Origin of the sequence: Paraburkholderia sp. GAS82 (assembly GCF_050436285.1) — a bacterium.
GTDB lineage: Bacteria > Pseudomonadota > Gammaproteobacteria > Burkholderiales > Burkholderiaceae > Paraburkholderia > Paraburkholderia phenazinium_B.
On the sequence record NZ_JBNDLX010000012.1, the window covers coordinates 1 to 230,686 of the forward strand.

Below are 230,686 nucleotides of genomic sequence, written 5' to 3' on the forward strand. Positions count from 1 at the left end.
GAGCCGGCTCTGGGCCGCTGGATTTCGAAAGACCTGGCCGGCGTTGCGCTGCCCGTGAACGCAGACATTCCGCCGGCCATCGATGTCGGGTTCGTTGACGAATACGACGCCAACTCCGGACCGCTCGGCGCCAAAGGTATCGGAGAACTCTGCGCCACAGGGGTTGCCGCCGCCGTCGCCAACGCGGTCTACGACGCCATCGGCGTGCGGGTGCGCGAATTACCGATCACACCCAATAAGTTGATGGGCGGTTTGTAGAAGCTGCCGGTTCCCCGATATGGACATGGGGAGCACGGAGGCCGTTGCGACCCGCCCGCCGTTAGCGACTCATTCCATCCATCTTGAGCGCATTCTTGAGGACCTTCTCGCGTCGCCGAAGACCTGACGGCACGCCGTTACTTGCGACTGTAAGGGGTGTGTCCCGCCTCGGTGGAGGGCAGAGTTATGCGAGCTCATGTGGGCGCCTGTAGAACCGGAGCTTCGGCGCTCACGCGCCAAGACATAGTTTGCGGCGTTTCTGCCGTTCGACTTGACGCAAAGCGGACCTTCAACCCACCGTTCAGGACGTTGCACGCAGAGCTTAGGGCCGCGCCGAGGCCGCACCCTATTGACGCCTGTCATCGAGCCTTTTATGCAGATAGTGCCGCTCATGTTTGCCGCTGAACTCCTCAAGTCGGCCAAACTCGCTATAGCCCAGCTTTTCATAAAAACCGCGCGCCTGAAAACTGAACGTATCGAGAAAGGCGTGCTTGCAGCCTCGCTGACGGGCTTCGTTCTCTGCGGCATTCAGTAGTTGCGATGCGTGTCCCGCATTGCGATGCGCCTCGCTGACCCATACGACGTGGACTTCGAGATATTGCCAGTAGGTATCGGCCAGCAAGCCGCCGACGACACTGCCGTCCGCGTCGCGTGCAAACACGCGCAGCAACTTGAAGTCTTTTACGGTAAACGCGGCATTGTACGCGCGCAGTTGCGATACGACGAACGCATCATCGTGTTCATTCTGTGCGTCGGTGACTTCGATTTTCATGATTGATTGGCGCGATACCCGGAGAGCGAAGAGTAGCAAAGTGCCCTTGCTCCGCGCAAACCAGTAGCTGGATTGTCGACGAGGCACGCAAGATCGTTGAAGGGCTCCTCCTGGTTGGCTAGTGACAAATCCGTCTGGGCATGAACCAATGCGGGATGGCCTACCGCTCGTAACCGGCTCGCGACGGTGCCCCTCAAATGGACGGGGCGAACTGCCGGCGGTATTTCACAAATCCGCGCTTGAGGTCGGCACGGAACCCGACATGCTCGAAGAATCTGTGGGCATTCGGGCGGTGGGCTGAACTAAGCAGCATCATCTTCGAACAATTCCGCGACAGGCAATATTGCTCAACCTCACGTAGCAGAGCCTGCCCAATTCCATTTCCGCGGCATCGATGATCGACGACAAGATTCTCGATCACGGCGAAAGGTTGGTCCGCGTACATCACGTCTGCGCAGAGAGAGACCAGTACCGTAGCGCGGACGTCGCCATCAATCTCGCAGACGAACAGCCGAGTGCGAGCGTCTTCCGCGATCATTTGAATCTGCGACTCTGTGACATTCACGTTCACATCGTCCACCAACTGGCAATACAGCGACTGGAGGGCCGCAGCGTCTGTGCGGTCCGCCAGGCGGACGATCGGGAGGTAGCTCATGATGTATCGTGAACGTGTCGGAAACAGCACCAAGTTTAAATCACTCGAACTGCCGACTGGCGACCTTGTCCCTGTCTGCTGCTTGTCGACGGTCTAGCAAGCGCCCTCGACCGATGGCTCGTGGCCAAGCAGTTCCTCACGCGATGGACATATGCGGCACATGCTGCGAGATACAGCGTGGGGCTTCCCACGACTTGCGCGTGGCATATCGCAATAATTTCGGTGCTCGATGCTTCCTGGAAGGGACCGCCGCTCCAGTCTCCGAACCGTTCAATATCGCGGAATCCGGCTAACTTGATGCTGCTCGCCAGTTCGTCGCGAGACGTGAAGCGCAACCGGCTTTTGCTGATCTGCTGCGTGTTGTCGCGACCGAAAACATAATGAGTCTCAAACTCCACGAATGGTTCAGAAACTGCAATGCAATCGTGAAAGACGTCAGATACGCGACCCTGAGCGGTCTTCCCGCTTTCTCAATCGCGGACCTTCAGGAGTCGAAGACCCACAGCTTCATTTGAAGGACCACCAACTATCCTCCCGGCCTTGTATTTTTGGTATCAGTCAGTGACTTCACGCGCTACGATCTCGACCAATTCAAAATGAAGAGTCATCAGTTCGAAATGGTCATGCAGGTCTTCGTGCGGCATGCACCGAATATGGACTTCCCGGAATTCTTCGGCACTGGAGAATGTCTCGCCACGCCAGACCTCTTCCGGAATATCGCCAAATTTGATCGAATAGACTTTGGTCGCTTTGATGATGCAGCGAAGCCTCTGCTTCAAATCGTAGACCTCAATGAAGTCACCCGGGGCATAACCGCCGTCGCCGTATTCGCCGTACGGTTTGTAATACTCCGCGACCGTATCGGCGGTAACGGTCTTGCGACCCTCCATGACGGCGCGCGGCAAACTGTCGTCGTCTTCGTTAGCGCCCCAAAAAGTCAATCTCTTTCTTCTGTTCATCCGCATCCTTGCTTGTGGTTGCTTCCTCAAGCCGCTATTGATTCTGGACGGTTCGAGCGGGTGCATCGAAGGGCCGCATAAGCTGAACCCAAGGGTCTATCAGTCGGCAAGGTGGCTCGACGATGTTCCTAGAATGCGCGAAACAAATCGTCTTTCGGATACGGTAGTGCCAGTTCCGGCATATCGTGCCTTCCGAAATACTGGGTGGACTTGGTTTCGGAATCGGTGGGCACTCCGGAGCCGCCGATGATTTTGCATTGAAACAGCGTCACTACGTATTCGACATGATCGCCACTTGGATATGTGTATCGGAACGACCGCCCGCCGAACACGCCTAGAATGCTGTGAATGCAAACAGCATATCCTGTTTCCTCCATTACCTCTCGGACGATTGCTTCTTGCGGGCTTTCTCCCAATTCAATTCCGCCGGCTGGCAAACTCCATGCCTCACCTGATGACTTTTCCTGAAGGAGCAGTTTGCCTTCGTGATCGTGAATCACGGCTGCAACGGAGGGACTCAATATCAAACCACTGCCAACCTTTTTCCTCAGCCGACTGATGTAGCTTTCGTTATCATCGTGCAGCGACACCTTCGCCCCCAAATGAGTTTGTAGCTGTCCGATTGTCGGCGATTTGTGAGAGGCCGTCGACCGTCTCTTCATGGCCGGGTTGCTCTTGCGGTTGGGACGGTCCATTTGGTCAGCGCCAACGACCAGTAATCAGTGTCCGCGCTAAACATTGTGGATTTTGCTCATGGCGGACGCGGAGCGGCAGTTGACATGTTTAATTCGCGTCCCGGAGATCGCTGCCCAGTAAGCTTTCGCGGCAGTCCGTGCGGAACTGGTCCGCGAGTTGACGATTTGAATGTCGCAAAGTTGACAGGATTATTGCGTACTACGCCAGACGGGTGGCCTTCAATCATCCACGGTCAAAGTGGCGAAAGAACAGATATAGGGAGATTGCGGCAACTAGCCAAAACACAGCCTTGACAATCGATGGAGTCGTGCCCGTTCCGAAGTGCCGGCTATACCAGAGGCTTAAGCTCTCAAGCGCCATGCCCGAAACCAGCGCCACGGCGATGTACACCACTACTCCAGCGACTGTCACTCTTCCTGTTTCATGGTACCCAATGACGATCCCTATCAATGTCGTGGGGATCAAAAGAGATATGGTTCGCTTGAATGTTTCCGCCAGCATGGCTTCCTCTAGGGCTCTTGAGTTCTCGCAAGATTTTACCGTCGGCTACATCATTGGAAGACAGTATTTCGCTCGCTTGCATATTTCGTCTTCGCGCGCTGATGGAATCGCAGCCCAGAACGCAAGCACGGGCCATCACGTTCGCACCGGAAATCAAGGTTGCAGGTTCCTCGCCACATCTTGGTCCGGGGATGGGGAAAATAGTCCGGACGTTGATCAGGCTGTCTGTCTTGTTCTCAATGACATGGCCGCCCCGGTCTTCGGGAGCGTAAGCAGGACGATAAGCGCAAGTATCCCTATCGCAGGTATCGCCAGCAGACTGCCTTCCGGGCCCGTTGCCCCGCCGCTAAACCAGCTGGGTCCGATTGCCTGGCTGGTCAGAAAATGACCGGAGACCATTCTCCCGCTATCCGCTGCGCCGAATAAAAAGGACTCGCTCCAGTCCCACGCGGCATGCATGCCCGCGGCCCACCAGAGCGACCCTGTGCGCCAGATCGCGAAGCAGGCAACCAGACCGAACAGCACTACCTGAACGAGACCGAGAATGCTTTCATTGGGATTGAATGCGTGGACGAAGCCAAACGCCAAGGAAGTCCGGACGGCTGCGGCAACGGCGCCGACGTCCCGAGCGAGCTTGAAGAACACGTAGCCTCGGAAAATCAGCTCTTCGGACCACCCGACCAGTATAAACACGAGCGCCCAAAGCATTCCCGACGCGATCGGCGAGCCGCCGAGGCTTTCCGAGCGCGTGACGTTCGCGCCTCCGGTCAGAACCAAAGCGGTCATCGTCCCAGACAGTGCCAGTGTGCCTACCAACAGTCCGAATCCGAAGTGAACGGTGCGGTGTCTTGCGTCCAGGCCGTAAGCGAGCCAAGGCTCCTTCTCGAACCCGCTGGTGACTTTGGTCGCAACCAGCGCCGCGCCGCAGAAAGTCACTCGCATCAGTAATTCGTGACCAGGTGTCATTGTTGCACCGTGAACGCGCAACGAGTAATGAAAAAGGTATGCGACACCGGCTACGGCCGACGTTACCAGCAGAAAGACCGCATAGAACAAGCGGATGCAGCGCCGGGTACGTAAGCGCCCATGAACTGCGAGGCTGGACGAAATGCGATTCCGAAAAGAATGGAGGGCGTTCCGAATGGGATTGTTCTTCATGTGCGTCTTGTTTTTTGTCGAAAAATTCAACCATCAAGTTTTGCGTTTTACTGATCGCCGGTCTTCCATCAGAGCGCCGTAGTTATCTAATGATTTGCTTGTGCCTTCAGGCAGGCGGTGTTTTCATGGTTGCGGAGAGGTCAGTCTATGGCATATCACCTAGGGCGAGCGGATACTTGCTGCACAAAAAAATGGCTATACCTGCCAAAGCTTCCATGTTGCTGCTAGGAGGCGGAATTGCCCCGCTCTTTAGCTCACATCGGAACGACATGACGCGGTATATACGACAGTGACAAAATTGCGTGCCACCACCCCGCCAAATTCCAAGTCCGCAATGCGCTCTAGCCTTTTCATCAAGATTTCCCTCTCTGTCTGAGGCAATTGAGCCACAGGGGAGAAGGTGCTCGTCAGTGCCAGTACCTGACTCGTCGTCTGGGTCGTTGTCCAGTGAATAAGTTCATGGGATACAGATGCAAATCCTGCCCCCCGCAATTGGGCCTTACGCGTCTCAGCATCCAGAGCAAACGGGACTTGCGACTCACTACCGTGCGAAGGGCTGCGCCAAAGATTCGCGAACAGGGAACGAGTCCTGCGCTGGAACTCATCTTCACGCGAGGAATCCCCAAAAATTGTCCACCACATGGCCCATTGACCGCCCGGCTTGAGGAGTCGTTTGGCCTTAGCAAGAGCACTTTCCTGCTCCAGCCAGTGAAACGAAGTCGCGGCAATACCAAGGTCAAACTTCTCGTCCGAGAAATCCACGTCTTCGAACGCTGCTATATGAAGAGAGAGGCGGCCTGGTGTCTTTGATTTGCACTTCGCGAGCAGCACCTCGGCGAGACGGTTATCTGGCTCAATGGCCGTTACCGCACAGCCAAGGTCGAGTAGTCTTTTGGTTGCTTGTCCCGTGCCTGGACCAATTTCGAACACCCGGGTCGACGGGGTCGCCCTGCAAGTCGTCCGCAGGATGTCATAGACGCGAGCAGGGTAATCGGGACGACCTTCAGCATAACCGTTGGCATCGTTACCGAAAACCGTGCGTCCCGCAGACTGTTCTATCCGTTTTGACGAGGCGAGCATTGCCGACCCTTCCTTAATAGCGCTGGTTTGTGGACGATTGTCAGCGATTCAGGTGACCAGTGTCGACTGGCCATTAGTGGCCGATCCCTGTCTCATGCATGCTGCATGGATTGCCAGCAGCTCAGACGGCTGCGTTCGGCAGCACGCGACCCGCAACGGCCCGCGGGATTTCTCCTGAGCGGACATTCACGCGCTACGGGTCAGGGGCAACGACGCGATGTCGCGTGCCACATCACCGTTCCGCGGAGACATCTTCGTGCTCGGGGGCGTACCTGGCGACAACGCATGAAACGAGTCTTACGGATTTGCTCCGGGCGCTTGCGCCAATGGCCGGATGTACTCGACAAGGTTGACCAATACTTCGCCCGGGGCCTCATCGAATATTGTATGTGCAGCGTGTCTGATCAGAAAGAAGCGCTTGCCAGGCGCATGGATGCGCGAGAAGTACTCGGATGCGACGCTCGTGGGCGTGGTCCGGTCGTGCGCTCCGGCAATGATGAAGATGGGGCATTGATAGTCAGTGAAATTGTCGAAATTCACATCGAGCGCGCCGGGCACAAGCGCGCGTTGTGAAAGCCTTTCTCCCACCAATACAGCGGCAGCATCGGCGTCCGTATACTCGGGACTCAAGGCATCCAGCACGTTCCGGTCGTCGCGAGACTGCCCGTAAATCAAACCGCCAAGCATGAGATTCCATTTTCGTTCGGTGCCGACCTTATGGAGCAAGGAATTGAGATCTGGGCCGGGATAAGGGGCCAAGGCTTCCAGCTCGCTGACCGCGGTCGTGTTCTGTTGCTCCTTTGCCTCCGCCAGCGTCTCGGCGTATCCGACCTCCTCGTTGCGTCTGCCATTTACGACCTGGCTAACGCCGATATAGGCATAGAGCCATCCCGGATGCCGTTGCGCAACCTTAAGCCCGAGGATGCTTCCCCATGAATGGCCCAGCACGAAGATCTTGTCTTTTCCGTAGGTGTGCCTGAGATACTGGATCAGTTCCTCGGTGTCTGCCTGCATCCGTTCAACCGACATGTCGGGATCGGGCTTGAGTCCAGCGCTGACGAGCGTCTTGCCGGTTCCTCTTTGATCCCATTGAACGACCGTAAAGTAGTCCTCCCAGGCTCGCTGAAATGCCCAGCTCTCCGGCATCATGGTCGAACCCGGTCCACCGTGAATGAACAGCAGGATCGGATTCGCGGGCGACGTGCCTCGCACGCTGATCCATTGCTTGATGCCGCCTATGTCGATGGCTTTCAACTCGTTGATACTGCCAGGCGGAAGTGCCTCAGCTCTCGCCACGACAGTGCGAGGATCAACCGGTGCGGAATCGTCCGCGAACGCCATCGATCCCGGTCCGAAAGTCTGAAATGCCAGGGCGAGCATCGCTATGCCCGCGAGTATTGCGCGACGAAATCCCATGATGCCTTCCTGACTGAGCTTGCTTTTAGATCGAGACAACGCAATACCTTCAACGCAGGTGCAACACCGCGCCGTGGTATTTAACCCGTAGCTTAGGTTTCGCGGAACAACATTGTCTTGTCAAAAATTGACGCGCCGGAATTGTCCTGGCGTCATTCCCATGAAGCGAACGAATGCCTTGGTGAAATGTGCCTGATCGGCGAAACCGGCCTCCAGCGCTACTTCTATGATCGGCTGGCCGGCACGCAACAGCTTGCGCGCGTAGCCGATTCGCTGTTGCATTTGCCAGGCTAGAGGCGGCAACCCGGTCTGCTGGTGAAACGAGCGCACCAGATGAGCGGGCGAAATGCCCTCGGAAGCAGCGAGATGCCCAAGATCCGGCACGACGCCGAGATCGTCGAGCATGCGGTCCTGTAACCGCCTTGTGCGGGACGATGAGCCCGATCGGCCGTCCAGCCGGGTTGTGCCCGACATGGCCTCGGACAAGCTATGCAGTAGCGACACACACCTTTCTTCGATCTCCGGCCCCGCCGGATCGGATGCGATCGATATCAGCTTGCGAGTGAGGTCGGGACGGGCGACATAGGGCTTTGCAAACTCGAACGACGAGTGAAAATACTCTTCGAACGCCGCGGGTCTTATATAAAGGGATGCGCAACGCCACACGTCTGTGCCAAGAAGGTGGCTCGACTGGATCTCGCCGGGGTTATACGTCGTCAGAGTGTGGGTATCGGCCTCGAAGGTTTTGCCGTCGATCCAGACGCGCTCGTGCCCATTCAGATTGGCGCTGACGACAAACTCGTCGTGGGTATGCTTCGGAATACTTCCTGTCGAAACGCAAACGCAACCGAGTTCGAGCAATGAGTTTCGAAAGCTAATCATGGGAGAACCGTTAGCGATAGGCGAGAAATCTATAACCTTGCGGCAGTTCCGACTCTAGATCGATAACCCCACGAATTGTATCTGGGGAACTTCATGAGATGCTGCGCACGTGACTTTTGCAGCCATCCCCGGGGACCGCCACAACGGTCGGATCGCTGTGGGGAGATTGTCGACGATTGGCGCATTGGTGTCGAGTGACCGGAACTGGCCGAACTCGGGCCGACGGCGAACGGCCCTGATCGCACTTCAACGGTCCTTCGCGTTGCTCGAAAGCAGCCATTCACTGGCCAAAAACCTCCAGCATCGTGATGCGTTCCAGCGTCACGCCGGCGGCGAGCAACGCGTCTCTCTGCAGCACTACGCTTTGCGACCGGTCCGATTTCGACACCCCGATATAACCGGCCAGATCATCGGACAACCCCGCCTGAAAACTTGCGGCAGCATGATCCGCATATGTGTCATCACGACCCGGCAGAGCGAGTCAAATCCGTAAGCCTCACCTGGGGAAGGACAACTGTCTGGATGAAGCGACCGGCTGCCCTATAGCTAGTAAGGGTAAGCGGCCTGATACCGGCGCCGTCCGCCGTGGGGAGTTGCACTACGAACTGGCCAGGGTCGGTCAGAGCCGCCGTATTGAGGCCCCACTGTGTAGATGTCGCCCAACATCTCGTTTGCGGCGCGCCGATCGAAGCGCCGGCGGGATCGAGCGCCGATGCCGCGATGCACTTTGAGCTATTCGTGGCCGGAAAACAATATAGGTCGACGACCTGGTCATTGGCGGGACTGAGCCGTGTTTCGCATACGCCGAAACCGGCAACCTTTTGTGGGGCGCCGAAGGGAAGCGCGGCTTTAACGGTTGCGACCGGGGCATAGGAGTTTAGTAGATAGGTCAGAGTCAACCGCCCCAGCGTGTTCTTGAATTTTGCGAATACGTCACTCGGCAGATTGACCGCTTGATAGTTCGACTTGTGGCCATTGCTCGTGCCGTCGAAGGTATTGCCCAGGAGGTTGCTGACCTGATGGGGCGGATAGGCAGACGCGACCGATATGATGCCGCTATATAACGGCTTGCCGTCGTTACTGGCGATACTAAGGATGACTCTATTGATCGTGACTATACGGTTCGGGTCGACCACCACCTTAAGCGGAACGTAGATGACAGGGTCGCCGAGCTGCTGGGCCTTGCCGATCACCTCGGCCTTGGACTGGTCGTCGAACGACAGGCGGATCGGGCCGCCCGTCGTCACTTTGCCGTAATCAGTGAAGCGTAGGATCAGACGGCCTGCTAATGTCGGCGTGAACATCACCGTAATCGCGCAAATTGTTGCCACGGCGAGGACGCCACGCGAAGTCGTCGTGTTCCGGCGGCTGTATTGCAGGCCAAGGATGAGTGCGCTCGCAATAACAAGGATAGCCATGAGCGCTAGTTGAACAGGCCAGTTGTCAAGGTCAACCATCCCGCCATCGGTCACTATGAAGCCGGCAATCCATATCAGAAAGATCGCGAAAACGATGCCTGCGGCCTGGGACCAGCTAGCGGTGATCGTGCCGACGGCTAATGCGGGCAAACCGACACCGATGAATATGACGAGCGCCGTATAGGCCGACGCACTGATTGCCGGCTGCGTATCTAGCCCATGTATAAGGCCGACGCCAAGGTCGAAAACAAAGGTCGGCAAGAAGGTCACGAGGGCGGCGAAAGCAATTTTATCTAGCGCGAGGTCGCTTCGACGGATCGGCCGGATCAGCCAGTCGTCATTGTTCGACACAATGGGGTCGCTCTGTACGACCACAATGATCGCGAAGCCTGCCACCACAGCGAACGCCAGATCGCTGAACGTGTGTAGTAACACCAATTCCAGTGGCTCAGCGAAGATCCCCATGTGCAGGATGATCCAGGCCGCCGCGATTTTCAGAGCCAACACCGCTGCTACGTACGGCCAATGCAGTCTCAAATCTTTTTTCAAAATATGCAGCCACATATCATCTCCCCGTCATTTGTTCGGCCCGCGCGAACGCGGTGAATATCGACCTTAGGTCCATCGGCTCGGCCTGAACGAATTTGACGTCGCCGAATACGGTGGCCATTTCAGATGCCAGCTGATCTTCGGCGAACGCCGTATGCACAAAGCTCGCAACATTGCCCGAGGTACCGGGATCGATCCACGCCCTGGGCCAGGTATCGGGAGGACGGGCCGGCGATTGCAACGTGACGCGAATCAAGCGTACGCGCGCGTTCAGGACCTCGATCGATTCTTCGAACAGCAGGCGACCCTGGTTAAGAAAACCGACGTCGCTAACGAAACCCTCGATGTCGTTCAGTTCGTGCGATGAGATGAAGATAGTGAGGTCTTCAGCATGGCTCAGCACGCTTTCGACCAGGTCGTCGCGTACCAGCGGGTCTAAGCCGCTAAACGGCTCATCCAGCACCAGCAGCTTTGGTTTGAAGGCCAGGGCGGCAACAAGCGCGAGCTTGATACGCATACCATGTGAAAGGGCGCGGATTTTCCGCTCCATCGGCAGATTGAACCGTCTCAGCATGGCTTTTTCAAGCGCTTCGTCCCAATTCGAATAAAACGGTCTCACGTAATCGAGATAGGTACCCACGGCCATTTGCCCAGGAAGCACCTGGTTCTCCGAGACATAGCCGATCTGGTTAAGGTGGCGGCTCGTGAGTTCACGTGATGGCGTGCCCATCACGGTGAGATCACCCCGTGTCGGCGCCAGGATGTTCATCATCATCTTGATCGTGGTCGTCTTGCCGGCGCCATTGGCGCCAATCAGCGCATAGACGCTTCCCTCATCGACCGAAAAACTCAGGCCGCTGAGCGCCTCAGACGGGCCGAAGCGCTTCTCGATATTGCGGGCCTCGATGATCATTTTTGTGTTCCCCTCGCTATGTCGATCTGGTTCCAACGCTCAACGATGGCGTCGAGCAATTCCGCCTGCGTAAGGCCGACGCGACGTGCGCCGACCACCAGTGCCTCGACTTCGTGCCCTAGCAGTTGCGCCTTTTCGCCAGGGCGAGCCTGGGGCGGCTCGCAGACGACTGTCCCAATTCCCGGCCGCGCCTCGAGCCAACCTTCGTGAATCAGATGCTGGATGATCTTGTGAGCCGTGTTCGGGTGAATCTTCAGGTCCGCCGCCAACGCCCTGACCGACGGAAACTCCTGCCCCGGCAGGTAATCGCCGCTGATGAAGGCGCGCTTGGCGGCAAAGACCACGGCGTCAAATATCGACTGACCAGATTGCGGCTTGTAATCGAATGGTGTCATATTTATAATGTGACACATGGTACACCAGAGTGTCAACGAGCATTCGTCGTTGTCATGTATGTCGTTTTGGTCTGCTGGCGTCCGCGATTTAATGCTTCGGAACGATCCGGAGGATGCTTGATCTTCCTGCGCATAAGCATCGAAGATCGCACTCATCAGATAGGCGAGGTTTTCTAAAGTAGGAACCGGCCTGTTTGAAGCTGCAGTTCTGTCACCGGGCTGAGGTCCGGTATGGACCATATCAGCACACGGCGGGGATAGATCAAATTGTTCACGATCTTCATTGCGGCTCCGAGGGTCCCTTCATGGCCGATCCCTGTCTCATGCATGCTGCATGAATTGCCGCCAGCTCAGACGGCTGCGTTCGGCAGCACGCGAGCCCGAGCTGTCCTTCAACTCTCTCGATAGGAGACGTTCGCAGTGGTCTGGCCATCGGGCTCAACGGTTCAGGCGAGTGTCTTGGTCATCAGGCTACGTCTGCTATCTCGTGTTTCGCAGCAGTAACCGAGTTTCGCGTAGAGCGGGCCGGCAGCGTGGTTTGCATCGTGGACTACCAACGAAACTTTGGCGAAGCCTTCGGCCGCTGCTTGCCGTTCGAAGTAAATGACCGCCTTCGTCCCGAGACCTTGCCGACGGAATGCCGGCACGATCTGAAGATCGGCAAGGTGTAGCGCATCGGGATCACGCTCCCAACGTAAGTAGCCAGCGCGCGTTCCTTCGAATGTGATGATCGTCTTTGTGCCGCGCTCCCACGACTGAAGAAAATCGTTCCGCGACCAGTCTGGTACGGGTATGCCAACGACATCAGGAAGGCTGGTCTTGACCAAATCGTAGATGAAGTCTTGATCTTCATGTACTGCGGGTCTGAAGATCAGGAGCAGGCTTGTTTGCATAAGGACGATGCTCTAGAGCCTTGGACTTCAAATCGTCAGAGACTTTTTCCCAGGCGATAGTCCGCGCTCGATAAGCTTGGTCGGATGAATCGGCGCATGGCTTAGGTCGCGTCCTTGCGCCGAATCCGCTCGATGTAGTACTTGGCGACCCAACCGTATAGCGCAATGAACGCCACTCCACCCGCTCGACTGAAAAACGACCCGTGCTCCGCATTGAGACCAAGCGCAGTCCAAGCGCCCCAAGTGACGAAAGCCGCACATATCGTGAACGCAAAAACCGCAAGAAGAATAGATTTTTTCACTTGCACCTCTCGTCAATCGCTAACGCGGATTATATCGATTGAAAGGCCGTGCTCGATATTGACTTTAGTTCTTGTGCAGGGGTAATTCACTGGACGCACGGTGGTTGGCCGACAGCTTTCGGCCACCGATTGCTTTTCTCCGCGACATGGGCGCCCTATTGCGCGCGAAATGTACGTCGATTGTCGACGGTGTATGCCACATCGTCGAACGCCCCTTCCTGGCCGGACCCCATATCATGCAATCAGCATATATGGCAGATGCTTCGCAATGCGACGACCGGCGGCGTGCGACCCATAGCCTCCCTAGCGACCAAAATGGGGCAATCAATACTAGAAAGGTCCCGAACGCGGGCATGAAGTCAAGCCTATGCCCAAATACCGCTCAGCCACCGCCGGAATCTGCATCTGAAAAATAAAACGGACCATTGTCGAATATGGCGGTCGCCGTTCGTCAACCTGATGAGATGCTAAACATGCTCATAGAAAGGAGGGAAACCGTATGAAATTTCTTCTGACGTCCGGCGGCATCACCAACGCCAGCATCCACGCCGCACTTGTTGATCTGTTGGGCAAGCCGATCGCCGAGTGCAGCGCGCTCTTCATTCCTACTGCCATGTATGCCTATCCGCGACATGCTGCCATGGCGTGGCAGGCGTTCGCTGGAAAAGCGCGAAGCCCGTTGTGCGAACTGGGCTGGAAGTCGCTGGGTGTACTGGAACTCACCGCACTGCCGAGCCTCTCTAAAAAAGATTGGATCCCCCTGGTGGAAGAGGCGGATGTCCTGTTGGTGTGGGGCGGTGACCCTATCTATCTGGCTGACTGGATGCGTCGTTCCGGCCTCGTCGAGCTATTGCCTTCACTGCGCGATGAACTGGTTTACGTGGGCGTTAGCGCCGGTAGCATGGCGGTGTCCTCGACATTTTCAGAAAACTACAGTCGGCCGCCCAGTGGTAATCGCGACGCGCTGACCTCTGAGAGCTTCTCGTTCGCAACTGCAGAGGGTGAGGTCTCAAGCCTCCTGGTCACGGCCCACGGAGCAGGCTGGGTTGACTTTGCATTGATCCCGCATTTGGACAATCCGGATCATCCGGATGCCTCCTTGCAGAATGCTGAAAAATGGGCTGCCAGGATACCGGCGCCGGTCTATGCCATTGATGATCAGACCGCCATCGCAGTCACTCATAGTGCCGTCCAGGTTGTTTCAGAAGGTCAGTGGAAATTGTTTTTGCCGACTGCGTAGAGGGGCGCATGCGTGGCGGCGAAGAAAAGAAAGGGCGCTTTCTTTCAAAGAAAAATCCCTTGGACAACTGGAGACGGTGAGCCGGCCGGCATCGAGCAGCCACGATATCGCGCGGAGCTTTGCTTTCGACCCCAAGCGGTCCTTCAGTTCGCTTCTTGGGATGTCCCAACGGCGACCAAGAGCGGTCGATCCATCCATGCGCCTAAGGAAGTGCGATCCGTTTGACGCGGCCAAACGATCGTCTATCGCGCTTCACGCCTCTTGTAGCCGGCGCTCGCCTCGCTTTGCGCCGCAGGCACTCGCCGACCGGACGCGGGAATGATCTGCGGCAGCATCGAAGCGCTGGCAAATACGAGCCCAACGCCGCACACGCCCGGCCAATGCCATACGCTCCACGCATAGTTGCCAAGCGCCGCACCGATCGCCCCGCCCGCGAAGCGGCAGGTCATGTAAAGCGTGTTGGCACGGCTCATCGCAGTGCTCTCAACCGCCAGGCTGCGCGCCATGTTCGAGACATGAGAGCTTTGCATGCCGAGGTCGAGCAGGATCACCCCGACGATTAGCCCGCCGATACTCGAGCCTTTCCACGCAAGCACCACGTACGAAGCAATGAGGACAATGCTGGCGGCGAAGATGATATGACGCGGATCGCGCGTATCGGTCAGCTTTCCTGCAGCATAGGACGCGCTCGCGCCGGCGACGCCGACGAGTCCGAACAACCCGGCCGTCTCGCTGCCGTAACGGGGGTCGAGGGCGTGCAGGTGAAACGCGAGCGTCGTCCAGAAGGCGCTGAATACAGCGAATTGCAGCGCCGCGATCGACGCGGTCTGCCGTACGACGGGTTCCTCGCGCAGCAACGCAAACAGCGAACGCATCAACGCACCATAGCTGCCCGAGAAGGTCGGCTCGATACGCGGGAGCACGCGCGCAAGCATGACGGCAACGCCCACCATCGCGAATGCCGCGAAGGCGTAGACAGAGCGCCATCCGAAATGCGCAGCGATCGTGCCCGATACCGTGCGAGAGACGAGGATGCCGCAAAGCAGCCCGAACATCACGATTCCGACGGCCTTGCCGCGGTTTCGGGGGCCCGCAATCTTCGCCGCATAAGGCGTGAGCAGTTGCGGCGTGACACTCGCCATGCCCGCGGCAAAGCTTGCCACTACGGCCCAGGGCAGCGTGGGCGCCGCCGCCATCGCGACAAGCGCGACAACGGCCGCCGCCAATGTGAGCGCGAAGAGCTTGCGAAGCTCGACCTTGTCCCCGAGCGGAATGAACAGGAGCAGGCCCAGCGCATAACCGGCCTGCGCGGCGATGGAAACTGCACCGGCCTGACCTTCGGTAGCGCTGAACGTATGCGCGAAATCGACGAGCAGCGGCTGGTTGTAATAGTTGTTGGCGACGACGAGGCCGGCTGCGAGTGCCATGACCCAATAGATCGACTGTTTCATCTGCGTCCATCCTTTGCCGGAAATGTTCGAAGCGCTCACGCGCTCGATCCGAGACGTGGCGTGCGGGCTTCTGCGGTTTGCTCAAAGGGAAATGTAGACTATTCCTGATCCCGGGAGTACGGTCGTACAGCGGTAATGATTCTTGCGATTTAGGGAAAGGTGACCAATGGACCGATTCGACGCGATGAATGTGTTTGTCCGCGTGGTGGAAGCCGGCAGTCTGTCTGCCGCGGCCCGTGCGATTCCGATGTCGCTGACTTCGGTGAGTCGCCATTTGTCGGCGCTGGAGACGCAATTCGGCATGCAGCTGCTACGCCGCACGACGCGGCACATCGCGCTGACGAACGAAGGGCGCCTATTTTTCGAGCGCGCGAAGTCGATCCTCGCGGAGCTCGACGAAGTGGGCACTTTGCTCAGCGTAGGCCGCAACGAGCCGGCGGGCCGTTTGCGCATCGCCGCCCCCACGCTGCTCGGCCGAACCGTAATCGCGCCTCTCTTGCCCTGTTTTCTTGCGCGCCATGCCGCTGTTGCGGTTGAGCTTCTGCTTATCGACCGCGCCGTGAATCTCGTCGAGGAAGACATCCACCTCGCGATTCGTGTGGGCCGCCTGCCCGATTCGGCGCTCGTGGCACGCAAGCTCGGCGACGTACGCATGATCGTTTGCGCCGCGCCGTCTTATATCGAGCGCCGCGGCACGCCTTGCTCGCCTGACGAGCTGCGTCAGCACGACTGCCTCGTTTTCTCCGACCAGCCCGGCCCCGTTGATTGGCGCTTCAAGTCCGCTGGCACTCGTCATTCCGCGCGCATTACGGGCCGCCTCTGGGCCAACGCGCTCGACGTGCTCACGGCCGCGGCGATCGACGGCGCGGGCATCGTGCGCACCCCGTCGTGGCAAGTGGCGGAAGACATCCAGAGCGGCCGGCTGCGGCGCATCCTTCAGGATTACGAGACGACGCCTGCGCCGGTGAATGTGCTCTTCGAACGCGCACGACGCACGTCGCCTTCTGTGCGGGCCTTCCTTGACTACCTGGTCGAAGCGACGGAAACGAGCAGCCTCGTGGGCATGTCCCGCTTTGGCGAAGCGCCTGGCGCGGCAAACGGGTGATACGGCATGGCGCCGGGCGCCTATGTAACATGTTCGTCTTTAAGTCTAAGCTCCCACCCTTTCGCACCCTGAGCGCGTGCCAGCGTTAACGCTTGTTGCAGAATCAACGACCGTGGCGCTTGCTGGGATGACCTCTTTTCCGATAGCGTTCGAGACTTGATCCTCATAAGTTCAGGGGCGTTCCAAAGTTGTCCAGCGGCATCGCCTGCCAGCCGCGCATTAATGAGACTAGCGGCTTCTCGCGTACGCCCCTGTTCCAGCATGGCGTTGGCAAAGTCGGCTAAGAATACGGAATAAGCGGGATCAAATCCGTGGACTTGCAGCGTCTCCAGCGTCGATCGAAGCTCCAGGAAAGAGACAGCGTTGGAGTCCTGGAATACTTTCGCCCAAAGTGAAAAAGCCGAACCATACAGTCCCCAAAAGTGCAGGCCGTGATTTCCGGCCACCTGGTTGAGCTGCTGCGACACACGCTGGACTCCTTCTACGTCTCCTGAAAGCGCTGCCACGGTACAGCCTCCCTCCGCAAGGGCACAGCACAAGGTGCAGGCGTGATCCAGTGCCATAGCCTCGTCAATAGCGATCTGGGCAGCCCGTCGGGCTTTGGTCGTATTCCCCATTAACCACAGAATGCGAGCAAGAAAGGCCCAACCTGCTACGCGCTGGTCCATTCCGAATCTGAAGTGGGAACCATGACGTTCATCGCGCGTATAGCTGTCGAGCATGGACTCGATTTCAATCAAAGCTTCAGCGTGATTACCTAAAAAATGATGAGATGTTCCGATCAGGCGACGTGCTGTCAGAAGTGCTGCCTGATCGCGATGCCTCACGGCTAACTCCGCCATGCTTTTCCCATGCCGCAGTGCCTGTGCGTAGCAACCGCTACGGAGATGATAAAGCCATAGACCGTATTCAGCCTGTAGTTGCGTTTCCTTGTCGTCCAGCCGGAGCGCGAGATCGCTGGCCCTGGTCCAGGCTCGCCCGTTAGCCGGAACTGGTCCGCGCGACCAGGTCAGCGAAGTGGCCAATGCGGCCTGAATCATCATCTCCTGGTGCTCTTCAACGGGAGGAACTTTCGTTTCTTCCAGCACCTTCGTAATCCTCTGGCGACACTCGTCGTGGAGTGATAGCTGTATCCAGAATGGGGCGGAGTTCGCGAGGATGAGCAGTCCCAGGGCACGGCGCTTACTATCCAGCAATGACCAGTCAAGAGCGGCTCTGATATCGTCAATGTGGTGTTCGTATTGTCGCTTCCATTGTGTCGTGGGTACCGACATCCACTCCCGCTGTGCCTGCGAAACCAATTCTTCAACAAAGCGGGCATGCTTTTCAGTGACGGCCGCTGTGCGGTTCGCAAGCTGCTCCAACGCGTACGCCCGCAGCATGGTCAGATAGCGATAGCGTATCGGCTGAGTTCCGGCCTGCAACGTGATGAGCGACTTTTCAACGAGGCTGCAAAGAACATCAACCAGTCTGGTGGGCCTTTCCAGCCTGGTGGATACGATACGTTCTGCGGCAGTGACGGTGAAGTCGCCAGGGAAGATGGCCAGTTCCTGGAACACCGCTTGTTCTACGGAGTCGAGTAACTGGTAACTCCACTGCAAGGCGTCACCAAGAGTCCGATGGCGACACGGGGTCTGGCGTTTCTGAGCGGCAAGCAATCTGGATGAAAGGGCTAAATCCTCGGTGACCACTGCGAGACCCAGCGATGGCACGCGAGCTGCGGCGATTTCCAATGCCAGTGGAACTCCATCGAGCGCTCTGCATAACGTCGTAACCTGCTCTACGTTCTTTTCCGTAAGCTCGAAATGATAGTCCGCGGAAGTGACACGGCGGACAAACAGTTCAACCGCGCTATAGCTTCTTGCGTTTGCTGCGTTGACGGTGCGCGGAGGTAACGCGAGAGGACTGAGCCGGAAGACCTGCTCGCCGTCCATCCCCAATGGCGTCTGGCTGGTGAGCAGCACGCTCAGTCGAGGATCGGATTCCAGAAGCCGCTCAAGGGCCGCTGCACAAGCCGACGCAACGTGTTCGCAGTTATCGATGACCAGTAGCGCCTTTCCCGGGGGAGACGGTAGCTGTGCGCCTGTTCCAGCAAGCCCCGCCAACGCGCTCGAAATAGCCGACGATACTGAGGCTGCACTCAGTTGCGACAAGTCGGCGAAGTAAACGCCATCGGGAAAATAGCGACTGGATTCTGACGCGGCCTCTATCGCCAGGCGAGTCTTGCCTATGCCGGCAGGGCCTGTGAGCGTGCATAGCGCTTGGGTAGCCAACACCCGATCTAATTCCAGTAGCTCCTCAACCCGGCCGATCAAAGGAGACCGTGGGTTCGGGAGTCCGACTCGTACTTGAGGTGCGCCTATGGACGACGTGACAGCCCGATGCGCCTGCACTGAACCCGTAAAGCGATAGCCCCGGCCAAATTCCGTCGCGATCAGGTCCCTGTCGTCCCCCAGGATTTTTCGCAACGACGAGATCTGCGCCTGCAAGCTGTTTTCCTCGACGACTTCCTTCGCCCATATCCGGGAAAGAAGCAAATCCTTGGATACGACCTGGCCTGCCGTGCTGACAAGCTGGACCAGCACGTCCAGCGCACGCTCACCTACGTCCAGTCGTACGCCGTCTCTTAACAGTAGCCGCAAACGTGGGAACAACTGGTAGCGGCCGAATGCAACCATATCGTCGTCGCGGGAGTCTGGGCCCTTCGACGGCCTTTCATGGCGAGTCTTTGTACCTGTAGGCATTTTTTAACGACACATCGCAAGATTGCGGGGATCAACGGGGATTTCAGACGTCTGAAATTGTAGGCCAAAGACTTCTTGTGTGCGCTGCATCACGATGAAGGTCCCTGTACTACGTCGTGAGTCTGGACATGTCACCCAATACAGCTGGTAGCGAATCTCCGGCGCAGTCCGCCGCCCCTGGCGAGCCCGGGTTAACACATCACCTGGACAGTTCATTGCTGATGGTGATGGCGATTGCCTGCGGTGTCTTCGTCGCTAATATTTACTACAACCAGCCGATCCTGGAACTGTTGCAGCAGGCTTTCCCACGATCGCCTGGCCTCGTCAACCTGGTTCCGACGGCGACACAACTGGGTTTCGCCTGCGGTCTGTTTTTTCTGGTACCTCTGGGAGACCGGATTGATCGGAGAAAATTGATTCTCGGGCAAGCAGCAGTGTTGTTCGTGGCATTGGTATGCCTTGCTGCAGCCCCGAATGTCTGGTTGCTGGTAATCGCTTCAGCGGCAGTAGGTATTTCAGGATCCGTTGCCCAACAAGTCGTACCGTTCGCTGCAGAACTCGCCGGATCCAATCGCCGTGGCCAGGTCGTCGGCACTGTGATGAGCGGCCTGCTTTGCGGCATTTTGCTGGGAAGGGCCGTTGGCGGATTTACTGCCGATCATTGGGGCTGGCGTGCCACGTTCTGGCTAGGGGCGGCGATGACCGCCATTATCTGGGTCATGTTGCTAGTCAAACTCCCACACAGTGAACCCAAGACGAATCACAGCTACTTTGGTCTCATGAAGTCACTCATCGAGTTGTGGCGAGAAGAACGGTCACTGCGCCGTGCAACGTGTATTCAAGCCGCGATGTTCGGTTCCTTTATTGGGCTTTGGACAATTCTGGCATTGCGTCTGCATGAGGCCTTCGGCTTGGGGGCTGACGTGGCGGGCCTCATGGGGATCGTTGGCGCGGCGGGTATTCTGATTGCCCCACTTGCCGGCCGTGTCGCCGATCGTCGTGGACCCCATGTCGTTATCGGACTTGGCTGCCTGATCATGTTGCTGTCATACGCGGTTCTGGGCCTTTGGGGCAGCCTCGCTGGCCTGGTCGTCGGCATCATCCTGCTGGACTTCGGCGAGCAGTCGGCTCTCATCTCCAACCAACATGTGGTTTACGCTCTTCGACCGGAGGCAAGAAGTCGGCTCAACACGCTATTCATGAGCGGAATGTTCGTAGGCGGCGCCGCGGGTTCCTGGGGAGCAGGCATCAGTTGGCGACTAGGTGGATGGCATGCAGCATGCGTATTGGGTGGCGCGTTGGCGTTGCTCGGGTTCGTTCTTCATTTCTCCGGGAGACTGGCTGCTTACGCCACCACCCGAAGTTGAAACGTCGGCAGTGGCCGAGAGCAACAGGAAATAGAACGGATGTCTCCCCCGTAAGAGCCGACGAACGTAGCAGTTCGAAGGAATCAGGAAACTTTCATTCATGAACTCCCCACACTTTTCTGGCGCTCATGGCACGTTGTCGTTACTGACGGAAATTGATCCGCAGACGGAGACGATTAACCGTACGATGCGCCTCGAAGCTTCAGCGGATGGTCGCAGCGTGCTCCTGGTCGCACTAGATATTCGCAAGCCTGGCAGCCAACGGGAATGGCGTGTCGAAATTATGCCGGAAGAGCTTATCGCACTGGTTCACGCGCACGGTACAGAAGTATCGGGATATCTTGTCGATTTCGAGATTCAGGTGCGATAGGCAGGCACGATCCATCAAGTCAATGGGCTTGAACCATTGTCGAGAGCGAATCGCCACGTACTACCGGATTTTTCTCGATGAACTGCTGCGAGAGAGGTGCGCGACAGATCGAGTTGGCTGCGACGACGTTCCGAACGACCGCTTGCGGCTTTCAATAGGTCGTTGGGAGCAGATTGGTCAGCGGCAGCTCCTGGCCGAACCCGGAAGCTCATCATCGGCCCACGGCTGATCTCTCCGACTCAACCTCGAACTTCCCTTGGACCCGTTGCCGACCGTGGACCGATCACGGTGAACGACGGCTTCACAGCCGATCGCGGCCATTCAATTTGAGAGTACTGAATTTATTGTTGACGAACCAACGCACTATCCATTGCGGCTGTATCGCTTCGATCGCGACCTAAACTGGGCTAGCTCTTTCTCAGTGAGCAGGTATTCGCTGCAATCAAGCAGGCGAGCAAAGGCGAGGTCCAGGAACGCTCGTACTCGCTTGGGCTGAGCAGCCCGGCTTCCGTAGTACACGTGCAAACCGATATGCGCGCTCATATGCTGCAGGAGAACTGGCTCCAGTCGGCCAGCCCGGATGTGGGTCACCGCCGAAAAGCTCGCGAGCTGACCGATGACTTGCCCCGCGAGCACGGCTTGCAATTCCAGCTCCGAATCGTTCGTCGCGAACGCAGGAGACATCTGCCGATGTTCCAGCTTGCCATCCACAGTCAAGTACCACGGCGCCACCTTGCCTGTGCCCGGATGCCGGAACACGCTGCAGCGATGCGCCGCCAGATCCTCGGGCGTCGATGGCGCGCCGTACGCTTTCAGATAGCTTGGAGCGGCGCACACGATCATCTGTATCGCGAAGAGTTGCCGACCGATCACACCCTCGCTGGGCGACGCTCCGATCCTGAAGCCGACATCGACGCGATCCAGCACCCAGTTGCCGATACCGTCATCGAGCTGGACGTCCGGCTGGATATCGGGGTGCTTCCGACAGAACTCGTCGAGCAGCGGCATGAGGATGGCGGCGAACGACGATTTCGGCCCAACGATCCGCAGCGGCCCCGCGATCTCATCCTTGGACTCCCGCGCCAGGACCAGAGCCCTGTCCAGCGCAGCCAGGGCGGGCTGTGTGTTCTCCAGGAACCGTTGGCCCTCCTCGGTTAGGGCGAGGCTGCGCGTCGTCCGATGCAACAGGCGGACTCCAAGATGCTGTTCCAACTGCGCAATGGCCTGACTGGCAGCCTGGGGCGTGACACCCTGGGCCAGCGCGGCCTTCCGGATGCTACCGAGTTCGACGGCTCTAGCGAACGTCGCGATGGCCTTGAAATCATTCGTGGGCATGATCGATTCTTCTGCTGAAGTGCGTCGGGGCGCGTCGCACGGTCCATCCAGTATCAATCTGAGCTTGATACTGGTGCAAGGAGTAATCCACTAGTCGCTTGAAACTGCGACTCCTAAAGTAACGGACATGGTCCGGCCACGGGTCGAACCAGGGCCGTGGATGATGTCTTCGCACGAGCGTATGGCTTTCCGATATGGGGAAAGACCGCGCCACCAGTGGTCCGTTTCGTGATGGAGGCGGATCAGGAGCGCAAAACGATGAATCTCGCCAACGAGTGGCTCGACGAGACCGGCTTGACCAGGGAGCCCGGCGCGTCCTGAGCAGACCTCATGCCGCCGTCACTTTCAACAGCAAGGAACGAACATGCAAGACGTAACACTCAACAACGGAATCAAGATGCCGATCCTCGGCTACGGTGTCTTCCAGATCGCCGACGAGACAGAATGCGAACGCTGCGTCGTGGACGCGGTGCAGGCAGGCTATCGTCTGATCGACACTGCTGCGTCCTACAAGAACGAGGAGGCGACCGGGCGTGGCCTCAAGCGTTGCGGCGTCCCCCGCGACCAGCTTTTCGTCACCAGCAAGCTATGGGTAGAGGACGCTGGCTATGAACGTGCTCGAGTGGCCATCGACAAGTCGCTGAAGCGACTTGATCTGGATTACCTGGACCTGTTCCTGATCCATCAGCCGTTCTCCGACGTTCACGGCGCGTGGCGAGCGATGGAGGAGGCACATCGCGCCGGCAAGCTGCGTGCGATCGGACTGAGCAACTTTCAGCCGGACCGCCTCATGGACATCACGGCTTTCAACGAGGTCACACCAGCCGTCAATCAAATCGAGGTCAACCCCTTTCACCAGCAGGCCGAGAGCGTGGAGTTCATGCGCGAGCATGGCGTGCAGCCGGAGGCGTGGGCGCCCTTCGCCGAAGGACGGAACAACCTGTTCCAGAACGATCGGCTGATAGCGATCGCCGGGCGCCACGGCAAGACCGTGGGGCAAGTCGTGCTGCGATGGCTGGTTCAGCGCGGCGTCGTTGCTCTCGCAAAATCCGTGCGGAAAGAGCGGATGCTTGAAAACCTGGCCGTCTTCGACTTCGAGTTGTCCGAAGAGGACATGACGGCCGTTGCGACGTTGGAGACAGGCACGAGCAGCTTCTTTTCGCATCGCGACCCGGCGATTGTAAAGTGGATGAGCGAACGAAAACTTGGCCTCTGACGCGCAATCGGAGTGGCCGTCGGACACGAAATAGTTTGTGTAAGGGCTAAATTCCGCGCGATTTCTTCCGATGACCATGTATATCGCGGTCATCAGCGCCGCGATTACCAGTGCCAAAAGCACTTCAACCGGGTGGGGGAAATCATGGATATAAGTCAGATGGCTGCACAGTGGAGTGACCTGCAGCTGCAAGCGACGGACGCAGAGCTATTTCAGCGCGATGCGGAAAAAGCCGGAATGCTTCGCGCCGAAGCAATTGGCATTGAAAAGCAACTCAAGGCTGCCGGTTACGATTTGCGCTCGCTTGTGGTGCTATGAGTATTGCGTAAGCGCGTGCAAGCGTCTTTTGGCTCGCCAGAACCGCCGTTCGCGGGGAGCCCGACCAACACGGTCCACCTGACCCGACGCTACGATCCTGCACGCGTAGTCTGCACCAGAGGCGCGTTCTCCAGGATCGCCGCCGCCGCGTCCTTGGCCAGCAAAAACGCCGATGTTTCGCCCGAGGCGTGCGAGAGCGCCAACGCGCCCTGAAGAAGCAGGTTGAGTTGCTTGGCGAGACGCTGAGGTTTGGCAAAGCCCGCCCGCTTGCACAGTTCGAGGAACTTCACTTCACCGCGTGAACTTGCCGCTATGCCAAGTTCGACGATGCCCTCGTGCTTCCTGGCATATTCCTGTGCCGCCTTCGTCCCCAGACAGCCGCGCGTGAGCATCCGGCCGGTAATCTTGCGTACGTCGAAGAACTGGATGATCTGCTCGCGCGGGTCGCTGATGTGCGCGACCGGATCGAAGAGTTCTTGCACGACGCCCTCGCCATAGAGCCGCAATACGGCCGCGATTAGATCCTCTTTCGACGGGAAATACTTGTAAAGCGTGCGCTTGGATATGCCGCTGCCGGCCAAGGCCGCTTCCATTCCCGTTGCATGGAAGCCGGCATCGTAGAAGCGGTCGAACGCATATTTCACGATCTCGAGCTTCTTGCCTTCGATTTCCGTTTCCTGCTCCATCTCCCCACCCTCGTAAATTCCATCAGCTATTTATAGCAAATTCCGTTGACAAAGTAAACGACGTCGTTTACAAATATCGGAAGGTAAACGACATCGTTTACATCTGCGACGCAGGCGTTCGTCCCGACGCGCGCCCGGCGAGACGTCGTCAATCTTCGGCTCGCGCCGAATGATTTTCCGTATCCCGGCAATGGGTAATCAAACACTCAGGAGAAGATCATGACTCTTTCGAACAAGGTCGTGCTAGTAAGCGGCGCCAATCGCGGCATTGGCGCGGCCATCGTAAGGGAATTGCTGAAGGTCGATGTGGCGAAAATCTATGCCACGGCGCGTGATCCGAAAGCGCTACCGTCGTTCGGGGACTCGCGGGTCGTTCCGCTGCAGTTGGATATCACGAGCGACGCATCCGTCAACGAGGCTGCCGCCGCAATGCAGGATGTGGACGTGCTCGTCAACAACGCGGGCACGTTGGCCTTCGGCAATTATCTCGGCGACAACTGGGAAGCCTTCGAAGACGACATGCGGACGAATTACTTCGGCACCCTTCGCGTGCTCCGGGCATTCACCCTGCAGTTCGTGGCCCGCAAGTCCGGCACCATCGCGAATATATGCAGCGTTGTGGGACTGTCGGCCGTTCCCTTGATGGCCGGTTACTCGGCTTCCAAGGCAGCGCTCCATTCTCTTACCCAGTCTCTGCGCGGCACGCTGGAAAAAGACAACGTCACGGTTATCGGCATCTATCCCGGACCGATCGAGACGGTCCTGGCGAAGGATGTGCCTTATCCGGACAAGGCGACGCCGGAATATGCCGCCGTCAATATCGTGAAAGGCATCGCCGAAGGGCACCCCTACATCTTCCCCGATCCGCTGGCGCAGCAAGTCGAGCAACTGTGGTCGAGCGACAACCGGAAGTTGGAATACGTCTCGCTGCACCTCGGCGCCTGAATGCCCCGGTGATCGGTTGGCCGGATCGATAACAGCATTCGCCGGCTGGATCGGCGGATGTTGATGCGCCCCAGACGTGGTCACGGGGATTTTTTGCCGCGACAACGGATGGTTCTGTTTTAACCCTCGCAGGACAAGCCCTTTATGATTACGCGCCGTTCCTTTGCAACAAGTCTTCTCGCTGGTGCTGCAGCCATGGTCGTAACCACCGCTACGTCGGCCAAAGCCCAGCCCGCCAACCCGGATGGAAAATTGTCGCTTGCTGGCAAGCCGGTTTTGGCGACCCACTACCGCACGGTGGATATCGACGGAGTTTCGATCTTTTACCGTGAAGCAGGTGTGCCCGGTGCACCGGTCGTGCTACTGCTACCGGGCTGGCCGTCGTCATCCGCGATGTTTCGCGATCTCATCCGCGAGTTGTCGGCGAACTTCCATGTTTTTGCTCCGGACTATCCCGGCTTCGGCAACAGCGATATTCCCGATCGCTCGCACGCGCCCTATACCTTCGACGCGCTCGGCGAGGCGATCGGCAAGTTCGTCGACAAGGTCGGCATCGATCAATACGTGTTGTACGCGACGGATTTCGGGGGGCTCGTCGGATATCGCGTGATGTTGAAAACGCCTCACCGGATGAGAGCGCTGGTCGCGCAAAACAATCCGCTGTTCCTGGGAGCGAGCCCATGGTTCGGGCCGCTTGTGCCGTATTGGAAGGACGGTACGGACGAGAGCCGCGAGAAGGTCAGGCAGCACTATCTAACCCTCGACGTGATCCGCGATCTGTATCTTACGGGTGTTCAGGATACGTCCCTGATCGATCCGGAGCAGTGGCAAATCGACTATTCCTCGCTGCAGCGCCCCGGCGCTGCGGATATTTCGCTCGATCTGCTCTACGACATCCGCACCAATGGTCCCGCACTCAAGAGTGCCCAGGACTACCTGCGCGCGCAAAAACCGCCGACGCTGGTCGTTAGCGGGAAAAACGACATCCTGTTTCCGGCCGAGAGTCAGTTGCGGTATCGCGAAGTCGTGCCCGCCGCCGAGATCCATTTGACAGACAGCGGTCATTGCGCGCTGGCCGACAAGAGTGAGGAGATCGCCAGGCGGATGCACGACTTCCTCGGTCGAGTGCTCTAGCCAGATCAGGCACGTCACGCCTCCCATAGCATCGCAACACAAGCCTCAAGCGGTTTCTAAAAACAGCATCGAAAGCCCGAGATATTTGTAACACACGGTGGGCGCGGTAAGGTACCAGCGCCGCAAAGGCCGGGCACCGGAAGTTCGGTGCCCGCGCGCTATTGGCGCTGAACGTACTTTCACTCACCGAAATACACTTTTCATGGACTTTTTATGCTTATCAAAAATGTAGCTGTCAGCCTGCCATCCAGAGTCGTGACGAATGATGAAGTTGTCGATATGATTCGTTTCCATTCAACGGAATACGAAGGCGATATCGATAGGGCTACACGTACCATCAAGACTTTGCTCGATAGAAGTGGATTGGTTCATCGGCGCTGGTGCGCAAGCCACGAAAGCCCGATAGATCATGTTGCAATGGCCACGCGCAAGGTACTATCGGAAACGTATTTGAATCCGGAGCATATCGAGCTGTTTATTTTTGTCGGCATCGGGCGAGGATTTCTGGAACCTGGCAACAGTCACATGATGGCCAGTACGCTCGGGTTCGTAAATGCCGAATGTTTCGACGTGGTTGACGCCTGTATGAGCTGGACAAGAGCAATGGCAATTATCGACAGCCTCTTCAAGTCCGGTCAGTACAGAAATGCCATGATTGTGAATGCCGAGTTCAACATGCTGGCAGGTGGTCCACTCTATCCGGGGAATTTTGCGTTGAAAAATAAGGACCAGATCGAATATACGTTGCCGTCGTTTACGATCGGTGAGGCTGCGACTGCCACATTGCTCGTCGCGAAGGAGCCGGATAATTTCAGCTTTGCCTTTCGCGCGAAACCGGGAATTTCGGACCTTTGCACGATCCCAATCCCGGGCTACGAAGAGTTTTGTCATCCGACAGAACGCATCGGCAAAAATGGCGAAATGCGTTTTACATCGTTCGGTCATGAGTTGCACAAGAACTCCGATGAACTGACGACGGTTTTGGCTAAACTACCCACTCCGAAGAAAGACATCGATATCGTGTTCACGCACGCATCGTCCAAGGCAGCGTGGCATGCTTACGGGGAAAAAGCCGGAATCGACGACAAGATGTACCACATCTATCCTGATACCGGGAACCTCGTGTCGGCCTCGATCCCGGCAGCCATTTCTCTCGCCAAGGAGAGCGGTCAACTGAAGCGGGGCGACCGGGTGTTATGCTGGGTCGGCAGCGCAGGGATGTCATTCAACGCTAGTAGCTTTAGATTCTGAGACTGGGCCGGTCAAACACAAAGAACGACATGAAAGCCATTTCAGGAAGCATTCGCTATCTCAAACGGAGGATTTGTGACTCCGCGAGCGTGTCTGATTACAATATCCTTGCGGTTGGCGTAATTGGCACGATCGGGCATCCTGCCTATTGGCTATGGTGGACCTTCGTCGATCCTCAACCATTTGAAAGTCTGCCGATGCGGATTTTCGGCATGGTCGCCTGTGCTTTATTGCTTTTACGGCGCCTCTGGCCCGTTTCAGTGGCACGCTTCCTGTCATGGTACTACTTCGTAACGGTGGCTTACACGCTGCCGTTTTTTTTCACGTATTACCTGATCGCCAATCATTATTCGACGCTTTGGTCAATGGCCGAGCTGGGGATGATATTTTTCCTGATCGTCCTGTTTCCTTCATTCGCGGCATTGTCACTAAACCTTATTGTGGGAATTGGCCTGGCGGTGCTATGCGCGCGGGTTTTGATTCCGCAATCGCTTTATCTGGACACGCATCTTTTTATATACACGTATTTCCCGATTTTTACGTTTGGCATTGGTGCAGGCCTGACGTTCAGCTACAGCAACATGAAGGGGATCGCTGCGCAGGCGAAAGCCGGAGCACTTCAGGCGCTTGCGGGTACGATTGCCCACGAAATGCGCAATCCGCTCAGCCAACTGAGGCACGTCCTGGATCGTGTTGAAGACGCACTGCCTGCCACCGCCGAATCCACAACGTCATCGGCTTTGTCTCCCGAGAGTGTGGCCTCGCTTTATCGCCATCTCGCTCACGGTCAACTAACCATCGAACGTGGCATGCGCATCATCGCGATGACATTGGACGAAGTCAGTGCAAAGCCTATAAGCTCGGACAGCCTTGTCTATCTTCGCGCGGGAGTCATCACCCGAAAAGCGCTCGATGAATACGGCTTCGACGATGACACCGAGCGCAGCAAGGTAAAACTCGTGGTGTCGGAGGATTTCACCTTCAAGATCGACGAAACCGTCTATCTCTTCACGCTGTTCAATCTGATCAAGAATGCCCTCCACCACATAGCCGCACGTCCAGCCGCGACCCTTACGGTCACGGTAGACAAGCATGCGGTGGTTGTACATGACACGGGTTCCGGCATCTCTCGAGACATCCTTCCGCATCTTTTTGAACCCTTCCGGACGGCCGGGAATTCCGCAGGCACGGGCCTGGGGCTCGCCTACTGCCAGCGGGCGATGCGAGCATTCGGCGGCACAATCAGCTGCCGTTCGGAAGTGGGTAGTTTTACAGAATTCACGCTGCAATTCCCTGTGGTTTCCGACCGTGACGTTAGCGAACACGAGCGCGGAATTTTTGAGCGTGCCAAGCCCATTCTGGAAGGCAAGCGTGTCCTCGTCGTAGACGACGATCCGACTCAACGGGCAAGGGTCCGGCGCGCGTTGTCAAAGGTCAGTGCACAGATGACCGAAGCGGAAAACGGGCAACTGGCCCTAGCCATTTTTCGGGAGGGAGCATGGCCCTTTGACCTCATATTGATGGATATCAATATGCCGGTTCTGGATGGCTACACAACCACGGAGAAAATTCGCGCTGACGGCGAACACCCGAATGGGGCCAGTGTTTTGATCGTCGGCTATACGGCGGAGCCTGGCAATGTTGCTCGCGTCCTCGCCCGCAGAGCCGGCATGGACGACATCATCAGCAAATCCAGCAGCATGACGGAACTGATCGGCGCGCTCCAGTCGCTTATGGAAAACGGTAACCGGCACCGTCCGACCCACGCATTCGACGAGTTCTCCGGCAAAACGATTCTGGTGGCAGACGACGATACCTATAGCAGGCTCGTGGCTAAAGGCTACCTGGAGCGTTGCGGCGCCAATGTCGTCGAAGCGGAACATGGACACGCGGTGCTGTCCCGGTTGCAGGAGCACAGCGCCATTGATGCCATCGTGATCGACATGCACATGCCGGGAATGGGTGGCCTGGAGGCCACGAAATCGATTCGCACTCGCACCGACTCGTACGCGAACGTTCCTATCATTGCATTGACTAGCCAATCCGACATCAAAGCCGCGCAGGCATGCCTGATTGCGGGCATGAACGAGGTCATGGTCAAGCCGGTCCAGGTCGGTGCGCTATACGCTGCTCTTTCGCGGCAGTTTGCCCGGCAACGTGCTCTGCGCGCGTCACTGGCGGCAGATGCGGTCCCGGAGCCAAAAGCACCGGTCTACAGTTTTGCACCGATCGAGGAAATCCCGTTGCTCGACGAAAAGCATCTTGAAGAATTGGTGACGCTTGATCTGCTGAACAAGACGTTGCGCAGCGGCATTGACCAGATGCGCTCGACGGTGACGCGACTTGCTGCCAGCGTTGCCGATGGCGACGTTGGGTCCGCGCATGATGCCCTGCATCTGCTTCTCGGTGTTAGTGGCAACATCGGCGCAACGGCGTTGCATCAGTTCACGCGACCGATCTATGAACGACTGTTGGACGCCGAGGTATTCGCCGAGGGCGATTGGCTTGCGCGAATCTGCTCGTTGAGTGACCGCTCAGCTGAGGCGCTTGAGACGTATTTTGACGCGGTAAAAGCGCGTCGGAGCTATCCGAGGTTGCCGCGTAGCAGATAGCTCGCCACTCAGGTCGCGAGGTGCGGCACCTTCCGGTGGTTTGTGCCATTTTCATACGCATAGGCATATCCAAGCAACGCCGCCTCATCCCACTGGCGGCCGACGAAGATCAGTCCAAATGGCGATCCCGACTCGTAATAGCCCGCCGGCACTGCGATGCCGGGCAGCCCCGCGATATTGATCTCGCCCACCGTCGTTTCCTGGATCGTGCTCTTGCCGTGAAGCGGAGGAAGCTCGCATCGCATTTGCGGAAAGACCAGTGCATCGAGACGATGCTCCGCCATGACCGTTTCGAAGATGCGCAGATAGCGCGCCTTCAGCGCGACGAACTCAGGCATCTCGGGCGGCAACGAGGGATCGGCCAGCGCCGCCTTGAAATCTGCGAGGTTATGCAAATAGTGCAGCACGCCATCCGGTCCAAAAGCGTCTTCGTCTTTGGTTGCTTCGGCGAATGCCGCGAAGGTCTTCAACGGTGCATGCTTGCCGAGCCGCTCCAGATATTTCTCGATATCGTAAGGGATCGACTCGAGACCCCGTGCATCGAAGTTCGAAAGCGGCGGGGTCGGCTGCCGCAATTCGGCGAACCCCGAACCTTTGAACGGATCGTCGATCAGGGTCGCGCCGAGCGCGGCCAGTTCGCCCTTGACTCGCTCGTACAGCGCCGCGGCTTCATCGGAAAGCGGTTGGGCGCGCCATCCCGGACCGTATAAACCGATGCGCTTGCCCGCCAGCGCATTCCGGTCCAGTCCCGCGGCATAGCCGCCTTCGGGCTGCCGTCCGACGCTGGCGAGCGTCTTCGGGTCCTCGCTCGAATATCCCGCGAGAATGTCGAGGCACAGCGCGGCGTCTCTCACGTTTCGGGCGATGGGCCCCACCACATCCCGATTTGCCGAAAGTGGCACCACACCGGCGCTCGGCACCAGCCCGATGGTCGGCTTGATGCCGACGAGGTCCTGCGCCGACGCGGGGTTCTGGATCGACCCACCGGTTTCTTCGGCGAGCCCCAGAACCGCCATGGCGGACGCCACCGCCGAGGCCGTCCCCGCGCTGCTGCCTCCAGGTGCCCGTTCGGGCATCACCACGTTGATTGTCGGTCCTGCCCAACTGTCGTTCGCATGCGTGCCGGTATGGCTCAACACGGGAACATTCGTCTTGCCAAGCAGAATGGCGCCTGCACGCCGCATGCGTGCGACAACCGGCGAATCGCGCTCGGGCAACAGATCGATACCGCCTTTCTTGCTGTACAGCTTTGCCCATCCCGCCGTGGTCGGGAATCCGACCATGTCCATCGGGTCCTTGATGACGACCGGCACGCCGGCGAGCGGGCCCAGCCGCTCGCCGGCGGCACGTCGCTCGTCGATTCTTCGGGCATCTTCTATGGCGGCCGGATTCAGGAAGATCAGCGCGTTGTATTTCGCGTTGTAGCGCTCGATCCTGTCGAAGCAGGCCCGGGCCAGTTGCTCGGCGCTGAAACTTCCGGCTGCAAACGCAGCCTGCACGGCCTCGACCGTCAGATTTTCCAGATCGATGTTCATCGCTTTACCCTGTTCCATTCAATGCTCCTGTTGAGTCGACGCGCTACTCAGAGCTGTACGCCACGCGTAAGCGCACCATCGACGACGATGTTCGAGCCGCTGACGAAACTCGCCGCCGGACTCGCGATGAATGCCACTGCATTGGCTATTTCCTGCGGCCTGCCCATGCGTCCGGTTGGATTCAATGCAAGAGCGGTTTCGAACAGCGTCGGATTGTTATGCTCGATCCAGTCCCACACCCCACCTTCGAAATACACATTGCCGGGCGATACGGTATTTGCGCGAATGCCCTTTGATGCCAGCTGATTCGCGAGCCCCTGCATGTAGTGAACAAGCGCAGCCTTGAACACGCCGTACGGCCCCGCGGCGAAATCGATCTCGCGTCCGGAAACGCTCGATATGGCGACAATCGACGCGGCCTTGCTCACCTCAAGAAACGGCATGGCGGCGTCCACGAGGTTGACGGTGCCGAGCAGATCCGTCTCGAACTCCTTGCGCCAGGATTCGATGTCATTGCCGATTGCGAGTGCGCTTACATTGGCCACGACGATGTCGAGTCCGCCCCACTCGGAACCTACGCGCCCGACCCACGCCTTCAGCGCTGCGCCATCCGATACATCGACTGCCGTACCCGACGCGCGTGCGCCGCTCAGTTCCTGCAATGCGCTAGCGGTCGACTTGACGCTGGCCTCGTCGCGCGCACAGATGGCGACTTCCGCGCCTTCTGCGGCCAATGTGCGCGCGATCGCGAGGCCAATGCCCTTGGTGCCGCCGGTCACAATCGCCTTCAGGCCCTTCAGTTGCAGGTCCATGCTGGTCGCTCCTTTGCCTATCGATGAATAACGTTTTGACGGCGCATTCAATCCTTCTCGCGCCCCGGCTCCGATGCCACGCCACGAGCGATCTGCAGCACCTCGCCCGCCTGAATGACGGAGTGACAGATATCGTCGACGGTCACGCGCTTCTCCATCGCCTGCGCGCGTAGCATGTCGTACGCCTCGCGTTCGCTCACGTGGTGCATGGACATCAGAATTTCTTTCGCTTCCTGCAGATGCCGGCTGTCGAGCAGCTTCTGTTCGAGCCGGGCGATGCGCTGGGCGTGCTGACGCACGCGCTTCGCGTGATACAGCGCCATCACCACAGTGGAGAGCAGCCCCGATGCGCGAATTGGCGTCGTCACGATTCCGTCCGAACCCATCTTGATGGCCTGATCGATGAAGGTCGGATTCTCATAGCTCACCACACAGATGACAGGCGGTGCATCGGGCCCCGACCACTCGTTCTTCGGCGCGCGCTCTTCCGGCAGCAACGCGCGAAACACGAGGTCGGTCTGCTCGGGTAGCGTGTCCGTCGGCGGCCAGCTTCGCTCCACCTGAAAGCCCATGCGCCGCAGATGGTTCATGAGCGTCTGGCCGTCGCCGTCATCCGGATGGAAAACGACCACGCGCGCAATGCGCTCGAGGATCGAACTCGTGAGGCTGCGCTGCCCTCTGTCGGCTCGCGTGTTCACGTCAATAGTCCCGCGTGCTTAACTTCGTGACCCAGTCTCCGAGCGTCTGACGCGTCATATACGGATCGGGACCGACCGCGAACTTCGATTCGCGCAGAATGGTGAACTGGCCGTCCGCATTGGCGCGGCCAATGCGCGGATAAAGCGCCATGTGATGATTGACCGGATCGATGCGTACCCGGCCTTGCGGTGCAGTAAATTCCGAGCCGAGCAGATGCGGCATGATAGTGCCGATCTCATCGGAGCCTGCGCGCACGCATGCCTCCGCAAACATATGCATCTGATAGTACGCGGCCTCCCAGTTCATGTCGGTGGGCGTGTCCGCGCCGAAGCGCGACTGATGGCGCCGCACCGCGCGATGATTCTCCGCTGTGTCGATGCTCTGGAAATAGGGCGCCGCCGTGTAATGCCCCGCCGCGATGCCACGCTCCATCGCATGAATTTCGGTCTCGGAGGTATTGAGGCTGCCGATAGGCATACGGGACGGATCGAGATCCGCGTATGCGTAAGCGTCGTAGAGATAGGGCACGGTCGCACCGATGACCGTGCTGAAGATCCAGTCTGGCGACTTGCGCCTGATGTCCGCTACGACCTGCGCGAACTGATCGCGCGTGGCGTCGAGCGGAAGGTAACGCTCACCGAGAATCGCACCTTCAGGATGCTGAAGCAGGAGCTCCTGCATCGTGCGATTGCATTCATAGGGGTAGACGTAGCGCGAGCCGATGAAGTAGACGCGCGCACCATAGGCTTCCGTCATGAAATCGGCAAGCTGCACGCCGTTCTGATTCGGCGAAGCGCCGCTATAAATGATGTTGTCCGAGTATTCGAAGCCTTCGTACTGCTGAGAATAGATCAGCAGCCGGTTATGTTTCTCCACAACGGGCAGCATGGCCTTGCGGCTCGTCGAGGTGTATCCGCCAAAGATGACGTTGACACCGTCCTGCAGGATCAGCCGCTCGGCAAGTTCACGAAATGCAGCCGGGTCAGAGGCGGGGTCGTAGTGCAGGGCGACGAGTTCGCGGCCGCCGACGCCGCCGTTCGCATTGATCTCCTCGATGGCGAGGGACGCACCGCGCCACTGTGACTGCTCGAGCAACGCGGTCGAGCCGCTCGTCGAGCAAAGAAGGCCCACTCGGATGACATCGGACAAAGCCATTTCGTGATGCACTCTCGAAAGCGCGCAGGGCGGGTGCCCCGCGCTTTGATCTGCCTTGATTCTTGCTGCTTGACGCTTTATTTCAGGTAGTGCTTCGCGACCATCGCGCCAACGGTGTATTTTGGATCGACAAAATTACCAAGGCGAACCTTGCCGACCTGACTGAGCATCATGTACGCGTCCCATTTGTCGAAGCCATATTCCGCGGCCATCCACAGCACCAGCTCGCGATAGGCGATGCGCGTCGCGTCCTCCAGCGGCCGCGCGCTGCCGATGCTCATCAGCGCATCCTCGTTCTCGAGGCGTGGCCAGGCGATCTGCCAGTTCTTGATGAGATCGACGCGTACCGTCGTCGTGCTCTGATACTCGACGGCTGTGCCGCAGACTTCGCCGTCACCCTGGCAGGCGTGCGCATCGCCGATGAAGAGCCGCCCGCCAGGCGAGCGCACCGGCAGATACGTGATGCTGCCCGGCCCCATATCGGGCACGTCCATGTTGCCGCCGTGATTGTCGGGCGTGAGCGAATTGATGGAATCGATCTCGGGCGAAAGACTCAACGTGCCGATATGCGGCTTGTACGGAAGCGTATTGCGTTTGCTCCAGTACACATTCTCTTCGTCGATCTTGATCTTGCGCACGATTTCCGGCAACGGCTCGTTGAGCAGGGCAGTGTAGTCGGTGCCGGTCAGTCCGCCGAAGTTCGGGATCATGCAGCAGAAGCCGTGCGGATCGTCACCGCGCGGCGCCATCTTTTCGATGTACACAGCGACTACGTCACCTTTCTCCGCTCCTTCGATCATGATCGGGCCGTTCTGCGGATTAAGAAATGGCACCTGTAAAACTTGCGATGGCTTGTCGGTCTCCTCCTTGATCTTGCCTTCGAATGCGTCGCGGGTTTCGACCACGATGCGGTCGCCCGGCTTGACGTGCAGCACCGGCTGCGAATACGGCCCGATGGTGTAGTGATACGTCTTCTGCAGCTCCTCAGTAAGATGATGCTCCACCGGTTCACGATCAGCGCCCACTCCGCGCTTCATCATGATCGATTCTTCAAGCCATTTCATGTGCTGTTCTCCGTTACAGTGCCAGATACTGGCGAATCAGGTGTTCGTCCCCGAGTTGCGCGGGGGTTAATGTCTCGACGATACGGCCCTTGTCCATCACGCAGCAGCGCGTCGCGATGCGTTCGACCATGCCCATGTCCTGCTCGACCAGCACAACACCGATGCCCGTTTCGCGCGCGATCTGCTGTAGCGTCTCGCCGATCAGATCGACGATGGAAGGCTGAATGCCTTCCGATGGCTCGTCGAGTAGCAGCACCTTCGGCGAGCCGATGAGCGCGCGCGCGATTGCCAGTTGCTGCTGTTCGCCGCCGCTCATGGTTCCCGCTTTCTGCTCGTAGCGCTGCTTCAGAACCGGAAAGTAGCCGACGACTTTCTCTCTCATTCGCGCCGCCTGTGCGCGATTCGCCTGCGTGCCGACCTGAAGGTTTTCGGCGACGGTCAACGCGCCGAAAATCTCGCGTCCCTGCGGCACGTAGCCCATGCCTTGCTGCGCGCGAAGGTAGGGTTTCCGGTGGCCGATCGCATCGCCGTCAAGCATGATTTCACCCGCATCGAGCGTGATGAGGCCAATCAACGCGCGCATCAACGTGGTCTTGCCAACGCCGTTGCGCCCGATCAAGGCGAGCACTTCACCTCTGCCGACGCTGAGCGACACACTGTTGAGCACGCGTCCGCCGCCGTAACCCGCCTCGACGCCTGATACCTCGAGCAACGCGCTCATTTCCGCTTCCCCAGATAGACTTCGGCGACATCGTCGCGCGCGAGGATCTCGTCGAGCGGGCCGTCCGCGAGCACACGCCCGCCATGCAGCACCGTGACGCGCGAGGCGATCTGCTTGACGAAGGTCATGTCGTGTTCGACGACCATCATCGTGAGACCGGCTGCCGACAGACGCTTGATGAGTTCACCGGTCGCGTGCGTCTCCTCGACCGACATGCCTGCTACCGGTTCATCGAGAAACAGCAACTTCGGGCGCAGCGACACGGCCATGGCAATTTCGAGCCACTGCTTCTTGCCATGCGACAGATTGCGCGCGAGGACATGTTCCTCGCTCTCCAGCATGAAGCGGTGCAAGAGCTCGTCGAGGTTCTCGGGCCGGTCGTCCTTCGCGCGATGCAGCGACAATTGCAGATGCTGGCGCACGCTCAGGTCCGGGAACACGCCCGGAATCTGGAACTTGATGCTCATGCCCATGCGGATGCGCTCGTGCGGCAGCACATGACTCATGTCCTCGCCGAGAAACATCACGCTGCCCTCCGACGGCCGATGCTCCCCGGTGATGAGCTTGAAGAAGGTACTCTTGCCCGCGCCGTTCGGCCCGATCACGCAGCGAATCTCGCCTGCATCGATCCTGAAGTCGATTCCGTTGATGACGTGTGCGCCGCCGAAGTGCTTTCTGAGTCCGCGCGTTTCCAGTAGCGTGGTCATGACTTGCCTTCCTCCTGCTTGAGGCGTGCGCTCCGATGGCGCGCACCGTCATGCGCGCGGCCGGAGACACGCCGCAGATGCCGCGTGACGAACGGCAGCAGTCCTTCGGGCGCGCCCAGCACGACGATCAGCAGAATCGCGCCGAGCAGAATCAACGCGTACTGGCTGCCGTATACAGCGAGGTTTTGCGAAAGCCAGACGAGCAGCGCCGTGCCGAGAATGGCCGCGCCTATGCTCTTTCTGCCCGACGTTGCAACCCAGATGACGGGCATCGCGGCGGCAGTCAGGCCCATCGTCGACGGTGTGATGTAGGAGCCCCAGATCGTGTAGAGCGCGCCCGACAATCCACCCAGCGTGCAGCCGAGCACGAACACCAGCCATTGATGACGGCGGATATCGACGCCCAGCATCTCCGCACGCTGCGGATTCTCGCGAATGGCGATGAGCGTGAGGCCGAACGTGCCGTTGAGCAGCTTGCGCATCGCGGCATAAACCACGATCAGCAGGATCACCACGAGGTAATAGAAGCTCGCGTTTTCCAGCGTGAGCGGGCCGCCCGGCCACGGAATCGTCAGTTGCGGCATGCCGCCCATGCCGTTGTAGCCGTTCAGCCGCGCTTCGCCGATCGCCCATTGCGGGCCCGCAGTCTGCGACATGAAGGTTTCGAGAACGAGCGTTACCGACAGCGTGACGATACCGATGAAAACACCCTTGATACGGCCGTAGAAAATCATGTAGCCGATCAGCGCCGCGACGACGACGCTCACCACCAGCCCTGCGCCCAGACCCAGCCATGATTCGAGCCACGTATCGCCGTAGTTCAATGTGAAGATGCCGTAGCTATAGCCCGACAGTCCGAAGAAGGCGGTTTGCCCGAATGACAGGATGCCCCCATAGCCCCACATCGCGGCGAGCCCGACCGCGCTGAATGCCCAAAGCAGGCAGTAGGCGAGATTGCCGCTTGTGTTCGCATCGACCACGAGTGGCAGGCCGAGCGCCACGAGCCACGGCACGTAAGGCAGCGCGCGCGTCGTGACGCTCGTCGAAGGCTGCTTCGTTTGCTTCACTTCTGCCTCCTAGCGCAAGCGGGTGAAGAGATTGCCGAGACCTTGCGGCATCAGCCGGATCACGACGATGACCGTAACCAGCAGCCCGATCTGCCCGAACAGCTGACCGTAGGAGGCAGTGAGCGCAGTCTGGATGACGGCGAGCACAGCGGCGGCCGGCGTCGTTCCTGCGATCACGTTGGCGCCACCGACGACCACCGATACGAAGGCCTGCACGATGAAGTTGCTGCCCATTGTCGGTACCGCTGTCATGGTCGGGGCATAGAGCGCACCGGTGAGGCCCGCGAGGCCCGCGCCGAGCGCGAAGGTCAATGTATAAAGCCGGTCGGTGCGCAGGCCGAGACATTGCGCCATCTTGGCGTTCAGGATCGTCGCGCGTGCACAGACGCCGTAATTGGTCTTGAAGAACAGCAGATAGAGGCCGAACAGGATCGCCAGCGCGATGCCGGGCAGCACGGCGCGATACGTCGAAAAGGAGTACTCGCCAAGCGAGAACGATCCGAACGGCGTGCTGATGCCTTCGAGCGAAGGACCGGCGACCAGCAGCATGGTCTGCTGAACGATAAGGCTGATGGCCCACGTCGCGACAACGGAATCGAACAGACGGTCATACAGATGACGGATGACGAGCCGTTCGATCACCACGCCAGCCAGTGCCGCCGCGATCGCGCCAAGCAGCATCGCGAGAGGCAAGGGCACGCCGCGCTTGGCCGCAATGATCGTGACGTACGCGCCGCACATGATGAACTCGCCATGCGCGAGATTGATGACGCCCATCATGCCGAAGATCACCGCGAGGCCGAGCGCCGCGAGCACCAGATAGGCGAAGCTGTCGCCGAACTGATAGATGAGCGAATAGAGAACCGATAAGGTGGCCATGCATGCTCCACGTTCAGGAGCGGGCGCGCGGCGGCAATGCGTCTGCCGCGGCGTGCCAGCTTAAATCAGGACTTCTTGGGGAGATCCGACGGCGTGTACTGACGATGATCCGGTTTGTTCGGCAGATCGCAGCCGACCTTGCCGAGCCAGTACGGCTGCACATCGGGCCACACCTTTGGAATCTCGACGGAGTGATCCTCCTTCACGTGGACCAGAAAGATGGTGTGACTCGCGTGATGGCTCTTCGGGTCGATGCAGACCTTGCCTTGCTCACCGTCAGTGCAGATGGTTCCGCTTTCGAGCGCCTTGCGCACGGCGTCCTGGTTTGTCGAACCGGCTTTTTCGACGGCGGCCTTGTACAGATAGATGGCATCGTAGGCGTTCGCTGCTTCCTGATTGATGTACGGCTCATTCGGGAACTTCGCATGGAAGCGCTTCTTGAAGTCGTTGCTCGCGGGCGTATCGACTTCCTCGACGTAGTTCGCCGTCACGTACATGTCCTTGAGTGCAGGCGGTTTGAAGCGCTTGTGCTCATACGCCTGACCGACGTTCACCGAACTCGCCATTGGCAGATTCAGATGCGCCGAAGCCTGCTGCTCGTAATACGACGACTGGTTCGCGCCAACCAGCAGCGTGACCACGAAATCGGGCTTCGCCTTCTGGATGTTCTGGATCGTCTGGCCGAACTGCGATACGGACAACGGAATGAATTCCTCGCCGACCATCGTCCCGCCGTTTTCCTTGACGATGTTGCGCACCCACTCGGCGGAGATCTGCCCGAAGTTGTAGTCGGCGGCGATTGTGTACACCTTCTTGCCGTACTTCTGCATCATCCAGGGAATGAGCGTCGAGAATTGCTGTTCGGGCACCGCACCGGTCACAAAGGTGTTGGTGTCGCACACGCCGCCCTCGTACTGGTTGTCGTACCAGTAAAGCTGATGCGCGCGGTCCATGATCGGGCGGATCGCTTCGCGCGAGGCGCTGGAAAATGCGCCGAAGATGACGTCCGGCTTGTCGGTCTGGACGAGACGTCGCGCAAGTTCCTGAAACTTGGTGTTGTCCGACTGGGTGTCGTAGGCGATCAGTTGCACGGGGCGGCCGAGAATGCCGCCCTTTGCGTTGATCTCTTCGACCGCAAGCTGCGTGGCGTGGATCTTCGGAATGGTCGCCAGTGCGAAATTACCCGAGGCGTCTTCCAGCAAACCGATTTTCACCGGATCGGCGGCGCTCGATGCGAGCGAAGTCAGTGCAAGTCCTGCGATAAGGGCGAGACGCATCCAGCCCGACGGCTTCAGCAACATGCGGATTCTCCAGAGGTGAACGCTAGACAGGGAAAAAAGCGGACAAAAAAAAAGCCCTCTGACGAACTGATGTTCGTCAGAGGGCTTCTGTGCCGGGTCCCCGGGCGGACGTCATTGTCAGGCCACGGGGTGAGAGGAAAGTCTAAAGCGCCGTATTTTCAGTTGTCAACATGGCCAAAAATCGATGCGGACGCTACGCGGTGAATTATGGGTTCCATGGAGCGACGAGCATCCCCTCGTGGCCGATGCCGGTCCAACGAGGCCAACTGCGGTCAGCCCGCCTCGGCCGCCGATTGTTGCCACGCCATCGCCACAATGTTATAAAGCGATGTCGGAAAAGGCAGACTTGGTTTGGTAAGCCCAAGTCCTTTCGGTAACGAAAGCTCTGGTCTTTGGCCTCGCGCAAGAGATCCCCACGACGAACATTCGACGCTGCACAGGCGTCCAAACGTTCGTCCGTGTGGTTCTCAATCGAGGAACGCTCCGGTCGGACATCGACACAGGAGTAGTTCATGCGCAGACATCACTCAGATATCTATGACGTTGTAATTGCCGGCGCTGGCCCCGTCGGCCTGTTTCTCGCTTGCGAGTTGCGCCTGTTTGACCTCTCGGTCCTGGTGCTGGAGCAAGCCGAGGACCCACACTCCCCATTGAAGCAGCTTCCATTCGGAATGCGCGGCCTTTCGGCGCCTACGCTTGAAGCGCTGTATCGTCGTGGGTTGCTGGACGAGGTAGTCGCGGCGCAGCGTGAGAGTGAGGCCGCGGGCGAGAGTGCAAAGGCAGCACACTGGATGGGACAGCCGCGTCGGCCAGCCGGCCACTTCGCGGGCATCCAGTTCTATCACGACGACATCGACACATCGAAGTGGCCATATCGCCTGCCAAGCCCGGCCGGCACCAGTATGGCGGTCGAACTGGAGACACTCGAAACTGTCCTGGCACGCCGAGCCAGTGCGATGGGGGCTGAGATCCGGCGTGGCTTTAGCGCCGACGCGATAACGGCGTCTGATGACGAGGTAAGTGTTCACGCGGGCGGCGAAACTTTCGCTGGACGCTGGCTTGTCGGTTGCGATGGCGGCCGCAGTGCTATGCGCAAGGCGGGCGCCTTTGAGTTCGTTGGCACCGATCCCGAGTTCACTGGCTATTCCGTTGAAGTCGAGATGGCCGACGAGCAAGCGCTCCGCCCTCGCCGGCACTATACGTCGAATGGTATGTACACCTATGCACGACCTGGCACGATCGCGATGGTGGAATTCGACGGCGGCGCTTTTCACCGGATCCAACCGATCACGCTGGAGCATGTGCAGGCGGTGTTGCGCCGCGTGTCCGGCACGGATATCACCCTGACGAAGCTTCAGATCGCTACCACCTGGACGGATCGCGCTTTCCAGGCGACAACGTATCGCAAGGGACGCGTACTGCTTGCAGGTGATGCCGCACACATCCACTCCCCCCTGGGCGGTCAAGGGCTCAATCTCGGTCTGGGCGACGCGATGAACCTGGGCTGGAAGCTGGCAGCCACGATCCGTGGCGACGCGCCGGCCGATCTACTCGACAGCTATCAGCGGGAACGGCATCCCGTGGGAGCGGACGTTCTTGACTGGTCGCGCGCACAGGTTGCGCTTATGCGCCCCACCCAAAGCACGCGTGCGCTTTCAGCCGTCATCCGTGGCCTCATCGAGACCCGCGATGGCGCGACATACTTTGCTGAGCGTGTGTGGGGCGTTTCGCTTCGCTACGATCTTGGCGACGGTCATCCGCTGGTAGGCCGCAGTGCTCCTGATTTCGAGCTCGTCGACGGGACTAAGGTCGGTAGTCTTCTGCGCGAAGGAAAAGGGTTGTTCCTGGAGTTCGACCCAGGCGCATCGCTTCAGGCGCTCGCGAGCCGTTGGCGAGAGCGGGTCACCTACGTCGCGAGCGACGTCAAGGAACGGCTGGGATTGCGCGCGGTATTGCTGCGCCCTGACGGGTTTGTTGCGTGGGCAAGTGAGGCCGCGGTTCGCGATGAGGAACCTGCCGAAGCTTTGGCGCGATGGTTCGGCAAACCTGAGGGTGTGCCTGGCCCCGCCTAGGGCCACTTATATCAGACGGAGGCCAATGCCGCGACTGCGAAAACGAAAGCGTTGAAGCAAAAACACAAACGGCAAATCTTTTGGCAGCCTCAATTGGGCAACCCAATTATGCGCAATGGATACGCAATTAACTCAAACCGAATAAATTTTAGAATACCTCGCGCGGTCGAGGGTCAACGCCGCGTCTGTCACACCGTGCAATAGGAGGGGTGTTCGGCGAGTGCCCCGTCTTTGAGGCCTCGACCCGGATGAAAGAAAGCCGGGCGCAGGTCTAAAGTTTTCTTTTTTTAATCCGATATTATTTCTGGGCTGGTAATGCATCAGTCACCGGCGGACTACGGTCGAACACGATCCGGACGTTCGCTCGACCAGCACCTCGCGGAACGGGCCAAGAAAATAGATTTTCAAACACTGTAATAATAAAAACTGGGAATTTCATGAATACGAAAATTATCGTCGCTATCGGTCTTGCAACGGCACTGTGTGGCTGCTCGGCGCTGCAACAGTCTTCGTCACAACCGCAAGCTTCATCACAACCGCAAGCTTCAGCGTCTACAGCAGCAAACAACCAGCAGTTATCTTCAACTGCCGATGGCCGCCCCATCCAGAAGGTCCGTGTCGGCCAAATCAATGGCGAAATTATCGGTACGCCTTCGAAGAACAGCAAGTTTGCGAAACTTCGGATTGGTATGGGGCAGAAGGAAGTCCAGGACTTGATCGGCATGCCTAATGATTCTCACACTTACACTACAGGCAAGGCATTTATCCCGTTCTATTTTGGAAAGGATGCCTATCGTTTTGAAACCTTTTACAAGAAAGAGGGCTCCCTTACTTTCCAGGGCGGTGGTGTGACTGGGAGCAGCGGGGTACTTATCCGCGTGAGTGTCGATACGACATCGGATGGCTATGCGCATGACAACAATTGATCGTTGCGATTAGTTTTCCGAAAGACGCCCAGTTCGTGTAATTCCAGAGAAATCGCGCACGTTGCTGGGCGTGCTGACATGCATTGCTAGCCTCGGCAGCGCAACCCCACCTGCCCACCCGGACTCGTGCACAGGTAGCCCGACTTGTCGAACGAAGCCGGCTGGCTGGGCGACGTGATCGTTTCGGAGCGTTCAGTCAAGCCACGCATTTCCCAAAGCGAACCCTTGACGTCCGGCTACAGCGCAGGAAGACGCTCAAACTGCATAGGTGGCCTTGGCCTCTTCCAGGTAGTCGGCAAGCCGCTTCGGAGAGCGGCCGATGAGCGATTCGAGATGGTTCGTGACGATAGAAAGATTGCCAGCCCGAACCTCTGCCTCGATTGACACCAATACAGAAATAAACACGCCCGGAACACCAGCCGCGTTCAGTTCCGTGACGAGTTGCTCGTCCGACACATGGACGACGGCAAGCGGCTTGCCTGTAGCCAGGCGAGCGAGGTCGGCGATCTGTTCGGTGGACAGCGCTTCAGACCCAGTCAGTGTGTAGGTCCGGCTATCTGAGGTTGTCGTGACCAGCGCTGCGGCGATCGCTTCAGCGATGTCCTCCCTTCCGACGTACGACGTTCTCCCACCTTTGGCCGCTGTATGCCATTGCCCGCTTTTCAGCGCGTTGGGGAGCGACCTGAGCAGGTTCTCGTGATACCAGCTGTTTCGGAAAATCACGTACGGCATACCGGTGGCCTTGATGGTCCGCTCGGTTTCCAGATGGTCCGGTGCGAAGGTCAGCAAAGAACTCCCTGGATTGGGCATCGACGTATAGGCGAGACGCTTGACCCCCGCCTCGACGGCTGACGAGACCGCATTGCGATGCTGCTTCAATCGTGTGCCTACCCCATCCAGCGCATCTGTGGAAATGATCAGGACGGTGCCGACGCCTTTGAACGCTGCGGTCAGGCCTTGCGGGTCTTCGAAGTCCGCCTTGCGAACCTCAATGCCCGCTGCCGCGAGGTTGGCAAGCTTTTCCGGGCTGCGGGTGCCGGCGATGATGCGGTCGCGCGTTACGCCGCGCGCAAGCAGATGCTTGATAACAAGCTGGCCGAGTTGACCGGATGCACCGGTGACGAAAATGGTGTCGCTCATGGACTAGCCTCATTCTGAGTGTTACTCTCGTTTTGAGAGCGCCTCGATAATCAGGCGTCTGCGCTCTTCCGTAAAGAAGGCAGTTTTTCAGGAGATAGTTACCAAATGGGAACCACCAAGCCGTCGATTGGCGATCTCAAGACAAGGCTGGAGGAGGCCCGGACCCAATTCGGTCCTTTGGCGAATTGCCCGGTGCGCGACGTCATCGATATCATCAGCGGGCGCTGGAGTTCGCTGCTGATGTTGGCGCTGGCCGAGCACCCACATCGATTCGGTGAACTTCGCCGGTTGGTGCCGGACATCTCGCAGCGAATGCTTACACAGACGCTTCATGAGCTACAACGCGACGGCTACGTGAATCGCGAGGTCTTTCCCACGAAGCCACCGGGCGTCGAATACAGCCTGACTGAACTCGGTCATTCGATGTTCGAGGCGTTGAACGTTTTGATTCAATGGGCCGACGAGAATCACGCTGCAGTCACAGCGGCTCGCCGGCAATTTGATAGCCAGAGGGAATCTGCGTAAGTCGCATTGCGCCCGCCCTTATGTCGAGAACAACCACCAATGCGATAAGCCGCCGGCAACTGCTAACGCTGATCGGCAAGAACCTCGGCGCGGCCGCCATGATGCAGGGCATGAGCTCGTTGGGGTTCGCCGCCACCTCGACCTACGCCGGACCGATCAGACTTGATGGCGCGCCCAAAGGAACACGAATTCTCGTGCTCGGCGCGGGCATGGCTGGCCTCGTCGCAGCGTTTGAATTGAGGAACGCAGGTTACCAGGTGCAGGTGCTTGAGTACAACAACCGTGCGGGTGGTCGGGCCTGGACCGTTAGGGGTGGGGATCGTTATACAGAACTCGGCGGCGCCTCCCAGTACTGCGATTTCGCAGACGGGCTTTACCTGAACCCAGGGCCTTGGCGTATTCCGTATCACCACCAGGGCGTGCTCGACTATGCCAAACGCCTGAAGGTACCGCTCGAGCCATTCATCCAGGTGAATTACAACGCATACCTGCATTCGACGGAGGCTTTCGGCGGCAAACCGCAACGATTCCGGGAGGTGCAGACCGACTATCAAGGCTATATCGCCGAGTTGCTTTCCAAAGCAATCCACAAGGAAGCACTCGATGATGCGTTGTCAGCCGACGATGCGCATCTACTACTCGAATCCTTGCGCCAATGGGGTGCGCTCGATCGGCATGGTGTCTATCAACCGAACCAGCGAAGCAGTGAACGCCGCGGATTCGCGACCGCACATGGCGGTGGGTTGATGCCCAAGGCCGTGCCGTCGAATCTGCTCCCGCGCGATCCCTTGCTTGCATCCCGTCTGTGGCAATGGCTCTCGTCCGGGAACGAGCAGGACTTTCAGAGCACCATTTTCCAGCCCGTTGGCGGCATGGACAGGATTGCCCATGCGCTTTATTCGCAGGTTGCGAGCGCTGTAGTGCTTAACGCCCGAGTCACGGCCATCTCTCAGGACGAGCAAGGCGTCAGCGTGCGCTACACGGACACGGTCACTCGAGCCGAACGGAACGCGCGCGCGGATTGGCTGGTGTGCACCATCCCGCTCTCGATTCTGAGTCAGATCGACATGGCGGTCGGCCCGACCATGCGTGCCGCGATCGATGCGGTGCCCTACGAGACATCGGTGAAAATCGGGCTGCAATTCCGCCGGCGATTCTGGGAAGAAGACGAGCAGATCTACGGCGGCATCACTTACACCGACCTGCCGATCTCGACGATCGGCTATCCGGCAACAGGTTACGGATCGACCGGTCCTGCGGTACTGCTTGGCGCCTACATGTGGGGACCCGCCAGCTATGAGATGGGTGCGCTGCCCCCGGCGGAACGGATCGCCATGGCATTGAGCCAGGGTAGCCAGATTCATCCGCAATATGCGAGCGAGTACCAGAACGGCTTTGCAATGAGCTGGAGCCGATCGCCGTTCACGAATGGCTGCTTCGCCGCCTGGACAGATGCGTTGAGAAAGGCGCACTACGAGAATCTCTGCCAGATCGACGGACGGATCGTCCTTGCCGGAGAGCACGCTTCCCATATCCCGGCATGGCAGGAAGGCGCGGTGTTGTCGTCGCTGGATGCGATCACCCGGTTGCATCGGAGAATCGTCAATGGATAGGCCGTGGTCGATCTCCGGCGTAATGTTGATGGCCTTGCTGATGGTAGCCGCGAAGGTATCGGCTCAGGCGGTGGTGCAGGACGCGCCACGCACCTTCACGCTTTCGCCTGGCTACCGCTTCACCGAAACGAGCGGCGAAGCGCTTTACAACGCTACCTGCGCGGGATGCCATATGCCGGATGGAAAAGGCGCACAGGGCGCGGGTCACTATCCGGCGCTCGCTGACAATCCGGCGGTCGAAGCGGCACCCTACGTCATCGTCAACGTACTGCACGGCCGAAAGGGGATGCCATCTTTTGGCGACGCGATGAGTGACGATCAGGTTGCTGCTGTCGTCAACTACACGAGAACCCATTTCGGCAACCGGTTTGACGGGGATGTCACGGCAAGCCAGGTTAGAAGTCTGCGCTGATGTCGCGTGGCATGGCTCTCGATAAGCTCGCACAATTCCGCTACATCCGCCGCGTCCACGTGATCAGCCGGGGGCCGACAAAGCCCAGAGCGCTAGCAAGCCGACGCTTTCGCAACCTTGCCCGTGCCGCGCTCACGGTTCGACAAACCCGGAAGAGCATCAAGCGGCATCGGCTTATCGAAGAAATACCCCTGCGCCTGGGCAGCGCCCATTTCCCGCAGTATCGCGAGTGTCCCCGCATCCTCGACGCCCTCTGCGACGACCGGCAGACCGAGCGATTCCGCCATTCGCACGATCGCTGTGACAATTGCACGGCTGCGGGCGCTCGCGGTGAGTTCGAGGATAAACGACTTGTCGATCTTCAGACCGCTGAAGCGATACTGGTGAACATAACTCAACGACGAGAATCCGGCGCCGAAGTCATCGAGTACAACAGACATGCCGTTATCTGCGAGACGCTGCATCGTGCTGCGCGCGAGATCGGGTTCGGCAACGAGCGCGCCTTCCGTCAATTCAAGGCACACGCGCGAGGGCGAGACACCGTGCCGGTGCAACAGCGCGAGCACGTCGTCCGCAAACTCAGGCCGCGTGATACTAAAGCTCGAGCAGTTTACGTGGACGGGCGGCCAGTTCGCGCGCTCCGGCGCCGACAAAATGATGGCGACGCGGGTAAGCATGTAAAGGTCGAGTCGCCCGATTAGCCGCAAGCCTTCGAACCGCGGCAAGAACTCGCCGGGACTGACAATCCGTCCATCCGGCTGCCGCCAGCGAATCAGCGCTTCAAGCGCGACAACGTCGCCCGTCGCGACGTCGACGATGGGCTGGAAATACGGCAGCAGTTCATCGTCGCGTTTAAGCGCATTACGCAGCGCACCTTCGCGCTCCACCTGATCCAGCACCTCCCTTCGCAGCTCGTGATTGAACACGACATAGCTGTCGCGGCCTGCGCTTTTCACGCGATACATCGCGATATCGGCGTCACGCAGGAGGTCGGCTGGCTTGTTGTGGTACTGGCAGTCGGCGTTCACAATGCCGATGCTGCACGAAGAGAAAACCGCATGCTCGTCAATATCGAACGGCAGATCGAATGCGGCGAGTATGCGCTCCGCAATGAAAACGGCATCGCTCAACGGAGCATCTGGCGAGAGAATTGCAAATTCGTCGCCGCCGAGACGCGCCAGCAGATCGGTCGAACGCAGGCAGCCGCGCAAGCGATCCGCCGCCTGAACGAGCAACATGTCTCCGCAGTGGTGGCCGAGGCTGTCGTTCACGATCTTGAAGCGATCAAGATCAAGGAACATCACCGTCAGTTGGCTGCCCGTTTCGCAATAGGCACTCCATGCGGTCTGCAGCCTTTGGAGCAGGTGGCTCCGGTTCGGCAGCCCGGTTAGCGAGTCGTGCAAATTTTCATGCACGAGGCGCGCGTTGGCGTTGTCGAGCTCCCGCGTGCGAATCTGAACGCGGGATTCGAGTTCTGCGTTCGCCGCATGCAGGGCATCGGCGGCTCGCCGGCGGGACAGCGCGGTGTCGATATGGTGCGACACGAACGTCAGCAGTTCCTGATCGCGCTGCGAGTAACGAACGAGTGGCGCGTAGCTTTGTACGGCGAGCACTCCGCGTACGTCATCACCATCGAACAGCGGTACCCCAAGCCACGAGCGAAGCCGCACTTCTGAAGTGTTCGTTTCGATCTCGCCTTCGGCTATCAGGCGTAATGCGCCGTCCTCGTCAAGAAGGCAAGGGCGACGCTCGCGGATCACGTATTCGGTAAGGCCGCGTCGCCCAAAGCGCGGTGGCGGTGGCTCGTGGATATGTTCGTCGACGTAGTACGGAAAGGAAACGGTCTGGGTTTCCGCATCAAAGAGTGCGATGTAGAAATTGTGCGCGTAGAGCAGCTCGCCGACGATCTGGTGCAGGCTGCCAAAGAATCCCACCATGTCTCCGGGGCGGCTCGAAAGCTCTGCGATCTGAAAGAGCGTTGCCTGCAGGTGTTCCGCACGCTCGCGCTGGGCGATGCCTTCGCGCAGCGCTGCATTGACCTGCGAGAGTTCAGAGGTGCGACGCGCGACCTGTTCCTCCAGATCGGCGCGGTGCAGGATCCGGTCTAATGCCATGGCTACGTGCCGCGCTACCACCAGGAAGAGCTCGCGGTCCTCGGCGCTGTAGATCCGCGAGACGTCGTACACCTGCATCGCAAGCATGCCGAAGACTTCATCCGAAGCATTCTTCAGCGGCGCGCCCATCCAGAACTCGGGGCAGTCGCCGATCGGGTAGAAAATACCGGCGTCCTTTCCGGCGCGGATCGTCGCAGCATCGACGAAAAGCGGCTGACCGGTCGTCAGCACCTGGGCAGTCATCGACGGACGCGCAGGATCGAGAATGTCGAAGTTTTCCGCTTCGATGACATCGGCGTCGATCACGTCAACATAGTACGGGTAAGTGATCTTGCCGCTTTTGCGGTCGTACAGCGCCAGGTAGAAATTCTCGGCGTCGATCAGCGTACCGAGGCGCTCGTGCACGCGCCTCAGGAACTCTGCGCGATCAGGCACCGAACTCGCGAGATAGGCGATTTCATACAGCACGCGCTGCGTGTTCTGGGCACGCGCGAGGGCGTCGGTCTGAGCGCGTTCGCCCAGACTCCGGGCGAATTCCTGCAGGGATTCGTCGTCAGCAAATGCGGCTGGCGCAATGAGCCAGCCGAGCACCCGTTCGCCGCGGCCCGTGGCAAAGCGTAGCCACCCCCGGCCAGCGCAGAGTTTTACGAGACCCTGTTCGGCGATGGTTTGCGGCCAGTCGAGCGATGCATCGCCGTGGCCGGCAAGGTGCAACTGCTCGCCCGCGCGATACCAGGCCCACGTTTCGGCCCATGGCTGGCTGCCGTTCCTCACCGCCCGCAATTGGGCATCGATTGCCGGAGCAGCCAGCGCGGTGCTCTCCGCCGGATTTTCGCGTGCGGATGCGTCAGCCATCGGAAGACGCTCGTTCGTCGTGCAACGCCAAACCTCAACCTCACTCAAATGTTTGTCGGTGGTGTGTATTCCGCGAGGGCGCGCAGCCTTTTTTTTTGGATACGCTCCTTGTGCTAACGGCACGGGAAGCTGAGGCTTGAAGGGTTTTTGATAGCCGAATGCGTCGAGCCTGCGCCGCAGCAGGGAAGAATAAGGCGTGGCGCAGAAATATCAAAATTGCCAATAAATACGCGCGACTGACATCATTCCTTCAGAATGTTCTTCGCCTGCCGTTAATTCACGTAGCGGTCGCTAACTTTCATGGGCTTCTTTTCAGGTGCCGCATCGCAACGGTGAACGAGATTTCTGAGGCATTATGTCCTGGCGAGAATTACCGGATCTGTTCTCGGTCGGATTACTGATCTACGCATTTGTAGCGGTCGCACGGCCTGCCGGCTCGACCATGACCCGGCTTTGGTTGCGCGGCTGGATCTGCATCGAAATACACTTCGCCGCGTATTCGTTTCTTGCGTTGCCCGGAGCCTGGGGCGCAGCGGCAGATGCAATCGGCACGGCCGCGCTCATCTGGTGTGCGCAGCTCTTCTGCTGGTCAATGGACGCGGAGCCTCGGCATTGGAGTAGCCGGCTCATGTTCTGGAGCCGTGCGCTCGTCTACACGTTGTACATCTGCCTTGCGGATTGGCCCGGCGTGCCTGCGCCGCCGAGAATGGTTGTTGCGACCTTGCTCGCGCTGGTCCCGCTGACCATCTTCTACGTCCTTCCGTCTGCGCAGCGAACCACCACGCGCCTTACAACGGTAGTGCTCGACATTGCTCTAGCCGTCGCCCTGTTATTTTGTGAAATGCTCCCCGCAACCCTGGGCGTGCAGACAGCGACGATGCTCTGCGCCGCCTACCTGTACTGCTGCATTCAGTGCTGGTTCATGCTGAAGGCGCGCACCGGTGGCTTTATTGTCACGTTCGTCGGGCTGTTGACCTGGGCGGCGGTTTTTCCTATGGGGCTGCTCACAGACCTCTGGCTGCCCAAAGTTGAGTTCGACGTCGAAATGTGGAATCTGCCCAAGTTCCTGGTTGCGGTCGGCATGATCATGTTGCTGCTTGAAAATCAGCTCAAGCAGAATCAACATCTGGCGGACCACGATGAGCTGACCGGCTTGCCAAATCGAAGGCTATTCGAAAGCCGACTGGGTGCGGCGCTCTCGCGGGCACAGCAGAAAGGCGTCAGGGTCGCTGTGCTGGCGATCGATCTGGATGGATTCAAGTCGATCAATGACAGATTCGGCCATCGTGCCGGCGACCTGGCGTTGCAGGATGTCGCCCGTCGCTTCGCTGGCTGCGTCCAAAGCGGCGACACGCTGGCGAGGACCGGTGGCGACGAATTTAGCCTTCTACTTGAGTGCCCGATGAATCGGGACGCCGCTGTCAGTATCGCCAAATGCCTGCAGGATAGCTTGATGGCGCCTGCGAAGGTGTCGGGCGAGCAGGTCCAACTGGGCGCAAGCATTGGCATCGCGCTTTTTCCAGAAGACGCCGGAACGCTGGATCAACTGTGTTCGCTGGCGGATCAGCGGATGTATGCGGCCAAGCGGGATGCGCAGCTTTTGGCGCAAACGGCTTGATCAGATTCCCGATTGCAGCTTCTCTCCGAGAAACACACCGATAGCCTCGAGAGCCTCTCCCGAAGCCTTCAACGTTCCGATCCTGCCGTGGAATCCGTGTGGCATCCCCATCCAGACATCGACCCGTGCATCGATACCTGCGGCGAAGGCGCCCTGGACATATTCACGTGAGTCATCCAGTAGCACTTCATCGTCTCCCACGTGAACGCGAACGGGAGGTAAACCGCTCAACGGTGCATGGAGCGGCGAAGCGTGGGGATGTTTGGGATCGGCGCCACGCAAATAGGAATGCACAAGTTCGGACACTTGAGCGCGCGTGAAAAGCGGATCGGCGTCTGCGCGTGTCTCGTAGGTGGCGCCCGAGAGCGTCAGATCGGTAACGGGTGACAGGGCAACCACGCCAACAAGCGTCGCCTTCGCAGGGACGTCGTTGCCGGCGATGCGCGAGGCGAGGATCAGGGCGAGATTACCGCCGGCCGAGTCTCCAGTGATAGCAATCCGCTCGATGTTTCTTTCGCCAAGTCCGAGATAGCAGGCCAGCACATCGTCGACGGCTGCGGGGAACGGATGCTCGGGAGCCAGCCGATAGTCCGGAACGAAGGCCCTTACTCCGCTTCTCGCCGCGATATGCGCGACAAGATGGCGGAATGCGTTGGCGGAGCCGAAGTTAAACCATCCTCCATGCAAATGGAGGATCGCCTCGCCCGGCCGACAGTGCTCAGGAATCACCCAGATGCCTGGGACGCCGCCCACTGCGTCGTGTTCGAACGTCACGTTTTCGTGCGGCAAAACGCTTTCCATCATGGCATCGAAGGCCCCGCGCGCTTCGATCCCCAGCCTCACCCCTTTGGTGGAACTGGCGCCGGCTCGCATCATCGCGATGATCTTGCCGTCTTCAGGATCGAGTGGATGCATCACGACAAAAGAGTTAGATACGCCGTTGGCGGGTGAATTTTCCATCGCTAACTCCTTTATCGTGTAAGAGACATCGTCCGGCGATCGGACCTATGCACGGATAGTAGAGTGGCAGCGAGGGCGCGCATATCTCCTGAATTACAAAGCAACTTTGCGCGTGGTAGAACGCCGGACATTCGTTGCCGGCAGGATAGGACCCTGCCGCCGCAGGCAACGCGCTACGCGGCAAGGTGTCGTTTTGCGAGCCGTTCAACTGAGCGGCGGCTGAGGCCGCCCTTTAAAACGTCACCGCTGTACGCAAGCTGGCGACGGCAGCGGCATTCAGGCGAATCTGATATTGGTGCGAGTAATTGAGTGTATAGCCGGTGGACGTACCGGGTGCCGCGACCAGGTACACGCTGCCGCCCAATACGGTTCCCGCCTTAACGAAGTTACCCTCATAGACATTGCCGTTGAGCTGGTAAAAGGTCCTGTAGGTAGGTGTCGTCAGGTTAGGGCGCACCGCCGAAGACACATACGTCGTCACGCCGTTGATCGACGACACGCTGCCATTGGTCAGCGTGTAGGTCGTGCCGTCATCGTTTGAGACAATGCCTCCTGCAGCCATCAAAGCCGCGATGGTCGTACCGCCTGCCACTGGATCGGGCGTATTGCCCGTTGTAGAACCGGCGTAATCGACAACCGTATAGGTATCAGCAACTTCGGTCGCCGTGTATTGAAGATATGCGGAACCAGTGCCCCAGACGGCCGATGCACTGAGTAGCGATGCGTTGTAGTAAAGCGCATTGAACCATTGCGCCAGAGCGGTCGGAGCGGCCGCGACGGCTCCGCTCAAGGGGACCACCGAAAGATTGCTGCGCAGCTGGCTTGCTACCACCGTCACGCCATCGGTCGCAAGAGCGTCGACCACGATGCCGGTGCCCTGGAAACTCGCAGTGTTAAGCGATCCGGAGCCCACGACTATTGCACCGTTGATCAGGTAGCGGCCATTGTCGAAGGTGGTCGGAACACTTAACGTGGCGGCAAGCGACGTCGACGGAGTGCCGTTCAGCGGTTGTGTGCCGGTGGACGGAGACGCGGCCGTCGACGCATGCGATTCAATCAGATAGTTAGTGCCGTTTACCGGCGTGCCTGAGGCTGGCAATGACCATTGAACGTTGTATGAGGCATTCGGCGCCAGCGCAAACTGTTCGAATGCTTTCTGATCCGCACTCAGGCCCGCAGTCGAAGATGAACTGCTACCTCCACCTCCCCCACCACACCCTATCAGTAGAACTGACAAAGTAACCGCGATCGCTATCCCTGGTCGATTGATGTTTTTCATTTTTCTTGGTTGTAAGCCTGCTGTTATATTTTTGAATTGCTTTAGTTGGACGCGTGCGCCAAATCAAAGCAATGTCGTGGTATCTCTCTATACCGTTTTATTCTGCGTTAATAATTTATCACCCTCCTGATTCGAAGGGTGATATTTGGTAACGGATTTTTCCAGGGCTCACGTTACCAAATATTCAACTTCTATTCATGGTTCATGGCTTCAAGATCGGCGATCAGTCCCGGCCCCTTCGGCTGCCACGAAAGTCGTTCCTGCGTAAGCGCGCCGGATGCGGGCATGTCGCGGCTGACGAATGGACTGAGCCAATCGAAGTGTGCGGGTGCCTCCTCAGCGGCAATGCTCTTTACCGGTACGTTTAGACCTCGACCGATGGTTTCGGCAATCGTCCGCAGCGATATACCTTCTTCGTCGACCGCGTGGTATCGGCTGCCCGCTACGTTTTTCTGCATCGCCAGCACATAGACACGGACCGCATCGCTGAGGTGCACTGCAGCCCAACGGTTAAGCCCGTCGCCGACGTAGGCAGAAACGCCTTTCTCTCGAGCCAGTTGAATCAGATTGGTAATGAGCCCTTGCTTGACGGGAGTGTGGACTTGCGGAAGCCGCACCACCGATACGTGGACGCCACGCTGTGCCAGAGCAATCGCAGTTAATTCCGACGCATTACGCGGGCTCGGGTGGTCGGGATTCGTGTAGTCCTCCGTTGCTGGCTTGCCTGGCGCAGAGGTACCCAACATGCAAACGGAGGTAATGACGAGAGGGCGTTGCGAGCCGAGCAGCGCGGTGCCCATTGCTTCGACAGCTTGCTGGTCTGCTTCACAGTTCGCAGCGAACCTTGTGAAGTCGTGATTAAAGGCAGTGTGGATGACACCGTCGGCCATACCCGCGCCGCGGCGCAGGCTGTCGAGATCCTCGACATCGCCACGGTGCACTTCGGCCCCGATCGCGGCGAGCGAACGCGCACCGTCCTCCGATCGCGTCAGTCCGAGTACCTGATGGCCGCCATTGATGAGTTCCTGGGCAATGGCGGAACCCAGAAAGCCGGTCGCACCGGTAACAAAAATACGCATGATGAATTGGCCTTTACGTAGGTTAAGGGCTGCAGTCGCAGTCCAACGATGCCTAATGTAGGCGTCGCCCGTGATACGATCAATGTCATATAGTCCGCATTTTTGGATCGATCGTCCGGGAATCTCATGGATCCGCTCTCAGACCTGTTGTCCCTGCTGAAACCTCGGAGCGTTGTATCGGGGGGCGTCGCAGTGAAGCCCAACACGGCGATTCAATGGCCGCGACATGAAGGCATCAAGTGCTATGCGGTAGCCTCCGGTCAATGCTGGTTATCCGTGGATGGCGTTGCCGACCCGGTGCTTCTCACTGCTGGCGACTGCTATTTGCTGCCGCCGGGTCCGCCTTTCTGTCTCGCCACTGACCCTTCGGCGAAGCCTGTCGACTTCGCACAACTGCGGGTAACAGGCGGCCTGGATAGCAATCCCGCTAGCAGCGAAGGCGGAGGGTGTTATCTGGTCGGCGGCCACTTTGTCCTCACTGGTGGCCACACCGAGTTGCTGCTGGGCTCGTTGCCGACCATCGTGCATATCCGCAAGGAATCGGACAGGGCGGCGATGCGTTGGTCGCTCGAGCGCATGACCGAAGAGATGCGCGATCGGCAACCTGGAGGATCGTTGATCGCCCAGCAACTCGCCTACATGTTGCTGGTTCAGGCACTGCGCCTGCATCTGGGCGATAAGGCGAATGCAGGCGTGGGCTGGCTCTTCGCATTGGCGGATAAACAGCTAAGCGCAGCACTCACCTGCATGCACGATGATCCGGGGCATCCGTGGACGTTGCAGTCGCTGGCTGTTCGCGTAGGCATGTCACGTTCGAGTTTCGCGCTGCGTTTCAAGGAGACCGTGGGGACGTCCCCAATGGAGTACCTGACCCGCTGGCGGATGCTGTTGGCGTGCGACCGGCTGAAGAATCCGGACGACTCCATTCCCCGCATCGCCGCATCGCTCGGCTACGAGTCCGAAAGCGCGTTCGGCAAGGCTTTCAAACGCGTCGTAGGCTGCTCGCCGAGGCAGCACAGCCGGCAGAGCACGACGTCACGCAGTTACGATATTCTCTCCTTCCGCACAATCGACGGGACACCGCTATGATTCGCTTCACATCCCTGCTGGCCACGGCAGGAATGTTCGTACTGACCGGCCTCGTGCCGGCCCACGCTGCGACAACTGAACCTGCTTCCGAACAGGCAGCCGATTTCACCGAACACGACTTCCACTTCGCCGACGGCGCTACGTTGCCGGATATTCATATCCACTATGCCACCTTGGGCACGCCACGGCGCGATGCGCACGGCGAGATCGACAACGCGGTGCTGCTGATGCACGGCACCACCGGCACCGGCAAAGCTTTCCTCACGCCGACCATGCGCCAGGAACTCTTCGCTCCCGGCGAACCGCTCGACACGAGCCGGTACTTCATCGTGATGCCCGATGGCCTGGGCCGAGGCGGTTCAAGCAAGCCGAGCGATGGCATGCACGCGAGATTTCCGCACTACGGCTATGGCGATGTCGTCGAGGCTAACCATCGTTTGCTCGTCGAGGGTTTGCATATTCATCATCTGCGCCTGGTGCTCGGCACGTCGATGGGTGGCATGCAAACGTGGATGTGGGGCGAGCGCTACCCGGAGATGGCGGATGCGTTGATGCCGATTGCCAGCCAACCCATCCCGATGGCCGGCCGCAACTGGCTCTGGCGGCAGATGATCGTCGGCGCGATTCGCAACGACCCGGGCTGGCAGGGCGGCGACTACACCGTGCCGCCCACCCAATGGACTCGCGTGATGCCGGTCTTCACGATTTTCACCAACAACCCGGCTCGCATGCAAAGCGAAGCTCCGGATCGCGACGCGGCCACGCATCTGTACGATACGCTGGTCGACAACGCCCAGAAGAGCGACGCCAACGACGTGCTGTACTGGTTCGAATCGTCGTGGGACTACAACCCGGCGCCTGATCTGTCGAAGATTCGCGCGCGATTGTTTGCCGTCAACTTTGCCGACGATCTGATCAACGCCGCGGACTTAGGCGTCATGCAACGGGAGATGAAAGCGGTGCCGAACGGTGGGTACGTCGAAATACCCGAGACTGCGCATTCTTACGGCCACCAGACCCTCGCTCATCCTGAAGTGTGGAAGCCATACCTGGTGCAGTTGCTGAGCGACACGGCCCAGGCGCACTGACCGATGCAATGACCGAAGGACGCCAGCACGGTCATCCCGTATCGTGCCGGCGCAAGCGTTTCTGATGGCCCGTTGCAGGACCCATCACGCGTCCTGCAACGGGCCGTAACATGGTGACGACGCTGTTACTACGCTTTTGCTACGCCGTTCTCAGCCCGTTGAACACCTGAAGTTCGAATCTCGCCTTCATTTTCCCGTTCTATTGCCGTAAACCCCAATGACCGCGCGCGCCTTTCCGGTGCGACGTTTTCCTGTTCCGCTGGCTGTGCCTTGAGGCGTCTATGTTTTCCAACATCACGATCCGCGCCCGTCTCGCCCTTGCGATGGGCTTCCTCGGCTTGCTCATGACGATTGGCGCTGTGCTGGGCGTGGTTGGCATTGCCCTGAGCAACGCAGATCAGAAGGAGCTCTATTCCAACGAACTCGCGTCGGCGATTGCGATCGGCAAGTTCAATTTCTTCTATGCGCGCGGCCGGCTGGTGCTGGACCGGATTGCTGCTCAGCCAGATCGTCCGGATGTCGCAAGCCTCGAAACTCGCGCACGCGAGCAGTTTGCGATCGGCGACCAGGCCTGGCAGACCTACCGTGCGCTACCCTCGGTGCCGCAAGAGCAGCAGCTGGCCGAAGCGGTCGAAGCCAAGCGGACGCTTGCCATGAACGGGCCGGTTGCCCAGGTGTTTGCCGCGATCGACCGGCGAGACACCGCGCAACTGGCCGATCTGATCTCGAACAAGATGACGGCGCCGTTCAACGAAATCACGGACCGTTCCGCGGAGCTCGAGAGAATGCAGGCGGATCAGGCACGCAGCCGGTACGACACCGCGCAGGATCGTTTCCACACGATTCTCGCGCTCGCCGCGGTCGGTCTTCTGATCGGGCTGTCGATGGCTGCATTCGCATGGCATGCGCTGCGCAAATCGATTGCAGGCCCGCTCGATGAGGCCATGCACCACTTCCGCGCGATTGCCGATGGCGACCTCAGCCGGCACATCGAGGTACGTTCGCGCGACGAAATGGGTCAGATGCTGCAAGACCTGCGCATGATGCAGTCCCGCCTCAGGGAGGCGATGGTCTCTGTGCGCGACGGAGCGCAATCCATCTCCACGGCGACCGCGCAGATCTCTGCGGGCAACACCGATTTGTCGCAGCGAACCGAAGAGCAGGCGGCTTCGCTCGAAGAGACCGCCTCGAGCATGTCGGAGCTGACTTCGACCGTGCGCCAGAATGCCGACAATGCACGTCAGGCGAGCGATCTCGCGCGGGTCGCGGTCGGTGTTGCGCACGAAGGCAGCGACGTCGTTTCAAAGGTCGTGACGACGATGGACGAGATCAACGCGAGCTCGAAGCAGATTGCCGACATCATTGGCGTGATCGAGGGCATTGCTTTCCAGACCAATATCCTCGCGTTGAACGCGGCAGTCGAAGCGGCGCGAGCAGGTGAGCAGGGACGGGGCTTTGCGGTCGTGGCGGGCGAAGTGCGTACGTTGGCGCAACGCAGCGCATCGGCGGCCAAGGAAATCAAAACGCTCATCAGCGAGTCGGTCAACCGGGTGGGGAACGGCACCGAGCTGGTCGGTCGCGCTGGCAAGACGATGACGGAGATCAACGACGCGGTGCGCCGCGTGACCGACATCATGGCCGAGATTGCGGCTGCGTCCGAAGAACAGAGCGACGGCATAGAGCAGGTCAACAAAGCCGTCTCGCAGATGGATGAAGTTACGCAGCGCAACGCAGCGCTGGTCGAGCAGGCGGCGGCCGCAGCCGTTTCGCTCGAGGAGCAGGCCACGCGCATGAGCGATGTGGTGGCGGTGTTCCAGTTGCCGGTTTGATCCACAGTCAGCAACCGATGGATGGCGGTCGCTTTGGCCTGAAAGGTCCTGTCGAATCGTTACAATGCTTCGATGAACCATGTCCCGCATCCGCATCGAGAGCAAGACATGCTGACCTCCTATTTCTGGAGCGGCGACGCTATCCGCAGCCGGCGCGTTAGCGACATCGTGCTATTCGACACGATCGACGTGCCCGTGCCGCCCGTGCGTCTGCTTGCGGATTGGGACAGGGAGATATCGTCGCGCATGGTTCTGGAGCCCGGCGACGTCGAAGTCATGCCTTTAGCGCGGGCACGTGCCCGCTGGCCCGATTACTCGCGCTGCGTGCAGGCGATGTTCGACTGGACGTCCTCGCTTGGATTGCCCGAAGTGCTGGCGTCTAGTGACATAGCCCTCATGGCCAGCCGCGGTGCGCGCTATCACTATGACGGTGAGCAATATGGCAGCGCGGCCTTTTGCAATCTCTTCCTGAGTGAGGACAAAGGGCTGGACCTGCATTTTCCCTCTTTGGACCTTCGTATTCCTCTAACCCGCGGAACGGCGGTCATATTCGACACATGCCAGCCGCATGGCGTAATTCCGCGCGGCAGTAATGGTTTTAATGTGCCTGATTTCACGCCTGATCAGGATTGGGAGCAGATATTCCTGACCTGGGAGCTACCCATCGAAGATATCCACGTAGCGCACGCGCTTAAGGTCGACTTCGATATCGACCCTTCGACCGCGTTGCAACTGGACACAGAGCAGGTTTGCCTGAACGGCGAACGTGTCGCGGTGTGCCCGGAGTCTGGTCGCTGGCGCTTGGCCGACTAGTTTTCTGGGCGGCGTCGGGGCCTGTATCATGACAGGCTTGCGCCCGTTAGAAAGCCCGCGCATCGGGGCCGCCCAACGTCAACGCATCCATTCACGATTACCCAGAGGAACGCCATGTCGGCCGCAACGCAATTCGATCAAGTTTCCGTTATCAAACGAGCCAACGTCTACTTCGACGGCAAATGTGTCTCGCATACCGTTCTCTTCGCCGACGGCACCCGCAAGACCCTTGGCGTGATCTTGCCCGGCACGCTCAACTTCGGGACCGACGCGCCGGAACTCATGGAAGTGCAGGCCGGCCAATGCCGCATTCGCCTCGAAGGCAGTGACGAGTGGAAGACATACGGTGCGGGCGAGACATTCTCGGTGCCCGGCAAGAGCCGCTTCGATATCGACGTGACCGAAACGCTGGACTACGTCTGCACGTATCTGTAAGCGCAGGGCAGTGGGCGTGCGGCGCCCCATACTCATGCAATCAAGGCACACTACGGTTGCTCTATTCCGAACGACCGTCCTTCTGCGCGTCGCCGTAAATCTTCGGTCGTTTCCCCCTTGTTATCGGGCTGCCACCCAGGTGGCCGGATTACATAGCCCACCGCTTCCTGTATCGAGCGCGCCGCAACCAGGTCGTGCCACAGCGCACGCCAGTGATTGAATTCGACGGTCAGCAGGTTATAGCTCGTCATTGGCCGTGTTGAGCGAGATCTGAATCGTGCTGGGTTAAAGCCCCAGACAAATCGCCCCGGCTGCGACGATCATGCATGCGAGCCAGCGCTTTGCGCTTACCGTTTCCCGCAAGAATACTCGCCCTATCAGCACTGCAAATACCACACTGGTTTCGCGCAACGCGGACACCGCACCCATCGCGCCCGACTGCAGTGCCCAGATTACGATGCCATACGCTGCGATCGATACCACACCGCCAATTAGCGACGAACCGACGGACAGCGGCGCCTCTCGCACCGGCTCCCACAGCGCCGTGAGCCCACGCACCGCGACGAACAGCACCGGCATCAGCCAATAGAACATGAACATCCAGGCGGTGTAGGCGAGCGCCTGGCCGCCGGATAAGCGCACGCCGATGCCGTCGATCACCGTATAGACCGCGATTGTCACGCCTGTTGTCAGCGCAGCCAGCACACCTGCGCGTGACACGTGTTGGCCCTGCAGCGCGATTGCGATGATGCCACCGGAGATCATCGCAATCCCGATAGCGTGCAAGGGGCCGATCGCTTCGTGCGCGAAGAGTGCTGCGCCGAGCGTGACAAGCAGCGGAGACGAGCCGCGCGCGACCGGATACGCTTGCGCCAGATCGTTGCGGCGATATGACCGCACGAGCGTCACGTTATAGACGATATGAACGAGTCCCGATGCGCCGATGTACGGCCACGCCGCGCGGGCTGGCCGCGGTACGAACAGGACGACGAGCGTGGAGATTGCCGCGATGGCGATGCTCATCCACGTCATGGAGAGGAACCGGTCGCGATTGCCATGCAGCATCGCGTTCCAGCTCGCGTGAAGCAGGGCGGCAAGCAGAACGAAACCGCCAGCATAACTAAGCATTTAGATTTGTAGCCAAGGGTATGGCAAACAGGATATCTATCCCGGCATCAGCTGACAAACCATATAAGTTGAGATCTCACGTTAGATAAACTCTCGTGAGTGAGAAGGCATGGCTCTTTTGCCGCGGCGGGCAGGCGCCGCGGTAAAAGGCTTACCCTTAGGCGTCTCAGCGGATGGGCGCTTCGAGGAGACAACCAAACTCCTGGGCAAATTCGACAGACACCCGTGCGTGGACGGCACCCTGTTTGTCGAAGAAACGTTGCGTGCCGCCAAGCGTGAACACGCCTTCATGCCAGATGTTTGGATGAATGTAGAGGCCCTGTTGCCCGTCGAAGCGAAAGCACACGAATTTCTCTGGTGCAATGTCATCCCCGGGCAACGCTAAGGGAATGTAGAAGGGGCGGTGGTCCAGCGGGAAAAACAGTTGCCCGCCGTCAGGATGATAGTTCGCATGCCAAAGCAACATGCGCTCCGGCGCATTCGGATTGTCTTCGCGGGCCGCTTCTGGTTCTGTTGCGTATGCCAGGACATAGTGACCGCCTACAGCCTCGTTTCGACCGTAGAGAATGTCGCCACGCCACTCGCTCACGAAAACGCCCTCGGTCGTGCCTGCCTGATCACCGGTGTCCGCGTCGATGGGTCTTGAACCCACCCTCGGCCATTGCACGATTTCGATTGAGCACTCACGCGGGTCTTCGACAAGCTTGCCAAAGCCTTCAAGTGTCGACGGAGTCGCGTCAACCACGGGCATCGACACGCGGCGGAGCCCAGAAGGAAGAGCGGGATTGAGGTAATCGATAGGTTCGGACATGGAGACAGTTTACACGACTCGGCCGTACCTGTTCGCTTCCGCGGGCACCTTGGAAGACGCGCCGCCTGTCCGGCTGGATCACGCAAGCTGCGCCACGGCACGCGCCAGAATGCGAGGTAGGAGCAGGGAAGGCGTGTGATTACCTGATGGCCTCATAACCGGTGAACATGGCAACCAGGCCCTCGGGTGCGTTGGGGCCAAGACACATGTTCAGGATTCTTTCCGACTCGACAGCTTCGGCCGCGCTGCGAGGAAAGATATCTTTCTCATACGCAATAAGAGCGGCCTCGATGTCACCTGGATTGGCGGCGATGGCCTTTCCGAGTTCAGCGCCATCGAACATGGCGAGGTTGGCCCCTTCGCCAGACGGCGACATCAAGTGCGCCGCATCGCCGAGCAACGTCACGCCGGGCACACGCGCCCACCTGTGCTCGACCGGGAGCGCATGAATCGCGCGCGGCACCGGGGCGGTCTCACCATCGGTGATTAGCGCTCTCAGTGCCGGCGCCCAACCGTCGAACTCTTCGGCGACGCGGGCCAAGGCAGTCGCCGGGTCGGAGAAGTCGATGCTGTCGATCCACTCCTTGGGCTTGTTCAACTCCACGTACGTGTGTAGCACCCCATTGGGTTCGCGGTGCGCGGCGATGCCTTTGCCGGGTGTCAGCGCGAACAGCGCGCCACCGCCGACCGCTTCCGCGCTCGCCTTGTGACGTGTGTCGCTGTCAAACAGGTACGTCTCGATGAATGACGTGCCGACATATGCCGGCCTGGCGTCGGAAAGAAGCGGGCGCACTCTTGACCAGGCGCCGTCGGCGCCCACGAGGAGGTCGGTAGACACCGTTGCGCCATCGGCAAAGGTCAACTCGTGCCGTCCATCGCCGAGTGCGGACACCGCTGTGAGTTTGTGTCCCCAGCGGACCGTGCCAGCAGGAAGGGAGTCGAGCAGAATCCTGCGCAGCTCGCCTCGCGGAACCTCAGGCCGACCGCCTGTGCCGTCGTCGGGCTCTTCAAAGAGGACATTGCCGTCCTTGTCGAGCACGCGTGTTGCCTGACCGCCGGCGTGGATGATTGCGCGGAATTGATCGAAGAGGCCCGCATCCTTGAGCGCGAGTTGCCCGTTGTTTTCGTGGATATCGAGCATGCCGCCCTGCGCCCGCGCGTTTGCCGAGGCTTCCGCTTCGTAGATCGTCGCAGTGATGCCATGGACGTGGAGAACGCGGGCAAGAGTCAGCCCGCCGAGCCCCGCGCCGACGATCGCAACTGAAGTATTCATCCTGATTCCTCGATAGCCGGAGGTGGCCGCAAGCTGCGGGCACTCACTGGAACGTCATTCCAGAGTAATATTGGAACGACATTCCATAGGTGTCAAGATGAGGCAGGGTAAAAAGGCACGTGGCACTCAACGGCGCGAAGACTCGCTGTCTCCGGATCGAATCGTCGAGGCGTCGATCGCGCTTCTCGACAGCAGCGGAGAGAAGGGCTTGACGTTTCGCGCACTGTCCGAGCGGCTTGCCACGGGTCCCGGTGCCATTTACTGGCACATCGCCAGCAAGAACGATCTGCTGACCGCTGCGTGCGACGCCATCGTCGCTCGCACGATGAGCGCGCCTGTGGATGACGCGACGCCGAAAGCAACCATTCGCGCGCTCGCGCTTGCCATGTTCGACGCGATCGACGCGCACCCCTGGGTTGGCTCAGCACTGACACGTGCCCCCGGGCAGTTGCCGATGGTGCGCGTTCTCGAACGCATCGGCCAGCCGTTGCGCGCTCTTGGCGTGCCAGACGAAGAGCGGTGGGCGACGGTGTCCGCGCTGCTGAGCTACATCCTTGGTGTCGGTGGGCAGAACGCGGCGAATACGCATTTCGCTCGCGAGCAAGGCCTCGATAGAACCAACTTTCTGGAGGAGGTGTCGACTGTGTGGTCTCAGCTCGATCCGGATGAATACCCGTTCACCCGCAGCGTTGCGAGACAGATGAGCGCTCACGACGACCGTGTCGATTTTCTCGTTGGAATCGATCTTATGCTTGGCGGGATTGGGGTAGCGCGTGGTCGCTGATATCGGGCAGCGTTACACCGGCCGTGCCACACACATGCCCCTTCATCGATAGACCAGCAAAATGAACTTTGATCTGTCCGACCTGCGTGCGTTCGTCGCCTCCGCCGATTTCGGCAGCTTTCGCGCCGCCGCCGACTCGCTGAACATCTCGCCGTCCGCGCTATCGCGCCGCGTGGAAAAGCTCGAATCGGCGTTGGGCGTGCGGCTCTTCGAACGTACGACGCGCAAGATGGAACTGACAGTCGCGGGCCGCTCGTTCGTCGAAAAGGCGCGCAACGTGCTCGCCGAACTGGAAAGCTCGCTGTTCGGCATGGAGGATCTAGGACGCCGGCTGACGGGACTCGTCACCATCGCCTGCGTGCCGTCGGCGGTAAGCTTCTTTCTTCCCAATGCCCTCAAGGCCTATCACCAGACCTATCCCGGCATCCGCGTGCGGCTGATCGATGAAACGTCGTCTGTCGTATTCCTCGCGGTGGCGCGGGGCGAAGCCGATTTCGGTCTCACCTATATTGGCACGCAGGAACCCGACATCGAGTTCACACCGATCCTGCAGGATCCGTTCGTGCTTGCCTGCCAGCGCGATCATCCGCTGGCGGGCAAGCGCTCGGTGAGCTGGGCGGAGATCGCACAGTACCCGGACTACATGCTGCTTGCGCAAGGCAGCGGCAACCGGACGCTGATCGACAGCGCGCTCGCCAATGCAGTGCGGCAGCCGAGCTGGTTCTGCGAAGTGCAGCACGTTCCTGCGCTTGTAAGCATGATCGAAGCGGGACTTGGCATCGGCATCGTGCCCAAGCTCGCGCTGCCGCGCGACCGTCATCGCTCGCTCGTCAGCATTCCGGTGACGGGCCCGAGCGTGGTGCGCACGCTCGGTGTGATCCGCCGCAAGAACCGGCCGCTGCCGGTGGCTGCGCAGCATTTCTTCGATCTGCTCGTGCGGGCGCGCGGCGGCACCCGTCAGCGCGCCAAGTCACGAGCGACCGCCTGAAAACGCGTGTTTCCATGCCTTTCCGGCAGACGCGGGATTCGTGCGTGCAGCGCGTTAATCAAGCGAAAAAATGCGTTTGTCATGGGAATCGGTTTGGTCCGATCATGTGTGAAACCCAGCGGCACCACACGGCAGCCGCATGAACCGCACGGTTTGCAGATCGAAGGAGACGACCCGTTCCATGACCCAGTCCACGTCCACAAATGGCATCGTCAGCAAGGCACGGCTGACCGAACTGTCGGTCGAAGCGCTCTGTGCGCTCGGCCTGAATCGTACCGACGCCACCGACGCCGCCACCATTCTCGTGCTGGCGGATCTGTTCGGCTTGCGTACGCACGGCACGAGCCGAATCGAATCGTACGGCTCACGCCTGCGCATCGGCGGCATCAATCCCACGCCGTCGATTACGTTGGAGCAGGTTGGCCCCGCGCTTTACCGGCTCGACGGCGATAACGGCGTCGGCCCTCTCGTGGGCTTCCGTGCTCTCGAACTGGCGATGAAGGCCGCACGCGAACAGGGCATCGCGTGTGTGTTCGTGCGTGGGAGCAATCACTTCGGTCCCGTTTCGCCGTATTCCTACCTGGCCGCGGCGGAGGGCTTTGCCAGCATCATCGGCAGCAATGCGACGACGACGATCGCGCCATGGGGTGGCACCGACGCGCGGCTTGGCAACAGTCCTGTGGGCTTCGGTGTACCGAATCCCGGTGGCCGTCCGTTCATTCTCGACATGGCGATCAGCGTCGTCGCGCGCGCCAAGATTCGCAACGCGCTAAAGCGTGGCGAAGCGATTCCGGGCGACTGGGCCACCGACGCGCAAGGCAAGCCGACCACGGACCCGAAGGCCGCGCTCGATGGCTTCCTGCTGCCAATCGGCGGCCATAAGGGCTATGGCCTCGCGCTGGTCGTCGATCTGCTCGCGGGGCTGCTTTCCGGCGCGGCTTATCTGACGCACGTGAAGTCGTGGGAAAACGAGCCGGACCAGCCGCAAAACCTTGGCCACTTCTACATCCTGATCGATGTCGCGATGCTCGGCAGCGGCGCGTGGCTCGCCGCGCGCATGGCCGACTATGCCGCGATCCTGCACGGCTCCGCGCCGGCTGATCCGAACGCGCCCGTGATCGTGCCTGGCGAGATCGAGCTGGACCGGCTGGACCATCAGATGGCCGACGGCATCGATATCGGCGCAGCGCAGCTCGCGATGCTGGAAGCGGCCGCGCGCCCGCAGAGCTGAAGCGCCGGTTCGCGCATGATCCGCGCATCAGGCGGAGACGCGCCGGCGAGGAGACACGCGGCGGACTCAGGCGGCCCATCACGGCGCTTGGCCCGCAAGCGCATAACGACATTGGAGGAGCTACAGGTGACGAAAATCCGCTGGCGCATCGTCCTGCTGCTGTTCATCGCGGGTTTCATCAACTACCTCGACCGGTCGGCGCTGTCTGTCGCGGCGCCGGCGGTCATGCAGGAGCTGCACTTGTCGCCGGCCAACCTGGGGCTGGTGTTCTCGACGTTCTTTATCGGCTATGCGGTGTTCAACACGATCGGCGGCTGGGCGGCCGATCGTTGGGGCGGCAAGCGCGTCTTTTCCGGCGCGATCCTGATGTGGTCCGTGTTGTGCGGAACAACCGGCCTCGCCACCGGCTTCGGCTCGCTGCTGGTCATCCGTACGTTTTTCGGCATGGCCGAAGGACCGCTCGCGACGACCATCAACAAGATCGTGAACAACTGGTTTCCCCACAAGGAATCGGCCACCGCCTTCGGCTTCGCCAATTGCGGCCTGCCATTGGGCGGCGCGGTTGCGGGTCCAGTCGTCGGACTGCTGACCGCGGCCTACGGCTGGCGCATCGCATTCGCCGGCGTCGCGTGTCTCGGGTTGATCTGGCTGGTGTTCTGGCAATTCATGACCACCGATCGGCCGCATCAGCATGCGCACGTATCGGAAGAGGAGCGCAGGCTGATCGGTTCCGACCGTGCCGTCTCGGAGGATCCCGCTGATCTGAAGCCACTCGGCGCTTACCTCAGACAGCCCGCCATTCTCGCAGCGATGATTTCGTACTTCGGATACAGCTACATCCTGTTCTTTTTCCTCACGTGGTTCCCGAGCTTCCTGATGATGGACCGTCACCTGAGCCTGAAAAGCATGAGTCTCGCGACGGTGCTGCCGTGGCTGCTGGGCTTCGTCGGTTATGGCTTGAGCGGCCTGCTGTCCGATCTGATTTTCCGCCGCACGGGCAATGCGCTGCGCGCGCGCAAATGGGTGCTGATCGTGTGTCTTGGCGCGGCGGGCATCTGCGTCGCGCTCGCAGGCACCGTGACGACCACGCTCAGCGCATTGCTGCTGATGGCCGTCGCCGTGTTCGCGTTGTATCTGAGCGGCAGCACGTACTGGGCGCTGATCCAGGACACGATTCCCGGCGCGAAGCTTGGAAGCGTTGGCGGATGCGTGCATTCGATCGCCAACTGCGCGGGTATCATCGGCCCTGCAGTGACGGGTTTTCTCGTGCAGCGGAGCCATACCTTCTTCAGCGCTTTCGTGCTGGCGGGGGGCATTGCGCTCGCGAGCGTGCTCGCTGTCGCGATTCTTTTGCGGCCGGGCTTGCCCGGCCGGCTCAAGGCGAGCGAGGCGCGCATAGCCGGTTGAAATCACTGCCCACTGCATCTGGGAACTCGCCGTGAAGCATCGACAGCGGCCCACACGAACCGAATCTCGAACCTACTCATAGCCATGAAAGCCGATCCGTCTGTCATTCAAGCCTTTACGCCCGCAGGCAAGCTGCGCGCATCCATCAACCTCGGCAATCCGATTCTCGCGGGTAAGGATGCGTCGGGCACGGTCGTCGGGGTCTCGGTCGATCTTGCGCGCGCTTTCGCTGCAAAGCTCGGTGTGGAACTGGAACTCGTTGTGTTCGATGCGGCTGGCAAGTCCGTTCAAGCGGTTAGCGAAGAGCGCGCCGATTTCGGCTTTTTTGCCGTCGATCCGTTGCGAGGTGAGACCATCGCATTCACCGAACCGTATGTGCTAATCGAAGGCTATTACCTGGTGCGCGATGCCTCGCCGATTCGCGACAACGCGGACGTCGACCAGCCTCAGCATCGCGTGGCTGTCGGCAAGGGCAGCGCCTATGATCTGTTTCTTACGCGCGAACTCAAGCATGCGCAGATTGTGCGCGCGCCCACCTCGCCGACGGTCGTTCAAACGTTCCTCGACGAGAATCTCGAAGTCGCGGCGGGGGTCAAGCAGCAGCTCGAAGCCGATGCGCGCAACGCGTCTGGCCTGCGTCTGATCGACGAGCGCTTCATGGTCATCCGCCAGGCGATGGGTGTGCCCAAGAGCCGTGGTGCCGCGGCGGCACATGCGTTGCACGCGTTCGTTGAAGAGATGAAGGCGTCCGGCTTTGTCGCCGAGGCTCTCGAGCGGCATGGCATCGTCGGCGCAACTGTCGCGCCGGCTGCTTGACGCGAGGGGTGCGGACCGGTAGCGACTAGCTGGCGTGTGGGCGTTCAGGGCCCCACTTGTACGAGAAGGCCATCGATGATGCCGTTGTCAGCGAGATGAATGCGCCAGGTAGAAGACCCCGAATCGTGCGTAACCTGATAGATGTCCCAACCCTGGTTGCCCACACCCACAAACCGGACATTTTCAACAGGACCTATTCGATCCAGGTCTTCTTTGATTCTGGGCAGTTGCTCTCGCGTGGCCTCTTGCAAGCCGGTCGACATTTCGGCGTAAAGCGGATTTCCTGACTGCAAGCCGTCAATGTTCCGGCGAAGTGCAGATTCGCTTCCCGGAGTTGCAGTCTGGCTCTTGACCTTCGCAGCGAGCGTTGCCTCCATCTTTTCCGCTTCGGCAGAATCGATTCGCGGCATTGTGATATCGCGGCCATTCTGGTGATGGATCAAGGCAGTAACGTGGCCTTGATCATCAACCACAAACGTCTGCGTCGCCTTGACGACCTTTGCAAAAAACTCTGTGTTGCTCATGGGATACTCTTCAACCCATCCTTGCCCTGTAAGCTGGAGGGCCAGATGGTCGCCTTCGCGTCGGACTTTCATCACCGCTGTACCGGTAAACTTGTACGTGCCAACATATCGATCCAGAATTTCAGCAGCTACGGGCACTTGAGTATGTTCGCTTGAAGCTTCGTTCATGATAGGTGGGCTCACTTGTGCGGCCAGAGTGACCAGGGTGATTGACATACATCCTAGAAGTACTGCGATTAGCAATTTCCGCTTGGCTGGCTTCCTTAGCATCAGCTTTAGACGTCGCTCTAAAAATGATCTGGACTCCGACATGCCAGCTACTGAGCCGATGTATCGCGATTGCCGTTCTCCGACTGCGATTAGCGTTTCGCCGTAAACAGAAAACCTGTGTCCGGCCTCCAGGACTCTGGCGTCGCAATCGACCTCGATGGCGTACCTGAGTCGTCTCAATTGCCACCAGAGTGGCAAATTCCACGGCATCAGCGCGATCAGGCAGAGTGCGATCGTGAGCAGTCTCGGGTCATGAGCGTCGATGTGTGAACTCTCGTGCGCCATGACAGCTGCCTGTTGCTCCAGAGGCGAATCAAGGAGCCAGGCTGGCAAAACAATCTGAGGGCGGAGAAGGCCAACAACAGCGGGGCCAGCGTCACTCGATAGATACACTGAAACGCCGCAGACGGATGCAACAGTCCATTGCCGTTTGCGCCACTGCAAATGTGTTGCGCTGATCAGCAAAGCCAGAATCATCAATATCGACGCTCCAAGCCATACGTCTTTGGCATGGAGTTCAGCGTATTGAAACGTTGAAGAGCCACTGTCGTGATTTTCGACCCAGACTGCAGGAGATAGACGCGTCGACGTGATCTTATGCAGAGCGATTACGTTCGGGGGCACCGACGGTTTCAGGTCCTCGGGGATTTCGATTGAAACCGACGTCATGAGCGCTGGAATGGCCAGCGATGCGACGATCGCGAGAAGCCAGAACCCTCTGCTGGGCGATCGCCGGTCCCGTGCGGAGTGTTCGGCAATGAGCGCAGCCACGGATAGAACCGCCGACACCGACACCGCGTAAATCATCCACGTCAGCATGCGGGCTACTCCTCGTCTGGTTTTTCTTTCAGTAGCTCACGCATACGACGAGCTTGCTTGGGCGTGAGATTCTTATCTGCCACCAGGTGCGCAAATAACAATTCCGTTGATCCACCGAATAGCTTGCTCGTGAGGTGCCGCAAAGCGCTTTTGCGCGCGGCTTGCTGCTTAACGGCTGCAGTGTAGCGGTGTCCCCGACCCTCTTCCACGTGGGTTACATAACCCTTGCTTTCCAGCGTGCGAAGGATCGTCAAGACAGTGGTGTAGGCGAGGTCATCTGCGAGTCCAGCACGAACCTCGCTGACAACCGAGGGGCCGCGTTCCCATAGTATGTGCATGACGTCAGCTTCGCGGTCGGTTAGCGAGATGTCCAAAATGCCTCCTACTAAAGATGTAGTAGATCGTAGGATGAACGTCGTGTCCTGTCAACTAGTTTTATAGTAGATGCGAGTGCGACCGCCGGGATTTTCACCGAGATCTCAAGGCGTTCAGGCAACCTTGCGTCGCAGCTGGCCAACGGATAGCAAGAGCGCAGACACGAGAAAATAGACGGCGCCCACCGCGGCATAGCCAGCCACTTTGGCAATAGCGGGAGGCATTGGCGCATGGGCCTGCACGATGAAAATGTACCTGCCAATGCCGACTGTCCGCCGCTCAGGATCATCGCCCACTGCGCACCGAAGCGCTTCCAGCGGCGGACGGCAGTGCCGAGCTGAAGCAACCCGGCAAGTATGGCCCAGACGCCAAATACGCCGAGAACACCGTTCATGTTCACCGTCCACGCCACGATCACTGCAACCGCTGTCAGGACGCTGATGAGGACGTTGGTGGCCTGGGTGCGATTTTCAGCCATCCCTCCGCTACGCGACATGTCGACGTAGTTGGCCAGAGCATCCCATGCGGGGTAGACGACGAGCAAGACAGCCGCGCCGACCGGGGAATGCTGTCCGATGGAGAAAGCAAGTGCGACCCAGATAGCAGAAAACGCGGTCCGAATAAAGTAATAGTGTTTGAGCCAGCGTTCTTCCCGAACGCGAGTGGTATCTTCGTGATGAGCAACCATTGCGACTCCTTAAAGTTTTGACAAAGGCGGCCCGACTGCGCGTGATCTATCGCACGGCTAAGGCTCGCGTCGATAGAAAGGATCGCACCTGACTTGTCTCTGCGGTATCGGTCAAATGACCGACTCTGGCTAATACCGGTTCGAATGCAGCGACCGGCCAGAATGCAGCGACGGTTCGATTGCGAAAGCGGTGGTGGGCGCTCTTGTACCGGCGGTGGTGGTTGTGGTCGCCGCGTGTAGACTGGCAGGATCGGATGCGTCTGGTCTTTCGCGGGCTCATGAACTGGCCGGCTCACGCGATTGTCCAGTCTGTCTCTACTCCTCAGATACTTGATCGGAAAAGGAGAAGTCATGGCAAAGGATGAGATTGTCTGGGGGATCCTGGGCGCCGCGAAGATCAACAACAAGGTTGTCGTGCCCATGCGCAGCGCGCCAAAGTGTCGGGTGAAGGGCATCGCGTCGCGGTCTCACGAGAAGGCTCGGGAAGCCGCCGCCAAATATGGTCTGGCCGTGGCATACGACAGCTACGAGGCGCTTCTGGCGGACCCGGAAATCGACGCGGTTTATATTCCGCTACCCAATCACATCCACGTGGAATGGACGATCAAGGCCGTCGAGGCAGGCAAGCACGTCCTGTGTGAGAAGCCGATCGGGCTGGACGCCCAACAGGTCGAACAGCTCATCGCTGCGCGCGACAGAACCGGCCGTTACATACAGGAAGCGTTCATGGTTCGCACGCATCCGCAATGGTTGAAGGTGCGGACCTTGATCGACGAAGGTGTGATTGGCGAATTGCGGGCAGTGACCGGCGGCTTCACCTATAGCAACACGAACCCGAACGATATCCGCAACCAGAGCGAACTGGGCGGAGGTGGTCTGCTCGATATTGGTTGTTATCCCATCACAACGTCACGCTTCGTTACCAGGTGTGAGCCGGGGCGGGTGGTTGCCCTGATGGAGCGGGACGCAATATTCGAAGTGGACCGGCTCGGCTCCGTGCTGATGGATTTTGAAGGTGTGCAGGCGAGTTTCTTCTACTCGACTCAGACCTATAGCTATCAGCGGATGCAATTTCACGGCACGAAGGGGCGGATCGAAGTCGAGATTCCATTCAATGCACCAGCGGATCGACCGACGCGTCTGTTAGTGAGCGAAAACACCAGCGCCGGTGTCGCGACTGATCGCTGGGTGGAACTTCCTGTGTGCGATCAATATGGCATCGCAGCGGCCACGTTCGCCGAGGCGATATTGAGCGGACGCCCGCAGGCCATACCGCTAGAAGACGCACGCGCAAATATGCGAGTGATCGATGCTGTGTTTCGCTCGGCCCGATCCGGCGCGTGGGAGAGAGTCCCGGAAAGTTGAGGTGCTTCGCGGGGGGGCATCGCGTTACGTTACACACGCTGGCTCGTTGAGGTGTTCCTCGACACATCCGCTTTGGAATGCGGCTTTCCGAGTCGGCGCTCTATAATTAACCCATTGATTTGAATGATATTTTTTGCGATCAATTCCTTCGTCTTACAAACCGGCATAGGTCTTGCAGTTAGCTCCCCGCAGCAGATAACCACATTTGCGGGGGAGCTTAACCATGAACAGATTCAAACTGTCGGCGATCGCGATGTGCGTGTCGTCGATGATCGTCCTGACGGGCTGTGGAAGTACGCCGACGAAGCCGGGCGGAGTTGGAGCAGGTGCTGGAGCAGGAACAGGTGGTGGTACGCCTACACCGACGCCTACACCGACGCCAACGCCGACGCCAACGCCAACGCCAACGCCGACGCCGACGCCGACGCCGACACCAACGCCAACGCCAACGCCAACGCCAACGCCAACGCCAACGCCAACGCCAACGCCAACGCCAACGCCAACGCCAACGCCAACGCCAACGCCCACGAGCGCCAACCCGCTCGGCGTAGTGGTCCAGAACGCAGGCAACGTCGTGACCAGTACCGGCCAGACGGTATCGTCGGTGGGCAACCAGATTAGCCTCACGCCGATTCCCGGCGCGAATCCTGCCACCACAACAGCGCTCGGCAACGTTGTGTCGAATCTCGGCGCCGGCGTTACCGCATTGGGCGCTGGCGCGACGAACGGCCTCGGACAGTTGGGCAATTCCGCCAATCCGCTAGGCCCGACGGTGTCGAGCACGGGCAACCTCGTCTATGACGCGGGCCAGGCGGTCAACAGCGCCGGCCAACTCGTAAGCAGCCTGGGCAGTGGTCCCACGGCGCCGCTTAGCCCGCTGACCACGCCGCTCGGCAACACAGTCTCCACGGTCGGCAATGCTGTCAGTGCGCTCGGGACGCAACTCACCACCACGCTGTCCACAGGATTCATTCAGCAGGTGACGCAAACAGTGAGCGCGCCCATCACGCCAATCACAACCGTTCTCACGCAGACGACTCAAACCATCGGCGACACGACCGGTCTCGGCTCGCCGCTGAACGGCTTGCTGTCGACGATCGGTCACGGACTGGATGGCGCTGGAACCAAGCTCAGTGGTGCGACCGGCAATCCGATTGGACAGAATCTCGGCAATGTCGTGACGGCAGTCGGCAACACCGTCACCTCGGCCGGCGGCTTGCTCACGGCAGGCGGCACACCAGGCAACCCGCTCGCACCGCTGACCGGCATTCTCACCTCGTTACCCGGCACCTTGAGCGGCGTGGCAGGCGGCGTGAAGAGCGGCGGCACCAGTCCGCTTGCGCCGGTGACGTCGTTGGTGACCACGCTAACCGGCTCACTCGGTACGGTCGCGGGCTCGGGTACGGGCGGCACGGGCGCCGCCGGAAATCTGCTTGCGCCGGTCACGGGGCTGGTCAGTACCTTAACGGGTGCATTGAGCGGGGCGACGACGGCCACAGGCACATCTGGCGGCGGATTGCTTGGCGGCCTCGACGGTTTGGCCAGCAAGAAGTGACAGGATAGGAAAGCGATGCAAACGTCCGCCCAAGACGTCAAATGTCTTGGGCGGCGACACAACTAAAAACTTCGGTATGCAGATTATCGACCGCGTCACTTTCAGAAGAGATCATTGCCCACGAGAATGACCTTCGGCAGCACTGCAACGCGTTCATCGTCGACACGTGCAAGGGGCTCGATAATCTCGTTTGCATCGACATCAACGCCGTTGCCCATGTCGGGAAACAGGAACGGCTACGATTAAGCTGCGCGGGGCGCCTCGACCGCTTCCAGAACTCGCCCAAAGAACTCGTTCGCGTGCGCAGGATTCAACCACCGGACGATTACGGTCATGCGTCGCTCGGGCTCGATCCATGTGAAAGAGCTGCCGGCTCCGACGCCGAAATAGCTTGACGCCGGCACGCTCGGGAAAATCTTGCGATCGGTATTGAGCCACACAAGGTAACCGTAGAACGGCGCAATCGCACATGGCGTACGCATACGCGCGATCCACTCGCGAGACAGAATCTGCCGGCCGTCAACCATGCCTTCGTTCAATAGCAGTTGCGCCACTTTGAGCTGATCGTTCGCGCTGACGGACATCCCGCCGCCCCAGTGCGTCCCGCCCGGCACGGATTGCATGCGCCGGCCGTCGATCTCCACCCACGCATTGTCGTAGCCAACCCATTGCCAGTTTTCGCTCGCGCCCGCCGGGCGCATGATCGCCTCGCGGAACACCTCGGGCAATGGTTTCCGGAACAGATGAAGCAGCGCCAGCGAAAGCTGGTTGATACGCACGTCGTTGTATTCCCAATACGTCCCGGGGCGCTGCAAAGGACGCAGATCACCTTTTTTGCCGTCCGGTGGTGCCGCGAAGTTGACGGCGCGATAGTGGTCCGCCTGATCGGACAGGCCAAAGTACGTGCCCTGCCATTCGCTTGTTTGCTGCAGCAGATGAGCCCAGGTCACGGCGGCATTGTGCTCATCGTCAAAGCCGATGCCGGGCACTCGCACGTGCACCGGTTCGTCTACGTCCGGCAGCAGGCCGCGGTCGTAGGCAATGCCTGCGAGTAGCGCCAGGTACATCTTCGCGACGCTGAAAGTCAGATCGGCCCGGTCGGGCTCGCCCCATGAGGTCAATACGCGTCCATCGAGTGCGATCGTGCCGGACACGGGACCGCGGTCATGCACCGGCCCGAGCAACCGGTTCCACGGTGGCGGGTCGTTCACATGCACGCCCCACATGCCATCCACATGGCGGTCCCAAAGCGACTCATGATCAACTGCAAACTGCACCGCTTGTTCAAAATCGTATTGCATTCGTAGGATCCCGATTGGTTCGAAGGGCCCGGCTGACCTAGTGGGCATTCAAACGTGCCCGCGCCCACACCACCGTGAACAGACTGATGATGGCCGCGAACATCAGATAGAGGCCGGGCGCCAGATTATTGCCTGTGGCCTCGATCAATGCCGCCACCGCGAGCGGCGTGAAGCCGCCGAAAACGGTCGTGCCGATGTTATAGCCGAGCGCCATGCCGGTGGTGCGGGTGCGGGTCGGGAACAGCTCGGACATCAACGCAGGAATCGGCGCGAAGTAGGTGGCCTTCAGCAGGGCGACCCACACCACCGCGGCAAGCAACGTCGCAAGCGACGGATGGGCGTTCATGAACATGAACGCAGGATAGACCGTGAAGAAGAACAACGTGCCTGCGACCAGCATGATGCGCGTGCGGCCCACCTTGTCGGACCAGTGTCCGACCACCGGTGTCAGCACCATCATGATGAACCCGGCGGCCAGCGTCGCAATGAAGCCTGACGATGGCGCGAGGCCGAGTTGCCGCGCTGCATACGTCGGCATGTACAGCAGCATATAGTTGGCCGTGGTGGTGAGCACCAGCGAGCCGATCGACACCAGCACGCGTTCCTTCTGGGTAGCCAGTAGTTCACGCACCGGCGAACTCGACTTCTCCGCCCGTTCGAACTCCGGCGTTTCATCCATGCGGCGCCGGATATAAAGCCCGATTGGACCGATCAGCATGCCGAACAAAAAGGGAATGCGCCAGCCCCAGCCTTCGAGCTGAGGCTGCGTCAACGTGCCGGTGAGCACTGCGCCGAACGCCGAAGCGAGCAGCGTGCTTGCCCCCTGGCTCGAGAACTGCCAGCTCGCCATGAAGCCTTTCCGTGCCGGCGCATGCTCGATCAGAAACGCCGTGGAGCTGCCGAATTCGCCGCCAGCGGAAAAGCCTTGCAACAGACGCGAAACGAAAATGCCGATCGGCGCGACCAGGCCGATCGTGGCATAGGACGGCATCAGCGCGACCATCCCGGTGCCGAGCGTCATCATCGAAATCGACAGCGTCAATGAAGCCTTGCGGCCCTTGCGATCGCTATACGAGCCGAGCGCCAGCGCACCAAGCGGCCGCGCCAGATATGACAGCGCGAACGTGCCGAGCGTGAGCAGCAGCGACACCGTCTTGTCATGCGTTGGAAAAAACAGCCGCGACAGCGTGGTGGCAAAGTACCCGTAGACAATCAGGTCGTAAAACTCGAGCGCATTTCCAATGGACGTTGCCAGGATCAGGCGTGATACCCCGGCATGCGAGACGGGCTTGGCGAGGGATTCGCTTACAACGGCTGCTGAATCAGGGCTCATGGAGGCGTCCTTGGTCGACATCGTTCTCCGTCGTGACGCGCCGTGGGCGCGCGCCTGGCTCGTACGAAGCAGTGTAACGATCTTGGCGTGGACGATATTTGTGGACAATTACAATATTTGGCAGATATCGTTGCCGAAACGGCAAAGCGGGGAAGCCTGACCGAAATGGACAATACTGCACTGCGTTACTTTCTCGAAGTCGCCCGCAGCGGCTCGCTCAGCAAGGCGTCGGAGCGACTATACGTGGCGGTGTCGGCGCTAAGCAGGCAGATTGCGAAGCTCGAAGAGGAAGTCGGTGCAGCGCTTTTCGAACGGCGGCCGCGCGGGATGGTGCTGAGCGATGCGGGACGTGTGCTTGCCGAACACGCGCGGCGCAGCCTGCTGGAAACCGAGCGCGTCACCGACGAAATTCGCGGACTGAGCAATGGCAGCCGCGCGACGATTCGCGTGGCAAGTTCGGAAGGGGTCGCGCCGTATTTTCTGCCGCAGGTATTTGCACGCTTCCTGAAGACGCATCCGGCGACGCAGTTTCAACTGGATGTGTCTGCGCCATCGGTCGCGACACAACGCGTGCGTGAAGGCACCGCGGATATCGCCGTGTGTTTCAGCGTCGCGCCGGAGAAGGACATCCATGTGGTGTATTCGCAGCTGGCGCCGATCTTCGCACTGGTCAGGCGCGATCATCCGCTTGTCGCACGCGAGTCCGTCTCGCTCGCGGATCTGATGGCCTGGCCGCTCGCCATCGACAACCAGGGTGTGACGATCCGCCAGATGTTCGATATTGCGTGCAGTCTGGAAGGTCTGGTTTTCGAGCCCGTGTTCGTTAGCAACTACCACGCTGCGCTGCAGAGCTTCGTGCTGCTTACCGATGCTGTCACGCTAACCGGCTTCCTGACCGTGCGCAGCCGCCTCGTAATGGAGGGACTCGCAGCCGTGCCGATCAGCAATCCCGAACTACACCAACGCAGGCTTCAGGTTCAGACGATGGCCGGCCGCACGTTACCGCATGCATTGCAGGCGTTTGCCGAACTGCTGACAGGCGCGATCCACGATCCCGCTCTTCTCGACTGACTCATTGAGAGAGCCACTACCGCAACCCGATCAAAGGAGTTCCAAGGTGAAACGGCACATTTCCCTTTTGCTCGCTGCACTTTTCATTGGCAATACGCTGGCTTGCGCGGCGACGTCCAATGCGAATGCCACAGAGCCGTCGTCTCAGGAAGCGCAGTCTGCGGCTGCGCAGCTTGGTCATCTTTACGACACTAACTACGCGGCTAAAAATGCCGATGCCATGGCGCAACTGTATGCCGAAGACGGCATGCTGGTTTCCCCGGCCGGGAAAATCATCAAAGGACGCGCAGCACTCAAGGAGTACTACGAAAAGCGCTTTGGTTCGGGCGCGAAAGAGCATCACATTCACGTGATCGATGCGAGCGCGCAAGGCGACGGAGGATTCAGCGTCGCAGAGTTTTCCGTTCAGGTGCCAAAAGGCGACGGGACATTCCGCCAGGAGAGCGGCCATATCATGGCCGTGTACGTCAAGGAGGGCGACGGTTGGCACTTTCGGGCAGTGGAGCCGAGCGTGCCCGCCAAGGATTAGTCACGCCCATCCTGCAAGATATTGATGAACCGCCTGAATGGCGGCGGCTCCCTCTCCCACGGCGGCTGCCACTCTTTTGACGGAGCCGCTGCGCACGTCGCCCGCCGCAAAGATACCGGGCCGGCTGGTCTCGAGATCGTGCGGCGGCCGCTCTGCTGTCCATTTGGCGCCGGTATCGGCGCCGGTCAGCACAAACCCATCCTTATCCAGGGTGACGCAATCGCCAAGCCATCCGGTACTGGGCTGAGCGCCAAGAAACAGGAAAACGTGCCGGATGGGTTTATGTTCAATCTCTCCTTGCCGGTTCCACTTTATGGCCTCGAGTCGCGATTCGCCGCATAACTCGACGATCTGTGTCTTCGTGTGAAGCGTGATGTTGGACGCCGCGTTGATCCGTCTGATCAAATACGTCGACATGCTCGCTCTGAGTCCCTCTCCGCGAATCACCACGTGGACATGGCGCGCGAACCTCGCAAGGAATACCGCAGCCTGTCCCGCCGAATTGCCGCCGCCCACCACGATCAGCTCTTCGTTGTTGCAGAATGCGCCCTCCATGAAGGTCGCGCTGTAATAGATGCCGCGACCCTCGAAGTGTTCGAGACGCAAGAGATCCGGTTTCCGGTAGCGCGCGCCGCTGGCAATGACGACAGCGCGAGCGTAGACGCACTCGTCCTGATTCAGGCCGATGTGAAACGATTTGGCATCCGTGCAGTCGATGGTCAGCGCTTCGATAGGCACCCCAACTTCGGCGCCGAACTTGCGGCACTGCGACAGGCCGCGACCGGCTAGCGCCTGCCCCGATATGCCGGTTGGAAAGCCAAAGTAATTTTCGATCTTCGAACTGGTGCCGGCCTGGCCTCCCGGCGCCTTGGCGTCCAGAACGGCTACCTTCAGTCCCTCGGATGCGGCGTACACCGCAGCCGCGAGTCCTGCGGGTCCCGCGCCGACCACAACGAGATCGAAGTGCTCGCCGTCGAGTCTGTCCGGACTGAGGCCGATTGCATCGGCGACGGCGCGGTGGCTGGGCTGTTTCAGCACGACGCCTTGCAACGTGATTACAACCGGGATGTCGGCTTCGGTTGCGTCATAGTGCGTCAGCAGTTCTTTGGCCTCGGAGTGCTCAACGATATCGAAGTAAGCCGAGGGCTGACCGTTGCGGCTCAGGAAGTGGCGCAGACGTAGCGTAGGGGCCGAGGACGTGCTGCCGATCACCACCACGCCCACGTGTTCGCCGCGGATGAAAGCGACGCGCCGCAAAATATACGCGCGCATGATCGTTTCGCTCAACTCCGCTTCGGCGATCACGAGCGAGCGCAACGATTCCTCGTCGATGACGATCACCTCGCAATCGGAGATGGCGCGCGACGTTGCGACTGCAGCCCGGCCCGCGAGCGTGGCTACCTCGCCGGTGAAACTGCCCGGGCCATGTGTGCCCAGCAGTACGGGGCCTTCAACGGACCGTCTGGATGCCTCGATCGTCCCGGAGAGAATAGCGAACATCCCGGTGTGCCGGTCGCCTTCGGAATAGAGGATGTCGTGGGTCTTGAGCTTGCGGCGCTCGCCGTAGCGTTCCAGTATCGCCAGTTGCCTCTCGTCCAGCCGTGGGTATACCTGATGGTAGCGGCTGCCACCCGAGGCCAGCTCGTCGAAATTGCCTGAAGAGTCGTTGCTCATGTCGGGCTCGGTCAAGTCTAAATGCGGTCTTTGCAGCGCAAGCGCTGCATCCAGTTTGCGTATGGTAACTCCGCTTGCGATTCACTAACGCATTGCTGGCCTCGTGCTGCACTTTCCGTTGCGGGTCGGAACGCACTATGAGGCGGACTGCATGTTTTCCGTCAATTTGTTAATCTCGCTTCCAATCACCCATCCCACAATGCAAGGACGCGAGGAGCTTTAAGCATGAGCACTGTCGATTACGAACCGCCTAAGGTCTGGACCTGGAACAAGGATAACGGCGGCCGCTTTGCGAATATCAACCGCCCGATTTCGGGGCCGACGCACGACAAGGAGTTGCCGGTCGGCGTGCACCCGCTGCAGCTCTATTCGCTGGCGACACCGAATGGCGTCAAGGTCACGGTGATGCTCGAGGAGCTGCTGGCGCTCGGTCACAGCGGTGCGGAATATGACGCATGGCTCATCAGGATTGGCGATGGCGAGCAGTTTGGCAGCGGCTTTGTCGGCGTGAATCCGAACTCCAAGATTCCCGCGCTGCTCGATCGCAGCGGACCGAAACCCATCCGCGTGTTCGAGTCCGGTGCGATCCTGGTACACCTCGCCGAAAAATTCGGTGCTTTCCTGCCGACTGAGCCGAGCGCGCGCGCCGAGTGCCTGTCGTGGCTATTCTGGCAGATGGGCAGTGCTCCCTACCTCGGTGGCGGTTTCGGCCATTTTTACGCGTACGCCCCGAGCAAAATGGAATATCCGATCGACCGCTTCGCGATGGAGGTGAAGCGTCAACTCGACGTCCTCGAAAAGCAGCTCGCCGAGAACGAATACATCGCGGGAGATGCGTACACGATCGCCGATATGGCGATCTGGCCGTGGTACGGCGGCCTCGTAAAGGGCTGGCTTTACGGGGCGGCCGAATTCCTCTCGGTGCAGGACTACAAGCATGTCCAGCGTTGGGCCGATGCGATCGGCGAGCGCCCGGCCGTCAAGCGCGGCCGCAAGGTCAATCGCGTCTTCGGCGAGCTTTCGGATCAGCTGCACGAGCGCCATGCCGCCACCGACTTCGATACCAGCACGCAGGACAAGCTTACCGCCGAGAAATAATCTGGAAGTATGCTGAAGCGTTCTGCTCAACCTGAGCCGCACTCATCTGAATTGCCACTGCCGACGCCGAGCTTCGCGTCGTTGAGCGTGGCATCGTTGATTGCGGTGCTGGCATGGGTGGGCTTCGCGGCGCAGAGCGACATCACGATTGGCAGGATGCTGTTCCGCGGCCTGGGCGTGATCGACGGTATCGAGCGTATCAGTGCGTACCTGACGAACCTCACGACGCTCGTCGTCGCGATCAGCTTTTCGTTTGTGGCCGTACGGGCACGCTCCGCACCCGGGCGGTTCTTCCGCAAGCCACCGGTGCTCACCGCCGTGGTCGTCTACATCGTGTTCGTCGGCATTGCTTACAACACCTTGCTGCGCCATTTATGGACGCCATACGGCTACCGCGCACTGCTCAACGAATTGCTGCATACGGTCATACCGCTGCTATGCACGCTGTACTGGCTGCTCTTCGTTCCCCGCTTCCATCTGCTGCTGCGCGATTGCCTTTTCTGGCTGATCTATCCGCTCGGCTATCTGTTGATAACGCTCTGGCGCGGCAGCGAAACCGACTTCTATCCCTATCCTTTCATTAACGTAAGCGAGCTCGGCTACGAGCGTGTGCTCATCAATGCCGTATTGCTGTTGCTCGGTTTCTTCATTCTGATGGGCGTATTCATAGCGATCAATCATCGCCGCCCACGGACGGCGCCTGCGAGATCTGTGACCGACTCATAGTATTCATCGGACAAATACCCCTAGGTAAATACACCTACGCATGTGGGTCTGATTGAAGTTGCGCAAACATTTGCCGATAACTTGTGTGACAGATGTCGTTCAAGGTAAATCGTGCCGAATATCGAAACTCTCATGCGCCGCCGTGTGCGGATCGCAACTGCGCTAGGCGCGGCGATTCTCGCCTGCGTCGGGCTCGGCGCGACCATGCAGCAATCGCAAACGGACTGGATCCAGCACTCCTACGAGGTGATGCGGCTCGAGTCGGAGATGCGCATTACGATGGTTGTCCGCGATTCGTCCATGCTGCGTTATGTGTTCGATGTCCCGACGATGGATTCGCGGGCTGGGGATCGCACGGCGGTTTTGCAAGAAATCGAAGACGCCTACGTCAGCTCCGAGATACTGCGCGCCCAGCTGCTCACGCTGACGGCCGACAATACGGAACAGGTATCGCGCCTGCAGACCATCGGTGGAGCGATGGCCCGGATCCGTGCCCGCCTCGACGAACTCCGCGATGACATGAAGGAAGGGCGCAACGGCGCTGCGCAAGCGTTGCTTGCCGATCCAGGCTATGAAGCGGATCGCAGGGTGATTCGCTCAACGCTGCAGGCCTTCGCGGATCAGGAAGCGCAACTGCTGAACGGGCGCGAACGTGCCCATACGCGCTGGGCGCTGGTTTTGTGGGGCGCGCTGGCAGCGCTCGTCATGCTCGTTGTGGTGACGCTGCATGCGCTGCGCTCGCGCGTCGTCAGCGAGGTCGCGCAGACCGAGCGTCAGCGTGGCGCTCTTGAAACGCAGCTCGACACTGACGCCGCCACAGGTCTGCATAGCCGGCACTGGCTCGCCCAGCAGTTCACCATGGATCGCGCACATCAGCTGGGCAACACGGGCGCCCTGTCGATCATCCTGCTCTGTATCGACTCGCTCAAGCCGGTCCGCGATGCGTGGGGCTTTGAGGCTCGCGACGTGCTGTTGCGCGCCGTCCTCGAACGCATCAACCGTGTGCTGGGACCGTCCGACGTACTCGTGCGTGCCGCCGATGATCAGATCGCCATTCTGGTGCCGGACCGGATTCCGGTCCCCGGCGGTTCACGCGCGGCGACGATGGTCGTCTCGCTGGCTGGTCAACTCGACACGCTGATCGACATCATCGACGGCTTGCCGGTGTCGCCCGCTGTACGTGTCGGCACCGCAGCGTGGCCCGCTGATGGTGGCTCGCTCGACGCGCTGCTGACCACGGCCGGCGATCGCATGCGGCCACTGAGCGCGTTTCGCGCCTCGGGCGACCTGACCATCTCGACTTCCGACAGCGCCGCCGCATGAACTGGTCTATCCCGCGGCGCCCGGGTGGCCGCGCCATCACATATTTGCTGGCCCGTGCTTTTATCGGCCGGAAGCTGCGTGCGTGTTCAGACGCGCTGGTGAGTTGCCGGGGAGCCGCGTGGTTGCTGTTCGCCGGTGCAGTCTACGAACTTTCGTTGGCACTGCTGCACGTAGCGGGAATGACCCAAACGTGCAGCGATGTGCTGCCGTTCAACGCGTTCTGTTTCCTGGTCGCCTCCATCGGGATGCTGCGCGAGACAGGCGGCAGCGTGCGGTCGACGCGCCTCTCTCTGATTGCTCCTTTCACGCTGATGTGTGGCGGCGCCGTGGTGCTGGTCGAATGGTTGCAACGGCTTGGCTTCTCGCTTGACGCCCGTTACCTGGATAGGCTTCTCGCCGATCCGGCGTCCCAGTCATATCCCGTGGCGGCGTTGACTGCCATCGGCTTTGTGTTCTGCGGCGGGGCGCTTCTGCATTTGCGAGGACTAGCCGCACCGCGCAACGCAGTCGGCCCGCGTGTCTTCATCTACGGCACGATTCTCACGGGCATTATTGGGCTGTTGTGTCAGAGCATGGCAATTGGTGGCCTGTGGAGATGGGGCGAGCTTTTCGTTGTCGCGCCACTGAACGGCACCGGTTTCGTGCTCGCCGGTGCAACCTTATGGTGTGTCTGGGCAAAACGCCAGCCTGGCGTGAGCATTCTGGGTGAAAGCGCCAACGCGCGCGTACCCGTGATCGCCGCGCTGGTGGTTGTCAGTTCCGCGCTCGCCGTCGGCGTCATGCTCGCTTCGCTGATGGTGCGTAGCGATGAAGCAACAGAGCGCAGCGAGTTGCTGAGCGACACCGTCGAGCAAGCCGCCACATTGTCAGTCATCCTGCAGAATACGCAGGAGCATGCCAATGCGTTCGCCACGAGGCAGCAGAGCCGTTTGCAACACACGCCCTGCGCCGGCAGCCCTGAATCGTGTGCCGCCGCGCTCGACATGAGCGCCTATGTGGGACCTGATGCATTCGCTAGCATCCGTCTGGTCGGCAGCGACGGTCGGGTGCTCTCCAGCGCTGGCAGGCGCCTCGCCACGCCGGACCAGATCGTGCCGGTGCGCCCCTCTGCCGGTCAACCCGGCGTCAAGGCACAATTGCTTTGGCACGCAGGGTTCGTCTATCGTCAGCGCTCCGAAATTTTGTTGCAAGACGCCGCTGGACTTCCTGTCCAGTTCGCGCTTGAAACCGAGCAGACGTTGCCGATACTGGATTCGATGGCGGCGACGCGCTCGCGTGAAGGGCGGCGCTCCGTGCTGTGTGGTCTCGACGGCCGGCTGCTACGTTGCTTCGCGGCGACCGCTTCCGAATTGCCGCACAACCTGGTGATCGATCCAGCGCTGGGGAATCGGCCACTGATCACGCCGGCATTTCATGGTGAAGCTGGCACGCAGCGGCACAGGGATTCGCGCAGCGACGACGTCGTGGTGGCCTACGCGCCGGTCGGCAAAACCGGACTCGCCACAGCCTCCAAGATCAGGACCGAGGTCTTTCTCGCTCCTGTACAGCACGCGCTGCTGGTGGCCGTCGGCGTGATGGCGCTATGTGCGCTGGCAGGCACACTGTTTCTTCGAGCCCGCATCGTGCCGATCGTCAAGGCCCAGCATAGCGCTGCCGGCACCGCAGCACGCAGCGAGGCGCAACTCAGGGCTATTACCGACGCTTTGCCGTCCCTGGTCGGCTACGTGGATACATCGGAAACCTACCGGTATGCGAACGCGGCGTTTGCAACCATGCTTGGTACTCCTCCAGAAGAAGTGATTGGCAGGACGATGCGAGAGCATCTTGGCGACGCGCAGTACCAGATTTCCGAGCGATACGTCCAGCGCGCATTGGCGGGAGAACCTCAGCAGTTCGAGCGTAGCGTGATGTCGCCACACGGGTCGATCTATGTCGATGTGCGATACATCCCGCACCGCAATGCGGAGGAACGCGTCGACGGTTTTCACGTCGTAGTGACGGATATCACCGCCCGCGTCGAACAGGTCACCGCGCTCGAGCGTGCTGCCAAGATCGATCCGCTGACGGGCTCCGCTAACCGCCGTGCTTTCATGCATGCTGTCGGCGACGCCGTGAATGACCGCCGGCGTCACGGTACGCGCGTAGGACTCTGCTACATCGACGTCGACCACTTCAAGATCATCAACGACACCTATGGTCATGCAGCCGGCGACGAGGTGCTGCGTGTCGTGGCACAACGACTGCGTACTGCAACGCGCGACGATGACCTTGTCGGCCGGCTCGGCGGAGACGAGTTTGTCGTGCTGCTTGGCCGTTTGCGTGACGACGATGCAGCGCGCGTAGTTGCGCGGAAACTGGTTGACGCATTTTCAACGCCCGTCACTTTCCGCGGACAGGCGATCCCGGTCTCGATCAGCGTCGGCGTTGCGCTGGACGAAGAAGGCACCCGATATACGCCAGACGAACTGCTTCAGGCCGCTGATTGCGCACTCTACGAAGTCAAACGCAACGGCCGTGCATCATGGCGGCTCGCCACGGCGGCTGCTCATGGACCGGTTGATCGTGCCGAGGACTGACTGACCGCAAGTCTGCAAGACCCCTCCAGTAGTCTTCCCCAGCCTCGCAAAACGAGAACCGCTTGAGCCGAATGCCGCGGAACGCTGCCCCTCACAACGAGGGGCAGGCGGCCTGGCTCGCACGCGCGTTGTTGCGGACAACGAATTGAAATCCCACCTGTCGCCCGCCGTCGGTCGATTATGACTGATCGTATTAGCAATAATATTTACCCAATGCCGTGCCGTATGTATGGTAGATCTGGGCGCTGAGGCGCAGCCACTGGACTTCTTTCTCCGTGTAAGGGATTGTACTTAGACGTCAAATCGATATTATTGACTAATATTATTACTCGACGCGGCTGCCTGACAGCCACGCTGCATTGGATGCTGCCCCGCTGGGGCGGACAACCGCTGCAATGACAACGGAGACAAGCATGGTGAGTCACGGAGTGTTTCAACGGACGCTGGTGATGCTGCCTGCTGGCGTTTTGCGCTAGCCGCCGGCCCAGTGAGACACGATGAAGCCAATGCTGCCCCAACCCACCGCGGTGCCCGGATCTCACAGCACCCGCAAACCCACGCTGATCAAATTACAAACTGGATTGCTTCCAGCCAACGTGCGCGAACTCGTGCCCGACGGCTGAGCTGGATTGCCGGATAGAGCGTGGCCGGGACGGCGCGGTGCGCCGGTTGGCAGCGCATTGTCTAACCCTTTCGAAAGACTGACGGTTCCGCATGGCAGTTGCTTGATCAGTGACGTTTCTGAGTACATCAATCCGTACAACTAAATTGTTGAGTTAAATCCAAAGCTTGGTCTTCCAGGAGGAGGTCATGATGTCCAGAGGAGTTGGGTTACTTTCCGTTCTGTTAGCGATGACAGTCGCGCTTGCCGCATGCGACGGCGGCAGTAGCGGCACATCTGCATCTCAGGCTGTAGCAGCCGCAAGTTCGTCGCCAACGCAAGCTGCCGCCCAGGCCGCGGCACAGACGAGCGCCAATACGTCATCGGAAGAAGCGTCAACGGCGAACCCCCTGCCGTGTGATGCCGCAGCCGAGGCCAACACACCGTGCTCCGCGGCTCATAGCGTGACACGGCTGCTGACAAAGCACTACTCGGGGCCGCTGTTCCAGATTCAGCGGGCGTCCGACAATACAACGCTGAACGTTTATCCCTATACGTCGGGCAACTTGCCCAATGGCTCCGACCGCTCGTTGGTGGGCTCGGCGAATGTGAAAAGCGCAGACTCGTTCTGCAACAGGACAACCTGCTCCGTCACGTACATCTACGATCAGATCGACCTGGTTTCACCTCTGAAGGGAGGCGCGTTCGGAAACGTGACGGGGACGCTGACACTCAACTCGGACGGAACAGAGTCACTGACCATTCCGAGCACCAGCGCAGCGGCGAGTACCAGTACCGCTGCGAAGAAGTCGACGACTGTTCCGGTGCTGAACGGCTTTGCGACGATCACGCTTCCGGGAACCGGTGGCACGCTGACTGTGCAACTGTTGCAGCCGCCTACTGCGTTGACCACTGCGGCGCCGACCGAACAGGTATCGATTGGTAACGATCTGCCGGCGCTACCCGGCACGCCCGCACAACTCGGCTTCGTGCCGCTGCAAGGCGCCGAGGTTCCAGCGCTGGGTACGTTGGCGGGACAGGCATATCGCAACCGGTTCGGCACGGTGAACCAGTCGATTGGCGACTCGGAGATTGCCGAATACATGGTCGCGGGGGCGCACTATAGCCAGTCCTCGACCTGCTGCGGCACTTACGGGAACATGGAAAGCAGCGCCAATCCGAGCACCTATGCGCACGGAGAAATTGAGGGCGAAATGTTTGCGCTGGCGTTCTCGAACGGTAATGCCGCGGTGTTTGGCTATTGCGACGGTGATTCGGCCCAACCGTCCACTGTAAAAGACCCTGTGTGCAACGCACTCGATACCAACTGGCCGGGCGTCGATGCAGAAGCTGGCGTCTACCTCTATGGTCCGCAGCAGCCTGCGAAGGAGAAATTTGTCACCGTACTCTCCAAATATTCACCCGTGACGGCGTCCAATATCTTCGTTGTCAAGGGCGGTTCCGCTTCACAGAGCGTACTCACTCCAGTCTACGATGCGGCGCCTCCGGAAGCGCTTAACTTTGAGAGCGATGCGGGCCATGCCTTCAACGGGCAATGGCAAGGCGGCCTCTCGCTTGGCGAAGGCGGTGACGGTAGCGCTGCGCCTATCCAGTTCTTCGAAGGCGCGGTGATTACCAAGGCAACCTCCAACACAACCGACAACGCAATTCAGGCCAGCATTGCTAGCTTCTATGGTCCGCCGGCCAACAAGACCACGGCAGCCTGCTATGCGAACAACCTGATCGATTCGCCGTTGAGTCTCGCAACGCCGGATGTGTGGGCGCAACAGAATGGCGGCACCGCAGAGCCTGCAACAGATGTGTCGGGAGTGGACAAAGGAGCCGCGACGGTTATCAGCACAAACGGCTCGTCGGTGTCGAACGTCCGCGAGATCATCAGGGTTCAGGGCGGACAATCGTATAGTTTCAGCGACTATGTGCTTGCGACTACTAACGCAACGGTCTTTCCTGGAGGCTCGATCCAGACCGACGACCCGAGCGGCACCGAATTCGCATGGGTTCTCAATACGAATACGGGCGCTGTAGTGCGCGGGACGTGGGGTGCAGGGCAGGCTACATCGCTCTCCGCAGTGAAAGAGGGGAACTGGTGGAAAGTGACAATGACGCTCACCGCTCCCGCTGGATCGAACAACGCGCAAGTGTTTATCGATCCGCCTACGTCTAGCGCGGCTGGCGTTCGCACACAGCAAACGCCGTATCTGAGCGCGACGCATTATTGCCCGAGCCTGGCTATCGCCAACAACTCGACCATGTAGGCGAGAATTTCGCTTATTTTTTGCCTGGACTCCGGCCCTTGAGGGGCCGGAGTCTTTTGGCGGTGACCGCTTACGCAGAGACCTGAGCCGTTAGCAGATCCTCGATTCGAACGGGAAGATTGCGCACCCGTACACCGGTTGCGTGATACACGGCGCTGGTAATGGCAGGTGCAATGCCTGCCAGGCCAATTTCGCCGATCCCCCGTGCGCCGAGCGGATTCAACGCAAGGTCCGGATAGTCGAGGAACGTCACGTCGATTTTCGGCGCATCGGCATGCGTGGTCATCACATAGTCAGCGAGGTTGCGGTTGATCGGTGCTCCGCTGCGCTTGTCGTAGTGTGTCTCTTCGAACAGCGCCATGCCGACGCCCATTACCACGGCCCCTTCAATCTGGTTGCGGGCAGTGCGCGCGTTGATGATCTTGCCGCCGTCGATCAGGCTCACTACGCGGTTGACTCGCAATCGAGCCGTTTCGGGCTGCCAGGTGACCTCGATGAAGTGCGCGCAATACGAGTGGATCGAAATTTTCGCCGCGTCGGGATCGTCCGCGCTTGAACCGGAGCGGCCCCTGCCGACCACCATATTGACCTGCGCCGGCGCGAGGATTCGCTCGAACGGCACGCCCGCGCCGGGTGAGGTGCCCTTACGGTAGATCATGCCGTGGTCGAACGCGAGTTCCGTCACCGGTTGGCCGTTGAACGGCGAATTATCTGCCTGGGACGCCGCGATCAGGAGCTGTTGGATCGCGGCCTGTGCGGCTTGCGTCACCGCTGGAATTAGCGATGCGGTCACCATCGAGCCACCAGACAGCGGTCCGGGTGGCAAGCGCGTATCGCCGAGTGCCACGGAGACGCGCTCAAGCGGGATGCCAGTCAGGTTGGACACCATCTGCGCCAGCACGGTGTAGGTCCCCGTGCCGATGTCCTGCGTCGCGGTCGACACGCGTGCCGTCCCATCGGCGTGAAGCTCGACGAGGATCTCCGTCGGGAGGCGCCGTGCGGCCCACGAGCCGGCCGCCATGCCCCAGCCCAACACGAGGCCGTCGCGGCGCATGGAACCCACCGCAGGCGTGCGTTGTGCCCAGCCGAACTTCTCGGCGCCGAGCGTGATGCACTCCTTGAGATGCCGGGACGAAAACGGCACTCTCAGGCCTTCGTCGATCTCGGGCTCGTTGACGAGGCGCAAGCGAACAGGATCGAGATTGAGCTTGATAGCGAGCTCGTCCACAGCCGACTCGATGGCGAACAGTCCTGGAACGGCGCCGGGGCCTCGCATCGACGTGCTCGGTGCAATGTCGCGGCGCGAATAGGCGGCGGTTGCGCGCAGGTTAGGCGAGCTGTACAGATAGCCTGTGGTCTCGCCGCAGTTCTCCTTGCGCATTTCCTTGCGCGCGGTCTGATAGACGTAGTCCTGCTGGAACGAGGTGAAGCGTCCGTCGGGCGTCGCGGAGATGCGCATGCGTTGTTGCGTGCTGGTACGGTGACCGACGTTGTGGAACATCATCTCGCGAGTCACCACCAGCTTCACGGGTCGCATCAGATTGCGCGCCGCGGCGCCGGCGAGCAATGAGTGCGACCACGGGAACAGCTTGCCGCCAAATCCGGAGCCCAGGTACTTCATGATCACGCGCACCTGGTCCTGCGACACACCGAGCATCTGCGCCATGACGAGGCGCTGGTTGACGATGGATTGCGACGTTTCGTAGAACGTGTAGTTCGTTCCATCGAATACGGCCACCGTTGCATGCAATTCGATGGGGTTGTGCGTTTCAACGGGTGTCGTGTACGTCTCGTCCAGCTTCTGCGTATCTGGAGCTGCTGCGAACGCTGCATCCGGGTCACCGCGGTGCGTATCGACGCTCGGCGTCTGGTCCGCTGACATCTCCGCGCGGACATCGGGTTGGCTCGACGAATACGCCACCGTCACCGCGCGCGATGCTGCGCTTGCCTGCTCGAATGTATCGGCCACCACCACGCCGATGTACTGGCCATAGTAGTAAATGTTGTCGTCTTCGAAAGGAGGGCGCTTTTCGTCGATACGGGTGTCCACCGCAAAACCGACGCGATAGAACTTGCCGATGTTCTCGCGCGTGAATACCGCGCGAACGCCCGGCATGCCTGCGGCCGCGGCGGTGTCCAGACGCGTGATGCGCCCTTTGGCGATCGTCGCGCAAACAGGCACGGCGTAAAGCGTCCCGGGCAGATTGACATCCGAAGTATAGGTGGCGGTGCCGCTGACTTTTAGCGGACCGTCGATGCGAGTGAAGTCGCCGCCGATAATCGGCTGCGCTTTAGTGCTAGCTAATGGCATATTCTCTCCGCGTCGCCAACGTTGCGTCAGGCAGTCTGTGTGGCAAGTGTGAGTGCGTGCTGGATGCAGCGCTTTGCGAGTTCGACTTTGAAGCCGTTTTGGCTTTGTACGCGCGCCGATTGCAGCGCTGCTTCACTCGCAGCACGAAAAGCCGTGGCGTCCGGCGCTTGTCCAAGCAATTGCGCTTCAGCTTCTCTTGAGCGCCAAGGCCTGACGCCTACACCGCCTAACGCAATACGGATATGATCGATCTTGCCCGCTGAAACCTTGATGACGACCGCTGCCGACGCCAATGCGAATTCATACGACGCACGGTCGCGCAGCTTGAGATAGACCATGCGATTGCCAGGCACCGCCGCCGGAAGCGTCACATGAGTAATAAGTTCGCCCGGTTTAAGCGAGGTTTCGCGCTCGGGCGTGCTCCCCGGCAACAGAAAGAAATCGTCGATAGCAATATCCCGCTTGCCCTGCGCGCCTTCGACGTGAATCGTAGCCTCGAGTGCGGTCATCGCGACGTTCATGTCCGAGGGGTTCGTCGCGATGCAATGCTCGCTGGTTCCTAGAATGGCCAGGTTCCGGTTGAAGCCGTCGATCGCGGAGCAGCCGGTGCCGGGTTCGCGCTTGTTGCAGGGTGTTGCGGTGTCGCGAAAGTAAACACAACGTGTGCGTTGCAGCAGGTTGCCGCCGGTCGTCGCCATGTTGCGCAATTGCGCGGATGCGCCGGATAGCAACGCTTGCGACAGAACCGGATAATGGCTTTTGATTAGCGGATGATTGGCGAGATCCGAATTGCGGACCGTTGCGCCTATCGTGACGCCACCGCCGTCGATGGCCTCGACCTGATCGAGTGGCAAGCGATGGATGTCGATCACCTGGGCCGGACGTTCGACGTCGAGCTTCATGAGATCGAGCAGCGTCGTGCCTCCCGCAAGGAAACGAATCGGGGCGCCGTTGGCCTGGCCGTTAGCGGCAGGATTCGCGGAGTCGATCGCCTGGCTGACATTGGCGACGCGTTTAAGCTGAAAGGATTCCATGAGCGCGCTCCGCTTAAACTCTGCGACGAATCTGCTGGATCGCGGCCACGATGTTCGTATAGGCGCCACAGCGGCAGATATTCCCGCTCATGGCCTCCTTCACATCGTCGTCGCTATGACCGTATGGCTCCTTGAGAAGCGCGACGGCGGACATGATCTGCCCGGACGTACAGTACCCGCACTGGAACCCGTCATGTTCGAGGAAAGCCGCTTGCATCGGGTGCAGTGCTCCGGGCTTGCCAAGACCCTCAATGGTCGTGATCGCCTCGTCCTCGTGGGTGACGGCAAGGCTGAGGCATGAATTTACACGCCGCCCATCCACATGGACCGTACACGCACCGCATTGGCCATGGTCGCAGCCCTTCTTGGTGCCGGTCAGGTGCAGATGCTCGCGCAGGCAGTCGAGCAGGGTCGTGCGGGAATCGATATCCAGATCGTAGTTTGTGCCGTTGACGTTCAGGCGGACGTGCATGTTGGCACCATCTGCCGACACGTTCGATGCTGGCGGTGCTTCCTCGATGGTGGGATCGGCCTCCGCGAGGGCCACCGAATGAAGTTGACCGGCGCCGATTGCGACCCCGGCAGCGCCCACGCGTGTCAGGAACGATCGACGCGTAGGGCGTTCAAGCACCGTTGCAGGATCGTCTGCGGTGGCGTCCGGTTTCTGGGGATCTTTACTCATGAGTCTGATTCTCCGCTGAACCACGGATGGATGGGATGCGCATGCCGCTTTATCGGCCGGCACTCTTTAGGCTCATCATACAAAAATGGAGTGACGCGAAAATGGCGGCGAACTGACGGCTAGATGAGCACTGCGATTTGAGCCCCTATTTTGTGGTCCTTTCGACGGTGCTTGCGGACCTGAAGCGATTGGATAGAGGAGGATTATTGTCGGCCGGATAACAGTGTCTACGCAGACCGCCAGTTAAATTTTCTTTAATCAAGCGGTCAGGCAGCGGTTCGGGCAGCGAGCCTAGTCTGCAAGCTGTTCGCTGCAGAGCAGGATTCCGAAAAATGTGTTTTCCTGTTGACCGTCGATCGTCCATCCGAAGCCAACGCAAGTGAAATCCCCCTTTGAGACCGAACCTGCGGAGCGGCGGCCCCGCTGGACCACGATGACCTCGCGGCTATTGTTCGTCTATACGATCACCTTTCTGTTTTCAATGCTGTTGCTGCTGGTCTTCGTGGAGCACGCAGTGACCGGGCAGATGGAGCACGAAGTCGACGTGGTGATGGATTGGCAACTGATCTATTTCGATTCGACGCCCGATAACATGCTTCCCGATGCGATCCAGGAACGCCTCGAAAATTCGCACATGCACGCCAACTACTACGGGCTATTTACATCCGATGGCAGGCACATTGCGGGTGACGTGATGGCGTTTCCCCCGCAGTTGACCGTCGACAGGGACGGCGTGACGCTGGCGCGCACGTTGTCTGTAACGGACAGGCGCCCGGTGCCCATGGTGCGTGCGATGGCGGAGCGGCGCAAGAACGGCGACATATTGCTGGTCAGCCGCGATGTCACGAACATCTTTCACATCCGTAAGGCGATCATCAGGGCATTTTCGATGGGCGGCACGTTTTGCCTGGCCGCTGGCATTGCTTTGGGGCTTGCCATGAGTGTGCGGCAGATGAGACGTGTGAGGGCGATTCGTCGCGTCACGCTGCGAATTTCGCAAGGCGATCTGAACCAGCGTCTGCCAACAGGCGGCCGCGATGAAATCGACATGCTGTCGCATCTTGTGAATCACATGCTCGATGAAGTCGAGCGGCTCATCGGTGAAATGAAGGGGGCGTGCGATAGCATTGCCCACGATCTTCGCACCCCGCTTGCGCACGTCATTGTGCTGCTCGGTAGCATGGCGCATCGGGCCGGAGGCCTGAAAGACCAGCCAATGCTGGACCTGATTGCGCGTGCCCGATCCGATACCGACCGCTTGCTGCAGCGCTTCCGGGCAATCCTGCGGATCTCGGAGATCGGCGCGCTGAAACGCCGCGAGGGATTTGCCGAGGTGGAGATGGAAACACTCGTGCGGGAAGTCGGGGAGCTTTATGAGCCGCTGGCCGAAAGCCGGTCGGTTCAATTCGTCATGCACGTGGAGCCGATTCCCGGGATCCATGGGGATCGCAATCTGCTGTTCGAGGCGCTGAGCAACCTGGTGGATAACGCCATCAAGTTCACGCCAGAGGGCGGCACCGTCAAGGTGGAACTGAGAAAAACACCGGCCGGCCCGCAGGTCACCGTTGCCGACTCAGGACCTGGTATTCCGGCCGCTGAACATGATCTGGTGCTGCAGCGCTTCTACCGGAGCAAAAGCACGGAGCATCATGCTGGCTCTGGCATCGGTCTAAGCATCGTGTCGGCGGTGCTGCGCGTGCACGACTTTACGATGAGGTTGGCGAACACGGAACCGGGCGTCCGCGTGATCATTGATTGCTGGTCGCGCTCCCTCGGGTGAGGGCGCCAGCAGCGCCGACACGCTCAAGTGGCAGAAACTCGAAAGCGGTTGTCCGCCGCGCATCTCCCGAGTGGCTAGCATCCAGACATGGCCTCACGAAACTCATTGAAACCAATTTCAGGCGCTTCATCAGCGCCGTCGTGAGGCGAGTCCGGTGAGCCTATAAGGAGACTCGTATGACCGATTTATCGCATCTGGACAGTATCGTGGACGATGCTGATTCGATTACGGACGTGGTGCTTGCCGCAATGAGCCGGACCGATGACGCCCGGCTCAAGCAGATCGTCGACGCGCTAGTACGTCACGCCCACGCGTTCTTCCGGGAAGTCAGGTTGACGGACCAGGAGTTCGAGAAGGGCATTGAGTTTGTCAAAGCGATTGGCCAGGCCACCGTGGACGATCACAACGAGGTTGTGTTGTGCTCGGACGTGCTGGGCTTTTCAACATTGGTCACGCTGCTCAATACGATCGACAAGACCGACCGGACACCCGGCGCGCTGCTCGGCCCGTTCTATCGCGGCAATTCACCTGAATACCGCAATGGCGACTGCATCGTCGCCGATGGCTCGCCCGGTGCGCCGTTGTTCGTGCGCGCTCGCGTAGTCGATCGGGCAAACCGGCCAGTCGCGAATGCCATGGTCGACGTGTGGCAAGCGTCGCCGGTGGGTCTGTATGAAAACCAGGACCCGGAGCAGCCCGATATGAATCTGCGTGGCCGCTTCAGAACGGACACCGATGGTTACTTCCGCTTTCGTTCCGTCAGGCCCGCGGGCTATCCGATCCCTACCCACGGTCCGGTTGGTGTGCTGCTCGACAAGCAGCGCCGGCATCCGTATCGCCCGGCTCATATTCACTTCGTTGTTATTGCTGAGGGCTACGAAACCCTGGTGAGCCAGGTCTTTGCAGACGATTCGGAATACCTGGGATCGGACGTCGTTTTCGGCGTTATTCGCTCATTGGTCGGCACATTCGAACTGCACGAAGACGGCAACGCCCCTGACGCGGATGTGAGCGGACCGTATTACACACTCGGGTACGAATTTGTGCTGGCCGAAGGGACGCCGACGTACCCGACGCCCCCCATCAAATAAAGCGGAGACTACAGTGTCCAACGATCTCGAAGGAAAAGTGGCAGTCATTCTTGGTGGCACGGGTGGTATTGGTGCCGCTACGGCAAACCGGCTCGCCAATGCGGGTGCTACCGTTGTCGTCACCAGCCAGTCCGGCGTTGCCAAGGCACAGCGTGTGGTCGATTCACTGCCGGGCAGCGGCCACCTGGCAGCCGTGACGTCGATTGCCGATAGCGCGTCGCTCGCAGACCTCGCCAACTGCGTCAAGTCGCAACTGGGGCGGGCCGACATTCTGGTGAATACGGCTGGGTTCACCAGACCAATCAAACACGCGGACCTCGACGCGTTGACCGACGAACTGATCGACGAAATCATGAAGGTGAACTGGCGCGCGCAGTTCGCGGCAATTCGCGCCTTTCGCACGCTGCTCGACGAGTCGGGTGATGGTCTCGTGGTGAACGTATCGTCGATTTCCGGCACTACCGGTGTGGGCAGCAACATTGCCTACTGTGCGGCGAAGGCCGGCCTCGATGTGATGGCCGCGTCGCTGGGGCGCGCGCTCGCGCCGCGCATCCGCGTTCTGAATGTTTCCCCGGGCGTCGTGGATACGAGCTTTGTGCCTGGACGTGGCTCGGACTTTAACGACAAGGTGGCCGCGACGACACCTCTGGGTCGCATCGGCACTCCTGAAGATATCGCCGCAGCAATCGAAGCGTGTGCGACCCACCTGAAATTCAGCACTGGCGTCGCGATTGTGGTCGATGGTGGCCGTCGTCTGAACTGAGCTTAAGCGAGACTTATCATGCATGCACGTAAAACCATCATCACCTGTGCGGTGACAGGTAACCTGACAAAGCCGGAGCAGCATCCTGGCCTGCCCATCACGCCGCATCAGATCGCTATGTCGGCACTGGAAGCAGCACAGGCCGGCGCTGCCGTCGTTCACATTCATGTGCGCGATCCGCAAACCGGCCGGCCCTCGATGGAAATCGAGCTGTACCGGCAGGTGATCGAACTCATCCGTGCCGTCGATCACGAGTTGATCATCAATCTGACCACCGGTCCCGGCGGGCGCTTTATTCCGAGCGACGACGATCCCAAAGTAGCGGCACCTGGAACGACATTGTTGCCGCCTGAAAAGCGGGTCGAGCATATTGCCGCATTGAAGCCAGATATCTGCAGCCTGGATCTGAATACGATGAACTCAGGTGGCGACGTCGTGATCAACACGCCGAAGAACGTGCGGCGCATGGCTAGTGTGATACGCGAAGCGGGTGTCAAGCCGGAGCTTGAAATCTTTGATTCCGGTGACCTGCACCTCGCGCTCGATCTGATCAAGGAAGGTGTACTCGACGGGCCAGGACTCTGGACGTTCGTCATGGGCGTGAAGTACGGCTTCGCGGCAACGCCGGAGACGCTGTTCTATGCACGCAACTTTCTCCCGCAAGGCGCGGCCTGGTCGGCCTTCGGCATTGGCCGCACGGAGTTCCCCATTGTCGCGCAGGCGTGGCTGGCCGGCGGGCATGTGCGTGTCGGCCTCGAAGACAACATCTACATCTCCAAAGGGGTGCTGGCCGAAACCAACGCGGTGCTGGTGGCTCGTGCACGGGATATCGTCCTGTCGCTCGGTGGAGAGATTGCGACGCCACGGGAGGCGCGCGAACAACTGGGCCTGGTGAAATGAGCGAGCATCAGGACGCCCGACAGTTCGGGACACCCACCGTGCACAAAACGGCATTCGTTGCGCGTGGTACATCGATCATTGGCGACGTGCAGATTGGCGAGCAAGCGTCGATCTGGTTCAACTGCGTATTACGCGGGGACGTGCAGCGCATTGTGATCGGTGCGCGAACGAATATTCAGGACGGTTCGATTCTGCACGGCACGACCCATGGCTCGCCGACTCTGGTCGGCAGCCAGGTCACCGTGGGACATGGCGCAATCCTGCATGCGTGCACCATCGAGGATCTGGCGTTCGTGGGGTTCGGTGCGCGCGTGCTAGACAACGCGATCGTACGTGCCGGCGGCATGCTGGCGGCGGGTGCGGTGCTGACACCGGGGAAGGTGGTTGGGTCGGGAGAGTTATGGGCCGGCAATCCTGCCAAACTCTTGCGTCCACTCACAGAACAGGAACTCGCCGGGATGGCCACATCGGCAGACCGCTATGTGGCGCTTGCGGAGCGGTACATGTTCTCCAAGCCGGTCGTGCTGCATTTCTAACAAGACGTTTGCGCGGTTGGCCGAAGCTTCTCGGGCTTACCGCGCCAATGCACCAAAGATATCCAGTTATCCTCAGCTACTGGCAAGTACTCTACCTTCCCGATGGGCCGCGATCGCCATGCCCAGCCCGAGCACAGCCGCAAGTCCGCCGATCAGAAACACGACAGAATAGCCATAGTGATCGGCGAACAGCCCTGCGATGGGACCTGTCGCACCGTAAGCCAGATCCTGAAACGCGGCAAAGCCGCCGAGCGCGGTGCCGCGCAGTTGAGGTGGCACGCGTTTGACCACTTCCGAGCCCATCGACGGAAACACCATCGAACAGCCGAGCCCGGTCAGCAACGCGCCGACCAGTGCCAGTGAAGGGCCGGGCGCGATCCACAAGAGATATTGTCCGCACGCTTCGACCATCAGCGACACGATGGCCACCGGGGTTCCGCCGATACGATCCGGCAAGTGTCCGCAAACGAGCCGCACGAGCACAAAGCCGACACCGAAACAGGTCAGTCCAAAACCGGCCAACGGCCAACCCCGGCTCGAGAAGTACAGCGAGATGAAGGCGCCGAGTCCCGCGAAGCCTACGCCTTGCAGTCCCACCGCCGCGCCGGGCCGCCAGATGCGGGCGAGGATGCGCCAGAACGATTCGCGCTTACCGGTAGGCGACCGCACTTCCGGGACGCCGTGAACCATCCACCAACCCAGCAGGGGAACGACGGTGCAGGCGAGCATCAGACCGGCAAATCCGCTGTAGCGAAGCAGCAAAAGACCAACTGGGCCGCCTGCGGCGAATGCTCCGTACATCCCGGCGCCGACGAGTGCGATGACTTTGCCCGAGCGGTGGGTGCCCATGAGGCCGACACCCCAACTGATCATGCCGACCAGTACCTGACTTTCGCCGAGACCGAGGAGCAGACGCCCGACGATCAGCAATCCGTAGCTGGCGGGCGGGGGCAGTACCGTCCACGCGGATACGAGGCAAATCAGGCTGGCCAGTGAATACAGCTTGAGTCCGCGCAGCATGCAGATCTTGCTGCTGACCTGGTCGGCGAGATTGCCGGCATGGTTGCGCGTGAGAATTGTCGAGAGGAATGCGATACCTACGGCTAGTCCTCCCAGCGCGTTGCCAAGGTGCAGTTGATGGGTCACGTAAACGGGAATGGCCGGCAGCGCCATCGCGACGGCCAGGTAGGAGAGGAACAGCGCCGCAGTCAGACGTACAAGATGGCGCTGGGCGGTATCGTCGCCGGGTGTTTCGCTCATGGGTATCAATCTCGAAGAGTGCAGTTCGCCGCCGAGCTTAGCGTTAATTCCGAAGACCGTTCAGACAGATGTTTTCGAGTTCCGGTCATTCTGCGTACTTCAGGTTTTTCCGTAGCAGCGAAAACTGGCTGCACAGGGTTGGCCGAAAAGCGAAAGTAATTGGCATTCCGGCTGCTATGCGGCGACTACCATTCACTTCAACGCAACGAATGAAGTCATCACCCACGGAGCCTTGCTTAAGCCATGAACGTGACGCGATTTAATGAAGCCCCCGAGTACTTTCCTGCGCAGCACTATCAGATGCGTTGCGTGAGACTGCAGGGCCATGAGGCCGGCCCTTCCGAAGCATTGTGGATGGGTGTGTCGACGATAGAGCCAGGAGGCCACACCTCGCTTGCAGCGTCGCCGCTGGAAAAGCACTACCTGGTGCTGCAAGGCCAGGTGGTGGTTAGTACCGGAGACGATGAAACGACGCTCTATAAACACGACTCGTGTCGCCTCGCGCCCGGTGAATCGCGTGCGTTGAGAAACGATTCCGCGCAGGCAGCGATGATTTTACTGGCTATGCCACTGCCGCGTTCGACACCGTGATGTGTGAGGCGGTTCCAGTTCCAGCGTTGCAGTTTGGTTAACGGTCTATTGATAAATGGTGGCTCGTTCGGCGTGAGGATTGCCCCTACCATTTCACGCGGCGCTGCTTGCGCCCCAGTCATAAAAGGAATGTCATGAATCTCGCTTCCATCCGCAAAGATGCCTTTGCGATGCCCGTTCATAATCCCGCCTATCCGCGGCCGCCGTATCGATTCATCAATCGGGAATACTTCATCATTTCGTATGAGACCGATTTTGATGCATTGCGCGCCATTGTGCCGGAGCCGCTGCATCCGGAAAACGATCTTGTGCATTACGAATTTATTCGCATGCCGGACTCATCCGGCTTTGGCGACTACACCGAAAGCGGTCAGGTGATCTCGGTACGCGACCAGCAAGGGCGTCTCGGCAACTACACGCACTCGATGTACCTCGATGATGAAGGCCCGATCGCGGGTGGCCGCGAAATCTGGGGTTTTCCGAAGAAACTGGCCAGGCCCACTCTGAGTGTCGACGGCAACGACACGCTGCTCGGCACGCTCGACTACGGAACACAGCGTATCGCAACCGGCACGATGGGTTTCAAGCACACAGCGCTCGATATCGAGGCCGAGCGCAAGAAGCTGGCGGACACACCGAACTATCTGTTGAAAGTGATTCCGCATGTCGACGGTTCAGCGCGCGTGTGCGAACTCGTGCGTTTCTTTCTGCGCGACGTGAGCGTGCTCGGCGCGTGGTCGGGGCCGGCAGCGCTCGAACTGCATCCGCATGCGTTGGCGCCCGTCGCCGACCTTCCGGTGAAGCGCATCGTCGGGGCTCGGCACGTGATCGCCAATCTGACACTGGATATCGGCGAGGTTGCGTTCGACTATCTGGCCTCGACCGAGACCGTGAAACTCGCGGTCAATCAATAACGCTCCATGAACCTGCAGGAAAGGAGAGCAACATGTCTTTGACGAATAAAGTCGCGCTGGTGACCGGTGCGGCAAGCGGTATCGGTGAGCAGTGCGCACGCAAACTCGCCAGTCTCGGCGCGGCAGTGGTGATTGCCGACCTGAATCTCGAGAACGCGCAGAAGGTGGCGAGCAGCATCGCCGCTGCGGGCGGAAAGGCGCTCGCCGTTGCGATGGATGTCACCAGCGAAGAAGCGGTGAATAGCGGCATTGAGCGCGCGGTGAAGGAACTCGGCAGCATCGATGTGCTCGTCTCGAACGCGGGTATCCAGATCGTCGCCCCCATTGAGGAGTATGCGTTTTCCGACTGGAAGAAGATGCTGGAAATCCATCTGGACGGCGCTTTTCTCACCACGAAAGCGGCGATCAAACACATGTACGCAAGCGGCAAGGGCGGCTCGATCGTCTACATGGGATCGGTGCACTCGCACGAAGCGTCGAAGCTGAAGGCCCCCTATGTGACCGCCAAGCATGGTCTGCTAGGGCTGGCGCGGGTGGTTGCAAAAGAAGGTGGTCCGCGCGGTGTGCGCGCGAATGTCGTGTGCCCGGGTTTTGTACGCACGCCGCTTGTCGACAAGCAGATTCCCGAGCAGGCCAAGGCGCTCGGCATCTCCGAAGCCGAAGTCGTGAAGAACGTGATGCTTAGGGAAACTGTCGACGGTGAGTTCACCACGGTCGAGGACGTGGCCAATACGGTAGCCTTCCTTGCCGGCTTCGAATCGAATGCGCTCACCGGACAGTCGGTGATCGTCAGCCACGGTTGGGCAATGCAATAAAGGGGTAACGTATGCGCAGCAGTACGAAAAAGAACAACCGGCAGCCAGATGCGTTCGTGCTGCCGCGCTACGACGAAATTGCTCTGGTGCTTCAGGGTGGCGGTGCGCTTGGCTCGTATCAGGCCGGCGTCTTCGAAGGTCTGGTTGAGGCCGGCGTGCAACCGAACTGGATTGCAGGCGTCTCGATCGGTGCGTTGAACACCGCAATCATTGCCGGCAATGCGCCGGAGAAGCGGGTGGAAGCGTTGCACGAGTTCTGGAATTCGATCTGCCACCCGCTTGACTGGGTAGGCGGTTTGGGCGCCTGGATACCGACCGTGTTCGGCATGCATGATCAGTCGCGCAAGTGGGCCGGCCTGTGGGCAGCAGGACGCGCCTTGACGGAAGGTCAGCCGGGATTTTTCTCGCCACGCAGACCGTTGCCGATGGCCGGCTTCGGCAAGCAGACGTCCAACCTGGTGAGCTACTACGATACGTCTGCGCTAAGGGAAACGCTCCTGCAGTTCGCCGATTTCGATCGCATCAACGACGGCGACATCCGCGTGTCGGTCGGCGCGGTGAATGTACGAAACGGCAACCTGGTGTATTTCGATAACACGAAAATGCGTCTGGAACCGGAGCATTTCATGGCGTCGGGCGCATTGCCGCCTGGCTTTCCCGCGGTGGAGATCGATGGCGAGTACTACTGGGACGGCGGCCTCGTGTCCAACACGCCGCTTACCGAGGTGTTGCGCGATGCGGATCACAAGGATGCATTGGTGTTTCAGGTGGATCTGTGGAGCGCGCGCGGTAATCCACCGGGCGACTTCCTCGACGTGTCCGAACGCGCCAAAGACATTCAATACTCGAGCCGCACGCGGGCGATCACCAACATGCTGGCAGATCGTCAGAAGCACGCGCGTTTCATCAAGGAACTGCTTGCGCATGTTCCGCCTGCCGTGCTGAAGTCCGATCCGCTATTCCGTCGCGCGGAAGAAGCCGCTGACGGCAGCGCGATCAATGTCGTGCATCTCATCTACAAGAACAAACCTTATGAGGGGCATTACAAGGACTACGAGTTCAGCCTCGACACGATGAACGAGCATTGGGAGAGCGGTCTTGAGGATGTCCGTGACTCGTTCGCCCATCGGGAGTGGTTCGATGTGCCGAGCAGAGAACAGGGCTTCGTGACACATGACGTGCATCGGCGCGCCGACGCTGTGCCGCAGTCTGACCGTAACATGCCTGAATTGCCGCTTGGAGCGGAGCGAAAGGTCGCTGTGTAGACGATTTGCGCCGCTATTGCCTCTGTAGGGATAGCGGCGCCGGTCTGCTAAACGGGATTGATTTCATCCTGGCTACGCCGCGTGGTGCGAGGCCCCAGCGTACGTATGGTGATCGCTACGGTCAGCAATGCCGCCGCGATGATGCCGAACATGGCCCCTGCGCCCCGTTGGTTCAATACCGGCAGCAGGATGAACGGCAAGACGCCGCTGACGAAGCGTGACAGCGAGTAGGTGCTGCCGATCGCAGTGGACCGCACACTGGCCGGAAATATCTCCGACTGATATACGTGGTACGCATTGCTGAATACATTCGATGCGCACGTTGTCAAAATGCCGAAGCACACGATCAACATTGAGTTGTTCGAATAGGCAAAACATAACCCGAAGACTGCGATCGAGAGGATAGACGCGACTACCAGCGTCCGGCGTTCGATCCAGTTGAGAAGCGGAATCGAAAGCAGAGACCCAACGGGATAGCCGAGGAACGACAGCGCGATAAACAACGTCCCGCCTGTGATGTCGTAACCGCGGCTTTTCACCACGGTGCTTGCCAGAGTGCCGAAGCCGTAGTAGCCGAACCCTTGTAGCATATGGAAGATGGTCAGCATTACATAACGCTTGCCGTAAGGCGCCTGGCGCAGTAAAGCAATGCGTTCGCTCAAGCGCATTGGGTGCTGGTGCGGCTTCGCTTCCGGGGTAATGCTCGATACGTTCACACCTGCGCTGCCGGCAAACCTTCGCAGCATGGCGTGCGCCTCTTGCACGCGTCCCTGGGCCAGAAGCCAGCGCGGGCTTTCCGGAAGCTTGTGCTGAACGAACAGGACCAATACGGCACCGAGGCTCCCAATCGCGAGGATGATCCGCCAGCCCGCCACACCGCCAAGGTGCAGCGGATTGAGCCACACTGCAAGGAATCCCACTAACGGTACAGCCACATACGAAGTGGTGTAGGCCCATGCAGCCAGCCGGCCGCGGCGTTCTTTGGGCAGAATCTCGGAGAGGAAGCTATCTGCAACGGGATAGATCGCGCCCACGCCAATGCCGGTGAGCACGCGGCAGGCCACCAGCATTCCGGCGTTCACCGAGAACGCACCGGCCAGCGAAAAGAAGCTATACCAGACGAGGGTGAACAGAAACGCCTTGCGCCTGCCGATACGGTCGGCGATGCTGCCGAGGAGAAATGAGCCCACGAACATGCCAATGAAGGCTGAGGCGAGCAGGAACTTGAAGTCGGTGCTGTGCGGGTTGATTCCGTACTCGCTCTGAAGCGCGGTGCCGATCGAGCTGACGAGAAAGATCTCGTACATGTCGAAGAAGAGGCCAATGCCGATCACCCACACCACGAATCGATGCAGCGAGCCCACCGGCATGTTGTCCATCCAGTCGCCGACTGTGAAGGCATCGGCGGACTGAGGGGCTGCGCTTGCTGCTATGCCTGCTTCGGAGGATGGAAAGGCGGGTTGGGCGCCTGTAGCGGCGCCCATGCCCGGATTGTTGGCATTCATGGTGTCTCCTTGATTTGTAGGTTGTGGTGTCTTGCCGCCCACGGTTCTTATGCCGGGTGCGGAGCTGGGCATTACCAATCAGCTCAGGAGTTCTGAAATCTCGATCAGGTTGAGATCAGGATCTCGCACGTACACTGAACGGATTTTTTGCGTCGCGCCGGTTCGCTCAACCGGACCTTCGACGATCGGCCATTCCACCTTGTTCAGATGCCGGATAACGTCGTCAAGGGGAACGGTGGCGATGAAGCACAGGTCCAGCGCGCCAGGCACGGGCACGTGCGCCTTGGGTTCGAATTCGGCGCCACGGACGTGGAGATTGATTTTCTGGTTGCCGAACCGGAACGCCAGACGGCCTGCGCCGAAGGTTTCGAGTTCCATCTGCATGACCTGCGTGTAGAAATGCCGGGTCGCTTCGGGGTCGACACATGTCAGGACGAGATGATCGAGGTGATCGATCAATGGCATACCAGACTCCTTCTTGAGCAAGAGCGATAACGCTATGTTTCGCATCCTGATGCATTTTCGGGAGCGCGATAATCGATGGATTCTCAAGCAGGCTTTCCTTCCAGGAAAGGCTCCGCTGGAAGGAAGGGCGAGCGGTGGTGGCGCTTTAGAAGGTGGTCTGCATGCCGATTCGGCCAATTGTCTGATGGGTCGTGCTGGAGGGGGCGGCCTTTCAGGCGATCAAGCGGGGCTACGTGTAGGAGCTAGACATCCCGTTCGCGGAAGTGTTCAACCGCCAGGTCAATGAACGCCTTGACCTTGAGCGACTGGAACTTGCGTGTCGAGTAAACGATCCGGAACTCTCGGTCCGCCAGGTGATACTCAGGCAACACGCGCTGCAGGCGTCCAGTGCGAATGTCGTCTTCGACAAGATACGCTGAGAGCGTGGCGATGCCCATCCCGGCTAATGCGCTTTCACGCACCATCCCGATGTTGTTGCACACAAAGCTGGCCCTGGGATGCGCAGCTATAGGCGTGCCGTCGACGGCATGGAAAACGACTTCTTCGTTGCTGTGTTCAGTACGGAATGCCAGGTATGCGTGATTGGACAGTTCCGACGGATGCTGAGGCGAGCCATGCGCCTCGATATAGCTGGGCGCTGCGCAGACGTAAAAGTCGGTATGCGTAAGATGGCGCGAGATCTGGCTCATGCCATGGATCCGGCGTGCCGGAAGGATCCCGAGATCGAACTCCTCCTCGATCAGATCGACCGTGCGATCGGCGAGAACGAATTCGACGACGACGTTAGGATAGGCGCGCTGGTAAGCGGCGAGTACCGGCGCCAGTTTCCGCTGGGCAAAGAGGGCCGGCGCAACGACACGGATTCGCCCAGAAGTGCTCACCGCATTGGCCGAAAGCATCAGGTAGGTCTCTTCGATCTCGCCGAGAATCTGCCGGCAACGCTCCAGATAGATGCGTCCAGGTTCGGTCAGCGACATCTTGCGTGTAGTTCGTTGCAGCAAGCGGGTACCGAGGTGGTCTTCAAGTTCGGAAATGACCCTGCTTGTTCTCGGCACCGCGATATCGAGCGCCTCTGAGGCACGCGCGAAGCTGTTGAATTCCGCAACTTTGACGAAGACCCGCATCGAATTCAGTGCGTCCACCTTGCATTCTCCCGGTCGCTGTTAAGAGCAGGCGTGGCAGCGCTTTGCCCTGGATACAGAAGAGACTTTAGCGGGGAGCGATTCAGTTGTTAGGTCAAGTACTTTCGAAATTCGGACATCCGGCACGCGGGATCGTTGGCGAATCTGAGCCGCGCTGACCGACATCGTGTTTCGTGGCCAGCTAAATTAGAAGTTAATCTTCCAAGTTTACCTTGCAAGTTTGCCTGTTTTTGTCCATGCTGTGTCTCATTGTTCCATCCAGACGTTCCTGAGACATATGTCCAAAAAGCCTTTCGATCAAGCCATCATCGACTTTATGCAAGCCATCGGGATGCTGGTGCGGCGGACTCGCAGCGAATCCTATAGCGACGAGCTTTCGTTCACGGAATCGATGGTCGTATCACGTCTCGCGAAAGACGGTCCCGCCACCACGGCCGATCTTGCGCGTGCCGAGGGTATGAAACCCCAGTCAATGGGCACGACGGTGGCGTCGCTCGAAGAAATGGGCATGATCAAACGCAAGCCGCATGCGACCGACGGGCGCCAGGTGCTGATCGAGCTGACCCAGAAGGCTGTCCAGTTACGCAAGAAAACGGGGGACGCCAAGCGCATGTGGCTGTCGCAGGCGATTGACGCACTCGATGATGAAGAGCGCGAAACGCTCTTCAAGGCCGGCGAAATCATCAAACGGCTGGCGGAAAAATGAGCAGCTCCACCCGAAGCGCGAACACATCGAATCGCATCGATCCAATGGTCTGGCGGGTCGCAGTTGTCGTATTGATCGCGCCAATCATGACGCAAGTCGATTCGACTGTCGTAAACGTAGCGTTGTCGACCATCGGTCAGTCGCTCCACGCGTCGATTGCGTCGGCGCAGTGGATCATCAGCGGCTATCTGCTCGCGATGGCGCTGATGCTGCCACTTAACGGCTGGCTGGTCGACCGCGTCGGCGCGAAGCGTATTTACCTTGCGTGCTTTGCCGCATTCACACTTGCCTCGCTTCTCTGCGGCGCGGCACGCACCATGGACGAATTGATCTGTGCCCGGATCGCTCAAGGACTGGCGGGAGGCGTGCTGACGCCGATGACGCAAATGATGATCGCACGCGTCGCCGGAAAGAACATGGCGCGTGCGATGGGCTATGTCACCGTGCCTATCCTGGTCGCGCCGGTTGTCGGCCCTGTGCTGGCCGGGGCGATTCTCGCGCATGCCACGTGGCCCTGGCTGTTTTACCTCAACTTGCCACTTGGCGTGTTGGGCGTCATCCTGGCGGTTCGACTGCTTCCGCGCGATACGCTTGCAGAGCACAAGCGGCCGTTTGATTTTCCTGGCTTCCTGTTGATCTCGCCAGGTCTCGTAGGCGTCATCTATGGCCTGCAGAACACGTCTATAACGCTCGGAAAATGCACGTTATTGGTGGGTGCGCTGTTTCTCTGCGGCTTTTTCTTTCACTCTATACGTCGCGGCAGCGCGTCGCTGATCGACGTGAGGATTTTCCGCAACCGGATTTTTTCGGTTGCCGCAGCCACGCAATTCTGCGCGAATGGGATCATGTTTGGACGGCAGCTTCTCATTCCGCTCTACCTCATAACCGGTTGCGCGTTGTCCCCCGCTCAAGCCGGCTGGCTGATCTCAGCAATCGGGGTTGGGATGATGTGTTCGTTCCCACTAGTAGGATTCCTGACGGACCGGTACGGTTGCCGCGCGGTCTCTGCCGGAGGGGCAGGCCTCGCCTTTCTTGGCATGCTGCCGTTCCTATGGATGATCGAGCATCAGTTCTCGCCTGTATGGGCAGCACTCAGCCTGTTCGCGACGGGAGCGGGGCAGGGAACGATCAATATACCGTCAATCACCGCAGCCTATTCGTCGATTCCGAAAGACAGGATTCCGCTGGCGAATACAGCGTTAAACATCGCGCAAAGGCTCGGCGCCCCGATTGCGACCACCCTGCTGGCCATGGTCATGTCGCTTTCGATGCATGCCGCAACGAACGCCGAACCGCAGCGGTTTTTTGTCGTGTTTATCGTACTCACCGGTTTTCATTTGATGACCGTGGGCGCGGCAAGCTTCCTGCCCTTAAGGATTCATCGCCCCGCGGAATCTTGAGGCGCACGCGACGAACGGTTCCGTTCATCACTCCCCGATGAGGTGCGCGACGATGTCGCGTGTCTGGGGAAGGCGTCGATGTTCGAACAGGTAGATGCCTTGCCACGTGCCCAAGGTCATGCGTCCATGTTCGACCGGTATGGAAAGCTGCACCTGGGTGAGGGCCGTGCGCAGATGCGCGGGCATGTCGTCGGGTCCTTCGGTGTCGTGTTCGTAGCGGGTGAGGTCTTCGGGCGCGAGCGTGCCGAAGTAGGTTTCCAGATCGCGTCGCACAGATGGATCGGCATTCTCCTGAACGAGGAGAGACGCGGAGGTGTGACGGCAAAACAGCGTCAGGATGCCGGTCTGGACGGACGCTTCATGAACAAACTCACGCACGTCCGCGGTGAATTCAACAAGCCCGCGCGCGGGCGCCTTGACGTGCAAATGGCGAATGGCTTGGTGCATCGAATCGACTCCTGCCTGGCCGGTTTTCGAAGTGTGAGGACGGCGGCGCATCGTGCGAGGAGACGACGGCACCCGCTACTGCGATGAGTATGCCACGCAGCTTACAAGGCCGGACATGACACCACGTTCAGCGGGGCGAGCACGGTGCCGGGCTGCCCCGCACCAGCGGGTTGTCCTTGCGGCGGTGTCGAGATCAGACGCGTGCTGTTTGCCGCGGCATTCGCGAGCACATAGAGTTCGTGGCCGCCGTCGGGCTGCCAATAGGCGCGATACACGCTCCCGTCGACGAATACCTGTAACGCGCCGTGCACCGTCTTGCCACCGCCGACGAAATCAACAGGTTCGCCACTGCGTAGCCGGAAGCCACCATCCGGCTGGTTCGCCCCGCTGGCTCCGACCAGCCTGCCGCATGCGTCGCCCCCATCTGCCGCCCACGCGGCGGTTGAGAGCAGCAAAACGGCCAGCGGGGCAATCGTCTTCAGTTTCATGGCGTGAACTCTTTGATGAGGCCTGCGAAAGGCATTGGGTCGAAAGGTAGCAGCAAGATTCATGACCGCACTTTGCAGCGTCTGATGAATACGCGGCGTGCGAAACGCTTTCGTCTAACGTTTATTGCCTGCTCGCAATCGTTTGCGTGTTGCTCGCAAACCCTTAAAGCGCAGAAAAGCTGCGTAAAACGCCCTGATTGCGCTGAATTTTGGGCGCAGTGCGCCGATAACCAGCTATGAGGCGGGAGCGTTCGATCGGTGTCATGGGCGACATCAACGCGCTGTGCCCGGTAATCGAACCCGGAGAATCAGTAATGGCATCAGAATTGCGCGCGACCGATGAACGTACAAGCTTGACCAGCTCGAACAAGTTCGAATTGCTGCTGTTTCGCCTTGGATCGGTTCCCGATAGCGATGCCCACGAGCTATACGGTATCAACGTCTTCAAGATCCGCGAAATTTCGACCATGCCGAACGTGACGCCGATTATGGGCGCGTCGGAGTTTGTGATGGGCGCGGTGGATATTCGCGGGCAAATCATTCCGGTGATCGATCTGCCGCGACTGATGGGCTGTCAGCCGACGCGCGGCCTGAACATCCTGCTGGTTACCGAGTTTGCGCGCTCTACGCAGGCTTTTGCGGTCGAGGAAGTGGACGACATCGTCCGGCTCGAATGGAACCAGGTGCTGACGGCCGAAGGCGCCGCTGCCGGCAAGTCGGTGACGAGCATTGCGCGTATCGACGGCAACACGGGCGATTCGCGGCTCGCTCAGGTCATCGACGTCGAGCAGGTCTTGCGCGATGTTTTCCCGACCCAACACCCGGCGGTCGATCCCAATTCGGTCGGCGCACATCTGCGCATGCCGCCCGGAGCCAAGATTCTCGCGGCGGATGATTCGGGCTTTGCACGCAAGCTGATCGAACAGGCTTTAGGTGCGATCGGCGCGGAGTACATCATGGCCAAAACCGGTGAAGAAGCCTGGAACATGCTGCAGCAGATCGCGCGCGACGCCCAGGCTCAGAACCTGCGCGCACGCGATAAGGTCGCCCTCGTCCTGACCGACCTCGAAATGCCCGAAATGGATGGCTTTACGCTGACCCGGCATATCAAGGGCGATGCGCGTACTCGCGACATTCCGGTTGTGATTCATTCGTCGCTGACCGGAGCCGCCAACGAAGCGCACGTGAAGAATGCGGGTGCGAACGGATATATCGCCAAGTTCGCGGCCGGTGAACTGGCGCAAGCAATCCGCAAGGCGATCGAGGGGTCGCTGGACGAGCTTCAGGTGCAGACGGCCTGAGCAGCACGGCGGACCATCACGCGCTTTCGTGGCATCATCTGTGGCACCTCCACTCCACTGCAGGAGCGCATGCCATGGCAACGTATATCGTTTTCACCCGCGAAAGCACGCAGGATCAGGCCGAACTCGACATCTATCAAAGCAAGGTGGGCGCAACCTTCAAGGGGCATCCCATCAAGATCCTTGCTGCCTATGGTCCGCAGCAGGTGCTCGAGGGTGACGCGCCTGAGGGTGTCGTGATTGTCGAGTTTCCCACCACGGAAGCGGCACGCGCCTGGTACGACGGTCCTGAGTATCAGGAAGTCAGGCAGCACCGCTTCAAAGGCTCGAAATATCGCGCCGTTCTCGTCGAAGGCGTTTGAGGCGACCGGCGCCGCTCTGGCGGCGCCGAATCAGTTTGCCAAGCTAGTTCGACAAATGCAGGTTCTTCGTTAGCACCGTACCCGTGTGCGGGCTGATCAGCCAGACGGCGCGAATATTGGCGTACAGAACCGAGGCTCGGGTCGTGATGTCGGTCGGCTCGTCATCGGTTGGATCGCTGTGTTCGCGCTTATCGCTCAGGTAGGGCGGCGTCAGGTCACACATCAGCGCAATGGCGAAGTCGCCGTCGACACTGGCGAAGGTCGCTTGCGGGACCGTGAGGTGCGCGCGCACCTTGGTCTTGCTGGATGCGTCGAGCTTGAGTTCAACGAGATCGATCTGTTGGACAAATCCTTTCGCTTTGGCTTCCGGGGCTACCACCAGACCGCGTCCGCTTTGCCCGGCGACTATTTTCTTAAGCACTATCATGCCCGGCGCGTCGTCGCTTGCCAGATCAGTCTTGACGGTCAGGGAATGGTTTTGCGAACGATAGAGCACGCCGTACGGCAGCGGTACGACGAAAACCAGATCGTGATCGAGACCGACCTTGGCCAGGTCGAGATTGGGCGGCGGCTTGCGGGCAGGAATCAGTTCACGTAGACGCTCGGTCAAGGTGGGCCAGTTCGCATGGACGCGCCCTGTCGCCAGCGTATCTCTAACCGCACCGGGGTCGTCGCCGACAACGGGCCGCGCCGCGAAAATATCCGCGCGCGGCGAGACTTGCGCCTGGCTCGCAGCCTTGACATCGGAGGCGGCCTGCAAGGATGCGGCATGTGCAAGCGCCTCGAAGCAGAGCAGGGCGCAAGCAGCGTTGAAGCGAATCAGTCGGGATTTCAGGTTGGACACGACGAAGCCCTCCGGGACGACCGCAGTCTAGCGTAACGGTGACCGGAATGGGCGACGTCTGCGCCTCGTGAGCTTGCCGATTTACTTCACTGCTCCCAAAGCGAGTCCTTTGACCAGATAGCGCTGCAGCCAGGCAAACACCACGGAAACCGGCAAGGTTGCGCACAGCGTCGCGGCCATGACCAGATGCCATTCGACGACGTATTTCCCCGCCACCATATCGGTGACCTGCACGGTGAGCGTCTTGTTTTCGGGCGAACGGATCAGCGTATAAACCACCGCAAACTCATTCCACGCGTTGATAAACGTAAAGATAGCGGTGACGACAATGGCTGGTACGGCCAACGGCAGGAACACCTTGAATACCGCCTTGGCTCTACCGCAGCCTTCGAGCCACGCCGACTCTTCCAGGTCGCGCGGCACGGTCTGAAAGTATGACGACAGCATCCACACCGCGAACGCAATGTTGAACGCCGCGTACGAGACGATGACCGCCAGCTTCGAGTCCACCAGATTGCCGTCGCCGTAGGGAATCATGGCGGCGAGGCGGAACAGGCCGACCACCAGCAGGATGGGCGAGAGCATCTGCGTGACGAGCAGGAACTGCCGGTACAAGCCGCGTCCCTTGAACGGAAAGCGCGCGAGGGCATAGGCCGCGGGCAGGCTGACCGCCAGCGCGAGCGCCATGGAAAGCAGGCTGATCACCACGCTGTTGCGCAACGCCACGCCGAAGTTGGCGGCCTCCCACATATCCGCGAAGTTGCTCCATTGCCAGTGCACCGGCAACCAGCGCGCCGGATAGACGAACACCTCGTTGGCCGGCTTGAGCGCGGTAAACAGCATGATCGCAAACGGGAACAGCACCAGGACGATCAGCGGAGAGAGCGCGAGCCAGCACCACAGCGTGCGTTTCATCTTGAGGCTCATGCGTTCTCTCCTTCTTTTGACGGCTGCATGCGCAGATACAGCATCGAAAACGCGAACAGCATGACCAGCATGATCAGCGACACCGCTGCCGCCTGACCCGGACGTCCAAGCCGGAAGCCGACTTCGTATAGGTAAGTGACGAGGATGTGCGTGCTTTCATCGGGGCCGCCTTGCGTCATGACCCAGATGATCGGAAACGAATTGAACACGTAGATCACATTCAGCAGGATCGCCATGTTGACGAACGGTTTGAGCAGCGGCAGCGTCAGCTTGCGGAACTGCTGCCATGCGCTCGCTCCGTCGATACGCGCCGCTTCGTAGATATCGCCCGGTACGGATGACAAACCGCCCAGCAGGATGGTCACCGTGAATGGAATCGATACGAGAATCCCCACGGCGATCTCGACCGGAAACGCGAGCTCGGGTGTAGCGAGCCAGTGAATCGGCCCGTCGATGAGGCCGAGCCGGTGCAGCGTGACGTTGACCATGCCGTAGTCGTCATTGAAGGCCCAACGCCACACGACGGCGGTCATCGTCAGCGACACGGACCACGGCAGCATCACAATGGTGCGTGCTACGCCGCGTCCATAGAAATCCTGATTAAGCACGAGCGCCACCGGCACGGAGATCAGCACGGTGCCGCCCACCACAAAGAAGGTCCAGTAGACGGTTCGCCTTAGCGCACCGAGAAATTCCGGATCGGCAAAGACGGTATAGAAATTCTTCAGCCCGGTGAAGTCACGGATGGCGCCAAAACGCGAAACGTCGTGCAGCGACTGATACACGATGTTGAAAATCGGATAGCTGATGATAAACAGCGCCAATATCAAACTAGGCGCAATCAGCAACCAGGGCGCCGACAGGCGCGGGGAAGCAGGACGGCTCATGCGTGCTCGATCGTAAGTCGCGCCGGACGCTCGATTCAGCCTCGAGGCCGGTGCAACGGGATGGGCCGGGTACAACACAATGCGCGCCGCTGACAGCAGCGGCGCGCACCGGTCTACATTGACACGTTGTTAAATTACCCTGACATTACTTGCCAAGCGATTCATTTGCCTTTTCGGCTGCCGCGTTAAGCGCAGCGGCCGGCTGGGCCTTGCCAAGGTAGATCGACTGCATGGCGTCGGATACAGCCTTGGCGGTATCTTCCCAACCCGTGATGGTCGGAGCGAACTTCGCGCTCGGCAGCAGCGCGATGAACGCCTTCGTATCAGGATTGTCGAACGCCGGGTCGGTCGCTTCGGCCTTGGTGGTCGGCAGGAAACCTTCCGTGCTCGTGAACTTCACGCGCGGTTCTTTCGTGAACAGATAGTCGAGGAACTTCCAGGCGCTCTTCTTCACCTTCGAGTTCTTGAACATCACGATCGAATCCGTCACTGCATACGTGGCGTGCGTCGTGCCCATCGGGATCGGATCGATGCCGTACTTCAGGTTCGGCGCTTCCTTGGCGATCTGCTTGGAGAGGAACGGAGCCGAGATCACCATCGCCACGCGGCCCTGCTTGAACAGGTTCTGCACGTCTTCACGGCTGTAGCCCGTCACGCCGGGTTCAGTCAGGCCGTCGTCGATCAACGTCTTGTACAGCGTCGCTGCCTTCACGCCAGCCGGCGAGTTGAACGCAGCTTTGCCGTCCTTGCCCACCACTTCGCCGCCGTAGCTCCACAGCGCGTAGTAAAAGTAGACGTCCGTTTCGATTTCCTTGCCTTGCAGACCGAATCCGGCAATGCCTTGCGCCTTCAGCTTCTTCGATGCATCGATCACGTCATTCCAGGTCTTCGGGCCGTTCGGATAACCGACCTTGGCCAGCAGATCCTTGTTGTAGTAGAGCGCGCGGGCGGAGGCGGCGATCGGCAGGCCGTACACCTTGCCGTTGATCTCGCCCGGAGCGAGGAACGGGCCGATGAAGCGGTTCTTGAAGCTCGCATCCATGTAGCCGTCGAGCGGCTCAGCCACATCGTCCTTCACGAAGTCGAGCAGCCAGCGTGTGCCGACGATCGCGAGATCGGCGTTGGCGCCACCCGTGATGTCCGTTTGCAGTTTCTGTTGCAGCGTGTCCCAGCTCACGTCCTCGATCTTGATGGTCGTGCCGGGATTGGCCTTTTCGAAGTCCGAGGCAACTTGCTGGAAGTACGGTGCGGTGGCGTCGCTGTAATGGGCGACGGTCACGCGGACCGTGTCGGCGTGTGCCGCGACGGCCAAACCTGCACACGCGAGCGCTACGGCAATCTTGCCTAGCGCGAAGGAAGCACGGGCTTGCAACGACATTTCTCTCTCCTGTGTCGATCGGAGTTAGCGCTTTAGCGCTTACTCCGGTCCCATCCAACGAAGATGGGGGGTGGTCTGCTGCCGTCGCCGGCTGCTGGGTTATCAAATTGTTTGAAAAAATCCTACAGGAGTTAAAAAATGTTGTCACGTAGGGTCTACGATATTTTTTATCTGGGTCGTTTGTGCTTAAGATGCTGTAAAGAAGGCGTATTTTGTGCGGTGCGAAGACCGGCGTAGAATCCGCCGAGGCGCTCAGAATAAGCGGTTTGAGTGGTTTGTGTTGGAAATTTACAGGGTGCGAAGGGTTTGGCGCCGGTCAGCCGAGGGTGAGGGAAGACATGAATCGAGTGGTTTTGGTCACCGGCGCCACTGGCGGGATCGGTAGCGCGCTGTGCCGGCGTTTTGTCGAGCAGGGCGATACCGTGCTCGCGCTCGACCTCAACCCGGCCGCGCTCGATGCGCTTGCCGCCACGCTGGGCGCAGACCGAGTCACGCCGGTCGTGGCCGATCTGGCGGACCCCGCGTCTGTGCAGGCGGCGGTCGCGCAGGCGGTCAAGCAGCGCGGGCCGGTCGACGTACTGGTGGCCAACGCGGGCGGCGCAAAATCGCCAACGCTGGCTACCACCGACATCGCCAGCTGGCAACGCGACGTGAACCTCAACCTGAATGGCACGTATTACACGGTAGAAGCCGTGCGCGCCTCGATGATCGAGCGCCAGCAGGGCGTGCTGGTGCTGATCGGCTCGGTCAACGGGCTGGCGTCGCTCGGTCACCCGGCCTACAGCGCCGCGAAAGCCGGCTTGATCAGCTATACGAAGGCGCTGGCGCTGGAACTGGGCAAATACGGCATCCGCGCGAACATCGTCTGCCCGGGCACCGTGAAAACAAAGGCGTGGCAGGCGCGTGTCGACAAGAATCCACAGGTCTTCGAGAACCTGAAGAAATACTATCCGTTGCGCGACTTCGCAACGCCGGAGGACATCGCCGACGCGGTGCAGTTTCTCGCCTCGCCGATGGCGCGCGTGATTACCGGCGTGGCTTTGCCGGTCGACGGCGGCCTGATGGCAGGTAACCGGCTGATGGCCGAGGATTTGACGCTCGAGACGTTTTGAACCAGATGAACGTGGTGCGCGCACCTTGCGGTTGCACCGGACGACGATGAGGACAGCATGGCAGCAGTGCAACTGAGCGGCATTTTCAAGCGTTACGGCGACACCCAGGTGGTGCACGGCATCGATCTGAATATCGACGACGGCGAATTCGTCGTGCTGGTCGGGCCGTCGGGTTGCGGCAAGAGCACGCTGATGCGCATGGTGGCCGGACTCGAGGAGATCAGCGGCGGTGACCTGATGATTGGCGGCACACGCGCCAACAGTCTCGCGCCGCAGCAGCGCAATATCTCGATGGTGTTCCAGAGCTATGCGTTGTATCCGCATCTTTCGGTCTACGAAAATATCGCCTTCGGCCCACGCATCCGTAAGGAATCGTCCAGCAGTTTCAAGCCGCGCATCGAAGCCGCGGCGAAGATGCTCAACCTTGGCAGCTATCTGGACCGTTTGCCGCGCGCGCTCTCCGGCGGGCAGCGCCAGCGTGTGGCGATGGGCCGCGCCGTGGTGCGCGAACCGTCTTTGTTTCTGTTCGACGAACCGCTGTCGAATCTCGACGCCAAGCTGCGTGTACAGATGCGCACCGAGATCAAGGCACTGCACCAGCGGCTGAAGAACACGGTCATCTACGTCACGCACGATCAGATCGAAGCGATGACGATGGCCGACCGGATTGTCGTGATGAACGCGGGACGTATCGAGCAGATCGGCCGGCCGCTGGATCTGTACGACCGGCCGGCGAACCTGTTTGTCGCTAGTTTTCTCGGCTCGCCTTCGATGAATTTCGTCGACGGCGTGCTGACGAGCGGCGCAAGCGGCCTCGCGCTGAAACTGGCGGACGGCAGTGAGGTGGCCTTGTCGCAGACACCGTCCTCCGCCAAAACCGGCGCGAAGGTTACGCTTGGCATTCGACCCGAGCACATTGATGTCGTGGCGCCGCCGGAAGGCGTCTCCATGGAGGTCGAAGTGGTCGAGCCAACTGGCGCCGAGACCCACTTGTACGGGAAAATAGGCGGCAGCACGTGGTGCGTGACGACGCGCCAGCGCTCGACCATCGAGCCTGGTCAGCGCGTGGCGCTACGCTTGCCGGCTGGACACATTCACCTGTTCGATACGGAGAGTGGACGCAGGCTCGACTGAAATCGCGTGTGGCCGCCGTTTTGAGTTGTACGAAGCGCGGATTCCAGACCTTGAACCCATAAGGAAACACACGGGTGTCCGCTCCCAACCTGATTCCCCACATTCGCGGTGCGTTGACCGAGTTACGCCCAGCCGAGCGCAAGGTCGCCGACATGGTGCTGAGCGACGTCGACTTCGCCATGCGCGCGAGCATTACGGAGCTCGCCCAGCGCGCGGACGTGTCCGAGCCTTCAGTCACGCGCTTTTGCCGCGCGGTCGGCGCGAATGGCCTGCGCGACTTCAAGATGCAACTGGCGCAGAGCGTGGCGGGCGGTTTGCCGTATGCGTCCACGGCCGTCGCACGGGATGACGACATCAAGACCTTGCTCGACAAGGTCGGCGAAGCGGCGGTCGACGGCATCACACATGCGCGCGAGGCGCTCGATCCAGTGGTGGTCGAAGCGGCGATTGCGAGCCTGGCCAGCGCGCGTCGCGTGTATTTCTTCGGCGTAGGATCAGGCTCGGGACTGGTGGCCCAGGATGCGGCACTGCGCTTCCTGCGACTCGACATCGCCGCCAGCGCTTTCGTCGACGGTCATCTGCAACGCCTTTATGCGGGGCTTCTCGAACCCGGCGACGTGGCGTTCGCAATTTCGCACTCGGGGCGCAGCATCGAGGTGAACGAAAGCATCCAGATCGCCAAGGAGCGCGGCGCCACGACCATTGCGCTGACCAATGTCGGCTCGCGGCTTGCGTGGCTCGTCGACATTCCACTGCTGCTGCGCGTGCCGAGCGCGATCGATCCACACACACCGGGCGTATCGCGGCTCGTGCATCTGTGCATCATGGATGCGCTGGCTATCGGCGTGGCCCTCAAGCTTGGGCCCAAGACCCTCGAAAAGATGCGCCATGCCAAGGCACGCCTGTCGCATGAGTCCGAGCCTGCAGCGGGCGAATCGTCCTAGCGGCGTTCGCCGCTTTCTTTCCCGCTTTCTTTCCCATTACCCTCAAGAATCGCCAGGGGCTGCCGTTAATGCGTACGGAGCGCTTTTGGATTGAATCTTTTAGCGATTCGAGCGGATAGGTGTAAGCTGGCATCCGAAAAAATCCGCATTTAATCAATTGCTCTCAATGCGACGGGGACGGCAAAATCCGAAGGCGGAGTCGTTTTCGACGGAATTGAAGGCGGTATCCTGGTCACCTTCACATGGAGACGCTGTGATTCGACGCGGCCTCGGGGGTCTGCTGCTCGCATTGAGTTGCCTTGGCAGCGCAATGGCGGCTGGTCCGACCTGTTCCCGTTCGTTTACGCTGGCGTTGCACGATCACGGTCTGCTCTATTCGGTCGACACCGACACGGGCATCGACAAGGACTTCGCCGACGAGCTGATCCGTCGCAGCGGTTGCCAGATCAGAGTCAGCCTGATGTCGCGCGCGCGCATCTGGAAGCTGATCGAATCTGGCGCGCTCGATTTCAGCCTGTCCGGGATTGCCAATGACGAGCGTAATCAGTACGCGGATTTCGCCTGGTACTTCAGCGACAAATACTATTTGCTGGTGCGCAAGGATGCCGGCATTCGCCAGTTAAGCGATTTCGAGCACAACGACCAGTTTCAGCTCGGCGTTATCCGCAGCTTCCGCTATAGCGAATCGGCCAACCGGCTGGTTGACGATCTGACGGCGGAAAACCGCGTTAGCCAGGCCGGCGGCCTGGACCCGCTGTATAAGGCGCTGCTTCTGGGGCAAATCCAGGGGATGATTATCGAGCCCTTCGATTACCCCGCTATCGATGAAACGAAAATTCGCGATGTGACCACTATCGTGGAGTTCAACGATCCCGCCGTACCGCACGGCGTGATCATGTCGAAGAGGTCGCTGTCGCCGGCCGAGCGGGAGAAATGGCGGGCGCTGGTAAATGAAATGCGTGCGGACGGCACCGTACGGCGGATCTTCCAGAAGTATTTCAAACCTGACCTCGCCGATTCGATGGTCGACTTCCAGACGCCGCCGTGAGCTGGACGCGCCTTATCCTGCTGCCACTCCTGGTCTTGTCCACTTCACTCAGTGTGACGTGGGCACTTTGGGACCATGAGCGGCAAGCTGCGCGCCATGAACTGCTTACCCAGTTCGACTTCTCGCTGGGCGACGCTGTCAGCCGGATCGAACAGCGAATGGGCACGTATGAGCTGTTGCTGCGCGGCGTGCAGAGTCTGTTCAGCGCGACCGGCACGGTGGACCGCGAGCGCTTCCACGATTACGTCAGCACGCTTGATCTCGACGCCAACTTCTCGGGCATTCAGGCCATTGGCATCGTCACGTGGGTGCCGGCGGCGCAAAAGGCCGACCACATCGCCGCCATGCGCCAACAGGGCCTGCCCGACTATACGATCCAGCCTGACGGCTCGCGCGAAAACTACGCGCCTATCATCCAGCGTGAGCCTTATATTGGCCTCAATCGCGCGCCGCCTGGCTTCGATGGCTGGACCGACCCGGCGCGGCGCCGCGCCATGGAGCGGGCGCGCGATTCCGGCATGGCGGCGATCTCAGGGAAGGTTCGCCTCTCGGTGGATTCCGAGGCCACGCCTCGCCCCGGCTTCGTCCTGTACCTGCCGATCTACGCACCCGGGCAGTCGCAGGACAGCGTTGCCCAGCGCCGCGCTCACCTGATCGGCTGGGTCTATGCTTCGTTCCGCATGCGCGACGTGATCGCCAGTTTGTACGGCGAGCAGCCTCCCGGGCTGACCATCGCGATCTACGATGGCATCGAGCCTTCGGCCGCGACGCTGGTGTATAAGACAGCCGATGCGGGCGGCCATCATTTGCCCACGGATATTTCGGCCAACGAATATCTCGTCGTCGACGGTCACGACTGGACGCTTTCGATGAGCGCCCAGGACGATTTCAATGCCCGCTTCGGCCGCAACACAGCCCTGCTGATTGCCGCTATCGGGACGGGCCTTAGCCTGATGCTGACCGTCCTCACCTGGCTCATGATGACCGGCCGCGGCCGCGCGATGCGGCTCGCCTCGGCGATGACGAAAGAACTGCGTGACAACGAGGCCGAGCTTCGCATCGCCGCGGTTGCGTTCGACTCGCAGGAGCCGATGATGATCACCGACGCCGACGCCAAAATTCTGCGCGTGAACTCGGCGTTCACCGCATGCACGGGCTACACACCCGAGGAAATTGTGGGCCAGACGCCGCGCGTATTTCAGTCGGGTCGTCACGACGAAGCGTTCTTCCGCGCGATGTGGGAAGCGATTCAGTGTGACGGCGCGTGGCAAGGGGAAGTCTGGGACCGTCGCAAGAATGGCGAAATCTACCCGAAGTGGCTGACGATTTCCTCGGTGAGAGGCGACGATGGGGCTATCAGTCACTATGTCGGCACGCATCACGACATTACCGAGCGCAAGATCGCGGAAGAGCGAATCAAGGAACTGGCGTTCTTCGACGCGCTGACCCGCTTGCCTAACCGGACCTTGCTGCTGGACCGCCTGAAGCAGGCGATTACCGCGAGCGCGCGGAGTGACACGTGCGGCGCCTTGCTCTTTATCGATCTGGATCACTTCAAGACGCTAAACGACACCCTGGGCCACGACAAAGGCGACTTGCTGCTGCAGCAAGTCGCACAACGCCTGGCCGCGAGCGTACTCGAGAACGACACAGTGGCCCGCGTAGGGGGCGACGAGTTCGTCGTGGTGGTGGGGAGCCTGCACGAGAATCGCGAGGAAGCCGCCACCCAGACCGAAACGCTGGGCGAAAAAATTCTCGCTGTCCTCGGTAGTCCGTATCAACTTGGAGACATTGAATATCGCAGTACCGCGAGCATCGGCGCCACCGTGTTCAAGGGACATCAGACGTGCATCGACGAACTGCTGAAGCAGGCAGACCTCGCAATGTACAAGTCCAAGGAAAAGGGCCGCAATGCGGTGTGTTTCTTCGATCCGGACATGCAGACCGTTGTGTTGGAGCGGGCCGCGCTGGAAGCCGGGTTGCGCAATGCGATCGAGGCCAATCAGTTCCTGCTGCACTACCAGGCGCAGGTCGACGGCACTCGCGTAACGGGTGCGGAAGCGCTGGTGCGCTGGCAGCATCCCACGCGCGGTATCGTCCCGCCTGCCGAGTTCATTCCGTTGGCGGAGGAAACCGGTCTGATCCTTGCCCTCGGAAGCTGGGTCATGGAGGCGGCCTGCATGCAACTGGCGCAATGGGCCACGCGTGCGGACATGGAACATCTCACGATTGCAGTGAACGTCAGTGTCCAGCAGTTCCGCGAACCTGATTTCGTGGACAAGGTTTTGACCATCATTGCCCGCACGCGCGCGAGGCCAGACAGGTTGAAGCTTGAGTTGACCGAGAGCGTGCTGGTCGACAACGCACAGGACATTATCCAGAAGATGGCGGCGCTCAAGGCGAAAGGCGTGGAGTTCTCGCTCGACGACTTTGGCATTGGTTATTCATCGTTGTCCTATTTGAAGCGTCTGCCATTGGATCAGTTGAAGATCGACCGCTCATTCGTGCGCGATGTGCTGGTCGATCCGAACGACGCCGTGATTGCCCGCGCCATCATCGCGCTTGCACAGAGCCTCGGCCTCGGGGTGATTGCCGAAGGCGTGGAGACCGAGGCGCAGCGTGACTTCCTCGCCGGAGCAGGATGTCACGCGTATCAGGGGTACTACTTCTGCCGGCCGCTTCCGATCGAGGGCTTCGAAGAGTTTTTGAGCACGCTCGAGGCCCGGCAATGTGTGGCCGAGTAGGCTACTGATGCGTTCGCGCGTTGACAGTCCCATTCACGAACGTAGGAGACGACGGCGGAGATAGAAACGGTCCGCGCCCGGATTCCGGGTGCGGACCGTTTTTACTGCGTAACCGCGCATCGTTATTTTATGTCGCGGCTTTTTATAGGCTCTCAGGTTCCAACGGATACAGCCGTACTGCAGGAAAAAATGTACTCCCGGCTGTATTTTCTAAGCAAGCAAAAATTTCTGGGTCAAACCCTGGTGATGGGTAATAAATACCTGACTGCACGCGAGATAGGGTGTGCGTAGATTCTTCCAGGTTGAGCAGGCGGGGATATAGCAACGCCATGGGCGATCAGGCGCAGGAACGAAGCCTGATAATTCTGGAAACCAGGCAATCCTGAAGATGCCTTATGGATCGACTTTCAGATGGCGTATGAAGATCGGGGCGCAGCCTGCAGGCTGCGCCCCGATTGTCTGGAGCTGTGGTGGGTCAACGCCGGCCCACCGATCCTGCCGGTGGGTGGTGCGTACACCGTGTGCCGTGTCCGTTAGCTGCGCGCCCGCTCGATCGCAGTTGTAGCCAGCTCTCGCGCAAGATCTCCATACAGCTCGGCCCACTTGCCAAGCAGGCTGGGATCGTCGGTCAGGAACAGTGGATGTTCGGCCCATACGGTGACGCTTGCACCCTCCCAGGCAACCTCGAATATGCGCAGGTCCTCATCCTCGCTAACGCCGCCGTCTATCAGGTCACGAAATGAGGCAAGGCCGTGGAGAGAAACATCGTGGGGAGCAATGCAATGGATTGCGGCCAGCGCGGCAATGGCTTCCTTTTGCGCGGCGATGCGGCTGTCGGCCATCAGGAACACGATGCTTTCGTCACGCCCGTGCCCGGATATCACGCGATACAGCGAGGTTTTGCAACGATGGCTGAGCTGTGTGCCCATGGTGGCCTCCGCTTTCGCGCGCAAATCGTCAATGCGCTGGATCGCAGGCCTAACTTTGATTGGCGCCCCTGAGCGCCGTTTCCGGTTGCGATTGCGGTAGCGATCGCTACACCGGTGCACGTAAAAGCCACACGCAAGCAGGCTGACTAACGCGAGAATCGCGACGCCTACGAGTACTGCCAGATCTGTGCGCACCATTTCAGGCTCCATTCAGTCCGGCGCGTGCGTGGCCTGACATCTCCCGCACGTCTCCTGTCGTTCGTTAGAACACGATTATTCTAGTCAGCAATCTATCCCCCTTTGGGACGCTTTTCTACCCAGGGTTGGACCGGGTTCGGGTTACCACGAACCTTTCGGGTTCGGAGAGGACATGCCAGCCTCGAGGCGAGCAATGGCGGCTGCGGATATCGCCTGGCGGGCAATCGCCATGTTGCGCCGCCGCACGTTTGCGCGATAGACGGGGTCGCCCGCCAGGAACGTCTCGCCGCTCAGCGAACAAACGCCTTTGCGGCGGGCGACGCGCAAAGTCCAGGTCTGGTCGCCATATCTGCCTGATGTCGCGTCAGCGAGAGCCACCACGATGGAGGTCGGTGATATGCGCTCGAGGATCTCGATCCGTGTGGAGTTTCGTACGGAATCCTGACGTCGCCGGTCCGCCGCCGCCAAGGCCCAACGGGCCTCGGCGGCCCTGACGACCGCAAGCGGCGACACGGGTGCCAACAAGGCCAGCACTTGCTGCCACCGTTGATCGTCTGCACTGTCTTTCATGGTTCGTTCCGTATCGAATTCGCCTGGCAAACCTTATAAATTTTCCCGGATCATGGCGAAGACATCGGCGGATTGGCCTTGCAACATCGCTTTCGCTGAGTACAGGACCATCCCGTACGCGGAGCCCCAATCGATCTTCGGCGGCATCACGAGCGTCATCGTATCCACCTTGACGTTCAGAAGTGCGGGGCCCGGTTCCTTCAACCAGGTCACGACGGCATCTTCGAGCTCATCGGCCTTCGTCACCGTGCGCCCCCAGAATCCGATCGCTTCGGCGACCTTACCGAAGTCCGGGTTTTGCAACCCTGTGTAGAGCGGCAGCATGCCTTCGGACTTCTGTTCGATGTCGATAAACCCGAGCTTGCCGTTGTCGAACACGACCACCTTGATGGGCAGCTTCTCCTGCACGGCCGTCATGAGTTCACCGAACAGCATGGCAAGACCGCCGTCGCCGGACATCGAAATCACCTGACGTCCGGGCTGGCACTTTTGCAACCCCAGCGACATTGGCAGAGCAGCCGCCATCGTGCCGTGTAGCAGACTCGAAAACACGCGGCGTTTTCCGTTCGTTTCGATGTGCCGATACAACCAGACGGTGGGGGTGCCGTCGTCGGCGCAGAAGATCGCATCGCTCGCCGCGTGCCGGTTGATCAACTCGGTCAGATAGATGGGAGGGATCGTCCCACGGTCCGACGGGACCGCCTTGGACCGGTGGCTCTCCAGCGCATCGGCATGCCGTGCGACGAGCCTGTCGCGGAACTCGGTGGACGTGCGCGGTTTCAGGCGTGGCAACAACGCTTCCATGGTGGACCTGATATCGCCAACCAGCCCTAGCGTGACCGGATGCCGGCGGCCGAGGTGAGCGGGTGCGATGTCGATCTGAACGATTTTGGCCTTCTCCGGGTAGAACTGCCGCCATGCGAAGTCCGCGCCCAACAACAGCAAGGTCTCGCATTCGGACACCGCCAGGTAACCCGCTTCGCTGCCGATAATGCCGGTCATGCCGACGTTGTACGGGTTGTCGTGTTCAAGCACGTCCTTGGCGCGCGACGTGTGTGCAATCGGCGCCTTCAGCCGCTCGGCCACCGCGAGAATTTCAGCGTGGGCGCCGCGGCATCCCGAGCCGCCGTAGATGGCAACTTTCTCGCCCGAGTTGAGAATGTCGGCGACACGGTCGAGGTCTGCGTCATTCGGCCGGACCATGGGCACATTCGTGTGGACCGAATACGGCACCGCGTCGCTCGCAGTGGCGTGGGAGATGTCAACCGGAACGATCAGCACGGCCACGCCACCTTTTGCAATGGCGGTTTGACACGCAATCACCGTTTTACGCCGGGCCTGCTCCGGCGTGATGATCATGTCGCAGAACACACTGCACGATCCGTAGATCGCCTTGAAGTCGACCTCTTGCGGAAAGTTGAAGCCGATTTCCTCGCTGGCCACCTGGGTTGCAATCAGGATCACCGGCGCACGGTTGCGGTTGGCGTCCACCAGACCATTGATGAAGTGAAGACTGCCAGGCCCGCAACTTCCGGCAACGGCCGTCAGGTTGCCGGTCAACATGGCTTCGCCTTCGGCGGCGAATGCGCCCGCCTCTTCATGGCGCACATGGACCCACTCGATGTCGCTCTCGTTGATGTGGTGAGCGATAAGGTTCAGTGTGTCGCCCACGATCCCGTAGCAATGCTTTACGCCAGCCGCGGCGAGCGTTTCCACGATGATTTCGGCCACTTTTTTGCCCATACATGTTCTCCAGAGGATGCTTTGTTCGTGAACCGGTCTACCGCCTTTGTGAACTGCAGATGCGCAGTCGGCCAGTGTTCTTCTCGCTCACCGGACCGGTGGGATGGTCTCGGTATGTTGAGCGGAGTCCTCAGCATCGAATATCCCTCTGATGGGGGAGCGGGGCCGTGACAGGCCCGTCATGGCTGGCTTCCGAAGCAGGCGATCTGTAAAGTTGCTGTCCCGTATCGGGTACAGTGGCGCATTCCGTACGCCCGCCGGGCAACGCATCCGCACCCCGCGATGAAACGCATCCCTCTCTGTCCGTTGTTGCATGACGGCCCGTCCGATGTTCAGGTGTGGCGAGTCGATATCGACTTCGCCGCGACGCTCGCTGACCAAGCGTTCAGCGTGCTTTCCGGCGACGAGCGCGCGCACGCGCGCGTGTTTCGCCGCAGCGAAGATGCGCTTCGCTTCGCGACGGTGCGCGCCGCTTTGCGAGAGCAACTCGCGAGTACGCTCGCCACCGCGCCGCACGCGCTGCGGCTTGTGCGCGACGCCATGGGCCGTCCGTCGCTGGCTGAAACCACGTCATTGGATTTCAACGTGTCGCACTCGGGCGCGCATGGTCTGATCGCACTATCCATGCGACGCCGGGTAGGCGTGGACATTGAGCAGCGCAGCGCGCATCTCGACTGGCGCTCGCTTGCCTCGCTAACGCTGGCGGGCAGCGAAGTGGCCTGGCTCGACGAGGCGTCTGCGGACCAACGTCTCGAGCACTTCTACGACGCCTGGGTCGCGAAGGAGGCCTTGCTCAAGACAACAGGCGTCGGCGTGGTGCGTGGGTTGCAACGTCTGACGGTCCTGCCGCGTGAGGGTACGCAGGTACGTTTGCGCGATCACGTGCCTGACGAGGCCCGGAATCTCGCGGCAACGTGGCTCGCTGCGCCTGCGGGTTATGCCACGTGCGTCGCATGGTCGACGCAGGAACGCCTCGTCCCTTTTGGCGGGGGATGGCGCTTTTAAATGCTATTGAGAATTATTCTCATTTAAGTTAGATTACAGCCTCCCACTGGATTAACGGAGGCTGGATCGATGGCGGATGGACTAGCGGGACCCGCACAGGTTTTGCACCGTGGCCGCACACCGCGCGCGTCCCTACCGCAGACCGGCAAACGTCGCCGGGCACCGGGCCAGACCGCTAACGCTGCGGGCGGCTGCGGCGGTGCGTTGCTGGACGTGCTGATCGGACATCGCCCGTCGCTGGTGACGCTCGCTGCCTCGTTCGTCGGTTGCGGCAGCCGCGCCGAAGATGTGGTGCACGACGTGTTCGTCAAGCTCGTGGCTTTTCCAAACCAGGATGCAATTCGTCAACCAGTGGCATATGTCACGCGGATGGTGCGCAATGCCGCGATGGATGCGTGCGATCGCGAGACGCTCGAAAGTACCTGGCAGGCTGACGCAGAGGACGGCCTCGATATCGCTTCGTCTGACCCGGGTCCCGAAGCGGCGCTAGCGACTCGCGATGCGCTGCGCCACGCGTTCGCTGCGTTGGCCCAGTTGCCTGAGCGCACGCGTGCTGCCTTCGAGTTCGTGCGCCTGCGTGAAGAGACGTTGCAGGACACGGCTCGCGCGCTGAATGTGTCGCAGACGCTGGTTCACTTCATGGTTCGCGACGCGGCGAAGCATTGCGCCGATTGCGTCCGTCCCGGTACTGGTCAGAAAACCCCGGCTGGCCGCTGGCGGGGATAAGCGCGCCGATCCAGTCCGGTATTCATACATACGAACTACCTGTTTACCCTGGCGGCAACTTGTCCGGCAGTGCTCGAGTTGCCGCCGCCACTGCGTTCAAACGCTTGCCGGTTCTGGCAAAGCGCATATTTCACCGAGATCGCGCACGCCGGTCATCAGCCGCGGCTTATCTCAAAAGCCATTTCCCACATATTGATATTTTGCGCTGGCCCGAATTAAGATGACTTCCTCGATACGCGACGCGTGTCGATCCGGTGAGGAGTCGCATTTGCGGTAATCCGTTCAATGAGTCAGGTTTCGGGACGCGACGGCTGACCGTCTGAATCCCGTCAAGGCAGCCCCTAAAAGCTTGGGAGACGAAGATGCTGAGCCCTCATGAATTCGCAACGCTGATGCTGGTCAAGGACGCCACGGCGCAACTGGAGGTTGATCGGGCAGATCTCGACGTTCTGCTCGCGCGCCAACTCGTCAGTCTCGAACACGCGGGCTCCGGCGAGGCATTGCCGCGTTTGACCCGTGAGGGTTACTCATTTCTGAAAGCGGCTGGCCGCATTCACTGATATCGACCCGGAGCGCGGGAAGCCGCGTCACCGTCTGTACGATCCCGAGGAGGCTTCCAGATAACGGTAATTTGAGCGGACGTGCTGGTATAGAACCTGAGAGAGCAGTAACTTAGTTTGTTATGCTTATTTAAAAATACGAGTCGCCTTAAGGAGCTTCAAGATGAATGAGTTGTTTCCGGAGCAGTTTGCCGCGGCTCAAAAGGCCAGCCTCGAAACGTTTTACGGTCTGGCAAACCTGTCCTTCGAGAGCTTCCAGAAGCTGACCGTGTTGAATCTGCAGGCGGCCAGATCGGCCCTTGCCGACACGCATAAACTGCTGTCCGCCGCTGACCCGCAGGTGTTTTTCGCGCAGCAGGCCAGTCCTGACGGTGGGTTTGCCGAACGAATCCAGGCTTTGCAGTATCGCGTGTATGAGATTGCAGTGGGCACCCAGACGGGATTCGCAGCGATTGCAGCGGCGCAGTACGAAGCGCACAATCGCCGGGTGCAGGCGCTCTTCGAAGATATGTCGAAGCAGGCGCCGGCGGGTTCCGAAGCGGCTGTCGCTGCGCTGAAAAAGCTGATCGATTCGAGCGGCGCGTTTTACGACAGCGTCAACAAGTCGGTTCGGCAAGCTGTCAACATGGCCGAAGGCGGCTTCGAAGCGGTGCTGCCGCGCACATCGAACGCATCGGGCGCAACAACCGGGTGAGTGGCCGGGAAGGCTGAACACGCGGTGACCGGATCAGCATCCTCTCACGCGAGGCAGCCGCAATGACAAGCCAGATCGCATTGGTGACGGGTGGAATGGGTGGTATCGGTGAAGCCATCGCCGTCAAGTTGCACGACGCAGGTTATACGACGGTGGTGACATATTCACCCGCTAACACCGGTGCGCAAGCCTGGCTAGCGCGGATGGAAGCGGCCGGGCGCCGCTTTCCGGCTTACGAAGTAGATGTTGCGGACTACGATGCATGTCAGCGAGGTGCCCAAAAGCTTCAAGCGGAAGTGGGCAATGTCGATGTTCTCGTCAATAACGCCGGCATCACGCGCGACGCCAGCTTCAAGAAGCTCGACAAGGTCAACTGGGACGCAGTTCTGCGCACCAACCTCGATTCGCTTTTCAACATGACGAAACCGGTTTGCGACGGCATGGTGGAGCGAGGTTGGGGGCGCATCGTCAATATCTCGTCCATTATCGGCTCCAAGGGTGGTTTCGGTCAGACGAACTATGCCGCCGCAAAAGCAGGCATGCATGGCTTTACCAAATCTCTGGCACTCGAAGTGGCGAAAAAGGGTGTCACGGTCAATACCGTGTCGCCTGGATTCATCGCCACCAGAATGGTCATGGCGGTGCCGCAAGAAGTGCTCGACACCAGGATCATTCCGCAGATCCCGGTGGGACGGCTTGGGCAGCCCGAGGAGGTGGCGGCGCTCGTACTCTATCTATGCTCGCGGGAGGCGGCCTTCGTCACCGGCGCCAACATCGCCATCAATGGTGGACAGCACCTGCAGTAGCGGGCTCGCCAATCTCCACCAGCACGCCTAAGCATCCGAACAGGCGTGCATCCCACACTTTGCACTTTCCCCCGTAAAACATGGCTGATTATTTCGGCACGGTCATTTTTTTCGTAGAACAATCTATATTGTTGCAATGGCAAGCGGCAGGTCGTCGGAACGCAGCCCGTCCACAACCCGGCACAGCATGGCAGCGCATTGCGCCGGGATTCAATCGTCAGGTACAGCAACAGGGGAAGACATGTCGACCTCACCGCTTATCGATGGTAGCGCCCCGCATGGCACCGGCGGGCAGGCGGCACAGACCGACGCTCGTCTGTACAACCACGACCTCGCACCGGTTCCGCTCAACAAACGCACGTGGACCGGCTATTGCATCTTTGCCATGTGGATGTCGGATGTCCACAGCGTCGGCGGTTACACGTTTTCGGCAAGCCTGTTTCTTCTCGGCATATCCGGCTGGCAGGTATTGATTGCGCTCACCATCGGCATTCTGGTCGTGTATGTGCTGATGAACCTGGTCGGCAAACCCAGTTATGTGCATGGCATTCCGTTTCCGGTCATGGCCCGCGTCAGCATGGGCGTCATGGGTGCGAACCTCGCGGCGGTCATCCGCGGTGTGGTGGGCATTGTCTGGTACGGCGTGCAAACCTACTTTGCGTCGAAAGCGGTGGCGACGCTCGTCATTCTGTTTTTTCCAGCGGCTGCGGCGCTGCACGACTTCAGCTTCCTGCGCCTCGACGGACTTGGCTGGGTCAGCTTCCTGTTTATGTGGGTGTTCCAGCTGATCATCTTCCAGCGCGGCATGGAGGCGATCCGCAAGTTCATCGATTTCTGCGGCCCGGCTGTATATGTGGTGATGTTCGCGCTGATGGCGTGGATTCTTTCGCAAGCGGGGCTGGGCAGCCTGAGTCTCACGCTCGGCGGCAAGGTACTGTCCGGCAGCGAGCAGTTCGCCAGCATGGGTAATGCCACACTGCTGGTGGTGAGTTACTTCGCTGCGCTGTTGCTCAACTTCGGCGACTTCTCGCGCTTTGCCAAGAGCGAGCGTCAGATGAAGGTAGGTAATTTTCTCGGCCTGCCGGTCAATTTCATCGTATTCGCCATCATCACAGTGATCGTGACCTCCGGCAGCGCGACCGTGTTCGGCTCGATGATCATGGACCCGGTTGCAATCGTCGCTCACATCCAGAATAAGGTGGCCGTGGTGATCGGCAGCCTGACGTTTATCGTGGCGACAATGGGCATCAACATCGTTGCCAATTTTGTCTCGCCTGCCTACGACATCGCGAATCTTTTTCCCAGGCATATCGACTTCAAGAAGGGTGGCCTCGTGGCCTCGATTCTTGCGGTTCTCGTGTGTCCGTGGATTTTTGTTGACAGTCCCAAGGCGATTACGATTTTCGTCAGCGTGTTTGGCTCAGTGCTGGCGCCGCTATATGGTGTGATGATGGCCGACTTCTACCTCATCAAGAAGCAGCAGATCGAAACGGCCGAGCTTTACAGCATGGCGCCGGCCGGACGCTTCTATTACGACGGCGGCTGGAACAAGGTGGGCATTGCTGCGCTGGTCATTTCCGGCATCATCTCGGTGGGCTGGGAACTCTGCACGCAACTGCTGCACGTGTTGCCTGCCAATAACTTCGGGTGGCTGATCGGTGCAGCGGTGGGTGCAGTGCTTTATGTGGTGATGATGCGGGCGGCGCGGCGCAACTAGCGTGTGGTGTTGCGAAGAGGGTTCGCGTTCATTTATGTAGCCGCGCACGCAGGTCGACGGCTGTCGCCGCGCTGACCGGTCTCGCCGCGTCGTCGAGATGGACCGCAACCTTGCGGTAGACGTCGCGGCAAAACTGCATGCCGGCAGTAGCTTCCGGCATTGCTTCCTGAACAGGTTCGATTTTCTCCGGATTGGTGAGCGCTGCGTCTACTGCCATCTCGTCGGTCGGGTCCGCCTTCATGATGCCGATGCCCTGAATGGTCACAGACAGGCAGGGGTCCGGCATCTGCTTGCCGTGCGTGGCAACGACGTTGAAGTTGATGTTAAGGCGCCAGAATCCATCGTGAATGTTCTGATGAATGATCACGGCCTTCACCAGTTCCTGATGCGACAACAAATACTCGCTGTTTGCCATGAATGTGCTCCTCGAACGCAATCGTCTTTCGAGTGCCGTGCCGCGTAGGACGCTGCATCAGCCCGACATGACATCACATGCCGGATCACATTGTACGAGGCTGAAAATCACAATCAAGACGCGCGCACCAGTCATGCAGCGCGATACGACCTGGACCTGTTTAACAGGCTGGCCGGTGCTGCTTGCGGGTGGTTAACTTTATTTTCGCAGAGGTGATGTAGCCGCATCCTTGCGGGTAGCCACATGCACCTCTGCCTGAGACGGTGATGTCAGTGAAAGATCAGATAAAGGATGACGAGGACGATTACCGGTACGCCAAGTAGCCAGCCGAGTAAGTAGGGCATGATAGTTCTCCTCCGGTAGATGGTTGTGGTACGAGAACTACCCAGCATTGGGCGTGCCTGGGCCGTGGCTGCGTCGGTTTATATTGTCCCGGATGGTGGTCGCAGGGCCGTCGTCACTCCTACGCTGCGCGCAGCGGTGCGAAGGGCAACTCGCTGTTCATCGCCTCTTGATACGCCGCGTTCAGTCGCGTCATGTCCTGCTTGCGATCGCTTGCCTGCACGTTGCTCAGTCCGGGCAATTCCAGCGTGACAGGGCGGCAAAACGGATAGTCGCGCACCCGCAGTTCAGGTGCGACCGTCGTGAAGAACGCCGTCGTGGGCACGTCGAATCCGGCTGCAATGTGCGCGGCCGCGGTGTCTGCAGTCAGCACGTAACGCGCGTGTCTGACCCACGTAAGAAAGTCTGCAGTGCCTGGAGATGCTGCTGTCACATCCACATACTGCGGATGATCGACAGGTCCAAAGCCAAGCACGGGAAAGCCGAACTGCTCGAACAAGCGGCTCACGAGAACGCTACGCACCGGTGTCGCAATGCTGCGGATCGGCGTGCTGGCCGTTGGACAGAACAGCACATATGGACGGTTGCGCCACGCCTCGGGCAATGAAGGCAGCTCCAGTGTCTGGAGCCAGCGGTTGGCCTTGTTCGCTGACGGCACGCTCGAGGGCGGCACACCGAGCGCATCGAGGAAAAAATCGATCATCGGCAACGACATGAAGCGAGGCCAGAAGAGCTGGTTGCCGAGGTCGATACGCACTTCTTCGCGTGGGATATCCGCAAGCGGCCAAGGCAAGCTGCGAGTGCTCGCAACGCGGCCTTCGGCAAGCGCATAGAGTTGTTCGACGTAAGTTGGTGCCAGTTCCGGCCGGTACACGACGAAGCGCACGTGCGGGTAGAGCTGCCGGATCGCTGCCAGCGCGGTCAAGCCGATAATCGAATCGCCGAGCGTCACGCCCATGCCGTTGATCACATGAGCAACAGCGATTTGCGAGTAATCGACTTCGAATGACTGGGCGGCTGCGTTGAGGATGCCGGCCTGGCTCGCAAGCGCAACGTGCTCGCCGATCTCGGCGTCGCGCTGCTCGAGATCGTACGGCGCGACGATGCGGCCTTTGGTATCAAGCAGAGAGCCCGGGTAGGCGAGTGCTTCGTCTGCACGTAGGCTTTGCAATTCGATTATCCCGTGGGTTACGCCGAGGCGTTGAGACCGCGTATTTTACGGGGCTTTTCCGCCGGGCACCGTGAGACTCGCACGCAACTCCTTGCGAATTACCTTGCCGGTTGCGGTCATCGGCAAACCTTCCACAAAGCGTATCTCGCGTGGATATTCATGCGCGGCAAGGCGCGTCTTGACGTGCTGCTGTATGTCGCGCACCAGATCGTCGCCCGGCACAAAGCCCGCATTCAGCACCACGAATGCCAGCACGATCTCCGTGCGTTGCGCATCTGGCGCACCGACCACCGCGGCCATGCAGACTGCCGGATGTTGCAGCAGGCAGTCTTCAATCGACGCCGGCCCGATGCGATAACCAGCGCTAGTGATGACGTCGTCGTTACGTCCGACGAAGCGGATGAAGCCCTCGTTATTACGCTGGCCGAGATCACCGGTTAGCAGATAGCGTCCGCGGAATTTGTCGCGCGTGGCGGCCTCGTTGCGCCAGTAGCCGAGGAACATTACCGGATCGGGGCCGGCAATTGCGATGTTGCCGATCATGCCGTTCGGCACGGGCTGACCATCATCGTCGACGATCGCAACCTCGTGGCCCGGCACCGCTTTGCCGATCGCGCCAATCTGCGGAGGGTACAGCGTCGCGCACGACGACACCACGACGTTGCACTCCGTTTGCCCATAGAACTCATTGATGGTCACGCCGAGCGCGGCGCGCCCCCACGCGATCAGTTCTTCGCCAAGCGATTCGCCGCCGCTCGCCACCGCATGCAACGCGAGCTTCCAGCGCTCCGGATGCGCGACTGTGCGCATCATTTTCAGCGCGGTCGGCGGCAGGAAGGTGTGTGTGACTGCATGGCGCGCCATCAGGTCGAACGCGGCTTCGCCGTCGAACTTTTCGAAGCGGCGCGCAAGGACGGTCACGCCGTGATGCCACGCGGGCAGTAGCACATCGAAGAGACCGCCGATCCACGCCCAGTCGGCTGGCGTCCAGATCAGTTGCGCCTGTGCCGGAAAGCAGGCCTGCGACAGTTCCACGCCTGGCAGATGCCCAAGCAATACGCGTTGTGCGTGCAGCGCGCCTTTCGGCTTGCCCGTGGTGCCGGAGGTGTAGATGATGACCGCGGGATCTTCGGACGAGGTGTCCACTGGTTCGAACGAGTCGGACTCTACGTTGAGGGCTTCCCAGAACGCGTGCACGTCGCTGGCCGCAGCGGCTTGATTGGCGTCGATGCAATACACCGCTTTCAGCTCCGGCAGCGTGTGGCGTATTTCAGCGAGCTTTTGCAGACCTGCTGCATCGGTGATGAGAGCGGCTGCGGCGCTATCCGCGAGCCGGTATTGAATAGCGTCGACGCCGAACAGCGCGAAGAGCGGCACGGCGATGCATCCGGCCTTATACGCCGCCACATGCGCAAGCGCAGTTTCGGGCGATTGCGGCAGGAAGATCGCCACCCGGTCGCCCCGCTCGACTCCGCAGCGGCGCAAGGCATTGGCAAACTGATTGGAGCGAGCCTTGAGATCGTCGAAGCTATAGTGCATAGCGCTGCCGTCGCGATCCTCGTAGATCAGCGCGAGGCGCCCCGAGCCGTCGGCCCATTTGTCGCACACGTCCACGCCAATGTTGTAGCGATCCGGTATCTGCCATGCGAATGTGGCGGCCAATGTCTCATACGTTTGCGCTGCTGGAAGCATCGCTTTCTCCACGTGTCCCGATCGATCTGAGTCGGGTTCAAGCTCGGATAGTAAACCACCCACGCTCTTAAGGGACCTCCACGCATCTTTGAATTGCTGCGCCGCACGATAATGCACCGCAGCATGTCCTATGTCATTTTGACAAAGGGAAAACCCGTAAGCAGCAAAGTGCGGGGTCCTTATTGACTGATTATCGGCTTAACGCTGATCGGGAAACCCCTAACATCGTGTGAGCATGGTTCGCGCTAGTCTTCTCGTCAGAGGAGGCAAACCATGAGACGCGTATTTAATATTGCAGTACTGATGCTCCTTGCGTATTTGACCGCAGGCCGGGCATTAACCCATGCGCAGGCTGGTGAAGAGGGCTCGATCTCCTGCGCGAAAGGCGCTGAGCTGGTCAGACTGGGCGCAATGGATAAGGGTTTCTCCGACGCGGCTTCCAGCGGACAAGGGCAGAATTTCCTGTCGAGTTGCCTTGTGACAGGCGAGGGACGCGTCAACAATCTCGTTGCACGCGATTAAACTGACTTAATTGGACGCTGCAAAAGCGCCAGTTTAGGAACTGCATAAGAGGCACGATTAAAGGGCCTAATGCGACCTGTCTGTTGCGTCACAGCATTGTCACGTTTTAGCATCGACCATCTTTCGGCTCGAAATGTTGCGCTGCGCTAAAACAAATCCTCATGACGGCAATTGACCAGAATCTCGGCGACGCTCGCCGAGTTGGGCATTTCTATTGTGTTGGCAACGAGACGCGCGATATCGTCCGGCTGTGTCATTGCCTCAGGCGGCAGATCTGCAATACCGGCTGCCATTTCCGTATTGACGAACCCTGGGCAAATCGCGGTAGCGCGGATTCCGTCGTCCCAACCGGCGCGCCGTACCGCGTGATTGAGCGCGATGATCGCGTGCTTCGACATCTGGTAGCCCGCATTGAGGTTCTTCACGCGTTTGCCCGACAGCGACGCAATCTGTATGACGCGCGCATTGCCTGCACGGCGCAAATGCGGCAACGCTGCCTGAATCAGCCGAAACGGTGCCTTGACGTTGATATCAAGGGTCTCTTCGAGCAGCTCGTCCGTGCCGTCTTCGAGACTGATGGGCTTGCAGATTCCAGCGTTGCTGATTAGCACGTTAATGCCGCCGAACCGTTCGATAGTGGCATCGACCCAACGACGTCCCGCTTCCGGATCACGCGCTTCGTACCCGAAGACGAGGCTGTCGGCGTAGCTGTCGTTGAACCCCGCGGGGTTGCGCACGCCCAGCGACAACAGATAACCGCGCCGGTCCAGTTCGTCCGCTATTTCCCGGCCGATACCGCGGCTCGCGCCGGAAATCATCGCTACCTTCTGCATATGATCCTCCCTAGAAACCTGCATCGATGACGATTTTCGTGCCGTCGCTAAAGCGGTTCAAACGAAACGCGTGGGGATTGACCAGTGGCGCATCGTTTGCCACGAGGTCGGCCATCAGCTTTCCCGCAGCCGGACCGATGCCGAAGCCGTGACCCGAAAAGCCGGTGCCGATAAACAGCCCGGGTACCTTGTCGACCCCCGAGATCACCGGAATGGCGTCGGGTGTAACGTCCATATAGCCCGCCCAACGCTGCGCGATACGTGCGTGACTAAACTGCGGGAACACCTTGATGAACTCGTGCAGTCCCGCATCGACGTAGCGGACGATGGGTTCCGGATCGAGCGTGCGGACATGTTCGAACACCGAAGTCTGATCGAGCGCCCAATGCCGGGGGCGTCGCAGCTCGTCGAAGAAGCGCGCGCCGATCCCGATCCGCAATGCGCCCAGCTGGCTTTTCAATGCTTCGAGGTACTTGAAGAACAGGCGAAAGCAATCGGGCGTGAGGTCGGTGTAGGTACGGAATCCATAGGCCACGGTATATCCACCGTCCGCCCGCTTGCGGAACGCGAACTGCTTGTTGCTTGCGCTGGTGGTCGGGCCACCTTCCAGCGGATCGGTTCGTAGTACTGAGGCACGCACCAGCAATTGAGGCACATCGACATCCAGATTGCCGCAGAAGAGCCGCGACCACGCACCGCCAGCCACGACGACACTCTGGCAGCGGATCGTGCCGTGCTCGGTCACCACCGCGCTGACGCGCCCACCACTCGTTTCGATACCGCGTGCTGCGCAGGGCGTCAGAATCTTCACGCCGCGCTTACGCAAAGCATTGGCGATCGCCGGTGCAGCGCGTTGTGGTTCGGCGCGGGCATCGCCCGGTGTGTATAAGCCGCCTCTAAACGATTTCGCCGCGCCAGGAAGTAACGAGGCGACTGCCTTCGAATCGACCTCGAGCGTATCGAACGCATCCCCTGCGAGCGCGCGTGCATTCGCGAGCCACGTGCGATGACCCTCCATGACCTTTTCATCCTCGGTCATATAGAGAATGCCGCATTGGTTGAAGCCGGTCTCGATTCCAAGGGCACGGTCCAGGCCGCGCCATAGTTTCAGGCTTTCAATGCTCAGTTCGAATTCACGCATGTCGCGATGAGTGACACGCACCCAGCCCCAGTTGCGGCTCGACTGTTCTCCCGCGATATGCCCCTTCTCGCAGAGCGCTACCCGTAAGCCCTTTTCGCTCAGGTAGAGCGCGGTGCTCACGCCGATAATCCCGCCGCCGATCACGACGACATCGACTTCAGCCGGCGGCGTGGTATCGCTAGCGACAGTCTCGACTTGTGGTCCCATATAGGTTGCTGCCCAATAGATAGAGATTGTGTTTAGTGACGTGTTTCGGCGACGGCGGCCTCGCTTGCCGATGCCTGGACAGATCTACGCTGCCTTCGCGTCATGAGCATGGTGCCCCGTGCTTTACCGCCTTGCCGTGGATTGGCATGGCGATTGGTCCAACGGTCGATATGATTGATTGCATGCGTGAGCGGTACCGTGATCAGCAGATACACGACACCGGCCGCGACTAGCGGCGAAAGATTCGCAGTATTGACCGAGGTGTTCTGCCCAATGGTGAACAGATCGCGCTGCGAGGTCAGCAGGCCGAGAAAATAGACGAGACTCGAGTCCTTGACGATCGAAATGAACTGGTTGGCAAGCGCCGGCAAGATACGGCGAATGCCTTGCGGCACGATCACATGCCGCATGCTGCTCCAATAGGTCATGCCAAGTGCCTGGCAGGCGGACAATTGCCCACGTCCCACGCTTTGAATGCCCGAGCGGAAAATCTCCGCAATGTAGGCCGACGAAATCAGGCCGAGCGCAACGATGGCGAGCGGATAAGGGTTTGGACCGAAGATCGCAAGCCCGACCGGAGCCAGCCCCTGGCCTACGAGCAGGATGACCAGCGCGGCCGGCAGGCCCCGAAACACGTCGATGAAGATCTGCGCCGGCAACATCAGCCAGCGCGTGTGTGAGACCGCCATCAGCGCGAGCACCATGCCCGCCATAATGCCCAGTACCGTCGAAAACAGCGACAGCACGAGCGTATTGACGAGGCCGGTGCAGAGCAATGAAGGCAGCGACCCGATCAACAACGGCCAGTCGAGAAAGTTCTGCAAAAAGGCATTCATGGCGCGCTCCTGTTTTGAGCGTCGGCGGCGCGTTAGACGCCGCCCGGTTGCGTCGCGGCTACGGCCCGGCTAACTGCCGGTCTTCATTGCATACGGCGGCAGATTGGCCGGCTTCGGATAGCCCGGATGGAACTGCAGGTATAGCTTAAGCCAGGTGCCATCGGCAACGAGTTCGTCAATGGTCTTGTTCAAGGCCGCTTCGAGCTTGGCGTTACCCTTGCGCACCGGAAAGCCGGCGGGCAGATTGACCGCCGAGATATCGAGCTTGTCGGCGATGTTCATCTGCGGATACTTGCCTTGTAGACCTTCGACGAGCGTCTTGTCGACGAAGTAGCCGTCAATATACTTGGAGCGTAGCGACAGGAAGCCTGCATTCAGATTCGGAAAGCGCACGATTTGCGCACCGGGCAGGTAGCTATCCGAATACGTATCCTCGATGGTGCCCTGCACGACTCCGATCCGTTTGTCCTTTACCGAGGCTGGGTCACTCGTGATCGGACTGCCAGGCAAGGTCGCGACGCTTAGCAGACCCGTCAGGTAGCCCTCGGAGAAATCGACCATCTTCAGGCGGTCTTTAGTGATCGAAATCGAGCCGGCAGCAAGATCGATCTGCTGGTTCGCTACGCTTGGCAACAGGCCGCTAAAGTCTTGCGCACGAAAGTCCGCGGTGAGGCCGAGTTTTGCCGCAATGGCGCGCAGCAATTCGACGTCGAAGCCGGTCATCTTGCCGTCGTCGATATACGAGTAGGGCTTGTTGTTTGCATCCACGCCGGCGACGAGCTTGCCGGGTGTCAGGGTGCCCACATCCTCGGCATGCGCCTGGGTGAGCGCCGCGAATGAAAGAGGAACGACTATCGCAATGAGACGCAGAAAGTGGCGAAAGCGCATGATGTTTGCTCCGTCGAAAGGACCACCGATTGAAGGGTATTACAAAGAAGTCAACGCAATGTCCAGGTCTGTTTCAGGAGAGGGTGGCGCGTGCGCGACCGTTCCAGAGATCGTCGAGCTTGTAGAGCGCGGTGCCGACCGGCACCGTCCATCGGCTCGCCATGCCCGCCACGCTAAGCGGAAACTCGCCTTCGCCGAACGCGCCTGGGGCGGCGTCGAAGCCAAGGATGTGCCGCGCAGTGCGCTGCCCCAGATAACTCATCAACGCGACGCCGTTGCCGTTGCAGCCGAGTGCGTAATGAATGCCGTCGTGCACGCCGATATGCGCGAGCTTGTCGCCGGTCATCGCAACGTAGCCTTTCCATGCATGCGTAATGCGCACGTCGCGCAGCGCCGGCCAGAGCTGGATCAGCTTGGCGTAGAGGAGCCTCGCGGCTGCGCGCTCGTCCACTTCGCGGATCGCCGGCCGCGAGCCGAAGATCATCCGGGTGCCGTCCGGCGAGGGACGTGTATAGAATAGATTTCGCTTCGAATCACTAATCATTCGGCGTCCCGGGTTGAGCGCGTCCATCAGGCCCGCCGGCAGAGCGTCAGTCGCGATCTGATAACTGGCGACGGGCAAGACACGCCGCGAGACGAACGGCAGCAAGCGTCCCGTATAGCCGTTGGTGGCCACCAGTACCTGCCTTGCTTCGATTTTTCCACGTACGGTATGCACGAGGAAATGCGCGCCACTGCGTTCGATTCGTTCTACTGCAGCGTGCGAATGCAGGCTGGCGCCGCGGCGCCGGGCCAGTCCGCGCAGGGCACGATGGTATTTGGCCGTATGGAGGCCGCCATATTCGTCGACGAGAATGCCGCCGTAGTAGTAGTCCGAGCCAATGATCGAGCGTTGCTCGTCGCGCGACACGAGGTGCACCGTGACGCCGGTTTTCTCGCGCAACAGATCGCCTTGTTTGCGCAGGTGTTCGAAATGCCGCTCTGTGAAGGCACCGAAGAAGCGGCCGGTAATCTGCAAATCAGCGTCTAGCGCTTCGTCGGCAATCAGGCGTTGCAGATACTCGAAGCTCGCCGCCGATTCACGCATCAGACGTACGAGGCGCTCCGCGGAGACCCCGCGTATCGCATTGGTCAAAGCGAGCTTCTGTCCGCTCGACACCATCCCGCCGCTGCGGGTGCTGCCTCCCGCGCCGATCTCGGCCGAATCGAGCACCGCGACGCTCGCGCCGTCGCGCGCAGCTTGCCCGGCGGCAGACAGGCCGCAGTAGCCGCTGCCGACGATCACCAGGTCGACGCTATCCGGCAGCGGCTCGCGTGCCGTCTCGGGCGGCGCTGCGTCCCACCAGTAGGGCGCAAGCCGGAAGTCATCGTGGAAGAGCAGGGTGTCGGGTCGCATGGCCTCTTTGAAGTGACAAGCGTAGGAACCAGTCTAGGTTTGCGTCGATCATCCAGTCAAATACGGCCAAAAACGTCTGCTATTCAATTTTGATATGGCATGCTGAGCCGGATCGAGGCTCAACGGAGGGATCTATCCAATGAATCAGCGACAAATCGAGGCCTTCCGGCTGGTGATGCTGCGTGGTTCGATGACGGCGGCGGCCGCAGAACTGGGCACGTCGCAGCCGAGCATCAGCCGCCTGATTGCGGAGCTCGAGCAATCGACGGGGCTCGCCCTGTTCACGCGTAACGGGGGGCGCATCCAGGCAACCGATGCGGGAAGCGCGTTTTACCGCGAGGTCGATCGAAGCTTCGTGGGGCTGGAGAAGCTCGTAAATTCCGCGCGCGAAATCCGGCAGTTCGGCACGGGCCGCCTGCGGCTCGTGGCGGCGCCGGTACTCGCGCTGTCGTTTGTGCCGATGGTGATCGAGCGCTTTCTGGCGGCGTATCCGCGCATCGCCGTTGCACTGGAAATGCGTAGTGAAGGGACCATCCAGCGCTGGGCGTCGTCTGCCTATTGCGACATCGGCTTTGCCACCACCACGCCCGATGCATTCGGTGTGACGAGCGCTGAGTTGTATCGCCTGGCCGGCGTGTGCGCGTTGCCGGCCGGGCACCCTCTTGCGGGCAAAAAGCGTATTCACGCGCGCGACCTCAGGGGCGAGCGTCTTGTCCTGTCCTCGTATGCGGACGATACGCGCTCGGCGGTCGATCGTGCCCTGCGTCAGGCAGAAGTCAACCAGGTGCCGACAATCGAAACGCCGTACGGCGCGACGATTTGCGCCATGGTGTCCCGCGGACTCGGGATTGGTGTGGTGAACCCGCTTGCCACGCTCGACACGAATCCGGAGCGGATCGTATTCCGCCCGTTTTCGCCAGATGTGATGTTCAGGGGTTTTACCTTGCGTCCGCAATTGCAGCACATCAATCCTGTTGTGCAGGCTTTTCTCGACCTCGCTAACGAGACCATGGAGCGTTTCACCTAGAGCTTGCTGAAAGGCCTGCACGCTATAATCCAGGCGGTTATAGGAGCGCCAGGCATGAGCAATGAAAATCTTCCTCACGTTCTCGTGGTGGATGATGATCCCGCAATCAGAACACTGATTGCGGACTATCTCCGCGAGAACGACATGCGGGTTGCGGCAGCAGCGAATGGCAAGGAAATGGCTGCGGCTCTCAAAGAGTTTGCGATCGATCTGATCGTGCTCGACTTGCGCATGCCGGGGGAAGACGGCATGCAGATCGCCCGGCGAGTGCGCGACCAGTCCTCGCTTCCCATCATCATCGTGTCCGGCAGGCTCGACGAAGCGGACCGCGTCATGGCGCTCGAACTAGGCGCCGACGACTACGTTACCAAGCCATTCAGCCCGCGCGAACTGCTCGCGCGAATCCGCACGGTCCTGCGCCGCACAGCCGCATCTCAGACCCTGATCGGTCGTCAACTCGACGTTCGCGCCTATCGGTTCGCCGGTTGGGAACTGAATATCGGCACCAGAAAGTTGACGACGCCAGCCGGTGAACGCATTGAACTCACGAATGGCGAGTTCTCTCTGCTGAGTGCGTTTCTGTCGGCACCGGGGCGGGTTTTGTCACGCGATCAGTTGCTCGAAGCAAGTCGTCTGTACGACGATGTTTTCGACCGTTCCATCGATGTGCAGATTCTGCGTCTGCGTCGCAAGATCGAGGAAGACGCGTCCACGCCGCAATTTATCAAAACCGAGCGGGGCGCCGGCTACGTCTTCGCCGTACCAGTGGAAAAATTGAGTTCCGTTGCGCTGTAGCCTGCGCAACGCAAAGCTTCATTTCAAATGTAATAGAACGGCACAAAAGAGAAACAGCGCGGCAATTTCACGCGCTTTAAATAGCCCGGACTACCGTAACTCAAGCTACCCCGGTCAACCAATGATGGGGCATCCGTCATGGCGCGTGGAAAGGACATTCTGGTTCTGGACGAAGATCCGTTCATGCATGAACTGGTCTCGCTGTGGCTGACGGATGCCGGATACGCTGTCTGCGATTCCGAGGCGCTACACACGCTGCGAACCGAGGAACGCCACTCGTTTGCAGTCGTCATCGCCGACCTGAACTCGCCAAAGGTCGGCGCGGCGCAAGCGTTGCAGCAATTGCAAGCCCGCTTTCCAACCGCGTATATCATAGCGGTCTCCGGATATTTTCAGCCTGGACCCGGGACGGGCGCGGAGATGGCGCGACAGCTCGGCGTAGACCGCGTGCTGGCCAAGCCGTTTAGCTGCGAGCAGCTGGTTTCCGCGGTTGGCGGGCTGTTCCATGATGCTGAGGTCCGGTGAGTGTCCACCCTATCGCGAGAACCATGGCCGAGGCGGAGCCAACAAGACGTGTCATCAGCGGACCCTACCTGCACTGGGTCATCGCGATAGGTGCAGGCCTGATCGTATTGCTGGTATGTGTGGCGTCCGGCTGGGATAGCTGGCGGGCGCGCCGCTTGACCCTCGCAGACAATGACCGTGAAGTCTCCAGCCTCGCGAGCGCGCTTGCCGAACAGACGGCCCGCTCGCTACAGGAGGTGGAGCTGATCCTGAGGCGCACATCGGTATGGGAGCGGGATCCGCGCAACCAGGTGGAAACGCCTGCGGAGAAAGCTGCTTTCCTTAGGCGCCAGATCGACGGCTTGCCACAGATTCGCGAGGTGACGATCGCCGACGAGAACGGCAACCGTATTGCCACGACGGTGCCACCCGCGAACTCGAGTCCGAATATCGCCAATCGTCAGTACTTCCAGGATTTGAGGAAATCGTCCGGAGAGGCGGTCGTGGTGAGCGAGCCGTTGCAAAGTCTCATTGACGGAACGCCGACGTTCGCCGTAGCGATTCGTCTGCAGGACGGCGAGGGCCGGTTCGCGGGTGTGGCGCGTGCGCTCGTCGAAGAGGAGTACTTTAGAGACTTCTATAAACGCATCGACCTGGGCGACGGGGCCGCTATCAGGCTGCTGCGCGATGGCGGCACGCCAATCGTCGAGTTTGCCGCCGAGCCTCAAGGAAAGCTGCCCGCCGACGCGCTTGCCGCGACGCGTCAGGTTCCCGGGTTCCCTCTGCTAGTTGTCGTTTCACGTGACAAGTCGGTCGCTTTGGCCGACTGGCGCACAAGTTCGATCAATGCGGTGGTGCGCACGGGCTCGATCTCTGCCTTCGTCGCATTCCTTGCTTATGCGCTGATCCGCCAGATGCGCCGTCTGGAGGACGTGAACAATCGGCTTCGTTCGAGCGAGCGCCGCTGGCGAGCGGTATTCGAAAATGCGCCGCTGGGCGTTGTCGTATTGACCGCAGATGGCCGCTATGTGGCGACCAATCCAGCGTTCCAGCGGATGGTGGGTTACTCGGCGGCTCAGCTCGAAGAGGTGGGTGCGTTCGACATCACGTATCGCGAGGACGTCGCTTCGGCGCGCGAGTACGTCGCCAGACTGCTATCCGGCGTGCACGATACGGTCCGCTTTCAAACCCGCTTCACACATCTGGATGGGCGCGTGGTTTGGGCTGACGTCGGCATGGCGAGCGTTGCGGCTCATCGCCCGCCTTCGCAACACCATCTTCCGCAAACCGACGACATGCTGATTGCGACGGTAGAAGACATTACCGCGCACCGTGAGGCCGAACACGAACGCGACCAGCTCGAGGAACAACTGAGGCAATCGCAGAAGCTCGAGGCGTTGGGTACATTCGCAGGAGGCATTGCTCACGACTTCAATAATATTCTCGGCGCGATTCTCGGCTATGGGGAACGGGCCTTCCACTCGTTGCCCGCCGGGAGCGACGAGCGTCGATACGTCCAGCAGGTTCTGAATGCCGGTAACCGGGCGCGGGCGCTCGTCGAGCGTATCTTGACCTTCAGTCGAAGCGGTATGGCCGCGCGCGTTCCCGTCGATGTTTTGCTTGCAGTCGCTGAGACCATCGAGTTGCTTAAGGCTCGCTTGCCCGACAACATCGAGCTCGATATCAGGCTCACTGCCAAGGATACCTACGTTGCTGGCGATGCCACGCACCTGCACCAGGTCGTCATGAATCTTTGCAGCAACGCGGTCCTGGCGATGCCGGCGGGCGGCACACTAGCAGTAACACTCGAAGATCAGCATCTGATATCTGCCAAAGCGTTATCGGATGGAATCGTAGGGCCTGGTGATTTCGTCAGGCTGAGCGTTAGCGATAGCGGCACAGGAATCCCGCATGAAGTACGCGGACGCATGTTCAATCCGTTCTTTACGACACGCAAGACCGGTGAGGGGACCGGACTCGGACTTTCGCTTGTCGACGGAATTGTGCGCGAGTATGGCGGCGGCATTGACGTTCACAGCGTGGTTGGGGAGGGCACGCGATTCGATATTTACCTTCCCGTCACTGCGGCGCCGCCGCCCGCCGTCGAGGATATTGCCGAAACGCTGCCCCGCGGTGAGGGGCAGGTGGTGCTGATCGTCGATGACGAAGATGCGCTGGTGACGCTTGCCGAGGAGGTGTTGGCAGAACTGGGTTATGAACCCGTGGGCTTCCGATCCAGTACCGCTGCATTGCGGGCGTTCGAAGACGATCCGGACCGCTTCGATGTGATCGTTACGGACCAGACCATGCCTGACCTGACAGGTCTTGAACTGGCGGCCCGCATTCGCGCGATTCGGAACACGCTGCCGGTTATTCTCTGCAGCGGTTACGGCAATCCGCTTCTCGAGAGCGAAGCGGCCAACGCCGGTGTCGCGGCGTTGCTACGAAAACCACTGCGTTCGGACGAGTTGGCGCTTACGCTTCATCGAGTCCTTAGTCAGTGAGTGGCGCCTCAGCCCGGCAAGACGCTTAGCTGATAGCCATAGCAGTTCACCGTGTTGATATGAACCAGCGGCACATGCGTCTTCAGCTTGGACCTCAATCGCCAGATTAACGGACTGACACTGCTGGAAGTAACAATGTCTTTGCCGGGCCACGCATAGCGTATCAACTGCTCGTGAGGGACGGGGACATTGACCTGTCGCATTAGACATTCGAGTAACAGGTATTCGGTCTTTGTCAGGAGCAGGCGGCGCTCCCCACTCACCAGTTCACGAGTCATGGAATCAAGCCGGAGCGGCATCACGGCCTGCTGTTCGCCACGCGAGCGTATCAGGGCGGCCCGGTGTAGTGCCTGCAGACGTTCATGCATTTCGATGAACGAGAACGGCCGGGCAAAACAGGCGTCGGCGCCAGCGCGTAACGCTGCGGTTCGCCCCTGAGCGGTGGCCCCTGCGAGAATGACGATCTGGATCGCAGTACGAGCGGCGGCCGAGAGCCTCGCTAGCGCCGAGTCCAGTTCAGAGTAGACGCCCGGGTCGTTGATCATCAGGATCACCGCGTCGAACGACTCCAGCATGGCCCGCCGCACGCCCTGAACCACGTCGTGGGTGCGGCACAGGCTGTGGGTACTTTCGTGCAAGGCTTTATACAACCAGCTGGCCTCCGGATGCCGTGGAGAAACGAAAAGTATGCGCATGGTTCGGGACTCACTCGAGGTCTGTGTCCCGGAGAACCTTGCCGATGATCCGTTCATAGTCCGCGCTGAGAATTCGCTGCATAAGCGTGTGCCTGCTGCAAGTGGTGTCGAGTAACAGTTTCGCTGGCCCCGATTGCCGGTCTATTGCATGCGAGACGGGCTGTGTTACAGGTGTAACTGATGGGGTGAGTCGATTTGGGTTTTAATTCGGTTTTGGCAGGTATGAGTTGCTTGCGCAATCGCGCGGCATCGCATGCAAGATGAAAATCTTGCAATGTTGACGTCATACCCGTTAGCTCCGGGGCCGGTTTAATCTAAGGCCGTCTCCGTGCGTCCTGTCTGGGGGACGCGCGGCAGACGGCTGCATCCCCGGTAGAACCCTCAACCTTGTGCAGGTCACTGTGAAGAATGCCACTTTGCGTCAACTCAAGACCTTTGAAACTGTCGCACGCCGCCTGAGTTTTTCCCGAGCGGCGAACGAGTTGAATCTGTCGCCGCCGGCGGTCTCGACGCAGATCAAGCATCTTGAGGAACATGCAGGCGTATCGCTGTTTGAGCAGCTTGGAAAAAAAATCTACCTCACACCCGCTGGTCAGGAAATGCTCCGCCATAGCCGCGCGATCATTCACTGTTTCCGTGAAGCTGAGGAAACCCTGGCAAAGATGAGAAGCCTCTCGGGAGGCAGTCTTAGCATTGGTGTGATCAGTACCGGCGGGTATTTTCTTCCGCGATTGCTGGCGGAATTCTCGGCACGAAACAAAGCGGTCGAGCTGGATCTGACCGTGGAAAATCACGACGCGCTGCTTGGACGTCTGGAAGAGAATCGAATCGATCTCGCTATCATGGTAGGCGCGCCAGCGGATCATAAATTCGTGAGTACGCCGTTCGCGCCGCACGCGTTTCTGATTGTCGCTTCGCCGCGTCATCCACTTGCTGGAAAAGAAAACATCCGCCTGTCCGATCTGCGTAGCGAGCGGTTTATCGTTCGTGAGAAAGGTTCGGACACGTGGAATGCAATGCAACAGTGTTTCGACGGTCAAGTGCAGTTGAGCGAGCCCATGGAAATCCGCAACACGGAAGCGATCAAGCAAGCGGTGATGTCGGGAATGGGCGTCAGCTTCCTTTCTGCTCATACGGTTACGCTCGAATTGCGGGCAGGCATGCTGGCGGTACTCGACGTCACGGGCTTTCCGGTAGTGCAAAAGTGGCACGTGGTACACCGCCTGGACAAGCAACTCGCACCCGTCGCTCAAGCCTTCAAAACGTTTTTGAGCAAGGAAGGGGAGATGCAGACCAGTGAAATAGCGACTGCCGTCGACCACCACTAAGCTTGGTCTTTGCGAACGTCTAACGGCAGCATTGCGGGCCGTGTCGATCTACAGCGCTTAGGAGCAACCCTACTCATCGCATTTCCTGCGAGGACAATGGCGTGACGCGCGTCACGTTCTCAGCGAGCACAGATGATGTTCCTGTGCTCGCCGTGGTCGCGGCCGGTGTCGGTGCGTCGGCTGATGTTTCTGTGTTCACGGCGTCCTTGAAGCCGCGAATCGCCGTGCCGAGATCGCCGCCTACTGTGCGAAGCTTCTTCGTTCCGAATACGAGCGAGACGATCAACGCAACGATTAGCCAATGCCAGATGCTTAGTGAGCCCATGATGTTTCCTTGATTAACCTTAAGACAGTGCCTGCTTCAGCAAGTCGAGATTCAGCGCGACGATCAGGATGGTGGCCAGCGCTGCGACGAGGATCGTAGATTTGCCGGCCGTGAATTTGCCCATTACGCTGCGGCGTGACGAAAGGACCACGAGTGCGACGAGCGGGATCGGCAGAAAGAAGCTGAGAGCGACCTGGCTGATGACCATTGCGTTGACCACATTGAAATGCAGGCCAATTACAAAGGCCGGCACCATGGTGACGATGCGGCGCGTCCAGACAGGAATTTTGAAGTCGACGAAGCCCTGCATGATGACCTGACCCGCCATCGTGCCTACTACCGAGCTCGACATGCCTGATGCCATCAACGAGATCAGGAATACCACGGCGGCGCCGACGCCAAGCAGGGGAATCAGCGAGTGATACGCCACGCTGATGTCCGAGATGCCGTCAGCGGAACGCGGAAACACCGCCGCCGACATCATCACCATCGCCAGATTGACGAAACCTGCAATGCCGAGCGCGATGAGGACCTCGCGGTTGGAGAACCACACCAGCCGGCGGCGTTCCTCGTCATTGCGCGCAGGAGTCCTGTTTTGTGTCAGGCCAGAATGCAAAAACAACGTGTGCGGCATGATGGTTGCACCGATGATACCGACGGCAAGCGTGATCGCATTGCTTCCGTGCAGGCGCGGCACGATGCTGCCGATTATCGTCGCATGCCAGTCCGGCGGAGCAATGAAGAGTTCGCAGACGTAGCTGAGCCCAATTACGGCGACCAGGGTGGCGATGACCAGTTCGAGTGGGCGAAAGCCTCCCCGGTCGAGCAGCAGGATAGCCATCGTCACTACAGCGGTGACGACCAGGCCGCAAAGCAGCGACACGTGAAACAGCAGTGAAACGCCCAGGGCGCCACCGAGAAATTCGGCAATGTCGGTCGCCATCGCGGCGATCTCCGAGCCGTACCACATTGCCTTCACGACGGGTTTCGGGAATTGCTCGCGGCACAGTTCCGCGAGATTTCGCCCTGTGACGATGCCCAGTTTGGCCGACATGGCCTGGAACAGCATGGCGACCACACTCGCCACGACGACGACCCACAATAACTCATACCCGCACGACGAACCCGCCTGGATATTGGTCGCAAAGTTACCCGGATCCATGTAGCCGACCGACGCAATGACGGCGGGGCCAACGAACGGCAGAAAAGCGCGTACACCTTTACGACGTCCGTTCAGCACATCGCGCACGGCGAGCTCGGTTTGCTGCGTCGCGCCGGACAGTGATGCACCGCTCGGCTGGAGTATCTTGAGAAATGGAAGCATCGTCTTAACCTTGACCCACCGGAATTGAACGCAATGGCTAATGGAGCGCGACGTCGGTCGCCTACCCGCGTATGCCCGTCCTTTTGCGCCGCCCGGAGCCGTTTATGTCCCGGGCGGCAACTTGGTACGACTTCTGTTGCAGCCGTCAAATCGGCAATACGTCAGGGCGGTTGTTGGGGAACCGTGCAAGCGTCTCGGCGGTGATATTCAGATGCTCCATGACCATCTTCGGCGGGGTGTGCGTCAGCCAGTCGGACAGCGACACTTCGGCGAAGTGATCAGCCTTGAAGATCTCAAGGAAGATCAGGTCGGTGTTGCCCGTGTTCTGCACATAGTGGCCGAGGCTCTTCTTCACATAGCCGATGTCGCCGGCACGGAAATCGGCAGTGGCGGCCTTAGGACCCGTGTCGAACACGGTCATGCGTGCTTCGCCTTTAATGTAGTACTGCCATTCGTCTGCGTTCGGATGCCAGTGCAGTTCACGCATGCCGCCCGGCTTGATCGTGACCAGGGCCGCGGCGACCGTGGTGGATGCATTGAAATTGCGACTGTCGGCGATCTGTACCATGCCGCCCTTGGTCAGCTTCGTCGGCGGCATATCGCTGAGCGAGAAGATGAACGGGTGAGCAGGCAGGCCTAGCGGGGAAGCCACCGCTCGTTGTGCGGCGTCCAGTGGACCCGGGTCTTCACCCTGGAAGATCCAGAGATTGTCGACCGGAATGTTCTTGAATGCGTCCGCAGGAACGTTGAAGTTGGCGGCAAGCACCTCTGGCGGCGTGTGGGCAATCCAGTCGGTCAGCAGCAGCGTGTTGAATTCGGATGCGCGGCCGTTGTCGAACGCGAGCAGGAATTCGGCGCCCGTCGGTCCCAGACCTTGCAGCGAGTGCGGAAGGCCGGGCGGGAAGTACCAGAGGTCACCGGTTTTCACATCGGCCACTTGCGGACGGCCTTGTTCGTCGAGAACTGTAATCCGGCACTTGCCGTCGAGCATGATGGCCCATTCGGCTTGCTGGTGCCAGTGCATCTCGCGGATGCCGTTGGCGGCGAGGCGCATGTTGACGCCCGAAATATCTTCCGAAATGGCGAAGTCGTCCTGCGTGACCTCGCGAGCCCAACCGCCGTTCTGGTAGCGCTTGTGGGCATTGTTGAACGAGGCCCAGAAAAGCGGCATGCCGTTGATATCGGTAGCCGGCGGATTCTGGAACGACGGGAACTGTCCCGCCAGTGTCGGATTTTGCGGACCGGGGTCGTTCAGGCTCGTCGGGCTCTTTGCGTTGATTTGGCCTTCGGGTGGTCGATCGGGGTTGCCGAACGACGCGGCTTTAGCGGTGGCGGCTACACCGAGCGCTGCAGCCGAGGCTGCAGCGCCAACCAGAACTTTGCGTCGCGACAGGTCAGTCATGTTTCTTTACCTTCTGTGGTTTAACTTGAAAAAATATACCGCCACAATTTCGTATTCCTATATAAAAGGAAATCGATTGAAATGTGTCGTCATTCAACAAAACAGGTTTCTGATTTACAGCGAGATTACATCTGGAAAACGACGGCCGGAGAGCAACGCGTTACGTCAATCTCTCCTTGGAGGCGATAGTAGTGGGGTGTTTGAAGATGCGACAGTAAAACTTTTGGAACGAAACGATAACCTGGGCGTTATCGTTTCTGGGTCTTGGACCTGCGGAATTTCGCAAGTGTCTGGCAGTTAACTTCCGCGAACGGTGGATTAATAGTTTTTTAGTTTCCGTTGCTGCACAGACCTGCTTTAGAACCGGTGACGGAAGCCTGCTACAAACAGTAACTGACGATTGTTTGCGGATGGTGTCACATTGAACATCGAAGCATTGAATGCCGGATTGCCACCGCCGCCGCTCACCGTCTGGTAGAGACTCTCCAGGTAGACATCGGTGCGACGGCTAAACTGGTAGTCGGCCTGTACGATCGCCTCGTGCCATTTGGGGCTAAGGCTTTCGGTCGACGAGTCGAAACGTCCATCAGTGTACGTATAGGATGCGGAAAGCGCCAAAGCGTGGGTGACGAAATAACGGCCGTTGATTTCGAAGTTGTTAAAGCGAAGCAGGCTGCCCACCAAGGGCGCGAGGTTGCCGCCTTGATAGACACTCGTCACGTCGTTGGTCGACGAATGGGTCCACACTAGTCCAATGGATGCCGGACCGAAGTCGTATTTTCCACCGAGCCCCCAGATCTGCTGACTTCCGCCGGTGATGACGGCGTCGCTATCGTCGTTGGTGACAGCGCCGCTCGTGTTGACGTTAGCAGCGCCTGCCGAACGATTGATCTGGAGATAGCTGGCGACGAGGGAGACCGGTCCGTTGTCGTATTTGGCGCCCATGCTATAGGCGCGATCGTTCGAAAACTCGCCGGCCTCATTCGAGAAGCCATACATCGTGCCGACGGTCAGACCGCGATAGGTCGGGCTTTCATATCTTACGGAGTTCTGGATGCTTTGATGCCGGATCATGTCGTCGTTGTCGAACGGGTGATCAGCAAGGTTGCCGGCCCAGCCGAGACCTTCGGCGCTCAGCGCCGAGAGGTATTGGGACATAAAACTATACTGCCGTCCCGCTGTAATCGTGCCGTAGGTGTTCGAGCTCAGGCCGACATAGGCCTGGCGGCCAAACAGGTCGCCCGAGTTGCTGAGCTTTCCGTTGGCGCTGGAGAAGCCATCTTCCAGCAGGAAGACGGCGGAAAGGCCGCCGCCCAGATCTTCCGAACCTCTCAGGCCCCAGCGTGTTCCGCTGATGCCGCCACTGTCCATTTCGATGCCGCTGTGACCGGGTGCGCCTGCGCCGCCGGTTGTCTGGTTGTTTGCATAAATCAGTGCGGTATCGACGATGCCGTAGAGGGTGACACTGCTTTGTGCATAGCTGGTTCCTGCCCAGGAGAGTAACAACGCCGCTGTGAGTAGCGACTTTCTCATGTTGATGATCATTTCGTTTGTCGTGATTGCGTGTGGGAAGACGTCGCGATCTATGGGGTCGGACAGATCGTGATATCGCTGCGGATATAACGAGGAGAAAAAATAAAGTGCGGCAGATCGCACCTTGATTCGCAGCTGAAGCGATATACCTCTCGTCGAGGCGACATCTTAGCGGCACGGCTGCCGCTGGAACCGGTACAGTCGCCGGACTTGGCGAGGAGCACAGTTAGATACTGACGACTTTATTACGCACTGTCGCGGCGCCCTGCGGTGGCTAAGCGCCAAGGCTCCCTTGCGAGCCGCTTAATGCTGAAAGCCCTTCCACGATCTCTTCAAACGACGGTCTTGCGGCCACCGTTGTGCTAAAACATGCGGCCTGCAGCCTTAACAGGGCAGCGAGAGTGTCCGGCTGCGCTTCACGTTCATCGATTCGCTCGATCAACTCTTCAAGCAGACAGCCAAACGCCCGCACTTCGATGCGCTCGAGCAAAGGAGCCAGTGTCCCGTCGTCTCGCGCATAGAACGACGCGGCGCCGAAGTCGCCCAATAAGGCTCTTCCCTGACCGCAATGCAGAATATTGTGGGCATAAAGATCGCCATGCATGATGCCTCGCCGATGCAGATGACGGGCTGCTGAAGCAATGCCGCATGCAATGCTTAACGCCGAGGGGAAATCGAAGCGGGTGTCGTTGCTGTAAATATCGCGCGTACACGAATCGAGGCTGGGCGGACCAGCCAGGTTCCTGAATTGCGGATCGATCAACTCCATGACGAGGCCATCGCTCCCCGCTGGATGCTCTTTGAGCTTGCCGAGCACCGGAATCAGATTGGGATGAGCGCCTGCGTTGATGCAAGCCGCCATTTCGCAGTGGGGCAAGCCATCGCTGGTCACGTCGCCCTTAAAGAGCTTGACGGCCACATGGCCAGCGTCTTTGTCGTGTTTGCGATGCGCTGCGCGATGAATGACACCCGAGGCGCCTTCGCCGAGTTGATGATGCAATTCCAGCGCGTCCCAGTGCACCTCCGCGATCGGCGTTTCTGTCAATGCTGCGGCTTCCAGTTTCGCGGTAAACGGATTGCCGGCATACGCCAGCCACGAGAGCCGAGGCAGTTTGAGCAACGCGGCTGGCAATTCCGTAAGCCGGTTCGCCGCGAGTCGGATCAGTTCGAGACGGGTACATGCGGTCAGTTCCGTTGGCAATGTCTGCAAGCGGTTCCCGGCCAGCATCAGCTTCTGTAGCTGTGAGCAGTTGCCGATTTCAGGCGGAAGCGTTTCGATTTCGTTGTCCGTCAAGATCAACCAACGGAGTGCGGGTGGCAACGATCGGCCCGACACCGTATGGATGCGGTTTGCCTTGAAGCCCACCATGCTTAACTGCCCGCACTGGCCGAGTACCTCGGGCAGCTCGGTGAACTGATTGTCCGAGCAGAAGATGATGCGCAGTTTTTTCAGGCGGGGTAGATCATCGGGTAGCGACGAGAGCGCGTTGCCGGCGAGATCGAGAATTTCCAGTGTGTCCGCGAGATCCAGAATTTCGCGTGGAAATTCGTGGAGCCCGCAGGCCAGTTTCAGGCGTTGCGTACCGGTCAGTTGTCCCGCAAGCAATTGGTCGAGAGTCGTTGTCACTGTGATGGGTTGTGCGTGGAGCGCACCGGTAAGTTTTGATTTCGTAAGGAGCGATTTTACCGGCAAGGGCTTCCTGGTGGTGCGGCGCAACGTACGCGCGGTTATTCGCTCATCTATCGGTGTGCGGTCGGCTCGACAGCCGGGTAAGTCCCGATGACAGACGAGGGGCCGACGGTTTATGCATAAATTGAACGGTCATGCTTTTATTTACACAGCGAATGCTCACACGTATGATGGACTGAAAAAACGGACTCGTCTGCTTCGCGGAAGCCCATCTATATCAAGGAGACGCCTGATGCATGTGAAAGACCTGTTTCAACTGGAAGGCAAGGTGGCGCTGATTACCGGCGGCTCGCGCGGGCTCGGTTTGCAGATGGCCGAGGCGCTGGGAGAAATGGGCTGCCGCGTGGCGATCACCGCGCGCAAGGCCGACGAACTGGCAGAGGCGAAAGCGCATCTCGAAGGGCTCGGCATCGAAGTCCATACCATCGTCAACGACCTTGCGAAATTCGACAGGATTCCCGATCTTGTCAGCGAGGTGCTAGGGGTCTACGACCACATAGACATTCTCGTCAACAATGCCGGCGCAACGTGGGGCGCTCCTGCAGAGGACTATCCTGACGAGGCGTGGCACAAGGTCATGAACCTGAACATCAATGCGCCATTCTTTCTCGCACGCGAAGTCGGCAAGCGCAGCATGATTCCTCGCCGCTCCGGCAAGATCATCAACATTGCCTCGATAGCAGGCCTGAAGGGCGCGCCAGCCGGCATGAACACGATTGCCTATAACACCTCGAAGGCCGCGGCGATCAACTTCACGCGAGCGCTGGCGTCCGAATGGGGCCGGCACAACATTAACGTCAACGCCATCTGCCCGGGCTTTTTCCCCTCGAAGATGTCGGCGGGACTGCTCGCCACCATGAGCGAAGCCGTGATTGCGCAATCGCCGCTGCACCGGCTCGGCGGCGAGGAAGATCTGAAGGGTTCGGTGGTGTTTCTCGCGAGCGAGGCGTCGCGCCATATTACCGGCCAGCATCTGGCGGTGGATGGCGGCTCAAGCATCGTCTGACGACGGGCGCAGACACGCAGACGCATACAAGAACATGAGGGCAGCAGATACCATGAATACGCTTCATCGCGCGCACTGGCCGACTGGCGTGCCACTGCACCTGAGCTTGCCGGAAACCAGCCTGTTCTATAACGCCGAGGTCGCGGCAACCCGCTTTCCGGATAAGCCGTTCATCATCTTCTACGATACGCCGGTTACGTTTGCGGAGTTCAAAGATGAAACCGAACGGATCGCGGGTTTCCTGCAACAGGAGTGCGAAGTAAAGGCCGGCGACCGGGTGCTGCTCTACATGCAGAACAGTCCGCAATGGGTGCTTGCCTACTACGGCATCCTGCGAGCGAACGCGGTGGTTGTGCCGGTCAATCCGATGAACCTGACGGACGAGTTACGGCATTACGTGGAGGACAGCGGCGCGACGACCGCCATCGTCCCGCAATGCCTGTATCCACAGATCGAGCCTTTGCTGGGCGAGGCGCCAGGGCAGGGCCTGAAATATGCAATCGTCGCGACTTATAGCGACTACCTGAAACAGCCGTTGCCCATTACGCCTCCAGAGTTCGTCACTGCGCCGCGAAAATCCATCGAACGTCACGGTGTCACCGCATGGAACACGGTGCTTGAGCGTCGCCTGGCTCCAGGGCCACTCACTGCCGGCCCAGACGATCTGTGCGTGATGCCATACACGTCCGGCACCACGGGCAAGCCGAAAGGTTGCATGCACACGCATCGCAGTGTGATGAGTACGTCGGTGGGTGGTTGCGTGTGGTTCGGGGGATCGCAAGACAGCGTTCATCTGTCGGTATTGCCGATGTTTCATGTCACCGGCATGCAGGGCGGCATGAACGGTCCGTTGTATGCAGGCGCAACCATCGTCATATTGCCGCGCTGGGATCGCGACGCAGCGGCTCAGTGCATGCAGCGCTATCGCGTCACCGCGTGGCAATCCATCTCGACGATGATGGTCGACTTTTTGTCCAATCCGAAGCTTGCTGAATACGATATTTCCAGCCTGAGCGGTACGCGCGGCGGCGGCGCCGCCATGCCGGAGGCGATTGCGCGCAAGCTCAAGACACTGACCGGCCTTGACTATGTAGAAGGCTACGGCATGTCGGAGACGATCGCCGGGACGCATATCAACCCGCCTCATCGTCCCAAACCGCAGTGCCTTGGCGTTCCTGTATTCGATCTCGATTCGCGGGTGGTCGATCCGGCCACGCTGCAGGAAGTGGCGCGGGGCGAAACCGGCGAAATCGTCGTCAACGGACCGCAGATCATGCGGGGTTACTGGCGCAATCCCAAGGGGACGGCTGAGGCGTTTGTCGAGCTCGATGGCAAACGCTTTCTGCGCACTGGCGATCTGGGGCATATCGATGAAGACGGTTATTTCTTCATGACCGATCGCCTCAAACGCATGATCAACGCATCCGGCTACAAGGTCTGGCCAGCCGAGGTGGAAGCGCTGATGTACCGGCATCCGGGCATTCATGAGGTGTGCGTGATCGGCGTGCAGGACGAGCGTCGTGGTGAAACGGTAAAGGCGCTGGTCGTGCCCGCCGCCGGTTATGCAGGAAAACTGACTGAGAGCGATATCATCGATTGGGCGCATGAACAGATGGCGTCTTACAAGGCGCCGCGGTTTGTCGAGTTCGTGACGTCGTTACCCAAATCCGGCAGCGGCAAGATCCTGTGGCGCAAACTTCAGGAAGAACACGCCGCGCGAGCGGCAGGAGGAAAAGCGTGTTGAGCACCGCACTCGAAATTCCTGATGTCAGTCTTCTGGTTTCACCGGAGGAGTGGCAGGTTCGTCTCGATCTCGCCGCCGCCTACCGGCTTGCGCGGCGTAATCCCGGGTACGATCTTTAGAGAAGGGCCAACAAGGCGGAGCGTCCTGCCGCTTCAGCCGATGCGCCACGACAGTTCATGCGAGTGGCCGTCTCGCGGCAGTCTTAGCGTCGCCACGAGTCCTTTAACCGCGCCGTTGCGCAGCGTCAGTGTGCCACCATGTGCGGCCGCAACGCTGCGTGCGATCGTCAGTCCGAGTCCTGTTCCGCCGCGTGCCCCGCTACGCGACGCCGACACGCGGAAGTACGGCTCGAATACGCGCTCGAGCAAAGCCTCGTCGGTGATACCGGGGCCTTCGTCGCTGATGGCGATGCACAAGACGGCGTCATCGTCGCTTACGCTGATCTTCGCGCTATCGCCATAGCGGATCGCATTGTCGAGCAGGTTCTGCAAACAGCGTTTCAGATTGCGCGGATACCCGGACAAAGGACGCGTCGCACGACCTTCGATACTGACTTCATGACCCGCCTCGCGGGCATCCTCTGCCAGGCCTTCCAGCATCGAATTGATCTCGATCTCGTGACGCTCTTCGGTAATCTCCACGCCTTGCACGGCATCGAGCGTCGCGCCGACCATCGCTTCCATCTCATCGAGATCGCCGCGCAAGCGCTCGCGTGCTTCGGTGTCGGGAAGCATCTCGGTGCGCAGCCGCAGCCTTGTGAGCGGCGAACGAAGATCGTGTGATACAGCCGTCAAAAAGCGTGTGCGTTCAGCGAGACTACGGGTGAGCTGCTCCTGCATCGCGTTGAACGATTGCGCCGCGGTTCGCACCTCCAGCGGACCTGTTACCGGCAGTGGCGGACGGTAGATGTTGCGGCCCAACGCCTCGGCGGCCTTCGCCAGTTCCTTTAGCGGTTTGACTGCAAAGCGCACGGCCACCAGCGCGAGCAACAACACGGCCGTGAGACGCACCAGATAGATCCGCAAGAGGTAGTCGAGCACCAGCGAGCCGGGCTCGGTCTGCATGCCGGCCTGTCCTTCGTTGGCGTGCACGTCGAGCCACTGACCCTGCGGCAGCTTCAATTGCAGATGAAAATCGCCCGACGGCATGCGCGAATTGAACAGGCCGAGGATGCCGTTATGATGGCCCTTATCGTCGCGCAACTGAACGTCAAGCAGACGTACTTCGATGGCTTCACCGAGACGACGGCGGATCACACCCGCTATCAGGTCGCTAACGGCGCGCTGTGCGAGCGACCCGTCAAGCGGTACGGCAGCGGGCGCGTCGATCCATTGCAAGCGGTAGCGTTGATCGCCGAGTTGCCTGGCGATCGAATCACGCGCGGTATCGTCCGGGGCGTTCTGAAGCAGACGCACGGTATCCGCGAGCCGGCTGGCAAACAGGCGCGCGGGAATTTCAAGCGTGCGGTTGTCATGTGTCTCGAACCAGATCGTGCTGGTGAAGAGTTGCCCCGCGAACATGCCGATCGCCAGAATCAGCACGAGCCGTCCGTACAGTGTATCGGGCCAAAGGCGTAGTTTCATCGGTGTGAATGGCTCATCGAGGCGCTTCAGGCTTCATGTGTGACATCGGCCGCAAGCATATAGCCCTCGTTACGCACGGTGCGGATCAGTCCGGTGCCGCGCGCCGAGTCCTTGAGGTGTTGACGCAGACGGCTGATGCATACGTCGATCGAGCGGTCGAGCGGCGTGCGTTCCTTGCCGAACACGCGGTCGAGCAGAAACTCGCGCGAGAGCGGCCGGTTCGGATGATCGAGCAGCGTGCGCAGTGCGCGATAGTCGGAGCCGCCGAGCGAGACGATCATGCCGTCGGGCGAGCACATCTGCTTCACGCGAGTGTCGAGCTTCCATCCCGCGAAGTTCACGAACGCGGACGAATCCGCGAGCCGTTCGCCAGGCACGCTGCGCGTGCGGCGTAGCACCACCTTGATCTTGGCAACCAGTTCGCGCGGGTCGAAGGGCTTCGGCAAGTAGTCGTCGGCGCCCATCTCCAGTCCGAGGATGCGGTCCAGCAGGCCGCCTCGTGCGCTCAGAATAATGACCGGTACGCCGCGTTCGCGCCGCAGATCGCGCGTGATATCGAGGCCGTCCTCGCCTTCGAGCATCAGATCGAGTACGACGAGATCGACGTGCGACGTGTTGATGACCTGCTTCATCTGCACGCCGTTTTCGACGGCGGTCGCCCCATAGCCCATGCTGCGCAGGTAGTCCTGCAGCAGTTGGCGAATGTTGGGGTCGTCGTCGACAACGAGTATGTGGTCCATCGTGAGTTCTTGTTTGCGGGGCGCGGGGCATCTACACATCTGCGCATCTACGACGCAATCACCGCGATCGCGTCCGCGCCAACACATTCCATTACAAAACAGCCTTGTTCCAACACATCGCCATTACATTGCACCGCTAAAGTGGAGCCCGCAAATGGCAATCATTCTCATTCAAGAACTATACCATGTCGATTTTCCGGTTTCAGTCACGGGCTCACTTCCTTGGCTCAGTCGCGCGCGCCATGGTGGCGTGCGCGGCGGTTGGTTTCGCCATGCTCGGGGCCGGTGGAGCAGCGCATGCTGCGACGACCCCAACCGGAGAAAGGCCGGCCCCCGGAACAATGCCGGCCACCGGAACAAGCTCGGCACCCGGAATATCAAGCCCGGCGCCCGCGCAGACAGTGACAGACCTTGCCGGCCGCACGATCCGCATCCCAGCGAACCCGCACCGCATCCTCCTTGGCGAAAGCCGCTTGCTGATGGCGGTCGCCCTGCTGGAAGGCAAACAGCCGTTGGAGCGTATCGTCGGATGGCAAGGCGATCTGCCGACCATGGATCCGCAGACCTTCGACGCTTACGCCGAGCAATTTCCGGGCATCAGGCAGGTTCCGCTGATCGGCAAGGCAACAGAAGACAGCATCAGCGATGAGAAGGCGCTGAGCCTCAAACCCGATCTCGCCATTTTCAGTCTCGCGGGTCACGGCCCGAGCCGTTATAACGCGCTCGTCAAGCAACTCGAGGCGACCGGTACGACGGTCGTATTCGTCGACTTCCGTTTGCATCCGATGCAGAACACCCTGCCCAGCATCGAACTGCTCGGCAAGGTGATGCACCGCGAGCCGGAGGCGAATGCATATGCGCAGTTCTATCAGCAGCACCTGGCGCGCGTGCAGGCCGTGGTGAAACAGATTCCGTTGCAGCAGCGGCCGACGGTCTTTATCGACCTGTTAGCTGGCGCGTGGGATGCTGGTTGCTGCCATACCGCCGGCAACGGCAACTTTGGTGAGTTCATCCAGGCCGCAGGCGGACGCAACATCGCGGCGGGCCTGTTGCCTGGCGTGCTCGGCGACATCAGCATGGAGCAGATCATCGCGGCACGACCCGATGTGTATATCGCCACTGGCAGCCGCACCAAGCCGGGCCTCGCATCGTTGCGGGTCGGCGCACTGACGAGCGAGCACGATGCGCAAGCGAGCCTCGCGACGCTCGTCGCACGGCCGGGCTTCGATACGATCAAGGCAATCCACGACGGCGACGTGCATGGTATTTCACACAACTACTACGATTCGCCGTACAACATCGTGGCGATCGAGGCGTTTGCGAAGTGGTTTTATCCGCAGCAGTTCAAGGACCTCGACGTGAATGCTACGCAGGCCGAACTGTATCGCCGCTTCCTCGCTGTGCCGCCTGATGGCGCGTACTGGGTGGACGGAGTGAAGGGCGCCGCGTCTACGGTTGCGTCGCATTCGACTGGCGGCTAATGCATGGCGACGCTTCCGCACCAGACCATGCCGCAGGACATCAGCCTGCGGCATTACCGGCGCCTCACGCATCGACGCGTCATGTGGCTCTTCGCTGTCACCGCGCTGATTGCGTGCTCGCTGCTGTTCGACCTGCGCACCGGGCCCTCCGGCTTGCCGTTGATGGCGCTGCTGCACACGGTTTTCGAACGGGCCTCGGCTGATCCGGCGACCAGCGTGATCGTCTGGCAGATTCGCCTGCCCTACGCGATGATGGCGCTGCTGGTGGGCGCATCGCTGGGATTGTCGGGTGCGGAGATGCAGACGATCCTCAACAACCCGCTCGCGAGTCCCTACACCCTCGGCGTATCGGCTGCGGCTGCGTTCGGCGCATCTCTGGCGATCGTGCTGGATATCGCTATTCCTGGCGTATCGCAAACCTGGATCGTTTCCGCGAATGCATTCATTTTTGCACTGCTTTCCGCGTTGATGCTCGATTCGGTGGCACGCTGGCGCGGCATGAACACAGCAGGTGTCGTGCTGCTCGGCATCGCGCTCGTGTTCGCGTTTCACGCGCTCGTCTCGTTGATGCAATTCGTGGCCTCGGCCGATGCGCTCCAGGGTCTCGTGTTCTGGACGCTCGGTTCGCTGGCGCGCGCGGACTGGCCCAAGATTTCAGTGCTGGCGGTCGCGTTGGCGCTGGCGTTGCCACTGTCGATGCGCAACGCCTGGACGTTGACTGCGCTACGTCTTGGCGAAGACCGCGCGGCCAGCTTCGGTATCGACGTGCGGCGCTTGCGCCTGTCGACGCTGCTGCGCGTATCGGTGCTGTCCGCACTCGCGGTGTCGTTCGTCGGTACGATCGGCTTCGTGGGGCTGATTGCGCCGCACATTGCGCGCACGCTGTTCGGCGAGGATCATCGCTTTTATCTGCCCGGCAGCATGTTGATCGGTGCATTGACGCTTTCGCTTGCGTCCATCGCCTCGAAGCTGATCATCCCCGGTGTGCTGATTCCGGTCGGCATTGTCACGGCGCTGGTCGGCATTCCGCTGTTTCTCGGCATTGTGGTGCGCTCGCAGGGACAACTGGGATGAATGGCCTCTACATCCACGATCTCAGCGTGCGCTACGACAAGCGCCAGGTGCTCACCGCGCTCGAAGCCGGACCGCTGCCTCGTGGCCAGATCACTGCACTGCTGGGACCTAATGGCAGCGGGAAGTCCACGCTATTGCGTGCTTTGGCCGGGCTTACGCGCGTTCACGCCGGCTCGCTGTCGCTTGATGGCGAGACGCTCGCGTTGTCGGCGGCCAGTGCCCGCTCGCATAGCGTCGTGTATCTGCCGCAGGCGTTGCCCGCCGGAGTGCGCCTGCAAGTTCTGGAGTCCGCATTGGTGGCGTGCCGCGCCACGCGCGGATATGCCGGTTCTCTGGGACGTTCCCCGCATGGGGACGATCTCGCGCACGCCCACAGCGTTCTGCGCAGGCTCGGCATCGAGAACCTCGCGGCGCGTTCGCTCGACGAGTTGTCGGGCGGGCAGCGCCAACTCGTTGGCATTGCTCAGGCATTGGTGCGCGACCCACAAGTGTTGTTGCTCGACGAGCCGCTTTCAGCACTCGATCTCAACCACCAGTTTCACGTGATGCAGGTGCTGCGCGAGGTCACGCGTGAGAGCCGCATCGTTACCGTAGTGGTGCTGCACGACATTAACGCAGCGATGCGCGCATGCGAACGCGCGATGCTGCTGCACGAGGGGCGCATCGTGCGCTTCGGACCGCCGTCCGAAGTCGTCACGCCTGCGACGCTCAGCCAGGTATTCGGTGTCGCCGCGCGTATCGAGCCATGCTCGCGCGGCCACCATCAGGTTCTGATCGACGGACTCGCCGCTCAGACGGGCATCGCCAGCCGTTAGCCACACGGCCCAGCCAGCCCCCAAACCACGCCGCTTCGGCAACGCATCGACGCACGCTCTCGAAAGGGGCGTCGCGTCGGCGTGCGCACGAACGGTCAAATCAAAACTTCAGGACACAAATGAAGAAGACTCTTGTTATTGCCGTATGCGCGGCGGGGTACGCCTGCGGGGCACAAGCACAATCGAGCGTGACGCTTTATGGGGTGATCGATGCTGGGCTCTTGTATGCCAGCAATCAGAATGGGCATTCTGCCTGGCAAGCAGGCAGCGGTGATGTGACCGGCAGCCACTGGGGTTTCGTCGGGCGCGAAGATCTCGGCGGCGGAACACGGGCGATTTTCCAGCTTGAGAACGGCTTCAGTGTAATGAATGGAACGGCTCGGCAAGGCGGTCGCGAGTTTGGTTATCAGGCGCTTGCGGGGCTGTCGAACAACCGCTTCGGCACGGTCACGTTGGGACGCCAGTACGACTCGGTGGTGGACTATCTAGCCCCGCTCAGCTTCACCGGTGTGCATCCTGGCGGCAACAATCTGTCTGCACATCCGTTCGATAACGACAACCTGAATAACTCGTTTCGCGTGAATAACTCGGTGAAGTTCGCCAGCAACTCATACGAGGGGCTGCGCTTTGGAGCACTGTATGGGTTCTCGGATGAGGCTGGCGGCTTCGACGACAATCGTTTGTACAGCTTCGGCGCAGCCTATGACGCGGGTCCGTTGAGTCTCGGTGCGGGTTATTTGCAGGCGAACAACGGTGGCGGTAGCAATACCGGCGGTGCGATAACCTTGACTGATCGGACGTTTATAGCCGCGCAGCAGCGTACTTATGGCGCAGGGGCAAACTATGCGCTCGGCGCAGCAAGGTTCGGCTTCGTCTGGACGCGCACGCAACTGGGTGGCCTGGATACGATCAACGGGGCCAATAGCCTCGGCCTCACGCAGAATGGCCAGGGTGCGAGCTTTAACAACTATGAAGTGAACGCGAGTTATACGCTAAGCCCAGCGCTCAAACTGATCGGCGAATACACCTACACGGACGCGGCGCTCTCTACGGCGAGCGGCGAGCATCATCCGAAGTGGCATGAGGTATCGGTGATGACCGATTATTTTCTGTCCAGGCGTACGGACCTGTATTTGCAGGCGAGCTATCAGCATATCGACAGCGACGGCTCGGGATTAACGGCCGATGTAAGCGGTCAGGCGATGTCTTCGACCGATGAGCAAATTGTGGTGGGAGTGGGGATGCGCCACCGGTTCTAAAAGGTCCGCGCGATGGCGCCGTGTGTGGGGCATGCTTAGTCCGCCGTGTCGGCAAGCAGTGCCCAGCGTTCGTGGTCGCGCCATTCCCCGTTGATGCGAAGATAGCGCGGCGAGAAGCCTTCCTGCTTGAAACCCACGCGGCGCACTAGCGCAATCGATGCGAGATTGTCCGGCTGAATGTTGGCCTCCAGCCTGTGCAAACCAAGATCGTTGAACGCATAGCATGCGGCCGCGCGGAGCGCCTCGGTCATCAGGCCCGTGCGGGCGAAGCTAAGCATTCCATAGTAGCCGAGATAGGCGCTCCGGAAAGCGCCCATGACGATCTCGTTGAGATTGATGATGCCCACTACCTGATGCGACGCTGCTTCACGCGCGATCAGGCCAACGTTGGGTCCGGTGAGGCCACGCGCAAACCAGGTGTCGAAACCGGCCTGATCGGTGAAGGATGCAACCCATGGCAAATGGTGAGCCTGGCTCGCAACGTTGGCGGCGATCAGATCGGCTGCGTCGGCCGGGGTGGCGCGGCTGAGTCGTACGTTAGTCATGTTGCTCCGTGGAGGGGCTTTTGCAGGGGAGCGTCATTTTATAGGCGAGCACGCGGGGAAGGTAGTGGCAACGCGGCTTTCCCCGCGCATTTCAAACATTGCTTCGCTTACGAGGTCGTCAATTCAAGCGACTCGACGAAATTCTCGACAAGCCTGGCGACCTCAACCGGCGATTCGAGCGGCGACAAGTGGCCGGTGCCTGGCACGACATGCATGCGAGCATGTGGAATATGGGGAAGCAGTTTCGTCTGAAGCGTTTCCACGCTGTCCACCCGATCCAGTTCGCCAGCGATAACGATCGCAGGAGCATTGATCGTCGCAACCTCGCGTGTAATGTCTTCATGGCTCGCATGGAGCGGCCACGCTGCTTTGGCCTGCGGGGCACCACGCAAACTGTCTTCAATCACCTGCTCACGATGCGCCGGGCTTAGCGTCTTCGCCGTGAGCATGTGGTCGATCGACATCTCGACCGACGCGCGCGATTCGTAGGCCACTTCCATCTGCGCCCGCACTTCAGCGGGAAGCACAAGTGGAACCGGCGGGGAGGGCGCGACCATCACCAATCCCGCCAGTCCTTCGGGACGGCGCGCCGCCAGCAATTGTGCGATCTTGCCGCCCATCGAATGACCTACCAGCACGAACTTGCCCAGATTCAGCGACTCGATTACCCCTTGTGCGTCATCGGCGAAATCAGCGAGTGCGTAGCCGTTAGCCGGAGCGTCCGAGTTTCCCCAGCCGCGGTGATCGAGCGCGACTGTCCGGTATGAGTTCGGTAGCGCGGCAATCACGTCGTTCCAGGTGCGTGACGAGCCGCCCCAGTAATGCAGAAAGAGAATAGCGGGTGTGCCGCTGCCCTGATCGTTGACCTCGATATGAATGCCGTTTGATGCGATTTTCATGGCGCCGCTCCTCTGATGTTCAAGCGATTCGATTTCCGTTTCCGGACCGTGAATGCATAGTAGATTGGATCGTTTGGCGAGATAATCCGGTATTTCCTATCATCAACCTGTCGTAAAACTATCGAATGAGCGAGCTATGGACCGTTTTGCGAGCATTGGCGTATTCGTTGCCGCGGTGGACGAGGGCAGCCTGGTGGCGGCTGGCAGACGGTTTGGACTGTCGGCCTCCATGGCAGGGAAGTATCTGAGTGCGCTCGAGGCCGATCTGAACGTCCGGTTGCTGCAGCGAAGTACGCGCAGCCTTAGTCTCACGGATGCCGGACGTAGTTATTACGTCCGCTGCAAGCGGATACTCGAAGAACTCGACGACGCCAACAGCGAGGCGAGCGATGCCCACAGCACTGCACGCGGCACGTTGCGCGTTGCCGCGCCGGTTACTTTTGGCGAACTGCATATGGGCGACGTGGTGGCGCGTTACCTCGAGAACCATCCGCAGGTGAACATCGAGGTTTCGCTTGATGATCGCTACGTTGATCTGCAGAACGATGGAGTCGATGTCGCGATCCGCATCGGCCGGTTGCCCGATTCGCAGCTGGTCGCGCGGCGTCTTGCGCCGTGCAGGATGGTCCTGTGCGCGGCACCTGCGTTTCTCGAACGTGAGGGTGTGCCGAAAACGCCCGAAGATCTGCGTGACGCGCCTCGTCTGGCCTTCAACGAGGCGGTGTCGATACCTGAGTGGGCACTGATAGATGAAGCAGGCCGCCAACATGCGATCGACGGGCCGTACCGGATGCAGGCGAACAACATGCAGATGCTGCTGGCGTCGACGCTGGCAGGTATCGGCATTGCGTATGGGCCTACGTTCGTGTTCGGACCGCATATCCGCACGAAGCGACTGGTGGAACTCTTGCCCGGATATAAAGCGCCCGAATTGACGATCCACGCGGTTTATCCGACTGCGCGCTATGTGCCTTCGAAGGTGAGGCGGTTCATGGATTACTTGGCTGAGGCTTATGGAGAACAGCCGTCATGGGACGAGTTTTAGGCGGGCTGGCTCAGTTGCCGATCTGCTTTCTAAGGCCAATCATCGTAATGCTATAGCCGTTGCGCGTATAAAACTCGTGGGTGCGCTTTCGCTCGTTGTTGCAGCGTATGACAATCGATGTAGCGTTGTATTCGTGGCTTTTGATCCAATGCTCGGCGCTTGTAAGGAGTTCGCGGCCAGTGCCGACGCCTCTCGAACCCTCACGCACCACGAAAGCCAAAATCTCTCCATATTTTCCACTGGAGATGATGATGTCGACGCGAGCATGAATCCATCCAAGGACTTCTCCGGCGTCATTTTCATAGACAAGAATCTTGTGATCCGATCTGGGCAATATGACCTCAAGCCGGGTCTTGATGTCTTCCTCGGAAGCACTCCAGCCGAACTGGCAACTCAAGATGCAAATTTCTTTCGCATCGCTCGATCGCGCGTCCCGAATGCTCATGTCACTTTCCCCGATGGTCCTGGATCGGGGTTGATTGTCGACGATTCAGGCGCGGATGTCGAATCGCCGCGCTCTTGTTTTTTCCCGACTCAAGCAGCAAAGTCCGTCGATGCCGACAACGCCTTCCACGTCTCCGTTTCCTGCGTAACATAAGCGTTCTTCGCAGCGATAGCAGCAAGCGTGTCAGTACCAAGCGGAAGACGCAGCGGTGGCGTAGGTGCATCAACGAGTTTGATCATCGCAGCCGCCAGCTTGTTCGGATCGCCCGGCTGGTTGTGATTCATCTCCTGGGCTTTGCGGCGCACGGCGCCTGCGCTCGCGTCATAGTCGGCAATCACCTCAGGCGCCACGACCAGCGAGGATCCATCCAGAAAGTCCGTGCGGAAATAACCGGGCTCGACGACCGTCGCGTGAATCCCGAGCGGTTTCAATTCGGCATGCAACGCTTCGGTGATGCCTTCGACAGCGAACTTCGTCGACGAATACACGCCGAATCCCGCCGAGCCGCGGTAGCCGCCAATCGACGAGATATTGATCACATGGCCCGAGCGTTGAGCGCGCAGCGTCGGCAGTACAGCGCGCGTCACGTTCAGCAGGCCGAATACGTTGGTGTCGTACATCCGGCGGACGTCCTTGTCAGCAGACTCTTCTACTGCGCCCAGCAGGCCGAAGCCGGCGTTATTGACCAGCACATCGACGCGGCCGAATTTCTCCACCGCCTGTTGCACCGCCGCTCGGGCCTGCGTCTCATCCGTCACGTCCAGCGCCACCGGCAGCAAGGCGGCCGATTCGCCCAGCCGCTCGACGATGGCCGCGACGTTGCGTCCCGCTGCCACGACTGCGTTGCCGTCCGCGAGCGCCGCTTCGGCGATCAGCGCGCCGATACCGCGCGACGCACCGGTAATGAACCATACGCGCTTGAAATCGCCTTGCCGGGTACTTGCCATGATGTCTCTCCTACGGATGGGTGGCCTCGGATGAGGTGATGCCATGGTAGGCGTCACGATTGACACAAACTAGCCGTCAATTGCTAGACTCATAATCAACTAAAATTTGCTAATCTGGGCGCGATCATGAACGAAATTCGTGCGATCACCACTTTCGTGCGCGCCGCGGCGCTCGGCAGCCTGCGACGCGCCGCGGTCGATCAGGGCATCTCGCCTCAGGCTGCGAGCCACGCGGTGATGCAACTGGAGAAGGAGTTGGGGGTGCGGCTGTTCCACCGGACGACCCGCAAGCTGAGCCTGACCGAGGAGGGCCAGCGGCTTTTCGACAGCGTGAAGCCGGCGCTTGCCACTCTGCACTCCGCGCTCGACGAGGCGCGGCGCTCGAAAGAGGAGGTCGGCGGTCTGCTGCGCGTGAGCGCACCGCGATCGCTCGGACTTCCGCTGCTGTGGCCTTGCTTCGAGGCATTCCAGCAGCTTTATCCGAACGTGCAACTCGAAGTGCAGTTCGACGATCACTTCACGGATCTCGTGACCGAACGTTCCGACGTGGGATTTCGGGCGGGGCCGCCACCGTCGGGCGGATCGATTGCGCGCCGGCTCATGCCGATCCATCTGATTGTCTGCGCGTCGCCGGAATACATCGAGCGTAACGGCGTGCCGCGGACCATCGAGGAACTGGCTCAGCATCGTTGCACCGGCTATCGTCGCGCGAACACCGGCAAGCTTGCGCAGTGGCAGTTCCGGATCGGCGATGAGGTTGTCTATCGCGACGTGCCCTGTGTCGTCTGTGTGAACGACACAGAAATGGAAACGCATGCTGTGCTATCGGGGCTTGGCATCGGACAGCTGGCCACCTTCAACGCTACGGCTCACATCCGAAGCGGCCGGCTCGTTCCGTTGCTGACGCAGCACATTGCGGACTACGGCATGATCCATATCTATTACGGACATCGAACCGAACAGCCGCTGCGCGTGAAAACCTTCATCGACTTCATGATCGAGCGCCTGGCGGACAACCGGGATTTTTTCCTCGATCCATCGGAATTGCGCGTCGCGCGAACACCTCAGCGCCGGGCGCGGTGAACAGCCGCGCCCGGCCCATAGACGATGTTCAGGATGGCTGACGAGTGCTTACTTGGGCGGATTCAGGTCGAACTCGATGCGGATGCCGCTCGGCTCGTAAATCATCATGTGGCGCTTCGGCCCCTTGCCGAGCAACTCGGGCGAAAACTCCACCTTGACGCCTGGCCATTTCGACACACGCTCGAATATCTCGTTGAATGCGCTTTCATCCGCGGCGCGTATTGCGAGGTGATGCAGCCCGACGTTGGACTTTCTGTCGAAGGCGACCTCGGATTCGGTGTTCTTGAGTTGCCACAAGGTCAGCATGATGTGGCCATCCGAGACGAACACGGCAGGATAGTCCGGCTTTTCGCCTATCTTTTTCCAGCCAAGGCAGTCGATAAAAAACGCGCTGGTGAGGCCGAGATCCTTGACGGTAAGACCTACGTGATCGATGCCGGTCGTGAGTGAAGCTGAACTCATGTCGTACTCCTTGCAGGGTTTCAAATTCGCAGCCTGGACGATCCGGATTCACGGCTGCGCGCTGACGAGTCTCCGGTCCCGAGCATACCGCGTTGGCGGCAATCCGACGTGGCGGGTGAATGCGACGCTGAACGTGCTGGCGGAGCTGTAGCCGACGCGCCCTGCGACCTCTGTCACACTGCACTCTTCGCGTAGCAGCAGGTTCTTGGCTAAGGCCATACGCCACGACAGCAGGTATTCCATGGGTGCGACGCCCACGGCGCGGCTGAACCGCTCGAAGAACGCCGAGCGCGAGAGGGCGGCCTCTTTTGCCAGTTGTGCAACAGTCCAGGTTTCTGTTGGACGTTCGTGCATCTGCCGTATCGCGGCGGCGAGGCGCGGGTCGCTTAGTCCACGCACCAGGCCGGGCGATGCCGCTGTTCCCGACGATCGAAGCGCCTCGATGAAAAGAACCTCCAGCAGCCGCGCGAGGACGACATCCCGTGCGGGCCGCTGCGCGCGCGTCTCGTCTCGCACAAGTTGCACGAGCGTGGCGAGCCTTTTCTCACCTCGGACGTGAATGAGTTTCGGCAGCAGCGACACCAGCAGGGCCGCATCCGGCGAACCGGCGACGCAGTGGCCCACGAGCACCACCACATCAGGCGGACCCTCCTGAACACCGACCCGGAAACTGCCATCGGCGAGCATCACCGGCGACTTGTCCGAGTGCCTGGGCGACGGCGGCTCGAGGCTCGTCATCGCGAAGTCGTACGCCGCCGGGATCAGTGCAAAGTCGTTCGTCTGGAGGATTACTGGCTCATGCCCGTCCACCTCGAGGCGGCAGGAGCCCTCGAGGATCGAACAATAGAAGGGCTGCCCCGTGTCCGAGCGGCGAACACGCCAAGGGCCGGCGCAACTGACAACTTTCGAGAAACTGGCGGTCGGCTGAAGCAGTGTGACGACTTCCGCGAGCGGGTCGACCATAACCGGACTCCTGCAAATGCAAAATGGACGCTCGATTGTAGCAAGTCCGGGTGTGGCGACTTATCGTGTGGGTACGGCAACCCACCAACGGAGTCACCATGAAAACCGTCCTGATCACCGGATGCTCGTCCGGATTCGGCCTCGAGACCGCTCGTTACTTTCTCGATCGCGATTGGCAGGTCATCGCCACGATGCGCACGCCGCGCGAGGACGTGCTGCCGCGTTCTGCGAACCTGCGCGTGCTCGCGCTCGATGTCACTGATCCGGCCAGCATCCGCGCGGCTGTGGATGCGGCTGGGCCGATCGACGTACTCGTCAATAACGCGGGGATTGGCATGCTGAACGCGCTCGAAGGTACGTCGATGGAGATCGCGCGCGAGATCTTCGAAACCAACACGCTCGGCACGATAGCGATGACCCAGGCAGTGCTGCCTCAGTTTCGCGAGCGTAAGGACGGCGTCGTCGTCAATGTGACGTCGAGCGTGACCTTGAGGCCGCTCCATCTGCTCTCCGTGTACACCGCCAGCAAGGCGGCCGTGAACGCATTTACCGAATCTCTTGCGCTGGAACTCGAGCCCTTCAATGTGCGAGCGCGCCTGGTGCTGCCGGGGCGTGCCCCCGAGACCCGCTTCGCTGAAAACGGCCGTCCGCGGATGGCAGGTGGCATCCACGAGGCGTACGCCGAGATTGCACAGGGGGTCTTCGCGCGATGGGCCGACTCCTCGGTGGTCACGCATTCGCTGGATGTGGCCGAAGCGGTGTGGCGTGCGGCAAATGACCCATCGTGCCCGTTGCGCATTCCTGCCGGCGCTGACGCTGTGGCATGGGCCGCGCAGGTCTGATCGTGCTGAACCTCGAGTCCGGTCTTGGGCGGAGCTTTGTAGTCGTTGCGATGGCGCCGCCGCGAACTGCGTTCGCGGCGGTCTGGCGAATCATCCGTTAAGCTATAAGGTCCGAGCGATTGCTCGCTTTTTGACGGATCTCGTGGTGACGACAAAAAAGCGCCATTCACTTAAGCCGCGCAAGATTCCACAGCAATCGCGCGCAGAACAAACGGTCGCTACGATTCTCGAGGCAGCAGCCCTCATCCTTGAGACCAAGGGACTCGACGGGCTGAATACCAATCTCGTCGCGCAGCGCGCGGGCGTCAGCGTCGGCACGCTCTATCAATACTTCCCAAACAAGGACGCGCTGATCGTTTCCCTTAGCAAGCGGGAAGGAGCCGTGTTCTTTGCCGAGGCCAAAGATGCATTGCACGAACCCACCGGCCAGAAGGCACTAAAGCATCTGATCGCCGTCGCGGTCCACCAGCAACTGCGCCGTCCGGCGCTTGCACGCGCGCTCGACTTCGAGGAAAACCGCCCCGCGATTGCGAAAGAACTGGCCGCGTCGAAGGGCGCCTTTCACGACGTAATGAAACAGATTCTGGGTCGCGAGGATATTCCGCTGCAGTCAAACATGGATGTCACGACCGAAGACCTGATCGCCGTCATTCGCGCCATCGTCGATGGTGCGGGGGAGCGCGGCGAATCGGATCGCCGCGACCTGGAAAGCCGTGTCGGCCGCGCTTTGTTCGGATATCTGAGGATCGTGGAGCGTCCGCCCGAAAAGTCGCGAGCCCGGAAATAGCCGGCGGTGCCTTGTTGCCTTCCAAAAAGCGAGCAATTGTTCAGATCGTTGCTCCATCAAACCCGTAAACCCGCGCAGATATTGGGTCGCACGCCACAGCACAGGCGCTGGCCAATGCGAGTTTAAAAATCGAGCAATTACTCGCAAAATAATCCTCGTGGAGCATCGCGTTGATCGGCGCGACTGCATGCAAGCGGAGCGCCGAGCGACCGCTCTACGACACATTTCGAAATTTCTGCGAGATCCATCATGAATCTTCATCAAGAAGCAAAGCTGAACCACCTCAGTTTCCCCACGACCAACGTGGCCGAAACGGCTGCCTTTTTCGAAAAATACCTTGGTTGCGAGATTGTCGCCGCCGGTGAGCACTGCCTGCTCAAACGGAACGGTTTCGACATTGTTCTGGAGCGCGTCACGGAGGAGGTGCCGGTTTGGCCAAAGAACTTCCACTTCGGCGTGGAGGTCGAGACCTTGAAGGACGTCCATGCCCTCTATGAGGAATTTCGTGCGGGAGGCGTTCGCATGGAAACTGAGGTCTTTAATAACACGCGTGGATCGCGATTCTTTTGCCGCTCGCCTGGTGGCGTCCTGATCGAGGTCAACACGCGTGAGGACATGCACAAGCAGGATGAATGGCAAAAGCTGTTCTCTTAAGAGGCGTGAATCGAATCCGGGCCGTGCGGTTCAAAGACAAGGACTAGTAGAGCATCCGAATATCTGCATTTGCCCGCCACGTACAGCAATCGTGAGCGGCGTCTCAAAGGGCATTGGGGCCGCACTGGCGTGGCGGCCTCACGCACCCCAAGCGGGGCGCTAGCGAATCCGCCTACATTTTGCTTGCTGCCTTGGCCGCAAGATTGGGCCTCTTGCCATGCGCGATGTGTGATGCGCGGGCTTCTTCCTTTTACGGCTTGGGTCTTACCCATTTCGCATCCGCAGTTATATATCCTCTCGTATACCGGGTATCACACCCGTCCCTCGGACAAGCTTTGGCATGCGCCGTGCTTATAGTCCCGCCTACTGCGCCGACGCGCTACAAAAAGTTACTGTTTGTTTATGAAACTCGCAGTAAGGCGACGTCGCCGCACGATTATTGGGCACTTAAGCACAAAGCTGGGCTGTTCGGCCGAATCATCTTTTAATCAAAGCGCCTCATGCATAAAAAGAAACTGCTTCGAAGTCTTGTTTGCGCGGGTCTCGCATTTGTTATTCAAACCGGCACCACCTTCGCCGCACAGTCGCCGTCGACGCCGCGGCACGTCAAGGTACTGATCATTTCGATGTTCGCGCCGGAAGGTAAAACATGGCTCGACCATCTGGGAAAAACACAGGCAATCGAAGTGGCCGGTTTATCGCCGGATTACCCCGCGGTTCACTGCAACCATGATGACGTATGCGTTGTCACGACGGGCATGGGACACGCGAACGCGGCTGCCACGATGGCCGCGCTGGTTTATTCGAAGAAGTTCGATCTGCGTAAGACCTACTTCCTGGTATCGGGCATTGCCGGCATCGACCCGGCGCAGGGCACGCTGGGGTCGGCAGCGTGGGCTCGCTATCTGGTGGACTTCGGTATCCAGTGGGAGCTCGATGCGCGCGAAATCCCCAGCAGCTGGAAGTCAGGCTATCTCGGCATCAACACAAAGAGCGGCAACGAAAAGCCTCCACTGGACTACCACACAGAAGTCTTTCAGTTAAACGAAGCGTTACTGCAGAAAGCTTACCTGCTCTCGCGCGACGTGAAGCTGACCGATAGCGCCGAAGCGCAGGCGTATCGGGCGAAATACACGACCGCGCCGGCCAATCAGCCGCCGACGGTCATCCAGTGCGACACGCTCGCCGGCGACACATGGTTCTCCGGCGAGGCGCTGGGGCAGCGCGCGCGTGACTGGACCAAACTGCTGACCGACGGCAAAGGCACGTACTGCACCACCCAGCAGGAAGACAACGCGACCTTCGAGGTCATCAAGCGCGCCGCTGCGGCAGGCCTCGCCGACACGAATCGTGTGGCCGTCCTGCGTGCGGGATCGGACTTCGATCGGCCGCCGCCCGGCGTATCGAACGTTGACAACCTGCTGAACTACCAGCAACAGGGCGGATTCGTTCCTGCAGTGGACAACCTTTATCTGGCCGGTTCGCCGCTGGTCAACGCCATCGTCAAGAACTGGGCGCAATGGAAAGACGGCGTCCCCGCTAACTAGTCAGCGCGCTGTCCGCACCGTGCGAGCGGCGCGCGCGGCATGCCGTGTCGCGCATCGCAAAGTGCTTCATCAGTTGTGAACGTAGCCATGCCTGGCATGGCTACGCTTTCCCCGATCGCCTGTGTTCGACCCTGGAGCCGAACGGGAAACGTATAAATTCAGTTTCTTTCAGTTTTAATGTTTTGTAAATAAATTAGTAATCCTATTTTATGTCGATGTAATTGAAAGGTCTTTGAGTCGTTGATGTTGTGTCTGCTGTCCCGCAGTACCAGGGTGGGGATTTCAAAAATTCCAGGCCACCTGAAGTCGAAAAAAATGCCCAGGCGCAACACGTTGAGTTGCGCAACGGGTTTGGCTTATTGACAAGAGTGAAGGGAAATCATGAAACAAAGAGCTTTGGTATCGGCCATGGGGAAGATCCTTTGGGCCGAAATAGCGCTGTCGGCAGCATTGGGCACAACACTCAGCACGTCTGCGCTCGCGCAGAGTCAACCGGCTGCAACGAACGACTCGACGCCCGCGGCCACTGCCGCGGCGCCGGCTGCCGGAGCCAGTTCGGCAGCGACCGCACCGTCTTCACCGGAGATGACCAAGAACAAAAACGGTGTTGCCCAGGTCAAGCGGTTCGAGGTGACGGGTTCGCTGATCCGTAGCTCCGACAAGGTTGGCTTTAACCAGGTTCAGACGGTCACCGCCAAGGAGATCCAGGACAGCGGCGCCAACAGCGTTTCCGATTTCCTGCGCAGCACCAGCGCCAATTCGGCCGATAGCTGGAGCGAAGCCGAGTCCAATAACTTTGCGGCAGGCGCCTCGGGCATGGCGTTGCGCGGTCTCAGCGAAAAATACACGCTTGTGCTGATCGACGGACAGCGGGTTGCACCGTTCGCCTTCTTTTCGAACGGCGTCGATACCTTCTTCGATTTGAACACGCTGCCGCTTAACGCTATCGACCGCATCGAAATCGTGAAGACCGGTGCGGTGTCGCAATACGGTTCGGACGCGATCGCGGGCGTGGTCAACATCATCACGAAGCACGATTTCCAGGGCTTGCAGCTCGATGGCAGCTATGGCGGCTCCACTGACGGTGGCGGCGGCAACGGCACGGCGAAGTTCAGCGCGCTCGGCGGCTTCGGCAACCTCACTTCGGACGGCTACAACGTCACGGCATCCGCAAGCTTCGTCAGGGACAACGGCTCTACGCTGGCCGATCGCGATTCGACCTCGTCCATGGACTTCACGGGGCAGCCGGGCGGTATGTCGATGCTCGCGCCTTCCTACTGGACAAATCCCACCACGGGCAATGCGCAGGCGCTCAGTTCGTGTCCGTACGGCAGCTCGGTCAAACCGGCCAGCACGAATTTCACCTCGGTCTTCTATGGTCAGACAACCGGAAGCGTCTGCGGCCTGTACACCGGCAACGGGTTCTCCATTGAACCGTGGAGTCAACGTCTAAGCGCGAAGGTGGATGCGCAGTTCAAGATCAACGACACAACCACCGCCTTTGTCGATCTTTGGGAAAGCAACAACACAAGCGTGCAGGGCGGCGGAGTCTGGAACAACACCGTCGGCGGCACCAATTCGTCGCTGGTGTATAACCCATCGACGAAGACATTTTCGCTGTTCAACAACACCGTGCCGGCGAGCAACCCGTACAACCCGTTCGGGGTGGCGACGCCGCTCATCTATTCGTTCCCCAACTCCGTGGCGGAAACCACGGACGCCAACTACTGGCGGGCGGCCACGGGTGTGAAGGGTTCGCTCACACTGCCGAACGGGGATTGGGACTGGGCAACCACCTACACCCACTCGCAAAGCGATGTGTCCAACTCATACTCGAACCAGCTGAATGTCAACGTTCTGAACAACATCTTCCAGAACGGCACCTACGACTTCGCGAATCCGTCTGCGACGCCGAACGGGCTTAACGGCCTGTACATGGACGCTAACAATATAGCCGTCTCCAAGCTCGACACGCTCGATGCGACGATCTCGACCCCGACGCTGTTTCACCTGCCGACGGGCGACGTGGGCCTTGGTCTGGGTGCTGAGTTCTTCCATCAGAGCGAGTCGCTGAGTCAAGGTGCGGCGTACGCCGAGGGCCTGGTGCTGACGCCGGATGAGGAAGAGGTGCAAGGTCAGCGTAACGTTGCTGCGGTGTACTACCAGTTCGATATCCCGATCATCAAGGGGCTGACGTTTAGTCAGTCGGGCCGCTACGATCACTACAGCGATGTCGGCGGTGCATTCTCGCCTCGCTTCGCTTTGCGCTGGCAGCCGGTCAAGGAGTTGACCGCGTATGCGTCGTACGATCGCGGCTTTCGTGCACCGACGTTTGTCGAAGACAGCACCTCGCAAAACATGGCGCTCGTGATCAACCAGTCCGGTGCGGTGACGGCGCTGACGTCGGGCAATCCGGATCTGCAGCCGGAGCGCACGAAGAACTACAACATTGGCTTCGAACTGTCGCCGGCCCGCACAACCGATGTCGGTCTCGACTGGTACAAGATTCACGTCAGCAACGTGATCGGCATCGACCAGCCGTCGTCGACTGTCTATTACCCGGGTACGACCACGCCGGAATACGAGACCTTCGAGTATCAGAACCTCGGCGGGCTCGATACGAGCGGTTTCGAAACCACCTTCCGTCAGTCGTTGCCGACGCCGTACGGTACGTTCACGCTGTCGGGAGACTGGGCCTATGTCGAGTCGTTCAAGTTTACGCTGGACGGTCAGACGGTGAATGCGGCAGGCAACAACCTCGCGCTCAATGAGCCGTTCGGCGGCGCTTTCCCGCGCTGGAAGGGCAATACGACCTTGAACTGGGCGTATCACAAGTGGAGTACCTCGCTAACGTGGCAGTACGTGGGGCCTTATACGCAGACCTTCACGTACATCCCGACGCCGACGCCGCAAAGCACCAGTATGGGATCCTATAGCCAGTTCAACCTGATGGTGACCTACACCGGCTTCAAGCACTGGACGCTGTATGGCGGCATCGACAATATCTTCAATCGCGTGCCGCCGTTCGACGCGGTATGGGCGGATGGCCCGCTGTGGCAACAGGGCTACGACACGTCGCTGTACACGTATGTCGGCCGCTTCGCGCAGATTGGGGCGACGTACAAGTTCTGACGCTCGTGGGTCGCGAGCGGTTGTTATTACGTGGTTGAGGAAGTGGGGCGAGCGCTCCTGCCTGCCGTCAAGCAACGCAGGCAGGGGCGGTCAGTCGTGTCTTCAGTGCCCCAAACCGCTGGCTGCGATCTGCTGCTCCACGTACTGGGCGAAGAGCGCGTGCAAATGAGTCGTCGGATGAAGGTCGTCGGCGAACATGTAGGTCTGGTCTGCGTTGGCGCTCACGTAGGTTGCGGGCGAGCATAGCAAGGACGTGTCATCGGGCGTTTTCGAGGCGTCGCAGGCCTGTGCGGTGTTCGACACGGCGAAGCCATTGGCCTGGAAATTCGCAATGATCCCGTTCAACCATGTGTAGGCATCAATCTGGATCACCTTGCTTTGCAGGCCGGCGGTTTGCAACGCGCCGGTCAGGGTACTGTTGAAGAGTTCCGATTCCTGCGTCAAGTTGGCTCCGCCGTCGGACGACGCGAGGCCGTCAGGCGATAGACCGATGTTCGGCAGATTGACCACCACGACATGCGTGGCGCCATTCTGGACGATCAGCCCGATCTGCTGGGCGAGTGTGTTGGCGGCAGTCTGGACGATCGAAGCAGCGGCGGGCAGCGCTCCCGCGCGAAGCACATCGTTCGCGCCGGCCCACACGAGCACCAGCTGATTGGCGTTAAAGCTCTTGTACGTACTCAGGTAGCTCGAAACCTGCTGATTGACAGGCATTTCGATGTCGCCAATCACGTCGGTGAGGAAGTTGTATTCGGTCGCGGGCGTTGCCACCGTCGCACCACCTTCTGCATAGCCCATACCGCCGTTCGGACTCAGTGCATGTGTGAGGCCGATCGTGTACGCGGCGGTGAGCGTATTGCCGTAATACTGCGCGACGTTCTGCGTCCACACCTGGCCTGGATTGGTCGTAAAACGCCCGCCACCCACCGCGCTTGCGATCGGCGCGTACGTTCCGACGTCCGAGAGGCTGTCGCCGAATGAGACAACCTGCAGATTGACGCCGCCTGCCGGTGTGGTTGTGCTGCCGCCGCTACTCGAACTGCCTCCATGGCCGCCGCCGCATGCTGCAAGCAATACGGCCGCGACGGAAAAAATTGCAGTCCGTACCTTGTTATTTACAGCTCGCATAAATTACTCCTCCCGGGCCGGCCCGTTGCTGTAGGCCGGTGGCGGCCTAAGCTCACGGGTCGCCGTCGCAATGGTGCTCAATAGTGCTTACGGAGTAGCAAAAAATGTGCACTATCGCGGCCGAGCAGCCGACATACCGCGGAGGAGGGGGCTTTCGTTCAGACTTGCTCGATCTGCAGTTCATCGAGTATCTGGGTCATGAGGCCGGCGCGTCGCCATTGCAGCCATTTGATGTAGCACGTCTGCGATGGCGGAAAGTTGGCTGGTAGCCGGTGCCACTTCTCGTCGCGGGTAATGACCCAGAGAATGGCATTCAACACATCTCGCGGATCCCGGGCGGGACGGCCAAACCGCTGCTTCGAATCGCGGGACAGGAGATGGCTAACGCGCAACCAAGCCTCATCGGAAAGAGGAATATCCATCACGGTGACCCCAATTAACTATCCAGTACATTCCCAATATACGTTTTAGTAGGCGGGCTCTAAAGCGTGATCTAGCGAAGATTTCACACCTTATCCCACAGATTGGATCGCTCGGGGCGGTGTATTGACGGCGGGAATGTTCCTACGAAAACGAATACGGCTCGCTCGACGCGCTTACGTCAGATTTAATCCGCCATCCGAGAGCAGAATTTCGCCGGTCAGATAGTCCGAGGCGACCAGCAAGGCGACAGCCTGCGCAATGTCCTCGGGACTGGCTGCCCGCTGCATGGGTGCGCGCTCTTTCCAGAGTTGCTGCGCCTGGGTCCAGCTGGCGGTAAGCGGGGTATCGACGAGTCCAGGTGCGACCGCATTCACACGGATATCCGGCGCAAGCGAAACAGCGAGCAGGCGTGTGACGTGATTTAACGCGGCCTTGGTTGCTGCGTAAGGAATGGAGGCTCCCTTGGGCCGGACGCCCGCGTGCGAACTGACGTTCACGACGCAACCAGGCTGTCCTCGCGTGGCCGCATCGCGCAGCGCAGATTCTGCTTCGGACACCAGACGAAATGGAGCAACGACATTGACTTCATACAGTTCGTGCCACACGTCCGGCGTGGCTGCCTGGAGATCGGCGTGTGGGATCACGCGACTTATCCCGGCGTTGTTGACCAGAACGTCGAGGCGGCCCCATACGCCAACTGTTTCGCGGATAAGCCTCACTCTGTCCGCATCGTCGGCCAGGTCGGCCTGTATATAAACTGCTGAGCCTAGTTCGCGGACCAACGCATGACTCGCGTCAGCCGAAGTGCGCGAATGCAAAACGATCGAGTATCCCTCCCTCGATAGCCTTCGGGCGATGGCCGCGCCGATACCGGAAGTCGAGCCGGTGACAAGGGCGACAGGGGTGGGCGTCTTTGTCGATGCGCTGATATCAAGGGTCATGGTTTTCCGGTCTCCGGCGGAGATGGCGATTTTAGTTTAGGGCCTACGCGTCTCGGCTAGCCGGAGCATCAGATGTTGTCGATCGCCACGGGTTCGATCTTGTCGGCGGGTTCGAAGCCGAAGACCTTGCCATAAAAATACAACTCGGCTTCGAGCGAATGGGTGATGTTCTCGGCCCGCTTGAAACCATGGCCTTCCCCTTGATACAGCACGTGAGCAACCGGCAGGCCCTTCGCGCGCACCGCCTGATAGATCGATTCGGCCTGATTCGGTGGCACGACCTTGTCGTCTGCGCCCTGGAAAAGGATCATCGCGCTCGACATGCGATCCACGAAATGGATCGGCGAACGTGCCTGGTAAAGAGCGCGCTCTTCAGGGTAAGGACCGACCAGCCGGATCATGTAGCGCGATTCGAACTTGTGGGTGTCTTGCATCAAGGCTTCGAGATCTGCCACACCGTAATAGCTTGTACCCGCTTTGAAAAAATCATGGAAGGCCAACGCGCACAACACCAGATAGCCGCCGGCGCTGCCCCCGCGAACGGCGAGTGCGTTCTCGTTCACGCGCTTCTGGCCTATCAGGTAACGCGCTGCATTGATCGCATCGTTGATATCGACGATTCCCCATTGCCCATTGAGACGTTGCCGGTATGCGCGGCCATGACCGCTGCTGCCGCCATAGTTGACGTCGACCACGCCAAAGCCGCGACTGGTCCAGTACTGGATTTGCCACTTGAATCCGGAATGCGTCGCCGAGGTCGGGCCGCCGTGAGCGATCACGATCAATGGGGGCAGCGTGCCGTCGGGCCCGTTGAAGTCGGGGTTGGTCGGTGCATAAAAGAAAGCGTGTGCGTGGAGGCCGCCTTCAGTCGGGAAACGGATCGGCTCGGCAATCGATACATAGTGGGCGTCGACTTCTGCACGATCGGACTTGCGCACGATGCGGCTAACCCGAGTCCCGAGATCGAGCTCGACGATCGCTTCGCTTGCGGTCGGCGAACTGCCGACGAAGGCCACCTGTTGAGCGTCGACCTGCAGGTCGCGCATTGTGCTGTATGGCGTGGGGATTTCATCGAATGCGCCGGTTGACGGATCGTACACGGCCAGATGCGTAATGCCATTCTGTTCGTAAAGACAGGCAATCCGGCCGTCATCCGTGAAGCCGTAGGTGGTCATACCGAACACCCACTGCGGCTTGCCGAATTCGGCATCCATGGGGCGAAGGGCTTCGAGTGTGTCGTCTGAGGCGTTCACGTCGGGCACAACGGATGAAGCACCTCGCACCCGATAGAGGTTCCACCAGCCGCTACGATCCGATACAACGTGCAGATCGCCAGCCGGCGACCAGGCGGGCTGAAACAGCGATTCGCTGTTGCTCCCCGCTGCACGGCGCGGCTTATCCAGCGCGCCATCGGCTGCAATCTCAGCTACCCACAGTTCGGTGCCATCCCACGGCATGTTCGGGTGGTCCCAGCTCAACCATGCAAGCCGCGTTCCGTCGGGGCTGATGCAGGGCGAAGAAAAGAAATCGTGACCGTCCGCGATCACTGCGGCTTTTCCGGTTGCCAGATCGATGCTGACCAACGTGTTGACCGGTTCATGACCGCCCTGGCGATGATCTTCGCAAACTCCGATCAGACGCCCGCGAGCCGGGTCTGCGATCAGGTCCGCATAGCGGAGGCCCTCAGTTTGCGTCACGGCTTTCGGCTGGCCGGAGGCATCGAGCGTGTAGACCTGTTGATCTTTGAAGTTGCTGAAGAAGACGCCGGTAGCAGTCACGGCAAATGAACCGCCGCCGTATTCGTGCGCGCGCGTTGCGGCGTCGAACGGCGCTGCTGTCAGGTCCTCCACTTCGCCATCGGCGCGAAGCCGGACCAGCGCATTCCTGCCCTTTTCCTGCGGACGTCCCTCGGTCCAGTAAATGCCATCGGCACCGATGCGGGGCTGTCCGAGCCGGATCGATTCGCCGACGACCAGCGCGGCGGTAATCGGCGACTTCCAACTGCCGAATGCAGCGTAAATGGGGGATGCTGCTTTCGGCGAGGAGGACGATTCGGTGGAGTTCATGGGGGCGCGAAAGGTAGGAGTAAGGGCGTGAGCGTTTGGCTAACCGTTGATCGTTTGTTGCGTGCAATCTTTGTCCGGGTATGAGGCCGGACTGGTTGCGTCAGACATACGTTGCGCTTGCAGTCGCACAGACGTTCGCTAGCGTATCACGGGGAAGATCATGTGTTCGTTGACCATGTTTCCTCAGTGGCTTTGGCTTTGGCATTGTGCGCGGGCCAGAAATACAGGGCGGCCGCGCCGCGCAGGCCTGGGCCCTGGCGGACCGCCGCGACTTCCCGATCGCGAAACCAGAATGTGAGCGATACCACGGGCGTGCCAGGCTTGAGCATGCGATCGAGATGCGCGGCCAGCTTAGGCATCGGCTTGATCATCAGATAGCACGTTACTGCATGCGCATCGCGCAGATCGCAAGCGTAGAAATTGCGTCGCTGCAAAAATACATTAGGCATCCTGCGGGTTCGAAAGCGGGCTACCCAGTACGGTAGCGGTGAAGCCTCGATACCGCGGATTTGCGCATCGGGAAACGCCCGCGCCAGGGCCATGACGAGCGAGCCCCACCCACTACCCAGCTCGTACACGACGGCCTGGTTCGGCAAACTCGCCTGCTTCAGTAGTGCCACGACATCCGCCGCTTCAGGTGCGCTTGACGACATCGGCGGCACGCCGGTAATGGCCTGAAACACGATCAACGATAAGCAAAGCGAGAAAACGACCAGCAGCAAGACGAGGGAGGGGAGATCGAGCATGAACGATTTGCCTTCTGTTTTCGCCTGTCATGTCGCAAGCCAGTTCATGCGACGTCGAAGGGTTGAACATGCGATTATCTGCGACAATCGCCGCGATACCGCAAACGTGGTCACGCAACGGCACTGATATTAGCCGCTGAGGCGGAAGCGAAGCGCCGAGGTTGCAAGAAAGTGATCGTCGATACCTTCAGCTTTCAGGCACCGGACTTTTACCGGAAGCTGGGTTATTCTGAATGGGGACGCCTGACCGAAATGGCTGGCGTGCATGAGCGCTATTTTTTTCCGCAAGGCGCTCTGAGCGCCACTGATCTGCGATCATGAGCTCATCGTAAATACGGTCCGCGCGCGGTCATCGACGTCTGCCCAATGCTTTTCCACCTCAGACAGAGGAACGGCTTTCGTTGCGATCTTTAAGCCACCGGGCACAGCGGCATGGAGCACCTGCGTAATCGCATGGAAGATGCGCGGCATCGGAATGCTGCCGATCCCGCTGCCCATGAGTTCGATCGCCGTCGATCGAAGTATTGCGCTGGGCAGGCTAATGGTTGATCCACTAATAGCGCCGATCTGGATGAAGCGGATTGGCACCGCATCCGGAGCAACATGGGCGGCGGCCGCCAGTAACTGCTCCGCGCTTTGCCCCCAAAGATAGTCGAGAACCACGCCTACACCGTCACGAAAGTGAGTTTGAAATTCGCTTTCAATTGCTGCCGCATCCTGCGTGAGGTTGATCGTGACGTCAGCGCCGAGCGTCTGCAAAGTCTGTAATGCCAGATCATTGCGTCCAGTCGCGATGACCTTGCCGGCGCCGAGGTACTTCGCGATCTGCACGGCCAGACTACCCGAGGAACCGGTTGCGCCGTTGATCAGCACTGTTTCTCCCTTGACCAGCTTTGCACGTTCAACGAACGCAGCCCACGACGACATGCCTGGAATCGCGATCGCGGCTGCCGTGACATCGTCCAGTTCAGGCGGCAACGGGATGCACCGTTGCCGCTTGACGAGGCAATAGTCGGCCATGCCCCCGAAGGGCGCTTCGGGAAGCACAAAATAGACGCGCTTTCCGTCTTCGAGCGTCCCGACACCGTCCATGCCTGGGACGAGGGGAAACTCTCCCGAGGAGCTATAGTGATTGCCAGATGCCCGGCTCCTCGTAATGTGGCTTAAAGCTGACGCTGCAACTGCGATGCGGGCCGTGCCTTCGGTGACGGTCGGCTCTGTGAAGTCTGCATAAACCGGCGTTGCGCCAGGTCCTTTAACGAGTGCCGCTTTCATGTTTGCTTTCCTTTGACGAATATAAAAGTATCGGTTTCGTCCTCGGCTAGAGAACTCTGCATATGTGTATAATACACGCATATTGAACATGCGCAAGGAATCCAATGGCGATGAAAAGAGAAGTCCGCGAGCTGCGGGAAGCCCTGCTGGATCTGACGGGTGTTCTGAATCGACCACAGCCCGACGCTGCCTTGATCGAAGCCGCCGGCGTCGACCTGGACCGCGCGCTTTTCCCGCTACTGGCCCGGGTAGAGCGGCGCGGGCCGCTTGGCATCGTGGAACTGGCCGAGTTAGTTGGACGCGACTACACAACGGTCAGCCGGCAGATCGCAAAACTGGAGAGCCTTGGGCTTATTGCGCGTTGCCCCAGTCCGGAAGACGGACGGGTTCGCGCGGCGGTCATTACGGATCAGGGGCGGGCGATTACGACGGCACTTGACGCCGCGCGCCAGAAGATCGTTGAAGGATTGCTGGCGGATTGGGACAAGGAAGACGTACGCGACCTCGTACGTCTTCTTCGCAGGTTCGCTGACGATGCGCTTGGGTGGGTCAAGACGCTGTAGGTAGCGGTTTGCCTCGGGATGATTCAGGTGCCATGCGCGACATCATGGACCGGAGAACGCGGGTGGTGGCATAAAGCCTCCGAACTCGCGTTCCACAAGGTTGGCAAAGGCGATAGGCGTGCGGTCTTCCAGATAAGGGCCGATTGCCTGGAGCCCGATCGGCAAGCCGGAGTCTCCAAGGCCGATTGGGAACGTGGTCGCCGGCAATCCAGCCATGTTCGCGAGACTCTGCCATGCCGCCTGCTCAGTGTAGGCGACTCGTTTGCCGTCCACTTCGATGTGACGCGAGCGCATGTCGGAATGATCATGGACGAAAGCCGCTACGGTAAGCACGGGACAAACGACGAGATCCCACTCGCGAAAGAACTGGCGCCACCGGTGCATCTGCGCAACGCGCGTGCGATCGGCGTCAATCCAGTCCCGATGACCAAGCACGACACTGCGCAACTCGACGGCCGCTGGACTCGTGTCGTCGCCCGATAGACCGGCGGCAAGCCCCTGGAGCGAGCGATATTCCTCAAGCGGCAGCCCTGCCCCCGAGAATGACAGAAGTAATTGTCCGAACGTGCGCAATATCAAACTGAGATCGGGTAACAAGGCGCTCCCTGTTGCAACAACGCAGCCGGTTCCCTCAAGACGCTTGCGGAAACGTTGCATCGCCGAGCGCACATCGTTGGAGAGCGTCGCGTCAGGGTGATCCTCGAGCATCAGTACCCTGAAGTCGGCGAGCCGGGTATGGCGAGAGGGGGGAAGATCCAGTCGGTAGCCTGTTGCTTGCATATCGTCGGGGCCGGCTAGCACATCGAGGGCCAATGCGAGATCGCCGGCGCTGCGCGCCATTGGACCGACCACGGCGAGGTCGGGATCGGCGCTTACTGAAAGCATCGGAATGCCTGGGGGTGCCATGCCCCGCATCGGTATCAGGCCGTGAGTGGGCTTGTGCGCATAGATGCCGCAGCAGTGAGCGGGAACGCGCAGCGAGCCGCCGATGTCGCTACCCAGTTCGAGCGGCACGAACCTAGCCGCCAACGCGGCAGCGGAGCCGCCAGACGAGCCGCCTGGCGTGCGGGTGAGGTCCCAGGGGTTGTTGGTCACGCCGTAAATGCGATTGTAGGTCTGCCAGTCGTTCAGCATGGTCGGGACATTGGTCTTCCCCAGAATCACGGCGCCTGCCTGTTTGAGACGCCGCACGGCGACCGCGTCTTCTGTGACCTCGAGGTTCTCGGTGCCTGGTACTCCCCACGTTTTAGGCAGCCCCGCCACGTTAAAGGACTCCTTCACCGTCATGGGCACACCGAGGAGCGGACGACGTTCGCCACGACCGAGCGCGTCATCCGCCTCTTTGGCTGCGCGGCGCGCGCGTTCGAAGTCCCGTATCACGACGGCATTGATCTGCCCATCGTAACGTTCGATGCGAGCCACGGCGTCTTCAAACAGTTCGACGGCCGATACCTCGCACGACTGCAACGCAGCGATCATGTCGCGGGCGGTACTGAAGCTCAAGTCGTTCTCCTGATCATTGATAAATCACTTCTTTGACCCGTCAGCTGGCTCTGAGCGGTCCTTTACAGGCAGCCAGACCTCAACGAAACCGGTTCCCGCAACTGGATCGAAATCTTCGCTATAGCGTTCGAGTTCGGGCGCCTCCGCGGCCTCCATTCCCGACTGCGGCAGCCAATGATTCCAGATGCTGTAGAAGGTCTGATGCAGCGTGGTGACGTGTCCTTGATGCACAAAGACGGCGTAGCGCTGGGGTTTGATTTCAATGCAGCGAAACGATGGAGGCAACCGGTCGCGGCTTTTCACCTCCACGCCGGCGATATATTCAAACCCGCCTTCACTATCCGGGTTGCAGCAAACTCCATAGGTCACACTGCCGACCTGATCGGCGAGATTGCCGATGTACGGAATGAAGGCTTGCCAGAGCGTAGGGATGCCTTCGTTGGTGTCAAACGTAAACCGGCCGCCCATGCCGCCGATCAAAAGCGTCCCGCCCACCTCGAAGCGTGGCCCGGCGAGATCGACAATTCTGGTTTCTTTCATGCGTAGTGGCTCCACAAGAGACATGCCATCAAGATTGCGCCCGGCTCGCACCCGTTCGGGCGTGATGCCGAACAGATCGTGGAAGGCGCGCGTAAACGCCTCGTGCGACCCATATCCCGTGTCCAGCGCCACGCTGAGAATGTCCGGTGCGCCCTGCGCAAGCTCGCGTGCCGCACGGCTGAGCCGTCGAGCCCGGACGTAGCGCATCACCGGCCATCCTGTGCTGATTGCGAAGCTGCGAGCAAGACCGAAGCGTGAGACTTCGCAGATGTTGGCGATCCGGTCGAGGGTCAGCTCCCGGCCCAGTTCAATTTCAATGAACCACAGCGCTTTTGCAACTAGATCCATGGGTTTCCTGACGAGGGTTTCGAGCAAATATAGGGCATTGCCGGGAGCCGCATTTGATCGTTCTTGCGAGGGGCGGTTCATGCCCCCGCTTGGGTGCATCGGGTGACTGACAAGTGAAGCTTGTCAGTTGACGAAAGCCGATTGGGCAGCTATCGTGCACCCATTGCAAGACTAAACCTCGCCCATCGCGGGCAGGTGTCGGGGGATTTCGTCCGCGCAAATGCGACGTCGTGAGCCACTGGCAGAAATGCATTGCTCGCCCCTATGCATTTAGGATGGCGAATTAAATGATGGTGTTAGAACGAATCGACAAATCGCATCATCGTCAAACCATAAGGAAACACCATGAAGTTTCTCAAAGCGCCACGTGATGCCCTGATTCAGCCCTTGCAAATTGTCTGCGGCATCGTGGAGCGGCGCAGTACCCTGCCTGTTCTTTCCAGCGTGCTTGTGTCCACCGCAGGAAACGAATTGAGTTTCCGTAGTACCGACCTGGAACTGGATCTGAGGGCGACGGAAACGATCGAATCCTGCGAGTCCAGTACGTCCCTGACGGTCAACGCCCGCAAACTTCTGGATGTCGTGCGAGCCATGCCCGATGCACCCATCAGCCTTTCGTCTTCAGGCAACCGTCTCATCATTGAGGGCCCGGGCAGCCGGATATCCCTGCATGCAGGAAGCGCTGAGGATTTCCCTCAGATCAGGCAAAGCTCAGAACCGGAACTATCGCTTTGCGTCAACGCCGGGAGCCTGAAGCGGCTTTTGCACATGGTGCATTTCGCCATGGGGGACAACGACATTCGCTACTTCCTCAACGGGGCGTTGCTGATCACCGGACGTGAGCTGACTGCGGTGGCCACCGACGGACACCGATTGGCGACCGCGCGCATTGCGTCGCAAAGCGAGCACGAAGTGCGCGAGATCATTGTGCCAAGAAAGGCGATCATCGAACTGATACGCCTGCTTCCGGAAGACGATTCGACGGTCATGCTAACCACTGCCGCGGGATACGCGAGTTTCGCCTTTGGGAAGATATTCTTCACCTGCAAGCTGATTGCGGGCCGTTATCCCGACTTCAAGCGCGTGATCCCTTCCGGATTCGAGGCGGAATTCACGATTGACCGGAAATCGTTTTACGCCTGCTTGCAGCGTGCGGCCGTGCTCACAACCGAGAAATTCAAAAGTGTCCAATGGGTTGCAGGAGAGGGCCGGCTGCAGGTGAGCGTCAGCAACCCTGAAGACGAGGAATCGGTGGAGGAGGTTGAGATAGACTACGCGGGAACGCCCGTAGACCTCAGCTTTAACATCCGCTATTGGATGGATGCACTGGCAACGCTTCGGGCCGATACCCTCGAGGTCCGTTTGAGCGCCGCGAAACTGGCCGCGCTGATTGTCGCCCCCGGCGATGAGGCGTTCCACTACGTGGTGATGGCACTGCGCAAGTGAGCGGGCCGCGTAGCTCCTGGCAGTCTCGCGGGCCCAGCATGTTCAACCTGAAGGAGATTGGCGTGGCACATGGCGAGCATAAATATCGGGTCTCGGTGGAATGGACCGGTAACCGTGGCACTGGAACGTCTGGCTACCGCGAATATGGCCGCGACCATACTATTCGCGCTGGCAGCAAGCCCGATATTCCCGGGTCGTCGGATGCGGCGTTTCTCGGTGACGCAGCGCGCTGGAATCCCGAAGATCTCCTGGTCGCCTCTGCTTCGGCGTGTCACAAGCTTTGGTATCTGCATCTTTGCTCTGACGCGGGCATCGCGGTGCTCGAATACCATGACCACGCAGAAGGGACGATGGTCGACAGCGCCCAGCGTGGCCAGTTTACGCAGATCGTTTTGCGCCCGCATGTAACGATTCGCGCGGGCGGCGATCGTGATCTCGCGGAGCATCTGCATCATGCGGCGCATGAAAAATGTTACGTCGCAAACTCGGTCAATTTCCCGATCGTTTGCGAGCCGACGATCGAAGTCGCGCCGGCCTGATATCAGGTGCCGTACTCTTGCGCAGAGGTTTTGCCCGGGCGACGCGCCCGTCGTTCGAGCAAAGCCTGAAATGCCTGCTTGATGCGCTCAACGGCCTTTGTCTTGTACGGGAAGCGCTGATTATTCCCATGTACGAGCATGCTCGCATTGACTTCGAACACGACGATGGCGCCATCGCGCGCAAGTCCGCAGTCGATGCCGAAGTAATCCAGACCGATAGCGTCACGAATCGATTGCAATGCGGCGCGCTGAGTGGCTCCGAAGACGCGCGACGGATCTTCGAGGAACGCTTGTTCCTCGTTCTGCATCCATGCGTGGGTCGCCATGCTGGTGGTCACGTGGTGGACCTTCCACTTGTCGTCAATCGCGAGATGGTACGGCAGGATCTCGTCGCCCACGCAGACGAAGCGGTATTTGCGGAAATAGCCGTCGTTGGACCGGTAGTCGACGAACGATGTCAGATAGTAGCTGCTGGCATTGAGTCGGCTCAGGAATGCCTCTAGCTGCGCTGGATCCTCGAATTTCTCGAAGTTATCACCACCGTGTGCGCCAGCAGGCCTTACCAGAACCGGAAAAGTTAAGGACTCCTGTGACGTTCCTTTGACCGCCGCAGCCAAATCGGCCGCTGAATAAAGCCGTGTCTGCGGGACACAGCAACCCGGTAGTTGCGCAAGCCGCTTCGCAACCGCATCCCGGCCCGTTCCCGCAATCAGTTGTGGCGGGTTGATAACCGGGCTGCCCACGCCGTCCACCAATGCTTGCGCCGGTGCGAGAAAGGCGTGACCGCGATCGACGTCGGAAATGAGATTCACGACTACATCAGCATAGATCCGCAGGCGGTCGATGTCGTACTCCACGTCCGGCAACAGGGTGATGATGTTGGTCTCGAAGCGGGCCCGCTCGATCAGATATTCGATCGGGGTATTGCCCGCATTCGGTCCAAATACAAACAGCACGCGGAATGCAGGCGGTGCGACGCTGGCCGGGATGGTGATCAACGGCTTCAGTTTCAGCGCGCGGCGATAGCTGGCGTCGGCCTCGTCGTCGAGACCGAGTGCCTGCTGAAAATTGGCGACGATGTGCAGGGTCGCGGCGTCATCCGGTTCGTGTTCGAGGGCGCGCTTGAAATGACTCAGCGCACGTTGCCGTCGTCCCGTGCATGCTTCGGCAAGGCCAAGCTGCCGGTGCACGGCGGCATGGTCACCGGGCCGCGCCAGCAGTTGAGCGAGCAGGCCAATCGCTTCTTCGAATCGATCCCTTCGGATCAATACCTGGGCGAGTCCAAAGCAGGCGTCCCAATGACCGGGCTCGATACCGGTCGCCTGACGAAAATGGCTTTCGGCGAGGTCGAGGCGTCCCTCCTGCTGATACGAGGAGGCGAGGGAAAGATGAGAGTCGATGGACATGGTTGAAGAGCGCCGCCAGGCGTGGCACGTGAGGCGACGCGCGCGGCAGGTAGAGCGATGGTTCAGCGGGTCTCACATCCGGTTGCGCGGATGAAGCGCAATCAGAGGAGACGAACCGTTGGAGAATAGCAGCGCAATACTTGCGCCGATTTGAACTGCGAGCCCGAAGGCTTACGGATCATTACGAGGGGTGTCTGATGTAAGTTTCGGTAATGAAATACTCTGTGCTTACGCGCGTTTCCGCTGCACTGCCTGATACGGTTCGCCGGCTTTGAACCGGGTCAGCCGGTCGCTGGCTTCGGTAATCGCCCATAAAGGGGCTTTCTGCAATTGCTGGTCGTAAATCGTCACAATCGACGCGAAGATGTCGTAGCCGGCCCGATCGAGCATCCATTCGCCGCTGGCGCGACCGCGCTCGAAGCAGGCGGCGCTCAAAGCATCCGCCGTCCGCAGCGCTTCGGGTGTCAGCTTGCCGTAACCTGCTTCGACGATGAAGGCGACGAGCAACATCGCCTGCGTCACCGTCTGGGCCGCTTCGACGTTCCCGTCCCCACGCCGCAGGCTGTCGAGCGCCAGGTGGACCTGGAGGGCGAGTTCATCCGCGGTGTCCCTCGGAAGTGGCAACAGCATGGCCTTTGCTGCCCGCGCGCGGGCTGCCTGGGTGTTGCCGGAAAACGGAATTGTCTTGGCCATGAGCGGGTCGTTAGAAGGTGGCAGTTGCAATAACGGCCTCTCCGCCAAAAGCTTAAGCCTCTTCTGCGTCATGGTTCGCCTGCGCGATCTGCCGGCGGTGGCGGCGGTTCCAACGCTCGGTCCCATGCAGCCGCTCAGATCAGCGGTTCGACATATTTCTTGCGGTCAAACGGTGCTTCGTAGGGCTCCGGCCAGAACTCGACCATCCGCACGATTTTGCCGTCCGCAATCGTAAAGAACGAGATGGCCCGGGCCTGCAGCACGCCGTCGGTTATCGACACGTCCGACACGGCGTCCCGCTCGCCGGCCACGATGCGATTGATCGTGAACGTCCATGGCCCGTGGGCCGGGTAGTCCGTATTGAGCAGCGCGAAATTCGTCGCGCCTCTGATTCGTTCATTGGACTGCGGCCACTCGAGGACAAACTCCGCTGCCAACACCGAAGCAGTGGCGTGAAAATCGTTGGTGGCCATGAGCCGCCAGAACTCGTGAACAACGTGTGACGTTGCTGCGAAAGAATCGGTCATAGGCGTGGTGTTAGTTATCAGAGTCTGCGGGTAAGAGCGCGGCATCGGCGCGCCCCTTAGGCTTCCACATACAGCATGTCAGCCGATTCCCCCATTAGCAGTTCCCGGTTGGCATCGGCCGCAGCGCGCAGATAGTCCCACAACGAAGTGATGCGTCGCAGCTTGCGCAGGTCCTCCCGGCAGCAGAGCCAGAAATGCCGTGTCACGACGACTTCGTGCGGCAAGACGGCTTCGAGCAGGGGATTCGGCTCCGCCATAAAGCATGGGAGGATCGCGAGCGCGTTGCCTTGCAGCGCAGCATGATACTGGGCGATCACACTCGTGCTGCATAGATTGGCCGCGGCGTTAGGGATGGTCCGGTCGAGATAGAGCAGTTCACGGCTGAAGGCGAGTTCGCCAACGTAGCTGATAAAGGCGTGGTCTCGCAAGTCAGCAACGGCGTTCACCGGTGCATGACGATCCAGATACTCGCGCGTGCCATACAGCTTGAGCCGGTAGTCGCACAGTTTGGTATAGACGTATTGGCCGCGCTCGGGCCGCTCCAGCATGATGGCGAGATCCGCCTCGCGTTTGGACAGGCTGACGAAATGCGGAACGGGTAGCAGGTCGATCGAAATATCCGGATGTTTACCCGCGAAGCGCGCCAGTTGCGGCGCGAGAAAAAAGCATCCGAAGCCCTCGGTGGAGCCGACCCGCACGTGCCCCGACAGCGAGTGCGCACCACCCGTGAACTGCTCGGCGGCGGACTGCACCGTGGTTTCCACGGCGTCGGCGTAGGCGAGCAGGCGTTGGCCGTCGGCGGTCAGCACGAAGCCGTCCGCCCGCGATTTATCGAACAACACGGTGCCCAGCGACGCCTCCAGTTCTCTCACCCGGCGTGCCACGGTGGTGTGGTCGACGCCCAGCCGCTTTGCCGCACCGCTGGCCCGTTGGGTCCGCGCGACCTCGAGGAAGTAGCGCAGATCATCCCAGTTCACGCTTTGCATCTAGTCTCCCGTCGATTCGGAGTTAGCGCTTCAATGCGCTACTCCGAGCCCATGCCAGCTGGCTTGCGTTGTGTTTTTTTGCATATCAGATGGGCTTTTTCATCTCTATGCCGTGGATATTCGAATAACTATACTCGGATGCAAGCCGCTGGAACAACCACGGCATGGACGCCTGCGCCATCCGCGCGACTGGCGAGCCTATAAAGATATCGGAGACAAACAGGATGCAGATGCAATCGACCCCCGACCGGGCGGCAGTTGCCGCACCGGTTCCCAGGCGCGCCCGGGATTACCTGATCGCCGGTTGGGCCAGCATGGCCGGCACCACGATCGAGTGGTACGACTTCTTCCTCTACGGCACGGCCGCCGCGCTGGTATTCAACAAGATATTCTTTCCGACGCTCGACCCGATTCTCGGCACGCTTGCCGCGTTCGCAACGTACGGCGTTGGCTTTATCGGGCGTCCGATGGGCGGCATCGTGTTTGGCCATTTCGGCGACCGCATCGGCCGCAAGGCGATGCTGCTGGTCACGCTGCTGATGATGGGCATTCCGAGCATGGTGATCGGCCTGATTCCTTCTTATCAGAGCATTGGCTACTGGGCTGCGGCGCTGCTGGTGGCGATGCGCTTTCTGCAGGGGATGGCTGTCGGCGGTGAATGGGGCGGCGCCGTTCTGATGGCGGTGGAGCACGCGCCGCCTGGCCGCAAGGGTTTTTTCGGCAGCCTGCCGCAGACGGGCGTGGGCTTCGGGCTGATTCTGTCTTCGCTGGCGATGGCCGCTGTCACCGCACTGCCGGAAGCCGATCTGCTTGCATGGGGCTGGCGCGTTCCTTTTCTTGCCAGCATCGCGCTGGTGGTGATCGGCTGGGTGATCCGGGTACGCGTGCCTGAATCGCCGGACTTCGAACGGGTGAAAGCGCAGGGCGAGCCGCTCAAGGCGCCGATCCTCGAGGCCATGCGCCGGCATCCGCGCGAACTGCTCATCATCATCGGCGCACGGGCTGCAGAAAACACCTGGTTCTATCTGGTCGTTGCTTTTGCGCTCGCTTATGCCGCCAATCAGTTGAAGATTCCCAAGGCCTCCATCCTGCATGCGATCACCGCTGGCGCCGTGCTGTCGCTGGTCACGATGCCGTTTTGCGGCCACCTCAGCGATCGCATCGGCCAACGGCGTCTGTTCCTGATCGGCCTCGTCATCATGTGCCTGTTCGCTGCGCCGTTCTTTGCAATGCTCGGCACGCGCGATCCGGTCACCGTGTGGTGGGCGATGGTGCTTGGCGTGGGCGTCGTATTTCCGATTCTGTACGCCCCCGAGTCGCAATTGTTCGCCTCGCAGTTTCCGGCTGAGATTCGCTATAGCGGCATCTCGTTGTCCGTGCAGATTGCCGGCGTGATCGGCGGCGGTATCGCGCCGATCATCGCTACCGCGCTGCTTGCCTTGGGTGCCGGCCGTCCGAAATACGTGGTCGCTTATATGGTGGCAATGGGCATTGTCGCGTTGTTCTGCACGGTGTTGATGCGACCGCATGCTGACGAGTCTCAGCCGGCCGAAAGCCCATCGCTTGCCCACCAATAAACCACTGAACTTAGCTATCCGAACCTAACCAAGAGAGTCGATCATGAATGCTGTTACTCAGGCGTCCAACGCAAATGTCAGTACGGTGAAACTGCTGATCAACGGCGAGGTCGTCGAATCGGGCACGCGCGAATGGCGCGATATCGTCAATCCGGCGACCCAGGAAGTGCTCGCACGTGTGCCGTTTGCAACCGCCGCTGAAGTCGATCAGGCCATTCGTTCTGCGCACGCCGCGTTCGCCACGTGGAAGAACACGCCGATCGGCGCACGGATGCGCATCATGCTGAAGTATCAGGCGCTCGTCCGTGAACACATGCCGCGCATTGCAAAGACGCTGTCAGCCGAACAGGGCAAGACGATTCCCGATGCGGAAGGCGATATCTTCCGCGGACTTGAAGTGGTCGAACATGCGTGCTCGATCGGCACGTTGCAACAGGGCGAGTTCGCGGAGAACGTTGCGGGCAGCGTGGATACGTACACGTTACGTCAACCGATCGGCGTGTGCGCCGGCATCACGCCGTTCAACTTCCCCGCCATGATCCCGCTGTGGATGTTCCCGATGGCGATTGTCTGCGGCAATACTTTCGTGCTGAAGCCCTCGGAGCAGGATCCGCTCTCGACGATGCAACTGGTCGAACTGGCGATCGAAGCCGGTGTGCCTAAGGGCGTGCTGAATGTCGTGCATGGCGGCAAGGAAGTCGTGGATGCGCTGTGCACGCATGAACTGGTGAAGGCGATTTCGTTCGTCGGTTCGACGGCGGTGGGGACGCACGTGTATCGCCTCGGCAGCGAACACGGCAAGCGCGTGCAGTCGATGATGGGCGCGAAGAACCATGCAGTGGTGCTGCCGGATGCGAACCGCGAGCAGACCTTGAATGCGCTTGCGGGCGCCGGCTTCGGCGCAGCGGGCCAGCGTTGCATGGCGACCTCGGTGGTGGTGCTGGTGGGCGCGTCGCAGCAGTGGTTGCCGGATCTGGTTGAGAAAGCGAAGACGTTGAAGGTCAATGCAGGCAACGAGGCTGGCACGGACATCGGTCCGGTGGTCTCACGCGCCGCGAAGCAGCGTATCCTTGGCTTGATCGAAGCGGGTGTGAAAGAGGGCGCAACGCTTGCGCTGGACGGCCGCGACGTCAAGGTGGCGGGCTACGAGGAAGGCAACTTCATCGGCCCGACGATTTTCACCGACGTGACAACCGAAATGGAAATCTATCGCACCGAAATTTTCGGGCCGGTGCTGGTGGTGCTGAGCGTGCCGACGCTCGATGAAGCGATTGCACTCGTCAACCGCAATCCGATGGGCAACGGCGTGGGGCTTTTCACGCAAAGCGGCGCTGCGGCACGCAAATTCCAGAGCGACATCGACGTGGGTCAGGTGGGGATCAATATTCCGATTCCGGTGCCGGTGCCGTTTTTCAGCTTCACGGGTTCGCGCGGTTCGAAGCTGGGCGATCTCGGGCCGTACGGCAAGCAGGTCGTGCAGTTTTACACGCAGACCAAGACAGTGACGGCGCGCTGGTTCGACGACGCAACCGTCAACGATGGCGTCAATACGACGATCAGCCTGCGCTAGTCGTTTAGCGCCGAGACCTATGGATCACGAAGTGGAGACGCAATCATGAAGATCGGTTTTATCGGACTCGGCAATATGGGTGCGCCGATGGCGCAGAACCTGCTGAAAGCTGGCCATACGGTGAACGTGTTCGACCTAAGTGCGCAGGCGGTGCAGGCATTGGTCGATGCGGGGGCGAAAGCGGCGGCTTCGCCGAAGGCTGCGGTGACGGATGTCGAATGCGTCATCACGATGCTGCCGGCGGCCGCTCACGTGCGCAGTGTGCTGACGGCGGAGGACGGCGTGCTGGCAGGGATTGCGCGCGGCGTGACGATCATCGATTCGAGCACGATCGATCCGGCGAGCGTCAAGGCGTTCGCCGAACTCGCGGCCCAGCACGGCAACACGTTCGTGGATGCGCCTGTGTCGGGTGGTACGGGCGGCGCGGCGGCGGGTACGTTGACGTTTATGGTGGGCGGCAGCGCGGCCGTCTATGAGCAGGTTAAGCCGGTGCTTTCGGGAATGGGCAAGAACATCGTCCATTGCGGGGACACTGGCACGGGGCAGGTCGCGAAGATCTGCAATAACCTGGTGCTCGGTATCACGATGGCCGGCGTTGCGGAAGCGATGTCGCTGGGCGCAGCGCTCGGTATCGATCCGAAGGTGCTGGGGACGATCATCAATACGTCCACGGGACGCTGCTGGAGTTCGGATACGTACAATCCGTTCCCTGGTGTGATCGAGACGGCGCCTTCGTCGCGGGGCTACACCGGCGGCTTCGGCACGGATCTGATGCTGAAGGATCTCGGTCTCGCTACGGATGCGGCGAAGCAGGTGCGTCAGCCCGTCTATCTCGGCGCGCTGGCGCAGCAGTTGTATCAGACGATGAGCACCAAAGGCGCGGGGCGTCTGGACTTTTCGGCCGTCATCAAGCTGTATAAGGCGGATTGATTACAGTCAACCTGGAAGCGATCGATCGGCGCGCGTCAGCGGCGCCGATCGATCGTGATGGTCTGCAGTCTTCCCAACTAACCTGAGTGCCTCGCGCCGCCCCGGACGTTCATCCGGCCGGCGCGGGCACCAATCTCACGCGCGGCTTTGTTTCGTGTTAAAAAACGAAGTCGCTTATCGGGTGCATGCATAGCGGCCTGGCAGTTATCGCCCGCAATCATCTGCGTGAGAAGGATTCGATGCCCACTAATTCATTTCTGTGCTCCGGTCGATTCAAGAGCCTCGGCGTGCTGATTGCCGCTGGTATTGCTTTTTCGTTGTCGGGCTGTGCGGCCTCGCCATCTGCGGAAGCTCAATCCGCTCCGCCTCCGGCGATCCATTCCGCCGACGGTCCCTTACCCGTCCCGCCGAATCTCGTCGCCTTGATGCAGCCCGAAGGACAGAAACGGCTCCTGTCCAGCGTGGACAAACAGTCGTATTGGCCGCTCTCCCAGTACTTCGAAACGCAGAGGAACGAGGCCTACTGTTCAGTGGCGAGTTCCGTCATGACACTGAATGCGTTGGGCATCAAGCGTCCGGAGTCGACGCAATACCCCGACTTCCCGTACTTTTCGCAAGAGGACTTTTTCCGTAGCGTCGATCCGCAGGTCGCCAACGCGGCGCGGGTATCGAGAGAGGGCATGACGCTCGACCAGCTCAGTTCGGTCTTGAGCGAATTCCCGGTGGACGTGAAGAAATTCCATTCCAGTGACCTGACGCTCGTGCAGTTTCGCGATCTGATTCGCGATACCACGGCGCAATCCGACCGCTTTGCGCTGCTGAATTTCAGGCGTCCGGAGATCGGCGAGACGGGTGGGGGCCATTGGTCGCCGCTTGCGGCATATGACGCAGACACAGATAGCGCGCTACTTCTCGACGTTGCGCGGTACAAGTACCCCGCCGTTTGGGTTCCAATAGCGCAACTGTACGCAGCCTCGCAATCGGTTGATAACGTTAGCGGGATTTCACGCGGCGTGGTGATCGTGAGCAAGCGGGCGAATTAATGGCGTGCAAAAGATCCCCCCAATTGCCCATCGCGCAAGATGACGACGTAAGGTTTTCTCAAGAAGCGACTCGTTTATAAATTTCCTGGCAGACCTGACGGAGTGACTCTGCGAACAGTCGATTGGACATCCTCTCAGGTTCGTTCAAACGCGTGAACAGCGCGATCGGCGACAACGTCCATTCGAACGAATAAGGCACGATCGCGACACCAGCAATGCGCACCAGCTCCTCGGCGATATCCGCGGGGACGATGGACACCGATTGCTCGCCCGCGACGATCATCTCGCCAATCAGCTTGGATGAATAGCTCTCGACGATCGGCGTCGGCGGCGTCAGACCCGCGCCGAGGAAGATATCGGCGACCTGTTCGCGCATCGGCGTGTTCGGGGCGCCGAGAATCCAGTCCAGTTCCGCGAGTTTCTGCCAGTCGATCTGTCCGCGCGCGAGGTGCGCCGCGAGGCGGCGGCTCGCGATCAACCGCGGCGGCTGACGATATAACACCTCGACGCTGACCTGCTGCAAATCGAGCGAGGCGGATGCACGGCCGAGCACGATGTCGACGGTATGGTCGCGCAACTGGGCGAGCAACTGCTCGCTCGTACCCTCGTGAATTGTAACGGTCAGGCGCCGGTTGCCTTCGGGGCGAGTACGCTGAATCGCCGTCGACACCATCTGGCCCGGGATGAACGGGATCACGCCGATATGCAGATGCGCCGCATGCCCCGACGCCACCGACTCCATTTCCCTGACGAGATGATCGAGATCCTCGGTCATGGCCCGCGCTCGCGCCAGGACCACCTGGCCCAACGCCGTCGGCGCCATGCCACGCGCGGAGCGGTCGAACAGCGGCGCCCCGAACATGTCCTCCAGTTCCGCCAGCATATTGGTGACCGCGGGCTGGCTGCTTGCCATGCGCTCGGCGGCGCGCGTCAGGGAGCCGTGTTGCTGGATTTGCAGCAGCAAGGTGAGGTGCCGCATTTTTAGGCGCGATGACAGCTTGCGGACCACCGCGTTGGGATCGAATGCCGCCATAAATGCCGCGAGCCATTAGAAAAATATGATGGGGGCATATTAACTCTAAATATTATCCTTATGGCGCGTGCCTAGAATGAGCCCATCACTTTTGATTTGCGCCGCGCAAGGCGCCCAACCATAGGGGCTCAACAAGAATGAACACGACGGATCGTCAGGCCGCTCTCGACTATCACGAATTCCCGGTCCCGGGAAAAACGGCGGTTACCGCCACCAAGCCGCTCGTGACGCAGCGCGACCTTGCCTTGGCGTACACGCCGGGCGTGGCCGCAGCGTGCGAAGAGATCGCCGCCGATCCGCTCAACGCGTTCCGCTTTACCGGCCGTGGAAATCTGGTCGGCGTCATCACAAACGGCACCGCCGTGCTGGGACTGGGCAATATCGGCGCGCTGGCCTCGAAGCCGGTGATGGAAGGCAAGGCGGTGCTGTTCAAGAAGTTTGCCGGCATCGACGTGTTCGACATCGAGATCAACGAGACCGATCCCGACAAACTGGTCGATATCATCGCGGGCCTGGAAGCGACTTTCGGCGGTATCAATCTCGAGGACATCAAGGCACCGGAATGCTTCACCGTAGAGCGCAAACTGCGCGAGCGGATGAAGATTCCGGTCTTCCACGATGATCAGCATGGCACCGCCATCACCGTGTCCGCGGCCTTTATCAATGGTTTGAAGGTGGTGGGCAAGAGCATCAAGGAAGTCAAGGTCGTCACATCCGGCGCAGGCGCGGCAGCGCTGGCTTGCCTCGAACTGATGGTGGACCTCGGTTTGCCTATTGAAAACGTCTGGGCAACCGACATCGAAGGCGTGGTGTACGAAGGCCGCACAACGTTGATGGATCCGCAGAAGGCGCGCTTCGCGAAGGATACCTCGGCACGTACGCTGGCCGAAGTCATCGAGGGTGCCGACGTGTTTCTCGGACTATCTGCCGGCGGCGTGCTAAAGCCCGAGATGGTGAAACGCATGGCGGCGCGCCCGCTGATTCTCGCCTTGGCCAATCCCACGCCGGAAATCTCACCGGCCGAAGTGAAGGCCGTGCGCGACGACGCGGTCATCGCGACGGGCCGCTCCGATTATCCGAACCAGGTCAACAACGTCCTGTGTTTCCCCTATATTTTCCGCGGGGCGCTGGACGTGGGCGCGACCACCATCACGCCGGAAATGGAAAAGGCGGCCGTCTACGCGATTGCCGCGCTCGCCGAGGAAGAGCAGAACGAAGTGGTCGCCGCTGCGTACGGGGCATATGGCGTCGACTTCGGTCCTGAATACATCATCCCGAAGCCGTTCGATCCGCGCCTGATCGTGCGTATCGCGCCGGCTGTTGCGAAGGCCGCGATGGACAGTGGCGTTGCCACGCGTCCGTTGCAGGACCTGGACGCGTACACGGAGCAACTGCAGCAGTTCGTCTACCGGTCGGGCGCCTTCATGAAACCGCTGTTCGCAGCGGCGCGGCAGATCGTCCGTGAAGGCGGCAAATCGCGCATTGTGTTCACCGAAGGCGAGGAAGAGCGCGTGCTGCGTGCGGTCCAGGTAATCGTCGATGAAAAGCTCGCGCGTCCGATTCTGGTCGGCCGTCCTGAAGTGCTGATGGCGCGGATCGAAAAGTACGGCCTGCGTCTGCGCCTCGGTCAGGACGTCGAAGTGACAAATCCTGAGTATGACGAACGATTCCATCAATACTGGACGACGTACTGGGAATTGATGTGCCGCGACGGCATCACCAAGGAAATGGCGCGCGTGGAAATGCGCCGCCGTTTGACGCTGATCGGCGCGATGATGGTGAAGCTCGGCGACGCCGACGGCATGGTGTGCGGGACGGTTGGCGCGTATCACGACCATCTGCGTTTCGTGGATCAGGTGATCGGCAAGAAGGCCGGAGCGCAGACCTATGCGGCGATGAATATTCTGCTGCTCGACGATCGCACCATCGCGCTGGTCGATACGCACGTCAACGACGACCCGACAGCCGAGCAGATCGCCGAATTCACGATTGCCGCTGCGAAGAGCATGGCTGGGTTGAATCTGGTGCCGAAGGTGGCGTTGTTGTCGCGTTCGAACTTCGGCTCTGGCAGTTCTGCGTCCGGCGCGAAGATGCGGCGTGCGCTCGAACTGGTGATGCAGCAGGCGCCGACGCTGGAAGTCGACGGTGAAATGCACGGCGATTGCGCGCTCGACGAAGCGCTGCGCTCACGCATCCTGCCGATGTCGCGCCTGAAGGGCGCGGCGAACCTGCTGGTGTGCCCGAACGTGGACTCGGGGAACATTGCCTACAACCTGTTGAAGACCGCGGCCGGCAGCAATGTGGCGGTGGGGCCCTTCCTGTTGGGCGCCAATGCGCCGGTGCATGTGCTGACGTCGAGTTCGACGGTGCGCCGGATCATCAATATGGCGGCGTTGACGGTGATCGACGCGAACCGGGAAGTTTGAGGCTGGGTGTCGCGGGATTCGGGGGCTTCTGTGTGAGGTGTGCGCGGCGTCCCGGACCCAGCGCTCAACGCGCGTTATCGATGGTCATCTGACGTCGTCGATAACGCTGCTTCAAGTCTCCGGCAAATCCGCTCCTCGGCGCCGTCCGACAAGGATTTGCGCCTAATCCCTCCGGTTGCGTCCATTGCTGAAATCAGCCGTCCCGCGTTGTAGGACAACGTATAATGAGCGGGTCAGCAAACCAACAGGAGGTCCTTGATGACCGCGTCCCCAGCCCTCACTACGCCGCCTGCGCGCGCGCGTGGAAGTCTTGCTGACCGGGTGGTGAACTACATCAACGAACAGGTCGCGGCGCATACGCTGAAGCCAGGCGACAAGCTTCCCACCGAGACGACCTTGATGTCGTTGCTAGGCGTCAGCCGGACGGTGGTGCGCGAGGCTATCTCGCGACTGCAGGCGAATGCGGTGATCGAGACGCGTCACGGTATCGGCAGCTTTGTGCTCGAGCCGCGCCGCGAGCCGTTGGGCCTCGAGATGGTGCCCGCCACGACGCTTGCGGACCTGTTATCGGTCATGGAACTGCGTATCAGCCTCGAAACCGAGTGTGCAGGGCTCGCCGCGCAGCGCGCGAGCGAGCGCGATCTGGCTAATATTCGCGCCGCGCTGGACGCTATCGGAGCCACCAGCCGCGCCGGCGGTGACAGCGCAGCCGCAGATCTGCGGTTTCACGTCGCTGTGGCGAGCGCCACCGGCAACCGCTATTTCGTGGACATTCTCACGCAGATGGGCACCGCGTTGATTCCCCGGCATCGTGTCGATTCGCCGAGTCTTGCCCACAGCGATCCCGCCGCATACATTGCGCGGGTCAATGTTGAACACGAGAGCATTCTCGACGCCATTGCCCGGCGCGACCCGGAGGGTGCGCGTGCGGCCATGCGGATGCATTTGTCGAGTAGCCGCGAACGGCTGCGACGCTTGAATGTAGGGGCGTCGGAAGAGGGTGTCGAGCGCACGGCCTGAGACAGGCCCGCGCGAAGTCAGAAAAGCGGCCCGCGGGCCGCTTTTTTGTTGTCTCTGCCCTGCTGAGGGTTCCAATATCAGTCATCGTATAACAAACGATGTTATGCCTAAAAAACAGTCACTTAGGCGTCGAGTCTTGCTGCGAGAATCCTCATCTTAAGAACTTACGGTAGTAATAATCCCTTGTCCATCAAGGTTGTGCACCTGATACAAAGGGTAAACCCCTAATGGGAATTTAATTCTATAAAAAGTAGACTGTCGTCAGACAACATATCCAGGGCTGGGAAGCGAGCGCGACCGTGCTCGTCGCAAATCAGCCCGCGTTGCGTCTGGAGCCAGGAGACAAACCTTGACATCTGTTCCCACCGCGGCGATCGACCCGCTCGAGTCCGCGGTTTCGAAGGTGAAGCGGCACATCCTGCCGCTCTTCCTGATCATGTTCATCGCGAATTACATCGACCGCGTGAACATCGGTTTCGTCAATTCGCACATGCAGGCGGATCTGGGGATCGGTGCGGCGGCCTACGGTTTGGGCAGCGGCCTGTTCTTCGTCGGATACGCGCTGTTCGAAGTGCCGTCGAACGTCCTGATGCAAAAGTACGGGGCGCGCGCGTGGCTCACGCGCATCATGGGGACGTGGGGTCTGGTCGCCGGTGCGATGGCGTTTGTCTGGAACGACACCTCGTTCTACGTGCTGCGTTTTTTGCTCGGCGTTGCAGAGGCGGGTTTTTTCCCGGGCGTGGTGTTTTATTTCACACAGTGGCTGCCGCAGAAAGAGCGGGGTAAGGCGGTGGCGGTGTTTCTCTCGGGCTCGGCGCTCGCGTCGGTGCTGTCTGGTCCGATTACCGGCAGTTTGCTATCCGTGCACGGGCTTGGCCTGCAGAGCTGGCAGTGGATGTTTCTGATCGAAGGCGGGTTTTCAATCGTGTTGTGTGGCGTGAGCTGGGTCCTGCTGAAATCGCATATCCGTGACGCTACCTGGCTGACGGCTGAAGAGCAGCGGGTGCTGCAAACGTCCATTGCGAAAGAACAGGCCGAGCGCGACGCACTCGGCGGCGCCCACTTGCCGGCCTTGAAGCTGCTGAAAGACCCGCAAATCGCGCTGTTCTGCTTCCTGTACTTCGCGATTCAATTGACCATTTATGCTGCCACGTTCTGGTTGCCCACCATCATTCGCAAGATGGGCGCACTCTCGGATTTCCAGGTTGGCATGTTCAACACCATCCCCTGGCTCATCGCGATGGTCGCCATGTACTGTTTCGCCGTGCTATCGGCCCGGTGGCGTTTTCAGCAAGCGTGGCTGGCTGGTGCGTTGGTGATTGCTGCGTGTGGATTGTTCGCCTCGACCTCTGCGGATCCGGTGTTCTCGTTCGTCGCAATCTGTTTCTCCGCGATCGGCTTCAAGGCTGCCTCGTCGCTGTTCTGGCCGATTCCGCAGGGCTATCTGGATGCGCGGGTGGCCGCTGCCGTGATCGCGCTGATCAATTCGGTGGGCAACCTCGGCGGATTTTTCGCGCCCGCGACGTTTGGCTATCTGCAGCAACATACCGGTTCGATTAGCGGTGGCTTGTATGGGCTGGGTGTCGCGTCGCTCGTCGCTGCTGCGGCGGCGTTCCTGACGCGCAATCGCCGCGCGCCGCCTACTGACGGCCTGGTGCAGCCGCTGCATAGCAAGGCTAACTAAGCATCTGAACCGTACTCGAACTCACTCTGCCCGTTGGCTCCATCACTTCTAGGGTCCTACTTTAATGTCTACGAAACCCGTCCAGACGAATGCCACACCGATCGTCACCGAGTTGCGCGTCGTGCCGGTTGCCGGCCGTGACAGCATGCTATTGAATCTGAGCGGCGCGCATGGGCCGTTCTTTACCCGCAACGTCGTGATTCTGCGCGATAGCGCAGGCAATACCGGCGTCGGCGAAGTGCCGGGCGGCGAAAACATCCGCAAGACCATCGACGACGCGCGGCCGCTCGTCGTCGGTCAATCGATCGGCAACCTGCAGGCCGTGCTGAACCGGGCGCGCACGCAGTTTGCGGACCGCGACGCGGGCGGACGCGGCTTGCAGACCTTCGACCTGCGCACCACGATTCATGCGGTGACCGCACTCGAAGCAGCGTTGCTCGATCTGCTCGGACAACATCTTGGCGTGCCGGTTGCCGCGTTGCTCGGCGAAGGCCAGCAGCGCGACGAGGTCGAGATGCTCGGTTACCTGTTCTACATCGGCGATCGCAAGAAGACTGACCTGCCATACGCGAGCGGCGCCGAGGGTCGCGACGCCTGGGAGCGCGTGCGCACCGAAGAGGCGATGACGCCGGAGGCCGTGGTGCGACTGGCCGAGGCTGCTCAGGCACGCTACGGCTTCAATGACTTCAAGCTCAAGGGTGGCGTATTGGCTGGCGACGCTGAGATCGAAGCGGTTACCGCGCTGGCAGAGCGTTTTCCGAATGCACGCGTCACGCTCGATCCGAACGGAGCGTGGTCGTTGGCGGAAGCTGTGCGTCTGTGCCGCGACCAGCACGATGTGCTGGCCTATGCCGAAGATCCCTGCGGCGCGGAGAACGGTTATTCGGGTCGCGAGGTGATGGCTGAATTCCGCCGCGCGACCGGTCTGCCGACGGCGACCAACATGATCGCTACCGACTGGCGTCAGATGGGCCATGCTATCCAGTTGCAGTCCGTCGACATCCCGCTTGCCGATCCGCACTTCTGGACCATGCAGGGCTCGGTGCGCGTCGCGCAGATGTGCAACGATTGGGGCCTGACGTGGGGCTCGCATTCGAACAATCACTTCGATATCTCGCTCGCGATGTTCACGCACGTCGCCGCGGCGGCCCCCGGCAAGATCACCGCCATCGACACGCACTGGATCTGGCAGGACGGCCAGCACCTGACGCGCGATCCGCTGCAGATCGTCGGCGGCAAGGTTAAGGTTCCGGAAGCAGCGGGTCTGGGCATCGAGCTCGATATGGATGCGCTGGAGAAGGCGCACGCGCTATATCAGCAGCACGGCCTGGGCGCACGCGACGACGGCGTCGCGATGCAGTACCTGATTCCGAACTGGACGTTCGACAACAAGCGCCCGTGCCTGGTGCGCTGAGCCTGACTTCAACCCGATCTCAACTCGACAGCGGCCGTCGCGGCCGTTCACTTTTACCCAAAACTTGAACCTCATCCGACCATGACGACCCCTCAAGAACTCAAAGCGATTGTTTCCGAAGGATTGCTGTCCTTTCCCGTGACTGACTTCGACGCGAACGGCGATTTCCGCGCCGACACCTACGCGGCGCGCCTCGAATGGCTCGCACCTTACGGTGCGACGGCGCTGTTCGCCGCGGGCGGCACCGGCGAATTCTTTTCGTTGACCAAGGACGATTACTCGAATGTGATTCGCACTGCCACGGAAACCTGCAAGGGCAAAGTGCCGATTCTGGCTGGCGCCGGCGGCCCTACGCGCGTGGCGATCGAGTATGCGCAGGAAGCGGAGCGCCTGGGCGCAAAGGGCGTGCTGCTGATGCCGCACTATCTGACCGAAGCGTCGCAGGAAGGTATTGCCGCGCACGTCGAGCAGGTGTGCAAGTCAGTGAAGAATATGGGCGTGATCGTCTATAACCGCGCCAATTCGAAGCTCAATGCGGACATGCTCGAGCGTCTGGCCGATAGTTGTCCGAACCTGATCGGTTTCAAGGACGGCGTGGGCGAAATCGAAGCAATGGTAACAATTCGCCGCCGTCTGGGCGACCGCTTTTCGTATCTCGGCGGCCTGCCGACGGCGGAAGTTTACGCCGCTGCCTATAAGGCGCTGGGCGTTCCCGTGTACTCGTCGGCGGTGTTCAACTTCATTCCGAAGACGGCGATGCAGTTTTACCGGGCGATTGCCGCTGACGATCACGTGACGGTCGGCAAGCTGCTCGACGAGTTTTTCCTGCCGTATCTGGCGATTCGCAATCGCCGCCAGGGCTACGCGGTGAGCATCGTGAAGGCGGGTGCAAAACTGGTGGGCCGCGACGCAGGTCCGGTGCGCGCTCCGCTCACCGATTTGACTGCTGACGAGATGGCGCAACTGGATGTGCTGATCAAGAAGCTCGGCGCGCAGTAAATGCTGGGCGTTGCGGGTCTTTAACGCCTTGTGGTGCCCAGAAGGAAGGGCATCATAAAGCGCCATCAACGCCATTAATGCATGTACGTGACGCGGCGCTCGCGCACCGGGATCTCGAGTCCCGCCTCGAGCAGCGAGAATGCAAACCAGCGGCCAAGCTTCAGTACGACACCCAAGGCCGGCCGTGGTAACCAGCCGTCGAGCAATTCGACCGCAGCATCGCTGCGCATCCGCTGCAGCAGTGCGATGGCTTGCAGCAGAGCGGCTTCATCTCTGGCGAGTTCGCTCGCGCAGCGGCAGCGTGTATCGAGCGGCCGGCACGACGGGTCGGTGAGCGCATGCATCAGCAGATTGAAACAGGTCATGCAGTCGGCGGACAGGCCGGCCTCGGATAGCACCGCACGCCAGCTCTCATTCTTGCGCACGGAATCGCACTGCGGACGCATCCATGTCCGAAGTGCAGAGAGGAGCGTCTGCTCCGCGACGTCGGGATGCTGCGCGAGCGATTCGTCGAGCAGCGTGTACGGCTGCACGGATGGGCTATGAAAATACATGGGACCTCCAACCGGAAATGGGAGACGCGCTGCGCCCAATGCTGCCTGCCGCTGGCCGGGTTGGCGTACAGCGCTGCGCCTGGATCGTGTGTTGCGTAGCGTTTGGGCCGTCGGGCCCAAGCGCCGCGCATCCGCTCAATTGGCCGGTGTTCGTTGCGACGACGGACCGGTCCATTCGCGCACGAAAGCGGCGCTTGCGGGCCGTTTAGCGGGACGTTGATTCGCGGGCGGCGTGCCGACGAACAGGAAGCCAAGCAGCCGTTCCGATGGCTCGAAGCCGAGTGCCGAATGCATCGCAGGCTCGTACGAGTCCGCGCCGGTGGCCCAGAACCCGCCGTAGCCGAGCACGTGGATGGCGTTGAGCATATTCATCGTTGCCGCGCCGACAGCGAGTAACTGCTCGACCTCAGGCACCGTCGAACGCGGATCCACGGCGGCGCCTAGCGCGATGATCACCGGTGCGGCCTGCGCCTTCTGGGCGCGATGCGCATGCGCGGAGCGCGGCTCGCCCGGTGAACGTGCGCAGGCGATATCGACCAGCACCTCACCCAACGCGGCGCGCGCCGCACCGCGCACGACCACGAAGCGCCACGGCCGCAGATTGCCGTGATCCGGTGCGCGCAAAGCGGCGTCGAAAATTGACGCCAGTTCCTTGTCGCCGGGACCGGGACTCGTCAACGGCCAGTGCGACTGGCGCGACAGTAGCGCTTGCAATACGGTTTCCGCGCGATCTTGCGGGTCCGGGGCGGTTGTGACATCGAGAGGTTCAACGGCGAGAAGTGAGTCCATGGGCGCAGAGAATTGACGTGTTCGATGGCGCCTATGATGAGACAGTTTGGCCTCAAATGCAAATGATTCTCATTTGATAAATTGATCTCGGAGTGGCGCGATAACTGCCACAAGTTCGCCTGCATGTGCCAATTGGCGGGATTAGCCGCGGTTTCGCCAAGCTCCGGGCGCGTCTCAGCTCCGCCAAAATTGCTTGACAAAGGGTAGCGTGCCCTCTAATTTACGCCTCTAAACAGAAATGATTCTCATTTGCGAAGTTCGTTGACGCTGCTCTCTTCCGATGAAGAGGATGCCGCGATGCCTGGATCATGGCGGCCGTGCCAGGCAGCATCAAACGCCGCATGGTCGACGTAAATGGGAATGATCCGTATTTAAGCACTCAACAATCTACACCGGAGCGTTCAATGAGCTGGGGCGATGAAGACACGAACTTCCACGTAGTGGTCAACGATGAGGAGCAGTACTCGATCTGGCCGGACTACAAGGCGATTCCGGCAGGGTGGCGTCAGGCCGGCAAGTCGGGCAAGCGGGCGGAATGCCTTGCTTGGGTCGACGAGGTCTGGACCGATATGCGACCGCTCAGCCTCCGTAAGGCGATGGCGGAGGATGCGGCGAAAGAGACCGCGGCGCGCGCGGGTTCGGCGACCTGACCGATGAGTGGATTCGTCGCGGTGCCTGGAGCGCTGCCGCCCGTGCGTCTGGTTTGTCTGGCGCATGCGGGCGGAAGCGCGATGCTGTACCGCCGCTGGGCGCAGCGTCTGCCACACGGCGTGCAGGTGATGCCGCTGGAGTTGCCGGGGCACGGTTCACGTTGCAGGCTGCGCGCCCATACCGAGTGGCCGGCGCTGATCGAGATGCTGATAGTCGACCTCGCCGAACAGCTCGATGACGACGTGCCGTTCGCGGTGTTCGGGCACAGCATGGGCGCGCTCGTCGGCTTCGAACTGATCCACGCGCTCCGTGCGCGTCATGGGCTCGAGCCGATCTGGTTTGGCGCTTCGGCGTCGGTCGCACCGTCGCGCCGCAACCGGGAGACGCATTGGCTCAATTGCACACATGAGGCGATGGTCGCGAGGTTGCGCGAGCTCGGCGGCACACCTGCTGCATTGCTCGACGATCGGGACTTTATCGATTTCGTGCTGCCGGTGCTACGGGCTGACTTTCATCTGTGTGGCACTTATGCGCCGCTTGCAACGGCTGAGGAGAGCACCGTGCGCGAGCCGCTTGTTTGTCCAGTCGGCGTTTTCACCGGCTGTGACGATCGCGCCACTGCGTGCGCTGAAGACGTCGCGGCCTGGCGTGACGAAACTCGCGGGACGTGCACGCTGCATCGCTTCGACGGCGGTCATTTCTATCTCGACGGCACGCCCGATTCCGTGATGGCGTGCGTCGCCACATCTCTCGCGGATGCACTTGCGCGGCCGGTCGCACCTAAGCCGGCCGCGACGAAAGGCGAAGCATGGACACACTGATCAGCGGTATCGACGCGGCACTCAATGAACAGGTGATCGAGCGAAACGGCACCCGCGTGCTGGCGTTGAGCCCAAATGACGCAACAAATATCGAGGCACTTCTGCCGCAGTTGCAGACTCTAGTAGCGCGTGCAAGGCCAATCTACGGCGGCGTGCTGCTGCGCGGTTTCGACGCGCTCGGTGCGTCGGGTTTCGACCGTCTCGTCACAAGCTTTGGCCAACCGACCTTGACCTACGAATTCGGCTCGACGCCTCGCAGCAAAATCGAAAAAGGCGTCTACTCCTCGACCGAGTATCCGGCCGATCAATGGATCGATCAACATAACGAGCAGTCCTACACGCTCAGCTGGCCGGCGTCGATCTGGTTCTACTGCGACATCGCCGCGGAGCAGGGTGGCGCGACACCGATCGCCGACAGCCGCCGCGTCTACGAACGGCTCGACCCTGCGCTGCGCCGACAGTTTGCCGACAAGCAGGTGATGTACGTGCGTAACTACGGCAACGGTCTCGATCTGCCGTGGCAGCAGGTGTTCGGCACGGAAGAGCGAGACGAGGTCGAGCAGTACTGCCGCGCCAACCGGATCGACTACGAATGGCTCGACGATGGCGAGGCGCTGCGCACGCGCCAGGTTTGCCAGTCGGAGCTGCGTCATCCTGTGACGGGCGAGACCGTGTGGTTCAACCAGGCGCACCTTTTTCATGTTTCGAATCTGCCGCTCGCGGTACAGGAAGCGTTGCTCGAAGTCGTCGATGACGACCGCCTGCCGCGTAACACCTTCTTCGGCGACGGCGCGCCGATCGACGCCGCGATGCTCGACGAAATCCGCGCGGTGTACCGCGACACCATGCTCTCGTTCGACTGGCATGCCGCCGACACGCTGATCCTCGACAACCTGCTGATGTCGCATGGCCGCGCGCCGTTCGCCGGCAAGCGCCGCGTGCTGGTTGCGATGACCGCCTGAACGATCTGATCTTCGGCCGCAGCGCGCCTGGCTCCGCTGTCCGCCGAACCCCTCTCGAATCAAGACCATCCATGAGTGAAACTGCGAGCGAAGTGTCGAAGGAACTGCTGTCGATTTCGACGGCCTATGTCGCGTTATCGCCCGAGAAACGCGCAGCATTCCGCGCCCGTGTAAAACAGCGCGGCATCGATCCATCGCGCTTGCCGATCGTCCCGTTCCCCGGCAGCGAACGACGCTTTGCGTTATCGCATGCTCAGGAGCGCTTATGGTTCCTCTGGCGCCTCGATCCCGCGAGCGCCGCGTACAACGTGACCGGCGCGGTGCGCTTGCGCGGCAGCCTTGATGTACGGGCGCTGCGCGCGGCGCTCGATCAGGTCGTCGATGCGCATGAGAGCTTGCGGCAGCGTTTCAACGAGGTCGACGGCGTGCCGTTCCAGATCGCCGGATCGACACAGTATGGCTGGGATGAATTCGACCTCGACGGCGCTCGCGATACGGAAGCGGCACTCGAAGCGCTGCTGGCTAGCCGGTCCGCGCTGCCCTTCGATCTCGAACGCGGGCCGCTGCTGCGCGTGGCGCTGATCCGGCGAGCAGCGGACGATCATCTGCTGCACATCTCTGTGCATCACATCGTCGCAGATGGCTTGTCGATCGAGGTGTTTGTGGCCGAGTTTGCGGCGGCTTACCGTGCCTGCGTTGCGGCTCCCGGCGCGATGGCGGTGGGCGCGCCTGACGCGGCACGTGCGTCTGTGCTCGCGCCGCAGATCCAGTACGGCGACTACGCGCAATGGCAGCGCGAATGGTTCGACGAGTCCGCGTTGGAACGACAGCTCGACTACTGGCGCAACCGTCTCGGCATGGAGCATCCGGTTCTGGAACTACCGCACGTGCGTTCACGCTCTGGTTTTCGCAGCTGCGCCGGAGCAAGCGTGGTGCGGATGCTGCCAGCCACGTTGCGCACGGCACTTGGGCAGCTTGGAGAGGCTCACGACGCTACCCTATTCATGGTGCTACTCGCGGCCTTCGACCTGTTGCTCGCCCGTTATAGCGGCCAACGCGACATCCGCGTCGGCATGCCGGTCGCTGGCCGCGACCGGCATGAAGTGGTGCGCGCAATCGGCTTTTTCGTCAACACGCTGGTGGTGCGCGCCGAATTCGCGAGCCTTACGACCTTCGTGGATCTGCTGGCTCAGGTGCGTGAACGCGTGCTCGAGGCACACGACTGCGCCGACCTGCCGTTCACGAAAGTGGTGGACGCCCTGCAGCCGCAACGCAGCCTGGGGCACACGCCGCTTTTCCAGGCGATGTTCAACTATCTCGGCGCGGATCGCGATATGCCGCATCTGCCTGGCCTCGAAGTGTCCAATCATGAAGTCGGCACGCAGACCGCGCGTTTCGATCTGGTGCTCGCTGCGCGTGACCGTACGAACGGCCTCGAAGTTGCCCTGACCTACGCCGAAGATCTGTTCGATGCTTCGGTGATCGAACAGATGCTCGATCACTACGTTGTTCTGCTGGAGCAGATCGCACGCAACGCCGCCGCGCCGCTTGCCAGCTTCGAACTGGTGCGAGAAATTCCGGCCATGCCTGCGCAAAAGGCTTTCGAGTCAGTGCCGGCGCGCTTTGTGGCGAGCGCTGCACGGCAGCCGCAGGCCCTTGCCGTGCATTGCGAAGGGGAGCGCGTGACTTATGGTGCGCTCGATGCATGGGCCGAGCGGATTGCAATGTGTCTCGTCGCGGCCGGTGTACGCGCTGACGAGCGAGTCGGCATCTGCATGACGCGTTCCATCGGCATGGTGGCGTCGCTGCTCGGGACGCTCAGATCGCCGGGTGCATTTGTGCCGCTTGATCCCACGTATCCGGCCGAGCGTCTCGCGCTGATGATGGACGATGCGGGCGTGCGCGTGCTGTTGAGCGATCGTGCGACGCGGGAGCAATGCGGTGAGTTGTTCGCCGGCCGTACGGTGATTGATGTTCACGCGTTCGATGATGATTCGTGTGAAGCGGCAGATGCAATCTCTAACGAAGCCGTAAGCGCAAGGGCAACCGCAGCCGCAGCGCCCGTGTACGCGCCGCATCCCGAGCAGCTCGCTTATGTGATCTACACCTCGGGGTCGACCGGACGGCCCAAGGGCGTCGCGATAACGCATGCAGCGTTTGCCTCCCACCTCGACGACTTCATCGCTGCTCATCAGATCACTGCAAACGACACCGTCCTGCAGTCCTCAACGATCAACTTCGACGTCGCGTTGCACGAACTTCTGCCGGCGCTGTTGCGCGGCGGAAAGGTCGAAATGCGTGGTCCGGAGCCATGGGACATCGAGACGACGAGCCGGCATCTGATCGACGCACGCGTGACCTTTTCGCGCCTGCCTACGGCCTATTGGCAACAGTGGCTGCGCACGCCGCCGCCGGCGGAGGCCCTCGCGGCGCTGCGGCAGATCACAGTCGGCGGTGAAGGCTTGCCGGGCGACGCGCTTGCGCAATGGCGCAATGGACCGCTCGGCCATATTGGCCTTGCGAATCTGTATGGCCCGACAGAAACGACGGTGGCCTGCATGTATCGCGCAACCACCGCCGACGACGCCTCGCAACCGATCGTCTCCATCGGCAAGCCCTACGCGTCGCGCACCGCCCGCGTGCTCGATAGCGATGGCAACGAAGCACCGGTCGGTGCGTTAGGCGAACTCTGCATTGGCGGTCACACGCTCGCGCGCGGCTATCTGGGCCGGCCATCGCTGACAGCCGACCGCTTCGTCCCCGATCCATCGCATCCAGGTGCGCGTCTGTATCGCACTGGCGATCTGTGTCGCCGCCGCGCCGACGGCGCGATCGACTTCCTCGGCCGTCTTGATCAACAGGTCAAGCTGCGTGGCCTGCGCATTGAACCAGGGGAAATCGAGGCGGCGCTGCGTCGTCAATCGGGCGTCGCCGATGCAGTGGTCGTCCTCGCAAAGGACCTGGGTGCGCCGCGCCTCGTTGCCTACGTGGTCGCGAAACACGGCGAGTCCGTACCGAGCGCCGCGTTGCAGCACGGACTCGCGCAGCAGTTGCCGGCCCACATGGTGCCCTCGGCGATTGCACTGCTCGAGGCGTTGCCGCTGATGCGCAACGGCAAGGTCGATCGCGCGGCGCTGCCGGCAATTGGCGCAGAGGAGAACGAACAACAGATCGCGCCGCGCAACGATGCCGAGCGCCTATTGCTGACGCTTTGGGAGGCCGTGCTGGGACGCGATGGCCTGAGTGTCGAGGACGATTTCTTCGCCGCTGGCGGTGACTCCATTCTGAGTCTGCAACTGATTGCCCGGGCTCGCGCGCAGGGCTGGCTGCTGACGCCGCGTCAGGTATTCGAGCATCCCACCATCGCGCGTCTTGCGATGGTGATGCGTCCACTCGAAGATGGTGGCGGTGAAGGGCTGGTTGAGATAGGCGACGCGTTGCCGCTGACGCCGGTACAGACATGGTTTTTCAGCTGCTATCCGGACGGCGAACCGCATTGGAATCAGTCAGTTCTGCTGGAAGTGCGCGGCGAACTGGAGGCGGACGCGCTGGAGCGTGCGCTGAGCGCCGTGGTGGCGCGTCACGATGCGCTGCGTCTACGTTTCGAGCGGCATCCGGACGGCTGGAGCCAGCGGGTGCTGGCCGATGCGCCACCGGGACTGCTGAGCGTCAATGATCTGCGTGACGCGTCCCACACGCTGGGAGCTTGGCAAGCGGCATTGGCCACGCAAGGTCAGATTGCGCAACAGAGCCTCGATCCGCAGGCTGGGCGTCTTTTGAAAGCGGTGTACTTCAAGGTGCCCCCGACGGCGAAGGACGCGCCGCGAACCACGGCATCAGGCCGTTTGCTGCTGGTCATTCACCACCTCGTCGTCGACGGGGTGTCGTGGCGCATCCTGTTAGCCGATCTTCAGGAGGCCTATGCGGCGACACTCGCGCGCGAGCTGCCGGTGCTCGGTCCGAGTACGCCATGGAGTGTCTGGGCGGACGCCCAGCGCAAAGCAGTTGGCGATAGCCGGGTGACCGCTGCATTGCAAGCATGGCAAAACGTTTTGGCCAACGCCACGCCGGGGCTGCCAGCACCCCATGGCACATCCGCGTCAAGTCGTCAGATCGATTGGCGCCTTGACGCCAATGCGACCGCAGCGTTGCGCCATGCCGCACCGCGCGCTTACCGGCTTGGCATCGACGAACTGTTGTTGACCGCGCTCACTCGCACGCTGGCTAACGCGTTGGGTAGCAGCGGCGTGCTGCTCGCGCTGGAGGGTCATGGCCGCGAATCGCAGATTGTATTGGGCACAAGCGAGCGCGGTGTAGCAGGCACGGACCTGAGCCGTACAGTCGGCTGGTTCACGACGCGCTATCCGGTCTGGTTGTCCGCGCAACCCGAAGCGGACAACCAGACCGCGCTCATCTCCACCAAGGAACAACTACGTTCGCTGCCGGACGATGGCGTTTCTTGGGGCTGGCTGCACGCCTATGGAACGGCAGCCGTACGTGATGCCCTCGCCGGTTTGCCCACGCCGCGCATCAGTTTCAACTACCTGGGCCAGTTCGATCAAAGCCTCGGCGCCGATGGCCCGTTCGGTTTTGCGAGGGAAGCAGCGGGCAACCCGCAACCTGACGACGAGCCGCTCGGCTACGTGCTCGATCTGAACGGGATGATTGTCGGCGACTGCCTGTCGTTCAACTGGAGCTACGACCCGGCGGTGCTCGCGCAAGCGGACGTCGAAGCATTCGTGGCCACGTTCGATCGCGAAGTCGCGAACCTTGTTGCACATTGCGCCACTGCGACGCCGCGTGTGAGCGCTTCGGACGTCCCGCTCGCAGCGCTCACGCAGAGTGAACTCGACGCGCTCGGCTTGCCGCTTGCGACGATCGAAGACCTCTATCCCGCCACGCCGCTACAGCAGGGCCTGATTTTCCACAGTCTGATGGAGCCGGGGGCGTATCTGAACCGTAAGCGCATGACGCTGCGCGGCGCGCTCGACGTCGACGCAATGCGTTCTGCGTGGCGCACGGTTGTCGCGCGTCACGCGGTCTTGCGTACGCGTTTCGTGCGCGCCCACGGTGGCGCGATGCTGCAGGCCGTGTATGCCGAGGTACCGGAACCATTTGTCGTGCACGACTGGAGCGACCGCGACTACTACGAAGAAGCGTTTGCGCGCTGGTTCGAGTTCGAAGCGCCGCATCTGATCGATCTCGACGCGGCGCCCTTGATGCATGTCGCGCTGATCAAACGGCCCGACGGTGCGCACGATCTGGCATGGATCAATCACCACGCGCTCTCCGACGGATGGAGCAGTGCACAGTTGCTTGGCGAACTGAGTCGCGTCTACCACGCTGCCAGCCGCGGTGAAGCGCCGCTACTCGATCCCGTCGTACCGTATCGTTCGTACCTCGAATGGCTGCGCGAGCAACCGGACGCAAGCACGTGGTGGCGCACCCGACTGACACGCGTCGACCGTCCCGCGCTGCTGCTCGATAGCGTGCCGTCGCTGCCGGCGACGCGTACGTCACGCGGCGTGCACGCACGCGCCGCATTCGGCCATCGTGCACAGACGCTCGACGTCGCACTCGGCGCTGCGCTCGCGCAGGCCGCGAAAAGTTACGGCGTGACGCTCAATACGCTGATTCAGGGCGCCTGGGCGTTAGTACTGGCGCGTTTCGGCAATCGCCGTCAGGTCGGCTTCGGCGTGACGGTGGCGGGGCGTCCCGCGGACCTTCCGGGATCAGCTTCCATCCAGGGACTGTTTATCAATAGCCTGCCGCTGTGGGTCGATGTGCCGGCGCAGCAGCCCGTCGCCGAGTGGTTACACGAACTGCAGACTTACAACGTCGAGTTGCGCCAGGCCGGTCATGCACCGCTTTCGTCGATCCAGCAATGGGCGGGACCGAGCTTCGGCACCCTCTTCGACTCGCTGCTGGTGTTCGAAAACTACCCGGTCGATCCTGCGTTGAACGATGGTTCGCTGGGTTTGAGCGTTGCGTCTTCCGAGTCGTTCGAGCGCACGCACTATCCGTTGACGCTGGGTATCGTGCCGGGCGAGCGCATTGCGCTGGAGTGGAGTTGGGACGCGGAACGTATCCCGGAGACGACACTCTCTGTATTGCAGAGCGCTTATGTGGACCTGCTCGCGCAGTTGGCGCGAGTTCAGACTCAGAACGTCTCGCTGGCCGCGTTACGCGTGGCCGGGCCGAGCGCGTTGAGCGGCGCGGCGACCGGTGCTGCGGCGCACGCCTATCGTCCGTTTGTCGCGCGTTTTGACGCCGTGGTGCGACAGCAGCCGGATGCGCTCGCAGTGCATTGCGACGGCGTGACGCTGAGCTACTTCGAACTGAGCAAGTGGGCGAACCGGATTGCTCGCCGTCTGGTCGCCGTGGGCGTAGCGCGGGAGGCCCGCGTCGGCGTTTGCGTCGAGCGTTCGCCTGCCTTGATCGCAGCGTTGCTGGGCGTGATGAAGGCAGGTGGTGCGTACGTGCCGCTCGATCCCGCCTATCCGCGCGAACGGTTGCGCGACATGATCGACGATGCGCAATTGACGACGCTGCTGACCGACGCGGTCACTCGTGCAACGCATGCCGAACTGTTTGCCTCGACTGTCTGCGCAGAGGTCCGGATAGACGAGACCGCGGCGGAACTGGACCACGATCCTGAGCATGCGCTGCACGCTGAGCAACTTGCATACGTGATCTATACATCCGGTTCGACCGGCAAGCCCAAGGGCGTCGCTATCACTCACGGCGCGCTGAGCTTGCATCTTGACGACTTCATCGCAGAGAACGGTTTGTGCGCGGCAGATCGCGTGCTGCAATTTTCCACCGTCAATTTCGACTCGGCGGTGGAGCACATTTTTGCTTCGCTCGCGGTGGGCGCATCACTTGAATTGCGTGGGCCAGTGCTGTGGAGCGCTGCTGAATTCATCCGTGTTCTGCAAGAGCGCCACGTCACGGTCGCGGACTTGCCGACCGGATATTGGAAGCAGTGGGCGCAGCAACTGCCTGACGATACCGCTGGGATCGCGTTGCGTCGTGTCACGGTAGGAGGCGAAGTTTTGCCCGGTAACGCGGTCGCGCAATGGTTCGATGGTCCGCTTGCGGATATCGTCCTCGTGAATACCTATGGTCCGACCGAAGCAACCGTCACCGCGTCGGGTCAACTCGTCATAGCCGGGCACGCTGAAAATATTGCGGTGCCGGTGGGGTCGCCGTGGGCGTCGCGCATCTACCGCATCCTCGATTCAGACGGCGAGCCGGTGCCCGAAGGCGGCCTGGGCGAATTGTGCATCGGCGGTGCGACCCTGGCGCGCGGCTATCTTGGCCGCGCTGCGCAGACCGCCGAACGTTTCGTGCCCGACCCGTTGGGTCCCCGCGGCTCGCGTGTATATCGAACCGGCGATTTGTGCCGCTGGCTCGCGGACGGTAGCGTCGCGTATCTGGGCCGGCTCGACGATCAGGTGAAGGTGCGCGGCTATCGGATTGAACTCGGCGAAATAGAGCGCGCCCTGTGCGCGCAGGCAGGCGTGAAGGAGGCGGTGGTGATCGCACGTGGCGATCATGAGGCGAAACGCCTGCTGGGTTATGTCGTTCTCGCGGACAACGTGGCCGCAGTCACTGGAAGTGCACTCCGCGAGGCGCTGACGCGCACGTTGCCGCCGTATATGGTGCCGGCGTCAATCGTGACGCTCGACGTGCTTCCGACTCTGCCGAACGGCAAGCTCGACCGCAAGGCGTTGCCCGACGCGGATGGAGATAATACGGATTACATAGCGCCTGAAACCCCGCTCGAAATGATGCTTGCGGATATCTGGCAGGCGGTGCTTGGTATTGACCGGGTCGGCGCACTCGATGATTTCTTCACCCTTGGCGGACATTCCCTGCTTGCGTTGCAGGTGGCGGCACGTTTGCAACGTGCGCTCGACCGTGAGATCGCGCTGCGGACGTTGTTTGAAAATCCGGTGTTGCGATCACTTGCGGCCGCCCTTGACGAGGGAGCAAGCGAAACCCGCCATGCACGCGGGCTGCAGGCCGTGCGACGTCTGGGTCGACGCGAGACGCTGCCGACGCATGGACAGGAGCGCTTATGGTTCCTCTGGCGTCTGGCGCCCGACAACCCGGCTTATCACCTTTCTTTGGCTGTGCAGATTAACGGTGAACTCGACGTTCCGGCATTGCGTAAGGCGCTTGGCTCCGTGGTGCAGCGTCACGAGATACTGCATAGCCGCTTCGAGGAACGCGACGGTGCTCCGTGGCTGATCGTCGACGAGCATCTGGGCTGCGAGTGGTCCGAGACGGTCTTCGCGGACGTGAACGGCGCAGCCGGTCCAGTCGTCGCTGCGTGGTTGCGCAATGGTGCCTCCAGAGCATTTGATCTCGCGCGTGGCCCGGTGCTGCGCGCACAACTAGCACGTCTCGCCGGTGGCTCCCACGTGTTCGGCTTGGTGGTGCATCACATTGCCGCCGACGGTTGGTCGATGAATCTGTTGATCGATGAATTGCTGAGTGCCTATGCGGCGCATCGCGCCGGTCGCGCACCGGCGTTTGCGCCGCTGCCGGTGCAGTATGCGGACTTCGCCGTCTGGCAGCGCGAGACGCTCGACGCCACCGCGCTCGAACAGCAGCTCGACTATTGGTGCATGCGCCTCGGTGACGAGCAGCCGGTGCTCGAATTGCCGACAGATCGCGCGCGTCCCGCGCTGCGCAGTTCGGACGGCGGACAGGTCGAAGGCGTGCTTGATCAGCCACGCGCCGATGCATTGCAGGGCTTTGCCCGCCGGCACGACGCGACGGTGTTTATGACGCTGCTCGCGACGTTCCATGCGTTGCTGCATCGCTATAGCGGCCAGCGCGACATCCGCGTTGGGATACCGCTGTCGGGACGCGAGCAGCTGGAGATCGAACCGCTGATCGGCTTCTTCGTCAACACGGCGGTGATCCGTGCGGACCTCACGGGCTCGTTGCCGTTTGACGCGTTGCTCGCGCAAGTGAAGCAGCGGGTACTGGAGGCGCAGGTTAATCAGGATGTTCCATTCGCACAGATCGTCGATGCGCTGCAACCGGTGCGCGCGGCAAATCACACGCCGCTTTTCCAGGCGATGTTCAATCTGGACGTTCCGGCGGCGCCGCTCGACCAGCACGCAGGACCGGCGCTGCAGTTGCGGTCGCTCAGTGATCAACGCACGGCTGCGCAATTCGATCTGACGCTCAATGTAACGATTGCGGATCAGCTCAGCCTGTCCTTCAGCTATGCAAAAGATCTGTTCGAGCACGCCACAGTCGAGCGTTTGATGCGCGATTACGTGGGTATGTTGACGCAGCTGGTGCGCGAGGACAAGGCAAGCGTGGCACGGGTGCGAGATTTTACGCTCGAGGCGCGGCCCGTCGCGCAACGCGGCGCGAGCGAATCGTCTGTTTTGACGGTGCCATTTTTGCCGGTGCACGCTCACATTGCCGAGCAGGCGCTGGACTCTCCCGATGCTATCGCGCTGCGCTGCGACGGTGCCACGCTCAGCTATCAGCAACTCGACCAGCGCGCAACACGACTCGCGCAGCGGCTTCTTCGTTGTGGCGTTATGACGGAAGCGCGCGTAGGTGTGTGCGTTTCCCGTTCGCCTCAGATGGTCGTGGCGATACTCGCTGTGCTGAAGACCGGTGCCGCCTATGTGCCGCTCGATCCGGCCTATCCAGCGGCGCATCTCGCCGGCATGATCGACGACGCGCTGCTGACATGCACACTTGTCGATGTGGTGGGACGCGAGCGTCTGGCGGATATCGCCGGAGATCATGTCTTCGTCGAGGTCGACGGCGGTGCAGACCGCCAGGATCAAACCGAAGCGGAAGATGATGCCGCGTTTGCAGACGCGGATGCAAACGGACAACGCGCTTGCCCCCTGTCGTTTGCACCGGTTCGAGCCGATCAGCTCGCCTACGTGATCTACACCTCGGGATCGACAGGCAAACCCAAGGGCGTTGCAGTCACACACGGCGCGCTGATACGTTTCCTTCACAGCATGCAGGCTCGCCTCGCCCTCAATACCGATGACGTCTGGCTCGCTGTCACCACACTGTCTTTCGATATCGCGGCGCTTGAGCTGTATCTCCCGTTACTTGCAGGTGCCACGATCGAACTTGCTACGCGCGAGACCGTCGCCGATGGTCGCCGCCTTGCAGCGCTCGTCGACGCGTCGCGTGCGAGCGTCATGCAGGCGACGCCGATGGGCTGGCGCGTTCTGCTTGATGGTGGCTGGCAGGGTCGACGGGAAACGGGCGCACCGATGCGCGCCTTGTGCGGCGGCGAGGCGCTACCGGTGGACCTCGCCGACGCGTTGCAGACGCGTGGCGTCCAGCTATGGAATATGTACGGCCCGACCGAGACGACGATCTGGTCGAGCGCCGCGCGGCTCGATGCCGCTGGCGCACCGATTACGCTCGGCGAACCACTCGAACATACGACGCTGATGGTGCTCGACGCCGACGGCAATCCGGTACCGGACAACGGCATAGGCGAGTTGTGCATCGGAGGGGCCAATCTCGCACGCGGTTATACGCGGCGCGCCGGACTGACCGCCGAACGCTTCTTGCCAGATCCGCATGGCGCGCCGGGTGCACGTCTATACCGAACCGGCGATTTGTGCCGGGTACGCGGCGACGGACAACTGGAGTACCTGGGCCGTGCCGATCAGCAGGTGAAGCTGCGCGGCTTCCGGATTGAACTGGGAGAAACCGAAGCGGCATTGCGCGCGCTTGATGGCGTCGCCGACGCGGTATGCCAGATCCAGGGCGAGGGCACGTCGCGGCGCCTCGTTGCATTCATAACGGGCGACGCCGATCCAGCAGCATTGCGTCCGCTGCTGGCAAGGCGTCTGCCCGCGCAGCAGGTACCTGCGCAAATTGCTCGGCTAGAGCTGTTGCCGCTGACATCGAACGGGAAGCTGAACCGCAAGGCGCTGCCGTTGCTGACATCAGCGACGTCTGACGCATATCGCCCGCCTGTCACACCTACCGAGGTTCTCTTATGCCGGATCTGGAGCGAGGTGCTGGGCGCGGCACAGGTCGGGCTTGACGACGATTTTTTTGCGCTAGGCGGACATTCGCTGCTCGCTGTGCGGGTGGCATCGCGCGTCGGCGAGGCGCTCGGCCGGAAGATCGAACTAGGATTGCTGTTTGCGCATCCATCGCCCGTCGAGATGGCCGCACAACTGGATCATAGTGCCGCCGCGAATGGCGATGGAGCAGACACGATCGATGCATTGCAAGATCTGATGGATTCCTTATGAATCGATTGATCACGAGCGCAATAGTCGGCATCGTCGCGCAGTTCGCCTGGCACGAAATGCGGGAAGCGCAGGATTCACAGAACTCGCCGCATTCGCAGACAGACAGGAAACGATGAACGTGACGGATCACTCTTTCTCTGCGCCCGGTGTAAAAGACACACCCGTAACGCCCGATACATCGCCGGACGCGGTTCGCCGGCCGTCCGGCGCGTTACGCCTCGCGCAGCAGTACGCGGCACTTCCGGAAGACAAGCGCGCACTGTTTCGCGCCCGCGCGCGGGCTCAGGGGCTCGACGTAGACACGCTGCCGGTTGTTCCGCTTTTGCCGAGACCGGCTCGCTTTCCGCTGCTGTTTGCACAGGAGCGGTTATGGTTTCTGTGGTGTCTCGATCCGCATCACGCGGGTTATCACATCACGCACACTCTGCGGCTGACAAATGCTCTCGATGTTGACGCGTTGCATCGCGCATTGCGCCAACTGGTGCGCCGGCACGAAGCGCTGACGCTGCGTTTCGATGCGGAAGAAGGCGTGCCGACACAATATCCGGCACCTGATGCCAGCTACGGTTTCGTACAGCATACCCTCGCGGACGACGAGGCGACACTCGCCGAGGCGCTACGCGATTTCGCCTGCGAACCGTTCGATCTCGTCAATGGTCCGGTGCTGCGGGTCGCTTTGTTCGAGACGGGTGGACAGGGGTGTGTTCTGCAGTTCGTAGTGCATCACATCGTCGCCGATGCGTGGTCGATGAATGTGCTGTTCCGCGATCTGCTGGCGTTTTATCGCGGTGCGGATAACCTGTCGCCGTTGCCGGTGCAACTGGCAGACGTCGCAGTGTGGCAGCGGGAGTGGTCGGCCAACGATCTGCTCGAGCGGCAGATCGGCTATTGGCGCGAACGGCTCGACGGTGTTCCTGCTGCGCTCACGCTGCCGCGCGACGTGCCGCCGCGCGCGACCCGTTCCCACGACGGCGGCCTCGTCCGGCTGTCGATTCCCGCCGCGCTGGCCGAGCCGCTGCGTGAGATCGCGCGTAGCCGGCGTACGACGCTCTTTACGGTGATGCTGGCCGTGTTCGACGTGCTGTTGTACCGCTATTCGGGGCAGCGCACGATTGTGGTCGGCGTGCCCACTGCAGGGCGTGGACGTACCGAGCTGGAAGGGCTGGTGGGCTTTTTTGTCAACACGTTGATCGTCCGCGCGGACCTCGCTGGCGGACAGCCGTTCGATACGCTGTTACGCACCGTCCATGAGCGCGTGCTAGAAGCGCAGGCTCATCAGGATGTGCCGTTCGCGCGGCTGGTCGAAGCGCTTGCAATCGAGCGCAACCTCGATAGCTCACCACTGTTTCAGGTGATGTTCGATCTTGCGGCCGATGTCGCTGATAAGACGCAGGCGCAGTCCGCCAGGACCGCCGGGAACAGCCCTCTTGCGGTCGAATCGATACTCGACGTTGCGCCGACCGCACGCTTCGATCTCGCGTTGAATGCGCAGGATCGCGGAGCGGGTGGCACGTTACAGCTTGCGTTGACCTATTCATGCGATCGCTTTGTCGAAGCGACCGCGCAGCGGATGCTTGACGACTATGTCGAGCTGCTTGAACAGGTCGCGGCGGAACCGCAGCGCAACGTGGGCGATCTGGCTGTGCGCCGGGGAATTGAAGAGCATGTGCGGTACGACGCGCGCAGCGATGAAGTCAGCACTCCGACCGATGTCGAACGAGAGACAGGGGATGGAACCGCACCGGACATCCCTCGCGGTTCGTTTATCGCGGCACACCAGCGGATAGCTCAACGTGCGCGCCAATGTCCGACGCGTGTCGCCCTGCGTTGCGAGGGCGAAGCGATAACGTACGCTGCGCTCGACGCGTGGGCGGAGCGCATCGCGCTTGCGTTGCGCGCGGACGGTATCGCTGCGGGCGAACGAGTTGGCTTGCTGCTGGAGCGCTCGCTGGCTCTGCCTGCAGCGTTGCTCGGCGTGTTCAAGGTGGGTGGCGCGTTTGTGCCGCTCGATCCTGATTACCCACCAGCGCGACTGCAGGCGATGATCGCCGATGCAGGCGTGACACGTGTGATCGTCGACGAAACGACTCGGAGCAATTGCCGCGCATTGCTCGCTCCGCTGCGTACGGTGCTTGCATCCGCGGTACGGCCTGATGCCTCCGATAGCACCGCGAATTGCGATGATGCCGTATGGTCCGTGCACCCCGATGCGCTCGCCTATGTCATCTACACCTCTGGCTCAACAGGCACGCCGAAGGGCGTGGCAATCACGCACCGCGCGCTCGCGCTGCATCTGGAAGACTTCCTGCACGACCATCGGATCGTCGAGTCCGACATCGTGCTGCAGTCGTCGACCATCAATTTCGACGTGGCCTTGCATGAACTCTTGCCGGCGCTCATGGTGGGTGGCCGCGTCGTGATGCGCGGGCCGCAGGCCTGGGAGCTCGCCTCGCTGAACCGCACGCTTTGCGCCGAGCACGTGACGTTCGCGCGGATTCCGACTGCGCTCTGGCAACAATGGCGCATCGCGTTGCCGCCGGCGGAGGATATCGCGCTGCGACAGATCACAGTAGGCGGCGAAGCGTTGCCTGGCGACGCATTGCAGCGATGGTACGAAGGCCCGCTAGCGCACGTCGCGATCGACAATCTGTATGGTCCGACGGAGACCACCGTGGCGGCATTGCATCATCCGGTCTCGCGCGACGATGCGCAGCACGCCATTGTCGCAATTGGCCGCTGCTATCCGGCGCGTCATGCGTATGTCGCCGATCTCGACGGTAATCGCGCGCCGGACGGCGCGCTGGGCGAGTTGTGCATCGGCGGTGCGACCCTCGCGCAGGGCTATCTGGCGCGGCCTGCGCTTACTGCCGAACGCTTCGTGCCGGATCCGTATGGCGCGCCGGGTTCGCGCGTCTATCGCAGCGGCGATCTGTGCCGTGCGCGTGCCGACGGTATCATCGATTTCCTCGGGCGGATCGATCAGCAGGTGAAACTGCGCGGGCACCGCATCGAGCTTGGCGAAATCGAAGTCGCACTGCGGCGCGTCGCTCAGGTCCGCGAGGCTATCGTCGAATTGAAGGGGGAAGGAGAGCGCAAACGCCTTGTCGCCTACTTCACCGGGTCCGCCAATCCAGATGCCGTGCGCGAAGAGCTGACGCGCACGCTGCCAGCCTCGCATGTGCCCTCGGTTTGCATCGCGCTCGATACGTTGCCGACGCTACCTAACGGCAAGCTCGACCGGCGTGCGTTGTCCGAGCCGGACGATGCGGTGCAAAGTGCCGCTATACCGTCGGCAGGGCCGATCGAAACGGCGCTGCTGGCAGTCTGGCAGACTGTGCTCGGCCGCACTGACTTCGGCGTAACCGATAACTTCTTTACGCTCGGCGGGGATTCGATTTCCAGCCTGCGGGTGATTGCGCAGGCGCGCGCCGCGGGTTGGGTCGTCTCACCCCGCCAGGTATTCGAGCATCCCACGGTGCGTGGTCTGGCGCGTGTTGCGCGGGCGAGTGTCGCGCCAGCAGCGGATGAACCGCTTGTGAACGTCCCGTTCGAGGCACCACTCGCGTCGATGCAGCATTGGTTCTTCGAGCACTATCCGGACGCCCCTGCACGCTGGAATCAGGCAGTACTGCTGCGTAGTGCCGAGGCGCTCGACGTCGAAGCACTGCGAGCGGCGTTCGATGCCGTGCTTGGCACGCATGACGCGCTGCGTGCGAGCTTTCGGCGCGATCCGCAGACGGGTGAGTGGTCGCAGACCATTTTGCCGCCGAAGTCTTCCAACGACGTATTGCGCATCGTAGATCTGCGAGCCTCCGTTGACCCAGTGGTGGCAATCGAAGCAGTCGCAGACAAAGTGCACGACAGTGTCGATCTCGCTGCCGGCAAGCTACTCCACGCGGCTTATATGAGCACAGCGGATGGCGCACGACTGCTGGTCGTCGTCCATCATCTGGTGGTCGATGGCGTGTCGTGGCGCATCCTGCTCGACGATCTGCTGAATGCGTACGAGGCGGCACGTTTGTCCGGCACGCAGACGCTGCTGCCGCGAGCGAGTACCGCATGGAGTGAATGGACTCGACGTCTCGCCGAATACGCCAGTTTGCCCGAGCATCTGAGCGAACTAGCATGGTGGCAGAAACAACTGGGGACGACCACGGATGCCGCTCCGTCACGCCAACGCGCGATCGCTTCATCCACCACCCAAGGCCACACGCAGCATCGCAACTGGACACTCGATGCGCAGACAACGCGTCAGCTCACCGACTCTGGCAGGCGTATCGACGAAGTGCTGCTGACTGCGCTAACCCAGGCATGTGCCGAGCATTTGCCGCAGCTGCCCGTGATCGTCGAACTGGAGGGGCATGGTCGCCGCGATTGCATTCCTGGGCTCGATTTGAGCCGCACGGTGGGCTGGTTTACCACGCAGTACCCACTACGCCTTAGTGCCGCACCGCAACTCGAGTCGACGCGCCGCGAAATTGCTAACCTGCTGCAGACGGTGCCCGCGGAAGGCATGCATTTCAACCTGTTCCGCTACGGTGGCTCGGCCTCGACGCGTGCCGCGCTGGCGGCTTTGCCTCCCACGACGATTGGCTTTAACTACCTCGGACGTTTCGAAGAGCGGCTCAGCGAAGACTACTTTACGTTTGCTCCCGAAGACAGCGGCAACGGCATCGGCACGAACATAGCCAACGGGCCACGTCACGTGCTGGACCTGAATGGCCTGATCGCAGGCGGTTGCCTGAAACTCGAGTGGAGCGTCGCTTCAGATGCGCTTGATTTGGCGCAGCTTGGCAGGCTGATCGACGCGTTCGAAACACATGTGCGGGCATTGGCTCAACCGGTGGATCCGTTGGCCGGTGCATCACAAAGCGCGGACTCATCGCACACGGCCGCCACGGCGATCGATGAACCGGGACTTGGAACACCTAAGCGGCATCTGTTCAATGGCCTGACGGTGGCTTCGCAAACGTCCGTATCCGCCACAACCGAACCCGGGCAACTTGATGCGTTCGAACTGTGGCGTCAGCGCTTTTACACCGAGGCGTTGCTGTGCCCGCCTTACGGCACGGCAAACGATATCGACATGCAGCCGCTGAACGCCACCGGTGCGCCGCTCACGCTGTTCTGCTTTTACCCAGGCTTTGGACTTGTCGGCGAATACCGCTTTCTTGCCGCTGCGCTACAAGGGACCGCCAGCGTACTCGCGTTGCGTTCGCCGGGTTTCGCGATTGATGCGGGGGATTCAACGAGTGAGGCGCTCGATGCAACAGCACTCGCACGTCACGATCAACCTGCCAGTTTCGAAGCACTTGCGCAAGCATGCGTCGAGCGCGTGCTGAAGACGCAAGCCGAAGGGCCATTCCGGCTGCTTGGCTGGTCATTCGGCGGGCGCCTGGCGGCGGCGGTTGCCGGGCAGTTGCGCGCACGCGGCCATCAGGTCGATTTCCTCGGACTGCTCGACACGGCGACGCGTACCGCTGACGCAGCACCGGACGAGGAGCATGCGCAGGGCGATCTTTCCGCATGGCTGGAACAGCAGACGGACGGCGCACAACTGCAAGCGCTCTTCACACGGGCAGCCGAACTGGACGCATTGCACTACCGCTTGCGCCTCGCCCACACATTGCCGACCCTGGACGTACCGATTACTTTCTGGCACGCCGCCCGCGATGAAGTACCGGGCCGCGAGCGCGACTGGCGTCCGTATACAACCGCGGCAGTCGAAGCAGTCCAAATCGAAGCGAGCCACACCGGAATCGTGCATCATCCGGCGCTGCATGCCAGCGTAAAAGCCCAACTGCAAAAGCTGCTGCGCATGCAAGAGGCGCGGACACGCACAAGTACAAGCGACACAGATATCTCATCCTGACAACCTAAAACCGGACCACAGCTTTCGTCATGCAGTCATCAGGCGGTTCCTCGCTTTACCAGCTCTCCGACGTCGATTTTTCAATCGGCGACCGGCCGCTGCTGCAATCCATTTCGCTCGATATCGCACCGGGCCAGGTGGTGGGTCTGATCGGCCACAACGGTTCGGGCAAGACGTCGCTGATGCGGCTGCTGGCGCGCCTGCATCAGCCGACGCGCGGCACGATTTACTTCGACGGTACCCCGCTCGAGAATTGGCCGCACCGTCGCTTCGCGCAGCAAGTAGCGCATTTGCCGCAGTACACGCCATCTACGGATGGCCTGCAGGTGCGCGAACTGGTCGCACTGGGCCGCTATCCATGGCATGGCGCGCTGGGCCGCGTCACGGCAGATGATGACGCGCGCGTCGAGGAAGCAATGGCATGGACCGACGTCGCGCGTTACGCGGACCGCGCCGTCGACAGTCTCTCGGGAGGCGAGCGTCAGCGTGTCTGGCTGGCCATGCTGATCGCGCAGAACAGTCGCTGCGTGCTGCTCGATGAACCGACCTCGGCGCTCGATATCAGTCACCAGATCGAAGTGCTCGGGCTGATCCGTTCGCTGTGCGAAAAGCGCGGCATGACCGCTATCGTCGTGCTGCACGACGTGAACATGGCGACGCGCTTCTGCAATGAGCTGATTTCGCTGCGCGGCGGCAAGGTGCTGATGCAGGCGAGTCCTGCGGAGATCATGCGTCCGGATAGCCTCGAAGCCATCTACGGGGTGCCGATGGGTGTGCTCACCGATCCGCAGAGCGGCTATGCGATTGGATTTCCGCGATGACCAAACCCGTCATTCGACCTGCGAGCAGGATTCCGCGCACGGACCCGCTACGCCGCAGGCTGCTTGCAGGATTCGGCGCGCTCGGTGCGTTCAGCATGCTTGACGCGTTTGGTTCGGCGAGCGCCTGGGCTGCTACGCAGACACAGAGCACTTCGTCCGAGCCCGCGCCTCACCGCATCGTCACCCTGAACTGGGAATTGACCGAGACGCTGCTCGCACTGGGCGTTGCACCGGTCGGCACACCGTTGCCCGACTGGTATCGCAATACGATTGTCGAGCCGCCGCTGCCCGCGAGTGTGGCCGATGTGGGGCTACTGTATCAGCCGAGCTTCGAGATGCTGCAGGCGCTGGCGCCGGATCTGATGATCATTACGCCGGGACATGCCCCCGCCAAACGCTGGTTCGAGCGTATCGCGCCGACGCTCACGCTCGGCGCTTACATGTCGAGCGATACGCCTTATCCAGCGCTGCTGAACGAGACGGGCGAACTCGCCGCAAAACTGCAGAGACCGCAGCGCGCAACCGACCTGATCGCCGCGACGAATCGCAACACCGCTAACGTGCGGGCGCAACTCGGCGCGCGTCCTGCGCTGCTGCGCGCGCCGGTTCTCGTCGCGGATCTGGTCGACGACCGCCATCTGCGCGTTTATGCGCAAGGCAGCCTGTTCGACGAGATGTTGCGGAAGCTAGGAGTCCAGAATGCTGCCAATCCCGGCGCGGGAAGCAAGCCATGGCGTACGGAACAGGGCTTCGCGATGGTGCCGGTGCAGCGCCTTGCCGATGTCCAGCAGGCAAGCCTGCTGCTGGTGGGTCCGCTGGAGGCCTCCGCACGTGCCGGCGTCAGGAAGAATGCGATCTGGCAGGCGCTGCCCATGGTGCGCGAGCGCCGCATTGCCGTCCTGCCTGTGATCGCCCCGTATGGAGGACTGGTTTCGATGCAGCGTTTCGCGCAGGCAGTGGCGACGGCGCTCGCCACAATCGACAACGGCGGAGGCGGCGTTGCGTAACCTTACTGCTGCATCTGTGCCCGCTGCACCGCGCGATTTTCGGGCGGCGCTCGTCGGCGTGCTTGGGGCGGTTGCCCTGATTCTCGCGATCGTCGGTATCCATGTCCAACTGAACGGCGCCTCGTTCTGGACGACGCTGTTTGCACCGAACCGCACTGACTTGCATCAGGTGCTCGTGCGCGACGGCCTACTGCCGCGTATCGCCATGACCTTGCTGTGCGGCGCGGCACTGGCACTGGCGGGCACGCTGGCGCAACAGGTGCTGCGCAATCCGCTCGCCGAGCCGATGACGCTTGGCATTTTCCCCGGTTCGTACCTCGCGTTGATGATCGCCGAGTTGTGGGCGCCATCCTGGGTCACCGGTGGCCGTACCGTAGTGGCGCTCGCCGGCGGCGGCCTGGCGATGCTGCTCGTGTTCGGGCTCGCGTGGCGGCAACGGATGTCTTCGCTTTCGGTGATCCTTTCAGGGATGATCGTCAACCTCTACTGCGGCGCCATCAGTCTCGCCATCTGCATGTCCCATTTCGACCTGCTGCGCGGGCTGATGATCTGGGGCGGCGGGGCGCTCGATCAGAGCGGCTGGCAGGAGAGCCGGCAACTTCTGTGGGGTGTGCTCGCTTGTGTCGTCGCGACTGTGCTGCTGCGCCGTCCATTGGGCGTATTCGAGGCCGGCGATTCGACCGTGCAGAGCCTCGGCATCTCGTTGCAACGCACGCGCTTTGCCGCGCTGCTGATCTCGGTAGTCCTGACGGCCTGCGTCGTGTCGACGGTCGGCGTGATCGGCTTTGTCGGCCTTGCTGCACCCACGCTGGCGCGCCTCGCTGGCGCAAGGCGACTCAGACAGCGCCTGATCTGGGCGCCTTTGCTTGGCGCGGCGTTGTTGTGGTCAACTGATGAAATCGTCCAGATGGTGTCTTCAACGGAACTGTTCTCGGCGCATCTGGTGCCCACCGGAACGGTCACCTCGTTGCTCGGCGTTCCCTTGCTGATGCTGTTGCTGCCGCGTTTGCGCAGCCAGCCTGATCTGCATGCGAGCGCCATCGCGCATGCACCGGAAGTCAGTCTTGGTAGACGCTTGCCGTGGGCAGTGGTCGGCCTTGTCGTGGTGCTGATGCTGACCTTCGGCATATCGCGCGGTGTCCACGGCTGGCACGTTGCCAGTCCTGCGCAGATCGGCGCGCTGCTGTTCTGGCGGCTGCCGCACGCCATCGCGGCGATGTCGGCAGGTGTGCTGCTGGCGGTCGCCGGTACGCTGATCCAGCGCGTCACCGCCAATCCGATGGCGAGCCCCGATCTGCTCGGCGTGAGTTCTGGTGGCGCCCTCGGCATCGTCATCATCCTGTTCGCAGGACTCGATCCAACACCTGGGATCCTGTTTGCGGGCTGCCTCGCCGGCGCTATGACGACGCTTGCGCTGCTATTGTGGCTGGGCGGCCGCGCCTCGTTCGCGCCGGACCGGCTGCTGCTGATCGGTGTCGGGATTAGCGCGCTGTTCGAGGCTATCGTCAGCGCGACGCTGGCTAGCGGCGATCCACGTGCAGGTCTGCTAATGGATCTTGTGGTCGGCTCGACTTATTACATCGAACCCGTGGCTTCTTATGCGGCCGCTGCCGTCGCGCTAGCGGGACTGGTGCTCGGCCCGTTGATGGCACGCTGGATCGAAACGCTGAGCCTGGGCGCGCCGATGGCAGACAGCCTCGGCGTGCCCGTGGCGCGGGCACGCCTGGCGATCCTGCTGCTAGCGGCGTTGCTCACCGCCACGGCCACGTTGCTGGTCGGCCCGCTTTCGTTTGTCGGGCTGATCGCGCCGCATATCGCCCGCTATTCGGGCGCGCGCCGGCCTGCAGTGCAGATGTTCGTGGCGTCGATCGTCGGCGCGTTGCTGATGGGCTTCGCGGATTGGCTTGGTCGCCAGGTCATGTTCCCTCAGGAGATGCCGGCTGGCCTTGTCGCGACGTTAATAGGCGGTCCTTATCTGATTGCGCTGACTCTGCGGAAGACAGTTGCGTCCACCTGAGCGCTCCGAAAGCCCGGTGCTTCGCGCCGGGCTTTCGCCCTCTATACGGACCACAGGTCACAAACAACAGACAAAACTCAAAATGTATTTGCAAATGAGAATCGTTATCGATTAACATCTTATTCGCGATAACGAGATGTCTGGCGCATAGCGCGTCCGCGTGAGGCATCCACTGCGCGAGAGTGGTCTATTGCTGTTCGCGGTGCTGGGGAAAGTGCAAAGCCGCGATTCACTTTCGCTACGAATACATCATCCTGACATGCCTCGTTAGTTGTCCTTTTCAAAGGACCCGACGGGTTTGTGTCTTCACGCCGAGAATTTGCCAGCCACGATGAAAACAACCATGGACCATAGCCGTAGTAAGCGGCGAGCGAAAGCTCGCTTGTTCCAGTCCCGGCTGACGCCGGTGGCGATTTCGCTGATTGCGATGTGGGCCGGGCACGCCCGGGCGCAATCGGCGCCAGCAAGCACGACAGGTGACAGCAGTGTGCTGCCGGCCGTTACGGTGACGAGCGACAGCGATGCCACCACCGAGGACAGCGGCTCCTACCGGGCCCGCAACGCGACGGTCGCGGGCGGTGTAGCACAACCGCTGCAGGAGATTCCGGCCTCGGTCTCGGTGGTAACGCGTCAGCGCATGGACGACCAGAACATGACGCAGATTCAGGATGCGCTGCTCTATGTCACGGGCGTCGAAGCGTTGAATTACGGCGATGGCACGGCCTATTACAGGTCGCGCGGCAATTACCTTGGTGTCGAGTTCGACGGCGTGTCGGTTGTCAGCGGGTTGCAG

Annotated in this window: 195 protein-coding genes and 2 pseudogenes (1 of these 197 cut by a window edge); 103 read left to right on the forward strand and 94 right to left on the reverse strand. The window is 60.3% G+C overall.

All coding sequences use genetic code 11. The features are described from left to right. A pseudogene (locus tag P3T17_RS30830) lies at positions 1–258 on the forward strand (xanthine dehydrogenase family protein molybdopterin-binding subunit); the annotation flags it as partial. A 346-nt stretch (positions 259–604) separates the two neighbouring features. On the opposite strand, the gene P3T17_RS30835 reads toward P3T17_RS30830, so the two are convergent. The 13 genes from P3T17_RS30835 to P3T17_RS30895 all read right to left on the reverse strand — a co-directional run bounded on the left by P3T17_RS30835 (position 605) and on the right by P3T17_RS30895 (position 12,545). Next, positions 605–1,030, reverse strand: coding sequence for a GNAT family N-acetyltransferase (locus tag P3T17_RS30835; RefSeq protein ID WP_429410389.1), 426 nt, complete (start codon positions 1,028–1,030; stop codon positions 605–607). 193 nt (positions 1,031–1,223) lie between these two features. Next, positions 1,224–1,685 (reverse strand): GNAT family N-acetyltransferase, encoded by a 462-nt coding sequence (locus P3T17_RS30840; RefSeq protein WP_429410391.1) that lies wholly within the window; start codon positions 1,683–1,685, stop codon positions 1,224–1,226. A gap of 554 nt (positions 1,686–2,239) precedes the next feature. Continuing rightward, complete coding sequence (locus P3T17_RS30845) at positions 2,240–2,644, reverse strand: ASCH domain-containing protein (RefSeq protein ID WP_429410393.1); 405 nt, start codon at positions 2,642–2,644, stop codon at positions 2,240–2,242. A gap of 128 nt (positions 2,645–2,772) precedes the next feature. After that, complete coding sequence (locus tag P3T17_RS30850) at positions 2,773–3,339, reverse strand: NUDIX domain-containing protein (RefSeq protein WP_429410395.1); 567 nt, start codon at positions 3,337–3,339, stop codon at positions 2,773–2,775. Positions 3,340–4,057: 718 nt separating this feature from the next. After that, on the reverse strand, positions 4,058–4,783 hold the full coding sequence (locus P3T17_RS30855) for a CPBP family intramembrane glutamic endopeptidase (RefSeq protein ID WP_429410397.1): 726 nt from the start codon (positions 4,781–4,783) through the stop codon (positions 4,058–4,060). A 465-nt stretch (positions 4,784–5,248) separates the two neighbouring features. Continuing rightward, the gene (locus P3T17_RS30860; RefSeq protein WP_429410399.1) at positions 5,249–6,079 is read right to left on the reverse strand and encodes a class I SAM-dependent methyltransferase; all 831 of its coding nucleotides are present in this window, start codon (positions 6,077–6,079) and stop codon (positions 5,249–5,251) included. A gap of 297 nt (positions 6,080–6,376) precedes the next feature. Continuing rightward, positions 6,377–7,459 (reverse strand): alpha/beta fold hydrolase, encoded by a 1,083-nt coding sequence (locus P3T17_RS30865; protein WP_429410401.1) that lies wholly within the window; start codon positions 7,457–7,459, stop codon positions 6,377–6,379. A 156-nt stretch (positions 7,460–7,615) separates the two neighbouring features. Beyond that, complete coding sequence (locus P3T17_RS30870) at positions 7,616–8,377, reverse strand: AraC family transcriptional regulator (protein WP_429410403.1); 762 nt, start codon at positions 8,375–8,377, stop codon at positions 7,616–7,618. 280 nt (positions 8,378–8,657) lie between these two features. Beyond that, positions 8,658–8,795 (reverse strand): hypothetical protein, encoded by a 138-nt coding sequence (locus P3T17_RS30875; RefSeq protein ID WP_429410405.1) that lies wholly within the window; start codon positions 8,793–8,795, stop codon positions 8,658–8,660. Between the two features lie 43 nt (positions 8,796–8,838). Next, positions 8,839–10,359, reverse strand: a complete 1,521-nt coding sequence (locus P3T17_RS30880; RefSeq protein WP_429410407.1) for a hypothetical protein — start codon at positions 10,357–10,359, stop codon at positions 8,839–8,841. A gap of 1 nt (position 10,360) precedes the next feature. Continuing rightward, the gene (locus P3T17_RS30885) at positions 10,361–11,257 is read right to left on the reverse strand and encodes an ABC transporter ATP-binding protein (RefSeq protein WP_429410409.1); all 897 of its coding nucleotides are present in this window, start codon (positions 11,255–11,257) and stop codon (positions 10,361–10,363) included. Continuing rightward, complete coding sequence (locus tag P3T17_RS30890) at positions 11,254–11,808, reverse strand: GntR family transcriptional regulator (protein WP_429410411.1); 555 nt, start codon at positions 11,806–11,808, stop codon at positions 11,254–11,256. The genes P3T17_RS30885 and P3T17_RS30890 overlap by 4 nt, the downstream gene beginning before the upstream one ends. Positions 11,809–12,098: 290 nt before the next feature. Beyond that, positions 12,099–12,545 (reverse strand): GNAT family N-acetyltransferase, encoded by a 447-nt coding sequence (locus P3T17_RS30895; RefSeq protein ID WP_429410413.1) that lies wholly within the window; start codon positions 12,543–12,545, stop codon positions 12,099–12,101. Between the two features lie 801 nt (positions 12,546–13,346). Here P3T17_RS30895 and P3T17_RS30900 point away from each other — a divergent pair. Further along, positions 13,347–14,087, forward strand: coding sequence for a Type 1 glutamine amidotransferase-like domain-containing protein (locus P3T17_RS30900; RefSeq protein WP_429410415.1), 741 nt, complete (start codon positions 13,347–13,349; stop codon positions 14,085–14,087). Positions 14,088–14,329: 242 nt separating this feature from the next. On the opposite strand, the gene P3T17_RS30905 is transcribed toward P3T17_RS30900, so the two are convergent. Further along, on the reverse strand, positions 14,330–15,538 hold the full coding sequence (locus P3T17_RS30905) for an MFS transporter (protein ID WP_429410417.1): 1,209 nt from the start codon (positions 15,536–15,538) through the stop codon (positions 14,330–14,332). Between the two features lie 166 nt (positions 15,539–15,704). Between P3T17_RS30905 and P3T17_RS30910 the strand changes: the two genes are divergently transcribed. Next, on the forward strand, positions 15,705–16,643 hold the full coding sequence (locus P3T17_RS30910; RefSeq protein ID WP_429410419.1) for a LysR family transcriptional regulator: 939 nt from the start codon (positions 15,705–15,707) through the stop codon (positions 16,641–16,643). Between the two features lie 20 nt (positions 16,644–16,663). Here P3T17_RS30910 and P3T17_RS30915 read toward each other — a convergent pair whose 3' ends face one another. After that, positions 16,664–19,321, reverse strand: a complete 2,658-nt coding sequence (locus P3T17_RS30915) for an ATP-binding protein (protein ID WP_429410421.1) — start codon at positions 19,319–19,321, stop codon at positions 16,664–16,666. 194 nt (positions 19,322–19,515) lie between these two features. Between P3T17_RS30915 and P3T17_RS30920 the strand changes: the two genes are divergently transcribed. Together P3T17_RS30920 and P3T17_RS30925 are read left to right on the forward strand one after the other, a co-directional pair. After that, positions 19,516–20,754 carry an MFS transporter gene (locus P3T17_RS30920; RefSeq protein ID WP_429410423.1) on the forward strand — a complete coding sequence of 413 codons (1,239 nt, stop codon included), beginning with the start codon at positions 19,516–19,518 and terminating at the stop codon, positions 20,752–20,754. A gap of 100 nt (positions 20,755–20,854) precedes the next feature. Beyond that, positions 20,855–21,124, forward strand: coding sequence for a hypothetical protein (locus tag P3T17_RS30925; RefSeq protein WP_429410425.1), 270 nt, complete (start codon positions 20,855–20,857; stop codon positions 21,122–21,124). Between the two features lie 363 nt (positions 21,125–21,487). On the opposite strand, the gene P3T17_RS30930 is transcribed toward P3T17_RS30925, so the two are convergent. Continuing rightward, the gene (locus P3T17_RS30930; RefSeq protein ID WP_429410427.1) at positions 21,488–22,459 is read right to left on the reverse strand and encodes a LysR family transcriptional regulator; all 972 of its coding nucleotides are present in this window, start codon (positions 22,457–22,459) and stop codon (positions 21,488–21,490) included. A 156-nt stretch (positions 22,460–22,615) separates the two neighbouring features. Between P3T17_RS30930 and P3T17_RS30935 the strand changes: the two genes are divergently transcribed. The 3 genes from P3T17_RS30935 (at position 22,616) to P3T17_RS30945 (ending at position 23,993) form a co-directional block, all read left to right on the forward strand. After that, on the forward strand, positions 22,616–22,780 hold the full coding sequence (locus tag P3T17_RS30935) for a hypothetical protein (RefSeq protein ID WP_429410429.1): 165 nt from the start codon (positions 22,616–22,618) through the stop codon (positions 22,778–22,780). A gap of 43 nt (positions 22,781–22,823) precedes the next feature. Further along, the gene (locus P3T17_RS30940; protein ID WP_074267298.1) at positions 22,824–23,675 is read left to right on the forward strand and encodes an aldo/keto reductase; all 852 of its coding nucleotides are present in this window, start codon (positions 22,824–22,826) and stop codon (positions 23,673–23,675) included. Between the two features lie 159 nt (positions 23,676–23,834). Further along, on the forward strand, positions 23,835–23,993 hold the full coding sequence (locus P3T17_RS30945) for a hypothetical protein (protein ID WP_429410432.1): 159 nt from the start codon (positions 23,835–23,837) through the stop codon (positions 23,991–23,993). 89 nt (positions 23,994–24,082) lie between these two features. Here P3T17_RS30945 and P3T17_RS30950 read toward each other — a convergent pair whose 3' ends face one another. Next, positions 24,083–24,679 (reverse strand): TetR/AcrR family transcriptional regulator, encoded by a 597-nt coding sequence (locus P3T17_RS30950; protein ID WP_074267299.1) that lies wholly within the window; start codon positions 24,677–24,679, stop codon positions 24,083–24,085. Positions 24,680–24,898: 219 nt separating this feature from the next. Between P3T17_RS30950 and P3T17_RS30955 the strand changes: the two genes are divergently transcribed. The 4 genes from P3T17_RS30955 to P3T17_RS30970 all read left to right on the forward strand — a co-directional run bounded on the left by P3T17_RS30955 (position 24,899) and on the right by P3T17_RS30970 (position 30,621). Next, the gene (locus P3T17_RS30955) at positions 24,899–25,624 is read left to right on the forward strand and encodes an SDR family NAD(P)-dependent oxidoreductase (RefSeq protein WP_429410434.1); all 726 of its coding nucleotides are present in this window, start codon (positions 24,899–24,901) and stop codon (positions 25,622–25,624) included. Between the two features lie 195 nt (positions 25,625–25,819). Beyond that, positions 25,820–26,758, forward strand: a complete 939-nt coding sequence (locus tag P3T17_RS30960) for an alpha/beta fold hydrolase (RefSeq protein ID WP_429410436.1) — start codon at positions 25,820–25,822, stop codon at positions 26,756–26,758. Between the two features lie 213 nt (positions 26,759–26,971). Next, complete coding sequence (locus P3T17_RS30965; RefSeq protein WP_429410438.1) at positions 26,972–28,009, forward strand: 3-oxoacyl-ACP synthase III family protein; 1,038 nt, start codon at positions 26,972–26,974, stop codon at positions 28,007–28,009. Between the two features lie 29 nt (positions 28,010–28,038). Beyond that, positions 28,039–30,621, forward strand: a complete 2,583-nt coding sequence (locus tag P3T17_RS30970; RefSeq protein ID WP_429410440.1) for an ATP-binding response regulator — start codon at positions 28,039–28,041, stop codon at positions 30,619–30,621. Between the two features lie 8 nt (positions 30,622–30,629). Here the strand turns inward: P3T17_RS30970 and P3T17_RS30975 are convergent, their stop codons facing one another. The 10 genes from P3T17_RS30975 to P3T17_RS31020 all read right to left on the reverse strand — a co-directional run bounded on the left by P3T17_RS30975 (position 30,630) and on the right by P3T17_RS31020 (position 40,561). Continuing rightward, entirely contained in the window at positions 30,630–32,174 is a 1,545-nt protein-coding gene (locus P3T17_RS30975) for an amidase (protein WP_429410442.1), read from the reverse strand. 29 nt (positions 32,175–32,203) lie between these two features. After that, the gene (locus P3T17_RS30980; protein ID WP_074267305.1) at positions 32,204–32,968 is read right to left on the reverse strand and encodes an SDR family NAD(P)-dependent oxidoreductase; all 765 of its coding nucleotides are present in this window, start codon (positions 32,966–32,968) and stop codon (positions 32,204–32,206) included. 47 nt (positions 32,969–33,015) lie between these two features. Continuing rightward, the gene (locus tag P3T17_RS30985) at positions 33,016–33,666 is read right to left on the reverse strand and encodes an ANTAR domain-containing response regulator (protein WP_429410444.1); all 651 of its coding nucleotides are present in this window, start codon (positions 33,664–33,666) and stop codon (positions 33,016–33,018) included. Between the two features lies 1 nt (position 33,667). Further along, complete coding sequence (locus tag P3T17_RS30990) at positions 33,668–34,822, reverse strand: transporter substrate-binding domain-containing protein (protein ID WP_429410446.1); 1,155 nt, start codon at positions 34,820–34,822, stop codon at positions 33,668–33,670. 77 nt (positions 34,823–34,899) lie between these two features. Next, positions 34,900–35,886, reverse strand: coding sequence for an acetamidase/formamidase family protein (locus tag P3T17_RS30995; RefSeq protein ID WP_074267308.1), 987 nt, complete (start codon positions 35,884–35,886; stop codon positions 34,900–34,902). 13 nt (positions 35,887–35,899) lie between these two features. Beyond that, positions 35,900–36,607, reverse strand: coding sequence for an ABC transporter ATP-binding protein (locus P3T17_RS31000; RefSeq protein WP_429410448.1), 708 nt, complete (start codon positions 36,605–36,607; stop codon positions 35,900–35,902). After that, positions 36,604–37,314, reverse strand: coding sequence for an ATP-binding cassette domain-containing protein (locus tag P3T17_RS31005; RefSeq protein ID WP_429410451.1), 711 nt, complete (start codon positions 37,312–37,314; stop codon positions 36,604–36,606). The genes P3T17_RS31000 and P3T17_RS31005 overlap by 4 nt, the downstream gene beginning before the upstream one ends. Next, complete coding sequence (locus P3T17_RS31010; protein WP_429410453.1) at positions 37,311–38,381, reverse strand: ABC transporter permease subunit; 1,071 nt, start codon at positions 38,379–38,381, stop codon at positions 37,311–37,313. Before P3T17_RS31010 ends, P3T17_RS31005 begins: the two co-directional genes overlap by 4 nt. Positions 38,382–38,390: 9 nt before the next feature. After that, positions 38,391–39,260 carry an ABC transporter permease subunit gene (locus tag P3T17_RS31015; protein WP_074267312.1) on the reverse strand — a complete coding sequence of 290 codons (870 nt, stop codon included), beginning with the start codon at positions 39,258–39,260 and terminating at the stop codon, positions 38,391–38,393. 65 nt (positions 39,261–39,325) lie between these two features. Further along, the gene (locus P3T17_RS31020) at positions 39,326–40,561 is read right to left on the reverse strand and encodes an urea ABC transporter substrate-binding protein (protein WP_074267313.1); all 1,236 of its coding nucleotides are present in this window, start codon (positions 40,559–40,561) and stop codon (positions 39,326–39,328) included. A gap of 512 nt (positions 40,562–41,073) precedes the next feature. On the opposite strand from P3T17_RS31020, the gene P3T17_RS31025 reads away from it, so the two are divergent. After that, complete coding sequence (locus P3T17_RS31025; protein ID WP_429410455.1) at positions 41,074–42,633, forward strand: FAD-dependent monooxygenase; 1,560 nt, start codon at positions 41,074–41,076, stop codon at positions 42,631–42,633. A gap of 437 nt (positions 42,634–43,070) precedes the next feature. Next, positions 43,071–43,559 carry a hypothetical protein gene (locus P3T17_RS31030; RefSeq protein WP_429288857.1) on the forward strand — a complete coding sequence of 163 codons (489 nt, stop codon included), beginning with the start codon at positions 43,071–43,073 and terminating at the stop codon, positions 43,557–43,559. 255 nt (positions 43,560–43,814) lie between these two features. Here the strand turns inward: P3T17_RS31030 and P3T17_RS31035 are convergent, their stop codons facing one another. Beyond that, positions 43,815–44,699, reverse strand: a complete 885-nt coding sequence (locus P3T17_RS31035; protein ID WP_429410457.1) for an SDR family oxidoreductase — start codon at positions 44,697–44,699, stop codon at positions 43,815–43,817. Between the two features lie 105 nt (positions 44,700–44,804). On the opposite strand from P3T17_RS31035, the gene P3T17_RS31040 reads away from it, so the two are divergent. The 3 genes from P3T17_RS31040 to P3T17_RS31050 are packed head-to-tail and all read left to right on the forward strand — an operon-like array spanning position 44,805 to position 47,249. Then, entirely contained in the window at positions 44,805–45,224 is a 420-nt protein-coding gene (locus P3T17_RS31040) for a winged helix-turn-helix transcriptional regulator (protein WP_429410459.1), read from the forward strand. Positions 45,225–45,244: 20 nt separating this feature from the next. Further along, complete coding sequence (locus P3T17_RS31045; protein ID WP_429410461.1) at positions 45,245–46,837, forward strand: NAD(P)/FAD-dependent oxidoreductase; 1,593 nt, start codon at positions 45,245–45,247, stop codon at positions 46,835–46,837. Beyond that, positions 46,830–47,249 carry a c-type cytochrome gene (locus P3T17_RS31050; RefSeq protein ID WP_429410463.1) on the forward strand — a complete coding sequence of 140 codons (420 nt, stop codon included), beginning with the start codon at positions 46,830–46,832 and terminating at the stop codon, positions 47,247–47,249. Before P3T17_RS31045 ends, P3T17_RS31050 begins: the two co-directional genes overlap by 8 nt. A 92-nt stretch (positions 47,250–47,341) precedes the next feature. Here P3T17_RS31050 and P3T17_RS31055 read toward each other — a convergent pair whose 3' ends face one another. Further along, complete coding sequence (locus tag P3T17_RS31055; protein ID WP_429410465.1) at positions 47,342–50,218, reverse strand: sensor domain-containing phosphodiesterase; 2,877 nt, start codon at positions 50,216–50,218, stop codon at positions 47,342–47,344. 355 nt (positions 50,219–50,573) lie between these two features. On the opposite strand from P3T17_RS31055, the gene P3T17_RS31060 reads away from it, so the two are divergent. Next, positions 50,574–51,836 carry a diguanylate cyclase domain-containing protein gene (locus P3T17_RS31060; protein WP_429410467.1) on the forward strand — a complete coding sequence of 421 codons (1,263 nt, stop codon included), beginning with the start codon at positions 50,574–50,576 and terminating at the stop codon, positions 51,834–51,836. Here P3T17_RS31060 and P3T17_RS31065 read toward each other — a convergent pair whose 3' ends face one another. The 3 genes from P3T17_RS31065 to P3T17_RS31075 form a co-directional block, all read right to left on the reverse strand. Continuing rightward, positions 51,837–52,796 (reverse strand): alpha/beta hydrolase, encoded by a 960-nt coding sequence (locus P3T17_RS31065; RefSeq protein WP_429410469.1) that lies wholly within the window; start codon positions 52,794–52,796, stop codon positions 51,837–51,839. It lies immediately after the preceding gene. A 232-nt stretch (positions 52,797–53,028) separates the two neighbouring features. Next, complete coding sequence (locus P3T17_RS31070; RefSeq protein WP_254368966.1) at positions 53,029–53,895, reverse strand: hypothetical protein; 867 nt, start codon at positions 53,893–53,895, stop codon at positions 53,029–53,031. A 371-nt stretch (positions 53,896–54,266) separates the two neighbouring features. Continuing rightward, on the reverse strand, positions 54,267–55,154 hold the full coding sequence (locus P3T17_RS31075) for an SDR family oxidoreductase (protein WP_429410472.1): 888 nt from the start codon (positions 55,152–55,154) through the stop codon (positions 54,267–54,269). Positions 55,155–55,280: 126 nt separating this feature from the next. Here P3T17_RS31075 and P3T17_RS31080 point away from each other — a divergent pair, with 126 nt between their 5' ends. The 5 genes from P3T17_RS31080 to P3T17_RS31100 all read left to right on the forward strand — a co-directional run bounded on the left by P3T17_RS31080 (position 55,281) and on the right by P3T17_RS31100 (position 60,408). After that, positions 55,281–56,243 (forward strand): AraC family transcriptional regulator, encoded by a 963-nt coding sequence (locus P3T17_RS31080; protein WP_429410474.1) that lies wholly within the window; start codon positions 55,281–55,283, stop codon positions 56,241–56,243. Then, positions 56,240–57,331 carry an alpha/beta fold hydrolase gene (locus P3T17_RS31085; RefSeq protein WP_429410476.1) on the forward strand — a complete coding sequence of 364 codons (1,092 nt, stop codon included), beginning with the start codon at positions 56,240–56,242 and terminating at the stop codon, positions 57,329–57,331. The genes P3T17_RS31080 and P3T17_RS31085 overlap by 4 nt, the downstream gene beginning before the upstream one ends. Before the next feature lie 281 nt (positions 57,332–57,612). Further along, positions 57,613–59,160, forward strand: a complete 1,548-nt coding sequence (locus P3T17_RS31090; RefSeq protein WP_074267327.1) for a methyl-accepting chemotaxis protein — start codon at positions 57,613–57,615, stop codon at positions 59,158–59,160. A gap of 108 nt (positions 59,161–59,268) precedes the next feature. Further along, positions 59,269–59,973 (forward strand): hypothetical protein, encoded by a 705-nt coding sequence (locus tag P3T17_RS31095; protein WP_429410478.1) that lies wholly within the window; start codon positions 59,269–59,271, stop codon positions 59,971–59,973. A gap of 114 nt (positions 59,974–60,087) precedes the next feature. Further along, complete coding sequence (locus tag P3T17_RS31100; protein ID WP_074267329.1) at positions 60,088–60,408, forward strand: pyrimidine/purine nucleoside phosphorylase; 321 nt, start codon at positions 60,088–60,090, stop codon at positions 60,406–60,408. A 285-nt stretch (positions 60,409–60,693) separates the two neighbouring features. On the opposite strand, the gene P3T17_RS31105 is transcribed toward P3T17_RS31100, so the two are convergent. From P3T17_RS31105 to P3T17_RS31115, 3 genes are all read right to left on the reverse strand, one after another. Continuing rightward, positions 60,694–61,536, reverse strand: a complete 843-nt coding sequence (locus tag P3T17_RS31105) for an EamA family transporter (protein ID WP_429410480.1) — start codon at positions 61,534–61,536, stop codon at positions 60,694–60,696. Between the two features lie 166 nt (positions 61,537–61,702). Beyond that, a complete protein-coding gene (locus P3T17_RS31110) occupies positions 61,703–62,347 on the reverse strand; it encodes an ureidoglycolate lyase (RefSeq protein ID WP_074267331.1) in 645 nt (214 codons plus the stop codon). A gap of 139 nt (positions 62,348–62,486) precedes the next feature. Then, positions 62,487–63,620, reverse strand: a complete 1,134-nt coding sequence (locus P3T17_RS31115) for an FAD-dependent oxidoreductase (RefSeq protein WP_429410482.1) — start codon at positions 63,618–63,620, stop codon at positions 62,487–62,489. A 97-nt stretch (positions 63,621–63,717) separates the two neighbouring features. Here P3T17_RS31115 and P3T17_RS31120 point away from each other — a divergent pair, with 97 nt between their 5' ends. From P3T17_RS31120 to P3T17_RS31140, 5 genes are all read left to right on the forward strand, one after another. Beyond that, the gene (locus P3T17_RS31120; protein WP_429410484.1) at positions 63,718–64,404 is read left to right on the forward strand and encodes a TetR/AcrR family transcriptional regulator; all 687 of its coding nucleotides are present in this window, start codon (positions 63,718–63,720) and stop codon (positions 64,402–64,404) included. A 61-nt stretch (positions 64,405–64,465) separates the two neighbouring features. Then, complete coding sequence (locus tag P3T17_RS31125; RefSeq protein WP_074267334.1) at positions 64,466–65,392, forward strand: LysR family transcriptional regulator; 927 nt, start codon at positions 64,466–64,468, stop codon at positions 65,390–65,392. Positions 65,393–65,573: 181 nt separating this feature from the next. Further along, entirely contained in the window at positions 65,574–66,623 is a 1,050-nt protein-coding gene (locus P3T17_RS31130) for an Ldh family oxidoreductase (RefSeq protein ID WP_429410486.1), read from the forward strand. 126 nt (positions 66,624–66,749) lie between these two features. Then, entirely contained in the window at positions 66,750–68,030 is a 1,281-nt protein-coding gene (locus P3T17_RS31135; RefSeq protein WP_074267336.1) for an MFS transporter, read from the forward strand. 84 nt (positions 68,031–68,114) lie between these two features. Beyond that, a complete protein-coding gene (locus P3T17_RS31140; protein WP_074267337.1) occupies positions 68,115–68,846 on the forward strand; it encodes an ABC transporter substrate-binding protein in 732 nt (243 codons plus the stop codon). A gap of 44 nt (positions 68,847–68,890) precedes the next feature. Here P3T17_RS31140 and P3T17_RS31145 read toward each other — a convergent pair whose 3' ends face one another. From P3T17_RS31145 to P3T17_RS31155, 3 genes and pseudogenes are all read right to left on the reverse strand, one after another. Next, positions 68,891–70,459, reverse strand: a complete 1,569-nt coding sequence (locus P3T17_RS31145; protein WP_074267338.1) for a M56 family metallopeptidase — start codon at positions 70,457–70,459, stop codon at positions 68,891–68,893. Between the two features lie 5 nt (positions 70,460–70,464). Next, positions 70,465–70,833, reverse strand: a complete 369-nt coding sequence (locus tag P3T17_RS31150) for a BlaI/MecI/CopY family transcriptional regulator (protein ID WP_074267339.1) — start codon at positions 70,831–70,833, stop codon at positions 70,465–70,467. A gap of 114 nt (positions 70,834–70,947) precedes the next feature. After that, positions 70,948–71,522: pseudogene (locus P3T17_RS31155) on the reverse strand (DUF308 domain-containing protein). Positions 71,523–71,873: 351 nt separating this feature from the next. Here P3T17_RS31155 and P3T17_RS31160 point away from each other — a divergent pair. Then, positions 71,874–72,887 (forward strand): Gfo/Idh/MocA family protein, encoded by a 1,014-nt coding sequence (locus P3T17_RS31160; protein ID WP_429410488.1) that lies wholly within the window; start codon positions 71,874–71,876, stop codon positions 72,885–72,887. A gap of 223 nt (positions 72,888–73,110) precedes the next feature. Continuing rightward, entirely contained in the window at positions 73,111–74,442 is a 1,332-nt protein-coding gene (locus P3T17_RS31165) for a collagen-like triple helix repeat-containing protein (protein WP_429410490.1), read from the forward strand. Between the two features lie 242 nt (positions 74,443–74,684). Here the strand turns inward: P3T17_RS31165 and P3T17_RS31170 are convergent, their stop codons facing one another. Both P3T17_RS31170 and P3T17_RS31175 read right to left on the reverse strand, forming a co-directional pair. Beyond that, positions 74,685–75,743 carry a serine hydrolase domain-containing protein gene (locus P3T17_RS31170; RefSeq protein ID WP_429410492.1) on the reverse strand — a complete coding sequence of 353 codons (1,059 nt, stop codon included), beginning with the start codon at positions 75,741–75,743 and terminating at the stop codon, positions 74,685–74,687. A 37-nt stretch (positions 75,744–75,780) separates the two neighbouring features. Continuing rightward, positions 75,781–77,076 carry an MFS transporter gene (locus P3T17_RS31175; protein WP_074269305.1) on the reverse strand — a complete coding sequence of 432 codons (1,296 nt, stop codon included), beginning with the start codon at positions 77,074–77,076 and terminating at the stop codon, positions 75,781–75,783. Positions 77,077–77,241: 165 nt separating this feature from the next. On the opposite strand from P3T17_RS31175, the gene P3T17_RS31180 reads away from it, so the two are divergent. Then, positions 77,242–78,147, forward strand: coding sequence for a LysR family transcriptional regulator (locus P3T17_RS31180; protein ID WP_429410494.1), 906 nt, complete (start codon positions 77,242–77,244; stop codon positions 78,145–78,147). Between the two features lie 46 nt (positions 78,148–78,193). Continuing rightward, positions 78,194–78,676, forward strand: a complete 483-nt coding sequence (locus P3T17_RS31185) for a YybH family protein (protein ID WP_217272834.1) — start codon at positions 78,194–78,196, stop codon at positions 78,674–78,676. On the opposite strand, the gene P3T17_RS31190 is transcribed toward P3T17_RS31185, so the two are convergent. Continuing rightward, positions 78,677–80,350 (reverse strand): FAD-dependent oxidoreductase, encoded by a 1,674-nt coding sequence (locus P3T17_RS31190; protein ID WP_429410496.1) that lies wholly within the window; start codon positions 80,348–80,350, stop codon positions 78,677–78,679. It lies immediately after the preceding gene. Positions 80,351–80,575: 225 nt separating this feature from the next. Here P3T17_RS31190 and yghU point away from each other — a divergent pair, with 225 nt between their 5' ends. From yghU to P3T17_RS31215, 5 genes are all read left to right on the forward strand, one after another. Further along, complete coding sequence (gene yghU, locus P3T17_RS31195) at positions 80,576–81,448, forward strand: glutathione-dependent disulfide-bond oxidoreductase (RefSeq protein ID WP_429288878.1); 873 nt, start codon at positions 80,576–80,578, stop codon at positions 81,446–81,448. A gap of 9 nt (positions 81,449–81,457) precedes the next feature. Continuing rightward, the gene (locus P3T17_RS31200) at positions 81,458–82,174 is read left to right on the forward strand and encodes a Pr6Pr family membrane protein (RefSeq protein ID WP_429410498.1); all 717 of its coding nucleotides are present in this window, start codon (positions 81,458–81,460) and stop codon (positions 82,172–82,174) included. A 132-nt stretch (positions 82,175–82,306) separates the two neighbouring features. Beyond that, positions 82,307–83,497, forward strand: a complete 1,191-nt coding sequence (locus P3T17_RS31205; protein WP_074267348.1) for a sensor domain-containing diguanylate cyclase — start codon at positions 82,307–82,309, stop codon at positions 83,495–83,497. Beyond that, complete coding sequence (locus P3T17_RS31210) at positions 83,494–86,073, forward strand: diguanylate cyclase domain-containing protein (protein WP_429410500.1); 2,580 nt, start codon at positions 83,494–83,496, stop codon at positions 86,071–86,073. Before P3T17_RS31205 ends, P3T17_RS31210 begins: the two co-directional genes overlap by 4 nt. Before the next feature lie 810 nt (positions 86,074–86,883). After that, the gene (locus tag P3T17_RS31215) at positions 86,884–88,950 is read left to right on the forward strand and encodes an arabinofuranosidase catalytic domain-containing protein (RefSeq protein ID WP_429410502.1); all 2,067 of its coding nucleotides are present in this window, start codon (positions 86,884–86,886) and stop codon (positions 88,948–88,950) included. 70 nt (positions 88,951–89,020) lie between these two features. Here the strand turns inward: P3T17_RS31215 and P3T17_RS31220 are convergent, their stop codons facing one another. Genes P3T17_RS31220 through P3T17_RS31230 form a run of 3 tightly spaced genes read right to left on the reverse strand, consistent with a single transcriptional unit; the run spans position 89,021 to position 92,977 of the window. Further along, positions 89,021–91,261, reverse strand: coding sequence for a xanthine dehydrogenase family protein molybdopterin-binding subunit (locus tag P3T17_RS31220; protein ID WP_429410504.1), 2,241 nt, complete (start codon positions 91,259–91,261; stop codon positions 89,021–89,023). Between the two features lie 26 nt (positions 91,262–91,287). Continuing rightward, positions 91,288–92,295, reverse strand: a complete 1,008-nt coding sequence (locus P3T17_RS31225; RefSeq protein ID WP_429410506.1) for an FAD binding domain-containing protein — start codon at positions 92,293–92,295, stop codon at positions 91,288–91,290. Positions 92,296–92,308: 13 nt separating this feature from the next. Further along, on the reverse strand, positions 92,309–92,977 hold the full coding sequence (locus tag P3T17_RS31230; RefSeq protein ID WP_429288883.1) for a (2Fe-2S)-binding protein: 669 nt from the start codon (positions 92,975–92,977) through the stop codon (positions 92,309–92,311). Between the two features lie 481 nt (positions 92,978–93,458). Here P3T17_RS31230 and P3T17_RS31235 point away from each other — a divergent pair, with 481 nt between their 5' ends. The 5 genes from P3T17_RS31235 (at position 93,459) to P3T17_RS31255 (ending at position 98,047) form a co-directional block, all read left to right on the forward strand. Next, on the forward strand, positions 93,459–94,757 hold the full coding sequence (locus P3T17_RS31235) for a sensor histidine kinase (protein WP_429410508.1): 1,299 nt from the start codon (positions 93,459–93,461) through the stop codon (positions 94,755–94,757). 176 nt (positions 94,758–94,933) lie between these two features. Next, positions 94,934–95,848, forward strand: coding sequence for a dioxygenase (locus tag P3T17_RS31240; RefSeq protein WP_429410510.1), 915 nt, complete (start codon positions 94,934–94,936; stop codon positions 95,846–95,848). Between the two features lie 13 nt (positions 95,849–95,861). After that, positions 95,862–96,611: an SDR family NAD(P)-dependent oxidoreductase gene (locus tag P3T17_RS31245; RefSeq protein ID WP_429410512.1), complete on the forward strand. Its 750-nt coding sequence runs from the start codon at positions 95,862–95,864 to the stop codon at positions 96,609–96,611. Positions 96,612–96,629: 18 nt separating this feature from the next. Beyond that, a complete protein-coding gene (locus P3T17_RS31250) occupies positions 96,630–97,511 on the forward strand; it encodes a 3-keto-5-aminohexanoate cleavage protein (protein WP_429410514.1) in 882 nt (293 codons plus the stop codon). Next, on the forward strand, positions 97,508–98,047 hold the full coding sequence (locus P3T17_RS31255; protein ID WP_429410516.1) for a gamma carbonic anhydrase family protein: 540 nt from the start codon (positions 97,508–97,510) through the stop codon (positions 98,045–98,047). The genes P3T17_RS31250 and P3T17_RS31255 overlap by 4 nt, the downstream gene beginning before the upstream one ends. 72 nt (positions 98,048–98,119) lie before the next feature. Here the strand turns inward: P3T17_RS31255 and P3T17_RS31260 are convergent, their stop codons facing one another. Then, positions 98,120–99,307 carry an MFS transporter gene (locus P3T17_RS31260; RefSeq protein WP_429410518.1) on the reverse strand — a complete coding sequence of 396 codons (1,188 nt, stop codon included), beginning with the start codon at positions 99,305–99,307 and terminating at the stop codon, positions 98,120–98,122. Between the two features lie 243 nt (positions 99,308–99,550). Here P3T17_RS31260 and P3T17_RS31265 point away from each other — a divergent pair, with 243 nt between their 5' ends. From P3T17_RS31265 to P3T17_RS31280, 4 genes are all read left to right on the forward strand, one after another. After that, positions 99,551–99,898 (forward strand): cupin domain-containing protein, encoded by a 348-nt coding sequence (locus P3T17_RS31265; protein ID WP_074267360.1) that lies wholly within the window; start codon positions 99,551–99,553, stop codon positions 99,896–99,898. A 134-nt stretch (positions 99,899–100,032) separates the two neighbouring features. Next, positions 100,033–100,812 (forward strand): acetoacetate decarboxylase, encoded by a 780-nt coding sequence (locus P3T17_RS31270; RefSeq protein WP_074267361.1) that lies wholly within the window; start codon positions 100,033–100,035, stop codon positions 100,810–100,812. Positions 100,813–100,844: 32 nt separating this feature from the next. Then, the gene (locus tag P3T17_RS31275) at positions 100,845–101,627 is read left to right on the forward strand and encodes a 3-hydroxybutyrate dehydrogenase (protein ID WP_429410521.1); all 783 of its coding nucleotides are present in this window, start codon (positions 100,845–100,847) and stop codon (positions 101,625–101,627) included. Positions 101,628–101,638: 11 nt separating this feature from the next. Then, entirely contained in the window at positions 101,639–102,892 is a 1,254-nt protein-coding gene (locus P3T17_RS31280) for a DUF3734 domain-containing protein (RefSeq protein WP_429410523.1), read from the forward strand. A gap of 47 nt (positions 102,893–102,939) precedes the next feature. On the opposite strand, the gene P3T17_RS31285 is transcribed toward P3T17_RS31280, so the two are convergent. The 3 genes from P3T17_RS31285 to P3T17_RS31295 form a co-directional block, all read right to left on the reverse strand. After that, complete coding sequence (locus P3T17_RS31285; RefSeq protein WP_429410716.1) at positions 102,940–104,376, reverse strand: MFS transporter; 1,437 nt, start codon at positions 104,374–104,376, stop codon at positions 102,940–102,942. 99 nt (positions 104,377–104,475) lie between these two features. Then, entirely contained in the window at positions 104,476–104,862 is a 387-nt protein-coding gene (locus tag P3T17_RS31290) for a VOC family protein (RefSeq protein ID WP_429410525.1), read from the reverse strand. A 242-nt stretch (positions 104,863–105,104) separates the two neighbouring features. Then, on the reverse strand, positions 105,105–106,004 hold the full coding sequence (locus tag P3T17_RS31295; protein ID WP_429410527.1) for a LysR family transcriptional regulator: 900 nt from the start codon (positions 106,002–106,004) through the stop codon (positions 105,105–105,107). 277 nt (positions 106,005–106,281) lie between these two features. On the opposite strand from P3T17_RS31295, the gene P3T17_RS31300 reads away from it, so the two are divergent. Together P3T17_RS31300 and P3T17_RS31305 are read left to right on the forward strand one after the other, a co-directional pair. Then, on the forward strand, positions 106,282–106,710 hold the full coding sequence (locus tag P3T17_RS31300) for a MarR family winged helix-turn-helix transcriptional regulator (RefSeq protein WP_074267367.1): 429 nt from the start codon (positions 106,282–106,284) through the stop codon (positions 106,708–106,710). Beyond that, entirely contained in the window at positions 106,707–108,110 is a 1,404-nt protein-coding gene (locus tag P3T17_RS31305; RefSeq protein WP_429410529.1) for a DHA2 family efflux MFS transporter permease subunit, read from the forward strand. Before P3T17_RS31300 ends, P3T17_RS31305 begins: the two co-directional genes overlap by 4 nt. A gap of 27 nt (positions 108,111–108,137) precedes the next feature. Here P3T17_RS31305 and P3T17_RS31310 read toward each other — a convergent pair whose 3' ends face one another. Together P3T17_RS31310 and P3T17_RS31315 are read right to left on the reverse strand one after the other, a co-directional pair. Then, positions 108,138–108,557: a secondary thiamine-phosphate synthase enzyme YjbQ gene (locus P3T17_RS31310; RefSeq protein ID WP_429410531.1), complete on the reverse strand. Its 420-nt coding sequence runs from the start codon at positions 108,555–108,557 to the stop codon at positions 108,138–108,140. A gap of 101 nt (positions 108,558–108,658) precedes the next feature. After that, entirely contained in the window at positions 108,659–109,045 is a 387-nt protein-coding gene (locus P3T17_RS31315; protein ID WP_074267370.1) for a hypothetical protein, read from the reverse strand. A gap of 314 nt (positions 109,046–109,359) precedes the next feature. Between P3T17_RS31315 and P3T17_RS31320 the strand changes: the two genes are divergently transcribed. Both P3T17_RS31320 and P3T17_RS31325 read left to right on the forward strand, forming a co-directional pair. After that, positions 109,360–110,346, forward strand: coding sequence for a chemotaxis protein (locus tag P3T17_RS31320; RefSeq protein WP_074267371.1), 987 nt, complete (start codon positions 109,360–109,362; stop codon positions 110,344–110,346). 74 nt (positions 110,347–110,420) lie between these two features. Continuing rightward, positions 110,421–110,708, forward strand: coding sequence for a DUF1330 domain-containing protein (locus P3T17_RS31325; protein WP_074267372.1), 288 nt, complete (start codon positions 110,421–110,423; stop codon positions 110,706–110,708). Positions 110,709–110,751: 43 nt separating this feature from the next. On the opposite strand, the gene P3T17_RS31330 is transcribed toward P3T17_RS31325, so the two are convergent. The 4 genes from P3T17_RS31330 to P3T17_RS31345 all read right to left on the reverse strand — a co-directional run bounded on the left by P3T17_RS31330 (position 110,752) and on the right by P3T17_RS31345 (position 114,744). Next, positions 110,752–111,552: a hypothetical protein gene (locus tag P3T17_RS31330; protein WP_429410533.1), complete on the reverse strand. Its 801-nt coding sequence runs from the start codon at positions 111,550–111,552 to the stop codon at positions 110,752–110,754. Between the two features lie 81 nt (positions 111,553–111,633). Next, complete coding sequence (locus P3T17_RS31335) at positions 111,634–112,479, reverse strand: carbohydrate ABC transporter permease (RefSeq protein ID WP_074267374.1); 846 nt, start codon at positions 112,477–112,479, stop codon at positions 111,634–111,636. Next, complete coding sequence (locus P3T17_RS31340) at positions 112,476–113,366, reverse strand: carbohydrate ABC transporter permease (RefSeq protein ID WP_074267375.1); 891 nt, start codon at positions 113,364–113,366, stop codon at positions 112,476–112,478. The genes P3T17_RS31335 and P3T17_RS31340 overlap by 4 nt, the downstream gene beginning before the upstream one ends. Before the next feature lie 145 nt (positions 113,367–113,511). Further along, a complete protein-coding gene (locus P3T17_RS31345; RefSeq protein ID WP_074267376.1) occupies positions 113,512–114,744 on the reverse strand; it encodes an ABC transporter substrate-binding protein in 1,233 nt (410 codons plus the stop codon). A gap of 338 nt (positions 114,745–115,082) precedes the next feature. Between P3T17_RS31345 and P3T17_RS31350 the strand changes: the two genes are divergently transcribed. The 5 genes from P3T17_RS31350 to P3T17_RS31370 all read left to right on the forward strand — a co-directional run bounded on the left by P3T17_RS31350 (position 115,083) and on the right by P3T17_RS31370 (position 121,726). Next, a complete protein-coding gene (locus P3T17_RS31350; protein ID WP_429410535.1) occupies positions 115,083–115,856 on the forward strand; it encodes an SDR family oxidoreductase in 774 nt (257 codons plus the stop codon). Between the two features lie 57 nt (positions 115,857–115,913). Then, a complete protein-coding gene (locus P3T17_RS31355; RefSeq protein WP_429288901.1) occupies positions 115,914–116,990 on the forward strand; it encodes an ABC transporter ATP-binding protein in 1,077 nt (358 codons plus the stop codon). Between the two features lie 74 nt (positions 116,991–117,064). Further along, a complete protein-coding gene (locus P3T17_RS31360) occupies positions 117,065–117,934 on the forward strand; it encodes a MurR/RpiR family transcriptional regulator (RefSeq protein ID WP_429410537.1) in 870 nt (289 codons plus the stop codon). A 253-nt stretch (positions 117,935–118,187) separates the two neighbouring features. Beyond that, a complete protein-coding gene (locus P3T17_RS31365; RefSeq protein ID WP_074267380.1) occupies positions 118,188–118,982 on the forward strand; it encodes a substrate-binding periplasmic protein in 795 nt (264 codons plus the stop codon). Beyond that, the gene (locus P3T17_RS31370; RefSeq protein ID WP_429410540.1) at positions 118,979–121,726 is read left to right on the forward strand and encodes a bifunctional diguanylate cyclase/phosphodiesterase; all 2,748 of its coding nucleotides are present in this window, start codon (positions 118,979–118,981) and stop codon (positions 121,724–121,726) included. The genes P3T17_RS31365 and P3T17_RS31370 overlap by 4 nt, the downstream gene beginning before the upstream one ends. A gap of 533 nt (positions 121,727–122,259) precedes the next feature. Here P3T17_RS31370 and P3T17_RS31375 read toward each other — a convergent pair. The 3 genes from P3T17_RS31375 to P3T17_RS31385 form a co-directional block, all read right to left on the reverse strand. Then, the gene (locus P3T17_RS31375; protein ID WP_254368967.1) at positions 122,260–122,655 is read right to left on the reverse strand and encodes a hypothetical protein; all 396 of its coding nucleotides are present in this window, start codon (positions 122,653–122,655) and stop codon (positions 122,260–122,262) included. A 339-nt stretch (positions 122,656–122,994) separates the two neighbouring features. Further along, complete coding sequence (locus tag P3T17_RS31380) at positions 122,995–123,423, reverse strand: DUF3331 domain-containing protein (protein ID WP_074267383.1); 429 nt, start codon at positions 123,421–123,423, stop codon at positions 122,995–122,997. Between the two features lie 33 nt (positions 123,424–123,456). Beyond that, positions 123,457–125,166 (reverse strand): thiamine pyrophosphate-dependent enzyme, encoded by a 1,710-nt coding sequence (locus tag P3T17_RS31385; protein WP_429410542.1) that lies wholly within the window; start codon positions 125,164–125,166, stop codon positions 123,457–123,459. A 282-nt stretch (positions 125,167–125,448) separates the two neighbouring features. Between P3T17_RS31385 and P3T17_RS31390 the strand changes: the two genes are divergently transcribed. The 6 genes from P3T17_RS31390 (at position 125,449) to P3T17_RS31415 (ending at position 130,674) form a co-directional block, all read left to right on the forward strand. Then, on the forward strand, positions 125,449–126,171 hold the full coding sequence (locus P3T17_RS31390; protein ID WP_429410544.1) for a 4'-phosphopantetheinyl transferase family protein: 723 nt from the start codon (positions 125,449–125,451) through the stop codon (positions 126,169–126,171). A gap of 69 nt (positions 126,172–126,240) precedes the next feature. Next, positions 126,241–126,897: an RNA polymerase factor sigma-70 gene (locus P3T17_RS31395; RefSeq protein WP_429410546.1), complete on the forward strand. Its 657-nt coding sequence runs from the start codon at positions 126,241–126,243 to the stop codon at positions 126,895–126,897. A gap of 362 nt (positions 126,898–127,259) precedes the next feature. Continuing rightward, positions 127,260–127,457 carry a hypothetical protein gene (locus P3T17_RS31400; RefSeq protein WP_074267387.1) on the forward strand — a complete coding sequence of 66 codons (198 nt, stop codon included), beginning with the start codon at positions 127,260–127,262 and terminating at the stop codon, positions 127,455–127,457. Between the two features lie 163 nt (positions 127,458–127,620). Then, entirely contained in the window at positions 127,621–128,151 is a 531-nt protein-coding gene (gene phaP, locus P3T17_RS31405; RefSeq protein ID WP_429410548.1) for a TIGR01841 family phasin, read from the forward strand. Between the two features lie 62 nt (positions 128,152–128,213). Beyond that, positions 128,214–128,957: an acetoacetyl-CoA reductase gene (gene phbB / locus P3T17_RS31410; RefSeq protein WP_074267389.1), complete on the forward strand. Its 744-nt coding sequence runs from the start codon at positions 128,214–128,216 to the stop codon at positions 128,955–128,957. 241 nt (positions 128,958–129,198) lie between these two features. Beyond that, entirely contained in the window at positions 129,199–130,674 is a 1,476-nt protein-coding gene (locus P3T17_RS31415; RefSeq protein WP_429410550.1) for an NCS1 family nucleobase:cation symporter-1, read from the forward strand. A gap of 28 nt (positions 130,675–130,702) precedes the next feature. Here the strand turns inward: P3T17_RS31415 and P3T17_RS31420 are convergent, their stop codons facing one another. The 3 genes from P3T17_RS31420 to P3T17_RS31430 all read right to left on the reverse strand — a co-directional run bounded on the left by P3T17_RS31420 (position 130,703) and on the right by P3T17_RS31430 (position 134,294). After that, a complete protein-coding gene (locus P3T17_RS31420) occupies positions 130,703–131,089 on the reverse strand; it encodes a hypothetical protein (protein ID WP_429410552.1) in 387 nt (128 codons plus the stop codon). 463 nt (positions 131,090–131,552) lie between these two features. Continuing rightward, a complete protein-coding gene (locus tag P3T17_RS31425) occupies positions 131,553–132,602 on the reverse strand; it encodes an ADP-heptose--LPS heptosyltransferase (RefSeq protein ID WP_429410554.1) in 1,050 nt (349 codons plus the stop codon). Positions 132,603–132,647: 45 nt separating this feature from the next. Next, complete coding sequence (locus P3T17_RS31430; RefSeq protein WP_429410556.1) at positions 132,648–134,294, reverse strand: acyl-CoA synthetase; 1,647 nt, start codon at positions 134,292–134,294, stop codon at positions 132,648–132,650. Positions 134,295–134,567: 273 nt separating this feature from the next. Between P3T17_RS31430 and P3T17_RS31435 the strand changes: the two genes are divergently transcribed. Beyond that, positions 134,568–134,816 carry a hypothetical protein gene (locus P3T17_RS31435; RefSeq protein WP_074267394.1) on the forward strand — a complete coding sequence of 83 codons (249 nt, stop codon included), beginning with the start codon at positions 134,568–134,570 and terminating at the stop codon, positions 134,814–134,816. 146 nt (positions 134,817–134,962) lie between these two features. Here the strand turns inward: P3T17_RS31435 and P3T17_RS31440 are convergent, their stop codons facing one another. The 5 genes from P3T17_RS31440 to P3T17_RS31460 form a co-directional block, all read right to left on the reverse strand. Then, positions 134,963–135,649 carry an SDR family NAD(P)-dependent oxidoreductase gene (locus P3T17_RS31440; protein ID WP_429410558.1) on the reverse strand — a complete coding sequence of 229 codons (687 nt, stop codon included), beginning with the start codon at positions 135,647–135,649 and terminating at the stop codon, positions 134,963–134,965. A gap of 10 nt (positions 135,650–135,659) precedes the next feature. Then, positions 135,660–136,997, reverse strand: coding sequence for an NAD(P)/FAD-dependent oxidoreductase (locus P3T17_RS31445; protein ID WP_074267396.1), 1,338 nt, complete (start codon positions 136,995–136,997; stop codon positions 135,660–135,662). 32 nt (positions 136,998–137,029) lie between these two features. Next, the gene (locus tag P3T17_RS31450; RefSeq protein ID WP_429410560.1) at positions 137,030–137,833 is read right to left on the reverse strand and encodes an amino acid ABC transporter permease; all 804 of its coding nucleotides are present in this window, start codon (positions 137,831–137,833) and stop codon (positions 137,030–137,032) included. 69 nt (positions 137,834–137,902) lie between these two features. Continuing rightward, positions 137,903–138,721: a substrate-binding periplasmic protein gene (locus P3T17_RS31455; protein ID WP_074267398.1), complete on the reverse strand. Its 819-nt coding sequence runs from the start codon at positions 138,719–138,721 to the stop codon at positions 137,903–137,905. Between the two features lie 73 nt (positions 138,722–138,794). Next, the gene (locus P3T17_RS31460; protein WP_429410562.1) at positions 138,795–140,117 is read right to left on the reverse strand and encodes an NAD(P)/FAD-dependent oxidoreductase; all 1,323 of its coding nucleotides are present in this window, start codon (positions 140,115–140,117) and stop codon (positions 138,795–138,797) included. Positions 140,118–140,256: 139 nt separating this feature from the next. Between P3T17_RS31460 and P3T17_RS31465 the strand changes: the two genes are divergently transcribed. From P3T17_RS31465 to P3T17_RS31480, 4 genes are all read left to right on the forward strand, one after another. Then, the gene (locus P3T17_RS31465; protein ID WP_074267400.1) at positions 140,257–141,144 is read left to right on the forward strand and encodes a LysR substrate-binding domain-containing protein; all 888 of its coding nucleotides are present in this window, start codon (positions 140,257–140,259) and stop codon (positions 141,142–141,144) included. 54 nt (positions 141,145–141,198) lie between these two features. After that, complete coding sequence (locus P3T17_RS31470) at positions 141,199–141,939, forward strand: response regulator (RefSeq protein WP_074267401.1); 741 nt, start codon at positions 141,199–141,201, stop codon at positions 141,937–141,939. A gap of 138 nt (positions 141,940–142,077) precedes the next feature. Further along, on the forward strand, positions 142,078–142,464 hold the full coding sequence (locus tag P3T17_RS31475; RefSeq protein ID WP_074267402.1) for a response regulator: 387 nt from the start codon (positions 142,078–142,080) through the stop codon (positions 142,462–142,464). Then, positions 142,461–144,947 (forward strand): ATP-binding protein, encoded by a 2,487-nt coding sequence (locus tag P3T17_RS31480; protein ID WP_429410565.1) that lies wholly within the window; start codon positions 142,461–142,463, stop codon positions 144,945–144,947. The genes P3T17_RS31475 and P3T17_RS31480 overlap by 4 nt, the downstream gene beginning before the upstream one ends. An 8-nt stretch (positions 144,948–144,955) precedes the next feature. Here P3T17_RS31480 and P3T17_RS31485 read toward each other — a convergent pair whose 3' ends face one another. Beyond that, complete coding sequence (locus P3T17_RS31485; RefSeq protein ID WP_429410567.1) at positions 144,956–145,597, reverse strand: response regulator transcription factor; 642 nt, start codon at positions 145,595–145,597, stop codon at positions 144,956–144,958. A gap of 446 nt (positions 145,598–146,043) precedes the next feature. On the opposite strand from P3T17_RS31485, the gene P3T17_RS31490 reads away from it, so the two are divergent. Further along, positions 146,044–146,970, forward strand: coding sequence for a LysR family transcriptional regulator (locus tag P3T17_RS31490; protein ID WP_429410569.1), 927 nt, complete (start codon positions 146,044–146,046; stop codon positions 146,968–146,970). 73 nt (positions 146,971–147,043) lie between these two features. Here P3T17_RS31490 and tatA read toward each other — a convergent pair whose 3' ends face one another. The 5 genes from tatA to P3T17_RS31515 all read right to left on the reverse strand — a co-directional run bounded on the left by tatA (position 147,044) and on the right by P3T17_RS31515 (position 153,181). Continuing rightward, positions 147,044–147,295: a Sec-independent protein translocase subunit TatA gene (tatA, locus tag P3T17_RS31495; RefSeq protein ID WP_429410571.1), complete on the reverse strand. Its 252-nt coding sequence runs from the start codon at positions 147,293–147,295 to the stop codon at positions 147,044–147,046. Between the two features lie 19 nt (positions 147,296–147,314). Beyond that, complete coding sequence (locus P3T17_RS31500; RefSeq protein WP_429410573.1) at positions 147,315–148,619, reverse strand: Nramp family divalent metal transporter; 1,305 nt, start codon at positions 148,617–148,619, stop codon at positions 147,315–147,317. A 145-nt stretch (positions 148,620–148,764) separates the two neighbouring features. Next, a complete protein-coding gene (locus tag P3T17_RS31505) occupies positions 148,765–150,021 on the reverse strand; it encodes an oxalate decarboxylase family bicupin (protein ID WP_074267408.1) in 1,257 nt (418 codons plus the stop codon). A 357-nt stretch (positions 150,022–150,378) separates the two neighbouring features. After that, positions 150,379–151,554: a porin gene (locus P3T17_RS31510; RefSeq protein WP_429410576.1), complete on the reverse strand. Its 1,176-nt coding sequence runs from the start codon at positions 151,552–151,554 to the stop codon at positions 150,379–150,381. Positions 151,555–151,828: 274 nt separating this feature from the next. Further along, positions 151,829–153,181, reverse strand: coding sequence for a leucine-rich repeat-containing protein kinase family protein (locus P3T17_RS31515; protein ID WP_429410578.1), 1,353 nt, complete (start codon positions 153,179–153,181; stop codon positions 151,829–151,831). A 295-nt stretch (positions 153,182–153,476) separates the two neighbouring features. On the opposite strand from P3T17_RS31515, the gene P3T17_RS31520 reads away from it, so the two are divergent. Genes P3T17_RS31520 through P3T17_RS31530 form a run of 3 tightly spaced genes read left to right on the forward strand, consistent with a single transcriptional unit; the run spans position 153,477 to position 156,113 of the window. Beyond that, complete coding sequence (locus P3T17_RS31520) at positions 153,477–154,250, forward strand: SDR family oxidoreductase (protein WP_074267410.1); 774 nt, start codon at positions 153,477–153,479, stop codon at positions 154,248–154,250. Positions 154,251–154,302: 52 nt separating this feature from the next. Next, a complete protein-coding gene (locus P3T17_RS31525) occupies positions 154,303–155,994 on the forward strand; it encodes a long-chain fatty acid--CoA ligase (protein WP_429410580.1) in 1,692 nt (563 codons plus the stop codon). Continuing rightward, the gene (locus P3T17_RS31530) at positions 155,988–156,113 is read left to right on the forward strand and encodes a hypothetical protein (RefSeq protein ID WP_429410582.1); all 126 of its coding nucleotides are present in this window, start codon (positions 155,988–155,990) and stop codon (positions 156,111–156,113) included. The genes P3T17_RS31525 and P3T17_RS31530 overlap by 7 nt, the downstream gene beginning before the upstream one ends. A 33-nt stretch (positions 156,114–156,146) precedes the next feature. On the opposite strand, the gene P3T17_RS31535 is transcribed toward P3T17_RS31530, so the two are convergent. Both P3T17_RS31535 and P3T17_RS31540 read right to left on the reverse strand, forming a co-directional pair. After that, entirely contained in the window at positions 156,147–157,577 is a 1,431-nt protein-coding gene (locus P3T17_RS31535) for an ATP-binding protein (protein ID WP_429410584.1), read from the reverse strand. 26 nt (positions 157,578–157,603) lie between these two features. Continuing rightward, the gene (locus tag P3T17_RS31540) at positions 157,604–158,317 is read right to left on the reverse strand and encodes a response regulator (protein ID WP_429410586.1); all 714 of its coding nucleotides are present in this window, start codon (positions 158,315–158,317) and stop codon (positions 157,604–157,606) included. Between the two features lie 401 nt (positions 158,318–158,718). Between P3T17_RS31540 and P3T17_RS31545 the strand changes: the two genes are divergently transcribed. The 4 genes from P3T17_RS31545 (at position 158,719) to P3T17_RS31560 (ending at position 162,946) form a co-directional block, all read left to right on the forward strand. After that, positions 158,719–159,798, forward strand: a complete 1,080-nt coding sequence (locus P3T17_RS31545) for an ABC transporter substrate-binding protein (RefSeq protein WP_429410588.1) — start codon at positions 158,719–158,721, stop codon at positions 159,796–159,798. 3 nt (positions 159,799–159,801) lie between these two features. Then, positions 159,802–160,872 (forward strand): FecCD family ABC transporter permease, encoded by a 1,071-nt coding sequence (locus P3T17_RS31550; protein ID WP_429410590.1) that lies wholly within the window; start codon positions 159,802–159,804, stop codon positions 160,870–160,872. Next, positions 160,869–161,687 carry an ABC transporter ATP-binding protein gene (locus tag P3T17_RS31555; protein ID WP_429410592.1) on the forward strand — a complete coding sequence of 273 codons (819 nt, stop codon included), beginning with the start codon at positions 160,869–160,871 and terminating at the stop codon, positions 161,685–161,687. The genes P3T17_RS31550 and P3T17_RS31555 overlap by 4 nt, the downstream gene beginning before the upstream one ends. A gap of 119 nt (positions 161,688–161,806) precedes the next feature. After that, a complete protein-coding gene (locus P3T17_RS31560; protein ID WP_429410594.1) occupies positions 161,807–162,946 on the forward strand; it encodes a porin in 1,140 nt (379 codons plus the stop codon). 35 nt (positions 162,947–162,981) lie between these two features. Here the strand turns inward: P3T17_RS31560 and P3T17_RS31565 are convergent, their stop codons facing one another. Together P3T17_RS31565 and P3T17_RS31570 are read right to left on the reverse strand one after the other, a co-directional pair. Beyond that, entirely contained in the window at positions 162,982–163,491 is a 510-nt protein-coding gene (locus tag P3T17_RS31565) for a GNAT family N-acetyltransferase (RefSeq protein WP_429410596.1), read from the reverse strand. A 107-nt stretch (positions 163,492–163,598) separates the two neighbouring features. Beyond that, positions 163,599–164,390 carry an alpha/beta fold hydrolase gene (locus P3T17_RS31570; protein WP_429410598.1) on the reverse strand — a complete coding sequence of 264 codons (792 nt, stop codon included), beginning with the start codon at positions 164,388–164,390 and terminating at the stop codon, positions 163,599–163,601. A 136-nt stretch (positions 164,391–164,526) separates the two neighbouring features. Here P3T17_RS31570 and P3T17_RS31575 point away from each other — a divergent pair, with 136 nt between their 5' ends. Next, positions 164,527–165,435 (forward strand): LysR family transcriptional regulator, encoded by a 909-nt coding sequence (locus tag P3T17_RS31575; protein WP_429410600.1) that lies wholly within the window; start codon positions 164,527–164,529, stop codon positions 165,433–165,435. A 10-nt stretch (positions 165,436–165,445) separates the two neighbouring features. On the opposite strand, the gene P3T17_RS31580 is transcribed toward P3T17_RS31575, so the two are convergent. Next, positions 165,446–165,880 (reverse strand): N-acetyltransferase family protein, encoded by a 435-nt coding sequence (locus P3T17_RS31580; protein WP_429410602.1) that lies wholly within the window; start codon positions 165,878–165,880, stop codon positions 165,446–165,448. Positions 165,881–165,969: 89 nt separating this feature from the next. After that, positions 165,970–166,827, reverse strand: a complete 858-nt coding sequence (locus P3T17_RS31585) for an oxidoreductase (RefSeq protein ID WP_429410604.1) — start codon at positions 166,825–166,827, stop codon at positions 165,970–165,972. A 126-nt stretch (positions 166,828–166,953) separates the two neighbouring features. On the opposite strand from P3T17_RS31585, the gene P3T17_RS31590 reads away from it, so the two are divergent. Continuing rightward, complete coding sequence (locus tag P3T17_RS31590) at positions 166,954–167,910, forward strand: LysR family transcriptional regulator (RefSeq protein ID WP_074267421.1); 957 nt, start codon at positions 166,954–166,956, stop codon at positions 167,908–167,910. 48 nt (positions 167,911–167,958) lie between these two features. Here the strand turns inward: P3T17_RS31590 and P3T17_RS31595 are convergent, their stop codons facing one another. Continuing rightward, on the reverse strand, positions 167,959–168,372 hold the full coding sequence (locus P3T17_RS31595) for a VOC family protein (protein ID WP_074267422.1): 414 nt from the start codon (positions 168,370–168,372) through the stop codon (positions 167,959–167,961). 48 nt (positions 168,373–168,420) lie between these two features. Beyond that, positions 168,421–169,335 (reverse strand): cupin domain-containing protein, encoded by a 915-nt coding sequence (locus P3T17_RS31600; RefSeq protein ID WP_429410606.1) that lies wholly within the window; start codon positions 169,333–169,335, stop codon positions 168,421–168,423. 98 nt (positions 169,336–169,433) lie between these two features. Between P3T17_RS31600 and P3T17_RS31605 the strand changes: the two genes are divergently transcribed. The 5 genes from P3T17_RS31605 (at position 169,434) to P3T17_RS31625 (ending at position 176,297) form a co-directional block, all read left to right on the forward strand. Beyond that, positions 169,434–170,177 carry an SDR family oxidoreductase gene (locus P3T17_RS31605; protein WP_429410608.1) on the forward strand — a complete coding sequence of 248 codons (744 nt, stop codon included), beginning with the start codon at positions 169,434–169,436 and terminating at the stop codon, positions 170,175–170,177. A gap of 142 nt (positions 170,178–170,319) precedes the next feature. After that, positions 170,320–170,964: a TetR/AcrR family transcriptional regulator gene (locus P3T17_RS31610; RefSeq protein WP_429410718.1), complete on the forward strand. Its 645-nt coding sequence runs from the start codon at positions 170,320–170,322 to the stop codon at positions 170,962–170,964. Between the two features lie 249 nt (positions 170,965–171,213). Beyond that, on the forward strand, positions 171,214–171,618 hold the full coding sequence (locus P3T17_RS31615) for a VOC family protein (RefSeq protein ID WP_429410610.1): 405 nt from the start codon (positions 171,214–171,216) through the stop codon (positions 171,616–171,618). 500 nt (positions 171,619–172,118) lie between these two features. Continuing rightward, positions 172,119–173,165, forward strand: coding sequence for a purine-nucleoside phosphorylase (locus P3T17_RS31620; RefSeq protein ID WP_429410612.1), 1,047 nt, complete (start codon positions 172,119–172,121; stop codon positions 173,163–173,165). A gap of 381 nt (positions 173,166–173,546) precedes the next feature. Then, positions 173,547–176,297, forward strand: a complete 2,751-nt coding sequence (locus tag P3T17_RS31625) for a TonB-dependent receptor (RefSeq protein ID WP_429410614.1) — start codon at positions 173,547–173,549, stop codon at positions 176,295–176,297. 102 nt (positions 176,298–176,399) lie between these two features. Here the strand turns inward: P3T17_RS31625 and P3T17_RS31630 are convergent, their stop codons facing one another. From P3T17_RS31630 to P3T17_RS31650, 5 genes are all read right to left on the reverse strand, one after another. Then, positions 176,400–177,425 (reverse strand): SGNH/GDSL hydrolase family protein, encoded by a 1,026-nt coding sequence (locus tag P3T17_RS31630; protein ID WP_429410617.1) that lies wholly within the window; start codon positions 177,423–177,425, stop codon positions 176,400–176,402. Positions 177,426–177,583: 158 nt separating this feature from the next. After that, positions 177,584–177,847 carry a transposase gene (locus P3T17_RS31635; RefSeq protein ID WP_254368970.1) on the reverse strand — a complete coding sequence of 88 codons (264 nt, stop codon included), beginning with the start codon at positions 177,845–177,847 and terminating at the stop codon, positions 177,584–177,586. A gap of 174 nt (positions 177,848–178,021) precedes the next feature. Then, positions 178,022–178,789, reverse strand: coding sequence for an SDR family NAD(P)-dependent oxidoreductase (locus P3T17_RS31640; RefSeq protein ID WP_429410619.1), 768 nt, complete (start codon positions 178,787–178,789; stop codon positions 178,022–178,024). A gap of 68 nt (positions 178,790–178,857) precedes the next feature. Then, positions 178,858–180,855 (reverse strand): S9 family peptidase, encoded by a 1,998-nt coding sequence (locus P3T17_RS31645; RefSeq protein WP_429410621.1) that lies wholly within the window; start codon positions 180,853–180,855, stop codon positions 178,858–178,860. Positions 180,856–181,013: 158 nt separating this feature from the next. Beyond that, the gene (locus P3T17_RS31650; RefSeq protein WP_429410623.1) at positions 181,014–181,601 is read right to left on the reverse strand and encodes a class I SAM-dependent methyltransferase; all 588 of its coding nucleotides are present in this window, start codon (positions 181,599–181,601) and stop codon (positions 181,014–181,016) included. Positions 181,602–181,679: 78 nt separating this feature from the next. On the opposite strand from P3T17_RS31650, the gene P3T17_RS31655 reads away from it, so the two are divergent. Beyond that, positions 181,680–181,922: a GNAT family N-acetyltransferase gene (locus tag P3T17_RS31655; protein WP_429410720.1), complete on the forward strand. Its 243-nt coding sequence runs from the start codon at positions 181,680–181,682 to the stop codon at positions 181,920–181,922. On the opposite strand, the gene P3T17_RS31660 is transcribed toward P3T17_RS31655, so the two are convergent. Beyond that, positions 181,917–182,876 carry a quinone oxidoreductase family protein gene (locus P3T17_RS31660; RefSeq protein WP_429410722.1) on the reverse strand — a complete coding sequence of 320 codons (960 nt, stop codon included), beginning with the start codon at positions 182,874–182,876 and terminating at the stop codon, positions 181,917–181,919. The two genes, P3T17_RS31655 and P3T17_RS31660, sit on opposite strands and share 6 nt — an antisense overlap. Positions 182,877–182,986: 110 nt before the next feature. Here P3T17_RS31660 and P3T17_RS31665 point away from each other — a divergent pair, with 110 nt between their 5' ends. After that, entirely contained in the window at positions 182,987–183,439 is a 453-nt protein-coding gene (locus tag P3T17_RS31665) for a MarR family winged helix-turn-helix transcriptional regulator (protein ID WP_429410625.1), read from the forward strand. Between the two features lie 42 nt (positions 183,440–183,481). On the opposite strand, the gene P3T17_RS31670 is transcribed toward P3T17_RS31665, so the two are convergent. After that, positions 183,482–184,942 carry an amidase gene (locus P3T17_RS31670; protein WP_429410627.1) on the reverse strand — a complete coding sequence of 487 codons (1,461 nt, stop codon included), beginning with the start codon at positions 184,940–184,942 and terminating at the stop codon, positions 183,482–183,484. Positions 184,943–184,966: 24 nt separating this feature from the next. After that, complete coding sequence (locus P3T17_RS31675) at positions 184,967–185,830, reverse strand: AraC family transcriptional regulator (protein ID WP_429410629.1); 864 nt, start codon at positions 185,828–185,830, stop codon at positions 184,967–184,969. A 345-nt stretch (positions 185,831–186,175) separates the two neighbouring features. On the opposite strand from P3T17_RS31675, the gene dnaN reads away from it, so the two are divergent. Together dnaN and P3T17_RS31685 are read left to right on the forward strand one after the other, a co-directional pair. Beyond that, positions 186,176–187,276, forward strand: coding sequence for a DNA polymerase III subunit beta (gene dnaN / locus P3T17_RS31680; protein ID WP_429410631.1), 1,101 nt, complete (start codon positions 186,176–186,178; stop codon positions 187,274–187,276). A gap of 62 nt (positions 187,277–187,338) precedes the next feature. Next, positions 187,339–187,815, forward strand: coding sequence for an OsmC family protein (locus P3T17_RS31685; protein ID WP_074269312.1), 477 nt, complete (start codon positions 187,339–187,341; stop codon positions 187,813–187,815). A gap of 2 nt (positions 187,816–187,817) precedes the next feature. On the opposite strand, the gene P3T17_RS31690 is transcribed toward P3T17_RS31685, so the two are convergent. From P3T17_RS31690 to P3T17_RS31705, 4 genes are all read right to left on the reverse strand, one after another. Beyond that, complete coding sequence (locus tag P3T17_RS31690) at positions 187,818–189,221, reverse strand: tetratricopeptide repeat protein (RefSeq protein ID WP_429410633.1); 1,404 nt, start codon at positions 189,219–189,221, stop codon at positions 187,818–187,820. 228 nt (positions 189,222–189,449) lie between these two features. After that, on the reverse strand, positions 189,450–189,914 hold the full coding sequence (locus P3T17_RS31695; protein WP_074267438.1) for a hypothetical protein: 465 nt from the start codon (positions 189,912–189,914) through the stop codon (positions 189,450–189,452). A 134-nt stretch (positions 189,915–190,048) separates the two neighbouring features. Further along, the gene (locus P3T17_RS31700) at positions 190,049–190,441 is read right to left on the reverse strand and encodes a nuclear transport factor 2 family protein (RefSeq protein ID WP_429410635.1); all 393 of its coding nucleotides are present in this window, start codon (positions 190,439–190,441) and stop codon (positions 190,049–190,051) included. A gap of 56 nt (positions 190,442–190,497) precedes the next feature. Continuing rightward, complete coding sequence (locus tag P3T17_RS31705) at positions 190,498–191,427, reverse strand: LysR family transcriptional regulator (RefSeq protein ID WP_429410637.1); 930 nt, start codon at positions 191,425–191,427, stop codon at positions 190,498–190,500. A gap of 224 nt (positions 191,428–191,651) precedes the next feature. Between P3T17_RS31705 and P3T17_RS31710 the strand changes: the two genes are divergently transcribed. The 4 genes from P3T17_RS31710 to P3T17_RS31725 all read left to right on the forward strand — a co-directional run bounded on the left by P3T17_RS31710 (position 191,652) and on the right by P3T17_RS31725 (position 196,547). After that, entirely contained in the window at positions 191,652–193,004 is a 1,353-nt protein-coding gene (locus P3T17_RS31710; RefSeq protein WP_429410639.1) for an MFS transporter, read from the forward strand. Between the two features lie 43 nt (positions 193,005–193,047). Beyond that, on the forward strand, positions 193,048–194,574 hold the full coding sequence (locus P3T17_RS31715; protein WP_429410641.1) for a CoA-acylating methylmalonate-semialdehyde dehydrogenase: 1,527 nt from the start codon (positions 193,048–193,050) through the stop codon (positions 194,572–194,574). A 45-nt stretch (positions 194,575–194,619) separates the two neighbouring features. Continuing rightward, on the forward strand, positions 194,620–195,504 hold the full coding sequence (gene mmsB, locus P3T17_RS31720) for a 3-hydroxyisobutyrate dehydrogenase (RefSeq protein ID WP_429288939.1): 885 nt from the start codon (positions 194,620–194,622) through the stop codon (positions 195,502–195,504). A gap of 239 nt (positions 195,505–195,743) precedes the next feature. Continuing rightward, entirely contained in the window at positions 195,744–196,547 is an 804-nt protein-coding gene (locus tag P3T17_RS31725) for a phytochelatin synthase family protein (protein WP_429410643.1), read from the forward strand. A 58-nt stretch (positions 196,548–196,605) separates the two neighbouring features. Here P3T17_RS31725 and P3T17_RS31730 read toward each other — a convergent pair whose 3' ends face one another. Further along, positions 196,606–197,580, reverse strand: coding sequence for a LysR family transcriptional regulator (locus P3T17_RS31730; RefSeq protein ID WP_429288941.1), 975 nt, complete (start codon positions 197,578–197,580; stop codon positions 196,606–196,608). A 137-nt stretch (positions 197,581–197,717) separates the two neighbouring features. Here P3T17_RS31730 and P3T17_RS31735 point away from each other — a divergent pair, with 137 nt between their 5' ends. From P3T17_RS31735 to kdgD, 5 genes are all read left to right on the forward strand, one after another. After that, positions 197,718–200,006 carry an NADP-dependent malic enzyme gene (locus P3T17_RS31735; RefSeq protein ID WP_429410645.1) on the forward strand — a complete coding sequence of 763 codons (2,289 nt, stop codon included), beginning with the start codon at positions 197,718–197,720 and terminating at the stop codon, positions 200,004–200,006. A 258-nt stretch (positions 200,007–200,264) separates the two neighbouring features. Further along, a complete protein-coding gene (locus P3T17_RS31740) occupies positions 200,265–201,026 on the forward strand; it encodes a FadR/GntR family transcriptional regulator (RefSeq protein ID WP_429410647.1) in 762 nt (253 codons plus the stop codon). A 349-nt stretch (positions 201,027–201,375) separates the two neighbouring features. Then, complete coding sequence (locus tag P3T17_RS31745; protein WP_429410649.1) at positions 201,376–202,710, forward strand: MFS transporter; 1,335 nt, start codon at positions 201,376–201,378, stop codon at positions 202,708–202,710. Between the two features lie 64 nt (positions 202,711–202,774). Beyond that, on the forward strand, positions 202,775–204,124 hold the full coding sequence (gene gudD, locus P3T17_RS31750) for a glucarate dehydratase (RefSeq protein WP_429410651.1): 1,350 nt from the start codon (positions 202,775–202,777) through the stop codon (positions 204,122–204,124). 81 nt (positions 204,125–204,205) lie between these two features. Next, entirely contained in the window at positions 204,206–205,123 is a 918-nt protein-coding gene (kdgD, locus tag P3T17_RS31755; RefSeq protein WP_429410653.1) for a 5-dehydro-4-deoxyglucarate dehydratase, read from the forward strand. Positions 205,124–205,197: 74 nt separating this feature from the next. Here kdgD and P3T17_RS31760 read toward each other — a convergent pair whose 3' ends face one another. Together P3T17_RS31760 and P3T17_RS31765 are read right to left on the reverse strand one after the other, a co-directional pair. Then, positions 205,198–205,677: a hypothetical protein gene (locus P3T17_RS31760; protein ID WP_429410655.1), complete on the reverse strand. Its 480-nt coding sequence runs from the start codon at positions 205,675–205,677 to the stop codon at positions 205,198–205,200. A 135-nt stretch (positions 205,678–205,812) separates the two neighbouring features. Next, positions 205,813–206,466 (reverse strand): nitroreductase family protein, encoded by a 654-nt coding sequence (locus P3T17_RS31765; RefSeq protein ID WP_429410657.1) that lies wholly within the window; start codon positions 206,464–206,466, stop codon positions 205,813–205,815. Between the two features lie 404 nt (positions 206,467–206,870). Between P3T17_RS31765 and P3T17_RS31770 the strand changes: the two genes are divergently transcribed. The 9 genes from P3T17_RS31770 to P3T17_RS31810 form a co-directional block, all read left to right on the forward strand. Next, a complete protein-coding gene (locus tag P3T17_RS31770) occupies positions 206,871–207,116 on the forward strand; it encodes an MbtH family protein (RefSeq protein WP_074267452.1) in 246 nt (81 codons plus the stop codon). A 3-nt stretch (positions 207,117–207,119) separates the two neighbouring features. Beyond that, a complete protein-coding gene (locus P3T17_RS31775) occupies positions 207,120–207,938 on the forward strand; it encodes a thioesterase II family protein (RefSeq protein ID WP_429410659.1) in 819 nt (272 codons plus the stop codon). Continuing rightward, positions 207,926–208,900 carry a TauD/TfdA family dioxygenase gene (locus P3T17_RS31780; RefSeq protein WP_429410661.1) on the forward strand — a complete coding sequence of 325 codons (975 nt, stop codon included), beginning with the start codon at positions 207,926–207,928 and terminating at the stop codon, positions 208,898–208,900. The genes P3T17_RS31775 and P3T17_RS31780 overlap by 13 nt, the downstream gene beginning before the upstream one ends. 71 nt (positions 208,901–208,971) lie before the next feature. After that, complete coding sequence (locus P3T17_RS31785) at positions 208,972–220,176, forward strand: amino acid adenylation domain-containing protein (RefSeq protein WP_429410663.1); 11,205 nt, start codon at positions 208,972–208,974, stop codon at positions 220,174–220,176. Between the two features lie 112 nt (positions 220,177–220,288). Continuing rightward, a complete protein-coding gene (locus P3T17_RS31790; RefSeq protein WP_429410665.1) occupies positions 220,289–226,048 on the forward strand; it encodes an amino acid adenylation domain-containing protein in 5,760 nt (1,919 codons plus the stop codon). A gap of 29 nt (positions 226,049–226,077) precedes the next feature. Further along, positions 226,078–226,869: an ABC transporter ATP-binding protein gene (locus tag P3T17_RS31795; RefSeq protein WP_429410668.1), complete on the forward strand. Its 792-nt coding sequence runs from the start codon at positions 226,078–226,080 to the stop codon at positions 226,867–226,869. Beyond that, complete coding sequence (locus P3T17_RS31800; RefSeq protein ID WP_429410670.1) at positions 226,866–227,876, forward strand: ABC transporter substrate-binding protein; 1,011 nt, start codon at positions 226,866–226,868, stop codon at positions 227,874–227,876. Before P3T17_RS31795 ends, P3T17_RS31800 begins: the two co-directional genes overlap by 4 nt. Continuing rightward, a complete protein-coding gene (gene fhuB / locus P3T17_RS31805; protein ID WP_429410672.1) occupies positions 227,869–229,893 on the forward strand; it encodes a Fe(3+)-hydroxamate ABC transporter permease FhuB in 2,025 nt (674 codons plus the stop codon). The genes P3T17_RS31800 and fhuB overlap by 8 nt, the downstream gene beginning before the upstream one ends. A gap of 382 nt (positions 229,894–230,275) precedes the next feature. Further along, positions 230,276–230,686, forward strand: the beginning of a protein-coding gene (locus P3T17_RS31810; RefSeq protein WP_429410674.1) for a TonB-dependent siderophore receptor. It continues 1,719 nt past the right edge of the window; 411 of the gene's 2,130 nt are visible here — the first part of the coding sequence; it begins with the start codon at positions 230,276–230,278; the stop codon falls past the right edge of the window.

Coding starts and splice junctions, on each gene's coding strand:
- P3T17_RS30835 (WP_429410389.1), bottom strand. CDS start 1,030: ATGAAAATCGAAGTCACCGACGCACAGAATGAACACGATGATGCGTTC.
- P3T17_RS30840 (WP_429410391.1), bottom strand. CDS start 1,685: ATGAGCTACCTCCCGATCGTCCGCCTGGCGGACCGCACAGACGCTGCG.
- P3T17_RS30845 (WP_429410393.1), bottom strand. CDS start 2,644: ATGAACAGAAGAAAGAGATTGACTTTTTGGGGCGCTAACGAAGACGAC.
- P3T17_RS30850 (WP_429410395.1), bottom strand. CDS start 3,339: ATGGACCGTCCCAACCGCAAGAGCAACCCGGCCATGAAGAGACGGTCG.
- P3T17_RS30855 (WP_429410397.1), bottom strand. CDS start 4,783: ATGCGAGTGACTTTCTGCGGCGCGGCGCTGGTTGCGACCAAAGTCACC.
- P3T17_RS30860 (WP_429410399.1), bottom strand. CDS start 6,079: ATGCTCGCCTCGTCAAAACGGATAGAACAGTCTGCGGGACGCACGGTT.
- P3T17_RS30865 (WP_429410401.1), bottom strand. CDS start 7,459: ATGCTCGCCCTGGCATTTCAGACTTTCGGACCGGGATCGATGGCGTTC.
- P3T17_RS30870 (WP_429410403.1), bottom strand. CDS start 8,377: ATGATTAGCTTTCGAAACTCATTGCTCGAACTCGGTTGCGTTTGCGTT.
- P3T17_RS30880 (WP_429410407.1), bottom strand. CDS start 10,359: ATGTGGCTGCATATTTTGAAAAAAGATTTGAGACTGCATTGGCCGTAC.
- P3T17_RS30885 (WP_429410409.1), bottom strand. CDS start 11,257: ATGATCATCGAGGCCCGCAATATCGAGAAGCGCTTCGGCCCGTCTGAG.
- P3T17_RS30890 (WP_429410411.1), bottom strand. CDS start 11,808: ATGAGTGCGATCTTCGATGCTTATGCGCAGGAAGATCAAGCATCCTCC.
- P3T17_RS30895 (WP_429410413.1), bottom strand. CDS start 12,545: ATGCAAACAAGCCTGCTCCTGATCTTCAGACCCGCAGTACATGAAGAT.
- P3T17_RS30900 (WP_429410415.1), top strand. CDS start 13,347: ATGAAATTTCTTCTGACGTCCGGCGGCATCACCAACGCCAGCATCCAC.
- P3T17_RS30905 (WP_429410417.1), bottom strand. CDS start 15,538: ATGAAACAGTCGATCTATTGGGTCATGGCACTCGCAGCCGGCCTCGTC.
- P3T17_RS30910 (WP_429410419.1), top strand. CDS start 15,705: ATGGACCGATTCGACGCGATGAATGTGTTTGTCCGCGTGGTGGAAGCC.
- P3T17_RS30915 (WP_429410421.1), bottom strand. CDS start 19,321: ATGGTTGCATTCGGCCGCTACCAGTTGTTCCCACGTTTGCGGCTACTG.
- P3T17_RS30920 (WP_429410423.1), top strand. CDS start 19,516: ATGTCACCCAATACAGCTGGTAGCGAATCTCCGGCGCAGTCCGCCGCC.
- P3T17_RS30925 (WP_429410425.1), top strand. CDS start 20,855: ATGAACTCCCCACACTTTTCTGGCGCTCATGGCACGTTGTCGTTACTG.
- P3T17_RS30930 (WP_429410427.1), bottom strand. CDS start 22,459: ATGCCCACGAATGATTTCAAGGCCATCGCGACGTTCGCTAGAGCCGTC.
- P3T17_RS30940 (WP_074267298.1), top strand. CDS start 22,824: ATGCAAGACGTAACACTCAACAACGGAATCAAGATGCCGATCCTCGGC.
- P3T17_RS30945 (WP_429410432.1), top strand. CDS start 23,835: ATGGCTGCACAGTGGAGTGACCTGCAGCTGCAAGCGACGGACGCAGAG.
- P3T17_RS30950 (WP_074267299.1), bottom strand. CDS start 24,679: ATGGAGCAGGAAACGGAAATCGAAGGCAAGAAGCTCGAGATCGTGAAA.
- P3T17_RS30955 (WP_429410434.1), top strand. CDS start 24,899: ATGACTCTTTCGAACAAGGTCGTGCTAGTAAGCGGCGCCAATCGCGGC.
- P3T17_RS30960 (WP_429410436.1), top strand. CDS start 25,820: ATGGTCGTAACCACCGCTACGTCGGCCAAAGCCCAGCCCGCCAACCCG.
- P3T17_RS30965 (WP_429410438.1), top strand. CDS start 26,972: ATGCTTATCAAAAATGTAGCTGTCAGCCTGCCATCCAGAGTCGTGACG.
- P3T17_RS30970 (WP_429410440.1), top strand. CDS start 28,039: ATGAAAGCCATTTCAGGAAGCATTCGCTATCTCAAACGGAGGATTTGT.
- P3T17_RS30975 (WP_429410442.1), bottom strand. CDS start 32,174: ATGGAACAGGGTAAAGCGATGAACATCGATCTGGAAAATCTGACGGTC.
- P3T17_RS30980 (WP_074267305.1), bottom strand. CDS start 32,968: ATGGACCTGCAACTGAAGGGCCTGAAGGCGATTGTGACCGGCGGCACC.
- P3T17_RS30990 (WP_429410446.1), bottom strand. CDS start 34,822: ATGGCTTTGTCCGATGTCATCCGAGTGGGCCTTCTTTGCTCGACGAGC.
- P3T17_RS30995 (WP_074267308.1), bottom strand. CDS start 35,886: ATGAAATGGCTTGAAGAATCGATCATGATGAAGCGCGGAGTGGGCGCT.
- P3T17_RS31000 (WP_429410448.1), bottom strand. CDS start 36,607: ATGAGCGCGTTGCTCGAGGTATCAGGCGTCGAGGCGGGTTACGGCGGC.
- P3T17_RS31005 (WP_429410451.1), bottom strand. CDS start 37,314: ATGACCACGCTACTGGAAACGCGCGGACTCAGAAAGCACTTCGGCGGC.
- P3T17_RS31015 (WP_074267312.1), bottom strand. CDS start 39,260: ATGGCCACCTTATCGGTTCTCTATTCGCTCATCTATCAGTTCGGCGAC.
- P3T17_RS31020 (WP_074267313.1), bottom strand. CDS start 40,561: ATGTTGCTGAAGCCGTCGGGCTGGATGCGTCTCGCCCTTATCGCAGGA.
- P3T17_RS31025 (WP_429410455.1), top strand. CDS start 41,074: ATGCGCAGACATCACTCAGATATCTATGACGTTGTAATTGCCGGCGCT.
- P3T17_RS31030 (WP_429288857.1), top strand. CDS start 43,071: ATGAATACGAAAATTATCGTCGCTATCGGTCTTGCAACGGCACTGTGT.
- P3T17_RS31035 (WP_429410457.1), bottom strand. CDS start 44,699: ATGAGCGACACCATTTTCGTCACCGGTGCATCCGGTCAACTCGGCCAG.
- P3T17_RS31040 (WP_429410459.1), top strand. CDS start 44,805: ATGGGAACCACCAAGCCGTCGATTGGCGATCTCAAGACAAGGCTGGAG.
- P3T17_RS31045 (WP_429410461.1), top strand. CDS start 45,245: ATGTCGAGAACAACCACCAATGCGATAAGCCGCCGGCAACTGCTAACG.
- P3T17_RS31050 (WP_429410463.1), top strand. CDS start 46,830: ATGGATAGGCCGTGGTCGATCTCCGGCGTAATGTTGATGGCCTTGCTG.
- P3T17_RS31055 (WP_429410465.1), bottom strand. CDS start 50,218: ATGGCTGACGCATCCGCACGCGAAAATCCGGCGGAGAGCACCGCGCTG.
- P3T17_RS31060 (WP_429410467.1), top strand. CDS start 50,574: ATGTCCTGGCGAGAATTACCGGATCTGTTCTCGGTCGGATTACTGATC.
- P3T17_RS31065 (WP_429410469.1), bottom strand. CDS start 52,796: ATGGAAAATTCACCCGCCAACGGCGTATCTAACTCTTTTGTCGTGATG.
- P3T17_RS31075 (WP_429410472.1), bottom strand. CDS start 55,154: ATGCGTATTTTTGTTACCGGTGCGACCGGCTTTCTGGGTTCCGCCATT.
- P3T17_RS31080 (WP_429410474.1), top strand. CDS start 55,281: ATGGATCCGCTCTCAGACCTGTTGTCCCTGCTGAAACCTCGGAGCGTT.
- P3T17_RS31085 (WP_429410476.1), top strand. CDS start 56,240: ATGATTCGCTTCACATCCCTGCTGGCCACGGCAGGAATGTTCGTACTG.
- P3T17_RS31090 (WP_074267327.1), top strand. CDS start 57,613: ATGTTTTCCAACATCACGATCCGCGCCCGTCTCGCCCTTGCGATGGGC.
- P3T17_RS31095 (WP_429410478.1), top strand. CDS start 59,269: ATGCTGACCTCCTATTTCTGGAGCGGCGACGCTATCCGCAGCCGGCGC.
- P3T17_RS31100 (WP_074267329.1), top strand. CDS start 60,088: ATGTCGGCCGCAACGCAATTCGATCAAGTTTCCGTTATCAAACGAGCC.
- P3T17_RS31105 (WP_429410480.1), bottom strand. CDS start 61,536: ATGCTTAGTTATGCTGGCGGTTTCGTTCTGCTTGCCGCCCTGCTTCAC.
- P3T17_RS31110 (WP_074267331.1), bottom strand. CDS start 62,347: ATGTCCGAACCTATCGATTACCTCAATCCCGCTCTTCCTTCTGGGCTC.
- P3T17_RS31115 (WP_429410482.1), bottom strand. CDS start 63,620: ATGAATACTTCAGTTGCGATCGTCGGCGCGGGGCTCGGCGGGCTGACT.
- P3T17_RS31120 (WP_429410484.1), top strand. CDS start 63,718: ATGAGGCAGGGTAAAAAGGCACGTGGCACTCAACGGCGCGAAGACTCG.
- P3T17_RS31125 (WP_074267334.1), top strand. CDS start 64,466: ATGAACTTTGATCTGTCCGACCTGCGTGCGTTCGTCGCCTCCGCCGAT.
- P3T17_RS31130 (WP_429410486.1), top strand. CDS start 65,574: ATGACCCAGTCCACGTCCACAAATGGCATCGTCAGCAAGGCACGGCTG.
- P3T17_RS31140 (WP_074267337.1), top strand. CDS start 68,115: ATGAAAGCCGATCCGTCTGTCATTCAAGCCTTTACGCCCGCAGGCAAG.
- P3T17_RS31145 (WP_074267338.1), bottom strand. CDS start 70,459: ATGCTGACGTGGATGATTTACGCGGTGTCGGTGTCGGCGGTTCTATCC.
- P3T17_RS31160 (WP_429410488.1), top strand. CDS start 71,874: ATGGCAAAGGATGAGATTGTCTGGGGGATCCTGGGCGCCGCGAAGATC.
- P3T17_RS31165 (WP_429410490.1), top strand. CDS start 73,111: ATGAACAGATTCAAACTGTCGGCGATCGCGATGTGCGTGTCGTCGATG.
- P3T17_RS31170 (WP_429410492.1), bottom strand. CDS start 75,743: ATGCAATACGATTTTGAACAAGCGGTGCAGTTTGCAGTTGATCATGAG.
- P3T17_RS31175 (WP_074269305.1), bottom strand. CDS start 77,076: ATGAGCCCTGATTCAGCAGCCGTTGTAAGCGAATCCCTCGCCAAGCCC.
- P3T17_RS31180 (WP_429410494.1), top strand. CDS start 77,242: ATGGACAATACTGCACTGCGTTACTTTCTCGAAGTCGCCCGCAGCGGC.
- P3T17_RS31190 (WP_429410496.1), bottom strand. CDS start 80,350: ATGAGCAACGACTCTTCAGGCAATTTCGACGAGCTGGCCTCGGGTGGC.
- yghU (WP_429288878.1), top strand. CDS start 80,576: ATGAGCACTGTCGATTACGAACCGCCTAAGGTCTGGACCTGGAACAAG.
- P3T17_RS31200 (WP_429410498.1), top strand. CDS start 81,458: ATGCTGAAGCGTTCTGCTCAACCTGAGCCGCACTCATCTGAATTGCCA.
- P3T17_RS31205 (WP_074267348.1), top strand. CDS start 82,307: ATGCGCCGCCGTGTGCGGATCGCAACTGCGCTAGGCGCGGCGATTCTC.
- P3T17_RS31210 (WP_429410500.1), top strand. CDS start 83,494: ATGAACTGGTCTATCCCGCGGCGCCCGGGTGGCCGCGCCATCACATAT.
- P3T17_RS31215 (WP_429410502.1), top strand. CDS start 86,884: ATGATGTCCAGAGGAGTTGGGTTACTTTCCGTTCTGTTAGCGATGACA.
- P3T17_RS31220 (WP_429410504.1), bottom strand. CDS start 91,261: ATGCCATTAGCTAGCACTAAAGCGCAGCCGATTATCGGCGGCGACTTC.
- P3T17_RS31225 (WP_429410506.1), bottom strand. CDS start 92,295: ATGGAATCCTTTCAGCTTAAACGCGTCGCCAATGTCAGCCAGGCGATC.
- P3T17_RS31230 (WP_429288883.1), bottom strand. CDS start 92,977: ATGAGTAAAGATCCCCAGAAACCGGACGCCACCGCAGACGATCCTGCA.
- P3T17_RS31235 (WP_429410508.1), top strand. CDS start 93,459: ATGCTGTTGCTGCTGGTCTTCGTGGAGCACGCAGTGACCGGGCAGATG.
- P3T17_RS31240 (WP_429410510.1), top strand. CDS start 94,934: ATGACCGATTTATCGCATCTGGACAGTATCGTGGACGATGCTGATTCG.
- P3T17_RS31250 (WP_429410514.1), top strand. CDS start 96,630: ATGCATGCACGTAAAACCATCATCACCTGTGCGGTGACAGGTAACCTG.
- P3T17_RS31255 (WP_429410516.1), top strand. CDS start 97,508: ATGAGCGAGCATCAGGACGCCCGACAGTTCGGGACACCCACCGTGCAC.
- P3T17_RS31260 (WP_429410518.1), bottom strand. CDS start 99,307: ATGAGCGAAACACCCGGCGACGATACCGCCCAGCGCCATCTTGTACGT.
- P3T17_RS31265 (WP_074267360.1), top strand. CDS start 99,551: ATGAACGTGACGCGATTTAATGAAGCCCCCGAGTACTTTCCTGCGCAG.
- P3T17_RS31270 (WP_074267361.1), top strand. CDS start 100,033: ATGAATCTCGCTTCCATCCGCAAAGATGCCTTTGCGATGCCCGTTCAT.
- P3T17_RS31275 (WP_429410521.1), top strand. CDS start 100,845: ATGTCTTTGACGAATAAAGTCGCGCTGGTGACCGGTGCGGCAAGCGGT.
- P3T17_RS31280 (WP_429410523.1), top strand. CDS start 101,639: ATGCGCAGCAGTACGAAAAAGAACAACCGGCAGCCAGATGCGTTCGTG.
- P3T17_RS31285 (WP_429410716.1), bottom strand. CDS start 104,376: ATGGGCGCCGCTACAGGCGCCCAACCCGCCTTTCCATCCTCCGAAGCA.
- P3T17_RS31290 (WP_429410525.1), bottom strand. CDS start 104,862: ATGCCATTGATCGATCACCTCGATCATCTCGTCCTGACATGTGTCGAC.
- P3T17_RS31300 (WP_074267367.1), top strand. CDS start 106,282: ATGTCCAAAAAGCCTTTCGATCAAGCCATCATCGACTTTATGCAAGCC.
- P3T17_RS31305 (WP_429410529.1), top strand. CDS start 106,707: ATGAGCAGCTCCACCCGAAGCGCGAACACATCGAATCGCATCGATCCA.
- P3T17_RS31310 (WP_429410531.1), bottom strand. CDS start 108,557: ATGCACCAAGCCATTCGCCATTTGCACGTCAAGGCGCCCGCGCGCGGG.
- P3T17_RS31315 (WP_074267370.1), bottom strand. CDS start 109,045: ATGAAACTGAAGACGATTGCCCCGCTGGCCGTTTTGCTGCTCTCAACC.
- P3T17_RS31320 (WP_074267371.1), top strand. CDS start 109,360: ATGGCATCAGAATTGCGCGCGACCGATGAACGTACAAGCTTGACCAGC.
- P3T17_RS31325 (WP_074267372.1), top strand. CDS start 110,421: ATGGCAACGTATATCGTTTTCACCCGCGAAAGCACGCAGGATCAGGCC.
- P3T17_RS31335 (WP_074267374.1), bottom strand. CDS start 112,479: ATGAGCCTCAAGATGAAACGCACGCTGTGGTGCTGGCTCGCGCTCTCT.
- P3T17_RS31340 (WP_074267375.1), bottom strand. CDS start 113,366: ATGAGCCGTCCTGCTTCCCCGCGCCTGTCGGCGCCCTGGTTGCTGATT.
- P3T17_RS31345 (WP_074267376.1), bottom strand. CDS start 114,744: ATGTCGTTGCAAGCCCGTGCTTCCTTCGCGCTAGGCAAGATTGCCGTA.
- P3T17_RS31350 (WP_429410535.1), top strand. CDS start 115,083: ATGAATCGAGTGGTTTTGGTCACCGGCGCCACTGGCGGGATCGGTAGC.
- P3T17_RS31355 (WP_429288901.1), top strand. CDS start 115,914: ATGGCAGCAGTGCAACTGAGCGGCATTTTCAAGCGTTACGGCGACACC.
- P3T17_RS31375 (WP_254368967.1), bottom strand. CDS start 122,655: ATGGGCACACAGCTCAGCCATCGTTGCAAAACCTCGCTGTATCGCGTG.
- P3T17_RS31380 (WP_074267383.1), bottom strand. CDS start 123,423: ATGAAAGACAGTGCAGACGATCAACGGTGGCAGCAAGTGCTGGCCTTG.
- P3T17_RS31385 (WP_429410542.1), bottom strand. CDS start 125,166: ATGGGCAAAAAAGTGGCCGAAATCATCGTGGAAACGCTCGCCGCGGCT.
- P3T17_RS31390 (WP_429410544.1), top strand. CDS start 125,449: ATGAAACGCATCCCTCTCTGTCCGTTGTTGCATGACGGCCCGTCCGAT.
- P3T17_RS31395 (WP_429410546.1), top strand. CDS start 126,241: ATGGCGGATGGACTAGCGGGACCCGCACAGGTTTTGCACCGTGGCCGC.
- P3T17_RS31400 (WP_074267387.1), top strand. CDS start 127,260: ATGCTGAGCCCTCATGAATTCGCAACGCTGATGCTGGTCAAGGACGCC.
- phaP (WP_429410548.1), top strand. CDS start 127,621: ATGAATGAGTTGTTTCCGGAGCAGTTTGCCGCGGCTCAAAAGGCCAGC.
- phbB (WP_074267389.1), top strand. CDS start 128,214: ATGACAAGCCAGATCGCATTGGTGACGGGTGGAATGGGTGGTATCGGT.
- P3T17_RS31415 (WP_429410550.1), top strand. CDS start 129,199: ATGTCGACCTCACCGCTTATCGATGGTAGCGCCCCGCATGGCACCGGC.
- P3T17_RS31420 (WP_429410552.1), bottom strand. CDS start 131,089: ATGGCAAACAGCGAGTATTTGTTGTCGCATCAGGAACTGGTGAAGGCC.
- P3T17_RS31430 (WP_429410556.1), bottom strand. CDS start 134,294: ATGCTTCCAGCAGCGCAAACGTATGAGACATTGGCCGCCACATTCGCA.
- P3T17_RS31435 (WP_074267394.1), top strand. CDS start 134,568: ATGAGACGCGTATTTAATATTGCAGTACTGATGCTCCTTGCGTATTTG.
- P3T17_RS31440 (WP_429410558.1), bottom strand. CDS start 135,649: ATGCAGAAGGTAGCGATGATTTCCGGCGCGAGCCGCGGTATCGGCCGG.
- P3T17_RS31445 (WP_074267396.1), bottom strand. CDS start 136,997: ATGGGACCACAAGTCGAGACTGTCGCTAGCGATACCACGCCGCCGGCT.
- P3T17_RS31450 (WP_429410560.1), bottom strand. CDS start 137,833: ATGAATGCCTTTTTGCAGAACTTTCTCGACTGGCCGTTGTTGATCGGG.
- P3T17_RS31455 (WP_074267398.1), bottom strand. CDS start 138,721: ATGCGCTTTCGCCACTTTCTGCGTCTCATTGCGATAGTCGTTCCTCTT.
- P3T17_RS31460 (WP_429410562.1), bottom strand. CDS start 140,117: ATGCGACCCGACACCCTGCTCTTCCACGATGACTTCCGGCTTGCGCCC.
- P3T17_RS31465 (WP_074267400.1), top strand. CDS start 140,257: ATGAATCAGCGACAAATCGAGGCCTTCCGGCTGGTGATGCTGCGTGGT.
- P3T17_RS31470 (WP_074267401.1), top strand. CDS start 141,199: ATGAGCAATGAAAATCTTCCTCACGTTCTCGTGGTGGATGATGATCCC.
- P3T17_RS31475 (WP_074267402.1), top strand. CDS start 142,078: ATGGCGCGTGGAAAGGACATTCTGGTTCTGGACGAAGATCCGTTCATG.
- tatA (WP_429410571.1), bottom strand. CDS start 147,295: ATGGGCTCACTAAGCATCTGGCATTGGCTAATCGTTGCGTTGATCGTC.
- P3T17_RS31500 (WP_429410573.1), bottom strand. CDS start 148,619: ATGCTTCCATTTCTCAAGATACTCCAGCCGAGCGGTGCATCACTGTCC.
- P3T17_RS31505 (WP_074267408.1), bottom strand. CDS start 150,021: ATGACTGACCTGTCGCGACGCAAAGTTCTGGTTGGCGCTGCAGCCTCG.
- P3T17_RS31510 (WP_429410576.1), bottom strand. CDS start 151,554: ATGAGAAAGTCGCTACTCACAGCGGCGTTGTTACTCTCCTGGGCAGGA.
- P3T17_RS31520 (WP_074267410.1), top strand. CDS start 153,477: ATGCATGTGAAAGACCTGTTTCAACTGGAAGGCAAGGTGGCGCTGATT.
- P3T17_RS31525 (WP_429410580.1), top strand. CDS start 154,303: ATGAATACGCTTCATCGCGCGCACTGGCCGACTGGCGTGCCACTGCAC.
- P3T17_RS31535 (WP_429410584.1), bottom strand. CDS start 157,577: ATGAAACTACGCCTTTGGCCCGATACACTGTACGGACGGCTCGTGCTG.
- P3T17_RS31540 (WP_429410586.1), bottom strand. CDS start 158,317: ATGGACCACATACTCGTTGTCGACGACGACCCCAACATTCGCCAACTG.
- P3T17_RS31550 (WP_429410590.1), top strand. CDS start 159,802: ATGGCGACGCTTCCGCACCAGACCATGCCGCAGGACATCAGCCTGCGG.
- P3T17_RS31555 (WP_429410592.1), top strand. CDS start 160,869: ATGAATGGCCTCTACATCCACGATCTCAGCGTGCGCTACGACAAGCGC.
- P3T17_RS31560 (WP_429410594.1), top strand. CDS start 161,807: ATGAAGAAGACTCTTGTTATTGCCGTATGCGCGGCGGGGTACGCCTGC.
- P3T17_RS31565 (WP_429410596.1), bottom strand. CDS start 163,491: ATGACTAACGTACGACTCAGCCGCGCCACCCCGGCCGACGCAGCCGAT.
- P3T17_RS31570 (WP_429410598.1), bottom strand. CDS start 164,390: ATGAAAATCGCATCAAACGGCATTCATATCGAGGTCAACGATCAGGGC.
- P3T17_RS31575 (WP_429410600.1), top strand. CDS start 164,527: ATGGACCGTTTTGCGAGCATTGGCGTATTCGTTGCCGCGGTGGACGAG.
- P3T17_RS31580 (WP_429410602.1), bottom strand. CDS start 165,880: ATGAGCATTCGGGACGCGCGATCGAGCGATGCGAAAGAAATTTGCATC.
- P3T17_RS31585 (WP_429410604.1), bottom strand. CDS start 166,827: ATGGCAAGTACCCGGCAAGGCGATTTCAAGCGCGTATGGTTCATTACC.
- P3T17_RS31590 (WP_074267421.1), top strand. CDS start 166,954: ATGAACGAAATTCGTGCGATCACCACTTTCGTGCGCGCCGCGGCGCTC.
- P3T17_RS31595 (WP_074267422.1), bottom strand. CDS start 168,372: ATGAGTTCAGCTTCACTCACGACCGGCATCGATCACGTAGGTCTTACC.
- P3T17_RS31600 (WP_429410606.1), bottom strand. CDS start 169,335: ATGGTCGACCCGCTCGCGGAAGTCGTCACACTGCTTCAGCCGACCGCC.
- P3T17_RS31605 (WP_429410608.1), top strand. CDS start 169,434: ATGAAAACCGTCCTGATCACCGGATGCTCGTCCGGATTCGGCCTCGAG.
- P3T17_RS31615 (WP_429410610.1), top strand. CDS start 171,214: ATGAATCTTCATCAAGAAGCAAAGCTGAACCACCTCAGTTTCCCCACG.
- P3T17_RS31620 (WP_429410612.1), top strand. CDS start 172,119: ATGCATAAAAAGAAACTGCTTCGAAGTCTTGTTTGCGCGGGTCTCGCA.
- P3T17_RS31625 (WP_429410614.1), top strand. CDS start 173,547: ATGAAACAAAGAGCTTTGGTATCGGCCATGGGGAAGATCCTTTGGGCC.
- P3T17_RS31630 (WP_429410617.1), bottom strand. CDS start 177,425: ATGCGAGCTGTAAATAACAAGGTACGGACTGCAATTTTTTCCGTCGCG.
- P3T17_RS31635 (WP_254368970.1), bottom strand. CDS start 177,847: ATGGATATTCCTCTTTCCGATGAGGCTTGGTTGCGCGTTAGCCATCTC.
- P3T17_RS31640 (WP_429410619.1), bottom strand. CDS start 178,789: ATGACCCTTGATATCAGCGCATCGACAAAGACGCCCACCCCTGTCGCC.
- P3T17_RS31645 (WP_429410621.1), bottom strand. CDS start 180,855: ATGAACTCCACCGAATCGTCCTCCTCGCCGAAAGCAGCATCCCCCATT.
- P3T17_RS31650 (WP_429410623.1), bottom strand. CDS start 181,601: ATGCTCGATCTCCCCTCCCTCGTCTTGCTGCTGGTCGTTTTCTCGCTT.
- P3T17_RS31660 (WP_429410722.1), bottom strand. CDS start 182,876: ATGAAAGCGGCACTCGTTAAAGGACCTGGCGCAACGCCGGTTTATGCA.
- P3T17_RS31665 (WP_429410625.1), top strand. CDS start 182,987: ATGAAAAGAGAAGTCCGCGAGCTGCGGGAAGCCCTGCTGGATCTGACG.
- P3T17_RS31675 (WP_429410629.1), bottom strand. CDS start 185,830: ATGGATCTAGTTGCAAAAGCGCTGTGGTTCATTGAAATTGAACTGGGC.
- dnaN (WP_429410631.1), top strand. CDS start 186,176: ATGAAGTTTCTCAAAGCGCCACGTGATGCCCTGATTCAGCCCTTGCAA.
- P3T17_RS31690 (WP_429410633.1), bottom strand. CDS start 189,221: ATGTCCATCGACTCTCATCTTTCCCTCGCCTCCTCGTATCAGCAGGAG.
- P3T17_RS31695 (WP_074267438.1), bottom strand. CDS start 189,914: ATGGCCAAGACAATTCCGTTTTCCGGCAACACCCAGGCAGCCCGCGCG.
- P3T17_RS31700 (WP_429410635.1), bottom strand. CDS start 190,441: ATGACCGATTCTTTCGCAGCAACGTCACACGTTGTTCACGAGTTCTGG.
- P3T17_RS31705 (WP_429410637.1), bottom strand. CDS start 191,427: ATGCAAAGCGTGAACTGGGATGATCTGCGCTACTTCCTCGAGGTCGCG.
- P3T17_RS31710 (WP_429410639.1), top strand. CDS start 191,652: ATGCAGATGCAATCGACCCCCGACCGGGCGGCAGTTGCCGCACCGGTT.
- P3T17_RS31715 (WP_429410641.1), top strand. CDS start 193,048: ATGAATGCTGTTACTCAGGCGTCCAACGCAAATGTCAGTACGGTGAAA.
- mmsB (WP_429288939.1), top strand. CDS start 194,620: ATGAAGATCGGTTTTATCGGACTCGGCAATATGGGTGCGCCGATGGCG.
- P3T17_RS31725 (WP_429410643.1), top strand. CDS start 195,744: ATGCCCACTAATTCATTTCTGTGCTCCGGTCGATTCAAGAGCCTCGGC.
- P3T17_RS31730 (WP_429288941.1), bottom strand. CDS start 197,580: ATGGCGGCATTCGATCCCAACGCGGTGGTCCGCAAGCTGTCATCGCGC.
- P3T17_RS31735 (WP_429410645.1), top strand. CDS start 197,718: ATGAACACGACGGATCGTCAGGCCGCTCTCGACTATCACGAATTCCCG.
- P3T17_RS31740 (WP_429410647.1), top strand. CDS start 200,265: ATGACCGCGTCCCCAGCCCTCACTACGCCGCCTGCGCGCGCGCGTGGA.
- gudD (WP_429410651.1), top strand. CDS start 202,775: ATGTCTACGAAACCCGTCCAGACGAATGCCACACCGATCGTCACCGAG.
- kdgD (WP_429410653.1), top strand. CDS start 204,206: ATGACGACCCCTCAAGAACTCAAAGCGATTGTTTCCGAAGGATTGCTG.
- P3T17_RS31760 (WP_429410655.1), bottom strand. CDS start 205,677: ATGTATTTTCATAGCCCATCCGTGCAGCCGTACACGCTGCTCGACGAA.
- P3T17_RS31765 (WP_429410657.1), bottom strand. CDS start 206,466: ATGGACTCACTTCTCGCCGTTGAACCTCTCGATGTCACAACCGCCCCG.
- P3T17_RS31770 (WP_074267452.1), top strand. CDS start 206,871: ATGAGCTGGGGCGATGAAGACACGAACTTCCACGTAGTGGTCAACGAT.
- P3T17_RS31775 (WP_429410659.1), top strand. CDS start 207,120: ATGAGTGGATTCGTCGCGGTGCCTGGAGCGCTGCCGCCCGTGCGTCTG.
- P3T17_RS31780 (WP_429410661.1), top strand. CDS start 207,926: ATGGACACACTGATCAGCGGTATCGACGCGGCACTCAATGAACAGGTG.
- P3T17_RS31785 (WP_429410663.1), top strand. CDS start 208,972: ATGAGTGAAACTGCGAGCGAAGTGTCGAAGGAACTGCTGTCGATTTCG.
- P3T17_RS31790 (WP_429410665.1), top strand. CDS start 220,289: ATGAACGTGACGGATCACTCTTTCTCTGCGCCCGGTGTAAAAGACACA.
- P3T17_RS31795 (WP_429410668.1), top strand. CDS start 226,078: ATGCAGTCATCAGGCGGTTCCTCGCTTTACCAGCTCTCCGACGTCGAT.
- P3T17_RS31800 (WP_429410670.1), top strand. CDS start 226,866: ATGACCAAACCCGTCATTCGACCTGCGAGCAGGATTCCGCGCACGGAC.